Annotated in this window: 216 protein-coding genes, 5 tRNA genes, 1 other RNA gene, 2 pseudogenes and 1 riboswitch (2 of these 225 running past the window's edge); of the genes and pseudogenes, 136 read left to right on the top strand and 88 right to left on the bottom strand. The window is 36.6% G+C overall.

The features are described from left to right. From ACLHG9_RS08720 to ACLHG9_RS08745, 6 genes are all read left to right on the top strand, one after another. A protein-coding gene (locus tag ACLHG9_RS08720) for an SRPBCC family protein (RefSeq protein WP_410221113.1) crosses the window boundary here: on the top strand, window positions 1-324 show its 3' portion. 126 nt of this gene lie to the left of the window's left edge; the window shows 324 of its 450 coding nt (coding positions 127-450); its start codon lies off the left edge, out of view; it ends in the stop codon at window positions 322-324. Next, entirely contained in the window at window positions 317-733 is a 417-nt protein-coding gene (locus ACLHG9_RS08725; RefSeq protein ID WP_410221114.1) for a glyoxalase, read from the top strand. The genes ACLHG9_RS08720 and ACLHG9_RS08725 overlap by 8 nt, the downstream gene beginning before the upstream one ends. Window positions 734-1,017: 284 nt before the next feature. Beyond that, the gene (locus tag ACLHG9_RS08730; protein WP_410221115.1) at window positions 1,018-1,875 is read left to right on the top strand and encodes a DUF5694 domain-containing protein; all 858 of its coding nucleotides are present in this window, start codon (window positions 1,018-1,020) and stop codon (window positions 1,873-1,875) included. Window positions 1,876-1,982: 107 nt separating this feature from the next. Further along, window positions 1,983-2,561, top strand: a complete 579-nt coding sequence (locus tag ACLHG9_RS08735) for a TlpA family protein disulfide reductase (RefSeq protein ID WP_410221116.1) — start codon at window positions 1,983-1,985, stop codon at window positions 2,559-2,561. A 110-nt stretch (window positions 2,562-2,671) separates the two neighbouring features. Next, window positions 2,672-3,757, top strand: coding sequence for an acyltransferase family protein (locus ACLHG9_RS08740; protein WP_410221117.1), 1,086 nt, complete (start codon window positions 2,672-2,674; stop codon window positions 3,755-3,757). Window positions 3,758-4,104: 347 nt separating this feature from the next. After that, window positions 4,105-4,767 carry a hypothetical protein gene (locus ACLHG9_RS08745; protein ID WP_410221118.1) on the top strand — a complete coding sequence of 221 codons (663 nt, stop codon included), beginning with the start codon at window positions 4,105-4,107 and terminating at the stop codon, window positions 4,765-4,767. A gap of 72 nt (window positions 4,768-4,839) precedes the next feature. Here ACLHG9_RS08745 and ACLHG9_RS08750 read toward each other — a convergent pair whose 3' ends face one another. Genes ACLHG9_RS08750 through ACLHG9_RS08770 form a run of 5 tightly spaced genes read right to left on the bottom strand, consistent with a single transcriptional unit; the run spans window position 4,840 to window position 14,953 of the window. Beyond that, window positions 4,840-7,200, bottom strand: a complete 2,361-nt coding sequence (locus ACLHG9_RS08750) for a GAF domain-containing protein (RefSeq protein WP_410221119.1) — start codon at window positions 7,198-7,200, stop codon at window positions 4,840-4,842. Between the two features lie 4 nt (window positions 7,201-7,204). Beyond that, window positions 7,205-10,795 (bottom strand): BamA/TamA family outer membrane protein, encoded by a 3,591-nt coding sequence (locus ACLHG9_RS08755; RefSeq protein ID WP_410221120.1) that lies wholly within the window; start codon window positions 10,793-10,795, stop codon window positions 7,205-7,207. 6 nt (window positions 10,796-10,801) lie between these two features. Further along, window positions 10,802-11,695, bottom strand: a complete 894-nt coding sequence (locus ACLHG9_RS08760; protein WP_410221121.1) for an SdiA-regulated domain-containing protein — start codon at window positions 11,693-11,695, stop codon at window positions 10,802-10,804. Then, window positions 11,692-13,725, bottom strand: coding sequence for a polyphosphate kinase 1 (gene ppk1, locus ACLHG9_RS08765; RefSeq protein WP_410221122.1), 2,034 nt, complete (start codon window positions 13,723-13,725; stop codon window positions 11,692-11,694). Before ppk1 ends, ACLHG9_RS08760 begins: the two co-directional genes overlap by 4 nt. Before the next feature lie 4 nt (window positions 13,726-13,729). Continuing rightward, on the bottom strand, window positions 13,730-14,953 hold the full coding sequence (locus ACLHG9_RS08770; RefSeq protein ID WP_410221123.1) for a Pycsar system effector family protein: 1,224 nt from the start codon (window positions 14,951-14,953) through the stop codon (window positions 13,730-13,732). 243 nt (window positions 14,954-15,196) lie between these two features. On the opposite strand from ACLHG9_RS08770, the gene ACLHG9_RS08775 reads away from it, so the two are divergent. Further along, entirely contained in the window at window positions 15,197-15,568 is a 372-nt protein-coding gene (locus ACLHG9_RS08775; protein ID WP_410221124.1) for a hypothetical protein, read from the top strand. Between the two features lie 68 nt (window positions 15,569-15,636). On the opposite strand, the gene ACLHG9_RS08780 is transcribed toward ACLHG9_RS08775, so the two are convergent. From ACLHG9_RS08780 to ACLHG9_RS08795, 4 genes are read right to left on the bottom strand one after another with little or no spacing between them, the layout of a single operon-like run. Further along, entirely contained in the window at window positions 15,637-16,041 is a 405-nt protein-coding gene (locus ACLHG9_RS08780; protein ID WP_410221125.1) for a DUF2809 domain-containing protein, read from the bottom strand. A 28-nt stretch (window positions 16,042-16,069) separates the two neighbouring features. Next, on the bottom strand, window positions 16,070-17,455 hold the full coding sequence (gene creD / locus ACLHG9_RS08785) for a cell envelope integrity protein CreD (protein ID WP_410221126.1): 1,386 nt from the start codon (window positions 17,453-17,455) through the stop codon (window positions 16,070-16,072). 52 nt (window positions 17,456-17,507) lie between these two features. Continuing rightward, on the bottom strand, window positions 17,508-17,807 hold the full coding sequence (locus tag ACLHG9_RS08790) for a winged helix-turn-helix domain-containing protein (protein WP_410221700.1): 300 nt from the start codon (window positions 17,805-17,807) through the stop codon (window positions 17,508-17,510). Between the two features lie 2 nt (window positions 17,808-17,809). Then, complete coding sequence (locus tag ACLHG9_RS08795) at window positions 17,810-18,430, bottom strand: hypothetical protein (protein ID WP_410221701.1); 621 nt, start codon at window positions 18,428-18,430, stop codon at window positions 17,810-17,812. A gap of 210 nt (window positions 18,431-18,640) precedes the next feature. Here ACLHG9_RS08795 and ACLHG9_RS08800 point away from each other — a divergent pair, with 210 nt between their 5' ends. Beyond that, a complete protein-coding gene (locus ACLHG9_RS08800; RefSeq protein ID WP_410221127.1) occupies window positions 18,641-19,504 on the top strand; it encodes a helix-turn-helix domain-containing protein in 864 nt (287 codons plus the stop codon). A gap of 90 nt (window positions 19,505-19,594) precedes the next feature. Beyond that, on the top strand, window positions 19,595-20,521 hold the full coding sequence (locus tag ACLHG9_RS08805; protein WP_410221128.1) for an alpha/beta hydrolase: 927 nt from the start codon (window positions 19,595-19,597) through the stop codon (window positions 20,519-20,521). Between the two features lie 88 nt (window positions 20,522-20,609). Here the strand turns inward: ACLHG9_RS08805 and ACLHG9_RS08810 are convergent, their stop codons facing one another. Continuing rightward, complete coding sequence (locus ACLHG9_RS08810) at window positions 20,610-21,482, bottom strand: ChaN family lipoprotein (RefSeq protein ID WP_410221129.1); 873 nt, start codon at window positions 21,480-21,482, stop codon at window positions 20,610-20,612. 153 nt (window positions 21,483-21,635) lie between these two features. Between ACLHG9_RS08810 and ACLHG9_RS08815 the strand changes: the two genes are divergently transcribed. The 5 genes from ACLHG9_RS08815 to ACLHG9_RS08835 are packed head-to-tail and all read left to right on the top strand — an operon-like array spanning window position 21,636 to window position 26,239. After that, window positions 21,636-22,430: a LiaF transmembrane domain-containing protein gene (locus ACLHG9_RS08815; RefSeq protein ID WP_410221130.1), complete on the top strand. Its 795-nt coding sequence runs from the start codon at window positions 21,636-21,638 to the stop codon at window positions 22,428-22,430. A gap of 10 nt (window positions 22,431-22,440) precedes the next feature. Continuing rightward, complete coding sequence (locus ACLHG9_RS08820) at window positions 22,441-23,502, top strand: sensor histidine kinase (RefSeq protein WP_410221131.1); 1,062 nt, start codon at window positions 22,441-22,443, stop codon at window positions 23,500-23,502. After that, on the top strand, window positions 23,480-24,223 hold the full coding sequence (locus ACLHG9_RS08825; protein WP_410221132.1) for a LytR/AlgR family response regulator transcription factor: 744 nt from the start codon (window positions 23,480-23,482) through the stop codon (window positions 24,221-24,223). The genes ACLHG9_RS08820 and ACLHG9_RS08825 overlap by 23 nt, the downstream gene beginning before the upstream one ends. Window positions 24,224-24,278: 55 nt before the next feature. Continuing rightward, a complete protein-coding gene (locus ACLHG9_RS08830) occupies window positions 24,279-25,460 on the top strand; it encodes a P1 family peptidase (protein WP_410221133.1) in 1,182 nt (393 codons plus the stop codon). 35 nt (window positions 25,461-25,495) lie between these two features. Continuing rightward, window positions 25,496-26,239, top strand: coding sequence for an aspartate/glutamate racemase family protein (locus ACLHG9_RS08835; RefSeq protein ID WP_410221134.1), 744 nt, complete (start codon window positions 25,496-25,498; stop codon window positions 26,237-26,239). Between the two features lie 248 nt (window positions 26,240-26,487). Here the strand turns inward: ACLHG9_RS08835 and ACLHG9_RS08840 are convergent, their stop codons facing one another. Next, window positions 26,488-28,920, bottom strand: coding sequence for an AsmA-like C-terminal region-containing protein (locus tag ACLHG9_RS08840; RefSeq protein ID WP_410221135.1), 2,433 nt, complete (start codon window positions 28,918-28,920; stop codon window positions 26,488-26,490). 82 nt (window positions 28,921-29,002) lie between these two features. Further along, window positions 29,003-29,488: an ABC transporter ATPase gene (locus tag ACLHG9_RS08845; RefSeq protein ID WP_410221136.1), complete on the bottom strand. Its 486-nt coding sequence runs from the start codon at window positions 29,486-29,488 to the stop codon at window positions 29,003-29,005. 51 nt (window positions 29,489-29,539) lie between these two features. On the opposite strand from ACLHG9_RS08845, the gene ACLHG9_RS08850 reads away from it, so the two are divergent. After that, window positions 29,540-30,028 carry a hypothetical protein gene (locus ACLHG9_RS08850; protein WP_410221137.1) on the top strand — a complete coding sequence of 163 codons (489 nt, stop codon included), beginning with the start codon at window positions 29,540-29,542 and terminating at the stop codon, window positions 30,026-30,028. A gap of 59 nt (window positions 30,029-30,087) precedes the next feature. Here ACLHG9_RS08850 and ACLHG9_RS08855 read toward each other — a convergent pair whose 3' ends face one another. Both ACLHG9_RS08855 and ACLHG9_RS08860 read right to left on the bottom strand, forming a co-directional pair. Next, a complete protein-coding gene (locus tag ACLHG9_RS08855; RefSeq protein ID WP_410221138.1) occupies window positions 30,088-30,876 on the bottom strand; it encodes a (Fe-S)-binding protein in 789 nt (262 codons plus the stop codon). Between the two features lie 56 nt (window positions 30,877-30,932). Beyond that, window positions 30,933-32,228, bottom strand: coding sequence for a 4Fe-4S dicluster domain-containing protein (locus ACLHG9_RS08860; RefSeq protein WP_410221139.1), 1,296 nt, complete (start codon window positions 32,226-32,228; stop codon window positions 30,933-30,935). A 235-nt stretch (window positions 32,229-32,463) separates the two neighbouring features. Between ACLHG9_RS08860 and ACLHG9_RS08865 the strand changes: the two genes are divergently transcribed. The 8 genes from ACLHG9_RS08865 (at window position 32,464) to ACLHG9_RS08900 (ending at window position 36,968) form a co-directional block, all read left to right on the top strand. Further along, window positions 32,464-32,536: transfer RNA gene (locus tag ACLHG9_RS08865), tRNA-Phe, on the top strand. 88 nt (window positions 32,537-32,624) lie between these two features. After that, the gene (locus ACLHG9_RS08870) at window positions 32,625-33,251 is read left to right on the top strand and encodes a Crp/Fnr family transcriptional regulator (protein WP_410221140.1); all 627 of its coding nucleotides are present in this window, start codon (window positions 32,625-32,627) and stop codon (window positions 33,249-33,251) included. A 227-nt stretch (window positions 33,252-33,478) separates the two neighbouring features. Beyond that, the gene (locus tag ACLHG9_RS08875) at window positions 33,479-33,679 is read left to right on the top strand and encodes a hypothetical protein (RefSeq protein WP_410221141.1); all 201 of its coding nucleotides are present in this window, start codon (window positions 33,479-33,481) and stop codon (window positions 33,677-33,679) included. Between the two features lie 25 nt (window positions 33,680-33,704). Continuing rightward, a complete protein-coding gene (locus tag ACLHG9_RS08880; protein ID WP_410221142.1) occupies window positions 33,705-34,268 on the top strand; it encodes a YeeE/YedE family protein in 564 nt (187 codons plus the stop codon). A gap of 9 nt (window positions 34,269-34,277) precedes the next feature. After that, window positions 34,278-34,775, top strand: a complete 498-nt coding sequence (locus ACLHG9_RS08885) for a DUF6691 family protein (protein WP_410221143.1) — start codon at window positions 34,278-34,280, stop codon at window positions 34,773-34,775. A gap of 145 nt (window positions 34,776-34,920) precedes the next feature. Continuing rightward, window positions 34,921-35,274 (top strand): hypothetical protein, encoded by a 354-nt coding sequence (locus ACLHG9_RS08890; RefSeq protein ID WP_410221144.1) that lies wholly within the window; start codon window positions 34,921-34,923, stop codon window positions 35,272-35,274. Between the two features lie 292 nt (window positions 35,275-35,566). Then, entirely contained in the window at window positions 35,567-36,250 is a 684-nt protein-coding gene (locus ACLHG9_RS08895; protein ID WP_410221145.1) for a hypothetical protein, read from the top strand. 34 nt (window positions 36,251-36,284) lie between these two features. Next, complete coding sequence (locus ACLHG9_RS08900; RefSeq protein ID WP_410221146.1) at window positions 36,285-36,968, top strand: DUF4625 domain-containing protein; 684 nt, start codon at window positions 36,285-36,287, stop codon at window positions 36,966-36,968. Between the two features lie 107 nt (window positions 36,969-37,075). Further along, window positions 37,076-37,262, top strand: a riboswitch (cobalamin riboswitch). Window positions 37,263-37,546: 284 nt separating this feature from the next. Here the strand turns inward: ACLHG9_RS08900 and ACLHG9_RS08905 are convergent. From ACLHG9_RS08905 to ACLHG9_RS08915, 3 genes are all read right to left on the bottom strand, one after another. After that, complete coding sequence (locus tag ACLHG9_RS08905; RefSeq protein ID WP_410221147.1) at window positions 37,547-38,824, bottom strand: adenylosuccinate synthase; 1,278 nt, start codon at window positions 38,822-38,824, stop codon at window positions 37,547-37,549. Window positions 38,825-38,858: 34 nt separating this feature from the next. Further along, window positions 38,859-39,347, bottom strand: a complete 489-nt coding sequence (locus ACLHG9_RS08910) for a Fur family transcriptional regulator (RefSeq protein ID WP_243363049.1) — start codon at window positions 39,345-39,347, stop codon at window positions 38,859-38,861. 99 nt (window positions 39,348-39,446) lie between these two features. Beyond that, a complete protein-coding gene (locus ACLHG9_RS08915; RefSeq protein WP_410221148.1) occupies window positions 39,447-41,657 on the bottom strand; it encodes a RelA/SpoT family protein in 2,211 nt (736 codons plus the stop codon). Window positions 41,658-41,805: 148 nt separating this feature from the next. On the opposite strand from ACLHG9_RS08915, the gene ACLHG9_RS08920 reads away from it, so the two are divergent. Genes ACLHG9_RS08920 through bshB1 form a run of 3 tightly spaced genes read left to right on the top strand, consistent with a single transcriptional unit; the run spans window position 41,806 to window position 43,625 of the window. Further along, window positions 41,806-42,387, top strand: coding sequence for a DUF4294 domain-containing protein (locus tag ACLHG9_RS08920; RefSeq protein ID WP_410221149.1), 582 nt, complete (start codon window positions 41,806-41,808; stop codon window positions 42,385-42,387). A gap of 15 nt (window positions 42,388-42,402) precedes the next feature. After that, window positions 42,403-42,909, top strand: a complete 507-nt coding sequence (locus ACLHG9_RS08925) for a glutathione peroxidase (protein WP_410221150.1) — start codon at window positions 42,403-42,405, stop codon at window positions 42,907-42,909. Further along, window positions 42,909-43,625, top strand: a complete 717-nt coding sequence (gene bshB1, locus ACLHG9_RS08930; RefSeq protein ID WP_410221151.1) for a bacillithiol biosynthesis deacetylase BshB1 — start codon at window positions 42,909-42,911, stop codon at window positions 43,623-43,625. The genes ACLHG9_RS08925 and bshB1 overlap by 1 nt, the downstream gene beginning before the upstream one ends. Before the next feature lie 35 nt (window positions 43,626-43,660). Here bshB1 and ACLHG9_RS08935 read toward each other — a convergent pair whose 3' ends face one another. Both ACLHG9_RS08935 and ACLHG9_RS08940 read right to left on the bottom strand, forming a co-directional pair. Beyond that, window positions 43,661-44,374 (bottom strand): rhodanese-like domain-containing protein, encoded by a 714-nt coding sequence (locus ACLHG9_RS08935; RefSeq protein WP_410221152.1) that lies wholly within the window; start codon window positions 44,372-44,374, stop codon window positions 43,661-43,663. A gap of 9 nt (window positions 44,375-44,383) precedes the next feature. Continuing rightward, complete coding sequence (locus tag ACLHG9_RS08940) at window positions 44,384-44,863, bottom strand: GNAT family N-acetyltransferase (protein ID WP_410221153.1); 480 nt, start codon at window positions 44,861-44,863, stop codon at window positions 44,384-44,386. A 162-nt stretch (window positions 44,864-45,025) separates the two neighbouring features. Here ACLHG9_RS08940 and ACLHG9_RS08945 point away from each other — a divergent pair, with 162 nt between their 5' ends. The 11 genes from ACLHG9_RS08945 (at window position 45,026) to ACLHG9_RS08995 (ending at window position 55,663) form a co-directional block, all read left to right on the top strand. Continuing rightward, on the top strand, window positions 45,026-45,463 hold the full coding sequence (locus ACLHG9_RS08945; RefSeq protein WP_410221154.1) for a lactate dehydrogenase: 438 nt from the start codon (window positions 45,026-45,028) through the stop codon (window positions 45,461-45,463). After that, window positions 45,463-46,806: an oxygen-independent coproporphyrinogen III oxidase gene (gene hemN / locus ACLHG9_RS08950; protein ID WP_410221155.1), complete on the top strand. Its 1,344-nt coding sequence runs from the start codon at window positions 45,463-45,465 to the stop codon at window positions 46,804-46,806. Before ACLHG9_RS08945 ends, hemN begins: the two co-directional genes overlap by 1 nt. Before the next feature lie 9 nt (window positions 46,807-46,815). Further along, window positions 46,816-49,197: a heavy metal translocating P-type ATPase gene (locus ACLHG9_RS08955; protein ID WP_410221156.1), complete on the top strand. Its 2,382-nt coding sequence runs from the start codon at window positions 46,816-46,818 to the stop codon at window positions 49,195-49,197. Then, window positions 49,194-49,373, top strand: a complete 180-nt coding sequence (gene ccoS / locus ACLHG9_RS08960) for a cbb3-type cytochrome oxidase assembly protein CcoS (RefSeq protein ID WP_410221157.1) — start codon at window positions 49,194-49,196, stop codon at window positions 49,371-49,373. Before ACLHG9_RS08955 ends, ccoS begins: the two co-directional genes overlap by 4 nt. A 73-nt stretch (window positions 49,374-49,446) precedes the next feature. Continuing rightward, on the top strand, window positions 49,447-51,588 hold the full coding sequence (ccoN, locus tag ACLHG9_RS08965; RefSeq protein ID WP_410221158.1) for a cytochrome-c oxidase, cbb3-type subunit I: 2,142 nt from the start codon (window positions 49,447-49,449) through the stop codon (window positions 51,586-51,588). Between the two features lie 4 nt (window positions 51,589-51,592). Further along, window positions 51,593-51,775: a hypothetical protein gene (locus ACLHG9_RS08970; protein WP_410221159.1), complete on the top strand. Its 183-nt coding sequence runs from the start codon at window positions 51,593-51,595 to the stop codon at window positions 51,773-51,775. After that, a complete protein-coding gene (locus ACLHG9_RS08975) occupies window positions 51,762-52,685 on the top strand; it encodes a cbb3-type cytochrome c oxidase N-terminal domain-containing protein (RefSeq protein ID WP_410221160.1) in 924 nt (307 codons plus the stop codon). The genes ACLHG9_RS08970 and ACLHG9_RS08975 overlap by 14 nt, the downstream gene beginning before the upstream one ends. Before the next feature lie 5 nt (window positions 52,686-52,690). After that, a complete protein-coding gene (gene ccoG / locus ACLHG9_RS08980) occupies window positions 52,691-54,055 on the top strand; it encodes a cytochrome c oxidase accessory protein CcoG (RefSeq protein WP_410221161.1) in 1,365 nt (454 codons plus the stop codon). A gap of 20 nt (window positions 54,056-54,075) precedes the next feature. After that, on the top strand, window positions 54,076-54,507 hold the full coding sequence (locus ACLHG9_RS08985; RefSeq protein ID WP_410221162.1) for a FixH family protein: 432 nt from the start codon (window positions 54,076-54,078) through the stop codon (window positions 54,505-54,507). A 23-nt stretch (window positions 54,508-54,530) separates the two neighbouring features. Next, window positions 54,531-55,202, top strand: coding sequence for a sulfite exporter TauE/SafE family protein (locus tag ACLHG9_RS08990; RefSeq protein ID WP_410221702.1), 672 nt, complete (start codon window positions 54,531-54,533; stop codon window positions 55,200-55,202). Between the two features lie 77 nt (window positions 55,203-55,279). Then, window positions 55,280-55,663: a hypothetical protein gene (locus ACLHG9_RS08995; RefSeq protein ID WP_410221163.1), complete on the top strand. Its 384-nt coding sequence runs from the start codon at window positions 55,280-55,282 to the stop codon at window positions 55,661-55,663. Window positions 55,664-55,779: 116 nt separating this feature from the next. Here ACLHG9_RS08995 and ACLHG9_RS09000 read toward each other — a convergent pair whose 3' ends face one another. The 4 genes from ACLHG9_RS09000 to ACLHG9_RS09015 all read right to left on the bottom strand — a co-directional run bounded on the left by ACLHG9_RS09000 (window position 55,780) and on the right by ACLHG9_RS09015 (window position 59,987). After that, the gene (locus tag ACLHG9_RS09000; protein ID WP_410221164.1) at window positions 55,780-57,687 is read right to left on the bottom strand and encodes an AMP-dependent synthetase/ligase; all 1,908 of its coding nucleotides are present in this window, start codon (window positions 57,685-57,687) and stop codon (window positions 55,780-55,782) included. Window positions 57,688-57,839: 152 nt separating this feature from the next. Beyond that, a complete protein-coding gene (locus ACLHG9_RS09005; RefSeq protein WP_410221165.1) occupies window positions 57,840-58,166 on the bottom strand; it encodes a HesB/IscA family protein in 327 nt (108 codons plus the stop codon). Between the two features lie 74 nt (window positions 58,167-58,240). Beyond that, a complete protein-coding gene (iscU, locus tag ACLHG9_RS09010) occupies window positions 58,241-58,654 on the bottom strand; it encodes a Fe-S cluster assembly scaffold IscU (protein ID WP_243363021.1) in 414 nt (137 codons plus the stop codon). A gap of 121 nt (window positions 58,655-58,775) precedes the next feature. After that, window positions 58,776-59,987 carry an IscS subfamily cysteine desulfurase gene (locus tag ACLHG9_RS09015; protein WP_410221166.1) on the bottom strand — a complete coding sequence of 404 codons (1,212 nt, stop codon included), beginning with the start codon at window positions 59,985-59,987 and terminating at the stop codon, window positions 58,776-58,778. 120 nt (window positions 59,988-60,107) lie between these two features. On the opposite strand from ACLHG9_RS09015, the gene mce reads away from it, so the two are divergent. From mce to ACLHG9_RS09040, 5 genes are all read left to right on the top strand, one after another. After that, window positions 60,108-60,509, top strand: coding sequence for a methylmalonyl-CoA epimerase (gene mce / locus ACLHG9_RS09020; protein ID WP_410221167.1), 402 nt, complete (start codon window positions 60,108-60,110; stop codon window positions 60,507-60,509). Continuing rightward, window positions 60,506-60,793 (top strand): hypothetical protein, encoded by a 288-nt coding sequence (locus tag ACLHG9_RS09025; RefSeq protein WP_410221168.1) that lies wholly within the window; start codon window positions 60,506-60,508, stop codon window positions 60,791-60,793. The genes mce and ACLHG9_RS09025 overlap by 4 nt, the downstream gene beginning before the upstream one ends. A gap of 103 nt (window positions 60,794-60,896) precedes the next feature. Beyond that, window positions 60,897-62,975, top strand: coding sequence for an HD family phosphohydrolase (locus ACLHG9_RS09030; protein WP_410221169.1), 2,079 nt, complete (start codon window positions 60,897-60,899; stop codon window positions 62,973-62,975). Between the two features lie 67 nt (window positions 62,976-63,042). Further along, window positions 63,043-63,129: transfer RNA gene (locus ACLHG9_RS09035), tRNA-Ser, on the top strand. A 17-nt stretch (window positions 63,130-63,146) separates the two neighbouring features. After that, window positions 63,147-63,220, top strand: a tRNA-Pro gene (locus ACLHG9_RS09040). Window positions 63,221-63,294: 74 nt separating this feature from the next. Here the strand turns inward: ACLHG9_RS09040 and ACLHG9_RS09045 are convergent. The 4 genes from ACLHG9_RS09045 to ACLHG9_RS09060 are packed head-to-tail and all read right to left on the bottom strand — an operon-like array spanning window position 63,295 to window position 67,904. Beyond that, on the bottom strand, window positions 63,295-65,658 hold the full coding sequence (locus ACLHG9_RS09045; protein WP_410221170.1) for an outer membrane beta-barrel family protein: 2,364 nt from the start codon (window positions 65,656-65,658) through the stop codon (window positions 63,295-63,297). Window positions 65,659-65,706: 48 nt separating this feature from the next. After that, on the bottom strand, window positions 65,707-66,654 hold the full coding sequence (locus tag ACLHG9_RS09050) for a hypothetical protein (protein WP_410221171.1): 948 nt from the start codon (window positions 66,652-66,654) through the stop codon (window positions 65,707-65,709). A 49-nt stretch (window positions 66,655-66,703) separates the two neighbouring features. Further along, on the bottom strand, window positions 66,704-67,354 hold the full coding sequence (locus tag ACLHG9_RS09055; RefSeq protein WP_410221172.1) for a hypothetical protein: 651 nt from the start codon (window positions 67,352-67,354) through the stop codon (window positions 66,704-66,706). After that, a complete protein-coding gene (locus tag ACLHG9_RS09060) occupies window positions 67,347-67,904 on the bottom strand; it encodes an RNA polymerase sigma factor (protein ID WP_410221173.1) in 558 nt (185 codons plus the stop codon). The genes ACLHG9_RS09055 and ACLHG9_RS09060 overlap by 8 nt, the downstream gene beginning before the upstream one ends. 453 nt (window positions 67,905-68,357) lie before the next feature. Between ACLHG9_RS09060 and ACLHG9_RS09065 the strand changes: the two genes are divergently transcribed. From ACLHG9_RS09065 to ACLHG9_RS09080, 4 genes are all read left to right on the top strand, one after another. Beyond that, complete coding sequence (locus ACLHG9_RS09065) at window positions 68,358-68,741, top strand: hypothetical protein (RefSeq protein WP_410221174.1); 384 nt, start codon at window positions 68,358-68,360, stop codon at window positions 68,739-68,741. A 56-nt stretch (window positions 68,742-68,797) separates the two neighbouring features. After that, a complete protein-coding gene (locus tag ACLHG9_RS09070; protein WP_410221175.1) occupies window positions 68,798-69,202 on the top strand; it encodes a DUF6157 family protein in 405 nt (134 codons plus the stop codon). Window positions 69,203-69,426: 224 nt separating this feature from the next. Beyond that, window positions 69,427-69,786 (top strand): VOC family protein, encoded by a 360-nt coding sequence (locus tag ACLHG9_RS09075; RefSeq protein ID WP_410221176.1) that lies wholly within the window; start codon window positions 69,427-69,429, stop codon window positions 69,784-69,786. Between the two features lie 201 nt (window positions 69,787-69,987). Beyond that, a complete protein-coding gene (locus tag ACLHG9_RS09080) occupies window positions 69,988-70,719 on the top strand; it encodes a DUF72 domain-containing protein (protein ID WP_410221177.1) in 732 nt (243 codons plus the stop codon). A gap of 27 nt (window positions 70,720-70,746) precedes the next feature. Here the strand turns inward: ACLHG9_RS09080 and ACLHG9_RS09085 are convergent, their stop codons facing one another. Next, a complete protein-coding gene (locus ACLHG9_RS09085; protein WP_410221178.1) occupies window positions 70,747-70,947 on the bottom strand; it encodes a hypothetical protein in 201 nt (66 codons plus the stop codon). Window positions 70,948-71,418: 471 nt separating this feature from the next. Here ACLHG9_RS09085 and ligD point away from each other — a divergent pair, with 471 nt between their 5' ends. Next, window positions 71,419-74,082, top strand: coding sequence for a DNA ligase D (gene ligD / locus ACLHG9_RS09090; protein ID WP_410221179.1), 2,664 nt, complete (start codon window positions 71,419-71,421; stop codon window positions 74,080-74,082). A 3-nt stretch (window positions 74,083-74,085) separates the two neighbouring features. After that, entirely contained in the window at window positions 74,086-74,574 is a 489-nt protein-coding gene (locus ACLHG9_RS09095; protein ID WP_410221180.1) for a CinA family protein, read from the top strand. Between the two features lie 38 nt (window positions 74,575-74,612). On the opposite strand, the gene ACLHG9_RS09100 is transcribed toward ACLHG9_RS09095, so the two are convergent. Together ACLHG9_RS09100 and ACLHG9_RS09105 are read right to left on the bottom strand one after the other, a co-directional pair. Further along, window positions 74,613-75,191: a DUF4142 domain-containing protein gene (locus tag ACLHG9_RS09100; RefSeq protein ID WP_410221181.1), complete on the bottom strand. Its 579-nt coding sequence runs from the start codon at window positions 75,189-75,191 to the stop codon at window positions 74,613-74,615. 66 nt (window positions 75,192-75,257) lie between these two features. Further along, entirely contained in the window at window positions 75,258-75,806 is a 549-nt protein-coding gene (locus ACLHG9_RS09105) for a ferritin-like domain-containing protein (protein WP_410221182.1), read from the bottom strand. A gap of 147 nt (window positions 75,807-75,953) precedes the next feature. On the opposite strand from ACLHG9_RS09105, the gene ACLHG9_RS09110 reads away from it, so the two are divergent. Beyond that, window positions 75,954-76,130 (top strand): DUF6496 domain-containing protein, encoded by a 177-nt coding sequence (locus ACLHG9_RS09110; RefSeq protein ID WP_410221183.1) that lies wholly within the window; start codon window positions 75,954-75,956, stop codon window positions 76,128-76,130. Between the two features lie 33 nt (window positions 76,131-76,163). Here ACLHG9_RS09110 and ACLHG9_RS09115 read toward each other — a convergent pair whose 3' ends face one another. After that, on the bottom strand, window positions 76,164-76,331 hold the full coding sequence (locus ACLHG9_RS09115) for a hypothetical protein (protein ID WP_410221184.1): 168 nt from the start codon (window positions 76,329-76,331) through the stop codon (window positions 76,164-76,166). Window positions 76,332-76,456: 125 nt separating this feature from the next. Between ACLHG9_RS09115 and ACLHG9_RS09120 the strand changes: the two genes are divergently transcribed. The 5 genes from ACLHG9_RS09120 (at window position 76,457) to ACLHG9_RS09140 (ending at window position 78,171) form a co-directional block, all read left to right on the top strand. Further along, on the top strand, window positions 76,457-76,660 hold the full coding sequence (locus ACLHG9_RS09120) for a KTSC domain-containing protein (RefSeq protein ID WP_410221185.1): 204 nt from the start codon (window positions 76,457-76,459) through the stop codon (window positions 76,658-76,660). Window positions 76,661-76,777: 117 nt separating this feature from the next. After that, the gene (locus ACLHG9_RS09125; protein WP_410221186.1) at window positions 76,778-77,005 is read left to right on the top strand and encodes a hypothetical protein; all 228 of its coding nucleotides are present in this window, start codon (window positions 76,778-76,780) and stop codon (window positions 77,003-77,005) included. Window positions 77,006-77,015: 10 nt separating this feature from the next. Continuing rightward, window positions 77,016-77,360 carry a hypothetical protein gene (locus tag ACLHG9_RS09130; protein WP_410221187.1) on the top strand — a complete coding sequence of 115 codons (345 nt, stop codon included), beginning with the start codon at window positions 77,016-77,018 and terminating at the stop codon, window positions 77,358-77,360. Window positions 77,361-77,362: 2 nt separating this feature from the next. Then, window positions 77,363-77,818, top strand: coding sequence for a ferritin-like domain-containing protein (locus ACLHG9_RS09135; protein WP_410221188.1), 456 nt, complete (start codon window positions 77,363-77,365; stop codon window positions 77,816-77,818). Window positions 77,819-77,844: 26 nt separating this feature from the next. Continuing rightward, window positions 77,845-78,171: a hypothetical protein gene (locus ACLHG9_RS09140; protein WP_410221189.1), complete on the top strand. Its 327-nt coding sequence runs from the start codon at window positions 77,845-77,847 to the stop codon at window positions 78,169-78,171. A gap of 10 nt (window positions 78,172-78,181) precedes the next feature. Here the strand turns inward: ACLHG9_RS09140 and ACLHG9_RS09145 are convergent, their stop codons facing one another. After that, complete coding sequence (locus tag ACLHG9_RS09145) at window positions 78,182-81,679, bottom strand: PAS domain S-box protein (protein ID WP_410221190.1); 3,498 nt, start codon at window positions 81,677-81,679, stop codon at window positions 78,182-78,184. A 400-nt stretch (window positions 81,680-82,079) separates the two neighbouring features. Here ACLHG9_RS09145 and ACLHG9_RS09150 point away from each other — a divergent pair, with 400 nt between their 5' ends. The 5 genes from ACLHG9_RS09150 (at window position 82,080) to ACLHG9_RS09170 (ending at window position 85,917) form a co-directional block, all read left to right on the top strand. Continuing rightward, window positions 82,080-82,727 (top strand): response regulator, encoded by a 648-nt coding sequence (locus tag ACLHG9_RS09150; protein WP_410221191.1) that lies wholly within the window; start codon window positions 82,080-82,082, stop codon window positions 82,725-82,727. A gap of 117 nt (window positions 82,728-82,844) precedes the next feature. Then, entirely contained in the window at window positions 82,845-83,387 is a 543-nt protein-coding gene (locus ACLHG9_RS09155; RefSeq protein ID WP_410221192.1) for a dihydrofolate reductase family protein, read from the top strand. A gap of 138 nt (window positions 83,388-83,525) precedes the next feature. Beyond that, window positions 83,526-84,290, top strand: a complete 765-nt coding sequence (locus tag ACLHG9_RS09160; RefSeq protein ID WP_410221193.1) for a Ku protein — start codon at window positions 83,526-83,528, stop codon at window positions 84,288-84,290. A gap of 197 nt (window positions 84,291-84,487) precedes the next feature. Next, window positions 84,488-84,850 carry a hypothetical protein gene (locus ACLHG9_RS09165; RefSeq protein ID WP_410221194.1) on the top strand — a complete coding sequence of 121 codons (363 nt, stop codon included), beginning with the start codon at window positions 84,488-84,490 and terminating at the stop codon, window positions 84,848-84,850. A gap of 65 nt (window positions 84,851-84,915) precedes the next feature. Beyond that, on the top strand, window positions 84,916-85,917 hold the full coding sequence (locus ACLHG9_RS09170) for an SDR family oxidoreductase (RefSeq protein WP_410221195.1): 1,002 nt from the start codon (window positions 84,916-84,918) through the stop codon (window positions 85,915-85,917). On the opposite strand, the gene ACLHG9_RS09175 is transcribed toward ACLHG9_RS09170, so the two are convergent. Genes ACLHG9_RS09175 through ACLHG9_RS09190 form a run of 4 tightly spaced genes read right to left on the bottom strand, consistent with a single transcriptional unit; the run spans window position 85,918 to window position 90,175 of the window. After that, entirely contained in the window at window positions 85,918-86,574 is a 657-nt protein-coding gene (locus ACLHG9_RS09175) for a DUF6766 family protein (RefSeq protein ID WP_410221196.1), read from the bottom strand. A gap of 16 nt (window positions 86,575-86,590) precedes the next feature. Beyond that, window positions 86,591-88,789, bottom strand: coding sequence for a hypothetical protein (locus ACLHG9_RS09180; RefSeq protein WP_410221197.1), 2,199 nt, complete (start codon window positions 88,787-88,789; stop codon window positions 86,591-86,593). Then, a complete protein-coding gene (locus ACLHG9_RS09185; protein WP_410221198.1) occupies window positions 88,790-89,542 on the bottom strand; it encodes an SDR family oxidoreductase in 753 nt (250 codons plus the stop codon). Window positions 89,543-89,551: 9 nt separating this feature from the next. Next, window positions 89,552-90,175, bottom strand: a complete 624-nt coding sequence (locus tag ACLHG9_RS09190) for a DUF4142 domain-containing protein (protein ID WP_410221199.1) — start codon at window positions 90,173-90,175, stop codon at window positions 89,552-89,554. A gap of 191 nt (window positions 90,176-90,366) precedes the next feature. Here ACLHG9_RS09190 and ACLHG9_RS09195 point away from each other — a divergent pair, with 191 nt between their 5' ends. The 18 genes from ACLHG9_RS09195 to ACLHG9_RS09280 all read left to right on the top strand — a co-directional run bounded on the left by ACLHG9_RS09195 (window position 90,367) and on the right by ACLHG9_RS09280 (window position 104,646). Beyond that, a complete protein-coding gene (locus tag ACLHG9_RS09195; RefSeq protein WP_410221200.1) occupies window positions 90,367-91,002 on the top strand; it encodes a hypothetical protein in 636 nt (211 codons plus the stop codon). Between the two features lie 104 nt (window positions 91,003-91,106). After that, window positions 91,107-91,430, top strand: coding sequence for an ArsR/SmtB family transcription factor (locus ACLHG9_RS09200; protein ID WP_410221201.1), 324 nt, complete (start codon window positions 91,107-91,109; stop codon window positions 91,428-91,430). Window position 91,431: 1 nt separating this feature from the next. Continuing rightward, window positions 91,432-91,899 carry an SRPBCC domain-containing protein gene (locus ACLHG9_RS09205; RefSeq protein WP_410221202.1) on the top strand — a complete coding sequence of 156 codons (468 nt, stop codon included), beginning with the start codon at window positions 91,432-91,434 and terminating at the stop codon, window positions 91,897-91,899. Window positions 91,900-91,957: 58 nt separating this feature from the next. Further along, window positions 91,958-92,410, top strand: a complete 453-nt coding sequence (locus ACLHG9_RS09210) for an SRPBCC domain-containing protein (protein ID WP_410221203.1) — start codon at window positions 91,958-91,960, stop codon at window positions 92,408-92,410. Window positions 92,411-92,444: 34 nt separating this feature from the next. Further along, complete coding sequence (locus ACLHG9_RS09215; protein ID WP_410221204.1) at window positions 92,445-93,005, top strand: DUF4256 domain-containing protein; 561 nt, start codon at window positions 92,445-92,447, stop codon at window positions 93,003-93,005. Between the two features lie 138 nt (window positions 93,006-93,143). After that, on the top strand, window positions 93,144-94,094 hold the full coding sequence (locus ACLHG9_RS09220) for a hypothetical protein (protein WP_410221205.1): 951 nt from the start codon (window positions 93,144-93,146) through the stop codon (window positions 94,092-94,094). Between the two features lie 3 nt (window positions 94,095-94,097). Further along, window positions 94,098-94,598, top strand: a complete 501-nt coding sequence (locus ACLHG9_RS09225) for a hypothetical protein (protein WP_410221206.1) — start codon at window positions 94,098-94,100, stop codon at window positions 94,596-94,598. Window position 94,599: 1 nt separating this feature from the next. Next, window positions 94,600-95,199 (top strand): toxin-antitoxin system YwqK family antitoxin, encoded by a 600-nt coding sequence (locus ACLHG9_RS09230; RefSeq protein WP_410221207.1) that lies wholly within the window; start codon window positions 94,600-94,602, stop codon window positions 95,197-95,199. A 1-nt stretch (window position 95,200) separates the two neighbouring features. After that, window positions 95,201-96,433, top strand: a complete 1,233-nt coding sequence (locus ACLHG9_RS09235; RefSeq protein ID WP_410221208.1) for a hypothetical protein — start codon at window positions 95,201-95,203, stop codon at window positions 96,431-96,433. Continuing rightward, on the top strand, window positions 96,421-96,786 hold the full coding sequence (locus ACLHG9_RS09240; protein ID WP_410221209.1) for a PilW family protein: 366 nt from the start codon (window positions 96,421-96,423) through the stop codon (window positions 96,784-96,786). Before ACLHG9_RS09235 ends, ACLHG9_RS09240 begins: the two co-directional genes overlap by 13 nt. Further along, window positions 96,773-97,246 (top strand): hypothetical protein, encoded by a 474-nt coding sequence (locus tag ACLHG9_RS09245; protein ID WP_410221210.1) that lies wholly within the window; start codon window positions 96,773-96,775, stop codon window positions 97,244-97,246. Before ACLHG9_RS09240 ends, ACLHG9_RS09245 begins: the two co-directional genes overlap by 14 nt. A 1-nt stretch (window position 97,247) precedes the next feature. Next, window positions 97,248-98,396, top strand: coding sequence for a type II secretion system F family protein (locus ACLHG9_RS09250; protein ID WP_410221211.1), 1,149 nt, complete (start codon window positions 97,248-97,250; stop codon window positions 98,394-98,396). Between the two features lie 188 nt (window positions 98,397-98,584). Next, window positions 98,585-99,010, top strand: a complete 426-nt coding sequence (locus tag ACLHG9_RS09255; protein WP_410221212.1) for a type IV pilin protein — start codon at window positions 98,585-98,587, stop codon at window positions 99,008-99,010. Then, complete coding sequence (locus tag ACLHG9_RS09260) at window positions 99,011-99,520, top strand: prepilin peptidase (RefSeq protein WP_410221213.1); 510 nt, start codon at window positions 99,011-99,013, stop codon at window positions 99,518-99,520. A 10-nt stretch (window positions 99,521-99,530) separates the two neighbouring features. Next, window positions 99,531-100,949 carry a GspE/PulE family protein gene (locus tag ACLHG9_RS09265; protein ID WP_410221214.1) on the top strand — a complete coding sequence of 473 codons (1,419 nt, stop codon included), beginning with the start codon at window positions 99,531-99,533 and terminating at the stop codon, window positions 100,947-100,949. A 5-nt stretch (window positions 100,950-100,954) separates the two neighbouring features. Next, window positions 100,955-102,898 carry a secretin and TonB N-terminal domain-containing protein gene (locus tag ACLHG9_RS09270; protein WP_410221215.1) on the top strand — a complete coding sequence of 648 codons (1,944 nt, stop codon included), beginning with the start codon at window positions 100,955-100,957 and terminating at the stop codon, window positions 102,896-102,898. Between the two features lie 11 nt (window positions 102,899-102,909). Beyond that, window positions 102,910-104,100: a PilN domain-containing protein gene (locus tag ACLHG9_RS09275; protein WP_410221216.1), complete on the top strand. Its 1,191-nt coding sequence runs from the start codon at window positions 102,910-102,912 to the stop codon at window positions 104,098-104,100. Beyond that, on the top strand, window positions 104,101-104,646 hold the full coding sequence (locus tag ACLHG9_RS09280) for a hypothetical protein (RefSeq protein ID WP_410221217.1): 546 nt from the start codon (window positions 104,101-104,103) through the stop codon (window positions 104,644-104,646). It abuts the gene before it with no gap. A gap of 51 nt (window positions 104,647-104,697) precedes the next feature. On the opposite strand, the gene ACLHG9_RS09285 is transcribed toward ACLHG9_RS09280, so the two are convergent. Genes ACLHG9_RS09285 through ACLHG9_RS09305 form a run of 5 tightly spaced genes read right to left on the bottom strand, consistent with a single transcriptional unit; the run spans window position 104,698 to window position 111,327 of the window. Further along, window positions 104,698-105,114 carry a response regulator gene (locus ACLHG9_RS09285; RefSeq protein WP_410221218.1) on the bottom strand — a complete coding sequence of 139 codons (417 nt, stop codon included), beginning with the start codon at window positions 105,112-105,114 and terminating at the stop codon, window positions 104,698-104,700. Continuing rightward, a complete protein-coding gene (locus ACLHG9_RS09290) occupies window positions 105,104-106,183 on the bottom strand; it encodes a hybrid sensor histidine kinase/response regulator (RefSeq protein ID WP_410221219.1) in 1,080 nt (359 codons plus the stop codon). The genes ACLHG9_RS09285 and ACLHG9_RS09290 overlap by 11 nt, the downstream gene beginning before the upstream one ends. Before the next feature lie 12 nt (window positions 106,184-106,195). Further along, the gene (locus ACLHG9_RS09295) at window positions 106,196-108,298 is read right to left on the bottom strand and encodes a 7TM diverse intracellular signaling domain-containing protein (RefSeq protein WP_410221220.1); all 2,103 of its coding nucleotides are present in this window, start codon (window positions 108,296-108,298) and stop codon (window positions 106,196-106,198) included. A gap of 1 nt (window position 108,299) precedes the next feature. Further along, window positions 108,300-109,010, bottom strand: coding sequence for a hypothetical protein (locus ACLHG9_RS09300; RefSeq protein WP_410221221.1), 711 nt, complete (start codon window positions 109,008-109,010; stop codon window positions 108,300-108,302). Further along, window positions 109,000-111,327 carry an Rv1355c family protein gene (locus ACLHG9_RS09305; RefSeq protein WP_410221222.1) on the bottom strand — a complete coding sequence of 776 codons (2,328 nt, stop codon included), beginning with the start codon at window positions 111,325-111,327 and terminating at the stop codon, window positions 109,000-109,002. Before ACLHG9_RS09305 ends, ACLHG9_RS09300 begins: the two co-directional genes overlap by 11 nt. 112 nt (window positions 111,328-111,439) lie before the next feature. Here ACLHG9_RS09305 and ACLHG9_RS09310 point away from each other — a divergent pair, with 112 nt between their 5' ends. The 3 genes and pseudogenes from ACLHG9_RS09310 to ACLHG9_RS09320 form a co-directional block, all read left to right on the top strand. Beyond that, window positions 111,440-111,895, top strand: coding sequence for a response regulator (locus ACLHG9_RS09310; protein WP_410221223.1), 456 nt, complete (start codon window positions 111,440-111,442; stop codon window positions 111,893-111,895). A 115-nt stretch (window positions 111,896-112,010) separates the two neighbouring features. Continuing rightward, window positions 112,011-115,559, top strand: a complete 3,549-nt coding sequence (locus tag ACLHG9_RS09315; RefSeq protein WP_410221224.1) for a PKD domain-containing protein — start codon at window positions 112,011-112,013, stop codon at window positions 115,557-115,559. Then, window positions 115,559-116,464, top strand: a pseudogene (locus ACLHG9_RS09320) (type IX secretion system membrane protein PorP/SprF); the annotation flags it as partial. The gene ACLHG9_RS09315 and the pseudogene ACLHG9_RS09320, both read left to right, overlap by 1 nt. 60 nt (window positions 116,465-116,524) lie before the next feature. Here the strand turns inward: ACLHG9_RS09320 and rpoN are convergent. Further along, the gene (gene rpoN / locus ACLHG9_RS09325) at window positions 116,525-118,000 is read right to left on the bottom strand and encodes an RNA polymerase factor sigma-54 (RefSeq protein ID WP_410221225.1); all 1,476 of its coding nucleotides are present in this window, start codon (window positions 117,998-118,000) and stop codon (window positions 116,525-116,527) included. Between the two features lie 129 nt (window positions 118,001-118,129). Between rpoN and mscL the strand changes: the two genes are divergently transcribed. Beyond that, a complete protein-coding gene (gene mscL, locus ACLHG9_RS09330; RefSeq protein ID WP_410221226.1) occupies window positions 118,130-118,516 on the top strand; it encodes a large-conductance mechanosensitive channel protein MscL in 387 nt (128 codons plus the stop codon). Between the two features lie 111 nt (window positions 118,517-118,627). On the opposite strand, the gene ACLHG9_RS09335 is transcribed toward mscL, so the two are convergent. Both ACLHG9_RS09335 and ACLHG9_RS09340 read right to left on the bottom strand, forming a co-directional pair. Next, window positions 118,628-119,890 carry a DUF5103 domain-containing protein gene (locus tag ACLHG9_RS09335; protein ID WP_410221227.1) on the bottom strand — a complete coding sequence of 421 codons (1,263 nt, stop codon included), beginning with the start codon at window positions 119,888-119,890 and terminating at the stop codon, window positions 118,628-118,630. A 74-nt stretch (window positions 119,891-119,964) separates the two neighbouring features. Next, the gene (locus ACLHG9_RS09340) at window positions 119,965-121,875 is read right to left on the bottom strand and encodes an ABC-F family ATP-binding cassette domain-containing protein (RefSeq protein ID WP_410221228.1); all 1,911 of its coding nucleotides are present in this window, start codon (window positions 121,873-121,875) and stop codon (window positions 119,965-119,967) included. Between the two features lie 127 nt (window positions 121,876-122,002). Between ACLHG9_RS09340 and ACLHG9_RS09345 the strand changes: the two genes are divergently transcribed. The 7 genes from ACLHG9_RS09345 to ACLHG9_RS09375 all read left to right on the top strand — a co-directional run bounded on the left by ACLHG9_RS09345 (window position 122,003) and on the right by ACLHG9_RS09375 (window position 127,889). Continuing rightward, the gene (locus ACLHG9_RS09345) at window positions 122,003-122,497 is read left to right on the top strand and encodes a hypothetical protein (protein WP_410221229.1); all 495 of its coding nucleotides are present in this window, start codon (window positions 122,003-122,005) and stop codon (window positions 122,495-122,497) included. Window positions 122,498-122,539: 42 nt separating this feature from the next. Beyond that, window positions 122,540-122,860: a helix-turn-helix domain-containing protein gene (locus ACLHG9_RS09350; RefSeq protein ID WP_410221230.1), complete on the top strand. Its 321-nt coding sequence runs from the start codon at window positions 122,540-122,542 to the stop codon at window positions 122,858-122,860. A gap of 151 nt (window positions 122,861-123,011) precedes the next feature. Then, on the top strand, window positions 123,012-123,932 hold the full coding sequence (locus ACLHG9_RS09355; RefSeq protein WP_410221231.1) for an alpha/beta hydrolase: 921 nt from the start codon (window positions 123,012-123,014) through the stop codon (window positions 123,930-123,932). Between the two features lie 162 nt (window positions 123,933-124,094). Then, window positions 124,095-124,514, top strand: coding sequence for a cupin domain-containing protein (locus ACLHG9_RS09360; protein ID WP_410221232.1), 420 nt, complete (start codon window positions 124,095-124,097; stop codon window positions 124,512-124,514). Between the two features lie 75 nt (window positions 124,515-124,589). Beyond that, the gene (locus ACLHG9_RS09365) at window positions 124,590-126,167 is read left to right on the top strand and encodes a Na+/H+ antiporter (RefSeq protein ID WP_410221233.1); all 1,578 of its coding nucleotides are present in this window, start codon (window positions 124,590-124,592) and stop codon (window positions 126,165-126,167) included. Then, window positions 126,167-127,207: an MBL fold metallo-hydrolase gene (locus tag ACLHG9_RS09370; RefSeq protein WP_410221234.1), complete on the top strand. Its 1,041-nt coding sequence runs from the start codon at window positions 126,167-126,169 to the stop codon at window positions 127,205-127,207. Before ACLHG9_RS09365 ends, ACLHG9_RS09370 begins: the two co-directional genes overlap by 1 nt. 13 nt (window positions 127,208-127,220) lie before the next feature. Continuing rightward, window positions 127,221-127,889 carry an NAD-dependent epimerase/dehydratase family protein gene (locus tag ACLHG9_RS09375; protein WP_410221235.1) on the top strand — a complete coding sequence of 223 codons (669 nt, stop codon included), beginning with the start codon at window positions 127,221-127,223 and terminating at the stop codon, window positions 127,887-127,889. Window positions 127,890-127,894: 5 nt separating this feature from the next. Here ACLHG9_RS09375 and ACLHG9_RS09380 read toward each other — a convergent pair whose 3' ends face one another. Beyond that, the gene (locus tag ACLHG9_RS09380) at window positions 127,895-129,136 is read right to left on the bottom strand and encodes a Na+/H+ antiporter (protein ID WP_410221236.1); all 1,242 of its coding nucleotides are present in this window, start codon (window positions 129,134-129,136) and stop codon (window positions 127,895-127,897) included. 238 nt (window positions 129,137-129,374) lie between these two features. Here ACLHG9_RS09380 and ACLHG9_RS09385 point away from each other — a divergent pair, with 238 nt between their 5' ends. From ACLHG9_RS09385 to ACLHG9_RS09395, 3 genes are all read left to right on the top strand, one after another. Continuing rightward, window positions 129,375-130,502 carry an FISUMP domain-containing protein gene (locus ACLHG9_RS09385; protein WP_410221237.1) on the top strand — a complete coding sequence of 376 codons (1,128 nt, stop codon included), beginning with the start codon at window positions 129,375-129,377 and terminating at the stop codon, window positions 130,500-130,502. Between the two features lie 125 nt (window positions 130,503-130,627). Further along, window positions 130,628-131,266, top strand: a complete 639-nt coding sequence (locus ACLHG9_RS09390) for a response regulator (RefSeq protein ID WP_410221238.1) — start codon at window positions 130,628-130,630, stop codon at window positions 131,264-131,266. Beyond that, window positions 131,244-133,025: a 7TM diverse intracellular signaling domain-containing protein gene (locus ACLHG9_RS09395; RefSeq protein WP_410221239.1), complete on the top strand. Its 1,782-nt coding sequence runs from the start codon at window positions 131,244-131,246 to the stop codon at window positions 133,023-133,025. The genes ACLHG9_RS09390 and ACLHG9_RS09395 overlap by 23 nt, the downstream gene beginning before the upstream one ends. Window positions 133,026-133,362: 337 nt before the next feature. On the opposite strand, the gene ACLHG9_RS09400 is transcribed toward ACLHG9_RS09395, so the two are convergent. Next, window positions 133,363-133,935 (bottom strand): fasciclin domain-containing protein, encoded by a 573-nt coding sequence (locus tag ACLHG9_RS09400; RefSeq protein ID WP_410221240.1) that lies wholly within the window; start codon window positions 133,933-133,935, stop codon window positions 133,363-133,365. A gap of 74 nt (window positions 133,936-134,009) precedes the next feature. Next, a complete protein-coding gene (gene msrB, locus ACLHG9_RS09405; RefSeq protein ID WP_410221241.1) occupies window positions 134,010-134,534 on the bottom strand; it encodes a peptide-methionine (R)-S-oxide reductase MsrB in 525 nt (174 codons plus the stop codon). A 100-nt stretch (window positions 134,535-134,634) separates the two neighbouring features. Between msrB and ACLHG9_RS09410 the strand changes: the two genes are divergently transcribed. Continuing rightward, entirely contained in the window at window positions 134,635-135,186 is a 552-nt protein-coding gene (locus tag ACLHG9_RS09410) for an RNA polymerase sigma factor (RefSeq protein ID WP_410221242.1), read from the top strand. Window positions 135,187-135,188: 2 nt separating this feature from the next. Then, complete coding sequence (locus ACLHG9_RS09415; RefSeq protein WP_410221243.1) at window positions 135,189-136,007, top strand: anti-sigma factor domain-containing protein; 819 nt, start codon at window positions 135,189-135,191, stop codon at window positions 136,005-136,007. 164 nt (window positions 136,008-136,171) lie between these two features. On the opposite strand, the gene ssrA is transcribed toward ACLHG9_RS09415, so the two are convergent. The 9 genes from ssrA to ACLHG9_RS09460 form a co-directional block, all read right to left on the bottom strand. Then, window positions 136,172-136,540: a transfer-messenger RNA gene (gene ssrA, locus ACLHG9_RS09420) on the bottom strand. Between the two features lie 832 nt (window positions 136,541-137,372). Beyond that, entirely contained in the window at window positions 137,373-139,013 is a 1,641-nt protein-coding gene (locus ACLHG9_RS09425) for a TldD/PmbA family protein (protein ID WP_410221244.1), read from the bottom strand. 343 nt (window positions 139,014-139,356) lie between these two features. After that, window positions 139,357-140,673, bottom strand: coding sequence for a TldD/PmbA family protein (locus ACLHG9_RS09430; protein ID WP_410221245.1), 1,317 nt, complete (start codon window positions 140,671-140,673; stop codon window positions 139,357-139,359). A gap of 2 nt (window positions 140,674-140,675) precedes the next feature. After that, window positions 140,676-142,310 (bottom strand): TldD/PmbA family protein, encoded by a 1,635-nt coding sequence (locus ACLHG9_RS09435; RefSeq protein ID WP_410221246.1) that lies wholly within the window; start codon window positions 142,308-142,310, stop codon window positions 140,676-140,678. A gap of 1,128 nt (window positions 142,311-143,438) precedes the next feature. After that, complete coding sequence (locus ACLHG9_RS09440) at window positions 143,439-145,226, bottom strand: hypothetical protein (RefSeq protein WP_410221247.1); 1,788 nt, start codon at window positions 145,224-145,226, stop codon at window positions 143,439-143,441. 2 nt (window positions 145,227-145,228) lie between these two features. Continuing rightward, window positions 145,229-147,358: a DUF4175 family protein gene (locus tag ACLHG9_RS09445; protein WP_410221248.1), complete on the bottom strand. Its 2,130-nt coding sequence runs from the start codon at window positions 147,356-147,358 to the stop codon at window positions 145,229-145,231. Window position 147,359: 1 nt separating this feature from the next. Beyond that, complete coding sequence (locus tag ACLHG9_RS09450; RefSeq protein ID WP_410221249.1) at window positions 147,360-148,742, bottom strand: BatA domain-containing protein; 1,383 nt, start codon at window positions 148,740-148,742, stop codon at window positions 147,360-147,362. A gap of 1 nt (window position 148,743) precedes the next feature. After that, entirely contained in the window at window positions 148,744-149,631 is an 888-nt protein-coding gene (locus ACLHG9_RS09455; protein WP_410221250.1) for a DUF58 domain-containing protein, read from the bottom strand. Beyond that, the gene (locus tag ACLHG9_RS09460; protein ID WP_410221251.1) at window positions 149,631-150,629 is read right to left on the bottom strand and encodes an AAA family ATPase; all 999 of its coding nucleotides are present in this window, start codon (window positions 150,627-150,629) and stop codon (window positions 149,631-149,633) included. Before ACLHG9_RS09460 ends, ACLHG9_RS09455 begins: the two co-directional genes overlap by 1 nt. Before the next feature lie 151 nt (window positions 150,630-150,780). Between ACLHG9_RS09460 and ACLHG9_RS09465 the strand changes: the two genes are divergently transcribed. Next, window positions 150,781-151,410, top strand: a complete 630-nt coding sequence (locus ACLHG9_RS09465) for a DUF4159 domain-containing protein (protein ID WP_410221252.1) — start codon at window positions 150,781-150,783, stop codon at window positions 151,408-151,410. Window positions 151,411-151,542: 132 nt separating this feature from the next. After that, window positions 151,543-151,872, top strand: a complete 330-nt coding sequence (locus ACLHG9_RS09470) for a hypothetical protein (protein ID WP_410221253.1) — start codon at window positions 151,543-151,545, stop codon at window positions 151,870-151,872. A 667-nt stretch (window positions 151,873-152,539) separates the two neighbouring features. On the opposite strand, the gene ACLHG9_RS09475 is transcribed toward ACLHG9_RS09470, so the two are convergent. After that, window positions 152,540-152,773, bottom strand: coding sequence for a helix-turn-helix transcriptional regulator (locus ACLHG9_RS09475; RefSeq protein WP_410221254.1), 234 nt, complete (start codon window positions 152,771-152,773; stop codon window positions 152,540-152,542). Between the two features lie 434 nt (window positions 152,774-153,207). Between ACLHG9_RS09475 and ACLHG9_RS09480 the strand changes: the two genes are divergently transcribed. The 4 genes from ACLHG9_RS09480 (at window position 153,208) to ACLHG9_RS09495 (ending at window position 157,102) form a co-directional block, all read left to right on the top strand. Further along, entirely contained in the window at window positions 153,208-153,774 is a 567-nt protein-coding gene (locus ACLHG9_RS09480; protein ID WP_410221255.1) for a hypothetical protein, read from the top strand. A 133-nt stretch (window positions 153,775-153,907) separates the two neighbouring features. After that, entirely contained in the window at window positions 153,908-154,192 is a 285-nt protein-coding gene (locus ACLHG9_RS09485; RefSeq protein ID WP_410221256.1) for a DUF3892 domain-containing protein, read from the top strand. Between the two features lie 124 nt (window positions 154,193-154,316). After that, entirely contained in the window at window positions 154,317-155,900 is a 1,584-nt protein-coding gene (locus ACLHG9_RS09490) for a type I restriction-modification system subunit M (protein ID WP_410221257.1), read from the top strand. Between the two features lie 50 nt (window positions 155,901-155,950). After that, window positions 155,951-157,102 (top strand): restriction endonuclease subunit S, encoded by a 1,152-nt coding sequence (locus ACLHG9_RS09495; RefSeq protein WP_410221258.1) that lies wholly within the window; start codon window positions 155,951-155,953, stop codon window positions 157,100-157,102. On the opposite strand, the gene ACLHG9_RS09500 is transcribed toward ACLHG9_RS09495, so the two are convergent. Continuing rightward, window positions 157,095-158,189, bottom strand: coding sequence for a restriction endonuclease subunit S (locus tag ACLHG9_RS09500; protein ID WP_410221703.1), 1,095 nt, complete (start codon window positions 158,187-158,189; stop codon window positions 157,095-157,097). The genes ACLHG9_RS09495 and ACLHG9_RS09500 overlap by 8 nt on opposite strands. Before the next feature lie 62 nt (window positions 158,190-158,251). Here ACLHG9_RS09500 and ACLHG9_RS09505 point away from each other — a divergent pair, with 62 nt between their 5' ends. From ACLHG9_RS09505 to ACLHG9_RS09515, 3 genes and pseudogenes are all read left to right on the top strand, one after another. After that, on the top strand, window positions 158,252-159,178 hold the full coding sequence (locus ACLHG9_RS09505) for a tyrosine-type recombinase/integrase (protein WP_410221259.1): 927 nt from the start codon (window positions 158,252-158,254) through the stop codon (window positions 159,176-159,178). Window positions 159,179-159,357: 179 nt separating this feature from the next. Then, window positions 159,358-159,740, top strand: a pseudogene (locus ACLHG9_RS09510) (GxxExxY protein). Window positions 159,741-159,790: 50 nt separating this feature from the next. Beyond that, on the top strand, window positions 159,791-162,676 hold the full coding sequence (locus ACLHG9_RS09515; RefSeq protein WP_410221260.1) for a type I restriction endonuclease subunit R: 2,886 nt from the start codon (window positions 159,791-159,793) through the stop codon (window positions 162,674-162,676). A gap of 526 nt (window positions 162,677-163,202) precedes the next feature. On the opposite strand, the gene ACLHG9_RS09520 is transcribed toward ACLHG9_RS09515, so the two are convergent. Both ACLHG9_RS09520 and ACLHG9_RS09525 read right to left on the bottom strand, forming a co-directional pair. Beyond that, window positions 163,203-164,399 (bottom strand): pyridoxal phosphate-dependent aminotransferase, encoded by a 1,197-nt coding sequence (locus ACLHG9_RS09520; RefSeq protein WP_410221261.1) that lies wholly within the window; start codon window positions 164,397-164,399, stop codon window positions 163,203-163,205. Between the two features lie 64 nt (window positions 164,400-164,463). Continuing rightward, entirely contained in the window at window positions 164,464-164,856 is a 393-nt protein-coding gene (locus ACLHG9_RS09525; RefSeq protein WP_410221262.1) for a DUF1573 domain-containing protein, read from the bottom strand. A 137-nt stretch (window positions 164,857-164,993) separates the two neighbouring features. Here ACLHG9_RS09525 and ACLHG9_RS09530 point away from each other — a divergent pair, with 137 nt between their 5' ends. Continuing rightward, window positions 164,994-167,417, top strand: a complete 2,424-nt coding sequence (locus ACLHG9_RS09530) for a thiamine pyrophosphate-dependent enzyme (protein WP_410221263.1) — start codon at window positions 164,994-164,996, stop codon at window positions 167,415-167,417. Between the two features lie 665 nt (window positions 167,418-168,082). Here the strand turns inward: ACLHG9_RS09530 and ACLHG9_RS09535 are convergent. From ACLHG9_RS09535 to ACLHG9_RS09560, 6 genes are all read right to left on the bottom strand, one after another. Further along, window positions 168,083-168,700 carry a DUF1684 domain-containing protein gene (locus ACLHG9_RS09535; protein ID WP_410221264.1) on the bottom strand — a complete coding sequence of 206 codons (618 nt, stop codon included), beginning with the start codon at window positions 168,698-168,700 and terminating at the stop codon, window positions 168,083-168,085. A 9-nt stretch (window positions 168,701-168,709) separates the two neighbouring features. Then, entirely contained in the window at window positions 168,710-169,807 is a 1,098-nt protein-coding gene (gene aroC, locus ACLHG9_RS09540; RefSeq protein ID WP_410221265.1) for a chorismate synthase, read from the bottom strand. A gap of 80 nt (window positions 169,808-169,887) precedes the next feature. Continuing rightward, window positions 169,888-171,144, bottom strand: a complete 1,257-nt coding sequence (aroA, locus tag ACLHG9_RS09545) for a 3-phosphoshikimate 1-carboxyvinyltransferase (protein WP_410221266.1) — start codon at window positions 171,142-171,144, stop codon at window positions 169,888-169,890. A gap of 74 nt (window positions 171,145-171,218) precedes the next feature. Continuing rightward, on the bottom strand, window positions 171,219-172,361 hold the full coding sequence (locus ACLHG9_RS09550; protein ID WP_410221267.1) for a chorismate mutase: 1,143 nt from the start codon (window positions 172,359-172,361) through the stop codon (window positions 171,219-171,221). Window positions 172,362-172,463: 102 nt separating this feature from the next. Further along, on the bottom strand, window positions 172,464-173,297 hold the full coding sequence (locus tag ACLHG9_RS09555; protein ID WP_410221268.1) for a prephenate dehydratase: 834 nt from the start codon (window positions 173,295-173,297) through the stop codon (window positions 172,464-172,466). 359 nt (window positions 173,298-173,656) lie between these two features. After that, on the bottom strand, window positions 173,657-173,854 hold the full coding sequence (locus ACLHG9_RS09560) for a hypothetical protein (RefSeq protein WP_243362862.1): 198 nt from the start codon (window positions 173,852-173,854) through the stop codon (window positions 173,657-173,659). Window positions 173,855-174,219: 365 nt separating this feature from the next. Between ACLHG9_RS09560 and ACLHG9_RS09565 the strand changes: the two genes are divergently transcribed. From ACLHG9_RS09565 to ACLHG9_RS09575, 3 genes are all read left to right on the top strand, one after another. Then, window positions 174,220-174,786, top strand: coding sequence for an RNA polymerase sigma factor (locus ACLHG9_RS09565; RefSeq protein ID WP_410221269.1), 567 nt, complete (start codon window positions 174,220-174,222; stop codon window positions 174,784-174,786). Window positions 174,787-174,789: 3 nt separating this feature from the next. Next, window positions 174,790-175,875 (top strand): serine protease, encoded by a 1,086-nt coding sequence (locus tag ACLHG9_RS09570; RefSeq protein ID WP_410221270.1) that lies wholly within the window; start codon window positions 174,790-174,792, stop codon window positions 175,873-175,875. Window positions 175,876-175,949: 74 nt separating this feature from the next. Further along, window positions 175,950-176,870 (top strand): DUF72 domain-containing protein, encoded by a 921-nt coding sequence (locus tag ACLHG9_RS09575; RefSeq protein WP_410221271.1) that lies wholly within the window; start codon window positions 175,950-175,952, stop codon window positions 176,868-176,870. Here ACLHG9_RS09575 and ACLHG9_RS09580 read toward each other — a convergent pair. Genes ACLHG9_RS09580 through ACLHG9_RS09600 form a run of 5 tightly spaced genes read right to left on the bottom strand, consistent with a single transcriptional unit; the run spans window position 176,848 to window position 181,270 of the window. Further along, on the bottom strand, window positions 176,848-178,032 hold the full coding sequence (locus ACLHG9_RS09580) for a class I SAM-dependent methyltransferase (RefSeq protein ID WP_410221272.1): 1,185 nt from the start codon (window positions 178,030-178,032) through the stop codon (window positions 176,848-176,850). The two genes, ACLHG9_RS09575 and ACLHG9_RS09580, sit on opposite strands and share 23 nt — an antisense overlap. 11 nt (window positions 178,033-178,043) lie before the next feature. Next, window positions 178,044-179,309, bottom strand: coding sequence for an aspartate kinase (locus tag ACLHG9_RS09585; protein ID WP_410221273.1), 1,266 nt, complete (start codon window positions 179,307-179,309; stop codon window positions 178,044-178,046). Next, window positions 179,309-180,115, bottom strand: coding sequence for a DUF3298 domain-containing protein (locus ACLHG9_RS09590; protein WP_410221274.1), 807 nt, complete (start codon window positions 180,113-180,115; stop codon window positions 179,309-179,311). The genes ACLHG9_RS09585 and ACLHG9_RS09590 overlap by 1 nt, the downstream gene beginning before the upstream one ends. Beyond that, complete coding sequence (locus ACLHG9_RS09595; protein ID WP_410221275.1) at window positions 180,112-180,579, bottom strand: N-acetyltransferase family protein; 468 nt, start codon at window positions 180,577-180,579, stop codon at window positions 180,112-180,114. Before ACLHG9_RS09595 ends, ACLHG9_RS09590 begins: the two co-directional genes overlap by 4 nt. Next, window positions 180,569-181,270, bottom strand: coding sequence for a YggS family pyridoxal phosphate-dependent enzyme (locus ACLHG9_RS09600; protein WP_410221276.1), 702 nt, complete (start codon window positions 181,268-181,270; stop codon window positions 180,569-180,571). Before ACLHG9_RS09600 ends, ACLHG9_RS09595 begins: the two co-directional genes overlap by 11 nt. 55 nt (window positions 181,271-181,325) lie before the next feature. Here ACLHG9_RS09600 and ACLHG9_RS09605 point away from each other — a divergent pair, with 55 nt between their 5' ends. The 6 genes from ACLHG9_RS09605 to tsaB all read left to right on the top strand — a co-directional run bounded on the left by ACLHG9_RS09605 (window position 181,326) and on the right by tsaB (window position 185,755). Continuing rightward, window positions 181,326-181,709 carry a DUF4296 domain-containing protein gene (locus ACLHG9_RS09605; RefSeq protein ID WP_410221277.1) on the top strand — a complete coding sequence of 128 codons (384 nt, stop codon included), beginning with the start codon at window positions 181,326-181,328 and terminating at the stop codon, window positions 181,707-181,709. A gap of 1 nt (window position 181,710) precedes the next feature. After that, window positions 181,711-184,080 (top strand): endonuclease MutS2, encoded by a 2,370-nt coding sequence (locus ACLHG9_RS09610; RefSeq protein ID WP_410221278.1) that lies wholly within the window; start codon window positions 181,711-181,713, stop codon window positions 184,078-184,080. Window positions 184,081-184,181: 101 nt separating this feature from the next. Next, the gene (gene rpmH / locus ACLHG9_RS09615) at window positions 184,182-184,340 is read left to right on the top strand and encodes a 50S ribosomal protein L34 (protein WP_013632808.1); all 159 of its coding nucleotides are present in this window, start codon (window positions 184,182-184,184) and stop codon (window positions 184,338-184,340) included. Window positions 184,341-184,401: 61 nt separating this feature from the next. Then, a complete protein-coding gene (rnpA, locus tag ACLHG9_RS09620) occupies window positions 184,402-184,797 on the top strand; it encodes a ribonuclease P protein component (protein WP_410221279.1) in 396 nt (131 codons plus the stop codon). Continuing rightward, on the top strand, window positions 184,784-185,014 hold the full coding sequence (gene yidD, locus ACLHG9_RS09625) for a membrane protein insertion efficiency factor YidD (RefSeq protein WP_410221280.1): 231 nt from the start codon (window positions 184,784-184,786) through the stop codon (window positions 185,012-185,014). The genes rnpA and yidD overlap by 14 nt, the downstream gene beginning before the upstream one ends. 54 nt (window positions 185,015-185,068) lie before the next feature. Further along, on the top strand, window positions 185,069-185,755 hold the full coding sequence (gene tsaB, locus ACLHG9_RS09630; RefSeq protein WP_410221281.1) for a tRNA (adenosine(37)-N6)-threonylcarbamoyltransferase complex dimerization subunit type 1 TsaB: 687 nt from the start codon (window positions 185,069-185,071) through the stop codon (window positions 185,753-185,755). Here tsaB and ACLHG9_RS09635 read toward each other — a convergent pair. Further along, window positions 185,752-187,176: a DUF5723 family protein gene (locus ACLHG9_RS09635; RefSeq protein WP_410221282.1), complete on the bottom strand. Its 1,425-nt coding sequence runs from the start codon at window positions 187,174-187,176 to the stop codon at window positions 185,752-185,754. The genes tsaB and ACLHG9_RS09635 overlap by 4 nt on opposite strands. 45 nt (window positions 187,177-187,221) lie before the next feature. Beyond that, a complete protein-coding gene (locus ACLHG9_RS09640; RefSeq protein ID WP_410221283.1) occupies window positions 187,222-188,778 on the bottom strand; it encodes a hypothetical protein in 1,557 nt (518 codons plus the stop codon). Between the two features lie 87 nt (window positions 188,779-188,865). Between ACLHG9_RS09640 and ACLHG9_RS09645 the strand changes: the two genes are divergently transcribed. Together ACLHG9_RS09645 and priA are read left to right on the top strand one after the other, a co-directional pair. Then, the gene (locus ACLHG9_RS09645) at window positions 188,866-189,252 is read left to right on the top strand and encodes a DUF423 domain-containing protein (RefSeq protein ID WP_410221284.1); all 387 of its coding nucleotides are present in this window, start codon (window positions 188,866-188,868) and stop codon (window positions 189,250-189,252) included. Next, window positions 189,252-191,726, top strand: coding sequence for a primosomal protein N' (gene priA, locus ACLHG9_RS09650; protein WP_410221285.1), 2,475 nt, complete (start codon window positions 189,252-189,254; stop codon window positions 191,724-191,726). The genes ACLHG9_RS09645 and priA overlap by 1 nt, the downstream gene beginning before the upstream one ends. Here the strand turns inward: priA and ACLHG9_RS09655 are convergent. Continuing rightward, window positions 191,723-192,400: a hypothetical protein gene (locus tag ACLHG9_RS09655; protein WP_410221286.1), complete on the bottom strand. Its 678-nt coding sequence runs from the start codon at window positions 192,398-192,400 to the stop codon at window positions 191,723-191,725. The two genes, priA and ACLHG9_RS09655, sit on opposite strands and share 4 nt — an antisense overlap. A 218-nt stretch (window positions 192,401-192,618) precedes the next feature. Between ACLHG9_RS09655 and ACLHG9_RS09660 the strand changes: the two genes are divergently transcribed. Beyond that, entirely contained in the window at window positions 192,619-193,275 is a 657-nt protein-coding gene (locus tag ACLHG9_RS09660; RefSeq protein WP_410221287.1) for a protein-L-isoaspartate(D-aspartate) O-methyltransferase, read from the top strand. 7 nt (window positions 193,276-193,282) lie between these two features. Here ACLHG9_RS09660 and smpB read toward each other — a convergent pair whose 3' ends face one another. Beyond that, complete coding sequence (smpB, locus tag ACLHG9_RS09665; protein WP_410221288.1) at window positions 193,283-193,732, bottom strand: SsrA-binding protein; 450 nt, start codon at window positions 193,730-193,732, stop codon at window positions 193,283-193,285. A 138-nt stretch (window positions 193,733-193,870) separates the two neighbouring features. Here smpB and ACLHG9_RS09670 point away from each other — a divergent pair, with 138 nt between their 5' ends. The 7 genes from ACLHG9_RS09670 (at window position 193,871) to pdeM (ending at window position 202,797) form a co-directional block, all read left to right on the top strand. Then, window positions 193,871-196,156, top strand: coding sequence for a TonB-dependent receptor domain-containing protein (locus ACLHG9_RS09670; protein ID WP_410221289.1), 2,286 nt, complete (start codon window positions 193,871-193,873; stop codon window positions 196,154-196,156). 123 nt (window positions 196,157-196,279) lie between these two features. Further along, a tRNA-Arg gene (locus tag ACLHG9_RS09675) sits at window positions 196,280-196,353 on the top strand. Window positions 196,354-196,370: 17 nt separating this feature from the next. Next, window positions 196,371-196,444, top strand: a tRNA-Pro gene (locus ACLHG9_RS09680). Window positions 196,445-196,726: 282 nt separating this feature from the next. Then, window positions 196,727-197,752, top strand: a complete 1,026-nt coding sequence (locus ACLHG9_RS09685; RefSeq protein ID WP_410221290.1) for a ligase-associated DNA damage response exonuclease — start codon at window positions 196,727-196,729, stop codon at window positions 197,750-197,752. Between the two features lie 3 nt (window positions 197,753-197,755). After that, on the top strand, window positions 197,756-199,348 hold the full coding sequence (locus ACLHG9_RS09690) for an ATP-dependent DNA ligase (RefSeq protein WP_410221291.1): 1,593 nt from the start codon (window positions 197,756-197,758) through the stop codon (window positions 199,346-199,348). Between the two features lie 275 nt (window positions 199,349-199,623). Next, window positions 199,624-202,077 carry a ligase-associated DNA damage response DEXH box helicase gene (locus ACLHG9_RS09695; protein WP_410221292.1) on the top strand — a complete coding sequence of 818 codons (2,454 nt, stop codon included), beginning with the start codon at window positions 199,624-199,626 and terminating at the stop codon, window positions 202,075-202,077. An 84-nt stretch (window positions 202,078-202,161) separates the two neighbouring features. Then, window positions 202,162-202,797 carry a ligase-associated DNA damage response endonuclease PdeM gene (pdeM, locus tag ACLHG9_RS09700; protein WP_410221293.1) on the top strand — a complete coding sequence of 212 codons (636 nt, stop codon included), beginning with the start codon at window positions 202,162-202,164 and terminating at the stop codon, window positions 202,795-202,797. A gap of 151 nt (window positions 202,798-202,948) precedes the next feature. Here pdeM and ACLHG9_RS09705 read toward each other — a convergent pair whose 3' ends face one another. Beyond that, the gene (locus ACLHG9_RS09705) at window positions 202,949-203,671 is read right to left on the bottom strand and encodes a carboxypeptidase-like regulatory domain-containing protein (protein WP_410221294.1); all 723 of its coding nucleotides are present in this window, start codon (window positions 203,669-203,671) and stop codon (window positions 202,949-202,951) included. A 251-nt stretch (window positions 203,672-203,922) separates the two neighbouring features. Here ACLHG9_RS09705 and ACLHG9_RS09710 point away from each other — a divergent pair, with 251 nt between their 5' ends. The 7 genes from ACLHG9_RS09710 to ACLHG9_RS09740 all read left to right on the top strand — a co-directional run bounded on the left by ACLHG9_RS09710 (window position 203,923) and on the right by ACLHG9_RS09740 (window position 209,294). Continuing rightward, window positions 203,923-204,396, top strand: coding sequence for a GNAT family N-acetyltransferase (locus ACLHG9_RS09710; RefSeq protein ID WP_410221295.1), 474 nt, complete (start codon window positions 203,923-203,925; stop codon window positions 204,394-204,396). Window positions 204,397-204,433: 37 nt separating this feature from the next. Next, the gene (locus tag ACLHG9_RS09715; RefSeq protein ID WP_410221296.1) at window positions 204,434-205,894 is read left to right on the top strand and encodes an alpha/beta hydrolase; all 1,461 of its coding nucleotides are present in this window, start codon (window positions 204,434-204,436) and stop codon (window positions 205,892-205,894) included. Between the two features lie 83 nt (window positions 205,895-205,977). Further along, complete coding sequence (locus ACLHG9_RS09720) at window positions 205,978-206,439, top strand: DinB family protein (RefSeq protein ID WP_410221297.1); 462 nt, start codon at window positions 205,978-205,980, stop codon at window positions 206,437-206,439. A 33-nt stretch (window positions 206,440-206,472) separates the two neighbouring features. Further along, window positions 206,473-206,889: an ester cyclase gene (locus ACLHG9_RS09725; RefSeq protein ID WP_410221298.1), complete on the top strand. Its 417-nt coding sequence runs from the start codon at window positions 206,473-206,475 to the stop codon at window positions 206,887-206,889. Window positions 206,890-207,042: 153 nt separating this feature from the next. Beyond that, a complete protein-coding gene (locus ACLHG9_RS09730) occupies window positions 207,043-207,861 on the top strand; it encodes a hypothetical protein (RefSeq protein ID WP_410221299.1) in 819 nt (272 codons plus the stop codon). A 25-nt stretch (window positions 207,862-207,886) separates the two neighbouring features. Continuing rightward, complete coding sequence (locus ACLHG9_RS09735) at window positions 207,887-208,519, top strand: YceI family protein (protein WP_410221300.1); 633 nt, start codon at window positions 207,887-207,889, stop codon at window positions 208,517-208,519. Window positions 208,520-208,595: 76 nt separating this feature from the next. Continuing rightward, window positions 208,596-209,294 carry a hypothetical protein gene (locus ACLHG9_RS09740; RefSeq protein WP_410221301.1) on the top strand — a complete coding sequence of 233 codons (699 nt, stop codon included), beginning with the start codon at window positions 208,596-208,598 and terminating at the stop codon, window positions 209,292-209,294. A gap of 498 nt (window positions 209,295-209,792) precedes the next feature. Here ACLHG9_RS09740 and ACLHG9_RS09745 read toward each other — a convergent pair whose 3' ends face one another. The 4 genes from ACLHG9_RS09745 to ACLHG9_RS09760 all read right to left on the bottom strand — a co-directional run bounded on the left by ACLHG9_RS09745 (window position 209,793) and on the right by ACLHG9_RS09760 (window position 213,749). Further along, window positions 209,793-210,767 (bottom strand): c-type cytochrome, encoded by a 975-nt coding sequence (locus ACLHG9_RS09745; protein WP_410221302.1) that lies wholly within the window; start codon window positions 210,765-210,767, stop codon window positions 209,793-209,795. Between the two features lie 131 nt (window positions 210,768-210,898). After that, the gene (locus tag ACLHG9_RS09750; RefSeq protein ID WP_410221303.1) at window positions 210,899-211,621 is read right to left on the bottom strand and encodes a LytR/AlgR family response regulator transcription factor; all 723 of its coding nucleotides are present in this window, start codon (window positions 211,619-211,621) and stop codon (window positions 210,899-210,901) included. A 6-nt stretch (window positions 211,622-211,627) separates the two neighbouring features. Next, the gene (locus ACLHG9_RS09755) at window positions 211,628-212,452 is read right to left on the bottom strand and encodes a sensor histidine kinase (protein ID WP_410221304.1); all 825 of its coding nucleotides are present in this window, start codon (window positions 212,450-212,452) and stop codon (window positions 211,628-211,630) included. A gap of 457 nt (window positions 212,453-212,909) precedes the next feature. Continuing rightward, entirely contained in the window at window positions 212,910-213,749 is an 840-nt protein-coding gene (locus tag ACLHG9_RS09760; protein WP_410221305.1) for a hypothetical protein, read from the bottom strand. Window positions 213,750-214,190: 441 nt separating this feature from the next. Between ACLHG9_RS09760 and ACLHG9_RS09765 the strand changes: the two genes are divergently transcribed. The 5 genes from ACLHG9_RS09765 to ACLHG9_RS09785 all read left to right on the top strand — a co-directional run bounded on the left by ACLHG9_RS09765 (window position 214,191) and on the right by ACLHG9_RS09785 (window position 218,031). Next, window positions 214,191-214,841, top strand: coding sequence for an ABC transporter ATP-binding protein (locus ACLHG9_RS09765; RefSeq protein WP_410221306.1), 651 nt, complete (start codon window positions 214,191-214,193; stop codon window positions 214,839-214,841). Continuing rightward, complete coding sequence (locus ACLHG9_RS09770) at window positions 214,841-215,326, top strand: hypothetical protein (RefSeq protein WP_410221307.1); 486 nt, start codon at window positions 214,841-214,843, stop codon at window positions 215,324-215,326. The genes ACLHG9_RS09765 and ACLHG9_RS09770 overlap by 1 nt, the downstream gene beginning before the upstream one ends. Window positions 215,327-215,339: 13 nt before the next feature. Beyond that, the gene (locus tag ACLHG9_RS09775) at window positions 215,340-215,954 is read left to right on the top strand and encodes a haloacid dehalogenase (RefSeq protein WP_410221308.1); all 615 of its coding nucleotides are present in this window, start codon (window positions 215,340-215,342) and stop codon (window positions 215,952-215,954) included. Between the two features lie 21 nt (window positions 215,955-215,975). Then, window positions 215,976-217,631, top strand: coding sequence for a S41 family peptidase (locus tag ACLHG9_RS09780; protein WP_410221309.1), 1,656 nt, complete (start codon window positions 215,976-215,978; stop codon window positions 217,629-217,631). A gap of 133 nt (window positions 217,632-217,764) precedes the next feature. Continuing rightward, entirely contained in the window at window positions 217,765-218,031 is a 267-nt protein-coding gene (locus ACLHG9_RS09785; RefSeq protein WP_243362793.1) for a hypothetical protein, read from the top strand. A 32-nt stretch (window positions 218,032-218,063) separates the two neighbouring features. On the opposite strand, the gene ACLHG9_RS09790 is transcribed toward ACLHG9_RS09785, so the two are convergent. Beyond that, window positions 218,064-219,005 carry a M28 family peptidase gene (locus tag ACLHG9_RS09790; RefSeq protein ID WP_410221310.1) on the bottom strand — a complete coding sequence of 314 codons (942 nt, stop codon included), beginning with the start codon at window positions 219,003-219,005 and terminating at the stop codon, window positions 218,064-218,066. A 117-nt stretch (window positions 219,006-219,122) separates the two neighbouring features. On the opposite strand from ACLHG9_RS09790, the gene ACLHG9_RS09795 reads away from it, so the two are divergent. Then, a complete protein-coding gene (locus ACLHG9_RS09795) occupies window positions 219,123-220,106 on the top strand; it encodes a potassium channel beta subunit family protein (RefSeq protein WP_410221311.1) in 984 nt (327 codons plus the stop codon). A gap of 66 nt (window positions 220,107-220,172) precedes the next feature. On the opposite strand, the gene ACLHG9_RS09800 is transcribed toward ACLHG9_RS09795, so the two are convergent. From ACLHG9_RS09800 to ACLHG9_RS09825, 6 genes are all read right to left on the bottom strand, one after another. Further along, window positions 220,173-221,621 carry a glyceraldehyde-3-phosphate dehydrogenase gene (locus ACLHG9_RS09800; protein ID WP_410221312.1) on the bottom strand — a complete coding sequence of 483 codons (1,449 nt, stop codon included), beginning with the start codon at window positions 221,619-221,621 and terminating at the stop codon, window positions 220,173-220,175. Between the two features lie 94 nt (window positions 221,622-221,715). Continuing rightward, window positions 221,716-222,576 carry an RNA polymerase sigma factor RpoD/SigA gene (locus tag ACLHG9_RS09805; protein ID WP_243362789.1) on the bottom strand — a complete coding sequence of 287 codons (861 nt, stop codon included), beginning with the start codon at window positions 222,574-222,576 and terminating at the stop codon, window positions 221,716-221,718. A 379-nt stretch (window positions 222,577-222,955) separates the two neighbouring features. Continuing rightward, the gene (locus ACLHG9_RS09810; protein ID WP_410221313.1) at window positions 222,956-223,396 is read right to left on the bottom strand and encodes an SRPBCC family protein; all 441 of its coding nucleotides are present in this window, start codon (window positions 223,394-223,396) and stop codon (window positions 222,956-222,958) included. A gap of 81 nt (window positions 223,397-223,477) precedes the next feature. Then, complete coding sequence (locus ACLHG9_RS09815) at window positions 223,478-224,395, bottom strand: exopolyphosphatase (protein ID WP_410221314.1); 918 nt, start codon at window positions 224,393-224,395, stop codon at window positions 223,478-223,480. 109 nt (window positions 224,396-224,504) lie between these two features. Then, window positions 224,505-225,839, bottom strand: a complete 1,335-nt coding sequence (locus tag ACLHG9_RS09820; protein ID WP_410221315.1) for an ABC transporter permease — start codon at window positions 225,837-225,839, stop codon at window positions 224,505-224,507. Further along, the gene (locus ACLHG9_RS09825) at window positions 225,832-226,740 is read right to left on the bottom strand and encodes an ABC transporter ATP-binding protein (RefSeq protein ID WP_410221316.1); all 909 of its coding nucleotides are present in this window, start codon (window positions 226,738-226,740) and stop codon (window positions 225,832-225,834) included. The genes ACLHG9_RS09820 and ACLHG9_RS09825 overlap by 8 nt, the downstream gene beginning before the upstream one ends. Before the next feature lie 213 nt (window positions 226,741-226,953). Here ACLHG9_RS09825 and ACLHG9_RS09830 point away from each other — a divergent pair, with 213 nt between their 5' ends. Beyond that, entirely contained in the window at window positions 226,954-229,455 is a 2,502-nt protein-coding gene (locus ACLHG9_RS09830) for a DPP IV N-terminal domain-containing protein (protein WP_410221317.1), read from the top strand. A 295-nt stretch (window positions 229,456-229,750) separates the two neighbouring features. Here the strand turns inward: ACLHG9_RS09830 and mnmA are convergent, their stop codons facing one another. Then, window positions 229,751-230,686 carry the 3' portion of a tRNA 2-thiouridine(34) synthase MnmA gene (gene mnmA / locus ACLHG9_RS09835; protein ID WP_410221318.1) on the bottom strand. The gene runs 156 nt beyond the window's last position, so the window shows 936 of its 1,092 coding nt (coding positions 157-1,092); the start codon falls outside the window, past its right edge; the stop codon is at window positions 229,751-229,753.

Below are 230,686 nucleotides of genomic sequence, written 5' to 3' on the forward strand. Positions count from 1 at the left end.
CAACAAATGGATTTTAAAGAAACTGGCCAATTTAAAATGACTTTTATAAATTTCAGTACAGGCAACAGTCATTCTTTTGGCGGAACATATCTTGAAATTAAGCCAGATGAATTCATTAAATATACCGATACTTTTGACGACCCTAATTTACCTGGACAAATGACCACCACAATATGGCTTAATAAAGTAATGTGTGGTACCGAACTCAAAGTGCTACAGGAAGGCATTCCCGAAGTTATACCTACTGAAATGTGTTATTTAGGCTGGCAGGAATCACTGGAGAAATTGATAAAACTGGTAGAACCTGAAATTCCGGATGCTTAAAACTTTTACCATGACTGCACCTAACTGTAATTCATTTGTGAGTGCTGTTTTCCTTACTTTTTCTGGAAACTGTAAGGAAGCACTCACATTTTACCAAACTTGCTTTGGTGGTACTTTGCGTTTTGAAACCTTAGAAAAAGAATTACAAGGTTATGGAGCTATGCCTGTGCTAAGCGGATCGCTCGTTTCTGATCACATCATTATCCATGGTTCTGATTTAGTACATAATGAGGGGAGGATACTAGGAAACCATATGGCGATTTTTATTCGATGTACCAGTATTGAGGCTAGGGGATCACTCATCAAAAAACTGGAATTAAATAAAGAAACTTTTTTTACCGAAAAAGATGACGAAAAGTTAGTTGAAATTACCGATGTTTTTGATGTAAGGTGGATATTGTATGTATAACAATAGGCTAAAACTATAGATCAAGTCACGATTTTAAATGTTTGACCCCATATATAATTCAATTTTTAAAGCAGTCTAAAGAAGAACTGCTTTTTTTTGTTGGCTCTCTGGCTGGTCATTATTTAGAAATTTAATTAGTTCTGCGTCTTTAATAGCGAGGTCTGTTCGGCATTGTTAAGAGAATTTTATGCTGCATTGCTTATTCATCTTGTGCAACATTTCTTTAAATGTGGTGTCATATGGCAAATTTTCATTCAGAAAGATTACTCATATTTAAAATTATTATGAAAAAACTAAGCATCTTATTCTTCTCTTTCTTAACACTCCATTTTTCGGTCATTGCTCAGACTAAAAAAATCAATGTTTACCTGTTGGGTACTTTTCACTTCAATCAGGTTGATACTTTAACTTACGATGTGAATGATGAAAAACATCAAGAAAGTATCAAAAAGCTTGCTAAAATGGTAACAGGTTTAAAGCCAGATAAAGTTTTTATAGAAAGAATGCCAGAATGGGAGTATAAAAACAAAATGGATAGCTCATATCAGGAGTATAAAAATGGGAAGCTAAGAAAAATGAGGAATGAAATTTGGCAGGTTGGCGCTCGCGTTGCCGCCGAGCTTAACCATCCACATATTTATCAATGTGATCATCCAGGCATGTACGGTATTTATTATCAAAAATTGGTTAATTATGTAAAAGCTCATAACGAAGAGGACAAACTGACTAAAAAAAACGGTTTGGGAATGACCATACCTTTAACTACGCTCATGAAAAGTGATTCCATACGTAAAACCGTCGACTTATTGGAATACCTCCGTTGGCTTAACTCAGCAGCTGTACAACAAAGCTCTCATGCGCATTACATTAATGTATATCCTCAAATTGGCAATACAAATGTTTTCAATAGTGAATCTGACTATTTTCTTGGAGCCGATTTAACTGTAGATTGGTACCGTAGAAATATATTGATCTATTCAAAAATACTTGCTCAGTTGGATTATAAGGAAAATGCTATATTTCTCATTATTGGAAATGATCATATTCCTATTATTAAACAGCTTTTTAAAGACAATCCTTATTTCAATGTTGTAGAAACCGAGAAATGGCTTGGCCAAACTAAAATAAAGACAAAGTTTTAATGTATCGCAGTAAATAAACCTGATGCTATAGTTGATTTCTTAACAAGATACATCGGCTTTTAAAGCAGTTCTTTTTGAGCTGCTTTTCTTATATCAGTGTAGAAAAATTGGATATTTACAAAACAAGACTTAAGATAGACGTATTGAAATCGTTCTATGATCAGTTAGCCCCTTTAATAAAACAAAGCAACAATGGACAGGCTATAGCAAGGTTTATTGGGAAAAGTGAAGAAAATGGCTCAGGTCAAATAGCTAAAGATTTTAGTGGTGAGGATCCAAATGGTAAGGTTATCAAATTGTCAGATTACCGAGGCAAATATGTTTTACTTGATTTTTGGGGAAGTTGGTGCTTGCCTTGCCGGGAAAGTGTCCCACATCTTAAAGAACTCTTTAAAAAATATCATTCGAAAGGTTTTGAAGTGGTAGCAATTGCGGTAGATGATAAAATTGCAAACTGGAAAAAAGCGATAAAAATTGATGGAACAGAATTATGGAGTAACATTATGGATATGCCAAGTATGAATAAAGGGGAAGTAAATACGAAAGCAATCCATTACCAATATGATGTGCATCTTTTCCCAACCAAGTTATTAATAGATAAAAACGGTATTATATTAGCGAGATACAATGGTGCTGACCCTGCTAAAGATTTAGATAAGAAATTAGCTGAATTGTTTGGAAAGTGAGCAGGATTTATGACTTTTAGAATAATTATAATTAATAATAATTTTATACCTTGCTGAGCAACAAACCAAGGACTATGATTGCTTAAACTTGGGCAGATTAGGATACATTAATGAATACCAATCCAACTATTGCAATAAACTTAGAAACAAAAAAGCATTTTGAGATACTCGATGGGCTGAGAGGTCTTGCTGCCATTGCGGTGGTCATCTTTCATTTTATGGAATGGGTTTATGCTGATCTTAGCCAAAATTTTATTGCACATGGTTTTTTAGCGGTAGATTTTTTCTTCTGTCTTTCGGGCTTTGTAATTAGTTATGCTTATGATGACCGCATTGGAAAAATGGGTGTTCTGGAGTTTTTTAAATCAAGGCTCATCAGATTACACCCTTTGGTTATAGCGGGATCAGTATTGGGTTTGCTGACATTTTTGTTTGATCCTTTTGGCGGGCATCCTGAATTGTACAGTGCAGGTAAGATCATATTGGTGTTTTTATGTTCTATGCTATTAATTCCTCTACCTGTAATAGCCGATCGTGGATTTAACTTATTTAGTTTTAATGCTCCATCTTGGTCGTTGTTTTGGGAATATGTTGCCAATATTGTTTATGCTTTTGTGCTTTGCAAGCTCAAACGTAAATATTTATTACTGCTAACCATTATTTCGGCGGTGGTTATTTGTTTCGTTTGTTACCGTTCGGGTAATTTATTAGGCGGGTGGAGTGGTCCAACTTTCTGGGATGGGGCTGCCCGGATCTCTTATTCTTTTTTAGCAGGATTACTGATTTACCGTTCGCAATGGATTATTAAGAATAAACTGGGATTTATTGGCTTAGCTGTTTTATTATCTCTGGCATTTATCATGCCCTATTCAAAATGGAATATTGTATCTGAACCTTTGGTAGTTTTGTTTTACTTCCCTCTGCTGATTGCCTTGGGTGCAGGAACTACCTTAGCTCCCGGTTTAAAAAAGCTTTGTGTTTTTTCAGGAAAGATTTCTTATCCGTTGTACATGACACATTATGCCGTGTTATGGATGTTTGGAAATTATTATACCAATCATAAGCCGGATACGACACAACTAACTTTGATTGTTATAAGTGGATTGTGCTTATTGCTTGGGGCAGCCTATCTGGTTATGGTATTTTATGATATTCCGATAAGGAAATATTTAAATGCTCGACGAAATAAAAATTAGCCAAATAAGATTTCCTTTAATAACAACAAACAATATCGGCGATTTTCTTCTTCTCACATCTTTCTGGAGACATCTTAAAAGGTTACTGTAATTGATGTAACAAACTAAAAAGCAAACGGTCTTAATTCAAATCAAAATTACCAACTAAGTTATGGCAGGTAATTAATTTAGTATATTTTTCTATTATTTAAAATTTTATGCGCTATTCATTACCCATTTTTCTTTACCTTTTTTGTGCTGCTTTTTTTGCTAATGCACAAAAAAAAGACACTGTTTTTATATCAGAGAAAGATATAAATACCAAAATTTTACGAGAAGGTACGCACCGATATCTTGTATATTTTAAAATGAATAAGGATTCTGTACGAACACAAACTCAATTTTGGACTAGAATAATAAAGAAGAGCGATTACAATGGAATACCTGCAATTGAAATTAATCAGGAGTGGGAGGACAAAGACAGTATTATGCATATTGTAAAATCTTTCTCGGATGCCAGAACAATGAAACCTCTATACCATAAAACCTGGTGGAAAGTGCCAGCTTCTAGAACAGCTACTACTAAAGCTGTAAATGTTACGGTTGTTGATTTTTTAAATAAAACGGTTGAATACAATGGCCGTAAAGTAAGTGATGCAGATACAGTAAAACAAGCAAAAGCAATATGGGAAGCTTATAAATCATCGCTTGATAAGTATTTTCTGAATTGGCATTTAGATTTAGAGACTTTTCCGTTATTGCCCTATAAAAACGGAGTAACTTTTGTTATTCCATTTTATGATCCTGGTACAGCTTCTAAACTCCAAAAAGTTGCATATACAGTTACAGGTACCGCTCAACTTACTGGTTACGACGACCAAAAAATTGACTGTTGGTTACTCACACATGAAAGTAAAGGAAACAAGGAGGTTTTCTGGATAAGCAAAAAAACAAATGAGGTATTAAAGTTAGAGCAGGAAGTAAATGGAAAACTTTACAGGTATAAAATAAAGTTAGGTTTTAGTAGTTAATGATCGCTTCATTTATCTAGATAATATTAGGCCTCCAGCTTTAAATGGAGGCTTAAACTAAATTTTATAGAATCAGAGTTCATAACTTATTTCTTCATTTCCATAATTTACGCCAACTCTTAGAGCTTTAAGACCACTTATTCCCTGAAGTTCTTCGAGCTCAAGCATTTCTACATCTGCCGTTAACAATTTTTGTTCCTGTAAATAACTGATATAAGTTAAATACTCATTCGCTTCAAAAGTATTGTGATAGATCAGAGCTATTTTTCCGGGTTGTGTTAACCTTTCATCCTTATCTCTGATCTTAACCTTATCTATGCGTTTTTTGATTACTTCATAACGGATATTGTAACTTCCTTCTACATCAAAGCGTCGCTCGTCATTTCTAAAACTGATATCTATAGGATTGGAGTGTATAAAAATGAGTTGCGTGGTTAATAACGGCTTTGCCATTTTATCTACCAAACGGTTGGTAAGGCGTGCAATTTCAACCATAGACTGCAATTGCCAAAGTCGCATGTTTTTGAGAAAGAGCATATCAAATGGAATATCAGGAGCAATTTCCTGTCCGATATAAATATCATATTCTACACCATCGGTTCTAAATTTTGCAAAATAAAACGGAAATGTTTTCTGTAATTCTTCCTGTGCACGTTCTAGATATTCGCCTACAGATGAATTGATAAACTGCATGGATGTTTCTAAAGTTCTCCGGTTTTCATAGGCAACTCCCGTAGCAGGGTTAATGCTTGCAAAATAATCATCCACTATTTCTTTTGCCGCAGGATGATTTTTCTCTACATGTTTTAATACTGGATATACTTCAAATTCTAAAAATTCATTTAATGCATCTTCATCACTTGAGCTAATAAAATCGCTTGTTTGTGCTATCCAGTTTTTGCAGTTGTACAGAATTTTATCGATCAGGTCGAGTTTTATAGTTTTTTTCAGGGCTGTAAGTGAAGAGCTCAGCTTTTCCAGCTGCATTTTCAGATCTTCTTTTAAGGCTAGGTTTCGTTCTACAGTAGAGTTTCTAATATCAATAGCGCCAAATAAAGGATACAGGTCTTTAAATGTAACTGTTTCAATATCCTGAGCATTTTTATTGCCTTTGTTTTTCCTGATAAACTCCCATACCTGCTGGTTAAATTTCCATTGTACAGAAGGTTGCAAAGCAGTAAATTTATCTTTAAGCACTTCATCCATTTTGGCATTGAATTCTTCTATACGGTATTGAAAAAGCTGACCTAAAAGCGGCATGGCAGAATGCAAACGCGAGAGCAGCATATCATCTATTAAAACCTCATGTTTGGAGTATATTTCTAATATACCAACCAGTTGTGCGTTATAGAATGCAGGTAAAATAGAATAAGATTTAATGCCGCTTTTCCGGATGGCATCCATAAATGGTGTTTTCTTTACCTGCTCATCAGTTATCTTATTAAAAAACAGTGGTTGCGGATTATTTTTATATAATTCTAACTGCTGATAAAAAACACTGTCATCAATACCAAATTGTTTTCCCGCATTAATGAGAATACTCGAATCATCGTCGTCATCAAGAATAGGCTTATCATTTACCGTAATTAATGGCAATAAGCCAAATTCTAATTGGGCATTTCCACCTAAAGTTCTCAGTGTTTGTATAATATGCTTGTAAGCCTCGGTTTGGTAATTGTGGTTAACCAAAGCTTCTCTGATGCCATCTATTGCATGTTGTAAAGTAACATCGGTAACTGAAATTACTGTAAAGCCATCAAACTTAAAATCGCTTAGAGGTAGAGTGGTATGCAAAAGTTCTAAACCACGTTCATCATCTACAAATCCAGAAAACTGTTCGAAATTGAGTGATGGTAATTCATTTTTCTTGTAGGTAATATCTACAAACTGGGTATCAACATTAACATTATAATACTGGGTCAATCCTGTTTGCGGATTATCATAGGCGAAACACATTTCATTGTTGGTAAGTGCCGAATAATTGTAATACCGTTTCAGGATAACATTGTAAATGAACTTTAACTGATTTTTTTCTTTTTGTTTTACATATTCTTCGTCAACCTTGTCTTTTTCCTCTACATTTTTCTGGATAAAATTATAAAGTAAATCGGTGCTGAAGAAAATCTGATCTGGAACGGGTGTGCTTAATGCCCAGTACAATTCCTTTTCATTGGCCATTAATGGCGTTAAAATGGTAAAAATAAGCTCGAGTGTTTCTTTATGTTCAGACAGATTTTCTACTATCAGGTTTTTGGCTAATGCGCCTTCTTTTTCTATTCTTTCGAGCAGAAACCTGTAAAACTCTTTTTTAATAGTTTCTTCGGTTTTTAATCTTCTTTTCAGATAGGCCACCAAGGGTCTGAAAGACAGGCTCCATTCTATCTGACGGCCAATACATTCATTTTTATTGATTTTTATAACGTTGGTGTTCATTGCTTTAAAATCTGAAATTCATTGAAAACTGAGGATACCATCCTTCTTTTGAGTAAGCCGCAATTGCTCTTAACAAGGTTAGCTGAGCAGGGGAGAAGTACAAACCGCCACCAACGCCATGGTGCCATTGGTTAGAAGAATCATTTTTTGCCCATACACGTCCTACGTCATACAATCCTATAATTCCTACCTGTCCCGGCAATACATAGCTTACAAAATCGCCCAGTCTTATCCTGAGTTCTAAATTATTATAGAAACTATATTCGCCTGCAAATCTATATTGTCTGTAACCTAAAAGTGTACCTTCTCCACCTAAGTACGCATACTGATAAAAGGCTGGTTTACCTACGGTTATGGCTCCGCCAAATCTGTTGGCTAAAACCAAATTGGCACGTCCGTCTAAATTTTTATACAAGGCAATAGAGCCCGTAAACTGTCCAAATGATCTTGCAGCACTATTGATGCCTTTGTAACCTGTTAGCTTAAAATCTATATAGCTTCCTAAAGTTGGCAACAATTCGTTGTCGCGGGTATTGTTAATGAAATTAACTATTGCTCCTGCATACAGTTTGTTGCGCTCTATTACAAAACGATCTGAAGAATTTAGTTCATCTACATTATTGATAAATTTATCTTGGTTATCTTTCTGATCAAAAGAATAGTACTGAAAACTTGGCCCGACGCTAAAAGTAGATTTTGGCCTGCGCCAGCGCATGGTGGTTTCTAACTGAATGAGATTTGTTCTGGTACGGTAATACCTTATGCGATGATTAAAAGAAGTTTCGTTACCCACACCAAAAAAATTACGGGTATTATCTGGTGCCTGTACATGGGCGTGCACTACCACATCGGCTTCACCTAAAGCCTTTAACCAGTCGCCAGTGTATTTAAATCTAATGGCAGAAGTAGCAAAAGCATAGAGGAAACTAAAAGATTGTGAGTTGCCGTAAGGTTGTTTTCTAAACCCCGGATTGGTAATTTTCATGAAAGCGCCCAGAGATATGCCATCATCAAGATTATAACCCACATTGGGATATAAAGATGTTCTGCTGTACAGATCTTTGCTCAGATAAGTTGCGTTTCCGGTATCGACAGATAGTTTAGGGCGAAGTCTATTTACTGCATCTCCTTCAAATACATTCTCATCTTTAAGCCCAAACAAACGCACTGACTGACGTGAAGCAGTTACACTATATACCTTTTTACCATGTCCGGAAATTATTTTCAAAGCGATGGGCGATGTTTTATTGTTGATATATACGCTGTCATTTCCGTCTCTCATGTATAAGCGGATCTGCTTGGTAATTTCAGGATCGAAAACGCGGCTGAAAGTTACGTCTTTTATATTTCCTGATTTATTAATCTTATAGAGTTCTACTTTTAAATGACCATTTTCTAAGCCATTGATCTCGGCCTTTTCGTTTTTATGGCTTGCCTGTATATCAACAATGCGGTTAAAAAAACGATAATACTGGCTCATTACTTTTGGCAGACTGGCTTTGCGCTGTTTAAGTTCGGCCAGAAACTGATCGTGCCTTAATTCATAACTTTCTTTAGGTAATCTTTTCAGCGCTTCTTCAAAAATCTCATCGGTAAAAAGATCACAGAATACTTTTACCTCCTGGTTCCATTGTTCTTCGGTAAATTGTGATAACCAAGTACTATTGATGGCTCTTCCTTCCCACAAAAACCAATTTCCGTCTTTCAAATCTCGTTCTATTCCCTGCATCATAGGTAATAAATCTGATTTTTGGGCATATTGCTGTATTTTACCATCAGACCTGAAAAATACCTGGTCACGATCTCTTGGTACGGGCAGATATTTTAACCCTTTCTTAGTTGTATCGGCTTTCCATCTCCATTGATCTTCGTGTCTGTCCCAATCGCCAAGCAGTACATCTAAAGCTTTTGCTCTGAGGTACATTTTCGCATCATAAGTGTTGTCATTATCTTTAGCCAGTTTTTTAAACATTTTGGCGGTATTATCTGAAGGGCCTAAAGGATTTCTTTCTTCCAGTAAACAGATTGTATTTTCAAACAGCGGAGCGTAATCTCCTAAATTTTTATCGGGAGAAACCAGACCTATGATGGGATTGCTGTGGGGTACGCCTGCGGCTTTGGCTAAAACCGGTACGATTAAAGCAGAAAACGGATGCTGGGATGCCATGTTATCACGTATTACATCTTTTGCAAAAGTGTTTCGTAAACCTTGGGGCAACAATACTTCAGGGTATTTTTCTACGCTGCGCAATACATATTCTTTACCATTTTTATCTGCCAATCTAAGTGAACGGGATTGATTGCCACCACCCAGTTGAGTAGGTTTTAATCCACCCATAATTTCAGAAATACGAATTACGGGCAGCTTTGTAGCGGTAGCATAATCTTTCCGGTAATTATCACCAAACAAATACCTGTGAAATTTGCTTACCGTATCAAATGATGGTTTTACTTTTACCATCATACTATCTGCGGTGATTACTTTTGCTACTTTAAGCGGCGTGTTTTCCATTTGCTGGTAAGCTTGTGTATAGCTGAAAACTTTTGTAACGCCTGAAGTTCCATACGTATAATACTCATAACGCATATCGTTGTTTATCAGCTGATCGGCTACCACAAAACCATTTTCGAAACTATGGAACAGTGAATTTTTGCCTAGTTTGTTAGGACTGTGTTTTGCACCTGCACCACTTACAATCTGTAACTGTTTACTTTTGATCAATTGTAAACCGTGTTCATGACCGGCAGCATAAACTACATTGGGCAGATCACCAAAAACACTGTTTACTTTTTCAATCATTTCCTTATACAAAGGGTGTTTCATATCCTCAGGATTAAGAAAAGTTGTTCTTAAAAAAGGATAAAGAGAGCCAATGATGGGTAAAGGAATATATAAATTACTACTTAAAGCAGTAAGGGGGAAAATATGGTTTTTTAAAGTAAAGTAACCACCGTGTGAACCATAGCTTTGAAACGGATGATGAGAAGCCAGAATAATCATTTTATCCTTGTTTTGCGCAAGTAGCTCTCTCATGCGCATAATAACCTGCTCTTTGGTATCACATTCACAATCCGGATTGGATTTATCATAAGGGAAAAGCCACCATTCGCTGTCATAGGCAATAATGGTCAGTTTATCCGTAAGGTTAATGGCTACCGGGTTTGGACAGCCGTTATCGGGAATAAGTTTTAACAAAGGATCATTAAAAGAAGCCAGAAATTGGCCTTGAGCCTGTATTTTTGCCAGGCCATTTGGGCCTGATTTATCCCAATCATGATTACCCGGAACAAAGTAAACAGCAGCACCATTGACCCGCATAGGTTCAAACTGTGATTTTAAGATTTGCTCTGTTTCTTTAATATTATTGCTTCCGGGTAAGGTCATCCCGGTCGGGTAGATGTTATCTCCTAAAAAAAGTGTAGTTGTTTTTCCCTTAATTACATGGCTTGCCGCACTTTTTAAAGATTCCTCCTGCCCAGTGTTCATTTCTCCGGCATCGCCGATTAATATTACCCTGTATTTTACGTCCTGCTGTGCAAAACCATAAAAACCGGTTAAGATGATGAAAACAATCAGCGTAAAATTTTTAAGCATAAGCTATTATTTTTTAATTCCTTTATAATCAAATCTCAAAATATTGCCGTACTGAGTGTCGCTTCCTTCGTTAGAAATAAAAAGGTTACCCTGTTTATCAAAAGCGATACCTTCTGGTTGATTAAATGTATTTGAACTTAAATGATAAGCTGCTTTAATTTTCCAATCGGGATCTGTTACCACCAGTGCCTTATTAATGGCCGATACGATATACCACTCTTTGGTTAGGGGATGCTGGCTCATAGCAGAAGGATGAAAAGTGCCTTTTTTTCGCCCCGTTAATTTTTCAAGCGAACTGGCATCTACATTAAAAGTTTTAGCCAATACAAAACGACCATCGTTTTGCATGTTTAAAATAAAACCGCTGGTATTTTTGCTGCCCTTATCCTGTTTACAGTCTTTACATAAAATATAAATTTGTCCTGTGGTGGGGTTGGCATATAAACTTTCATATTCGCCTTTAGGTAAAACCGATTTGGTTTCTACCACATTTGCAGCTTCGGCTTTTGGAATTTCGGTAATAGGAAAGGCATACAGATCTCCATTACTTTTAAGTACAATAATCTTGTTTTTAGCAATGGCAATGTCTTCATAATCGCCTTTTTTTGCAAATCGGGTTATCGTATGTTTCTTAGAGCCCAGAGTGAGCACAAAAACTTTACCTTCTTCATCTTGTTCGGCATAAACCGTATTGCTGTTTCCGTTTAAAAAGGCGATGCCTGATATTTCCTCTAACACATCGGGCATATTATATTTTTGTGGTGTATTTAGATTATAGCCTGGGGGGCTAATATTTTTCTTTGCTTTTTCCTGTGCGCAAGAAAGTAGGGTTGAAGCGCAGCCAAAGAAAAGTAAAAACAAAAATTTCTGGTATTTTTTCATAGTGTAATACTCTGTCATTGTGGTTTGTTTTTTAAATACTGATAAATAGCATATTGCGACTGAACTAAATCGCCTTCTTCTTTAACAGGTATATTATTCATTTCATCATCTATATAAACAGCCTGCATGTTGTCCCGTAATTGTATTGATAGCAATTTTTTAAGCTCTGCCTTTATTGCTTCATTATAAATAGGAAAACAAACCTCAATGCGTCTGTAAATATTTCTGCTCATCCAATCGGCCGAGCCCAGGAACATTTCTTCATTTCCGTTATTGTGGAACAAGAATATTCTGCCATGCTCTAAATAACGATCAACAATTCTTCTTATACTAATGTTTTTGGTAGGCACCAGTCTGCAAATACCTCTTATAATCAATTGTATGTTTACACCTGCTTTGGCCGCTTCATAGAGCTTGTTGATCATGACTTCTTCTTCCAGATTGTTCAGCTTAATAGTTAGGGATGCTGGCTGACCTGAGCGGGCAAATTCAATTTCACGTTGTATAAGTCCCAAAAATCTGAACTGTAGATTAAACTGAGCAACCAGCAAGTGGTTAAACGTAATTAAATTGGGATCAGAGGGTTTTTCACGTCTGGCTAAAAACAGGAACAATAATTCGAGTTCACGCAGCATATCTTTATGTGTCGTCATTAAAATATGATCGGTATAGAAATTGGCTGTGGTCTCATTAAAGTTTCCGGTAGCAAACAAGCCTGTATTTTGTGTTCTTATGCCTTGCTTTCTTTTTACCAAAGCAACTTTTGCATGAACTTTTAAAGCCGTAACACTATAAATAATCTCTACACCTGCAGCCTTCATCTTTTTTGCCCATTTGATGTTGTTGGCTTCATCAAAACGGGCCTTTAATTCTACCAAAACCGTAACCTTTTTTCCATTTTTAGCTGCGGTAATCAAGGCATTTACAATTTTAGAGTTATTGGCAACGCGATATAAAGTTGTATAAATTTCTGTGGTAAGTTCGTCTGTAGCTGCTTCGTTAAAAAAACGTAATATGCTATCGTATGATTGGTACGGAGGGTTAATGAGCAGATCTTTTTCTGTAATCTGTTCATGTAAGGTGATTTCTTTTTTAAAGCCCGGATAAGCTATTTTAGGCCATTTTTCGTTGCTAAGATTCGCATCCTTAATCGGGAAATCTCCTAAATCTTTTAAATTATGGTATCTGCCACCTTGTACTACATTGGCGTGCTTTAAATTTAACTGCTGTATCAAAAAAAACAATGCCGATTGCGGAATACCGGGTTCATGTAAAAACCTCGTAGCAAGACCTAAATCACGTTTCTGGATTTGTTTTTCTATCAGGTCTGCTATATCAATGTTATATTCATCTTCCAGTTCCATTTCGGCGTTACGGGTAATTTTGAAACTATAACAACCCTTAACCTGCTTATTTTTAAATAATAGAGCGAGGTTTTTCCGGATGATATCATCTATGATAAACACATATCTTTCTCCATCATAACTGGTTTCATAAAAGCGTGATAGCTCATTTGAGGGAATATTAATAACATAACTGGTACTCTTTTCTTTGCTTTCTGCATTTACCAAAAAGTAGAGCTGGTTATTGTTCGGAAAAAAGTATGTATCAGTATTAGATATTTCAACCGGTTGGATAAACGCTAAAATATTGCTTAAAAAATAATTGCTCAGTTCATTATCCAGTGTTTTGGGTATAGGTTGGTTGTAGATAAAATGGATATGATGAGATTTTAACTGCGGCAATACAATATTTTTTAAGATTGTACCAAACATTTCCTGTTGTTGGTAAATGGTTTCAGTAGCCCGTTTAAGTAAATTATCTTGCTGCTGTATAGTGTTATTGTCCTTTTTGCTCAGTTTTTTCAGCGCCTGTAACACCGGCATTCGAACCCGATAAAATTCATCCAGATTAGAAGAATAGATAGACAGGAATTTGATTTTCTCTAAAAGGGGTGTAGCACTCCTTTCTGCTTCCTGTAAAACCCTTTCGTTAAATGAAAGCCAGCTCAGGTCCCTGTCAAACATGTTTGGTGCACTATGTGGCATATGATTAGAAAAGTTTATCATACATCGCAGAAAAAACGATATAAGCCAATACAGAGGTAATTAAACCAAACATGAATATATTGTAAGCGATCCTGATAAGCTTATACTTTCTGCCCAATACCACACCCTGCGAATACACGTCTTTGATTAAAGTTCCATACAGAAAATCTTTATCAGCCATTACTTTTTGCATGCCATTGTGATACTCTTCTAAAGGCATGTTATAAAAATTGCCAAAGAAAACCAGGTTTACCCGTTTTTGATTAATGTCTTCTTCAGTAAAAATACCTTTTGGTATGCTTGGTCTAGTAGCCAGAATAGAAAATATGATACAGGATAGGCTTACCAACAATAAGATAATAGTTGGTCCAACTAAGTAGGGATTATCTTCTAAACGGCGCAACAAAAGACTCACAATTAAGGATATGATAATTGAGTTAACTGTAATAAGAAGTTGTGCTTTATTATCGGCCATATCGCTTAGACGCTGGTTATTTGCCGAAGTAATGCGGAACATGGTTTCTATGCCTTTACTTGGCTGTTCATTTTTATCTTCTTTAACGTGCTTGTCTGATTTTGCTTTTTTCAATGTTGTAGGGGTTTGGTTTTCCGGCTCTGTTTCTTGCGAGGCGTTGTCATTTAATTTCTTCTTAAGTTTTTCAATGTTTTTTGCCTTTTTTTCATCAAGCAATAATCTGCAATAATCGGTATGATAAGTATGCTTTTCTAAAAATTCGATATCTCTGATCCGCCAGTTTTTCTTGCTGATATCTTTATGACATAATTGTTCTACCTCTTTGTGCAATAATTTTGATCTTTCGTTAAAATCATCACTTCCCAAATGGAATAAATCGGCATCACATAAGATCTGTTCGTTTAAATTAACCGGGTTTTGTGGTAATTTTGTAGATAAAATAGCATTTTTAACTGCCGTTATTGTTTTATCATCTATATGCAGGCCTTCTAAAAAGTTAGCAGCATGTTCAGCACCTTTTTCTTCGTGCGATAAAGTTTCTATAAAATATCCCGTATCATGAAACCAGGCACTGGTATAAACAATAAAAAAATCATTATCTTTTAACTGATAGTGATTGGCTATTTGTACAGCGGCCTGAACCACTCTTTTGGTATGTGCTAAATTATGGTAAACAAGGCTGGCGTTATGATGGTTGTTAAAATAATTGACCACATAATTTTCTACCTCTTGCTGTAATTGATGGTAGTTCATGATTTACAAATTTGTTTGAAAAATATTAAACCAGAGTGAAGTTTACAACAAATTACATCTGGTTAACGTTTTTTAAAATTGTTCTGCTTACAATAGGTTACTAAGTTACCACAAAATATTCTTCAAGCCATAAATAATAACGTATAAACCAAATCAGAATCTATGCCGATGATAGGTCTGTTTGTATTCTTAATTTTCTATATTCGTTCAAATAAAAAACCAAACCTTACTTAAATATAAAAGATGAAAATACTTTTAAATGTAATTCTGGCTTTTAGCTTTGTCTTATTTCAAGAGATTGATATTAAGGAATTGAAAAAAGATCCTGTCTTAATAGAATGTAGAAAAGCGCAAAAGGAATTGATAGATGGTATGATCACTAAAAAATACCAATTGCCTAAAAACATTTCACGTGAGCAAATTAGAAATAATCGTAGTAAGGCATCGTTGATTAAGTTGTACAAAGATGCGGGTATGAAAAACGCAGAAGAATACTTTAATCTCCAAGAGAAATCCACTACGTTAATGATTTCTTTTTTGAAAAAGCACCCGGAACTTAAAAAACTGGATCCGGCGAAGAGAAAAGAAACACTGAAAGCTTTATTTAAAGGTTGATATAAAGGGTAAGAAAAAGATTTTAACCTAAAATACGGCCTTTAGTTATCTGCTAAAGGCCTTATTTTTTAGATTTCAGGCACCTTACTAAAAACTTTCGGATAAGAGATTTTTCGGTTTTTCTCTATAAACAGCACGGTGATGATGCCAGCTGTATAAGATAGCATATCTATCCATGAAAAGTAATTGCCGATCATTACACGCAAGATTTTAAATTCAGATAAACCTAAAACTTTAACAATATTAAAGTATTGCAAGATTTCTATGCTATAAGCAAATAGAAGTACGCCAATTGCAGTTTCTTTTACAGGAATATCTAAAAAACTCTTTATCCAGTAATAAATCAATATAACTACCAGTACATCTCCAGCATAAGGCCTGATTATTGTATCTCTGACAAAAAGAGCGATACCTATTTCTATAAACAATAAAATGATAGCTGCTGCAAAATTTTTTCGGTTGAATGTAAACATATCAGGTATAACAAGAATTAATAAATAATTATGCCTGTATCTCAGCAGCAGACTTTCTTTCCCAGTTTAGCCTGGTAGAAAGATACATCATTGTTGCGATGATAATAAATAAGCCCACGCTACCAAAAAGCAGTGAAAAATCCTGTAACTGGATAATTACAAATATAAATGCATAAAAAACAGATAGAATAATACCAAATAACAATGCAGGTTTCTTACTTTTTAAAAGCCCCAGTAAGAAGAATATAATCAGTATAATGGTAGCCACAGAAGCAATAAGGTAAGCCATATTAAATCCAAACTGTTCACTAAATGAAAGCAAGAGTGCATAATAAATAATCATGGCCGCACCAATTAAAGCATAATGTAAAAGATGTATCTTTTTTTTGTTGAGCAGTTCGGTAAAAAACAGAGAAAGAAAAGTTAATAAAATGATAAGAATAGCATATTTGGCCGATCTCATGGTTTTTTGGTACTGATCTACCGGTAAAATAAATCTTACGCCAAAAGTGGTGTCATTATTGGCAGAAACGTAAGGCTTGTTGTTTTCTGAAGAGGTTAAAACCTCTTTTTCTACCCATTGCTGAGGAAACGATCTGTTAAAATGAGGTATTTTCCATACCGCTTTAAAACCATCTTTTGTAATATTACGCTCTTCGGGCAGGTAGCGGCCTGTAAAACTTGGATCTGCCCAGTTGCCTTCCATTTTAAGTGTAGTGGTTTTGCCTAAATGAAAGAAATTAAGTTCACTGCTGCCTCTAAGATCCATATTGAAACTAAATGGGATAGCGGTATTCTGATCGGTGCTTAAATCTATAAGAGTAACCAGGTTGTTCTGAAATAATTTTGCCTGTGTAAATTCAGGTTCAATTTCATAAGGTTTACCATCCAGAAGTATGCTTGGATTATTTTTCAGTCCTTTCAGATCACTTAAGCCAATTACTACTCTGGCTTTGTTCCAAAGAACCAGTTTAGGGTCTATACCCGATTTTTTAAGCTCTAAGGCGCTGAATTTACCATTTACATGGATGTTTGAATTATATACTACGGTCTCAAAAATTCCACGATGTAAGGTTTCTGGATTTACCTTGCTGTTGATATTCAGCTCTTCGGGCAGGATATAGATGTTTTGACTTTCTTCTTTATAGATAATTGCACCCTTTTCATTTTTCTCGGCAACGGTTTTAAGGTAGGGGAGAACCAGAACTGGCCCTTCCAGTAATTGTTCACCAGACCATTTATCAGAAATTTCGGTGGTTACTTCATTCTGTCTTTGCTGTCGTTCGCGAATTAAATCCTGCAATAATACCGAAGGAATTAAGAGTACGAGCGTGAGCACGCCAATGAAGCAAAGTTTGATCAACATTGATTCCCTGAACCAATTAACTGTTTTTGTAATGTTTTCTTGTAACATGTTATTTTAATTAAAAAGTACTTTGATTTTCAAAGTAAATGGGTAAAAAAAATTAATTATTGTTTTTTTGTTGTTGAATTAAGCTTGTTAGGGCTTCAAGATGTTTTCTAAAAGCCTCTTTACCTTTTGCCGATGCAGCATATTGTGTATTGGGTTTACGGCCTATAAAACTTTTGGTCACAACGATGTATTCTTCTTTTTCTAATGCCTTTAAATGTGATGCCAAGTTTCCATCGGTAGCATTTAAAAGGTCTTTTAAAGCATTAAAATCATAATACTCATTGGCAGCTAATACGCTCATGATCTGTAATCGTAAGCGATTTTCAAAAGCTTTATCAAACTGTTCTAAGATTTTCACTTGTTGTATTTAAAATGCATTACAGAGCCATATATAATGTGCAAAACACCAAAACCTATGGTCCAGAAAATTAAACCGTAACCGGGGAATAAAGCTGATAGGAGACCTAAAGCAATTTCACAGAAACCTAACCATTTTACATCAGAAAAAGTATAATTGCTGCCCGATATGAGTGCAAGTCCGTAAAACAAAAGACATGCAGGGGCGATAGTGCCATAATCACCACGATACAGTAAGATCAGGATAAAAAACCCGCCGGTAAACAATGGAATTGAAAGACTGGTTAATAAACGTTTGCTTACCGGGTTCCAGGCGCTTTCACCTTTTTTACGGGCCTGTCTAATGGTTAACCAAATGCCTGTTGTTAAAGAAAGAATTAATACAACAAGGGCAACCATAAATAATTGGAAAAATATCAGGGGATCATTTACATAATAGCTTCTGTATTCGAGGCCACTATGCGTTGCATAAACAATCTTATAACTGATAAAGGCTCCGATAAGTGCGTAAATACCAGCCATAATTCCGGATAATCCGCTTAATGAAATAAATTTAGAAGAACGTTCCATTAAGTTTCTGATGGAACTCAGTTCCGCATAAATATCTTTTTCCTGCATATTAAAAAGAACTTTGTATTGCAAAGTAAATTCTTTTATTTTAAATAATCAAGAAAATTTGATTGATTTTTAGATGTTTACTCTAAATGCTAAGTATTAGCTGTAATAAGGTAACGATTTGATAACTGTAAAAATCAAATACATTTCAGTAAAAACTTAAAGTCTGTAACGCGGTTAAGTTTTAAATTTGCAATTTAAATTGACAATATATTGAAGAAAAAATACAGCATAAAAGAGTTTCTTGAATATACCAATATTAGCGGTTATAAGAATAATCATATCCATTTGGTAGAATATGAAAAGCAAAAGGATATGAGAAGAAAATCGGCGCCTATTGAGCTTGACTTCTATCTTTTGGCAATTAAACTGAAATTTGATAAGGACAAAGATTTTGGTCAGACCATGTTTGACCATGCTGATGCTTTTGTGTACCTGGACCAGCCGGGAGATTTTCTGCAGTGGGACATAGAGCATCAGATTTCAGGATACCATATCCTCATAGATGCGGGCTTGTTTCAAAAAATAGCTAAAGAATATAGTTTTACCTATTATAGTAATCACGAGGCGCTATTTATAACTAAAGAAGAAGAAAAAACCATTACCGACCTTTTTCAAAAGGCATTGAAAGAGTTTAATGGTAACGAGAACTTTTCTAAGGATATTGTGATTTCGTATGCCTCTCTTATCCTGTCTTACATCCAAAAATTTTACAGCCGGCAATTCGACACCCGAGAGGAATTGTACAATGCCACTGTAGCGGATTTTTACAAGAACCTTGAAGCTTATTATGATAATGAAGAGAATACCAGAAAAATGCCTTCTGTTTCTTACTTTTCTGACATGGCTAATTTATCTTCTAATTACTTTGGCGACCTAATAAAACATTATACAGGTCGTTCGCCACAAGAGCATATCCATCAACTAGTCATACAGATCGCAAAGAACAGACTTCGGACGAGTTCCTTAACAATCAGTGAAATCGCTTTTAATCTGGGATTTGAATATCCATCCTATTTCGCTACCTTTTTTAAAAAGGAAACAGGTATTTCACCCACTGTTTTTAGAAATCAGTAAATAATTAAAGACTTCCCGTAATTACTTTAAGGATCAGACTTTAAGGTCAGAATATCTTTGTACCGTACAAATTATAAAAGTTATAAGACCATGAAAGCAATAAAATTCAAACACAAAAACTGGGAAGTAGCAGGTATCCTTCAATTCCCAAAAGATTTTGATGAAACTAAAAAATATCCGGCGATCGTTTGTGCTCATCCAATCAGCAGCTGCAAAAATCAGACTTCGGGAAATATTTATGGTAAAGCATTGGCAGAAGCAGGATTTGTAACTTTGGCTTTTGATGCTTCCCATCAGGGAGAAAGCGGAGGTGAACCAAGGTTTTTGGAAGATCCTGCTACCCGTGTTGAGGATTTCCGTTGTGCAGCTGATTACCTTACAACTTTGTCTTATATTGATAGAGAAAAGATTGGTGTTTTGGGTGTATGTGGTGGTGGTGGTTATGCCATCAATGCCGCTATGACCGAGAGAAGGTTTAAAGCGGTTGCTACTGTTGTAGGGGCTAATTATGGCAGGATATTTAGGGAAGGCGATTATACATCGGGTTCGGCCATCAAAACACTGGAAGCCATCGCTGCGCAACGTACGTTAGAGGCGAATGGAGACGAACCATTTTTAACCACCTATATACCTGTTGATGAGGATGCGTTGAAAAAAACCGGGATAACTGATATAGACGTTATAGAGGCTGTAGATTATTATACTACCCCACGTGGCCAGCATCCTTGTTCACCAAATAAATTATTGTTTTCGGGATTGGCGCCTGCTGTTGGCTTTGATGCATTCCATCTTGCTGAATACTTACTCACTCAGCCATTGCATATCGTTATTGGTGACAAGGTTGGTGCATTTGGTTCGCACAGAGATGGTTATGAGTTGTTCAATAAAGCAGCTTCTACCAAGAAATCACTGCAGATAGTAGCGGGTGCAAGCCACTACGATTTGTATGACAAACCTGAGGCTACAGGTAAAGCATTGGAGCAAATTATTCCGTTCTTTAAAGAACATCTTGCATAATTATTTAGAGGGTAAAAAAGGAAGCAAATTTGCTTCCTTTTTTAATTATAGATAACAGCATTAATATTAATATGCGCCATTAATCTTCTTAAAAGGTCTTTTTTACCTTAGGGTCGGTTACAATAATATAATCGCCTAAAGCTGTGTATTTTTCCCAATTTGGATTTTCGAAATCATCAGCAGCAAAAGAAGAGATATTTAAAGCCTTGATTTTAGGGTTAATCTTGATCAGTTGCGCATAAGTGCCTAACTTTTCATCACTGTGAAAACGCCCGTTTACCTGAAAGATCTTAAAGTTTTTATGCCCTTTATAGAAATTATTGATAGACCAGGCCATAGTAGCATCCCAAAAATTCTGTGTCTGGTAAACTTTCATGCTGCCCATACCGTGCCCGCCCAAAGTTTCCATAAATTTATCATAATATCTGCCGGTAGCGGTATCAACAGGTAGTTTAGGTAAAAATGATTTAGATGCAGCAGGTAATTTTTCCAACACGCTTAATCCCTCTCTGGTAACGGCATTACTGTATCTTGCAGCCGCATTGCCACCAATTACAATCAAATTTTGTTGTTTGGCTAATTCTACCATAATTCTGTAATCTTTGTAATTATTCCATGCTCTTGCTTCTTTGATGAAGTTTTTCTCTGAAATTATATTTTGAAGATATTCGTTAATAACGGGTTGCACATCTGTATGGAACATTTCCATGGTAAGCGCTGTTTTACCAGGATAAGCTTTTGCAAGACCCTTAAATATTTCTGCTTCTAAATAATGCCCTATAGAATCGTTGTGTTCCTCGCCAAAGAACAAGACATTGGCCTGTTGCATATCTCGTATAATATCATCTAACGTAACAAGGCTTTTCTTTTTTACATCAAAGATTTTATAGTGTTTTTTAATATCCTGGGCTTTCAGATATAGGGGAACGAGAAAGCTGAGTATAAGTAGTATTCTTTTCATGTTTATGGATAAAAATTTTAAAATTCCAAAATAACAAATTATTTTACCGATGTTTTAAGGCAACTTGCCGATACTAACTATCAGCTAAACGTAGTGTTGTTGTTAAGCGTAAATATAGCCAATACCTTTGGATCAACAATTAACACTACAAAAATGGAACAATTTAAAAATAAAGACATGATCAATCGTTCAGGAAAAGTCTGGGCAGGCTTATTCATCGTTACTATAGGAGCTCTTTTATTACTTAAAAATTTAGGATTGAATTTACCCGACTGGCTTTTTAGCTGGAGTACCTTTTTAATAGGCTTAGGTTTGTTTATTGGTTTCAAGCGTAACTTTGAAGGCTTGGGCTGGTTTATACTGATTGCTATAGGTAGTTATTTTACCTTAGAAGAGGCTCTACATAGTTTTAATATTAGCGAACTTGGTTTACCGATCTTATTATTAGTTATAGGGATATTTCTCATCGTTAAACCTAAACGCACGGGTGTAAACAGGTGGGAGAGAAGACGCGATAGAATGAGAAATCGCTTTGACCGTTCTTTTCCCTACAACGAAGGCGAGACCTTTACTGAAAGTGACGAAAGGGCTAAAAATACCGGAAATTCAAGTGACTATCTCGATTCGGTAAATATTTTTGGCGGTAGCCAACAAACGGTGTATAGCAAAAATTTTAAAGGTGGACAGGTTATAGCCATATTTGGAGGCTGTGATGTGAACATTACCCAAGCTGACTTTGAAGGTGAGATTGTTATTGATGTAACCGCAATTTTTGGTGGAGCTAAGCTCATTGTACCTCAGGGATGGGAAGTTAAATCGGAAGTTACGGCCATATTAGGTGGTATGGATGATAAGAGAGCAATCGTTCCTTTAAATCCTGAACAGAAAAAGATATTAATTTTAAGAGGTGTAGCAATGTTTGGTGGGATAGAAATTAAAAACTTCTAAAAAGCCGGTTGTGACAGTTACCCCACTATCCATAAAAAATGTAAGAGTAGTTGCCAATCTTTTTTTGGCAGGATGGACTGCGGCCTGTGCTTTTGTGATACATCTGGTTTATGGTTTTGACTGGACCATTGCCATTGCAGACAGCGCAGTTAGCAATCTGCTTTTTGCTTTAGCCTGCGTGGTAGTCAGCAATATATTAGCTTATTATCAGGCTAAAGACGAAAAATTATTGTTTGTGGTATTGCTTACAGGAGCTTTAGCTTCAATCATTGCTTTTTTATCTAAGTATGCACTGGTTTATATTTTTGCTAAACATCCATATTATATCAGCTTTATTAACCTCACGCTTATTTTTAGAGGTATGCTGGCTTTTGTAATGCTGTTATGGTGTGCATTGGCTAATATATTGTGGTACAGATTAGAAGAACAGAACGAAGCGCAACAGCGTTTACTGGCTACCCAAAATCTAGCAAAAGAAGCTGAATTAAATAAACTGAGACATCAGTTGCAGCCCCATTTTTTATTTAACAGCTTAAACTCGGTATATGCCTTAACCATTGTAAATCCTAAAGAAGCCGGTACTATGATTACCAAGCTGGCTGCCTTTTTAAGAGGTACTTTAAAACGTGACGATGAGGTTTGGGTTAGTGTAAGCGACGAAATGGATTATATAGGGCTTTACCTTGATATAGAGAAAGTACGGTTTAGTCATCGTTTAAACATAGATATACAGGTAGAAGAAGATACTGCAGATCTTAGACTGCCCGGAACATTATTACAACCCATTGTAGAAAATGCCATTAAGTTTGGTTTATATAACACTTCGGCGGCAGTAACCATTGCTATAAAAGTATTTGTAGAAAGCCATAATCTTAATATTATTGTGTCAAATCCTTTTGATCCCGAAATGCAACTGGCAGAAGGCACAGGTTTTGGATTATCAGCAATCAAAAGAAGATTATATTTGCTGTTTGCCGATAGTAATTTACTGCAAACACAAACTTTAAATGATAATTTGTTCATTACCCAGCTAAAAATACCACAGTCTTATGATCAGAACCCTATTAATTGATGATGAAGCGTTGGCAAGAGATATAATCAAACATTATTTGCAATCATATGCAGAAATAGAAGTTGTGGCCGAATGCTGTGATGGTTTTGAGGGGCTAAAAGCAATTGCCCAACATAAACCGGATTTGATTTTTTTAGATGTTCAGATGCCAAAGATTAATGGTTTTGAAATGCTGGAATTGGTTGATGAGCACCCTGCAATTATATTTACCACTGCATTTGATGAATATGCCATTAAAGCGTTTGAAGTTAATGCCATAGATTATCTATTGAAACCTATTGAGCAACAGAGGTTTGATCAGGCCCTACAAAAGTTAAGTTCAAAATTAGCCTCCAAATCATCTGACAAAGCTACCGAAGAACTGATCGGGAACGTAGCTTTATCGCCTGCGCAACAAAACAGGGTAGTAGTAAAGAGCGCCGGAGTAATTAAGATCATACCGGTAGAACAGATCAATTACTTTGAGGCAGATGATGATTATGTAAAAATTAATACCACAGAAGGAAATTTCCAAAAGAACAAGACCATGAGCTTTTTTGAAAAAACGCTCAGCACCAACCAGTTTATCCGCATACACAGGTCTTATATTGTTAATCTTGCCCAGGTAACAAAAATAGAGTTAAAAGAGAAAGACAGTTACATTGTGCTTTTAAAATCGGGTATATGGCTGCCGGTAAGCAAAACAGGATATGCAAAACTAAAAGAAGCATTAGGCTTATAATCTCAAATAGTTTCATAGATTTGGCTAAATAACCTAACATTTAAGCTGAATTAAAATGAAACTAAATTTCCTGAATATCGTATGTATAACTGCAGCCTTAGGATCTGCCATAACGGCTAATGCACAGGAAAAAAGAGGACGTGCAAGAGACTTTGGCATATATACAGGAATTCTTAAAACAGGAATTAACAATGCAATAACTGATGTTGCCGGTGTAACGGTAGGACAAAAAACAGTTATAAAAGGTGATTCTGTACGAACTGGGGTTACGGCTATAATTCCGCATCAGGGTAATGTTTTTCAGGATAAGGTACCTGCGGCTGTTTATGTAGGCAATGGTTTTGGTAAATCAATGGGTTTATCGCAGATCAAAGAATTAGGAAATATTGAAACGCCTATTGTACTTACAAATACCTTGAATGCACCTCTTGTGGCCAATGCGGTGCTGGATTATGTGCTTGCTTTGCCAGGAAATGAAAATGTGAAATCGGTAAATGCCATGGTGGGCGAAACCAATGATGGTGGGCTAAATGATATAAGAGGCAGGCATGTAAAAGCCGAAGATGTAATTGAAGCTTTGAAATCAGCTAAATCTGGTGCCGTAAAAGAAGGAAATGTAGGTGCCGGAACCGGAACAGAAGCTTTAGGATTTAAAGGTGGCATAGGTACGGCTTCAAGAGTACTCCCTGTTTCAAAAGGTGGGTATACTGTTGGTGTACTGGTTCAATCTAATTTTGGTGGTGTTTTGTCTATTAACGGAGCACCAGTAGGCAGGGAGTTGAACAACTTTTATATGATGGATAAAACCAAGATCTATAAAGCGGATGGTTCCTGTATGATCATTATCGCTACCGATGCACCGCTTTCAGATCGTAATTTAGAACGTTTAGCTAAACGCTCTTATATTGCTTTTGGCAATGTAGGTGCTTTTTCATCTAATGGAAGCGGAGATTATGCGATTGCATTTTCAACTTATCAAAAAAATCGTATTCCTTATAATGCTTCATCAATGGTAAGAACTATAGACGATCTGAACAATGACGATATGACACCTTTATTTATGGCTGTTTGGGAAGCCACAGAAGAAGCTTTGTTAAACTCTTTGTTTATGGCAGAAGATATGAAAGGAAAAGGTGGCCGTATGGTTAAAGCATTGCCAATTAAAGAAACATTAAACATCTTAAAGAAGTACAATTCCTTAAATCAGAATAAATTGCCATTGGCAATTGAAAAATAAATCTATCTTTAGGGTGCATTAATAACAGCAAGAATATGATAGGTATAGTGGGGGGAGTAGGGCCCTTAGCAGGTTTAGATGTATTTAAAAAAATAATAGAAGAAACAGAGGTAGAAACAGATCAGGATCATTTACCGGTTTTGCTGATGTCATACCCGCATAAAATAGTTGACCGAACTGAATATATAGTAGGTAAAGTAAACACAAATCCTGGTTTTGCATTGGCAGATATTATAAGAAGTTTAGCAGCTAATGGTGCTAAAGTTGCGGCTATACCTTGTAATACTGCACATGCTCAACCAATTTTCTCAGTAATAGAAAGTGAACTTGAAAAAAGTGATACAACCATCGAATTATTGCATCTGGTAAAAGAAACGGCAAAACATATCAAAGAAACCTCTCCTTTGGCTAAAGTAGCCGTACTATCAACAACAGGTACCCGGAATACGGGTTTGTATAAAAACAATCTTGAAGAACAGGGTTTGGAAGTTATAGAGCTTTCTGATGTTTGGCAGGAACGCGTACATGAAACCATTTATAGCAAATTATATGGTATAAAGACATTTTCATCTCCTGTGAAAAATAAAGCGGTAGAAGAACTTACTTTAGCTATGGACGAATTTATTAAACAGGGAGCAACGCATTTTGTTCTGGGATGTACAGAATTGCCTTTAGCGTTAACACAAAATCATTATAAAGCTTTGCCTTTAATTGATCCTAACCGTATCATTGCCCGCTCTTTGATCAATGCAATTGCTCCTGAAAAATTAAAGAAGTAATTACTCGTCATGCGGCTTTTGTCAGCGACTTATAAAATAGATCCTGAAACGAGTTCAGGATGACGCTAAAATTTATAATTGGAGCTCATATTCGTTATGCTGAATTTTTCATTAAACATTTATGTTTTTGATGGTATTCAAGAGGGCTATGCCGTTCAGTTGAGTGTCTCAATAGATCCTGAAACGAGTTCAGGATGACGCTAAATTATATGAATCTTATATTCGTTATGCTGAATTTAGTTCAGCATCTAATCATGGTCTTTGTTCCATTTGATTTTTAACTTGCCATCTTCATCTACAGCTTTAAGATGCAGCACTATACCTTTCATACGGGCCAATTGCCTTTCTTCTTCATCTGCAATGCCTGCGCTTTTTTTCGGATCACGTAAAGGAATATCCAAGGCGATATTGGTACCGTTGTTAAATCCATAAATACCTTTTACATTAAAATTGAGTGCGGTAGAATTAACCTGTATTGGGCTGATATTAACTTTGTCGCCATTTAAAGTGAGCAAGCCGTTTAGTTTTTCTAATTGTACATTAGCTAAGTTTCTGCTTCTGAAAATGAATTTTCCGATTTTTTCTAAAGGCTCAAAACCTACCAAAGCTGCTTTATTCAAGGTAAATTTTACCGTGCCAAACATAGACCGCGATACGATAGCTCCTTTATCGGTAATGTTACCGCTCGCGTTTACATTGGCAGATAAGAAACCTTTCAGATTTTTACTGGTAACCGAGCTCTGTCCAAAGTTATCAAAAGCATAAAAGAATTCCTTAACATTAACATTGTTGATATTACTATTGAACTGATAACGGTTTATAGCACCCGATTGCGTGAGCTTACCTTTGAGCGAAAGATTGCCTCCCGCATGACTTACATTGATTTTGTTAAAATAAACCCCATTACCTAATAAAGCAATATCTGCAGTAAGATTATTAGCCGTAAACTTGTTGTATATGGCACGGTTTACTTTTAACTGTATATTGATTTTAGCAGCTTCTAAAACGGCATCTAACTGATCTGATACCTGTTTTATAGTGTTTTCTTTAGCGCTTTTCTTTTTTACGGCTCCTTTTCTGGGGCCCAGAAAAGGAATAAATTCAGATATATATAGCTGCGGACTTGTCATCTTGAGCGTAGCCTGTATTTTATTGGGATCCGTATAATAGAAATTTAAAAAATTACTGATGTTGCAATCTATAGCAACCATGCTTTTGCCCAATTGTATTTTGCTGCTTTTAATGTTCAGATCTTTCTGGTTAAATTTTAAAACAAGATTACTGTTAACCAATCGCATTTGTCGTGGCAGGTACGTAATATCGGCATTGCTGATGTTTACATCTCCCCATATTACAGGTTTGGTAAATAAGAAATGATCAATATCGGCCTTACAAAATAGTTTGATATCTGCAGTACCATTCTTAAACAGAAATGTTTCTTCACCTAATGAGCTGTTTAAATTAGTTAAAGGAAAGGAAGATTTAACCAGACCTGTGGCAATGGGCCTCGAAAAATTGGTAACCGTAAAAGTATCTACCCTGATCGGGGCATTATAATAATCGGCTTTAAGATTGTAAAATCTGATAATGGAATTTTCATCACCTATTTCTTTATTTAAAGTGTCTTTATTGGTAAAAGTGCCTGTGAAATTACAAGCATTTAACTCACCTGATGGAATAGTGACCTTGTTATCTTTAACCTCCATCTTAACATGAACTAAAGGGTCGGGGTTGTTAGAACCATCATCTATAATACTTCCGGTTATATTTACGGGCTTTTCTATGCCAAATTTGAGCAGCTTAGATGAAATGTTTGGGGCCAGCAATAACGAAACATTTCTATATAAAATGTTATCTGTTTTGATATCTATTTTAAAACCTGATTTTCCTTTTGCGGTTTGTATCTGAGCACCAATATAGAAAATATCATTTCCTATTTTAAGTTTGTTTTGGTCTATTGTAATTTGCTTACTGTTATCATTAAAATGGGCAATGATAGTTCCCTCAATCTGTTTATCTTTTAAAAAACTTCCTTTATTTGTGTTAAAAGCAAAACTGTTTATATAGGTCTTTACTTTGATATTGCCATCCCAGCCGGTTAAACCATATTTGATTTTACCATTAAGGGCGTCAATTTTAAAATTAAAAAGCTTAAAGCGTTTACGGTTATCAATGGTGAGGTTAACATCTTTAAAATCTATCCGACCTATTTTTAGGTTGTCCTTGTTATTATTCGTTGCTGTGTTTTCAATTTTATTTTCTTTGCCTTTAAAAGCACTGGTATTACTATAACCCGTACTGTCGGTATAAATGTAGATATCAGCATTGTTTAAATCTGCTTTGCGAATATTAACAGTGCCGGCAATGAGAGAAAAAATATTTAATGAAACTTCAATTTTCTTTGCATTTACAAGATCATGATGATGGTCTTTCCATAGACTGTCGCGAATAAGAACCTGGTTTAAAGATACCGAAACATTGGGAAATCCTTTAAGCAGGTTTGGAGCCATGCCGCCAATTTTAACCTGTCCGCTAACTTTTTGGTTAACCTGGGTAAGAATTTGTGTGAGAATTTTCTGATTGTTTTTTTTAATGTAATAAGCGGCACCAAACCAGATTACTGCCAATACAATACATAAACCCAGTAATACCTTTAAAATAATGCGTAACCATTTAGACATAGGCCCTTTTAGTTAAACATAACAAAAAAAAGTAACAGTTGTTTGTGAGGGTTTGAAGCTTAGAGTTACCACAACTCAGAACTTAACTGTTTAAAAACTCTGCAAATATATTTTTATGCCAGCTTTGATGTAAGGGAACTTCCCATTTGGTATTGAATTCCTCCAGATCTTGTACTAAATTGTTGAAAACAATTGTATCCAAATTAATCTTTTTGATAGAGATAAGTGTTTCAAAATCTTCTTTAGGTACCACATGTACTTCTTCATTAATCTTGTAAGCCATATTAAAGCGATTAAACAGATCTACATGATATTGATCTTCAATTTCTTTGATCACACGCACTGAAGCATCAACGGAACAACCTGTTGCAGAAGCCTGATCTTGGTCTACTACTAAAATAATGAAGAAACCATATCTGATTTCGGCTTTAGCTTTAAGCTGATGACCATGTGCTTTCCATTGCCCTGTAAACTCATCCAGCTTTTGCTGAATCTCGGATTGTTCAGTTTCTGTGAACTTGCGATTGCTTTGGTATACCCAAATTTTAGATTGTGGAGAAAAAGTCATACTTCAAATTTATTAAAATATTTAATTTAGGTTGGGTAAAATGCCGCGCTCATGAAAAAGTTTACATTTAATTTAAAAATAACGGTTTTAAGCTGTATTACCATGTTTTTTGTGCTGTCTTCGGGTTTTATACATAGAGAAGACAGTCGTACCTATATACAAAATGTACTCAACAGGCATTATGATACTGAAGGACAGAATGTGCCTCTAAAACGTTATGAAATCAATATTACTAACAATGGCTTTTGCCGTTACAGAAAGGTTTATACCAATGGTAAAGAAGAATATTTTGCCATGAACTTAAGTCGTTTTAAGGATGTTGATTTTTATGGGAGCGGACAAAGAGGTATTTTATGTTTGCGTACAAATAATGATGATGTGATTGTGCAGACCCGTAATGACAAGGCGGGGGCAATAGATACAATGGGAACTTATATGGCCATTCCTTTAAAAGATATTGATGTGGAGGAGCTGAATACTTTAGCAGAACATTTCAGGAATTGGAACCGAGAACTTCTGGCTTCGGCCAAAAAAGAATAAATAAAAAGCCCCTTTTAATCTGATTGATGAGATTAAAGGGGGCATAAAATGGCTATACTTTACAGACCGTTTGCGCGGGCAGTAATTTCGGCAATATCCAATACCTTTACTTCCTGTTCTTTTTCTTTAAGTTTAACTCCATCGCTTAGCATGGTCATGCAAAACGGACAACCTGCCGCGATAACCTGTGGTTCCATAGCCAAAGCTTCTTCAATACGCTCTATATTAACGTCTTTATTGCCTTTTTCGGGCTCTTTAAACATTTGAGCGCCACCTGCACCACAACAAAGACCATTGGCTTTGCAACGTTTCATTTCTACCAATTGGGCATCTAACACTTCAAGCGCTTTACGTGGTGCTTCATATACTTCATTGGCACGACCTAAATAACAAGGGTCATGAAAAGTAATTTTTTTACCTTTAAAACTTTCGCCTCCTTCTGCACGTAATTTGCCCTGATTAATTAGTTCCTGTATGAGCTGGCTGTGGTGTATCACTTCATAATTACCGCCTAAGCCAGGGTATTCATTTTTGATGGTGTTAAAACAATGCGGACAACCAGTTACTATTTTTTTTATATTATAAGCATTTAAAACCTCAATATTGGTCATGGCCTGCATCTGAAACAAAAATTCGTTACCTGCACGTTTGGCCGGATCTCCAGTGCAGCTCTCTTCTGTGCCTAAAACAGCATATTTAATGCCTACATGGTGTAAGATTTTACAGATATCGCGTGTAATACGTTGCGCCCGTTCATCATAACTTCCGGCGCAGCCCACCCAAAATAAAATCTCAGGTTCTTCGCCGCTGGCCATCATTTCGGCCATTGTAGGTACTTTAAACTCCATATTCAGTATTTATTTTAGCATTAGGATTTTATTCCTGCTCTTATTTGTATTAATTTTTAATTATTTTCTGCCCAGTTGAACCTGTCGGCCGGAGAATATTTCCATGGTGCTCCATTATTCTCTACATTGCCAAACATGGCATTGATACTGGCAGGAGCTATAGATTCTTCCATAACGGCATAACGGCGTAATTCAACAATAATAGCCAAAGGGTCTATATTTACAGGGCAGGCTTCGGTACAGGCATTACAACTGGTGCATGCCCATATTTCTTCTCGGGTAATGTAATGATCCAATAAAGATTTTCCATCATTATAATCCTTACCATGTTTATCTATGTTTTTGCCTACTTCTTCTAATCTGTCTCGGGTATCCATCATAATCTTACGTGGAGATAATAACTTGCCTGTAATATTTGCCGGACAGCTTGATGTACATCTCCCACACTCAGTGCAGGTATAAGCATTCATGAGGTTTACCCAGTTCAGATCCTGCACATCTTTAGCACCAAATTTACCCGGAGTAACATCGGCAGGGATATAAGATGGGTCTAACATAGCTTTAACCTCATTGGTTACGCTTGCCATATTGGTAAATTCGCCTTTAGGTTCCAGATTTGAAAAATAGGTATTAGGAAAGGCGAAGATGATATGAAAATGCTTACTGTATGGCAGGTAGTTCAGGAAAGCAAAAATACCTATAATATGGAACCACCAGCAGAAACGTTCAATAGCGATTAAGGCTGAAATATTATCTGGTAATAAACTTTGCAGATGCATGCTTACTGGGAAAGCTCCTGCTTGTATATAATGTCCAACCTGTAAAGCCTGTAATTTGGCATCGGCAGCATTCATGGTTAAAAAGGCTGTCATCAATAAAATCTCGGTAATGAGAATGTAATTGGCATCAGATTTAGGCCAAGCTTTCATTTCTGCGCCCTTAAAGCGTTTTAATTTTAAGATGTTTCTTCTGATCAAGAAGATGGCACAGGCTAACCAAACACCTAAAGCCAGCAGTTCAAAAGCGGCAATCAAGAAATTATAGAAGCCGCCCAGACCCGCAAATACACGATGTGTGCCAAATATGCCATCTATAAAGATTTCTAACACTTCAATATTGATAATCACGAAACCCACATACACCAATAAGTGAAGAACGAAAGGTACCGGTCGAGCTGCCATTTTGGTTTGCCCAAAAGCAATCTTTAGCATAGTGGCCAAACGTTTTTGCGGTTGATCTGAACGATTAAGCGGTTTTCCTAACTTAATGTTTCTAATTACTTTCTTTGCATTAAGACTAAACAGGACAATACCTGCAATAGCAATAAGGGTAAAAATAATCTGTGCAGCCATAGGGTTAAATCGTGTAATAGGGTAGCTAAGTTAAACTTTTTACTGAAAAGTTATATTATTATGCAAGCATAATTTTTGAATTTAGAAGGTTTATAAACTGTTTTTAAAAATGATATAAAAATTAATTACCTGATTTATAGCTTTAAAGCTTATGTTGGTGGTTTTTTATGAAAAAATAAGTGCAAATAATTTTGTCTTTCAAAAAAAGTATCTACATTTGCATTCCCCAACGGGAGGTGCCTTAGCTCAGTTGGTAGAGCAAAGGACTGAAAATCCTTGTGTCCCTGGTTCGATCCCTGGAGGCACCACTTCCCAAAAGCCTTGCAAAAATGCAAGGCTTTTTTATTTACATACTTATTAGCTAGCTTTCTTTCGCATTTGGTAAAATCTTAAATAATGGAAAACCTTACTGAAATCACCGAATTTCAATCATCGCCCGAGCTGGTTGATAAATTATATCAAAACAGCATCCTGAAAAAATATAAGACTGGAGATGTTATTTTGAATGAATGTGCAGCAATTAGATCGATACCTATTGTAGCTGCAGGTATGCTAAAAGTAATTCGTACCGACGAAAACGGGCGAGAAATCTTACTTTATTACATCAAGGCGGGAGAAAGCTGTATCATGTCTTTTTTAGGGGGCTTGCATAACGAGAAAAGTAAAGTGAAGGCAGAAGTGGAAGAAGATGCAGAGATCTTGTTTCTGCCTTTGGATCAAGTATCTTTATTTATTAAAGAATATCCGCAATGGTTAGATTATATTTTCAGATTGTACCATAAACGATTCGAAGAGCTCTTAGAAATTGTTAATGCAATTGCTTTTAAAAAGGTTGACGAAAGAATGTTGGACCTATTGAAGAAAAAAGCTGAAATAACAGGTTCAAAAAGCATCCACATTACTCATGAGCAATTAGCTAATGAACTGGCAACTGTAAGGGTGGTGGTTTCGCGCTTGCTGAAACAATTAGAAGAAAACGGAACGGTTCTTTTGAGCAGGAATAAAATAACATTGATAGACTGATTTAAGAGTTCTAAACGAGTTCGGAATAACATGATAATTAGAACTTTATTTCCATATTGATTTTTTTACCCTGTGGTTTTAGATACCTTTTCTTTTAGTATCCAAAGCAAATATTTTGTTTAAGCGAAAAACCTAAACTAGTTAAAATTTTTCTCTTGTGTAACTAAAGTAACCGTGTTTGATTTAAAAGTATTGCAATTTTGTACACAGAAGTTAAATTAAAGTACATGAAAAATTACCTGGCTAATTGGAATATTATAAGATTTGTACGCCTTGTTATGGGTATCATCATTACCTTAAACGGAGCATTAACCCATGAATGGATGATTTTGGTGTTAGGTGGCGTGTTTACGCTTACGGCAATTTTAAATATCAATACCTGTGCAACAGGAAACTGTACTTTTCCTGGAGCTAAACGCAGAATTTAATTTGTTAAATCAAAAAATAGATCAGATGTCAGATTTTCTAAGACAACCTTGGCCTTGGTACGTATCGGGGCCCCTAATAGGACTTACGGTTCCGGCTTTATTGATTATCGGAAATAAATCGTTTGGTATAAGCTCATCATTAAGACATATATGTGCATCGTGTATCCCTTCAGATATTCCTTTTTTTAAATACGACTGGAAAAAAGAAGTATGGAACTTGTTTTTTGTGGCAGGTATACTTTTAGGCGGGCTTATAGCAGCCCATTACTTATTTAATCCCGAACCAGTTAAGGTTAGCCCTAAATTGGTAAATGAGCTGGCAACCTATGGCATTACCAATTATAACCATCTGGTGCCACAAGATTTGATGAACTGGCAAAGCCTTTTTACCCTTAAAGGCTTTATACTGATGGTAGTAGGAGGTTTTTTGGTAGGCTTTGGTACACGTTATGCCGGAGGTTGCACCAGCGGCCATGCCATCATGGGTTTATCTAATTTACAATGGCCTTCTCTTATTGCTACAATATGTTTTATGATAGGTGGCTTTATTATGGCTAATTTATTTTTACCTCTTATTCTTTCACTCTAGCTGTACGCCATGCAAAACATAGAAACAAATACCGATTTTGAAGTACGCTCTTTAGATGCCATTTGCATTAACGAAAGCAAATTGCAACATCGATGGTATCACAATATCAAATACTTAATAGTAGGCTTGTTGTTTGGAATTGTGTTCGTAAAGGCAGAAGTAATCAGCTGGTTTCGCATACAGGAAATGTTCAGATTACAGTCTTTTCATATGTACGGGATTATTGGGAGCGCAGTACTGGTGGGTATGGTATCTGTGTTTTTAATCAAGAAATTCAAGATAAAAACTATTTATGGAGAGCAGATTGTTTTGTCGCCCAAAAAGTTTAATAAAGGGCAAATCTACGGAGGATTGTTGTTTGGCTTTGGCTGGGCTTTAACTGGAGCTTGTCCTGGACCTTTATTTGCACAAATAGGAACAGGCGCTACGGTAATTATGGCATCCTTGTTAAGTGCTATTGCCGGTACATGGGTATATGGCTGGCTCAGAGATAAATTGCCACATTAATTTTATACTTCATATTTACAAGGCGCTTAAAGCTTATAAAATAATGTTTTAAGCGCTTTTTATTTAGATTTACAAATGCTGCTCAGAATTGGAATAAAAAAAAATATTTTATTTTGTAAATAAAAATTTCAATCTTGCGGCAAACATGCAAAGAAAGAAAACATATCATAATGAAGGAGCTAAAAAAATTGGTGCTTTTTTATTAATGCTGTTGTTTCTTGCAATTCCTCTGGTGCAAACCTTGCACTCACACCATAAGAGTAATCTTTATAATACAAAAATCAGTACAGAAAAATCTATTTCCAATGCAGCCGAAAAATGTTTGGTCTGTGATTATATAGCTGAAATAAAAGGCAAACAGATACTGATGGCGTACCCGCCTGTACTGGATGTTCCTACTGATGTATGTGCTGTTTTAAATACCTTTGTTTATACAAGGATTTATAAGTTTACCTTACAGAATTTTTCTAATAAAGGACCTCCTTATTTAATCGGTTAAATTTTTTATGACCTTTCAGTATAATCTGAAACAGGTCTTGTAACCAATTTTTATGAACCTGAAAAACATTCGGGTACCTCTGTAATTATTTTCCGTTTTTCTGATAATGTCTGAATTTCCAATGTTTTAAGCATTGAAAATCAGTTAACCGTTTATTTCTAATCATGCATGAAAGAAATAAAGGCTTCTACCAATATTGGTCTGGAAGAAATGGACTTTATTGGTAAGGCGAAATAGTAAGCCATTAAAAAACTAAGTATAAAAAATCACAATTATAAAAAATCTTAAAATCATGAAATCAATTAAAATATTATTTACTGTGTTAATCAGCATTCTTATGAGTACAGGATGTAAAAAAGACCATAACGATGAAAACAAAACTGAAAAGCCTTTTGTAATTACGGAGTTTTTTGTAGGAGGAACGTTGACACCAGCTTCTAAAAGTTATACGAGCGTTTTTTTTATCAATTTTCTTGAAAATAATAAAGCTGTATTTATCAGCTCCGGCAACAATTTAACTGGCGATTATATCTTAACGGATAATGAGCTTGTTTTTGAAGTAAAAGACCCTAATAACTATCGTCTGGTAAAATTTTCTTTAGATAAAGACAAGAAAATCACATCTGCGTATTATAAGGCACTTACTACGGAATATGCTGCTACCGGAGATTTAATTCCTGTTACTGAAAGCAATCAGTTATCAGGTAAAACATTTAAAGGAGAAGAATTTAAAATGGGACCTGTAACTAATCGTCAAGGTTTAATTTACAATTTTAATAAAACCAGTACAACTTATGGGTCGGGTACAGAGGCAGCCACAATTGATAATACGCTTAACAGTTATACACTCATTAATGGGTGCGCATTTAAATATGTAAATGGCAGTACAACTGAATTAGGCTTTGTAACCAATAAAAAACTAACGGTTTTTAGGTACAGTGGACTTTATTATTTCGGAAAATATGATCAGCAATAAAATAATGAAAATGCGTAGTATAAAATTTGTCTGTATGTTCATAACTTCCCTTCTTGTTTTTTCCTGTAAAAAAGAAGTGGTATCTACAGAAGCAGAACCTGTTATAAATATCAGGGAAATAAGAGTGAATAACAATAAAACTGCTTATACAGGTCAGGATTTACATATTGATGCGCAAATCAATGCACAAGAGAAAATAAAATCCATAAAGTTACAGATTACTCTTGCCGAATCAGGTTTTGGCTGGAGCTTTCTGAGTACCTATACCAAAAGTTACGAAGGCTTAAAAAAAGCTGATTTCCATGAGCATATTAATGTGCCAAATGATGCCAAAACAGGAGATTATAATTTATTGATCATTGTTACAGATGAACGGGGAAAACGTTCTGAGGCAAAGGTAAATTTTAAGGTTATAAAAGACCTTAACTTACCGGTCATAAATAATATAGTCTTAAAAACCAGTTCAACAAATCTTAATATATCAGGAGAAATCAATGCCCCTAATAAAATTGAACGGTTAGAAGTAGAGCTGCAATCAAGTGCATGGACAAGAGAACTTGTTTATAATGATGTGGATATTAAGGGTTTTGTATCGTTCATGCTAAATAAGAATATAGACATCAGTTCGGCACCTTCTGGTCATTACCATTTGAATATTACTATTATTGACCAGGCAGAAAAGCAAATGAGCTATCATTATCACTTTGATAAAAACTAATTAGTTTAGGTGTGTGGCAAATGCCCCGGAGCAATCTGGGGCTTTGTTGTTTAAAATAAATATGGTACAAGCCTATTTTAATGTTTCTTATTTCAATGTAGAATAACTACCTTTGAAAAGCTTTTGGTTTCCGTTAGTAATATACGGGATTAAAAGGGAATACGGTGCAAATCCGTAACTGTCCCGCAGCTGTAAGCTCCATTAACTGTTTTCATTCAGTCGCCACTGTATTTATACGGGAAGGCAGCAAACAGGGAGTAAGTCAGAAGACCTGCCTTTAGCATTATAGATTCATAGCTTTCGGGGATTGAAGCTAGGAGTGATGCGCACTTTTTTACTTGCTCCTTAATTTCAGTTTGCTGTGAGATAAAACTCACAATTGGGTACAAAAATGCAGTTCTGTACATAAAGTTAGGCAACTTAACGAAGTACGGATCAATGTAAAGAAAAACAATTTAATTCTAAGTTCTCCTGTTCCCGTTAAGTTGTTTGGAAAGAAGAATTTTTCTTAAATAAGAAAACGATTTTAACCACTACTTATGAAATAAAAAAGCCTCGAAATTTCGAGGCTTTTTTATTTATGATAACTGTAATGTTTGTGTTCTGTCTGGTCCAACAGATAAGAACTTAACAGGTACTTCTAATTCTTTTTCTAAAAATGCGATATAATCGTTAAGTGCTGCTGGAATCTGTTCAACCTTATTGATTTTGGTAAGATCGGTTTTCCAACCTTTAATCGCTTTAAATACAGGTTTAGGTTGTACCGAAATAATATCGTAAGGCATATAATCAATTGTTTCGCCTTCATACTCATAATGTGTACAAGCATAAATGGTATCAAAACCATCTAAAACGTCTGCTTTCATCATGATCAGTTCAGTAACACCATTTAGCATGATGGCATATTTTAAAGCAGGTAAATCTATCCATCCGCAACGACGTGCCCTACCTGTAGTGGCGCCAAATTCGTGACCTACCCTGCGTAAAGTTTCTCCTGTTTCGTCAAATAATTCGGTTGGAAAAGGACCGCCACCCACACGGGTACAATAAGCTTTAAAAATACCGTAAACCTGACCAACTTTATTCGGTGCGATACCTAAACCGGTACAAGCACCTGCAGTAGTGGTGTTAGATGAAGTTACAAAAGGATATGAACCAAAATCAACATCCAATAAAGTTCCCTGTGCACCTTCGGCAAGTACTTTTTTGCCTTCTTTTAAATAAGAATTTACAAAATGCTCACTATCTACATGAGGTATGTTCTTGATAAACTCTATGGCCTCAAAGAATTTCTCTTCTTTTTCAGTCAGATCATATTCAAACTCGTAATGCGATAGGATTTCTTTGTGTTTCTGAACCAATTTATCGTATCGGGCTTTAAAATCAGGTAAAGTAGTATCTCCAACACGTAAACCGTTACGTCCGGTTTTGTCCATGTAAGTAGGGCCAATTCCTTTTAAAGTAGAACCGATTTTACCGGCGCCCATTTTCTGTTCATTGGCTGCATCTAATAATTGGTGCGTAGGTAGAATTAAGTGCGCTTTACGGGCCAGCACCAATTTGCCTTCGCCAACAGGATCATGACCGGCCGCTTTTAAATTGTCTAACTCTCTTTTTAAGATAATAGGGTCTATTACTACACCATTTCCAATGAGATTCATTGTTTTTTCATTGAAAATGCCTGATGGAATGGTGTTAAGAACAAATTTTTTACCATCAAACTCTAGTGTATGACCAGCATTTGGTCCGCCCTGAAAGCGAGCTATCAAATCATACTGTGGACTTAAAACATCCACGATCTTACCTTTACCTTCATCGCCCCATTGCAGGCCCAGTAGTACATCTACTTGCGTCATTACTAAAAACTAAAAGAACTTTATGTGTTAAAAATTATTTTGATTCTTGTTTGTGCTGAGCATTTTTAACTGCTGCCGCTGCGCTACAGTCAAAACATACTCCATATAAATTGAGAGAGTGGTGTTTAATATCAAATTTTAACAAATCACCTACCATGCTTTGTATCTGATGGATACGTGGGTCGCAAAACTCTACAACTTTACCACAATCAATACAGATTACATGATCATGCTGATGGTAACCATATGATTTTTCAAACTGCGCCATGTTCTTACCAAACTGATGTTTGGTAACCAGATCACATGATACCAATAACTCTAAGGTGTTATAAACCGTAGCCCTGCTTACCCTGTATTTCTGGTTTTTCATGTGGATGTATAAAGTTTCTACATCAAAATGATCATCACGTGAGTAAATTTCTTCTAATATGGCAAAGCGCTCAGGGGTTTTTCTTAGATTTTTATTCTCGAGATAGGCTTCAAATATCTTTCTAACCAACTCGCTTGTATTCTGTTCAGACATAGTTTTAAACTCCTTTCAAAGTTATTAAAATAGTTTGATTGTTTAAACTTTTAAGGCTTAATGTTAATTATTTATGTAATGTTAACATCATTTGTTAGATCAGGTATCAAAGCGGGTTACGCTGGTTACGCCTTTAACTTCCAAAAGGTTTCTGATCAACTGGTCTAAATGTTCTTTATCATTCACAAAAACCTTGATCGAACCTTCAAAAATACCATCGTTGGTATCAACCGTAATAGAGCGGATATTTACCTTAAAATCATTTGAAATGACCTTGGTAAGGTTATTAATCAGACCTACATCATCTATACCTACAATGCGTAAACCGGTTAAGAAAGTGATTTCCTGCTGGGTGTTCCATTTCGCTTTAATGATACGGTAACCATAATTGGCCATCAGTTGGGCTGCATTAGGACAATTGGTACGATGGATTTTGATGCCCTCATTTACGGTTACAAAGCCAAAAACGTCGTCGCCTGGAATAGGGTTGCAGCAGTTGGCTAACGTATAGTCTATTTTTTGAAGATCTTCACCTATCAGCAATACATCAGACTCAGGGCTTTTAACTTTCTTTAAAAGTGTGTTAACCTTTTCTTCATCATTTGTCTTTTCGTTACCGCGGTTTTCAATTTCTTTTTCAGAAGCTACATACTCTTTAAGATCTTTAAGTTCGATCTTACCTTTGGCAACTTCTATAAACAGTTCTTGTGTAGAAGGCAGTTTAAAGAAATAACTGAGTTTATTCAGGTTATCGGTATTGTAGGTTATTTTCAGTGATTTGAGCTTGCGTTCCAGTATTTCCTTACCTTCTTCGGCAACCCTTCTTTTTTCTTCTTTTAAAGAAGATTTAATTTTGGATTTGGCTTTTGCAGTGACCACAATGTTAAGCCAGTCTTCTTTGGGAGATTGCTTATTAGAAGTAATGATTTCAACCTGATCTCCATTTTGCAATTTATGCGATAGAGGCACCAGTTTATGGTTTACCTTTGCGCCTATACATCTTGCACCTACATCGGTATGTATTTCAAAAGCAAAATCAAGAGCTGTTGCACCTAATGGCAACTGAAGTAGGGCTCCTTTAGGCGTAAAAATGAAGATCTCATCAGAGAAAAGGTTCATTTTAAAATCGTCAAGGAAATCTAAAGCATTAGATTCAGGATTACTCAATAACTCCCTTACTTTTTGTATCCACTGATCTAAACCGTTATCGTTGCTTGATTCTTTGTATTTCCAGTGAGCGGCAAAACCCTTTTCGGCAATTTCGTTCATTCTTTGCGTTCTGATCTGTACTTCAACCCATTGTCCTTTAGGGCCCATTACTGTGGTATGTAATGATTCGTAACCATTTCCTTTAGGAGATGATACCCAGTCGCGTAACCTGTCTGGATTTGGTCGGTATAAATCGGTAACGATAGAATAGGCTTTCCAGCAATCTGCCTTTTCTCTTTCAGGAGGGCTATCTAAAATAATCCTGATGGCAAAAAGGTCGTAAACCTCTTCAAAAGGAATGCTCTTCTTCTTCATCTTATTCCATATAGAATGGATAGATTTAGGCCTTCCATAAACATTGGCTACCAATCCCTGTTCTGCCAATATCTCATTAATAGGTTCTATAAAAGCCTTGATGAAAGCATTTCGCTCTGCCTTTTTCTCATTTAACTGAGTAGCAATAAATTTATAAGTATCAGGCTCGAGGTATTTCATGGAAAGATCTTCAAGTTCAGATTTGATGGCATACAAACCTAATCTGTGGGCTAAAGGCGCATACAGGTAAATCGTTTCAGATGCTATTTTCAACTGTTTTTGCCTTGGCATAAAATCCATGGTACGCATGTTATGCAGCCTGTCGGCAAGTTTAATGAGAATAACCCTTACATCATCGGCCAGGGTTAATAGCATTTTTCTGAAATTTTCGGCTTGTAAAGAACTGTTGGTGTCAAAAACACCTGATATTTTGGTCAGGCCATCAATAATTTTAGCACATTTCTTTCCAAATTCTCTTTCAATATCTTCAAGCGTAATATCCGTATCTTCAACAACATCATGTAGAAGAGCGCAAACAATAGAAGTAGTACCCAGACCAATCTCTTCGGCGGCAATCTGGGCAACGGCAATGGGGTGATAAATATAAGGTTCACCAGATTTGCGGCGCATGTCTTTATGACTTTCGAGCGCCATTTCAAAGGCTTTTCTGATTTCCTTTTTATCTCCTTTTTGCAAGGTAGGTTTACAGGCTCTTAACAAAGCTCTGTAACGCTTTAATATTTCTTTCTTCTCAGCTTCGAGATCTATAACCAACGTGTTTTTCATTTGTGTTCTGCAGGTAAAATTATATAGTTTTTTGTTTTTAAAAGACTATATTAGATTAGAAGTTAAAACGAATATATAAAATTAGCTTTAACTTTGTACAGCCATACAATATATGAAATATTATCGTTTTTTTACGCTGATAAGTGTCATGTTTATAGCACAACATGCTTTTGCTCAGGAAACAACGCCAAAAGCTATCTGGCCTGTATTGGGTAAAAACGATACCATAAGAGTGGCGGCAACCAATGATAATGGTTATATGATTCCTTGGATAGCTTTGCAGGAAGTAGTTATAACCGGTACACGGGTATGGAAGTCTCCGCAGGAACAGGCTGCTTATAATCGTTTAAGATATAATGTATTAAAGGTAATGCCTTATGCTTTATATGCCAAAAAAAGATATGAGCAACTGGAACGTGAGCTGGCTATAACCGTTGATAAAAAAGAACAGCGAAAGCTGGTAAAAGCCTGTGATGATGAGATTAAAAAAATGTTTAACACAGAGATTAAGGAATTAACTATTACACAGGGACAGATATTGACAAAATTAATTGACAGGGAAGTAGGTACTACAACATATGACATTGTTAAGCAAACAAAAGGCAAGTTCGCTGCGTTTTCATATCAATTAATTGCAAGGGTTGTAGGGCACAATTTAAAAGCTACATACAATCCACAAGAAGATAGAGACATAGAATCTATCATTAGAAGTTCAGGATATTATCAGTAAGCATACCATATTATAATGGATATTAAACCCAATATTTATCCGTTTAAAGTTAAACTTCTCAATGGTGAAGAAATTAACTTATCGGCTTATAAAGGCAAAGTGATCCTTATTGTAAACACCGCATCAGGTTGTGGTTTTACGCCGCAGTTAAAGGATTTGCAGGAACTCAGAGAGAGTTTTAATACCAATGAATTTGAAGTGCTGGGCTTCCCGTCAAATGATTTTGGAAGACAAGAACCTTTGGAAGGTAATGCCATAGGTGAGTTCTGCGAAATGAATTATGGTGTTAAATTTCCTATTTTTGAAAAGATCATGGTAAGAGGCAATGCTGCCCACCCACTTTATAAATTTTTGTCGGACAAAAAGTTGAATGGCAATATCAATTCTACTCCGAGATGGAATTTTCATAAATACCTGATCAATAAAAAAGGAGAGGTGGTAGATTATTTTTATCCTTTTACCAAACCCAATTCATCAAAAATCAAGAAGAAAATTCAGAAGCTTTTAAACGAAAACAGTTAATGAAATTAGATATTTTAGTATTGGCCGTACATCCCGATGATGCAGAATTGGGATGTTCAGGTACAATTTTGAAGCATATAGCATTAGGGAAAAAAGTAGGCATAATAGATTTTACAAGAGGAGAATTAGGAACACGCGGCACAGCGCAGACCCGTGATGAAGAAAGCAGGGCCGCTACAAAAATTTTAGGATTGCATGCAAGGGAAAATCTAGATTTCAGAGATGGTTTCTTTAAGAATGATGAACAGCATCAACTTGAAATTATAAAAATGGTAAGAAAATACCAGCCTGAAATTGTATTGACCAATGCGCTTTATGACAGGCACCCTGATCATGGAAGGGCTTGTGAGTTGGCTAATGACGCATTGTTCTTATCGGGATTGAGAAAAATTGAGACCCATGTTAATGGTATATTGCAGGAAGCGTGGCGCCCGCGTTTGGTTTTGCAATATATACAGGATATGTATATCAAACCCGACGTGATTGTTGATATCTCTAAAGAAATGAATGAGAAATTAAACGCTATCAGGGCTTTTAAAACGCAATTTAACAGTACCGATAATAGCGAGCCTCAAACCTATATCTCAACCCCGGCTTTTTTAGAAGCGGTAATTGCCAGAGCCCGTGAGTTTGGCAAAAGCATTGGCGCCGAATATGGCGAAGGCTTTACGTCTAAGAAATTATTGGGTGTAGATAACTTATTTAGCCTGTTGTAACAGGCTAAATAATTCATATAATACAGATGTGATTGTTATTTTGAGCGAATAACTTTCTTTAACTGTTTGTCAAGGCTATTCAATTTGATATTGCCATTAGCCTGCCAAAATTCTCTTTGCTCTTTATAGAGTCTAACAGTTGGAACAGATTGTATTTGTAATTCATTGGCCAATTGCCGGTTCATTTCTGTATCTATCCGCAGTAAAATCAAATCTTTTTGCATATGCTCAGCCTTAAGGACCAATTCCCTGTTTAATTGCTCGCAATTATTACACTGTGCATTAAAAAAACTGACTAAAACAGGTTTTTCAGATTTTAAGATGTTTTGGTATTGTGCAAGCGTTAATGATTTTATTTCAATATAATCGAGTGAAGTTTCATAATCGCTGTTCAGCCACTTTTTAAAGCCGCCCTTTAGGGTGTAAACCTCTTTAAATCCTTGTTCAAGCATTTGTTTCGCAGCTTTCTCACTTCTACGCCCACTTACACAATAAACATATACAGGTAATTCTTTATTGAATAGCTTAAGTTTCTGGTTAAAATCTACATCATCTATATTAAGGTTTTTTGCTCCTTTAAGATAGCCGCTCTGCATTTCGTAAGGTGCTCTTACATCCATTAATTGTACATTTTTAGTTTGCTCAGTCTGTTCTTTAAACAGTTTGGCGTCTAATTCATGTACCTCGTTCATTTTTTGCGCTTTTGCATTTAAAGCAATGAACACTATCAGAAAAAGTATTTTTCTCATGAACTTTCTTTACAAGGTTTTTAGCATCCAAATATTGCAGCCATCATGGCCAGATTGCCCCATGGGTTGATTTAATTTCTTAAACCCCTGTTTTTCGTAAATGCCAACAGCAGTCGCAAATTCAGGCAGACTTTCAAGGTATAGTTTCTTAAAACCAATTTCTTTTGCAGAAACCACACATTTTTCCATTAACGCTCTGCCTACACCTTTTCCTCTCGCGTCTTTATGCAGATAAAATTTTACCAGTTCTGCACAATCCTTATCTAATCCAGGGGTAGGAAAAATTCCGCAACAACCTAAAATTTTATGACCCTCATCTTCTGCAACCCATAAAATGGCTTTTTCTACCTGAAATAATTCATATAAAGCATCAGTGGTAGGATCTGTATAAACTGTACCCTGTGTAGGGGCCTGATGTTCTGTAAAAACGCCTCGTATAATTTCAGCCAATGCACGATTGTCTTTGGCTTGTACTTTTCTATATAACATGGCTAAAATTAGCTTTTTTTATGATAGTCAATTGTAAATATTATTTCATAATTCCGCATCAGTAAGATAGTTGATTTGTGACGAATATCATTTTTTGTCCTAAGCATACTCATTCAACACTTAAGCAAGTCAGGTTAGTTTTGTGTCTTATAAAATATAAATATGAAAGCTATTGCCTACAACATTAAGCCTGAAGAAAAAGAAAACCTGATTTTAGCGAATCACAAGAAACATGATATTACCATTATCGCTAATGATTTGAACCTCGAAACCTTGGCGTTCGCAGCCGGAAAAGAAGTATTGATTGTTTTTAATGAAGATCCTATATCAAGAGAGATTATTATAGGGCTTAAGCAATTAGGGCTTAAATATATCGCTACTTCTTCTTTTACAACTTCCCATATTGATTTGGAGGCAGCCGGTTATGCCGGGTTTAAAATTGCCAATGTACCCTTGCATGAAACCGAGATTGAGTCTTTTAAACGTATGGAGCAGGTCGTTAAAAACTTGGATAACTGGGCAGCAGGAAAATGTGTAGGTAAGGCCTGTTGTTGTCCAAATGATTGCGGAGCAGCTGCAAGGACACTAAATCAACATTAATGGAAGCCATAGAACTTTTAAAAAAATATAATGTAGCTGCCCCCAGATATACCAGTTATCCTACGGTACCTTATTGGGAGAATGACTTATTTGCAGAGCAAGATTGGCATGAACGTCTAAGAAATAGTTATGAAGTCCATCACAACGAAGGTATAAGCCTCTATATTCATTTGCCATTTTGCGAAAGTTTGTGCACTTATTGCGGTTGTAACACTCGCATAACCAAAAATCATAAAGTAGAAGAACCTTATATAGAAACGGTACTAAAAGAATGGCAAATGTATGTTGATCTATTGGGAGAACAACCAAAAATCAAAGAAATACATTTAGGTGGGGGTACTCCTACTTTTTTTAGTGCAGAAAACCTGAACAGGCTTTTAAAAGGAATAAGGGGAGAAGATGTGAGCAATACTATTGAGTGTTCTTTTGAAGGACATCCTGATAATACTACAGTTGAGCATTTGCAGACTTTAAGTCATCTCGGATTTAAAAGACTGAGCTTAGGCATCCAGGATTTTGACCCTCGTGTGCAATTTATGATCAATCGTTTTCAAACCCCTGAACAGGTTAAGCAAATCACAGTACAGGCAAGGGCTATAGGTTATGAATCTGTTAACTATGACCTTATATATGGATTGCCTGGCCAGCATATAGAAGGTTTGACAGAAACCATTAAAGAAGTGATTGAGCTTAAACCCGATCGCATTGCATTTTATAGCTATGCGCATGTGCCTTGGTTAAAACCCGGACAGAGACATTTTACAGAACAGGATATTCCACAGGGAGATGAGAAGTTTGCCTTGTATAAAAAGGGAAGAATGATGTTGTTAGAGGCTGGGTATGAAGAGATAGGAATGGACCACTTTGCCTTAACCAGCGATAGTTTGTACGCCTCGAGCATATCAGGAGAAATGCACCGTAATTTTATGGGATACACTTCACAGCGTACACCAATATTAATTGGATTAGGGGTGTCTTCTATAAGCGATTGTGGTACTGCCTTTGCACAAAATGCTAAAACGGTTGAGGCTTACCAATTGCAAATCAATAACAATAAGCTGGCTATAGAAAAAGGCCATTTGCTCACAAATAAAGACTTAGAGATTAGACAGCATATTTTAAATCTGATGTGCCGAAACCATACATCATTCAACGAAAAAATACCTTCAGATATTGAACACAGATTAAAGCCATTAATTAAAGATAAATTAGTATATTTAGGCGAACACGAAATTGAGATTACGCCTATCGGTAAAACGTTTTTGCGAAACGTTTGCATGGCTTTAGATGAACGTTTGTGGTTAAAACAACCTCAAACTCAGTTATTTAGTGCAGCTATTTAAACTTTTGTCATGGAAGCTCAAAGTGTATTGAAACAAGCGCTCTGCTATCATTGCGGCGATGAACTTAACCTCTCAAAAATCACCTACGATGAGAAGGAATTTTGCTGTATAGGCTGTCGTAATGTTTATCAGTTCCTGTATGAGAACAATATGTGTAATTATTACGCATACAATGATAATCCCGGTAGTAGGATTGCCGAATTAGGCCATTTTGAATATTTAGACGAACCCGCTATTGCTCGCCAGCTTATCGATTATACGGATAAAGAAAATACCATTGTTACTTTTTATATTCCTGCCATACATTGCAGTTCATGCATATGGCTTTTAGAACATCTTTATAAGATTGACCGGGCCATTTTTAATTCACGTATAGATTTTTTAAAAAAAGAGGTTACGATTAGTTTTAAGCACCAACAGATTTCTTTGCGTAAGCTGGTAGAAATTCTTGCTGGCATAGGTTATGAACCACTTATTAGCTTGCAAGATGTTGTAAAAGAAAAAAGTAATTCGGTAAATAAAAGCCTGATCCTTAAAATTGCCGTGGCAGGATTTTGCATGGGCAATGTAATGCTTTTTGCTTTTCCTGAATATTTCGGGTTAAGTGAATTAGAAAAGAATTTTCAGCATTTATTTGGCTGGTTAAATCTCGCTTTTTGTATTCCGGTTACCTTTTATTGCGCCAGAGATTATTTTAAATCGGCAATTACCAGTTTAAAACATGGTATGGTTAATCTGGATACGCCATTGGCTTTGATTATAGCGGTACTTTTTATCCGTACAGCTATAGCGGCAATATTTAATACGTCAAGTTTTGCAGATACTTTAACTGGTTTGGTTTTCTTGTTACTGATGGGCAAGTGGGTAAAACAACGTACTTATCATCATATCTCTTTTGATAGAGATTATCGTTCTTATTTTCCTATTGCCATTAATGTTTTAAAAGAAGGTAAAGAAAAACCTACTTCTATTAATGAAATACAGGTAGGTGATCGTTTGTTGATCCGTAATGGAGAGTTGATCCCAGCAGATTCTATTCTGCTAAAAGGAGAAGCTTGGCTGGATATGGGTTTTGTAACAGGAGAATCAGAGCCCCAGCAAAAAGTATTGGGAGAAATTGTATATGCCGGAGGCAGGCAGATGGGAGAAGCCATTGAATTAGAAGTGGTAAAACCAGCTTCTCAAAGCTACCTTACCGGATTGTGGAACAAAGAAAATTATAAAACCAATAGCAAAACCACCAATTTTAACGATAGTGTGGCTAAGGTTTTTACGATTGTAGTTTTTGTAATTGCATTTGCCTCTGCCGGATATTGGTATTATTTCAATGATACCCTAAAAGCATGGTCGGCATTTACATCGGTAATTATTGTTGCCTGTCCTTGTGTAATAGCCCTAAGTACACCTTTTACCTTATCTGCAATTTTATCTGTGTTTGATAAAAAGGATTTCTACGTAAAGAATACAGAAACTGTAGAACAACTGGCTACTTTTAATACCATTGTTTTCGATAAAACAGGTACACTTACCAGTACAGAGCAAGCCAATATATATTTTAGCGGTACATTAAACGAGCATGAAGAAACGCTTGTAGCTTCTTTATTGTATCAATCATCACATCCTTTAAGCAGGCAGGTGTTAAAAACACTCAAGGTTAATAAAATACTGGAAACCGAGCATTATGAAGAAGTTCCGGGAAAAGGTCTGAAAGCAATTGTTGATGGCATAGAGGTATTTGTGGGTAGCAAAAGAATGATGCCCTTTAGCATTGATTCAAGAGAAAACGGGGGGGTACATATTGTGATTAATAATGAATACAAAGGTTGCTATAGCGTAGAGCAGCAATGGCGTAAAAACCTTAGTCAACTGATCAGTAAACTACAATATAAGTTTAAACTGGCCTTACTTTCAGGAGATACCAATAAGGATGAGCAATACCTGAAACTTATTTTTGGCGAGCATATACAGATGCTGTTTAACCAAAGCCCTCATGAGAAATTGAACGCCATTAAACAGAAACAGTTTCATGGCGAAAAAGTAATGATGTTAGGTGATGGCTTAAATGATGCTGGCGCACTTAAACAAAGCGATTTTGGTATTGCCGTAACAGATAACATTAACAATTTTACACCGGGGTGCGATGCGATTTTAAAAGGAGATTCGCTCCATTATCTGCCCAACTTTATACAGCTGGGTAAAGATGGCCTTAAGACTATAAAAATATGTTTTGCTATTGCCCTGATATATAATTGCGTGGGATTATTCTTTGCCGTACAAGGTACTTTATATCCTTTAGTAGCGGCTGTATTAATGCCCATTAGTACCATAACCATTATTAGTTTTACCAGCGTGGCAACAAGATATTTTGCCCGCAAAAATAATCTGATATGAGTATATTATACTTTTTAATTGGCTGCAGCATCTTAATGGCTCTTATCTTTTTACTGGCTTTCTTCTGGTCATTAAAAAACGGTCAGCATGATGATGTACATACGCCGGGTATCCGCATTTTATTTGATGATGAAGTAACTGACGAAAAATCTGATAAAGATCATATTTCTCAGTAATCAGGGTCATCAGCCATGCTACAAACTAAAAATAACTTTGCTATATAAAATCCAATTAATTTTCTATTAAACTATGCAGCTAGAAAAATTTACTTACGACAACAAGATTGTACGCAATTTTGGACTTGCTACCTTGGTCTGGGGTATTATTGGAATGACGGTGGGACTCTTGGTGGCCATGCAGTTGTTCAAGCCCAGTATGAACTTAGGTAATCAATACACCACTTTTGGACGTATCAGGCCTTTGCACACCAATGCCGTGATATTTGCTTTTGTGGGTAATGCCATTTTTATGGGTGTTTATTACTCTTTGCAACGTCTGCTCAAAACAAGAATGTTTAGCGATGTATTGAGTAAAATCCATTTCTGGGGCTGGCAGCTGATCATTGTTTCGGCTGTGATTACTTTGCCTTTAGGGCTTACCTCATCACACGAGTATGCAGAGCTTGAGTGGCCTATTGATATTGCCATTGCCATTATTTGGGTAGTTTTTGGTATCAATATGTTTGGTACTATCATTAAAAGAAGAGAGCGCCATTTGTATGTAGCCATATGGTTCTATATTGCAACCTTTGTTACTGTAGCCGTATTGCATATTGTAAATTCTTTTCAGCTGCCGGTTTCATTATTTAAAAGTTATTACATTTTTGCGGGCGTTCAGGATGCTTTGGTACAATGGTGGTATGGACATAATGCAGTAGCATTTTTCTTAACTACACCCTATTTAGGTTTAATGTACTATTTTCTTCCCAAAATGGCTAACAGACCTGTGTACTCATACAAACTGAGTATTTTACACTTCTGGTCATTAATCTTTATCTATATCTGGGCAGGTCCCCACCACCTATTATATACTTCTTTGCCAGGATGGGCACAATCATTGGGTGTTGCTTTTTCAGTGATGCTGATAGCACCAAGCTGGGGTGGTATGATCAATGGTTTGTTAACGTTGAGAGGTGCATGGGATAAAGTACGTGAAGATGTAACCTTGAAATTTATGGTAGTTGCGCTTACCGCTTATGGTATGGCAACCTTTGAAGGACCTATGTTATCCTTAAAACAAGTTAACGCTATTGCTCACTTTACCGACTGGATAGTTGCCCACGTACACGTTGGAGCTTTAGGATGGAACGGATTTTTAACCTTCGGTATTTTATACTGGTTAATCCCTCGTATGTATAAAACAGAGTTATACTCTAAAAAATTGGCTTCATTCCATTTCTGGATAGGTACTTTAGGTATTTTGTTTTATGCTATACCTATGTACTGGGCAGGCTTTACGCAAGGTTTAATGTGGAAAGAATTTTTACCGGAAGGCTTACTTAAATATCCAAACTTCTTGTCAACCACATTACAGATCATTCCAATGCATGTTTTACGTTCAATTGGAGGCGGTTTATATCTTGTAGGCGCATTGGTAATGACTTATAACTTAGCTAAAACCATGTTAAAAGGCAAACTGGTAGCTAATGAAGAAGCAGAAGCTATGCCGCTGCCTAAAATTGTAACAGAAACAGATCCTGCCGATAAAAAATGGCACCGCGTGTTGGAGCGTAAACCAATGAAATTTATGGTAATCTCTCTCATTGTAATCTTGATAGGTGGAATGGTAGAAATGATGCCAACTTTTACCATACAATCAAATGTACCTACTATTAGCAGCGTTAAACCTTATACCCCGCTTGAGTTACAGGGGCGTGATCTTTATATAAAAGAAGGTTGTGTGAACTGTCACTCGCAAACGGTAAGACCTTTCCGTTCAGAAACAGAACGCTATGGGGAATACAGCAAGGCAGGAGAATTTGTTTATGACCATCCGTTCTTATGGGGAAGTAAACGTACTGGACCAGATTTGCATCGTATAGGTGGAAAATATTCAAATGCATGGCATTATAACCACATGCTGGATCCAACTTCTATGTCGCCGGGTAGTATCATGCCTTCTTATCCATGGTTAATTGAACAAAAGTTAGATACAGCAAGCACGGCAGCTAAAATAAGAGCTATGCAAACCTTAGGTGTACCTTACAAAGAAGGATTTGACAAGATTGCCAACCTGAAACTAATGGAACAGGCAGAAGAAATCGTGACAGACCTTAAACAGAATAACATCAATGTTAAAAGCGATCGCGAAATAGTTGCCCTGATTGCTTACCTGCAGCGCTTGGGCACAGATATTAAAATGAATAAAGGAACTATACCATCAAACCAGTAAGATTATGTTTAAGCAGATCAAAGATTTAGCAGGAGGCGAATTGTACTTAATTACCTCTTTATTAATATTCATGGTGTTTTTTGTACTGGTAGGTATCTATCTTTTTAAGATGAGCAAAAAACACATAGAACTCATGCGCAATTTACCTATAGATGAACCTCAAATTAACCCATATGAACAAGATTAAGTTTAGTATATTGTTTTCATTCATTGGATTTTCGGCATTTGCACAGACAGGTGCCGCAATCCCTGAAGCAGCAGCGGCTCCGGCAGGTGGTAGCCTGAGTATTACTGAAATACTTGTAATTGTTGCATTAATTTTTGCTGCACTGTCATTGTGGGTTACAGTAATACTTTACAGAACGTTTAAACTCATTTACGAAGAACAGAAAAATCCTAAGCCTTATCATGCACCTGAAAAGGTTCAGAAATTAGAATATGATGAGTGGAAGAAACAACACAAAAAAACACCTTCTATTTGGGATAAGCTGTTAAGCCTGAAGCCTATAGAGCAGGAAAAAGACCTTGAGATACCCCATGCTTACGATGGTATTAAGGAATTAAATAATCCTGTGCCAGCTTGGTTCAATGTGCTGTTTTATGGAACCCTGATTTTTGCAGCGGGTTATCTATACTATTACCATATAGGAGGGTATGGACAAAGGCAAGATGATGAATATGCCACAGAAATGGCTAAGGCAGATGAAGAAAAACGTAAATTCTTGGCAAAATCTGCCACCAGTGTTGATGAAAATACGGTTAAGGTAGATGAAAGCCAAATAACAGTAGGTAAGGGTATATTCGATGCCAATTGTGTGGCTTGCCATGGAGAACATGGTGAAGGATTGGTAGGGCCTAACTTAACAGATGAGTATTGGTTACATGGAGGAAGTATCAAAGATATTTTTAAATCAATCAAGTATGGTATTCCTGAAAAAGGAATGGTAAGTTGGGAGAAAAACATGAGCTCGGCTAACATCAGTGCTGTAGCCAATTATATTTTATCATTACAAGGTACTAAACCAGCCAATGCCAAAGCACCACAAGGTGTAAAATATGAACCTGAACAGGAAGAAGCAGCAGAAACCAAAAATTAGTTGTTTTGAAAGGCAAAGAGAAAAATACCAGAGGTAAAGGAAGAAACTTTATTTACCCTAAGAAACCATCGGGTAAATTATATACACAACGTAAATGGGTTAGTTATGTTCTGCTTTTATTTTTATTTGCTTCGCCTTTTGTAAAATATAAAGGCGAGCAACTGGTATTGCTCAACTTTCTGGAACGTAAATTTGTATTCTTCGGATTGATTTTTACGCCTCAGGATTTTTATCTTTTTGCTTTGGCCATGCTTATATTCATTCTTTTTATCGTTTGTTTTACGGTAATATTAGGCCGTTTATGGTGTGGCTGGGCTTGCCCGCAAACCATTTTCATGGAAATGGTGTTCAGGCGAATAGAATATTGGATAGAAGGCGATGCGAACCAGCAGAGAAAACTGGATGCTCAACCCTGGAATACCGAAAAGATTTTTAAAAAAGGAATAAAGCATCTGATTTTTCTGCTCATATCATTTCTCATCGCCAATACTTTCTTGGCATATATTATCAGTTCAGATTCTTTGTATAAAATCATTTCTGAGCCAGTGAGCGAGCATTGGGTAGGTTTTGCGTCTATATGGCTTTTTACCTTCGTGTTTTACATGGTTTTCTCTTATGTAAGAGAGGTGGTATGTACTGTAATTTGTCCTTACGGACGTTTGCAAGGCGTTTTACTGGATAATAAAAGTTTGGTTGTGGCTTACGATGTTACCCGAGGGGAGCCAAGAGGAAAAATACATAAAGGGGTAGAAGAACAAAAAGGAGACTGTGTAGATTGCGGCTTGTGCGTGCAGGTATGTCCAACAGGTATAGATATTAGAAATGGAACACAATTAGAGTGTGTAAACTGTACGGCCTGTATAGATGCCTGTAACGATGTGATGCTAAAGATTAACCGGCCGGAAAATCTGATCGGTTTTTATAATCAGGATTACATCAATACCAGAAAGCCCTTTAAACTGGGGTTAAGGGCATATGGTTATGCCGTAGTACTTGCCGTGGTAATCTTAGTGTTTTCATCATTGATTTATAAAAGACAAGATGTACAGACTACCGTTTTAAGAGCCAGTGGTACTTTATACCAGATGAGACCAGATGGTTCTGTAAGCAACCTATATAATGCCGAGCTGATCAATAAGACCAATAAGGATATTGTGTTTGAATTTAGGTCTGCTAATACAGATGATCAGATACAAATTATCAGAGGTACAAATATATTACCTAAAGAAAGTACAGTTAATCTTACCTTCTTTTTAATTAAGAACCCTAAAAACATAAGTAAATATAAAACAGAGGTTGATTTTGAGGTGAAATCTAATCACAAGGTAATAAGCACAACTACGACTACTTTTTTTTCACAACCACAATAATAATTAAACTATAATTCAAGATGAACTGGGGAACAAAAATAATTTTAGGCATGATTGCATTTATGCTTTTTATAGTAGGTATGGTTGTATATATGTTTAAAATTAATGATGATGATGCTTTGGTAGAAAAAGATTACTATGAAAAAGGAATCAATTATGATCAGGAATATGATGCGCAAAAGAACACTTTAGACGATAATTTTGTTCCTAAAATAGAGATAACAAGTACGCAGATTATTATACAGTTAAAAGAAGCTGCCAGTAGCTATAAATTAAAAATACTAAGGCCTTCGGCAGCCAAAGAAGACATTAACCAAGAAGGCATTCCTGTAGGAGACCATAATATTATTTTAGTAGATAAAACCAAGATGTCGCCGGGTTTGTGGGTGCTTTCATTAGAATGGAAATCTAATGAGAAACCTTATTTATACAAAAAAGATATAACACTGTGAATTATTTATCGCTTGCTTTTTTAATGGGTTTTTTGGGGAGCTTACACTGTGCTGTAATGTGTGGGCCCATTGTATTAGGGCTTCCTATGCAAAATAAAACCCATTGGCAGGCTATTTTGCAGCTGTTATCTTATCAGTTGGGCAGGATGTTAACTTATATGTTCCTGGGTTTGTTTGCAGGTATTTTGGGCAATACACTTAAACTGATCATTAATCAGGATACATTGAGTTTAATAATCGGTATTATGCTTATTGCTTTTGTGTTGCTGCAACTGAGTGGAAAATACAACCATAAACTCAGTAGCTGGCAGTTAAAGATTGTTTCTCCAATAAGTAGCTTCATGTCGCTTGTTTACCGTTTACCTTTATGGGGATTTTTTGCCGGGATGTTAAATGGATTAATCCCCTGTGGTATGGTATACCTGGCTTTAGCCACAGCAATTAATACATCAGATGTACAACATTCAGTAACATTTATGTTGTTATTCGGTTTAGGTACTACGCCTTTAATGTTAACCATTTCTTTAGGAGGGGTATATCTTAAAAGATATATTAAAGTTAATACCAATAAGCTTATCCCTTGGTTTACAGTATTTATTGGTGTTATTTTTATCTTGCGTTCAGCAAATTTGGGCATACCTTTTATCTCACCAGTTATTCATAATGAACCTGGTACAGTTGTAAACTGTAAGTGAAGAAATAAAATACTAACTATTAGGTATTTTTTTCTCCATTTTAAATCTCCATTTTTGTTGTACTACCAAATATTAACATGATCAAGAAAAATAACCGCTCTATAATTTTAGCACTAGCCATTTTTTTATTTTTTAGCTGCGAGAAAAACGAAATTAATGAAGGATTGGGCTCTTACGCTTTAGCTATCAATAATGTAAAACAATCTGCATTGCAATTAAATATCTTTATTGATGATGAATTTAAAGAGGTTTTTACTGTAAAACCTGGCAGGGCTACACATGTTTCAGATTGTGATGATCTGAATAAGCCGGATCAAATCGCAAACAATTATATCATTTCCAGTATTGCGTCTGGCAAACATAAGATAGAGATTAAAGATCAGGATGGGACTGTTCTAAAATCGCTAAGATTTACAATTGGTAATAAAACATGCGTTATTCAGAAAGTAGATTTTAACTAGGGTGTATTGAGTTAACGATTTTTTTATAATCAAGGTTAATAAAAAACAGGAAATATGCTTTCAAGTATTTCCTGTTTTTTTAAGCTAACTCTTTTTATAAAGACAGAAGTCTGGATTTAATCAGCTTCTACTTCTTCTTGGTACATTTCATTTATAGCCTGTGCATATTTTTTCTCTACCACACGGCGTTTAACTTTTAAGGTTGGTGTAATTTCACCTTCTTCTATACTAAAAGGATTGCGCTTAATCTTAAAGTTTTTAATGCGCTCAAACTTGGCCAGCTCATTTGATATTTTCTTGATATCGGTAGCCATCCAATCAATAATCTCTTTATCTTCTATAAAATCGTCAGGTTTCTGGAAGAAATCTTCTTTCAAGTTGAAAGTTTCTTGCAGAGTTTCTTTATTAGGAATAATGATTGCGGTAATATATTCCTTTTTATCGCCAATCAAAAACAGCTGGTCTATTTTCGGACTTTTTAAGTAAGTGTTTTCTACAGGAGTAGGATAAACGTTTTTACCATAAGCATTTACGATCATGTTCTTGAGCCTATCGGTAATTTGTAGGTTACCTTTGTAAAAACGTCCTATATCGCCAGTATGAAACCATTTATCCTTATCAATGGCTTCGGCAGTTTCGGCAGGTTTATTAAAATAGCCTTTCATTACACAATGTCCACGTACAATGATTTCACCCTCCTCACATTCAAAATTCTCGTTAAAAGTATCGTGTGTTTGTATGGTCACCATTTTCTTATCTTCAACGTTCTGTATACCTATTTCTATGCCCGGAATTACACGGCCTACCGTTCCATATACCTGTCTGTGGTATTCGGTTACCGACATTACCGGAGAAGTTTCTGTTAAACCAAAACCTTCTAATATTTTAATACCCAGATCACCAAAAAACTCACCCACATTTTTAGGCAATGCCGCACCGCCCGATATCATAAATTTTAAGCGGCCGCCAGTTTTTTCTTTAATCTTACTAAAAACAAGCTTCTCCGCAATAGCCTTTTCTGCACTCAAGATAATACCCGGTGTTTTTCCAGCTTCTTTAGTTGTACGATAGCTGTTGCCAATTTTTAAGGCCCAGTTAAATATCTTGGCTTTTACACCTCCTGCAGCCGTACCCGATTTTATGGCCTTATCATGTATACGTTCAAGTAAACGTGGCACACAGCTCATTACTGTAGGTCTTACTTCGCCCATATTCTTGGCCAGTAACTCTAAGCTTTGCGCAAAAGCAATTTTACAGCCCTGTGCACAACAAACATGATAAGTAGCCGTACGCTCAAATACGTGCGATAAAGGCAAGAATGAAAGAAATGTTTCGGTTTCATCTATTACAGGGATTTGCTGCAAGCAAACTTTAACGTTCTCTACAAAATTATAATGGGTAAGCATTACACCTTTAGGCGTTCCTGTTGTGCCAGAAGTATAAATCAAAGATGAAACATCATGAGGCAATACTTCGGCTCTGCGCTGGTCTATTTCAGCACTACGTTCAGGTGTAACTATAGTATTTAGTATATTTTGATACGAGATGATCTCGGCTTTCACATCATCAGGAACAATTATTTTTCCATAATCGGCAAAAGCAGGAATAATGTATTTAAGCTCGGCGCAATTATCGGCAATTTTTAATATTTTCCTGTATAGAAAAGGATTGCCCACGAGGATGGCTTTGATACCAGAATCGTTAACGATATAAGCAACTTCTTGCTCAGATAAGGTAGGATAGATGGAAACATTGATTACCCCAATCTGCTGGATGCCTTGATCATAATATACATATTCAGGAGAGTTTTCTATCATTAAGCCCAACCTGTCGCCTTTGGCAATACCTTTTTCTAAAAAGAAAGCAGAAACAGCATCTGCTCTGGCTAATGTTTGGGCAAAAGATATTTCTTCCCATTCGGCACCTTTCTTATGGATTAAGAAGGTTTCTTCGGGTTTATGGATATTTTTTACAACATTGCGTAATAAAGACGGAACAGTAGAAAACTCATTAAATGCTACCATATTAAATTACTGGGTTTGGTTTAATCGACAATGATAAACTATTGTGATTAATAATACAAAATGTAGAGCTTTTTGTTGGTAAAAATGTAGATGCTTTAAAAAGAAAAAGGCATCGTTTGTGTACGATGCCTATACTATAGTTTATTAATATATTAAACAGAGAAACTTTCTCCACAACCGCAAGTGCGGCTTGCATTAGGATTTATAAAGTTAAACCCTTTTCCGTTAAGGCCATCACTAAAATCTAGTTCAGTACCGGCCAGGTACAGAAAAGATTTCATATCTAGAGCAACCTTAACGCCATTATCTTCAAAAAACTGATCGCCTGTTTTCTCTTCGTTATCAAAATCCAGGTTATAAGATAATCCCGAACATCCCCCGCCTTTAACAGATACACGTAAAAAGTAGTCTGCTCCTAAATCGGCATCCTGCATCAGGTGTGCAATCTTATCTTTTGCTTTATCGGTTATAGTAATCATCTTTGTAAGATTTTAGACTTAAGATATGAGATTTAAGAAATGGAAAATATTTCAAATCTAATTCTTTTATCTGATTAATGGTGTGATTTTGGTAATTCCAATGCTTCCAAACCATTTTTTACACGGTAATCGTTAATAGCCGATTTAATTGCATCTTCTGCCAATACCGAGCAGTGGATTTTTACCGGAGGTAAAGCCAGTTCTTCAACAATATCCATGTTATCAATAGTTAAAGCCTCATCAATAGATTTGCCTTTTAACCATTCTGTTGCCAATGAAGAAGAAGCAATTGCAGAACCGCATCCAAAAGTTTTAAATTTTGCATCGGTAATTACATTATTGTCATCTACCTCTATCTGTAAACGCATTACGTCGCCACACTCTGGAGCACCAACTAAACCGGTCCCCACATTTTTTGAATCTTTATTTAAAGTACCAACGTTGCGAGGGTTGGTATAATGATCGATTACTTTTTCTGAATATGCCATGATATTTACAATTTGTGATTTTAGATTGATGACTTACCTATCCAAAATCAGATTTTTTATCTTTTTATTTTAGGTGATTTACAAAATCAATTGCGCTTCGTAAATCTAAAACTTAATTCGCTTAGTGTTCCTGCCACTCAATTTTACTCAGGTCAATACCGTCTTTGAACATCTCCCAAAGTGGAGAAAGGTCTCTAAGATGGTTTACTGCGTTCTTGGTGTTTTCTATGGCATAATCTACTTCTTCTTCAGTAGTAAATCTGCCTAAGCCAAAACGAATCGAAGAGTGTGCCAAATCATCAGATAGGCCTAATGATTTTAATACGTATGAAGGTTCTAAAGAAGCAGAAGTACAGGCCGAACCTGAAGATACTGCTAAATCTTTCATCGCCATCATTAAACCCTCGCCCTCAACATATTTAAAAGAAATATTAGCTACATGTGGTAAACGATGTTCTTTATTACCATTTACATAGCTTTCTTCAAGGCTTAATAAAGCGTTTTCAAGTTTATCGCGTAATGCAGATAAACGTTTAGCTTCTTCGTCCATTTCTAAACGGCATAATTCGCAAGCTTTACCAAAACCAACAATACCAGGTACATTTAAAGTTCCTGAACGCATACCGCGCTCATGACCTCCACCGTCCATTTGTGCGGTTACTTTAACTCTTGGTCCTTTTCTGCGTACATATAAAGCACCAATCCCTTTAGGGCCGTACATTTTATGTGCACTGAAAGCCATTAAGTCAATACCATCTGCATTTACATCAACAGGTATTTTTCCTACCGCCTGTGTAGCATCTGTCATGAACAACGCACCGTGTTTATGTGCAATGGCCGATATTTCTTTAATAGGTTGAACTACACCAATTTCATTATTACCGTACATAATCGAAACAAGGATCGTTTCAGGGGTCATAGCGGCTTCTAATTCCTGTAAATCAATTAACCCGTCTTCTTTAACATTTAAGTAGGTTATCTTAGCACCTAATTTTTCAAGGTGTTTACAGGTATCAAGTACAGCTTTATGCTCGGTAGTTGCAGTAATAATGTGATTACCTTTATCGGCGTACATTTCAAAAACGCCTTTAATGGCTAAATTATCAGCTTCGGTTGCGCCTGATGTAAAAATAATCTCTTTATCTGTACAACCAATCAATTTAGCTACCTGTTCGCGGGCATAATCTACAGCTTCTTCTGCTACCCATCCAAAAGCATGGTTTCTGCTGGCTGCATTACCAAATTTGTTGGTAAAATAGGGAAGCATAGCTTCTAATACCCTCGGATCTAATGGGGTAGTGGCATTGTTATCTAAGTAAATTGGAAGTTCCATTATCTCTAATTCTTTAAATCGTACACAAAGATACGAAAAAACTTTTCCAACTATTATAAATAATACCTATGAACATATAGATAAATGATGCATTTTTACATTGTAATAACCTTTAGTTTAATGAACAAGATAGAACATATAGGCATTGCGGTACGTAATCTGGATGAAAGTATAAGCCTTTACGAAAAGCTTTTGAATACAACTTGTTACAAGACAGAGACTGTAGTTAGCGAACATGTAGATACCGCCTTTTTTTTAAGCGGCCCTAATAAAATAGAACTATTGGCCAGTACAGAACCAGATGGGGTAATTGCCAAGTTTATAGAAAAGAAAGGAGAGGGCATACATCATATTGCTTTTGATGTGGAAGATATACATGCAGAAATGGAACGTTTAAGAAGCGAAGGCTTTACATTACTTAATGAGCGGCCTAAAAAAGGAGCAGACAACAAACTGATCTGTTTTGTTCATCCTAAAAATACAAATGGCGTACTAATTGAACTTTGCCAGGAAATCAGATGAGTGATATTAAAGCATTGATCAGTCTCGTTTCTAATGATTTTGAAGTAGAAGATAATTGTTCTGAAGCGCAATTGAGAGCGGCATTAATTAAGGTTTTTGAGTACCTTGTAGAAGATAATTTTAACAAATTGCTGCAAATTCTGTACAGAGCAGATGTAGATCAGTATAAACTCAAAGAACTACTTGAAAATACACCCGATAAAAGTTCGGCAGAAATCATAGCTGATGCTTATCTAAACCGACAAAAAGCTAAAGTAGAATTCCGTAAAAAATACAGCAGGTAGGCTTATGATTAAGGCTTTTAAGTGGAGGTTGAACAGCTTATGGTAGAAGTTATAAGCTAAAATTATTAATTTTGAGTTATATTAAGAGCTAAATCACTTAACCTTGGCAAAGATCAATAAGAATTCGCATAAAATCTTATACCGAAAATACTCTTCCAATGTGAAGTATATTTTGATGGTATTGAGCGTAGTGATCATTACACTTGTGCTGCCCAAACAACCTAAATTTAGGTATGAATTTGAGAAAGGAAAGGTATGGCTCAATAAAGACCTGATCTCTCCTTTTAGTTTTGCGATCTTAAAAACTTCTAAACAGGTAGATGCTGATAAAAAGACAGCATTAAATAATGTTTTGCCCATATATAAATATGAAGATGATGTATTTAAAGTGCAAGATGACGCTTTTTTAAATGAGTTTGATATCAAGTGGAAATCTGCCGGACTGAGTGAGCATGAAATGGAACGTGCAAAGTACAATGCCCAAGGTCTTTTAAAAACGGTTTATACCAAAGGCATCATCAGTATCAATGTAAAACACCAGAAAGATGGAAAGAATTATGACTTCTCGTTGATGCATAATAATGTGGCTAGAACATTAAACGTAGAAGATGTGTTTACGGCAGAAAAAGCGCTCGACTTTTTTAAAGCTAATTATAAAACGCAGGATATTAACGCCAAAAATCTGGTATTAGAACTTTTAGAAAGTCATTTAAAACCCAATATATTTTTTGATGAACGTTTAACGGCAGAGGTTCAAAAATCTACATTAAATAGTATTTCTACTACTAGAGGCATGGTAGAAAAAGGCGAAATGATTATTGCAAAGGATAGTCTGGTTAATGATGATGCTTATCAGAAACTGGTTTCTTTCAGAGAGAATTATGAAGCACAGACTAAAACCATAGGTAGCGGCAGCTTGGTATATTTAGGGCAGATTTTTTTGGTAGGCTTTATTATTGCTTTACTCATGATTTTCCTTTTCCTTTTCAGGAAAGATATCTTTGCAGATAATCGTCAGTTATCTCTTTTGTTATTGGTTGTAACCACTATGTTGGTGGTGTTAACCTGGGCGTTGAAATTTAACATTTCCAACCTATACCTTATTCCTTTCTCCATCGTTCCTATTATTATCAGGATACTTTTTGATACACGTTTGGCACTTAACCTGCATTTGCTGGTAATTTTAATTGCTGGTTTTTTTGTGCCCAATAGTTTTGAATTTGTTTTTTACCAAACTACCGCAGGTATGGTAGCCATTTACAGCATCAGGTATTTGGTACGCCGAGAGCAATTGCTCATTTCGGCATCTTACATACTGGTATCGTACTTTGTAGCTTTTGTAGGCATACATTTATTAAGAGAAGGCTCTTTTAGCCAGATAGAATGGTCTAATTTCTTGCCTTTTGTATTTAGTGTATTACTTTCTTTATTGGCTTACCCTTTAATTTATGCTTTTGAGCGCGTGTTTGGTATTACCTCAGATGTGGCCTTGGTAGAACTTACCAATACTAACAATAAACTGTTGCGTGAGCTGGCTTTTAAAGCTCCGGGTACTTTTCAGCACTCCTTACAGGTAGCGAATTTAGCTGAGGCCGCTATTTTTAAGATAGGGGGAAATGCCTTATTGGTTAGGGCCGGTGCTTTATACCATGATATTGGTAAAATGGAAAACCCACAGTATTTTATTGAAAATCAGAGTACAGGTGTAAGTCCGCATGATAAATTACCTTATGAGCAAAGTGCGCAGATTATTATCAGGCACGTACATAAAGGCATAGAGATTACACGTAAGCATAAGTTACCCGAGTCTGTGATTGATTTTATCAGAACACATCATGGTAATACCAGAGTAGATTATTTTTATCAGTCTTTTCTAAAAAATTCTCCAGAAAAGTTTATCGACGAGAATATTTTCAGGTACCCTGGACCTATTCCTTTTTCTAAAGAAACGGGCGTGCTGATGTTGGCAGATTCGGTAGAAGCTGCATCAAGAAGTCTTAAAAACCCAGATGCTGAGAGTATAAATTTACTGGTAGAACGTATTATCGACTATAAATTGGAGCAAAATCAATTAGATAATTGCGATTTAACATTAAAAGATTTAGAAACTATTAAGTTGATTTTCAAGACGATGTTAATGAGCATCTATCATGTGCGGGTGGATTATTTACAAAAGGTGTAATTTTTTTTTGCAAACATTAATGAATTGCTATATTTGCAACCTCGAAACGCAGTAACGCCGATCGAAAGGAGAGGTGCCTGAGAGGCCGAAAGGAACAGTTTGCTAAACTGTCGTACTGGTAACGGTACCGCGGGTTCGAATCCCGCCCTCTCCGCAGAGGTAAAACCTTTTCGGGATGTAGCGTAGCCCGGTATCGCGCCACATTTGGGATGTGGAGGCCGCAGGTTCGAATCCTGCCATCCCGACTTGACAGGACAAGACAGATTTACTTCTGTTTTGTCCTTTTTTATTGTCTTCTATTTTTATAATTATCAGTTGTTTAGTTCGAGGCACGCTGCGAGCCGGAGAAATTCACTTTTTTGTTGTTCCCTTTCACTTTGGATTGCCCGATCATCAGTACGGCCGTAAGGTTGAAGGTGCTGTAATTGTAATCCGTCACAGCTATTGACGTAAGATTGTTGTAAAAGCCCCTTGATTTATCCTTGCTACTGTTTAGGTAGGAAGCATTAACCGTCAGCTTGTTTTCAAGAAATGTTGCTCTTAATCCCGTACTTAGATTATACTGGGAAAAGGTATAGGTATTGCCGCGTGTGGAAGCGGGCGTACCTGAAAAATTCAAAGTGTACCTTAAACGCTTGGTGATTACCATCGTGTTGTTTGTCCCATAGTTAAAAGTCGAGCCATCCCTGATGACGATCTCCGGCACGGAAGATTTGGACTTGGAATAACTGAGCGTAATGAATGTGGTATTCTCCCACCATTTGGCAATCTTGCTGTTCAGTGTTGCATAAATACCAAAGCTGTTATTCTTCAAATAATTAGCAGGTGCAGAACTGATGATGTTGTCCTTCAACGTTACGATATTGCCCGCACCGTTTACAGTTTGCTGGCTGAACAGGGTAATTGACAGCGCACTTTTATAGAGATAGGACAATTCTGTATTGTGGCTGTAGGATGGCCGGATATCAGGGTTGCCCGAAATATAGGAATTCGTGGTAATGTAGAATTTAAAGGGGTTCACCTGGTTTAATGATGGACGGGTAATGCGTTTGGAATAGGATGCTGAAAATGTATGCAGGCTGTTCGCTTTGTACATTATATAAGCTGTGGGAAAAAATTGCCCATAAGCATATCTGTTTCTGACCTGATCAGCAGGCGAAAAGCCGTCAATGTAACTGTACTCATAGCGTAGGCCCAGTTTGGCAGACCATTGCTTATTCAGCTTCTTCTCCAGATCAAAGTATGCGGCCACATTCTGTTCCCTGTACTCAAACAGATTGCTTTTTGAAGGATCAATTTCATAGCCTCCGTTGGAAAAGTTATAGAAACCAACATCTGCAGAATTGCGATAGTTCATGAACATACTGCCCAGATTGAGCTTTGCCCATTTATAAGGCAGCGTCATATCAGACTGCAAAGACCAGATATTATAATGATTGGCCCGGTTATTTTTAACATGGCTATCTTCCGAAGGATCACTTGATGTAGTCAAAAGATCACTCTTTGTTTCAGGACGGTTTGAAAAGTAGTTTAAACTGGTACTGACTGTTTTCCCTAAACTGTCCAGCTTCAGGTCATGATAGATATTCAGGGTATTTGACAACGTGGCGTTTTTTGCCTGTGATGTTGTATAGACCGTGGAATTTATGAGCTGTCCGGTCTTATAAATTGAAATCGCATCCATATCTGTTCTGCTGCCCGTACTGTTCAGGTCATAGATAAAGCCCACACTGTTTCTTTTATCCACTTTATAATCCATGCTCAGGTTGCCGCCAATATTAAACAAGCGGGTACTTCGCGGATAGCTGTTCAGGATTTCAGTGCTGTTCCCGATCAGGTTCTCACTTTCTGTGATGATACCTCTTTTATTGGTTTCCCTGAGTTTAAGGGAACTGTTCAGCCGCTGGGTCTGATAGTTCAAGGTTAGCCCGTTCATCAGTGCGGTCCGCTTATTTTGGAGATAGCTGGTACTTACAGTACCGCTCCATCCGATTTGCGTATTTTTCTTGAGTACGATATTGACAAGGCCACTATTTCCCTCAGCAGCGTATTTTGATGGTGGAATGGTAATGATCTCGATCTTGGCAATGTCATCAGCTCTCAACGCACGTAAATAGGCGATCAGGTCTGTCCCTTTAAGGGGTACGATGCGATCGTTGATCATGACTTTCAATTCTCCTTTGCCGATCATGGAAATATTCCTTTCCGATACGTTCAGCATGGGCGTAATGGAAAGCGCATCTACAAAGGTCATACCTCCGGTGGCCAATGAGTTTTCAAGATTGAACACCAACCTGTCGATCTTTCTTTCCAGAACAGGCTTTGAGGCGGTTATGGTAACACCTTTTAGTTCCTGCACGGTCTTGTGAAGGATGATCTCAGGGATGGTCATATCCCTGCCTTCAAATTTAAAGACCGTAGAATAGGCTGGTAAATATCCCGTTGAGCTGATCTTGACGATGAAAGATCCCGGATTGAGCTGACCAAAAGTATAACGGCCCTCTTTATTGCTGATTTCAAGTTTGACCAGCGCACTGTCGGTTGTCAATAATCTGATGGTTACATTTTCCAATGGCAAGCCAGTTTCATCTTTTATAAGGCCTGAAATACTTTGGGCAAAACCATTCATACAAAATAGCATACTCAGGGCAATAACAAGTACCCTTACTGTGTAAGTGTTCATACAGTAATAAAATTTAGGTGGAACCTTAGTTGAATTTGTGGAGTGGGCTTAGTTTATCCGTATATCCCCAAGACTACTGAAAACATTGATCGTGGCACCCTTCCCGGAGCCGCTGACACCCTGGTATACCCGGGAAATCACAGGTTTTGCCTGCTCTTCACCCTTTAGTGTAAAGGGTATCTTACTGCCATTGACGATCTTGCCGTTCTTGGTGGTAATGCTCAGTGCCGCATCTAAGTTATCGGGGAAGTTGAGATGGATGTTCTTGGAAAAAGAAAGATCAAGGTCCAGGTTTTTAATATTGTGTGCGACCGTAATGTCGATCTGTTTGCAAAAATCAAATTCTCCCTTTGTATCACCTGAAAGCCCTTTGATGTTAACGTACGAATAACTGGCCTTTATTTTCCCGCTGCCCAGTATCCCGGTATTCATTTTGGCGAATTTCACTTCCATGTGGCTGATCTTTGGAAGGTTGCCCGTAGACAGTTCACCGAAAGACTGAACGATATAGATTGGTCCCTGACGATCTGGAATCGTCGTATTTCCCATGCTGTTGATTATTTTGAGGCCGTTCTTTGAAGGGAGATAAACTTTATAATGTACTTCAATCCTTTTCTTTCCCTGCGGCACAGGCGCATATTCTGATTGATCGGTGGTGGTTTCCTGACCACTCGACCTGATGATGGTCGAGAACGAAACCGTATCGCTCTTTTTATAGTCAACATTTATGCTGTCGATCAATTTTTGCATATAGGCTTTGCTTCTGCCGCCCCGGACAATGATCGTGACCTCGGTTTTGACTTCATCCCTGTCCCAGTTGGTCACCTGTACATCTCCAAACTTATTATTGATAGACACCCATTGGGAACTCCCTAATGGACTGGTTTTTGAAAATTCCTTTTTCATTTCCATATCCTGCGCCATCAGGGCAATAGGGAATAGGAAGAAAAGGGCCATTACAAAAATGGCTTTATTGAATTTGGTTGATAATTCCATAGCTGATTTCTTTGTCTTATAATTTCTGTACTAAACTTCATGATCCTGGTTAATCGGTATTGGCTTTTTGATAGGCTTCTATTTGTTTATCCAATAACAGGTTCTGCATTTCAAGGTTATCCACAATAGCATCTATAATAGTCGATGCCTGCGGTGTATTCTTTAACTGCGCTTTTAATTCAGCGTAAGAATTGTTCAGTACCTCCCTGTCTGCATTAAAGTCTGCATCTAATGCTGGATGTGAATGGATAAAACCTGCGATCTCTGCTTGCTTGCTTTCTATGAGCTGTACATAATGCTCTATTTCCTTTTGTCTGCCGTTTTCCATTATGCCCTTTTCAGGTTCCGAAACAGCTATAAAATGCTTTTCTTCCGGTGGCTCTTTTGCAGATGGGGTCTGGATATTGGGCTGATCTAAAGGTAAACGGTCATTAACGTGAGGCATTGCTTTATCAGATACCGCGATCACTGGCTTGGGTTTACGTATTTCGGTATAGATCAGGGTAAAGGCGGCTATGGCTATTACTACGGCTGCTGCGTATTTCAAATAGCCGCTTTTATTTACCCTAATTCCCTGCAGACGGTTCCGCTCTCTTTTCAGTTCCTTTCCAATTCGCCCTTTTAAAAGATCGGAAGGCTGATGAAGATCGAGTTCGTCTTTATGATCTGCAATAAACTTTTCTAACATATCCTTATCCATGTTCACTCCTTAATTTTGTTTTTATTTTGTCCTTTGCCCGATGGTAGATAATGCGGACATTGTTGTGGCTGATGTTCAGCATTTCCGCTATTTCTTTTTGCGGTATTCCATCAATGGCGTGCAGATTGAAAATGATCCGGTAATTTTCCGGGAGGCTTGAAATGGTTGAATGGATATGCTCAATCGTGAACTTTTCATCTTGGGAAGCCTCTGTTTGGACAGCCGTATCTTCATAGTCCTCCGCTACCGTCTCAATATCCACCCACTTCAATTTTCTCTTTCTGATCAGCTCAAGGGATTTATTGATGGCTATCCTGGCCAGCCAGCCGCCAAAACTTCCCGAATAGGTAAAGTAGTCCAGTTTTAAAAGTGCATCAACAAAGGTATCATGGACCACATCCTCAGCCTCAGCTCTTGATGATAAAATGCGCATGCAGGTGTTCAGGATGCTCTTTGCGTATTTATTGTAAACAATATCAAATGCACGGTCATCACCCTTTCGGTAACGCGCTACCAGTTCAAAGTCCTGAATGCCCTCTTTATTGCTCAATGTGTATTACCCATTTATCAGTTCAATCTATACTCTTAATGCAAAAAATGAAAAATGTTACAGCAATCTTTTTACTTTTCTCACTCTGTTGGAAATAAATGCCAGTTTACTCTTTATACAAGACATTTTAGGCGTGAATTGAAGGTAAAGACAAATAACCACATAATTGAATTTATCTTTTAGCTGGCTGTAAAATTATGTTTGTCAACTTTTATCTATCTACCTTCAAAATCAGGAAGAACGTATAAACATTTTCTTGCCGCTTATTCTGATTTAGCTCCAAGAATACTGCGGGGTTTAATTGCATCTTATGTAGGTGCTAAACCACAATCACTAAGCAGAATAAAAAGGTCTGTAAAAAACATTTCTTAATTTAGGTTAATCAATGATAATGTTTTGACGAACTAATTTAGTATTGTATAAACTTAAACGGAATCAAAATTGTATCAAAAAATGAAAGAAAAGTTACTAAATACATTATTAATCATATTTTCATTATTCGGGTACTTAGAGTGGGGAGCAGACAGTAGCACATTTTTGTTTGAGGGCGAATATGAAGTGTTGAGTAATCTTTTGATAAAACCAGATACGGTAATTCATCCTTTTACTATGATTCCGTTCTTGGGACAAATTTTGCTTTTTGCTACTTTGTTCCAAAAGAAGCCTAACAAAATTATGACTTACATCGCCATCGTTTGTTTAGGGCTATTGTTAGGCTTTATGTTCTTTATTGGTATTACCAGAATAAACTTTAAGATACTTATTTCTACATTACCGTTTTTAGTTACAGCAACATACACAGTTTTTCATTTAAGAAAACAAAAAGGGGACAAATGAATTTATAGTAAGATTGTAAGCAAAAACATTACAAAGAAATTAACTGAAAAATAAAGATGCATTCAACCAATTATTTTGACACTTTTATTGAAGTTGCCGAAGACACAAAAGCTACCATAGGAACAAAACCACCAACGAAAGATAAGAAAACAGTTGCCGAAATGCAATATGAACTTATCGCTAAAAATCCATATAAATATACTTCAGATGATATACTTTTTCAAGTATTTGCCGACAGAAACAATTTAACGCAAGCTGACTATAAACAAGCAAGAGAAGAGTTTTTTTCTAAAGGGCAACCTTGTTTTCGTGCTTCACCGCTGACAAAAAATTATGGATTTGGCATTCATAGCAACAGCACCGGTAAAGTGGCACTTTATGGTATGGAAACAGAGGAATATCAAAAATTTTTAGCCGATATAAAAATTAAAAAAGTGAAAGCAATGAAATCAGGTAAATAAAAAATTTAAATATGTTAATACCAAATTAAAGGCAAAAAGTGCTAAGATGAATTAAGCTGCCTTTTCATTACTTGCTATATAATTAACCTCTATCTCTTTCATTATTTCAGAAAAAGGATCATTACAATTTCTATAGCCTTATCTTTTTTGTATATTTAGTTCGGCTACAGTTAATTACAGATTAATTGAAAATCTACCGAACGGTTAAGACAAAAAATAGCGACATGACTACAATACTTCCTTTTATCCGTGTTCGCGATGTTGGTTATGCCAAATCATGGTATGAAAGCATTGGATTTAGCTGCGTGGGTACGCATGAAGAACCTGACTGCGGACTGGACTGGGCAATGATGTGCTGGGGCGATGCCATGTTTATGCTGTATCCCTTATTGGAAAATACAATTGAGAATGCCAATAACTGTGGGCTTTATTTCAAAATGGAGAGCATAGCGGGTTTACAGGAAAAATTAGAAGGCAAAGCCAACATCATTGAAATCGTTTCCGAAACAGAATATGGGAGAAAAGAGATTACATTTCATGACTGTTATGGTTTTCAGGTAACGTTTTCCAGTGAGCCGGATTGATGAATCAGCCCAGCACCTTATAGGGTTTTAGTTCCTATTGTAATATCTTCTTTTGATTATATCTATTAATCAATAACAGTTATCGCGTATTTCTTTGCTTTAAACCAGTATTTCTCTAAGAGAATCACGTATATTATTACAAAACATTAACCTTTTTTAGGTGTAGATTCTTAGAAGCGTAAAACTTGATCAATAAGTGATATGAAAGAAGGAAAGATTTATATTGGAACATCGGGATGGAAATACCGACATTGGAATGGTGTATTTTATCCTGAGGAACTTAAACAGAAAGACCAACTGGATTATTATTGCCGGCTATTTAATACCGTAGAACTGAATAATTCTTTTTACAGACAACCCTCTGCTGAAAATTTTAGCAAATGGCGGGTTTCTACACCGCCAAAATTCTGCTTTTCTGTAAAAGCCAACCGTTACTTTACCCATGTAAAAAAATTAAGAGTAGATGCAGATGACCTGAAAGACTTTTTTGATCGTATGGTTCATCTAAAAGAAAAATTGGGCCCTGTGCTTTTTCAGCTGCCTCCTGGTTGGAAAATAGACATAGAACGATTAGAGAACTTCCTTGGACTTTTATCACCTGCATACCGTTATACTTTCGAGTTTAGAAATCATAGTTGGTATGAAAAAGAGGTTATTGAATTGCTGAGCCATTATAATGTGGCCTTTTGTATTTATGAATTAGCAGGTCATCTGTCGCCCTTAAATGTAACTGCTAATTTTGTGTATATTAGGTTGCATGGTCCAGGTGAAAAATATCAGGGTAGCTATCAGGAAAAAGAATTGAAAACCTGGGCTGAATTTGCCAAAAAAGCCGCCGCAAAATCAAAAGATGTTTATATCTATTTTGATAATGATCAGGCGGCTTACGCAGCTTTCAATGCAAAACGATTAATAGAACTGGTAAAAAGTTGATTGTTGACAGTTCTTACAAACACAAGCTCATTTTTTCTCCTTACCCTTTGACTTTTTATGGTCTAATTGGTTAGACAATTGACTTCCTTTGCCATCAGCAAATTCCTTTTCATCTTTCGTATACCTGGGAGTATCGTCCTTCTCTTTAGAAGTCATAGCTTTCTTCTTGTTTTCTGAAACAAGAGGTGTGTCTGCTTTTAATTTGTTTTTGTTTTCAGGCTTTTTCATAACTGATGAATTAAATGGACAAATAAATGTTTAACAGGTCAATTTAGGACCTGTATTTCTTACCTAATTTTGGAAGACGGACAACCTGTTTTTTATCTGCGGCGTTCAAGGGTATACTTTTATCAGTAGATTGTTGATCTTCATTATAAGTAAATCCGGATCCTCGAACCGTTTTTTGTTTTTGTGAGCCAAATTTTTTCTTGTCAATTTTCACAACGATTTCCTCTTTTAAGCACCTCCATGAATTTTGAACATTTATTCATGTATTTTGGTTTAATCAGACTTAAAAACAAGTATATGCTGTTAGAGCTGTTGTGAAATACCTATTACATATTGCAATTAATACCTGTTTAAAGTAATAAGACTTCTTTATTCGCTTTTTAGAGCATAAACAAGACTACATATCGAAACTTTTAATTCGTTCATGATGTTTAAAACATCAGGTATCAATAACGTTTTAACATAGATGATATGAGTTTGGCAAAATACAAGCAGAAGCGGTCAAAAGGTAAAACACCCGAACCCTTTGGCGGAAAATCATTAGGGAAAGAATTGAGATTTGTGATACAGAAGCATGATGCGTCTCATCTACATTATGATTTCAGACTGGAGATGGATGGTGTTTTAAAGAGCTGGGCAGTGCCCAAAGGACCTTCCACAGATCCTGCCATAAAGCGTTTAGCTATGATGGTAGAAGATCATCCTTATGATTACCGCAATTTTGAAGGCATTATTCCTAAAGGCCAGTATGGGGGTGGTACTGTAATTGTTTGGGACGAAGGTACTTATGAACCGGTAGATTTTACCGATGAGGATGTTACTAAGCAGGAAAAACAATTACTGAATGAACTGCATGCAGGAAAGCTAAAGTTCTTGTTAAAAGGTAAAAAGCTAAAGGGCGGGTTTGCATTGGTAAAAGCTTATGGAAGAGGAGAAAACGGTTGGTTGCTAATGAAACTGGAAGACAAATATGCCTCTGCCAAAGATATTACCTTAAAAGATAAATCGGTAATCTCTAAAAAAACTATTAAACAGATGGAAAAAGCCCCTGTTGAAATATATGGACGTAAAACCGTAAAGAAAGATACCACAGTAAAAGATCGGTCTGCAACAAAATCTAAAACTCAACCAAAGCCTGATATATTGAAAGACGTGCCAAAACAACCTTTTTATGAGCGTATTAAACCCATGTTGGCTACTTTGGTAGATAAACCCTTTGATAATGATGACTGGTTATATGAAATAAAATGGGATGGTTATAGGGCTGTTGCTTTTCTTGATGGTAATAAAGCTGAGCTCAGATCGAGGAATGACAAAAATTTTAATGACAAATTTTATCCTATTTACGATGCGCTTAAATCTCTGAACCTTAGGGCTATATTAGACGGTGAAATTGTGGTAGTAAATGAAAATGGACAGGCCAATTTTGGTAAACTACAAAACTGGCGTAGCGAAGCAGATGGAGAACTGATTTATTACGTTTTTGATATTTTATGGTATCAAGGACATGATCTGAAAGAATTACCGCTCATTGAAAGAAGAAAAATATTAGAAACGATTTTGCCGGAGCAATCACAAATTCAGTTAAGTCACACGTTTGATACTTCGGGCATTGAATTTTTAGCTGCCGCAAAAAGAATGGGACTGGAGGGTATTATGGCCAAACGAAAGAATAGCCTCTATCATGTTAACGATCGTTCTTCTGACTGGTTAAAAATCAAAGCCAATAAAAAACAGGAAGTGGTAATAGGAGGTTTTACTAAAAATGAAGGCACCAATAAGCTGTTCAGCAGTTTGCTGGTAGGCGTTTTTGATCAGAAGAAAAACTTTATCTATACAGGTAAAGTGGGTACCGGATTTAATCAGAATATGCAACATGAAATGATGGAGCAATTTATGCCCCTTGTGGTTAAAAAACCCGCATTTAAAGAAAAACCCGATGTAAATAAACCATCCCGTTTCAGACACGACCCACCGCATGCTACAGTAACGTGGCTAAAGCCAGAACTTATTTGTGAAGTTAGTTATACAGAAATTACCAGCGATGGCGTAATGCGCCATCCTTCTTTTGATGGTATGAGAGAAGATAAAAAAGCTAAAGAGGTGGTTTTAGAAACAGAAAAGCCTACAGCAGAAATCGTAAAAGGACAGGATCAGGATATTATTAAAGCAAGAGAAAAACCTGGTCGCAGAACCCTGCTCAATCCAAGTGAAGCTACACAAGTAAGAAAAATAGGGGGGCATGAAGTACAATTTACCAACCTGAAAAAGATTTTCTGGCCTTTAGAAAAAATTACAAAAGGCGAGCTAATTAATTATTATTACCAGATTGCTCCGATTTTAATGCCTTACCTGAAAGAAAGGCCAGAATCAATGAACCGCTATCCCAATGGTATAACCGGAAAAAGCTTTTTCTTTAAAAATGTAAAAGGAAAAATTCCAGATTGGATGGATACCTACGATTATTACAGTGAAGCGGATCAGGAAAAAAAAGAGTATCTTATTGCCAATGATGAAGCTACTTTATTGTATATGATCAATATGGGGTGTATAGAGCTTAATCCCTGGAGTAGTACAGTTAAAAAGCCGGATTACCCTACTTTTTGTATCATAGATCTGGATCCTGATAAAAATACTTTTGATCAGGTGATAGAAACGGCACAGGTTACAAAATCGGTATTGGAGAACATGGGTGTAAAGAGCTATTGCAAAACAAGTGGTTCTACAGGCCTTCATATTTATATTCCTTTAGGCAATAAATATACTTATGAACAAAGCAAGGAGTTTGGTAGGATCATTGCTACCTTGGTTAACCATGAGTTACCTAAATTCACTACGCTCGAAAGACATATTTCAGATCGTAAAGGGAAGCTTTATATCGATTTTCTGCAAAACAGACCGCATGCAACTATTGCATGTGCCTATGCTGTAAGGCCTAAACCAGGAGCACCCGTATCTATGCCTTTACAATGGGATGAAGTAAAGAAGGGAATGAAAATGACAGATTTTAACATCCGCAATGCGATAGAAAGGGTACAAAGCTTAGGAGATATTTTTAAACCTGTACTGGGTAAGGGAATTGACCTTTTGAAAGTAATTAAGAAAGCTTCCGGTCATACTATTGAACAAGCCTAATTTATGAATCAGATTGTAGAAAATTGCTGTAAAATGTTAGCTGAAAAAAGCCTTTCTGTAGCATTTGCAGAAAGCGCTACAGCCGGTAGAGCATGTATGGAATTTAGCCTGTGCAAAGATGCAGGTACTTTTTTAAAAGGAGGCATAAACTGTTACGATGCCGTAATAAAAGAAACTTTGTTAGAGGTTCCAAAAGAACTGATTGATACTTTTACCCCTGAGTCGGCAGAGGCTTCTTTTGCCATAGCCAAAGGCTTAACAAAATTAATTGACGCAGACTTGTATGTGGGTGTAACAGGGCTTACCAGTCCCGGTGGCAGTGAAACTCCCGAAAAACCTGTAGGCACTATGTTTTTTTGCGGACTTTACCGTAACAAAAAGCTATTTGAAGACCGAAAAGTTTTTGAAGGTAATGCAGAAGAAATCATACTAAAGTCTGTAGAACACATAGCCGCTTTAGTAGTCAAAAGCATTGAAAAAGGCTTCTTATAAGCAACTTATAAACTCCCTAGTATGATTTCTGAATAATATTATTTTAAATTGTTTTTTATCTTTCTGATTGCATTGATGTGTGAATTGATTACGGGCATCATTTTACTGGCAAAAGCTTTCAGGTCAGGATCTGTACCTTTCATGGCTTCATGCTCCATAAAAGCTAAAACTTTTACATGGTCTTTCTCCATCATATCAACATATTTCTTATCGAAATCACTGCCTGTTTTTTCGGCCAGATCATTTCTGCGGTTTTGGTTCTCTTTACTCATGGTTGTGGGCAAGGTAATATTCTTGCTTCTGGCCAAGGCAATGAGTTCATCATTAGCAGCGCCATGGTCTTTTAGCATCATATTTGCAAAATCAGTGATTTCTTTGTTCCCGGTTTTGCTAATGGCAAGATTGGCCATACTGATTTCAGTTATACCTGCATCTGCCGCATTTGTAGCAAATTCTGCTTCTTTTTCATTCACTGTAATTATGTTGTTTGCAGTAGTTGCAGTATCTTTTGTATTATTAACACTGTCTGCTAATTCTTTGGCATCTTTTGGCCCTGAGTTACAAGCAATCATTACTGTAAAAATTGCACTGTAAAATAAAAAAAGTAATTTTTTCATATGCTTAATTTTAGGTTATTAAAGTCGATGCTACAATCTGTAAACATCAGCTGAACAGAAAAAGAATTAAGCCGTTATGTTTGCTTCAGACACAGCAATGTGTGTAAGTTTACGATCGGTTTCTTTTTCCTGTGCAAGCGTAATCTCTAGAAGGCCTTTAGCTTCCTCATGTTCCATCAGGCTGGCATAAGTTATAAGGCAACCATAGCTGGCAATTTCGTAATGTTCTATTTTTTGAGCCGTCACAATTAGTGCTGCATCTAAAGCTTCGTTATATTCGAAATCTTCTATAATTTCATCAGCTTCATTAAGCAGGCCTTCCATCGCCTCACATTTTTTTTCTGTTACACTAAGGTTCATAAGCATGAAAATCTGCTTTAGCCTTTCTATTTGTTCTGCTGTTTCTGTATGGTGTTCAGAAAAAGCTATTTTAAGGGTATTACTAACGGCTTTTTCAGCCATTTTTTTCAAGCCTTTTAAAAGCTGTTTTTCTGCACCTAATATATCTCTTAGTTCATCTACAAAAAGCTCGTGTAAATGACTGTTAGGCATACCGCTATGATCTCTTTCACTTTTCATTGGTAAATCTGCTTTAGTAGGTATTTGATTACTCATAAAAAGAAAACTTTGAACCTTTTGTTTCCTGGAGTTCTAAAACGGGTATTTTATGATTTTTTTAACAGGTACAAATACCTGATTTTAATCGTCTATAAACAATCAGTCTAGATTTACCTTATTAGTAGTAAATAAATTAATTAGACAATGGCAAAGTATTCGAAAAAAGCAGGCGAAAAAGTAGAAAAAGCCATGCATGAAATGAAAGAAGGAAAATTAAAAAGTGGAACAGGTAAAAAAGTAACCTCTAAAAAGCAGGCGGTTGCTATCGGTCTTTCCGAAGCCAGAGAAGCAGGCGCAAAGGTTCCAAAGAAAAAATCTTAACGATTATTTTAAAAGCAACATAAAGTAGCCGCTTTATGTTGCTTGTTTATCTTGTTTATCCTTATCTATATGCATAAATTCATCATACTGATTTTTGAGTTCATTGAGCTTGGCTTCCGTAATTTTAGATCTTTCTCTCAGTGCTTTAGATTTGCTTAACAAGTTAGCTATAACCTGTTTGCTTTTGTTGAACTTGCTCATATAAAAGGGGTTTACTCAAATATAGCTTTTAAGAGAGAATAATTTTTATCTTATTGAAAAACAGGTATTCTATAAGTTATATACTTACGCTTACAGTATAAACAACGTTAGTAAAACCCGTGATTATGCCTTCATCCGTAATTGCACATATCAGTTATCAGGCAGAAAAAGAAGCTTTAACCGTGGTTTTTAACTCTGGTGAAGTATATCTCTATGAAAAGGTCCCTGAAAAAATCTATAAAGAATTTAACGCAGCGGTTTCAAAAGGGAAATATCTTAACCATAAGCTTAAAAAACTTTTTACAGGTAAAAAGATAGCTCCCCTTTAAAGCCTGCGTTAAATACGGTCTGTCATTCTTAAAATACCTGATTTTAAGATATTAAGAACTTTTTAAAGCGTTCGTTCATTTAAAATAGAGAAGTTTTAAACCTATAAAAAATAAAATATGAAACGTATTCAAATGATATGTGCAGTTGCAATAAGCTTTTTGGCGATCAGCTGCGGTTCGGAACATAGAGAGAAAATGATGAGAGACAGTAGTTTATTGGGCGATACAAGTGTAATAGACAGTAGCGGAGTGGCAGACACGGCAGGTATAGATAGCATGTACCGTAATAGTCCGGCACGCTCAGATACGAATAAAAGCGTCCCTAAAAAAAGAAATCAACCTTAAAAGTATAGTTATGGAAATTCAATTTGAACAAAACAGAGACTTTAACCAGCTGCACAGAGATGAAAACCCGGTTTCTGATAAAAAAGAAAAAGGAGAAGCCGGCGGTAGTGAGGGAAATCCTGACCAAAAACTGGTAAATAGCGAAAAATTGGATAACGATGAAAAAGAATTGGATCGCAGATCAGCAGATATTGCTCATGGCAAAGGTAACCAGCTTGGTGGTGAAGGCTCTTCGGCAGTAGCAGGCGTGCAAAGCGATCAGCAGAATTCAACCCGTAGCAACAGGAAACCTTTGGGAGAAGACCCCAATTATAATGCAGAAACAGAAAATAAAGAAGATAAAGCGCAAGAATAATTATGGAAACAAATAGTAAAATTATAGAAGATCTTAAAGGACTGGTCAACATTTTAAATGATGGTAAAGAAGGTTATACATCTGCCAGCGAAGCTACTCGTACACCCGAGCTAAAAGAACTGTTTTTACATTATGCATCGCAGCGTATGACTTATGCTGATGAGCTTAAAAAACATATTACTTTACATGGTGGGCACAGTGAAAATGAGGAAGGTGGAATATTGGGTGCTTTACACCGTACCTGGATTGATATTAAGGAAGCTCTGAGCCCTAATGAAGACCAGGCAATCTTAGGGGCAATAGAAACCGGCGAAAAAGCCGCCATAGAAAAGTACGATAAAGTATTGGAGGATTATGCTGATCATATGGATCATGTAGGCATTTTGAGACGGCAAAGAGAAGGGATTTTAGAAGCTTTAAAAGAAATAGAATCCTGCCATATCCGCTTAGAAAAATAAATGTAAAACCTAAACCGGAAATAGAGATGGAAGAACAAAAGAAAGATCCGCACCATGAACCAGGTTCGGTGCAGCGTCAAACTCAAAGGAATGAGCAATATGAACCAGAGCAAAATAATGCAGATGAGGAAAAAGAATTCGGGATTATTCCCGAATCGCAGGTAAAAGGTAGTGATGCCGATAAAGACAAGGAAGAAGAAGATATTGAGAATAACGACGACAATGATATTGAACCTGATTTGGAAGAGATTGACGATGAAAAGATCATACCCGGTCTGCCTCGTGAACGCAGGTCATGGAACTTTATCAATTTTGGTCTGGATGATCTTTTTGGCGGTTTATTACCTGCATAATTAACAGGTGTTAAATAGGGAATTGGATATGGATAACTGTTTGATGAGGCACAGAATTAATTGTAATTTTTCCATTAAGTAACTTAACTTTTGACTCTATCGTTTTCAATCCAATTCCCTTATTTTTCTCTTCGCCCTGTTCAAAGCCCTTACCATTATCTTTTGCCATGATATGGACATGATTATTTACTACAGAAATATTGATATGAGCAATAGTGGCTTCTGCATGTTTCATGATATTTAAAGCCAGTTCCTGCACAATGCGATAAATGGCCAATTGCAGATACTTATCTAACTTAATATCCATCCCTGAAAAAGTGCAATTGAAATAGGTTTCACCTTTCAACTGTAAGCAAATATCATGTATGGCCGCTTTTAAACCGAAATCTTCCAGAATAGAAGGCATCAGCTCATGCGAGATTTTTCTGCTTTCCTGAATACACATACCCAATAATTCTTTTGACCGATTTAGAGCCTGGCTATTTTCGCTATCGGTTAGTTTAATGCGGTCTAAAGTGGTTTTTACTCCATACAATACCTGCCCCAAGCCATTATGCAGGCTTTCAGCAATTCTTTGCCGCTCTTCTTCCTGTGCATTTAAAGTGGCTTTTAAAATTTGTTTTTGTTGTTGTTTCTCTAACAAACGTCGTTCATAAGTTAATTGCTTGTTTTTTTCTTCCAAAGCCCTTTGTTGGGTAATATCTTGCGAAATTCCTACTATATGGGTAGAGTTACCACTCTCATCTCGCATATAAACAGTACTCTTAGTGGTTATCCAATGGATTTTACCTTTAGCATCTATTAGGCGGTAGGTGAGTGACTTGATTTCTTTATGATGTTTACCTTTAAATTCATCTAAGCAGGCGTAAAAATTTACCTTATCATCAGGATGAATAAACTTTTCAAAGAAACCTTTTCCCATTTTTTTGATTTCAATCTGCGATTTTTCTACTAAGTGCTCAATTCTGTAATTAGAATAAAACTGTTGCATGGTTTCTAAATTAATGGCATACAACATATCGGGAGCAGAATTAGCTATACCCTGTATCATAGCAGAATTTTCGTTAAAGAGCTGTTCAGCAATTTTGCGTTCACTAATGTCGAGATTGGTAGCTAACAAATTATCACCCATTTTTACGAACATGCAAGAGTACCATTTGTTAAAATCTTCAAAAGGATAAAAATATTCTGTACTGATAGGTACACCGGTTTCCATTACTTTTACCATTTTTTCAAACAAACCTACTTTTTTAATACCAGGATATTCTTCTGCATAGAGTTTCCCAATCAGGTCATTCCTACCGGTTTCCTTTTCTAATGCCTTGTTGGTAAGAGCTATCCTGAAATCAATAATATTACCCTTTTTGTCTCTTTCTGTTTTTAAAACAGACATGCCCATTAAAGTATTGTTATAAATGGCTGCCAGCTCATCTCTACTTTCTTTAAGTTCTTTTGTTCTGAGTTGAACATCTTTTTCAAGCTTAGCTAGGTATTTTTCTTCTGTTTCACGAATAAGTTCCTCTTGTTTTTTTTGAGCGGTAATATCCCAATGTATTCCCCTTACTTCAGAAATTCTGCTATGCGGATGGTAAACTCCTTTTCCACGTTCTTCTATCCAGGCAATTTTACCGTCAATTGGTCTGATGATACGGTAAACATGATGAAATTCTTTTTGTTCCTCGCAGGCTTTTTCTAATATCTGGTTATGTTTTTCCTTATCATCAGGGTGGATCATAGAGAAACCTTCATTCTCGTTGTAAGATAAACCTTTGTTTTTTAACCCGAATACCACTGGCGATAAAGGCGACATCATTACCCGTCCTTTTTTAGAAAGCCAGTGAAAAGTACTCATATTAGAAGCAGTGAGGGCTACGGCTAACTGTTCTTGCGAATGGTTAAGCTCTTTTGCCATATTTGCCTGCTCAACATAAGACCAAGTTCTTTCAGCTGTTTCTTCAATAAGTGTAACTTGATCATCAGACCAGATATGAGATAACGAATGATATACCATTAACAGCGCTGCAAGCTGCCCTCTTTTAATTAAAGGAACGGCAATCCATGCATGTGATTGCAGGGTTTCATATAATGAAAATTCTTTACTCTGATTTTTTACTTTGTTTTTTAATGGAGAAACAGCTCGTGTTTTCCCAGCTTTTAAGTATTCACGTTCTTCTCCCAAATCAGAAAGAGGGTAAAGACCAGGCTTAAAGACTATTTGTTTTCTTTTTTGATAAAGGCGTTCAATTTGAATATAATCAACATGATTGATATCAGTAACATGAGCGTAAAAAGCATAATCTGCATCTAACTGCTCTGCAATAACACGGGCAGCAAGTTCTTGTATAATAAGTGGATTTGAAATAAAACGAATGGCATCGGTTAATTTCAATAGATAGCTTTGCTTTTCGTCACTTTGACGTAAGATGTTCTCTGCTTTTTTTCTTTCTGTAATGTCATTAAACAATATTCCCACCAAATTATCTCCTAATTCGGTGATAGGAAAAGCTTCTATTTCAAACCACCCATTAATTAAGGTTGCAGGTAATTCAAAATGGGCAGACTTCTTACTGCGTACAATCTCTCCAAAAATCTTAAACCAGTGTTCTTCATGCTGAGGCCAGATTTCGCGTATGGTTTTTCCTTCATAATCCTGTATACCAGTTTGTTTCTGAAAGGCGGGATTTACTTCAGTAAAACGATAGTCTACAGAATGCCCCTTTTTATCCCAGATTATCTCTATAATGCAGAAACCCTGATTTATGGAGTTGAAAAGCGAAGTGTACTTTTGACGGAGTTTTGTGTTAAAGATTTCCTGACTTTTCTTTAAGCTCGTAATATCCCTGCCTATGGCAATTACACTTTTAGCTTGGTTGTGTATGGTAAACTCCGGTGCTAACTTAATATCATAGAATAGCTCACCAAGAGGTGTTTTAAAAGGCATAGAAACGCGCTGTATATGACCGTTTTCTAATACACTGTTAATTTTTTCGATGAGAGGGGCAACATCTGTATGCGGCCATATTTGCTGTGGGGTTTTGCCCCAAGCTTCATGAAGTGTTAATTTGGTTTTGTGGGTAAACGTGGTATTGCCATAGCTCAGGCGAAGGTCGCTGTTCCATTTGGTAACCACATCAGGCGTATTTTCAACCAGAGTCTGGTATAAATTTTCATTTCGTTTATCCTTTTCTATACATTCAAAACTTACTACCACGCCACCAGATACAGGATTAACGTTTAATTTGATCCAGCCCTTGCTAAAAATTGAAATGTATTCAAAAGTACCGCTTTTCTTTTGGGCAATGGCCTGGTTAAGCTCGTGAAAATAATTAGTTTCTTTTACTTCAGGAAACAACGACCAGATGTTTTTTCCCAGCATTGCTGTTTTCTCTTTGCCAAAAAATTGCCCTGCTTTATTATTTACATAGATGAAGTTAGATTCATTATCTAACATATAACATGCCATAGGTATGGTATCTAATATAAGTAAGGCATCTTGAAAGTGGGGCATAAACAGAAGAGGAATTGATGTAAGTTAAACACAATTCTATTTAATTGGTTTGACTTACCTCGGTTTTTTAAAAAAAATAAAACAAAACACTACAGCTTGCATTATAAAATTAGATAAGAAAAATCATATTATAATAAAAATGGTACCGGATTGACTTTGCAATAACGTTTTACAGGAAAGCATTTCAAAGAAAAATAAAAGACTTAAGAAATACAGCGAATGAGAAGCAATCTATGCAGGTTTAATCAGCAGGTATTTTTACGCTTCTTATGCAGTTTTATACCTGCAAAATTCAAATAATACCTGATTTTTATGTCTAAAAAACATATGGTTGATCTTATTTTGTTTTAACGCTACAAAAAGATTTATTTAGACAAGTGTTACAATACAATTAAGCATAATGATAAATATTTTATTAGCAGAAGATCATAATATTGTTAGAAATGGCATAAAAATGCTTTTAGAAGCAGATGAGGAGATACAGGTTGTAGGCGAAGCCGTAAATGGTAAGGAGATTATAAAGCAGATTGATTTGCAGCCGGTTGATATGATTTTGGCTGATATTAATATGCCCGAAATGGACGGCATGCAATTGCTTAAAGAAGTTAAAGCGAGATACCCACATATAAAAGTAATCATGCTATCTATGCACGAGAATGAAAAATATGTGATGGAAGTTTTTAAAAATGGCGGAGATGGTTACCTCCTAAAAAATATCAGTTCTGATGAACTCATATTTGCCATTAAATTTGTACGCCAGCAGCGTAAGTATCTTTGCGCAGAATTGACTATGATACTTATGGATAATCTGCTGAAAAACAAAACTTTTTTTACAAGTATGCCCAATAACGAAATCGATTTTTCGTTACGAGAGCTTGAAATCATACAGCTTATCGCAGAAGGTATGACCAATCTCGAAATGTCTGAAAAATTATTCCTAAGTAAACGTACTATAGAAGGACATCGGCAAAGTCTTTTAGATAAAACCGGATCCAAAAATTCTGCTGCATTAATACGCTATGGTGTGTTACATGGACTTATCCAATAAATGTTTTTATCAGAATAAAAACTACAAATCGTTGATTTTTGCTGAGAAAAACCTGAAAGATACAAGCAAAGTTATAATTTAGTTGATGTAAACCTTTTAAATTATAATACTGCAATTATGAGAGCATTAAAGATTTTTATAGCAACAAGTTTAGACGGATATATTGCCAAACCTAATGATGATCTGAGCTTTTTGAAACTTGTAGAAAAAGAGGATGAAGATTATGGCTATAAAAATTTTACGGATACCATAGATACACTAATTATTGGCCGAAAGACTTATGACTGGGTACTGAATGAAATTGGTGCTGCGCACTATGATAATGGTAACAGAACAGTATATGTAATTACAAGAACTGAAAGACCCGGTTCGGGCAAAGTAATTTTTTATAATGGTCATATTAATGATCTGGTACAAAAGCTAAAAGCACAACCCGGAAAAGATATCTACTGTGACGGAGGAGCAGAAATAATCACAGAATTGCTAAGATATAACCTCATTGATGAATTCATTATTTCGGTTGTTCCAATATTACTTGGTGGTGGTGTAAGATTATTTAAAGATGGAAGACCTGAGCAAGAGCTTGAATTAATAGGTGAACAATCATTCGATACCGGATTGGTTCAGTTGCATTATAAACTGAAACCGAAAAACCGATAAGGATTATCAAATTCGAAAGCCGATTACAATAAATTTCCTTAAACCATTTCTAAAGCCCTGTTGTTTTTTATAAAGCAACATTGCTTTGTTTATAACGTTTCTCAAGCTTATGAATTAAGATGTAAGAGGAGAAAAATAATGAAATCAATTTGGAAAGGAGCCATTGGGTTTGGTTTGGTAAACATACCGGTAAAATTGTATTCGGCAGTACAAAACAGTAATCTTGACTTAGATATGCTCGATAGCAGAGATTTATCTAAAATCAAATACCAGCGCATTAATGAACATAGTGGAAAAGAAGTGCCTTATGATCGTATTGTAAAAGGTTTTCTGTTAAAAGACAATTATGTGGTATTGGAAGAAGAAGATTTTGCAAGTGCGATGCCCGAGAAAAGTAAGTTGATAGAACTGGAGAATTTTGTAGATATCAATGATATCAATCCTGTTTATTATGAAACATCTTACTATGCTCAACCAGAAACGCAAGGTAAAAAAGCGTATGCTTTATTGTTAAAAGCACTTCAGAAATCAAAAAAAGCAGGTGTGGCCCGTTTTGTACTGCGCAGTAATGAGCACCTTTGTGTTATACATCCCTTAAATAACGTTTTAGTAATAACCAGGATCCGTTTTCAGGAAGAAATCAGAAGTGCTAAAGAACTTGAAATTGAAAGCGAAAATATTAAACCTAAAGAACTCGAAGTAGGTATGGCATTAATTAAGCAATATAGCAGCGATTTTGATATTTCTGCCTTTAAGGACGAGTACAGTTTAGAATTGATGAAGATTATCAGAGCTAAAGCTAAAGGTAAAAAAGTGGTGGTTAAGAAAATGCAACCTGTAAAACATGTGAGCGACGACCTGTACGAACAGCTGATGCAAAGCCTTAATAAAAAAAGAGCTTAAGGCTGGTCAACCCTTAATTATAAGTCAGATTCAATAATGCTGATACGTAGTAAGAATTAGGCCTAAGGTATATTTACGGAAGAATGATGTATGAAATACTGTTTTTAAACTCTATAAGAAACATTTGTCTATAGTATTGTTTTATAAATGCTTAGATACAAGCAGGAAATTCATTCACATTTAAAAACTTAATACCTATGGACTATCAAGATCAAAATCAGCAGAACAGAGAGGAACAAGGTTCAACTCAGCAAAACCCTGAACAAAACAGACCAGTATCTGGTGGCAATATGCCAACCTCGGCAGGAGGTAATCAGGATTATGGAAATTTCAACAACGAGCAGAGAGAAAGAGAAGAAAGAGAAAACACCGAAAACCCTGAAGAAACCAACTGGAAAGATACAGATCAGGATGAAACAGAAATGGGAATGGATGACGAAGAAGAGTTTAACAACCAACCCAACCGGGAGCGTGAAGGAGGTTTGAGCGAAGACGAACGTAGAGAAGGGAGAGAAGAAGACCTTGAAAGACGACATCCGGAAGATGGATCAGTTCTTTGATCCCTATACACAAATCCCACATCTAAGTGGGATTTGATGTTTATGTTCAGTTTAATTTATAACGTATGAAAAACAAAGACACAATTACCAGAAGAGAAATGGTAGGCGGATTGGGAGCAGGGATGCTGGCTATGGCTGTATCTCCAAATCTGGCTATGGCAGGTCGACCAAATAATAATACTATAAATACTCTTGACGATCCGAGAGAAAAATATCCTAAACCACCTTTTAGACCGCAAAGCCAACCTTGGCCCGGATTAGCTGGTCAGATGGATCCTAAACCCGATCATGGAGAAAACAGTTATAAAGGTTCAGGTAGATTAAGAGGTCGTAAAGCCCTTATTACAGGTGGAGATTCTGGTATGGGACGAGCAGCCGCAATTGCCTATGCCAGAGAAGGAGCTGATATAGCTATTAATTACTTACCTTATGAAGAACCTGATGCAAAAGAAGTAATTGCTTTGATCCGTAAAGAAGGCCGTAAAGCCGTAGCTATTCCAGGAGATCTGCGCAGTGAAGATTTTTGTAAGAAATTGGTAGCAGATACAGTAAATATCTTGGGAGGAATCGACATCTTGGTAAACAATGCCGGTCGTCAGCAAACCCGAGCTTCTATACTTGAGCTCAGTACTGAAGATTTTGATGCAACACTTAAAACCAATATGTATGCACCTTTTTGGATCATTAAAGCGGCAGTGCCACATTTAAAACCGGGTTCTGTTATTATTGCCACTACTTCAGTACAGGCAACCGATCCTTCACCCGATCTTTATGATTATGCACAGACCAAAGCCGCTACTACTAATTATGTACGTAGTTTAGCTAAGCAACTGGCAAATAAAGGTATCAGAGTAAATGGTGTTGCACCAGGTCCTATTTGGACAGCCTTACAGGTAAGCGGAGGAGCAACTCAAGAAAAACTGGTAAAGTTTGGAGGTGATACGCCTTTGGGACGTCCCGGGCAACCCGCCGAACTGGCTTCTATTTATGTACAGTTGGCGGCTAATGATGCTAGTTATGCCTCTGGACAGATTTATGGTGCTGCAGGTGGTGGCGGACAACCTTAACTATTTCCCCGTTTCTGAGTGAGGAGCATCCACAGGTTTAGATTCAGGCGACCCTTTCTGACGTAGATAAATAGTTAAAAATACAATAGTAAATACAGATAAGAATTCGCTTTGCCAGTTCTGAAAAGTTTCGAACCAAAAACGGGGATTGCTTAAGAATGAAAATAGATCTTCAACGGGCTGATGGTTTAACAACTGTTCGGTATTGTAATCTTTTCTGCTTCCATATAGATGTAAAGCCCAGCTTATTAAAAAGAGGAGACCAAAAGCAATAGACAAAGAATAGCTGTAGAGTTTTAACCACCAGCCGCCTTTCTTTACTGGCCAGGGTGCATTTTTATGCGGTACAGGATCGCGGTCTACTTCTTCTCTTTTGTCCAGACTTTTAGATTCGGCAGAGCCTTTTTGTCTTAAACCTACAGTAAGTACCACATACAATACCATTTGTAAGAACTCACTTTCAAAATTTTCAAAAGTGGCCGAAATGAAATGACCACTTTGTAAATAGCTAAAAAAATTAATCATTTGCTGATGTTCTTCTATCAATTCCTGATTGTAAGCTTTCCAGCCGGCAAAGGCCTGAGCAAAAAGAGTGAGTAAAAAAAGACTTAGAAAAAAAATGCTCAATCCATTTTTGTATAAAAAACTGTGTTTCATAGCGTTTATATAATAGTTACCATTGAAGTTTTAACTTTTGCTTAGCATGTATGTTAAATGAAAGATGTCCATTTGTTGTACTATTAGGGGTTAAAAGTTTAGCTGTTTTGTCTTTGATACAGCTTAATTTAAATTGATAGCTTTTTTTACCTGTTAATAAGATTTGTAATTTACAGGGCATTTCATCTTCACCGCCAACACTCAAATAAAGCATTTGTTTTTTTCGGCTAAACCGATCTAAGGGATAATCTGTGAAGATGAGGAACTCCTCATTTGATATTTTAAAATATTGTCTTGGAATAATGCTGAAAGAAATTCCCGCTCCATAAACTTCCTGCCCAACCTGTCCTGCTTGTTCCCACCCATCACGCGAGTCTTCAATTGCTACCCATAACGAAGGATCTACTTCACCTGTTTTTGCGGTTGTAGCCAGCATATCCTGTGGTAATAAAGTAGGAAAATAATAGGGGATTCTTGAAATGGCATATCGAATAAACTCGGCAATGAGCAATTTTAAGCCGGATATCATATTTATTCCCTTTGCTTCTTCATAATAGCAATAAAGTCCGGCATAAACTTCTTGTTCTTCATATGCAGCGGTGTAAGGTGCATTTTTTAGGGGATAAACCGCAAAGAAAGAAGGAAAATGCCTGCCATTACCATAACCACATTTCCAGAGTTGTACATTTTTAAAAATCCCAGCTAAGCATACATAGCTGAGTTCAAGGTAATGCTGTTGCTTAGTTAATTTGTAAAGCTTAAGCAGAGCCACTGCAGAGAAGGTTGTATTGTTGGCCTGATAAAAAAGGTCAAAACCCATACCATCTAACTTTTTTACACTTCTTTTCGCTTCAGCTAAAAAATGGCTTTTGTGCGTAAGTTCCCATGTTTTAAACATTAGATCTGCATAAGTGCCGGGTACGTCTTTTTCTCCGCCCTCGCCTTCGGCTGTTTCGGCTTTGATAATTTTTAACGTACTCATTTCGTAAAAAACAGGCCATTTGTACTTAAATTTTTTGGCTACATTCATGCAGTAGTTAATAGAACGTAACAACAATTCTCTGGCTTCTTTATCTCCCTTAGCAGCTAATCGGGCTAAATTCATTAAAGGATGATGCAAGTACCATGAATCCATTACTCTTGGTTTTTTCTGTTCTTCAGAATAATCAAGGTTAGATTCTAATGCAGGTAACCAGCGTACAATTGTTTTAAGATCTTCATCGTAAAATGCCCAAAGACCTTCCTTTAATTTTTCAATAATAGGATGTCTTTTTTCACCTTTCCATTTTATATATTCAACCAGAGGCAAGAGCACGGCAAGCTGTACCATAATTTCTGGAGGCGTTTTGTAATCGCTTACATAGGCGTTAAGATAATGATGCCCTCCTCCATAACTCCAGTAGCCGCTGTGAAATTGCATATCCTTTAATCCTTTTTCTGCAATTTTAAGCCATGCATGAGCGCTTGTGTCTGGTTTAGGTAGGTATTTATATATTTTAGCCAGATATTCTATATATCTGCTGCTAACTTCAATAGGATTTTTAGGGATTTCCTGTGATAAGAGCACAAAGCTGTCACATAAGGTGTAATTTGCTCCGGCACATAAAGATTTATTATCCGGAAGAGGAAGAGAAAAGCCAATTTCAGGCCAGTTTCCACCCACCAATTCAGAGCCAGAAGTTTCGGTTTGTTCAAAATAAGGGTTAAGTGCGGTAAGATTTGAAAAATAAAAAATACTGCCGGTTTTTGGTTTGTTTAAAGAAACATACAGTGCACCAGAGCGGTTGCCTATTTGGCTGGCATGCATTTTTGCAGAAGCTGAAATTTTCCAATTTTTAGTAAAACAGAGAATATCTTTAGGCCAATAGGTTAATAATAGATTGATATCAGGTACAAAATCTGTTTTATATCTGAACATAGGATATGTTTGATCAGGAAATGTAATATAAGTCCAATATTTTCCGGTGCTGCTTTTCAATTGAATAGATAAGCCATTTTCTATTTGGTTGATGCGCTTGACAGATAACTTACCTGTTTGTCCAAAAACAACTCTAAAAGCTATTTTGGAACGGTTAGGCCAGTAATAAACTATCCAAAGTGAATCAGATGTAAGGTAAAATTCTAAAGAAAGTACTTTACTTTCTAATCGTTCTATCGATTTAAGCTGCGGTAACTCTGTAGCAGTTTGTAAGGCCCATGCCGAAAGAGGCTTCATTTAGATCAGTTGTTTTAAAGGTTTAATCTTAAGGTCAACAATGGCACAACGTTCTGATTGAGAGAGTACATAAAGTATGCTACGGGCAATATCATTGCTATGTAGCATAGTCAATTCTTCTAACTGATGTTTTTTTTCGGTCTCGCTTATTTTATGCATAGGTGTAGCAACAGAACCAGGTTCAATTAGAGTAACATTAATGTTTTGGCCATTTACCTCTTTTCTGAAAGATTCTGCAAAACCTTGTAAAGCAGATTTAGTGGCTACATATAATGAACTCTCTTCTTCTCTTGTATCTGCGCTCATAGAACCAATGCAGATAATATGACCCGAACCCTGTTTTGTCATGTGCAAAACAGCTTCATGACAGCAGGCGATATAGCCTAAAAGGTTGGTTTTTACAATATATTCCCAGTCTTGGTAATGTCCGTTTAAAATACTTCCATAGCCTAACCCCGCATTGTTCACTAAAATATCCAAACCACCCCAGTTTTTGTCTATGCTTTCAAATAAACGATGTAAATCTTCGGGGTTGGCAACATCTGCGCACATGCCATAAACTTCAGCTTCTTCATGTTCGGCTTTGAGTTTTTCTAAGGCCTTATCTAATTTTTCTTCATCACGGCCAATAATGTATAAACGGACACCATATTTAGCTAATAACAAGGCGGTAGCAAGACCTATACCACTAGTGCCACCTGTTATTAATGCACGTTTCTGAATTATTCTGTCTGTAGAAAAGAAGTTTTCCATAATTATAAATTAAGGTTTAGCTTTAGACTGCGATTGTTCAATTTTTATAGAATAATCACCTTTATCACCTATTATTTTCTGCATGATTTTATACACTTGGTTTGCCTCTGCCAAATGATGTTTAAGAACAGGTAATTTGTCCGCTGCAAATTGAATTAGTTTTTTATTATGGGCTGTACTGCTTGCCTGGCTAAAAAGTTTAATTGCTTTTTCATGTTCGCTTACCATCAATCTGGCATAATAAAAATTTCGTTCATCTTCTTTTAACGAATCTAATTTTGCAAGTATGTTTTTTTGAGCCTGAGGCAAATCTTGTGGTAAAGAGATTTTTTCTGCTTTGGCAATCTCTTTTAGTTCATGCTGGGCCGTACTATGATCCCTTACCATAATAGTTGCCAGATTCTGTATATCGGGGTTTTCTGTAAGTTTGATCATATGCGCACTGCTTTCTGTTTCCATCATACTGCCTATAGCAGCTTGTGTCGCAAAATCATTAGCGCTGCCTCTCTCTAAAGCTTTATCTTTAGATAGAGGTGTAATCTGTTTTAGATTATTCTGGCTGCTCGGGTCCGGGGTTTCTCGGCATGATAATAGGAATAAAACTGCCAGTACCATATAAAAATATTGTTTCATAAAACTCTCTTTTAATTTAATTGAAACACAAGTAAACGTTAATGAGTTTAGTCAGTAACATAAATCAGGTATTCATATCGATTACTTGCTTTAACTACTTATGGTCTTGCACTAACTACGTATTTTATGGATTAACTGAACTTTTTGGCTAATTGATTTATTAGTAATAAATAACCTAAATCCATTGACTGATGAAAACGAAAAATGATTATTCCGATAAAAGAATTCCGGAACAGGAAGTAGGCTCAAAAGTAGATGCAATTGAGAAACTGTCGTTGGCAGACGAAGCCACAGCCATCGATTTTTTCCGGGTTGTAAAAGAAAGATTGCTATCTGTAAACAAATGGGCAGAATTTGCTGGAACAAATATGTCGACCTTTCAACTCACAGATGCTTCAGGTAACTTAGTAAGCAGAGAAGCTAAAGAAGGCGATTACCTTAAAATAGATATCCCGGGGCCGGGAACCGCCTTAGGTAAAGGCTATGATTGGGTAAAGATTGAAGAAATTAAAGAGGAGAGTGATAATAATGTGGATATTCTTACGATGAGAGTACGTCCTGCAGAAAATCCTTTATCCAAAAATTCCGAAACAGCACATTTTCTTACCGAACAAGCCAGTTCCACTTTTCAGGTAAAACGTATAGGTAAACATATTTATGCCGAAGAACATGGGCGTAACGAACAGGCCAATACTTACACGAGTGATACTTTAGACAATCTCCGTAATATGGTTGTGGGATGGGCGGCTATGTTGGGCTTCTCTTATCCACAATGGAAAGCATTGGTTAAAGGTCTGGTTAAATTTCCCGGAAAAGACAAAAAGTAAGAGCTAAAAATCAGTTTTCTTCTCTTCAGGCGTATTTATTAAAATGCAATAAAATTTGCGTAGTTAAGTAGCTACATATATATTTGTAGTCAAATGACTACGTAATGAACTTAAGAAGAGATGTATTTCAGGCCATAGCCGATCCCACAAGAAGGGCTATATTGTTATTGGTTGCTTCCCAATCTATGACTGCAGGTACAATTGCCTCAAACTTTAATACTGCGAGGCCTACTATATCTAAACATTTGCAGATACTAACTCAATGCCAGCTACTTGAACAGGAGCAAAAGGGCAGAGAAGTTCACTATTATATCAATGCAGAAAAAATGAAAGAAGTGGCAGACTTTATTGAACCATTCCGCAAAATGTGGGATGAACGCTTTAATAAGTTAGAAACTATTATGAAAGAATTTAAACCAAAACTATAATATGGAAAGAAAAACAAAAGTACAGGCAGAAGAAGGCAAACAAGAAATAGTGATTACAAGAGCTTTCGACCTGCCTTTAGAATTACTTTTTAAAGCCTATACAGAGCCAGAAATTATTGAGCAATGGATGGGAACCAAAGTATTGAACTTAGAAAATAAAAAGCATGGCAGCTGGCAATTTGAAACAACAGATGCTAAAGGAAATGTAGTATTTAGGGCTAACGGAACCATACATGAGTTTAAGCCGAACCAAAGGATTGTACGCACCTTTGAAATGGAAAACACTGCTTTTGATGTACAGCTTGAATACTTGGAATTTGTACAATTAACTGCACAAACCAGCAAGCTTAACATGCATGTTATATACAAATCTGTTGCTATAAGAGATCAGCTGCTTAAATTACCTTTTGCACAAGGCATAGATATGGCGCATAATCGTTTGCAGGCCGTATTAAGCAATTTAAAATAAACCAGTTGTGATGAGCACAAATTATCGGTAAATTAAATCAAAATAACACCAACTCTAAATGGAAAGAAGGATTAATGATATCTGTAACAGAAAATTAGCTGTTACAAAATTACTGGATGCTCCTGTTGATTTGGTTTGGGAAGCATGGACAAAACCTGAACATATTGCAAACTGGTGGGGACCTCATGGATTTACCAATACCATTCAACAAATGGATGTAAGAGCAGAAGGCGAGTGGCGGCTAACTATGCACGGGCCCGATGGAAAAAATTATCTGAATAAAAGCCTATTTAAAGAAATTATTCTGTTCAGCAAGATTGCGTTCCAGCACTTTAATCCTAATTATGAAGCCAAAATTACCTTTGAACCAAAAGGAGATAAGACCTTAATGGAGTGGATTGTATTGTTTGAAACGGTTGAATTGTTTGAAACAGTGGTTAAAGTGTTTAAAGCAGACGAAGGACTGCTGCAGAATATCGAAAAATTAGAAAGCTATTTACAAAGGTTATAATTTTAATTTTTAGTTATATCACATTGAACAATATATGAACAACAAGAAATTATCAACACAACAACAACATGATATCCTGAATATTTTGAAAAACCGTTTTGCAGAAAATATGGATCGCCATCCCGATCTGAAATGGGAAAATATACAAGCCAGGTTAGAAAAAGATACAGCTAAATTATGGTCGCTTAACGAAATGGAAGCAACAGGAGGGGAGCCAGATGTGATTGCTTATCATGAAGAAACAGATACATATATCTTTTGCGATTGTTCTGCAGAAAGCCCTAAAGGTAGACGAAGTCTTTGTTATGACCGCGAAGCATTAGATGCGCGTAAAGAACATAAACCTGCTAACAGTGCAATAGATCTGGCAAATGCCATGGGTATCGAGCTCTTAACTGAAGAACAATATAGAGCATTGCAAAAGCTTGGAAAATTTGATATGAAGACATCGAGCTGGCTAACAACACCTGCTGATATTAGAAAACTTGGCGGAGCCATATTTGCTGATTACCGTTATGGAAATATTTTTATTTACCATAATGGTGCTGAATCTTACTATGCAGCAAGAGGCTTTCGGGGAATGTTAAAAGTATAAATCACCCTGTAACTTATTAAGGAGGTACATCTGATCTGGTATTAAATTATTAGATTGGGTATTAAATATTGCTAACTTTTTTAACTTTGCTAAAGTTCGCTTTAAACCATCTATTAAAAACTATTCTGCTTTAACGTTATGGAACTACTCAAAAAGTCTTTTTATTGTTTTCTTTTATCTGCATGTTTTATAATTTCATGCAAGGAGTTTATAGAAAGACCTTTAGATAATAAGCAGATAAGAATAATAGCTCCCGCAAATCATGTAGAGACCAATAGTTACCAGCTAACGTTCTGGTGGGAAACCCATCCAGATGCTTTTCAGTATAGGTTACAAGTGGTATCGCCAGATTTTTCTGAAGCGGTAAAATTCATTTTAGATACTGTGGTACGTAGTGATAAATTTACCTATACATTAGAACCTGGTAATTACCAGTGGCGTGTAAGAGGCGAGAATGGAAGCAGTGCAACCCTCTATACTACAGGTAATTTTGTTGTACATCCGTCTTCGTTAAAAGAGCAGGTAGTACAACTTGTTGCACCTGCTCAAAATCAATATACTTCTAATCCTTTGGTACAATATGAATGGTTAAAACTTTTTGGAGCAACACAATACCGTTTGCAAATAGACGATCATAATTTTTCAGATGAACAAAATCTGGTAGTAAATGCACTTACAGATAACCTGACTTATATGAATACTTTAGTTAGAGAAGGAACTTATCAATTTAGAGTAAGAGCGGAGAAGGATACAGAAATTTCTAAATGGTCTGCAGTAAGAAGTATTACTTATGATGCTACGGCTCCTGCAAAAGTTATCCTGATCTCACCTGCAAATAAGCAAGCAATAAGTAAACCTGTTACGCTTACATGGAATCCGTTAACAGATGCAGAAAAATATGAGGTGTATGTTTATAAAAGCGACTCCGTTACTTTATACAATTCTGGTTATCCTCAAATTGTAAACAACAATAGCTTGGTTTTTAACCAGGGCAATGTTAATGAAACACTGGTTTGGAGAGTCAGAGCCATAGATAAAGCAGGAAATAAAGGCGAAATGAGCGATTATTTTACGTTTACTCTTCGTTAATCCATGAAAAATAAAGCGCTAACTTATTTATTGATAGTCTGTGTTGCTGCAATTTGGGGTGTTATTTTTTACCGTATTTACGCCGGGCTGAATGATGAAGAATTACCATTGCCAAAGACTTCGGCTGTAAAAACAGCCTATTTTAATGAGATAAATCACCTTAATGATACGGTAACCTTAAATTTAAGTTACCCCGATCCATTTTTTGCTAACCCATCTGATGCTTATCAGGGAAAAAGAATACCAGAAAATATGCCTAAAACGCCTTCGCTTATAAAAGCAATTCCTATTCAGAAACCTGCTATAAACTGGGCAGCTATTCAATATACCGGTTATATTAATAATCCTGCCAATAAGCAAAAACTGGCTATGCTTAACATTCAGGGTAAAGAAGCTTTATTGGCCGAGGGTCAAAGTTCTAACGGATTAAAATTAGTTAAGCATTTGGGAGATTCGGTAAGAGTACAGTTTCAGGGAGAGACCAAATACATTAGAATTAAATAAAATGAGAGTATTTTCTGTTATTTTTCTTTTTTCAATCCTATCTGCTTTAACTGTAAATGCGCAGTCATACAGGCAACCATTAGATATTGCAGCATATCGGCATTACATTGCATATGAGGATCATAAAGTTGCTTTTTATACCCAGCCATCAGACAAGAATCTGAGGAAACTCTATCCTTTATCTAATTATTACTGGTTTAGTAATGGTCAAATCAGATCTACACAAGGAGGGTATAGCGGAAAGCTTATCCATGGTTTATACAGCGACTATTACCTGAACAACCAGCTTAAAGAACAAGGTTATTTTAATATGGGATTAAAGGAAGGGGAATGGAAATCATGGAATGAGGCAGGTAGTTTAAAAACACGTGTAAACTATAGAAAAGGCGAAGCTAATGGGACTTTTTACAGATACAATACCGCTGGGCTGCTGATTGAAGAGGGGACTTATGCTAATGGAAAAATAAATGGCAAATTAAAAAAATACATTAGGCCCGATAGTGTAAAAGTAGAAAGATATAAAAATGGTATTATTGCACCACAAGAGGAAAACAATAAACAAGGTTGGTTAAAACGTCTGTTCAGAAAGAATAAAGCATAATATGCTAAAGGCGGGGGCACTTTATTTTTCTATTGTAATTGCATTTTTCATTGCAATTATTTCGGCATCGTTGATTATGCTTGCTGCCCATTATAGAAACAGTTACCTGAAAAATATACGATACCAGCGATTAACAACCAATATTGAATCGGGTGTTGTTTATGCATTGGCTAAAGAAGGTATTAGCGCAGAGCCAGAAACTATAGATTTGTATGGAGATAGTATAGATAGTTTATCTGTAGAAATGAAACCCTGGGGCATATATCCCTTGGCAGTAATCAAAAGTTTTATTTTACAAGACACATTAAAACGAGCAATGCTTATTGGTCAGCAGCCCGATAAAACGGTGCTGTATCTTAGTGATGAGAACAGACCTTTGTCTGTTAACGGACAAACTAAAATAACAGGTAATGCTTTGCTGCCTAAATCAGGCATTAGGCAATCTTATGCAGAAGGTAAGCCTTATGAAGGTAGCGAATTGGTTTATGGTGGTACAATTGCCAATAGTTCGCCCAGCTTACTGCCGCTTACAGAAAATGTACTGAAATCCATTACAAATTTTTTAGATAGCACTACATGGAAAAAAAGAGGCTTTACTCAACCAATTTCTTTCACTGTTTCTTTTCTGGATTCTACTAAATATATCAGGTTACCTCTTATAGCTAATCTATCAGATATTCAATTAAAGGGTAATGTAATCTTGTATGCTGATTCTATTGTTCAGATCAGCGCCACAGCACAATTAGATGGAGTACAGATTTATGCTCCTGTTATTAAGGTAGCAAGTGGTTTTAAAGGCAGATGTCAATTGTTTGCCCGGGATTCTGTAATTGTTGGTAAGCAAACCGTATTTAATTATCCTTCGGTAATTGGAGTGATAAGAACAGAGAGCTCAATAGATCAGCCTAAAATTCAGCTTGGGCAACAAAGTATATTTAACGGGGTGATTTTCAGTTTTGAAAAAACACGTACACCTATGCAAACTATGATCAGCTTGGACAAAGGCTGCATACTTAAAGGCGAAGTATACAGCACCGGCTTTATAAAAGTAAGTAAAGAAGTAAAAATTATAGGAAAGACCTCATGCAATACTTTTGTAATGCAAACCCCTGCTACTTTGTATGAAAATTTTCTTATAGATGTTACGCTTAACAGGAATGAGCTGAGCAATTATTACCTGAGTTCTCCACTGTTCAATAGAAGTAAAAAACAGGTACTGCAATGGCTGGAATGATACATAAGAAATTGAAAGGTTCTACCTTGATTGAAGTGCTGATCGCGATGGTTATTATTGTGGTTATTTTTACCGTGGCCATGCAGGTTTTTTCAAATGTGCTGAATAGCGGGATATCTTTTAAAAAATTACAGGTGCAAAACCAAATGGAGCAACTGGCATATGAAATTAAACAACAAGGTTACCTAAAACAAAATGAGCTTCTTTTGGATAGTATAAACTATCAATTTAAGTTTACAGATACAGAAACACCAGGTATTTCTTACTTAGAAATAAAGGCGGCTATAAGAAATAAAAATGTAGGTGTTTACAAATGCCTGTTAAAGAGAAAAGAACCTGATGAGAAAAATTAAAGCCTATACTATTCTTGAAGTAACGGTTGCGATGCTTTTATCAGCTATCTGTATTACCATATGTTATACTGCTTATGGCATTATTGGCAATTATTACGAAAAATTTCAGCAAAAAAACCAAAAAGCAGATGCACTTACTTCGCTAAAACATGTCATGAGCCGAGATGTTTTTAAGAGCAGACTGATGCTGCGTACACAAAATGGCATAACACTTGAAAAAGAAGATCATAACACCATATCATACCAGTTTGGTGTTGATGCCGTACTAAGAAAACTAAATGACCAACATACAGATACATTCAAACTGGTTTGTAAAAATTGGTCGGTATATTTTGAGGGGAGAGATGTTACAGATGAAAGACTTGTAGATCGTTTGTATTTTGAAGTGAGACCTGATCCTTATATTTTAGTTCCCGTACAAATAAATAAAGAGTACAGTTCAGAAAATTTATTTAAATAACATGCCCGGTATAGATATTTCCAATTACCAATCGCCCCAGCAGAAGAAAAAGCCCGAGCAGCACTTAGAAGCGAATAGGCTGTTTGAATTTTTAAATAAAGATATTTCTTTGGGTAATGGTCAATTGCCAGATAAAAAGAAAGAGGCTTTTTATCATGAAATGGGTACATTGATACAATCGGGTATAGCTATTAAAACAGCTTTAGAGCTTACGGTGAGTTCTTATACACAAGCCAAAGACAAAGAGCTTTTTGAGAGCATAAAACAAGAAGTAATTACAGGTAGCTCTTTATCAGATGCTTTAAAAAACAATAAAAAATTTAGTAGTTACGAATATTACAGCATACGTATAGGAGAAGAAACCGGTCGCTTGGCCGAGGTACTGAACGAGCTGGGCAGATATTACAAAAGTAAAATAAGCCAGAGACGTAAAATTATAGGAGCTATTACTTATCCCTTATTGGTATTGAGTACTTCTTTTGCAGCTATCTTTTTCATGATAAAATTTGTAGTACCTATGTTTGCCGATGTATTCAAGCGTTTTGGGGGTAAACTGCCTGCAATTACGGCCATGATTGTAAGTTTTGCAGATTGGTTTGATCGTAATATATACCTGATGCTGGTTTTTATGGTAGCTATAGTAATGTTTTATGTCTTAAACAGACGTAAAATCTGGTTTAAAAAATGGCTAACACTTGCCTTGCTTAAAATACCGGTTGTAGGCGTAATTCTTAAAAAAATATATCTGGCCCGTTTTGCCAATACCATGCGTTTGCTTACCGGTACCAATACACCTCTTTTGCAAGCCATGGAAATGGTACGTCAAATGATCTCTTTTTATCCCATAGAACAATCTTTATTGATAGCAGAAAAAGATATTTTAAAGGGTAGCAGCTTATCCGCCACTTTGGGCAAGCATGAATTTTATCCCGTAAAATTTATACAGATGATCAAGATTGCAGAAGAGGTAAATAAGTTAGAATATTTTTTTGAGCAACTGGCCAATCAATATACTGAGGAAGTAGAATACCAAACCAATGCCATCAGTGGTTTGCTGGAGCCGTTGATTATCATTTTTTTAGGTTTGGCGGTGGGGATTATCCTTATAGCTATGTATTTACCTATGTTCCAGATGAGCAATAGTTTTTAATTCCTTTATATTGTAAATTAATAGTACTTAGATTTTGATGCTTAATATTTTTTGATTAGTATATTATATAGCGTCCTTATAAATTTTTTAATCCTTTATTTTTTCTTAATTTAGGTTCCGAAAAAGAATAGTCGCTCTCAGATTAAAATGTCTGTAAAGCTTCTATACCAAACAAACACCCACAATAAATGCCGAGCAGAAATAAATTCTTACGCAGAAGGGTAAAAGCATATACCCTTACGGAAATATTGGTAGTACTGGTTATTATTGGTATTCTGGTGCTCCTTGCGCTCCCTAATTTAATGCCATTAATTACCAAAGCTAAAAGTACAGAAGCTAAACTTCAGTTAGAACATGTAGCCAAGCTCCAGCAGAGCTATTTCTATGAACATTCTCGTTATGCTACCGATTTGACCGAGATAGGCTTTATACAGGAAAAACTCACTACCGACGGTAAAGATGGAAAAGCCAATTATAAAATAGAGATAGTTTCGGCCAATAATAATGCCTTTGTAGCCAAAGCTACAGCTGTAACCGATTTTAATGGAAATGGCACTTATAACGTATGGCAGATTGACCAAGAACATAACCTGAAAGAAGTTATTCCAGATTAAATGTTGTCCCTGAAATTATTAACGGGAGCAGTATTGATTTATATGGCCTGGCAGGATTTCAAGTACAGAGCCATATATGTTTGGTTGTTTATAGTTAGTGCTGTTTTGCTTGCTGTGTTAAAATATAAAGCCACAAGTTTACTTAACCTGTGGGGCGACTTGAAAAGCAATATATTCTTTCTTTTGGCGCAAGCATTGTTGATTTCGCTTTATTTTGCCTGGAAAGAAAAAAGATGGGTCAATTTACTTAAAGGCTATTTTGGGGAGGGGGACCTGCTTTTTCTGGTATGTATGGCTCTTTATTTTTCATTTATGAATTATGTGTTGTTTTATCTCATCAGTATTCTGCTTGTATTGATAGGAAGCGTTTTTTATACAAAAAGAAGCATTAAAATACCTTTAGCAGGCGGGCAAGCTTTGTGCATGGTATTGGTTATGGTTATAGATCACTGTTTTGCTGGTATGGATCTTACCCATGATTTTTGGCTTTATACTTACCTCAATTTTTAAACTTTTGTACATGGAAATTTCGGCAGATATATTACACTTGGTTCATCAGGATATGGCGATGCAATACCGTATTGTGCCCTATCAAAAAGATAAGAACCAATTGTATCTATATGCAGAAGAAGGTATAGGAGAAAGTGAACTGAGAGAAGAGCTGGAGATTATTCTAAACCAAGAGATCGTTCTTCAATTTTTGCCAAAAACAGAAATTAGCCGTTTGCTGGCCATTTGTTATCTAAAAGATCAGGCAGATTCTTCAGCACAGCCTTTGGGAGCGCTTACTACTGGAGATGAGTTCTTAGATACATTGATTAAAGAGGCCCGCAAGCTTAAGAGCAGTGATATCCATATCGAAGCATTTGAACAAAAATCGCGAGTGAGAATTCGTATAGACGGAATGATGATCGAGCGCTATCAGATTGCTAAAGGAGATTATCCAGCATTGATCAATAAGATCAAGATCATGGCCAATCTGGATATTGCTGAAAAACGTTTGCCGCAGGATGGCCGCATTCATTATAAATCTGGAGCTGAAACAGCATTTGATATCAGGGTTTCCGTATTACCTACCCTGCATGGCGAAAAGGTGGTTTTGCGTTTATTGAGCAATGCCAGTACCAATATAGATTTAAATACGCTAGGACTTTCAGAAGAAGATCTTCATCACTATATACAGGGCATACAGCGCCCTAACGGAATTATTCTCATCAGTGGTCCTACTGGGTCAGGAAAGACCACTACTTTATATGCAACATTAAAGTTGTTGAACAAAACCACCCGAAATATTCTTACTATCGAAGATCCTATTGAATATACGCTGGAAGGTATTAATCAGGTGCAGTTGCGAGAAAACATAGGCTTGGGATTTGCATCAGCTTTGCGTACTTTTTTACGTCAGGACCCTGATGTGATCATGGTGGGAGAGATCCGCGACCCTGAAACGGCCAATATGGCTATTCGTGCAGCGCTTACAGGACATCTGGTGCTTTCTACTATACATACCAACTCGGCATGGGGAACCGTATCGCGTTTAATTGATATGGGAATACCTGGATTTTTAGTAGCCAACACCTTAAATACAACAGTAGCCCAACGTTTGGTACGTTTGTTATGCCCTGCCTGTAAACAGGAAGAAACATTCAATGCAGAAGCTTATCCAAAACAGTTCAAACCTCCTTTTGCATTAAATAAGCATTATATAGCTAAAGGCTGCGGAGAATGCTATTATACTGGTTATAAAGGCAGAAAAGCGGTATATGAAGTAATCCCTATTGATGCCGAACTGGCGTTTGAAATCAAACAGGAGAATATGTATATTGACGAGCTTTTAAAAAACCGGAAAATTAAAACGCTATCGGAAAATGCTTTTGATTTATTTGCTTCAGGACAAACCACTTTAGAAGAAATTTTTCCTTTATTACTCAACATCTAAACAAGATGACCAACAAACTTTATTTTAAATTTATACTCTTATTATTTTTTAGCATTGTAAGCATTTCTTCATATGCTCAAGATCAGGCTAAAACAGAACGCTTACAGCAGATTGAAAATCGTTTAAAAACTTTATCCGTAACTGTACCGGGGCTTACCCAGAAAGTACAGCTATCTATGTCTGGTGCATCAGCTCCAGAGTTTTTAAAAGCACTGGCACAGTCTAACAACCTTAATATCAACATTGATCCGCAACTTAATTTTAAGGTGTTTTATAATTTTACTAACGAAACGCCTTTAAATATTCTTTTGTTTCTATCTAAAGAATATGATCTTGATATCCAGCTAATAGGCTCTATTATGTCAATTACCAGGGCAACACCTGCTAAAGTGGTTCAGCCACCTAAAAACATCAAGGTAAACTATAACGCAACTACTGATATGCTGGGCTTTGAGCTTAATAACGATACCCTGTCTTTGGTAGCTAAAAAGATAAGTCAGGCTTCGCAAAAAAATGTAGTGGTATCTACAACTTTACTAAACAAAACTGTGTCTGCATATATTGCTGCAGCTCCATTTGAAACAGCCTTAGACAAAATGGCTTATGCCAACGGATTAAAGCTTAATAAAACCAGCGATAATGTATTTATTTTTCAGGCTTTAGGAGATGGCGAAGAGCTTTATATTAATAACGACAACACCACGGCAGTTAAACGTAACAACAGACCACAATCGCCGGGAGCAGGTCAGGTAGCTAATTTTAATCTAAATAGCAGAAAAGATGCCAATGGAGAGAGACTATTAAGCATTGATGCGTTAAACACCCCAATTTTGGATTTAATTAAAAGTGCGTCTACTGAAGCTGCCGTAAATTATTTTATCTATTCAGATATTAAAGGAAGTGTAACTACTCGTCTAAATAACATTACTTATGACAACTTTTTAACTTCTTTGCTACAAGGAACAGAATATACCTATAAGCGAGAGGGAGGTGTTTATTTAATCGGAGAGCGACGTTTGGAAGGCTTACGTTCGCATCGCATTGTGCAGCTCCAGCACCGTTCATTAGATACGATTCAAATGATGATACCTACCGAATGGAAAAAAGGTGTGGAAATCAAAGAGTTTAGAGAGCAGAATACCATTTTATTAGCTGGGTCGGCTCCGCAGATCAATGAAATAGAAAATTATATCAGGCAAATAGACAGAGTGGTACCTATGGTGCTGATAGAGGTAACTCTGGTAGATGTAAGGAAAGGAAAAAGTGTAAAAACGGGCATCAGTGCAGGAGTTTCTGATAGTGTAAAAACCGGAGGAACCATTTTACCGGGCATAGATTATACTTTTGGAGCAAATTCTATTAATGATTTTCTCTCCCGGTTGGGAAGTAACAATTCTGTAAATTTAGGCAGGGTTACACCTAATTTTTATGTTAAACTGAGTGCCTTGGAAAATAATTCTAATGTAGAAATCAGATCAGTGCCAAAACTTTCTACACTGAATGGCCATACAGCTAATCTTAGCATAGGCAGTTCCAGATTTTATAGTCAGCGTACACAGAACGTAATTCCTTCTTTAAATGCACAAACTGTAGTCACAGAGCAGTTTACAGAAGTAAACGCTAATCTTGAGATAGATATTAAACCTATTGTATCAGGCGATGACCAGGTAACTTTAAATATTAAAGTGAATATTTCTGATTTTATTGGTAATCCGCCTGAAAATGCACCACCGCCAAAATCAACCAGTAAGTTTACCTCTTTGATTAGGGCTAAAAATGAAGATATGATTGTGTTGGGTGGGCTTGAACGTACCGAGACAGCTGAAAGAGGTTCGGGCGTACCTTTATTATCACGTATCCCGATTATTAAGTGGTTGTTTAGCAGCAGAGAAAAAAGTAACAATAAAGTAGTTACCCTGGTATTTATCAAACCCACAATTCTTTATTAAAATAAAAAATAATGGTTGACGGATTTCAGACTGTATTAGGAGTAGAACTATATATTCAGAGCGATCATACCTATAGTTGTCGTTATTGCCTGCTTAACAGAAAAGGCAACGAAATACGCATACAGGCATGTAAAAAAGCAGAAGGTTCACTGGTAAACGTTATTGCCGCTTTGCCTAAAGAATACCCTGTAGTATTGGTTTTAACAGGCAAGGGCCTTTTGCATAAAAATATACAGCTTACGGATGATGCACCTTTAACCCGGTTATTCCAACAAGCTTTTCCCGCTATAGCTCCTCAGCAATTCTATATACAGTTTTTTAAACAGGAAGCATTTGGTTTACTGAGTGTGGTTAGGAAAGAAGGAGTTGATGAATTATTAGATAAACTGAAGCTTGCGGGGCTTAAGGTCTATAGCATAAGTCTGGGCGCTGTTCATACCATACATATATGGCCTCAGCTCAATTTATATGGAAATAATCTACACTATGATGGACATGTTTTTGAATTAGATGAAAAACGTAATCTGATCAGTTACAAGATAGATCCCGAAATTAAAAACAGTTTTCCATTAAAATTAGGACAAGAACCTATTGCAGAAGAAAATATAGGAGCTTATGCGGCCGCTTTTCAGTTTTTGTTACATCAAAAATTACAAATGGTAATTGCCGATGTAGCTTCTGTGAATACCTCTTTTATAAAAGAACAGTTTAACATTAAATTAAAGCAACGTGCCTTATGGTTTTTAATGACACTTTTTGGCTTATTACTTATCAGTTTTGCGAGCCTTACGCATTTTAATCAACAAAATGAGAAACTGTTACAGCAGGTAGGTGCTCAAACAGCCAGCGCAGATCAGCTCGCTTTACTGAAAACCAATGTAGGTAAGAACGAACAACTGCTTAAAGAACTGAACTGGAACGGCGGCTATAACTATGGCTGGTTGCTCAATGAGATAGGGCAAAGTAAACCCGGACAGCTCACTTTGAACGAAATACATATCAACGATTTTAAAACCGAAACAGAAAAACAAGATAAAACCCCGCAAATTAAAATTACAGGTGTAACCAATAACCTTACAGCGGTAAATAACTGGATTTTCTTACTTAAAGAAAAAAAATGGGTAAAAACTGCCAAGCTAACCAGTTACCAGGAAGATCCGGAAAAAGAACAATATCTGTTTAACTTTCTTATTACCTATTAAATGATGTGGAACAAGCTTAACGAACAACAAAAAAACTGGGGTTTTGGGACAGCAATAGTTGTTACATTTATAATTGCTTATCATTTTTCTTTTAAGCATGCCATTGCAGCGTATCGTTTAAATCACAAACTTAGAAAAGAACAGCTTGATATGCAGGGTGAAGACAGCGCATTTTTGCAGGTAAATAAGAAATACCATTTTTATACTGAAGTTGTAAAATCTTATCAGGTAAAGAAAGAAGATCGCGATAATCGTTTGTGGCAAGCCATTTCGGGTATGGCCGTAAGTAAAAATGTTAAGATCAGCTATACACCACAAACTTCTGAACTTACAGACACCGCCAGACTGGCTAAAGAAATAATTACACAGCAATTTACTTTTAAAGGCAATTATTTTAATCTCGTAAAATTGCTGGATACCTTAAGCAAAAGCACCCAGACAGGCCATATAGGCAAACTATACATCTACCAGCCAAAAACAGGACTTATAATAACCAAAAATGAGGATTTAACCTTACAGTTAGACCTGAGAATGATAGATAAGTAATTACTTTAACTTAATAAGAATAGTTTACTTAAATAAGTATAATATTGAAAATTAATGCGCAGAATTAAAGGTGGCTTTCAATACCTCTTCCAGCTCATTAGGATACAAAGGCTTTTTAAGCAGACGCACTACATAAGGGTTTGCCTCGGCCTTTTTGATATCACCAAAATCTAAAGTTGAAGACAGAATGGCCAGCTTGCAGCTGTTCAGAAAAGAAAGAGGCAGGTTTTTATAGAGTTCTAAAAACTCAAACCCATCCATTTCGGGCATTTGTATATCCAATAAGATAAACTGAGGAAGCAGGTGGGGGTGGTTGATATGCTTTTTGATATAAGAAAGGCCCTCAGCGCCTGATCTGCATATAATAATATCATCAAAAAGTTTAGATAATGCAATAACCTTTGAATTGATCTTAAGATCAATATCATTGTCGTCAATCAGCATCACTTTTTCGGTTCTAGTTTGCATTAGGAATATTAATTTTAAAAGTTGTCCCTTCTTCTATTGTTGAATTAACGGTTATTTTACCATTTATCTTATTTAAAGCTTCTTTTACGATAAATAATCCTAAACCGCTGCCATTTAAAGCATTGCCTTTAAAGAACTGACTGAATATTTTTTCGAGATGTTCTTTTAAAATACCAATACCGTTATCATGTATGGTAATTACGGCTTCAAAGGCATTAACATCTACATTTATATTAACTTTTTTATGTGCTTCTGTTTGCTTCTGGTACTTTACAGCATTTGAAATAAGGTTGCCCAATATAACTTCAACTCTGAAAATATCGCCTCTAAATTTTACCGCCTGATTTACATTTAAGGTAAATACGGTTTCTACATCAATATAAGTATACAGATCTATCAGTTCTTTTAATAAGCTTTCAAAATCTATATCGCTCTTTTCCTCTACGTTTTTTGCGTTTTTGTAATATTGCAGTGTTTTTTGGATATAGTAATCTAATTTATTAGAGCAAGCCTCTATTAACCCCCAGTATTCACCACTTGAATTATATAAACCTTCCATTTTTACTAAATTCAAGATACCCAGAACCGATACCAAAGGAGCCCTTAACTCATGCGATATACTATAAATAAAGCGGTTCAGCTCATCATTGGTTTTTTCCAGTTCTAACATCTTGTTGCGCAGGTCTATTTTAGACTTGTACGCATCATAAGCATTTTTGATGGAATTATGCAGTTCTAAATCGTTCCAGGGCTTTTGGATATAGCGGTAAATATCTCCGTGGTTAATTGCGTCGGCTAAAGCCTCTATATCAGTATACCCTGTTAGTAAAATGCGAATAGGGTCTGGATGTGTATGTACAATACTTTTAAAGAATTCTACCCCTGTAGTATTGGGCATTTTCTGATCTGCAATGATAACATGCATTTCAATGTTCTGCAAGATTTCTAATCCTTCTTGCGCCGAGATAGCGGTATAAATTTCGTACTGCCTTCTAAAACTGGCTCTAAATGCCTGAAGATTGTTCTCTTCATCATCAATGTACAAAACCCTTACGGTAGTAGAACTCATATAAGTATTAATTTAGTTTGGTAGATTGGTATGCAAGGTAATAATAAATTCTGTTCCTTCACCCAGCTGTGAAATAACTTCTATGTTTCCTTTATGTTTTTCAATAATCCCAAACACAATAGACAATCCTAAACCGGTACCTTCTCCAATATCTTTTGTGGTAAAAAAGGGTTCAAAAATTTTATTTTTCACTTCTTCTGTCATTCCTGTTCCACTATCCTTTATACTGATAAATACCTTGTCATCAATGCTCCAGGTTTTTACAGTTAAGAATTCTTCTACATCGGGTTCATTTTTAGATTTAATAGCCTGTATAGCATTAGAAACCAAATTCATGAAAACCTGATTGATTTTTCCAGGTAGGCATTCTACTTTAGGTATCACACCAAATTCCTTAATAACGGTAAGGTTATCGGGAATATTGTTCCGCACCAGTACTAAGGTAGAAGCCAGACCTTCATTCAGATCTACAGGCTTCATATCTGTTTCGTCAACACGGCTGAAATTTCTTAAACTTCTAATGATCTCAGCTGTTCGTTTTGCACCTTCACTAATGCCCGACAAGAGGGAAGTGATTTCTTTATTGACAAAATCAAGGTCTATTTGTTTCTTAAAGTCGTTGATTTGCTTTAATTGCTGTGTTATATCTCCTTCAGGATCCAGGCGCTCATATTTGTTGATGATTTCTCTAAGATCATCAATATCTAATTGTAAAGGTTTGATATTAGAGGTAACAAAATTTATAGGGTTGTTAATCTCATGCGCAATACCGGCAGTTAACTGGCCTAAGGCTGCCATTTTTTCGGCATCTACCAGTTGCGACTGCGTAGATTTAAGGTTAGTTAAAGTATGGTTTAAGGTATGGTTGATTTCTTCTAATTCTTCTGTTCGTTCTTTAACTTTTTGCTCTAATATGATATTCTGCTCCTGGATAAGCTTTTGATTTTCAAGAGAAGTAGCAAGAGCCTGTTTCTGTATGCTTTCGTTTTCTTTCTTTACAAAGTTAATACTGTCTGCAAGTGCAAAAGAAAGCAGTGATATTTCTACCACAGTGGCAATCTGAAGCATGTAGATGGTAAAGTTGTTATAAGGTATAATCTCATAGTCTTTAATCAGAAACAGAATTACACCTATAATAAGGATAGACCAGGCAATAAGGTAATAACGCGCAGGTGAATATTTCTTTTTAAAATAAATGATAATAGCAGAGATATAGGCCAAAATGCAGCTTAAAAGCGTTAATAACTGCATAATAGGGAAAAATACACTTGAACCCGTAGATACAGACAGCAAAAGTACAACAATAGAAACAATCAGTAATATTTTAAAATATACCGCCAGTTTGGGTATGTATTGCTGTACTTTCAGGAAATTTAAGGTGAAGTAAATACCAAAGATTAAACCTAAAATAGAAAAAATGACTACTGAATGCTGGTGCATCCAATTGCTGTTATGCCAGAAAAACTTGGTAGCATAACCCATAATAGAAATCTGGGTTAGCCAGGTAAACAACATATAACAAATATACAGGAAGTAGTTTTTGTCTCTTACACTTAAAAAAAGAAATAAATTGTAAACAAACATGATGAGTACGGCACCAGTATAAAGGCCAAAATAAACATCCCTGTTCATGAGCAGGGCAGTATTTTCAGCCTTTGTATTGGTCATAACAGGAGCCAGAAAAATTTCTTTAGAAATCAGATTTAAATAGAGATCGGTATTTCCCTGAAATTCATTGATCTTAAAAATCTTAACATTTCCTATTTCTTTAGAACAGGGAACCAGCTGTGTACCGCTTAAAGCTATGGTTTTAACTACTTTTTGGTCTTTTACAAAATAGAGATTTAAGTGACTGAGCCTCGACTGATCAATAAGTAAAGATTCCATGTCGGCTGCTTTAGGATTGGTTATTTTTAGCCATACGTTTTTATTACCTAATCCTAAATTCAACAAATTTGAACTTACATCATGAAAATCATCACTGTGAGCAATAACATCATGTATGTTATAAGTTTTGCTATCAGAAAGAGGATAAAGTTGCAACTTGCCCTGTCCAAAGCTCTTTCCAAAGAAAAATAGCGAAAATATGAGAATGATAAATTTAACTACTTTCATTTTAGAGAAGGTCGAAGTGCAAAGTTACTTCATTGCCTTTTGAGGTGGTTATGGTTGTTTTTGTTAACTCTTTTGTTCTTAATTTCTGTATGGCCAGTCGTTCTTCTTCTACGGCAAGAGGTAGGTTCTCAAGATCTTCAATAATTAATCCTGTAGCGGTCAGGTCTTCAGCTGGATAATAAAATTTACCATCAACGCCCAGCTCTTTAAGTACTCTGAAGCCCACTCTTAAAGAATTACGGTAAGTAGCCGGAGCACATAAACCCAGTAAAGTTTTCAGCTTTAAAGTGTGCGCCAAAGCAATAAAAGTACGTCCTAAATGAATACTTCCAACTCCAAGTCCCGCAATTTCCCATGAGTTCCACAAACCGCAAAATTCTCCGATACCGGTTTCAACCTGCTGATCTACCAAACCATAAATTCTGCTGTCCATCTCACCCACAGCATCTTCAATAGGTAAAGGTTGTTTTCTGTTGGCCATATGAATGCGGCCGCCGCCTAATGCTTTTCCACCTTCTTCTGCAGAAACCTGCACAACATATACATCAGGATTTAATACCCAGTCTATTTTTGCAGAGGTTATTTGCGTTATACCAAATATTTCCAATACATGGGTATGCCCTTCAATGAATTTCATGCAGGACGCCCTGTCTTCAACGGCTCTAAACGCTTTAAAGTATAAGTCTGTAATCTCTGGTTTATTATCTTCCACTTGAAAATATTTTATAAGTTGATTTTCTTATGGTTCTTTCAGGTGAAGAACTGGCTATAAATAATCTAAACATAAACATAGGATGCTGCTGCTCATCAAGCTCAAAAATACCTCTTAAATCGTTTTCCAAATTAAATAATTTCTCTTTTTCAAAAGAATCGATACTTAAATTATTTTCAATGGAATTTTTGTAAAAGAAGATCAGCGGTACATTTAAAGGATGTAACTGTATCTTTATATCTGTAGCGCCTAACCACAATCTTTCGGTAGCAAGACCTGCTCTAAGATAAGAAAGGGCGCTTATATCAGCTCCAGAAATTAAACCTAAACATGAAGAGGCCATTAGCTGATCTCTGGTAAGGCGTTTAAATCCACTTCCTCCATTTATTGTTTTTAAAAATTGTATCGCTTTTTCATCTTTGGCCAGTCTGATACCTACCTGATCTGTATTGCCAAGATCTAAAGTATGTATACCTATACCATCTTCTGTAGAATTTACTTCATCTAAATTCCACCGCATTTCCCGGTTTACAAAATCATGGTATGCCTCAGGTATAAACATACGTAACAGATCACAATGAGAAGCAATATTAGAAACGAGCGCAATCTTTTCGGTATCACTAACAAACTTACAGCTGATGCCATCAATATCTTCTGCTAATCCACTCAAATACTCCAGCTTATCTAATGGTATCAACTGCTTAGGCGTAATTTTTCTGTTGGTGTGCCTGTTGGTGATCTGTGCTGCAAGGCTCAATTGCAGATCATCGGCTTCAAAGCCTCTTTCAAAGCTAAATACAGCAATGTGTTTAGGTAGCATAAGAGGTGTAAACTGCCAATTTACTTTAAGCTTAAGAGTGGCTGCGGTTAACAAAAGATTTTCTATTGCAGTACCTAAAGAAATATATGATGAAATAAAAGCCGGATCTAAATACGCTTGTGCAGAACTTTCTTCAAGAAATAAGTGTAATGCTTTGTTTTGATAATGCCATCTCCATGGCTGGTTATTACCCCCAGAGGGTGCCTTACGGGCTGCTTCTACAAGTAAAGTAAGTTCTTTTTCTTCTAAATCGATACCATTATGAACATACTGATCAAAACTGTTATTTTTAATGTAGTTTTCGATATCCGCTACAGACCATGGTTTGATCTTCTGATCATCTTGTTTCTGTACATTCTTATTAGGATCACTGATCAGTTCATCCAGATCAAGGAAAAATCTTCCCGAAATATTTAATTGATTAAGTAATATCTTTCTTGAGAGATCAGCAGAAACACCGCCGCCAAAAGTTACAGCGCTGGCCAGTTGTGGCCAGGTAGAAATGGTGGCCATAAGTTCTACGGCAGAAGCTTTCATACGCGGAGAAAGTGTTTCAATTCCGGTAACAGCGCTGATATAAGGCAACCTTTCTTCCATGGTTTTCAGATTTGCGTAATTATCCATGTCTAAATGGTCAACCATGCCATGTAACACAGGTCTTTGTGGTTCCAGATCAAAGCGCTCTATGTCTATTGTCCCTCTGTCGCTACCTTCCATCAATACAGGTATGCCTAATGCTTTAGCTTTTTTTCTGGCATTTATTTTAATGTCAAAGCTGTCGCATTCATCTATAAGCAAGTCTAGTTTACTGTTTCCGTTTAAGAAAATATCTAAATTATCGGCGGTTATACCTTCATGAAAGCAGGTAACTTTCAGGTAAGGATCAAGCTCGGCAATTTCTCGGGCTACAATTACGGTTTTGGGTAAGCCAATATGGTGAGTACCTGTTCTGATTCGGTTTAGATTACTTAAATCCAGCGCATCAAAATCAGCTATACGTAACTCACCGAAACCGCGTTCCATAGCTAGGGTTAAAGCAACAGACTGTCCAACTGAAAGGCCCATTATACCAATCTTTTTTTGAGATAAGGTATGCTGTTCTTCTGAAGTAATTTTGTATTTGTTTCGGTTAGTTCTGACCTCACGAAATTCTTCTTCATTTAAAAGATGAACAAGGCGGTTATTCCAGGGATAAAACACCCAGATTCCATAATAATCGGTTGATTTGTCAGCAAATCTTTGTTCAACCAGTTTTTCAAACTCTATTTTTGGCAAGAGAGCCAAGCTAGGTTTAACACATTTTAGGTATTCTGAAACTTGCGCAACTATAGAGTCAAATACTTCAATGCGGTTATTGTTTTCTATAATTTCAAGCAAATTTTGTTTTTGCTCTTCTATATTTAAATCGAAAAAAACGGGTGTGTAAGTAAAACCGGCATTATGGTGATGAGCTAATAGCGAGCCGGGGATTATTTCCGATTTAGTTTTAGAAAACATTTAGTAAAAAAAATAAACTTTTAAATAATTTAGTCGTTACAATATTAAAACAACTAAATTAGTTTTTTAGAGTAACATTAAAAAGGTAATTTTAACTTTTTATTACCAATATATGAGCGCAAATATACTATACGTTGACGATGAACCACATAATTTAAGTGCGTTTATGGCTACCTTCAGAAGAATGTACAAAGTTTTTACAGCCGAATCAGCCGAGGAGGGTAAAAAAATTCTTGAAACTGAAGACATTCAGGTTATTATTTCTGATCAAAGAATGCCAAAAACCACCGGAGTAGAATTCTTGGCTTCGATATTAGAGGTACATCCGGACCCTATAAGAATGATTTTAACAGGATATACGGATATTGATGCCGTAATAGATGCCATTAACAAGGGCGAAGTTTATAGATATATTCAGAAACCGTGGATATTAGAAGATTTGAAGATTAATATTGACAAAGCCATAGAAATATATAACTTGCGTAAAGAAAACAAGGAGTTAACAGAAAAACTGCTTATAGCCAACAAACAATTAGAATTTATAGCGAGGCAAAGTTTGCTTTCTTAAATCAAGAATAAAGAACGGTAACAAGTCTTTGCAGATATGATTTCTGTTTTTAGCATAAGGCAAAAAATAGTGCTCATTGTTTTGCCAACAAACTATTAACTGATTTTTTTATTGTATGCTTCATAGCATTTTTAGCAAGCGCAAAGGCTTTTGGGTTCTTAGTCTTTTTGTTGTTTTAAATATACATAGTGCGTTTGCACAATATACATCTAATAAAGGTACCGATTTTTGGCTGGCCTATACAGGACATATAGATGGTTTGGCTTCGAGGATGACACTTTTCCTCTCATCAGATGTAAATGCCGATTACACCGTAACTATTGGAACAAAAGTAATTGCCAGCGGTACAGTAACTGCTAATGTGGTTACACCTGTTTTTATCAATCCTAATGCAGTTGATGTTTACATAGGCACTTCAGATCAGATTGAAAAAAATAAAGCTGTTCATGTTACTACGAACCAGCCAGTTTCTCTGTATGAAGTTATATCTAATAATGCCCGTACCGGGTCTACACTGGTTTTACCCACATCTGCTTTAGAAAACCAATATTATGCATTTTCTTACGAGAATGCCGGTATAGCTAATGTAACTCCTTATTCGCAATTTACCATTGTAAGTATTGAGGATAATACTAGATTAGAGATATTACCTACACAAACCAGCTCAAATACAAACCGCAAAGCGGGGCAGGCGTTTCAGTTAACTTTAAATAAGGGCGAAATTTATCAGTTTCAGTCTTTAGGCGACGTTTCAGGAACTTATATAAAATCTACTAATTGTAAAGCCTTTGCAGTATTCTCTGGTAGTACCTGGACTGCATTTTGTGAAAATGGAAGTAACCGTAGTCCAAGTGGGGGAGATAACCTTTTACAACAGATGTTTCCGGTTTCTTCATGGGGCAAAAACTTTGTTTCGGCACCCTTTTATAATACTGAACATGGAAACAGCGATGTGATCAGGATAATAGTAGCAGAAGATAACACAACGGTTAATATTAACGGTAGCACAAGTGCTGTAAATGGAGTTACGTTAAAAAATCCTTATGCAAAAGGAAGCATAATTACATTTTCTTCGAAAACAGCTAATGTTATTAAATCTGATCATCCTATAGCTGTAGCACAATACCAGACTTCACAAACCTGTAATATCAATAATCATCCTACTCAAACTCCCAACCAGCCTTATCCCGGTGATCCGGAAATGACCATATTAAATCCTATAGAGCAAACATTAAAAGATATAACGGTTTATTCAAAATTAAACAGCGTTACAGGAGTAAATACCAATATCATCAATTATTATCTGAACATCATTATTAAAACAGCAGATATTAAGGGTTTTACTTTAGATGGAAATAGTTTTAATGGAAGTTTTAAAACCATACCTAATAGCGATTACAGTTATGCAATTATTGATGTTACCGGTATGGCTGCACAACACAGATTAAAAGCCGATGGTGGTTTCGTAGCCATTGCCTATGGTTATGGTACGGTAGAATCTTATGCGTATTTAGCAGGTACAGATTTAAAAAACCTCAGCTCAAATATTAAAATGTTTGAACAGGGAAGTAATGTTGCTTCAACTAATTTTTGTGTAGGAACAGATTTTGAAAGTGTATTGCAGTTGCCTTTCCTAACAGATAAGATCGTATGGAATTTAAACAATGGCAAGAAAATAGAAACCATTAATACACCAGCCTATACTACTTATGTTGCAGATGGTGTAACGTACTATTTGTATAAATACAATGTTCCTGCAAGTTATTTTGCACAGGGAGGAACATTTGAACTTACAGCTACGGTTGTTCCGCCTGCGGGTAAAGACTGTTCAAATGAACAGGTTATTACGGCTAAATTTGATGTATTTAAACCAGATTTTTCTCTGCCTACTGCTGCCTGTATCAATAATCCGATAGATTTTAAAAACCTCTCGGTGGGTATTCCCAATACAGCCAAGAACTGGAAATGGGATTTTGGCGATGGCACGACTTCAACTGATAAAGATACTCAGCATGTTTACACAACAGCAGGCGAAAAGGAAATCAAATTGCAGGGAACCACAGAAACAGGCTGTGAGCTTTCTATCATCAAAAAAATTATGATCATAGATATGCCTGTTGCTGATTTTGAAATACCGGCTACATATTGTTCTGGTAACAAATTAACTTTTATCAATAAAACCAGGGTTCCACAGAATACTGCTGTAGCTTACCAATGGGATTTTGGAGATGGTACCGCTGTTGTTACCAGTGAAAATCCCGGACACACTTACGCCAAAGAAGGTACTTATAAAGTAAAAATGACTGCAACAACAGGTGGACTGTGTTCTCAAACAATAGAAAAAGATATTATAATTAATTTATCACCAGCAGTAGATTTTGACTTGCCCGAATCTTGTGTGGCGGATATGGTAAGTTTTGAGGGCCGTGTACTTTCTGGAAATATTATTGCTTGGGCATGGGATTTTGGCGATGGTTCAAATGATCTTGTACAAGGTACTTTGCAAAACCCTAAACATAAGTATAACAGTGTAGGCAAATATACGGTAAAGGTAATGGCTACAGATGTAAATGGCTGTTCGGTAACACTAACTAAGCAAGTGGTAATTAATGGAGCAACCCCGCTTATTACAGAAATCAAAGCCAAATCAGATCAAACCTTTTGTGCCAATAATGAGATCTTATTTGAACAAAACAGCTCGGTTAGCTTCGGATCGATTACACGTATAGAATGGATTTTTGATTATAAAGCAGGTAAAAACAATGCAGCTTCAACAGTTGTATATAACAAACCGCAACCAGGACAAATTTACTCTCATAAGTATCCAAATACAGGTAAAATTGAAATTTATAATGTGGTAATGGTGGCTTACTCAGGTCAGAATTGTTATATCACTTCCAGTCCTATACAGGTAACGATATATCCTGCACCTGTGGTAAAAATTGAAAATGTACCTCCTCTTTGTGAAGACGATAACCCGATACAGCTTGTATTTGGCAATGAGAATAATGTGCCTGTAAATGCCTTGTTTACAGGTAAAGGTGTATCTGCATCAGGATTGTTTAACCCAAAAATAGCAGGCCCTGGCAAATTTGATATTAAAGTGGTGTTTACCACAGATCATGCCTGTACGGATGAAAAGACTTTCAGTATTGAAGTCAATGAAAATCCACAGATTATAAAAGGTGATGATATGCATATTATACTGGGCGGAGAGAAAAAGTTTAATGTGGGGGTAACAGGTAATAAACTCACTTATAAATGGTCGCCTGCAGATGGATTAAGCAGTGATACCGAGCTAAATCCTGTAGCAAGCCCCGATAAAACAACTACCTATACCTTAGAAGTAAAATCTGATAAATGTACCACCTATAAAACCTTTAATGTATTTGTACATGAAAACCCGGATATACCCAATGTATTTAGTCCTAATGGAGATGGAAAAAATGATACTTGGAACATAAAATATTTAGAAACAATTAAAGAAGGAGCAGTAACCATATTTAATCGTTATGGACAAAAAGTGTTCTTTGCCAAACCCTATACCACACCATGGGACGGACGTTTTAACGGGATAGATGTTCCTGTTGGGGTTTATTATTATATTATTGAGCCTAATAATGGCCGAAAAAGATATACAGGTTCTGTAACGGTTTTAAGATGATGAGAGTTAAACACAAATTAGCGGGTGTTTTATGGTTTACTGTGCTTGGCGCATATGCACAGCAAAAACCTCATTATTCGCAATACCAGCAAAACATGTCGGTAATCAATCCAGCCGTTACAGGTATGTACAATGGTATAGATATCAGAACGGGTATGCGTAACCAGTGGCAGAAGGTAGAGAGTGCACCTAAAACAGCTTATTTAACCATGAGCATGCCCATTTCTTTTGGTGGAGATATGGCTACCTATACAGTGAGCGATTTAGGAATTAACGATCCTGAAACCAAAGATGAAATGTTCGATTATCAGTCATCTTTATCGCATCATGCTGTAGGTGTGGTTTTTTTGAGTGATAAAACAGGACCCTTAACCAGAATAACTGCCAACTTTACTTATGCTTATCACTTATCCATTGCAAACGTGGCTAACCTTGCGGTAGGTTTTGGTGCAGGTGTTAACAGACTCGGTTTAGATAATTCTGCATTAAAATTTGAGGAACCTGATGATCCGGTAGTTGGAACATCAGAACAGATCAATAAATATACGCCTGATTTGAATGCCGGTATCTATCTGTACGGATCAAGCTATTATTTGGGTGCCTCAATGCAACAGATCATTAAAAATAAACTTGCTTTTGATGGCGATTATACAGAAGGTAAAGACGCGGCACATTATTTTATAACTGCCGGATATAGATTTTGGATAAACACCAATTTTTCTCTACTGCCATCTGTAATGTTAAAATACGTAAACCCTTTACCTAAAGCATTTGATGTGAACTTAAAAGTAGGGTATAAGAATCTGGTATGGTTAGCGGCCGGTTACCGTAAAAACGATGCCTTTACAGGTTCATTTGGTTTTGACGTGCTCAACCGGGTAAGTGTAGGTTATACTTATGATTATACCACATCAGAAATCAAAAGCATTACTTCCGGTTCGCATGAAATTACGGCAAGGATAAGATTATAGTTCTTTGCGCAGTCTTGCTACCGGAATATTCATTTGCTCACGGTATTTGGCAACCGTTCTTCTGGCTATATTATAACCGTGCTCTTTCAGTATTTCAGTTAACTTCTCATCGGCAAGAGGCTTGCGTTTATCCTCTTTGTTAATGCAGTCTTCAAGGATTTTTTTAACCTCTTTGTTCGAAACTTCTTCTCCGCTTTCTGTTTGTATGGCTTCAGAAAAGAAAGATTTTAACAAGAAAGTACCAAATTCTGTTTGTACATATTTAGAATTGGCTACACGCGAAACAGTTGAAATGTCCATGTCAATTTTATCAGCAATATCTTTTAAGATCATGGGCTTAAGCTTACGCTCATCGCCGGTTAAAAAATATTCATACTGATAATGCATAATGGCATTCATCGTTTTCAATAAAGTTTGTTGTCTTTGCTTAATGGCATCAATAAACCATTTGGCAGAGTCTAATTTCTGTTTAACAAACTGTACGGCCTCTTTCAGTTTTTTATCTTTTTGTGAAGCTTTCTCGTAATGATCAAACATTTCCATATAAGAGCGGCTAACTCTCAGTTCGGGGGCATTACGGGCGTTTAATGTTAAAATTAAAGTGCCATCGTTATTGCTGATATGAAAATCAGGTATGATCTGTAGCTGTTTAGTTGTAATCTGATTTGAGTCTCCGGGCTTAGGGTTAAGCTTTAAGATCTCATTAACCACTTCTTTTAATTCTTCACTGCTAATGCCTACAGATTTTTCAAGCTTATCGTAATGTTTTTTGGTAAACTCTTCTAAATGATGCTCAACAACTTCAATCGCTTTTTTAATGATGGGATTTGAAGTGTCCTTTCGCTTTAATTGTAAGCTTAAACATTCTTGCAAATCTCTGGCGGCAATGCCGGCTGGATCAAAATTTTGGATTACCTTAAGCATTTCTACCACATCATCTTCTTCAACAATTACATTTTGCGAAAAGGCCAGGTCATCTATCATAGATGTGATAGGTCTGCGTAAATAACCATCATCATCAAGACTGCCTATAATTTGTTTTCCTATAACAAAATCCTGATTAGACAAAGGTACTAAGTCTAATTGTTGCTGAAGACTTTCAAAAAAAGTACTTTCAACCGCTATAGGTGTTTCCTTTTTATCATCTTCATCATCACCGTTATTGAAAGAGGTGCTGTAATCACTTGAATCATCATCCTGCAGATAATCATCTACGTTAAACTCATCTAAAGAACTTTCTTCTCCATTGTTTTCGTCATAATCCTGTTTATCATCATTCAGGTCATCATATTCGCCTTTAGGTTCATCCAAAGAAATTAAGCTCGAATCTTCTAATGCGGGATTTTCTTCTAATTCTTCTTTGATACGCGTATCTAAAGCAACAGTTGGCACCTGCAACAATTTGATAAATTGAATTTGCTGAGGAGAAAGCTTTTGTAACAGTTTTTGCTGAAGATTTTGTTTTAGCATACCTGACGAGTGGTTAAAGTTTTCAAAAATACATAAATGCTTTAGATTTTTTTTATTAATTTAATTTTATAAACTACTTTTAGGTAGTTTATTTTAAAAATAGAGTGTAAAAAATTAAATAGATTACTTATGGGTTTTGTAAAAGAATTTAGAGATTTTGCCGTAAAGGGCAATGTAATTGATTTAGCAGTCGGTGTAATTATTGGCGGCGCGTTTGGTAAGATTGTAAACTCGCTGGTAGAAGATGTAATTACACCTGCGGTATTGGCACCAGCCTTAAAGGCAGCTAAGTTAGATAACCTGGCCCAGCTTACAATTCCGGGAACGGCAATTAAATACGGCAATTTTTTATCAACCGTAATTTCGTTTATCATCATTGCCTTTGTACTATTTCTAATCATCAGACTGGTAAACAGAATGAAGAAAAAAGAGGAGGAAGCACCGGCAACACCAGCCGCACCTACTCAAGAACAGGTACTGCTCACTGAGATCCGCGATTTGCTAAAAAATAAATAAGAACGGCAAAAATCTTTTTTACAGGTTGTTTAAAACTACATTAATTAGGCTTGCACTGAGCAAAGATGATGTTTTAAACAACCTTTTTATTTTTAGAAGCAGTATATCAAATTATTTAACGTTTTTCACGTTGTTGATATGGGCGAAACCTATCAGGTCATCAAATCTGCTGCCCGGCCTGCGATGATAAACCAATACCTGATAATTGTTTTCTGTTTCGAAGAATGAACCCTCAAAAGCCGTTTCATTGATTTTGTTATTTTCGTCTAACCAGATATACTTAAAATCATATAAACCTTGTTTAAGCTTAATATTGCCATGAAATCTGCCTTTTGCTATATCGTAGGTAAGCTTATTCTCATTGGTTAAAGCATAATTGTTAAATGCACCTACAATGTATGCGCTACCGCCCGCAGTAGGAGGTGTTGCGCTCAATGTAAAATAAACAATTGCATAATCGCTGTCCGTGGTATTATCCCTTCCGTCGGTATTTCTAATAAAGAAATTGCCATTTTCATCAAACTGGTTACTATATCTTGAAGATTTATTAGCCAAATCGGTAGATAAAACCACGTTTTGGACACTATCGCGATAGATATCTGCAACATGTTCTGCGTTATACCTGAAACTGCGGGTATCAAACTTCCTGAATTCGTTACCGCCCCAAAATTCATTGGTGTTTAACTCATCATAAACCAGCGAACCTTGTCTGATGTATAAAGGTTTGGTATTTACAATTTTACTGTAAGGAATATTATTTTGCATAACCACCGCTTTAATATCAGAGTTGGGGTTTGCAATAGGTATCTGATGAAAAATGGTAAAATTGACCTTTTGTTTGGTGTTGCGATTGGCAACATCGGTACTTGGAACAACCTCTGCGCCAACATTAACCATATTATTGCTAATGTAAAAACGTTGGGTAATTACTACATTTTCGGGTTTATTATTTTCATATACCTTTAAAATATAATTACCTGCAATTTTAGGTTTAATCTGCTCATTAGGCAGTGTTAAACGGTAATTGGTAAATTTTACCAATGTATTAAAGGAGTATTTATAATTGAAAATAATATCTTCTTTAAAAGTTTCGAGATAATCCATTGTATTTAACCTTGACGATTTCCAGTCGTAAGTACAATGTTCTATAGTATAGCTGTAATTTTTTTGCCCGCCATCTAAATCATCAAAAGCAAAAGTGATGGTTTCATTGCTTTTTAAATTAATAATGGGAAAAGATTGTTCTTTCTGGCTGTTGTAGCACTGCACGGTTTTCAGGTTAGATTTAAAAACTTTATTCTCATAAATCTGGTTTTGGGCCTTGAGTTCCTGTACCGTAAAAAACAACAAAACAAAAAATAAAAATCTGATCATTAATTATAAAAGCTTAAAGAATTAAATATACAATCTTTATTCATAATTAAGGACCAGATGTAGAAACAGAAGAATTACCCTTCTAAATCCATAATTTCAGAAGCTAGGGCTTCCCAGTTTTTCTGGGCAGCGTTTAAAAACTCTTTTTCAGTAAGGTATTGTAGGTTTACCTCTTCTAATTTTTTCGGGTTACTAAAAACTTCTTCACGGGCAAGCTCTGTTTCAAATTGCTTTACATTGGCTTCAAATACCGAAATCTCTTCTTCAGCTTTTTTAAGCTTATCATTTAACTTTTTAAGTTGTTGCTGTACATTAAGAGAAGCAGGTTCGGTTGTAGCTTTAGGTTTAAGATTCTCCTGTTTTACAGGAATAGGCTTTGGAGCAGGTTTTACTCTTTTCGCATCCCATTCTTCAAATTCGGCATATGTACCAGGGTATTCTTTGATTTTTTCTCCTTCAATAAACCAGATCTTATTTGCAATATTATCTAAGAAATACCTGTCGTGAGATACGGTAATGAAAGTGCCTTCGTATTGTTGTAAAGCCTGTATCAGAATATTAACAGACTGAATATCCAAGTGATTGGTGGGCTCATCCAGGATTAGGAAGTTAGAGTCTGTAGTAAGTGATTTAGCCAGAGCCACCCTGGATTTTTCACCTCCTGAAAGTACTTTTATCTTTTTAAATACATCATCTCCGGTAAACAGAAAACAGCCTAAAATGCCACGTAATTCCGTATCAGTATGCTTAGGGGCAAAAGCCTGTAATTCTTCTAAAATTGAATTGTCTAAGTGGAGAGATTCCAATTGGTGCTGCGCAAAAAAAGTTTCGGTTACGTTATGACCTTTTTCACTTTTCCCACTAAAAGGTTCTGTACCCGCAATAATACGCAATAAGGTAGATTTACCTTTACCATTGGCACCAATCAGGGCAATTTTATCTCCCTTTTCTATGATAGCTTCTGCATTTTCTAAAATATTAATATTAGGGTAACTTTTGCTAACGTTTTCTAAACGTACTACATGACGGCCAGAAGGCTTGGAAAATTTAAAGCTAAAGTTAACTGTAGGATTATCATCATCCACATCTTCAACCCGGTCTAATTTTTCAAGTGCTTTCATACGCGACTGCGCCATTTTTGCCTTGCTCGCTTTAGCCTTAAAACGTTCAATTAAACGCTCTTCCTGTTTAATTTTAGCCTGTTGGTTTTTGTATTCGCCACGCTGTATTTCTGCGCGTAAAGCTTTTTCCTCTAAATAATAGGTATAGTTACCGGCATAAGTGGTAAGCTTACCCTTTCTTGATTCTACGGTTTTATTAATAATCCGGTCTAAGAAATACCTGTCGTGCGAAACAATCACAATAGCGCCTTCAAAAGAACCCAGATAGGTTTCTAACCATTTAATGGAAGGTAAGTCCATATGGTTGGTAGGCTCATCTAACAACAAAATATCAGGATCTTGTAATAGGATTTTGGCTAACATTACCCGCATGCGCCACCCACCGGAAAAAGTGTTTAACGGACGTAACTGGTCTTCATCACTAAACCCCAGACCAGCTAAAACCTCATGTGCCCTATATTCTATATTGTAGCCATCTAAAGCCTCAAATTCCTGTTGCTTTTCTGCCAACTGGTTCAGCACATCTTCACTGTAATCGGTTTCTATAACTTTTAAAAGTTCTTCAATCTCATCATGCAGCTTATTCTGACGCTCAAACGCTTCCATAGCCACATGTAAAATGCTATGATGTGAATCTATAGAAAGCAAATCCTGGTTTAGGTAGCCGATCTTGAGGTCTTTTGCCATAGAAATGCTGCCCGAAGTAGGAGTGTAATCGCCTACAATCAGCTTTAAAAGCGTAGATTTACCTGTGCCATTCGCACCGATTAAACCAACTTTATCTCCAGGTTTAATATGCCAGTCTGCTTCGTCATATAAGGCTCTTGAGCCAATTAAAAAACTTAAATTGTTTATTGAAATCATTATGGCTGCAAAAGTAAGGAATTAGATTGAGGAATTTTTAACCGTAAAAAGTTTCATTTTAACCTGTTAAATGTTTCAGTATAAACTTTCGTAAAGTGGTAACTTTGTAAATTCAATTTGCATATACATGATGAAACAGGAAGAAAAAATGTACAATATACCTGCATTTTTAAAATACTTGAATGTAGAAAATGCTAAAAGTGATGTGCTGCATGTGGTTAATTATGAGCACCATAACCAAATCCCTTTACGTTCAGAACCTGTTAGTATCGATTTTTACGTTTTAGCTATTAAAACAAATTCGGATATTACACCTGCAGAAAATAGGTCTGCTTCTTATGCATATTTAGATTGCCCAACTAATAGCTTGGAATGGAATTATTCTTCAAAATTTAGCGGATATGCGATGTTTATAACACCAAAGCTGTTCGATAAATATGCCAAAGAATATAATTTTAAGCATTACAATAACCATGAGGCTTTGTTTCTTACACTTGAAGAAGAAGAAACCTTACAGGATCTGTTTAAAAAATCTTTCAAGGAATATCAGAAAGAGAACTTTTCAAAAGAAGTTATCGTATCCTACGCTTCGTTAATTCTTTCCTATATACAGTTATTCTAGAAAAGACAGTTTGATACCAGAAGTAAATTATACAATAAAGTAGTGGCCGATTTTTATGAACATTTAGATGAGTATTTTAACGAAAATAAAGAAGCTATGGAATTGCCTTCGGTTACTTATTTCGCAGATAAGGCCAACCTATCACCAAATTATTTCGGTGATCTGATCAAACATTTTACCGGCAATGCTCCGCAAAATCATATCCATCAATATGTAATTAAGATCGCAAAGCAAAAACTCAGACAATTAGATCTTTCTATAAGTGAAATAGGCTACAGTCTTGGTTTTGAATACCCTACCTATTTTACCCGGTTTTTTAGAAAAGAAACCGGAATTACCCCAACAATCTTTCGTAATCAATAGTCTTTAATATTTTGCTTGGTAAAGGTTATGAAAATGTGAAAAAAAAGTAATTTGTTTCAGCATTACCGTAATTCGTTTTCATAAGCAGGTAAGGTAACATGGTAATTTTGTGTTATTAAAAATGATAAATAACATTTAAAGCAAAAATACCATGGCACAACAAAAAGTAAATTTCAAGAACAGTAATAACCAAAGCATTATGATGTCTGCCGTAATCAACTTTCCAAAAGGATTTGATCCAAATAAAAAATATGCAGCTATAGTAGTAAGCCATCCTGGTGGAGGTGTAAAAGAACAGACTGCAGGTTTATATGCAAGAAAAATAGCAGAACAAGGTTTTTTGACCATAGTTTATGATGCTTCGTATCAAGGTGAAAGTACAGGTGAACCTCGTCAGCTCGAAAACCCGTATATCAGAACAGAAGATATCAGCGCGGTAATTGATTATTTAACTACGCTTCCTTATGTTGATAGCGAAAAAATAGGTGCTATGGGTATTTGTGCAGGTGGTGGATACACTGCAAATGCGGCAATTAATGATCATCGCATCAAAGCTGTAGCCATGGTCAGTGCGGTAAATATAGGCTCTATGTTTCGTAATGGATGGGAAAACAATGTGAAAGATGCTGATGCACTTCCTTACCTGTTAGCAGGAGCTAATGCAAGAACAAACGATGCAAGTGGAGCAGCAATTGCAACTATGCCATTGGCACCGGTGAAAAAAGAAGACGCTCCAAATGCAGAGCTAGAAGAAGCATGGGAATATTATCATACAGACCGTTGCCAGTATCCAACCGCGCCAGGTTTTGCTACCGCCAGAAGTTTGGCACAGATCATCACTTATGATGCTTACCATAAAGCAGAGGCATTTTTTACGCAGCCTTTATTAACGGTGGTAGGTAGCAATGCAGGAAGTAAATGGATGAGTGATGAATTGATGGATCGAGCGGCTACAGCTGATAAAAAAATGTATGTAGTTGAAGGCGCAAATCATATGTCTTTATACGATAGAGAAAATTATGTAAATGAAGCAACAGCAGTTTTAAGTTCATTTTTTGGAGATAAACTTTAATCCGGTTTTCAAGATATGGGAACACAAGCAGATTTCTAAGCATAAGTTTGCTAAAAGCTGTTCCATTCTTCATAGAAAATCTTTAATTTTCTTTTTATAAAGCTCAGAGCGGTATGATCAGCCTGTTTAATTCACAGGCTGATTTACTTATTACAATATAAAATGTCACAATATACAAAACAGGAAATTGAGCAGATGGGATATAAGGAAGCCCCTGACAGTTATTTTACAGGCAAAGCCTGGTTAAAAACCTATGTTACCCCAGATCAGGATACGAATGCTGTTATTAGTGATGTGTTGTTTGAACCGGGAGCCAGAAACCATTGGCACACACATGGAAGCAATCAAATATTATTGGTAAGAGAAGGAACCTGTTATTACCAAGAAGAGGGCAAACCTGTTCAGAAATTTAAAGCAGGAAGTGTAATCAATATCTTACCAGGTATTAAACATTGGCACGGAGCCTCTCCCGACGCGGTAATGGTACACACGGCAATTGGTATCAATACAGAAAAAGGTATCGTAAACTGGCTTGAACCAGTAAGTGATGAAAATTATAAAAATGCGGGAGAAATCATTTGAAAAGCAGAATAAAAATACAAGGTACTTTATAAGCCGATCATTAACTTTAAAAAATTAAGTAGGCATAGTTATTTTATGATAGAACACTTTCCCTTTTACCTTATAGTGGTTGTGCTCATTGTGCTGTTGATCATGCTGGGCAACAAGATCAAAGTAGCCTATCCGGTATTGTTGGTGTTAGCCGGTTTGTTTATCAGTTTTGTGCCAGGTATTCCTGTGTTGAAAATAGACCCGGAATTGATTTTTATTATATTTCTGCCACCTTTATTGTATGAAGCATCTTGGGCCAATTCTTGGAAAGAACTGTGGCACTGGCGAAGAATTATAGGCAGTTTTGCTTTTGTGGTTGTATTTCTTACTGCCATTTCAGTTGCATTTGTGGCAAATTCCTTTATTCCTGGATTTTCACTTGCATTGGGATTTTTGTTGGGTGGGATTGTTTCGCCTCCTGATGCGGTAAGTGCAAGTGCCATTCTTAAATTCGTAAAAGTGCCCAAGCGGATGTCATCTATACTGGAAGGAGAAAGTTTATTAAATGACGCCTCCTCGCTTATTATTTTTCGTTTCGCTGCTATTGCGGTTACCACAGGACAGTTTGTGTGGTACAATGCGGCATTCAGTTTTACATGGATGGTAATAGGAGGCATAGGTATTGGCTTATTGGTAGGATTAGTGTTTTTAAAGGCCCATAAAAAGCTTCCCACAGATGTAAATATGGATATTATCCTCACCCTTGTTACACCCTATGCTATGTATATCGTAGCAGAAGAAGTACACGCCTCAGGCGTGCTGTCTGTAGTTAGTGGCGGATTATTTTTATCTTACCACAGACATGCTTTTTTAAGCAGCTCATCACGTTTAAGAGGAGAGAATGTTTGGCAAAGCTTTGTATTCTTATTGAATGGACTGGTTTTCATGCTCATTGGCCTAGACCTTCCTGAAATTATCGCTGGTTTAAAGAAAGAAGGCATCAGCTTTTACCAGGCAACAGGATATGGATTATTGATTACTTTGGTTTTAATTATAGGACGAATGGTAGCAGCCTATGGGGCATTGATCACAACTAAAATTGCAAGCCATTTCATAACCGTTGCAGATAAGAATCCCGGCACAAAAACACCTCTTATTTTAGGGTGGACAGGTATGCGTGGAGTGGTATCATTAGCTGCGGCTTTATCCATACCCATAACGCTTGATAACGGTGCTGCTTTTCCGCAACGTAACCTAATATTGTATATTACTTTTGTAGTTATTTTGGTAACCTTGGTGGCTCAGGGATTAACTTTGCCAGCCATGATAAAGAAAATAGGATTGCCCGATTTTGACGACCATTTGCCCGGAGAAGAAACAGAAAAGCAAATTAGAGAAGAACTGGCCAGAGAATCACTACAATATTTAAACCTGCATCATAAAATTGAAACAGAACAAAGTTTTCATTTGCAAAAAATGATCCGATATTGGGAAAACCAGTTGCAAGCAGATGAAACGCACGTGGTTTCTGATGAAATTAAATCTATTTATAAGAATATATTGGATAGGCAGCGAGAATTGTTGCTGTTCAAGAATAAAAATGAACAACGTATAGACGAAGAAATTATCAGGAAATTTCTTCATCAGATAGATTTAGAAGAAGAAAAATTAAGGTTGGAATAATGAGTATAAAAAAAGAGATTGGTCAATTTCCCGGTGCAGAACGGAAACGCTATTTTAAAACGCTTTCTAATTATAAAGATGGGCAGTTCCAAAACCAGGAACTTACACCAGCCTTAGCAGAAGGCCAAAGTATGTTAAAAGTACTTTGGAATTTTCTGGGCAAACACCCCCATACCAGCCCCGGGCATCCAATTCCTTTTGTACAAACAGACCTTAAAAATTTATCAACTAATGAAAATGTGCTGATCTGGTTTGGGCACAGTTCTTATTTTATACAGGTAGATGGGCTTAAGCTCTTGATCGATCCTGTTTTTAGTGGTAATGCATCGCCCTTACCAGGTTCTGTAAAAGCATTTGCGGGTAGCAATTATTACCAGGCCAATGATATGCCTTATATAGACATATTGTTGATCTCACATGATCATTGGGATCACCTGGATTATAAAACCATACAACAGCTGGAAAGTAAAGTGGAACAAGTGGTTTGTGGCTTAGGTGTTGCACAACATTTTGAATATTGGGGATGGGATAAAGCTAAACTGATTGAAAAGAACTGGTATGACCGTATTAATCTTGCAGAAGGCTGTAGCATTACTTTAACACCGGCCAGGCATTTCTCAGGCAGGCTCTTTGCAAGGAATATCTCGCTATGGACTTCTTTTGTTTTACAAACACCCCGTAAAAAGATTTTCTTGGGAGGTGATAGTGGCTATGGACCTCACTTTAAAAGTATAGGCGAACAATTCGGACCCTTTGACCTAGCCTTACTCGAGTGTGGACAGTATAATGAAAACTGGCCATATATTCACTCATTACCTAATGAAATCATTAAAGAAGTACATGAGTTAAGAGCGGCAAATTTTATGCCTGTACACCACTCTAAATTTAAACTTGCCCAGCATCCCTGGTATGAACCCTTACAACAAGTATCTTTATTAGCCGAAGCAAACCATGTACCTATAACCTTGCCTAAAATAGGAGAGAAAGTAGATTTGGATAACTTGGGAAAAATCTGGAACAAATGGTGGGAAAAGTCTTAAAAAGATAAAACATATGAAACTGAAAGTAATCATAACAGGCGCTACAGGCATGGTAGGAGAAGGAGTAATGTTAGAATGCATACAAAATGATGTAATAGAGAAAATATTGCTCATTAACCGTAAACCTACTGGAATATCAAACCCAAAAGTAGAGGAGATTATTCATGCCGATTTTAATGATATTTCAGCTCTTGAAGACCGGCTTAAAGACTTTAATGCCTGTTATTTTTGTTCGGGGGTTTCTTCTTTAGGGATGAAAGAAGAACAATATTTAGCTGTAACTTACACGCTCACCCTAAACTTTGCAAGGATACTGGCAAAAGTAAATCCTAACCTTACTTTCTGCTATGTTTCAGGAGCAGGCACAGACAGTTCTGAAAAAGGAAAGCTAATGTGGGCAAGAATAAAAGGAAAAACCGAAAATGATCTGATGAAACTCCCTTTTAAAGCAGTATATAATTTCAGGCCTGCATTTATGAAACCTGCCAAAGGGGCAAAGAATATTAAAGGCTATTATAAAGTAATCGGTTTCCTGTATCCTTTACTCAGAAAAATAGCGCCTAAATATTTTCTTACCCTTCAAGAAGTGGCAAAAGCTATGATTTACGTATCATTTAAGGCTAACGAAAAGAAAGTGCTAGAGGTGGAAGATATTCTTAAGCTTTCACAAATGCAATCTTAGGCAATTTAATCATTTCCCATCTTCTTAACTATCCAGGGTAAAGTAAGGCCCTGTCCTAATAAAGAAAACAGTACTACTGCAATTGAAAGGAAAATAATTTCATTGCGCATAGGAAATACTTCTCCGTTTTTTAATGTGGTAGGTAAACCTAATGCAATGGCTAACGAAACGATACCACGCATACCAGACCAAGAAAGGATAAAGCTGGTTTTAGAATTGAGTAAGGCCTCTTCTCTTACTTTACGCTTACCCTGAAAAGCTTTTAATAGTGTAAACTGTTGCCAGTAAACCCTAAATAATCTGATAGCTAAAGCAATAATACCAATGATGACTGCATAACCTATATTACAAAGCAGCTGACCATCTGGCAATTGTTTCATTACGATGGGAAATTGCAAGCCTATCAATACAAAGATCAGCCCGTTCAAAAGAAAAATAATCACATCCCAGAAATTTCTGGATTGCTGTTTAAGCTTTTCGGGAAATTTGCTGCGGCTTAACTTTGCCATACCCAAGCCCAAAACAACTACGGCAATTACGCCCGAAACCTCAAAATGCTCTGCAATTAAATAAGCTACAAAAGGCATCAGCAACATTAAACTGATAATTACCATTTCATGGGTTCTGAACCAACGTAATAAATGTAATAAGAACCATGACAGTGCAATACCTACAGCTGCACCACCTGCCAATACCAGTACAAAATCCAGAGAAGCTTTCCACCAGATAAAGGCAACACCTGTAACCGCTGCCACCGCAAAGCGATAGGCAATCAAGGCCGACGCGTCGTTAATCAAGCTTTCACCTTCTAATATAGTAGTGGTTTTATGCGATAAGCCTAAATTCTTGGTAATCCCAATAGCAGCAACAGCATCGGTGGCAGAAAGGATAGAGCCCAGTACAAATGCCAAGGGCCATGTTATACCCGGTATCATGTAATAAGCTACCACAGCAATACCTGCTGTGGTTAAAAACACTAAGCCGATGGCCAATTTACTTATAGTGTTAAGATTAGTTTTAAAATCAGTAAAAGAAATGTTAAAAGCCGCGTCGTAAAGTAATGGCGGTAAAAAGATCAGCATAACAATTTCGGGTTCTAAGGCAATTTCAGGTAAAGAAGGGATAAAACCAATGGCAATACCTGTAAGGATAAGTAAAACAGGCCCCGGTATCTTTATACGGTCTGCTAAAGCCGAAGTTATGATCATGAGCGCCATGATCATGATCACAATGCTGTAATTTTCCATTTAAATAAACTGCGCTTGCTTCATGATTAATGATAAATCAGCGATAACTGCTAAGTTAAACCATTATAAGATAAATTAAACAGCAAATTTTGTTTAAATGAACAATATTGTCGTTTGGCTTCTTCTATATGAATTATGAAAATGGCTAATGAGCTTGTCTATGGTAAAAATCCTCATAAATGAGTATTGAAGTTCACTTAAAGATTTTTCAATTTTGAGATATGTTAAACTCATAAGCATGAATATACAGCGCATCATTTTAGGGTCGGTACTAATTTTAGCCACTTCAGCTGGTTTTGCGCAAAAGCAACAACCAGCTAAAAATGTAAGTACAACAAAAGCACCTGCTAAAGCTAAATACGGAGCATTAGCCGTTGATAGGGACAATGGTTTTTATTACGGTTGGTCATTTGATCAGGCAACCTTAAGCGAGGCTGAAAATAGAGCCGTAGAAGAATGCAGGCGCAAGGGTGGAAACTGTACTGTAGTATTGTCATACGAAGGAACAGGCTGTGCGGCCTACAGAACAATTGACGGAAAAGTAGGTACAGCCTTTGGTTGGGGGCTTGCCGCCACTAAAGAAGAGGCAGATGCCATTGCGATGAAAGAATGTTTGAAAAGGAGCAGTGGAGCTCCTGCCCAAAATTTCGTTTGGAGCTGTAATTCAGCCAATGGCACACCCTTAAAAGAAATTTATAATGCAATTGATGAAATAGAAGCACCGGTAAAGGTTGGTAACCAAATCTGGAGCAACAAAAACCTGGATGTGGCTACTTTTAGCAATGGAGATCCAATTCCCGAGGCTAAGACCCCTGCCGAATGGCAGCAGTTTTGCAAGAACCATAAGCCCGCTTTTATCTACCTGAACTTTGATGCAAAAAATGGAAAGAAATATGGCAAGCTGTACAATTTCCATGCAGTGATGGATCCACGGGGCTTAGCACCAAAAGGATGGCATATACCAAGTGCACAAGAATATGAAACTCTGATAGCAGTACTTGGCGGTAAATATGAAGCAGGCAAAAAAATCAGAGGAAAAACCGGATGGGACCTTCCCGATAAGAAATATGGAGAATATGCAGGCAATGGAACCAATGAGTCGGGTTTGAATTTTCTGCCAGGAGGAAGAGCACGGAGCAACGAGTATGAAAAAGAACCCAGCGCCGCCTCGGTATTCAATTATTATGGCGATGGACAATGGTGGACTTCTACAATAGACGGGGTTGGTCTTTATAACCCAAACAATGGTTACGGATATTATAATAATGGCTTTGCTTTTGGATTCAGCTCATACAAAAAAAACGTGACGGGGTTGGGATCGGAAGCTCCTGAACGAGGCTTTTCTGTTCGTGTAATTAAAAATTAGCATATATTCTTGAGAGTCTGCTTAGGCGCAGCTGCAATCACCTGAATGATCCTAAGTTTAAAAGGATCAAAATTTTCTGCTCTTAAAACTTATTGTTAGTTTTAGGATAAAGTACCTGATACTACATGAAACCAAAGCACATTGTTATCTGTGACGACCACCTGCTTTTTTTGAACGGGATTGCCGAGCTGCTGAAGAATGCTGATCAAAGCTATCAGATTACTAAGTTCAGTCGTGCAGATACATGCAGAGAACACCTCATGCACCATCAGGTAGATGTATTTATCTGCGACCTGAATATTGGGGAAACAGATGGATTTGTGCTATTAGAAGAACTTAAAGAACAGCTTAAAAATACCAAGAAAATTATACTTACAGCTTATTATGAGGATTTCCTGATTCAAAAGGCCAAAAGAATGGGAATGGATGCCTTCCTTAAAAAAGAAACAACAGCAGAAGAACTGGTTAGGGTTATCGAGATGAAACCTGCAAGCGGTTTCCAAACCAATGGTAAAGATAGCAGGAGTGTAGATATTTACCGCACTATTGATGAACCCATTGTTAACAAGTTCAGAATATCCAGACAGGAAAAAGAAGTAATCAGATTGATCATCAAGGGATTAACCAGTAAGGAAATTGGAGAGGTGCTCTTTGTCAGCAAAACCACGGTCGATACCCATCGCCGAAATATATACAGGAAGCTGGAAATCAGTAACAGTAGCACGCTCATTAAATTTGCCCATGAGAATAACCTGCTTAGTTAGTATCCTCTTTCTGCTGGGTTTATCAAAGACTTTGGCTTCTGCTAATCTACATATTTCTGTACTGGCGGCCTATGCCATTGATCATGACTCAAAATGGCAACTAGCCCAAGCTAAACAGAAAACCTTTAAAACCTTTGTCGAAGATCAAAAGATTAACCTAGGTTATAACCGCAACGATGCGGTTTGGTGTTATTTTAAAATCAAAAATAAAGATAACCACAGAGAAGGTGCTACATGGCTATGTTTTGACAATTATCATATAGACAGCCTGATCATTTTTGATAGAAACCAGGTGGCACTAATGGGAGACCGAACCAAAGGACGAGAAGCTTTCATGAGTGCGCTTACTTATGAACTTAAATTAAAACCTGGTGAAGAACGTATCCTTTGGGCCAGAATTAAAAAACAGACTTCATTTCTCGAGTTTTCTTTTCGTTTAACCAGTTTTACAGAACTGGAAACACAGTCTTCTAGTAAAATAGCATGGGTAGCTTTTTTCATTGGTATCGCTTTTCTATTGCTCATGATCAACGGAGTTTTGCTATTAATGACCCGAAAGAGCTTGTACGCTTATTATATCTGCTATTCATTGCTAACGGTCTGTTACGTAGTAATTACCATGAATTTTGCCAAACATCTGCTTTTCCCAAATCTTTTATGGCTAAGCGAGGCCAGAATTTTCAGCGGCGCGTTATGGTATGTTGCATTAAGCTATTTCCTCTGCTGTTTTTTACGCTTAAAAGAGCACCAGTTTTTCAAGTATAAACTGATTAATTTTTTGTGCATACTAAATCTTCTTATAGTTCTGCTGTCGGCAACTTTGCTATGGATTTATCCCAATGCTGATTTCAGGTATCTCTTTATCTCGGGTTATGTTGTATTTATGCTGGTTATCATTGTGCTTTTTTGGGCATCTGTAACACACTTGCGCATAGAAAGAGATCAGGCGATCTATGCGCTTTTGGCTTTTGCACCACAGTTGGTATGGGGAGGAACCCTCATTTTAGAAAGCTTTAATATCATTCCATATGCACTCGGGGGCGATTGGATGGTTTTTGCCAGCCTATATGAAGTGTTCCTGTTTGGAGCCGTACTGTCAAGAAATTACGTGGAAGTATTTCTAAAAAATACGGAGCTTATGCAGGAGGTAATTTTGGAAAAAGAAAACTCGCTTAGAACAATCAATCATGTACAATTACGAGAGCGACGTAATATTGCCAATATCATCCACGACAATGTAGGAAGTAAAATTGCCCATATCATCCACCTGTTTGATATGAAGAACACCAAATTGGCCAAACAGAACATCAGCGAGCTGGCCAGCGATATTCGCGATATTTCCCATAAGATACTCCCAAAAGCATTAGATGAGGGAGCCCTGATCTCTAGCTTGCGCAGCCAGATCGCAATTCTGAACGCAGGTTTGGATGATGCTGAGATTGAGCTTTTCTGTTATGATGTTCCCGAACGGATTGAACAGAAATGGGTTTACGATATATATCTGATCGCTTTGGAAGCAATCAATAATGCCATTAAGCATGGTAAGGCACGTTTAGTTACCATAGAATTCTATAAATATACAGATAGCTACCACTTCCAGTTTACCGATGATGGCTGCGGCTTTAATGTATGGCAAACCGGATTGGGTTTTGGTTTAGATAATATGGAAAAAAGAGTGGGTTATTACCACGGTAGTTTTGAGATCAGCAGTGTAGAGGGGCAAGGTACGGTTATTCAGATTGTTATTCCGGCCAATTAATTAAAATTAAAGAACCTATATTATAATATGAAAATACTATAACCTTACAAATTGATTAGATGTTGGGCATAGTTTTTTAGAAATTGAAGCAGTTTATTAGAATAATCTTTAACTTTAATTACACAAGTCATAATGTTAACTCTCTTTCGTTTTTAGACCACTGTTAAAAACCATAGTGTATTACCAATAAAGAAGAATACACTATGGAAAAGTTTAGATATTTTCTGCCTCATTTTTAGCGATTATTTTGGATAACAGCAAAAAACTATTGGATACAGCAGCACAATAAAAAAAGCCCCAATAAATGGGGCTTCTAATGTATGGCTAAAATAAAAAACTAGGGCATGAGTACAGTGTCAATCACGTGGATAACACCATTAGACTGGTTCACATCGGCAATGGTTACCTTGGCGTCGTTGCCCTTAGCATCCCTTACATAAAGGTCTTTACCCTTGGTCCAAAAAGTTAGGTTTTCACCCTCAACAGTTTTCATAACAGCTTTTCCACTGCCTTTTTTTACTGCTGCCCAAATAGCTTTTGCACTATAGTTGCCTGCCAATACATGATAGGTAAGTATTTTGGTCAGCATGGTTTTGTTCTCTGGTTTTACCAGTGTCTCTACAGTTCCTTTAGGGAGCTTATCAAATGCGGCATTGGTTGGCGCAAGTACGGTAAATGGTCCTTTGGATGATAGCGTTTCTACCAGGCCAGCTGCTTTTACAGCAGCTACCAAAGTGGTATGGTCCTTAGAGTTGACTGCATTTTCCACAATATTCTTGCTGGGGTACATTGGCGCTCCGCCTACCGTTACGGTTTTTTCTTTGCTTGCCATTTGTGCCATGGCGGCACCTGTGAACATTATACTAATTGAAAATGCGCCTATGGCAACCATGCTTGTTAACTTTTTCATGATGTTTAATTTTTATGGTTAATGTTGTTTTAATTTGATGCATACACTTACGAAGAGTAGGTACACCTTGGATTTTATTTTTGAATATTTTTTGAAAGACTGCTCTTATCCGCTTCAAAATCAAGGCTTATCGAATTCATGCAATAGCGTTTGCCCGTGGGGGCGGGGCCATCGTCAAATACATGTCCAAGATGTGAACCGCACCTGCCGCATCGTACTTCGGTACGTACCATATTGTATGATCTGTCTTCTGCGTAGCTTACGCTACCCTTGTCTCCTGCTTCGAAAAAGGAGGGCCAGCCGCAGGTACTGGCAAATTTTGCCGTAGAACGGAAGAGTTTGTTGCCGCAAACGGCACAATAGTAGGTACCCTTACCATCAAACTCGTTGTATTTTCCGCTAAAAGCCCTTTCGGTGGCATTTTCTCTGGCTACCGCATACAGATTGGGCTCTAAGATTTTTTTCCATTCCTTGTTGCTCACATGAAGTTTGGTCTTGTCTGTTCTGGAATAGTAGGGGTTTTTGATTTTTTGCTGGGCCGATGCTGTCCATGCAGCGCCTATGGAAAGCAATAATATCAGGGTGATAAACTTTTTCATGTTTCTGCTGTTTATCATCTATTTACGGAAACAGATTTAAATTGGATTTAAATTGTACCACTCATATAATTTTATATTTTTGTTTTAAGTGCTATTATTCTTGAAGAATCAACTAAAGCTAACTGAACAGGAAATCGTATCGTTGTTGTGCCAACAAGACCAGAACGGATTTAATTATCTCTATGATAATTATGCCCCGGCTATTTATGGCGTGGTTATCAGGGTGGTTAGTGAAAAAGAACATGCTGATGAGATTTTGCAAGATGTTTTTGTGAAGATATGGAAGAACATAAGGCAGTTTGATCCTGAACGCGGACGTTTGTACACTTGGATGATCAACCTTGCCAGAAATACGGCAATAGATTATATCCGGTCAAAGGGCTTTCAGAACGAACAGAAAAACCAAGGTATTCCAGAATTCGTAAATAATAGCAAAGATTATGCGGCAACTCCAAATGTAGACCACATTGGCATGAAGGAAGTACTGTTGCGGTTGAAGCAAGAATGGAGAGAGCTGATCGAACTAGCCTATTTTAAAGGATACACTCAACAGGAAATTGCCGAAAGACTGGATATACCCATCGGTACAGTAAAGACACGCACTCGCAATGCATTGATTGAACTGAAAAGTTTATTAAAAGATAATAATTAAGATTGGACATTAAAGAATACATATCGTCTGGCATTATTGAAGCTTATGTGATGGGGCTTGCTTCCGAAGAGGAAGTGCGTATATTGGACTGCATACAAAAGCATAGTCCAGAGGTTAGACAGGCTATCCTAGAGGCACAGGATACTTTAGAAGATTTTGCGTCAAGTCAGGCCGTTGCTCCACCAGCAGAACTAAAGGAAGCGGTATGGGCAAAAATTTCTCACCAAGAAGGGCAAATGGACATGATCAGCAAAGACCATGTGCAGGCAACTGATGTGGTATCGTTGCATCCAACCGTGTCTTTAGGGGGTAATAAAGCACCTTTGAGATGGTTTGCCATTGCAGCGAGCATATTATTGGTAGCCAGTATGTGCCTGAACTTCTATTTTAATAGCCGCCAAAACAGCATCAAGGAGCAATTAGCAGCGCTTTCTACAGAACGTGAGGCGAGCGATCTGGCCTTTAGAAATCTAAAAAGTAAATGGGACATGGTAACTAGTCCTGAAGTGAGTACCATTCCCTTGCTAGGTGTAGAAAAACACCCAGATATGAAGGCAGTGGTGTATTTCCAACGCGATTCCAAGGAGGTTTATTTAGCTTTGGAAAACCTGCCAGTGGCTCCAAAAGACCAACAATATCAGCTATGGGCCATTGTAGACGGCAAACCGATAAGCTTAGGTGTTTTCAATCAAGATTCGGGTGCGGCCATGCAAAAAATGACCCCTGTAAACTCTGCCCAGGCTTTTGCCATCACACTTGAAAAAAGGGGAGGCAGTACAGTACCAACAATGGAAAACATGTACGTAATGGGCAAGGTATAACATTCACGTCATGCTATTTTCATATCAGAGGTATCAGGCTTATAATTTTAGCTTACTATAAAAAATACCATTTAGAAAGTCTTGTAAGGATTTTTGAAATAGAGTTTTGGATTTAGTGAATAAAAAAAGTGCATAACTTATTATCTAATAATTTGTTATGCACTTTGTGGAGCTGAAGGGGTTCGAACCCTTGTCCAGTTGTGTGATAAAGTATGCTTTCTACGTGCTTATTTTCCAATTGATTTTAGAGATGAGCCGGGCTGGAAACCGACCTTGACAACATCCTTAGGTACTTTGTTTCGCTTTTGTATCGTACCCTACAAAAACTAGCATGGTTATATCGATGCCTCTGATGCTAACCTAACTATGCGGCAGTTAGCGAGACAAAAGCTTGCGTAATTCTAAATTAGGCAGCTAAGGCGTAGTTATTTTCGCCAATTATTGTTTTGAACGTTCTCTTTAAAGTGCTCACCGTACAACGCACTGCATGCTTACATATTTAGCGCCACCCTGTCAAATCCAAGAACAGCCCCAATGATTTAAAAGTCAAAAGCTTAAAGTCAAAAACTTAGGTTAAACCCTTAATCTTTGCGCTTTTATCTTTAATACTGACAACAAAGGTACAAATAAAATGCCAAATCTCGCTATCCGGCTTAATGTTGATTGGGGTTATTATACTATATTTTTGAAAGGCAATAGCCCTAAAACCCCTCCGTCACCCTCCCTAAAACCGGCCCGTCACTCTCAACTTATAACTATTTACGTCACCCCCTTAACACTACCGTCACCCTGAACTGGTTTTACAAGCCTTTATTTATTTTCCTTTAAGGTCTTGTAGCTACTACGTGGTCAGGGTCTATGTTTCCTCGGCTAAGATGCTGAAACGAGTTCAGCATGACGTTTTGATTTGAAATTCTTTGCGATAGCCGTAAAACATCTTCGTTTAGCGTAAAACCGACCTTGGCTGATGCGGTTTGCAGGAACTGGCCTAAGCAGATACTTTGTAGCAGCAGGCTCAGTCGGCATTTTTTCGTTCTTTTTTATGAAAAAAAGAACTAGGCCCCGCCGGCTAATGAGGCGAAAAATATAAGAACTTATTCTTATAAGATGCTGACTTGGAGCAAAGCGTAAAGCTGCGCAGTAAAACAAGTTCAGCATGACGGATTATATATTCATCGTCACCCTGAACTGGTTTCAGGGTCTTTCTTCACTGGCTCGTTCCATTTCTTTAAAGTTTAGGCTTTTTTACTACCTGACTGAAAATAAAGCAAGGGTAATCGGTAACCCTCCGTTTATAATAAAATAGACCTTGACTGGTGCAGCTTGCAGTAATTAGCCAAAGCAATAAATTTACAGCTTAAGCTATTACCCCAATTTCCGACCCGTGTTGATCACGCTTACCCCATTAAAACGAGTAGTAGGACTACCATGAGAAACAGCACTGGCCTGGCTGGGTTGCCCTTTACCATCAGAGAAAGTACCCCCTAAACGGTAATCATTTTTATCGCAACGTTGCGCGCACGAATTCCAGAACTCTTGAGTATTAGCCTGATAAGCCGCATCTTTGAACATGCCCACAATCTTACCCTCTTTAATTTCGTAGGCCAGTTGTGCGCTGAACTGGAAATTGTAGCGTTGCTGATCAATAGAATAAGAATTCCTGCCGAACATATAAATGCCTTTTTCTACATTCTTTACCATATCTGCGGCCGAAAGAGGAGCATTGCCCGGAAGTAAAGAAACATTAGGCATACGTTGAAACTGTATACTGTCCCAGCTATCGGCATAACAGCAACCTTGCGATTCTTTTAAACCCAAGATATGCGCCTGATCCCTGATGGTTTGGTAATTGACCAAAATGCCATCTTTAATGATATCCCATTTGCCACATTTTACCCCCTCATCGTCATAACCAACTGCACCCAAAGAACCCGGCTCCAGCTTATCGGCTACAATGTTAACCTCTTTACTGCCAAAGTTAAATTTCTTGCTTTCCCATTTATCCAAGGTCAGGAAACTCGTTCCGGCATAATTGGCCTCATAGCCCAATACACGGTCTAATTCGGTAGGATGACCTACAGATTCATGTATGGTCAAGAACAAATGCGAAGGATCCAAGACCAGATCGTATTTACCCGGAGGAACAGGTTTGGCTTTAAGTTTTTCATCAACGTGTACAGCGGCTTCGCGAACATCTTCCAGCATATCATAACGCTTTTTGTACATCGTTACCGGACCACCTTTTATCTTTTCGCTGTCTAAAGGCTTCATATACTCAAAACCCATGCCCATCGGTGCGCTTAAAGCATTTCTGGTTTCAAATTTACCAGCAGCGGCATCAATCTTGGTCAGCGTAAAAGTAGGCCATATACGATGTATGTCCTGATCAATATAAGAACCATCAGTAGAAGCAAAATATTTTTGCTCATTTACCATGAACAGGTTAGAGCTGATGTATTTTGCGCCACCTTTTAAAGCCTCATTATTTACATTCAATAAAAGATCCACTTTCTCTGCAATAGGTACTTCAAAAGCGTTGATGACTACCGGTGTTTTCCAGCTTACCTCGCCAAAACCTTTCTGCGGAGCTAACTGTACAGGCTCATCCATTAATTTGGCGTTACCTTTGGCAATGGCAACCGCCATTTTGGTAGCCTTTGCAATGCTGTCGTTATCCAGTTTATTGGTAGCGGCAAAACCCCAGCTGCCGTTGGCCAGCACACGGATACCCATACCATAAGATTCAGAGTTAGAGATATTATCCACTCTTTTCTCGCGTGTAGCGATCACCTGGTTAAGATAACGCCCAATTCTCACGTCAGCATAATTTGCACCCAAAGATCTGGCAGTATTTAAAACCACATCGGCCATTTTCTTTTTCAGGGCAACATCAATAGGAGTAAGGGCTTCCTCAACAGAAATCATGTTGCCAAATACAGGTACACTTTGAAATAGGGTAGCACCCGTACCAATACCCGCCATATATAAAAAGTCTCTTCTTTTCAAGGTCTTGAGTTTAATTGTAAAAGAAGAGGGAGTTAATGTTTAGGATATGATCCATTTGCTTATCATTTGTTTACCTTATCCCGAATAAGTAGTTACAAGCTCTGCTTATTGGTCTTTTCACGTCATCTTGAACGGATAACCCTTTAGTTGTTCTAAACTAATGACCCTTTACGTCATCCTGAACCTCCTCAAATAAATCAGAGCAAGTTCTGAACTTGACTTATCATCTTTTCACGTCATCCTGAACTCGTTTCAGGATCTTTCACATCGAACATCGAACATCGAATAACGAATAACGAATAACGAACAAACGAACCTACATTAACACCCTCTTTATAGTATTTTAAATTGCGTCTGAAAGCGATGAGAAAGTAAAGTCACGGATCTTCATCGGAGGAATTAAGCCACTTCCTGTACGTACAGGTTTGCCTAAGGCCTCAACATTGTTCAGCATGATCACCGGACTTTCATTGAACCTAAAATTCTTGATCGGGAATTTGATTTCGCCGTTCTCGATATAGAAAGTACCATCACGCGTAAGCCCTGTTAACAATAAAGTTTGAGGATCAACCATACGGATATACCAGAAACGGGTAACCAGTATCCCTTTTTCGGTACTCTTGATCAGATCTTGCAACGATTGGTTTCCGCCTTCCAGTACAATACTTCTGCTAAACGGTAAAGGCTGTACATTTTTCTGTGCCGCCCAATATCTCGAATAAGACAGGTTTTTAACCACCCCGTTTTGCACCCATTGCGTTCTGGTAACAGGTAAACCATCACCGGTCCAGGTAGAGCCTGGTACCTCAGGGTTTAGAGGATCAGAATAAATGTTCACATTTTCAGAGAACAACTGCTCACCTAAACGGGTACCACCACCTTTTTTGCTCATAAAGCTACGGCCTTCGTCGGCACTTCGCGCATCAAAACCCCTGAACATATTGCCCAGCATATCACTTGCAGCCAAAGGCTCTAAGATTACGGTATATTTACCCGGCTCTAAAGCTTTTGCCCCGGCCGAGGTATTGGCTTTGGTAGCTGCTATTTTGCTCAGCGCCAGCGTATCCATTTTATCCAGGTTGTTAAAATCTTGCTCAACGTAACCCGAACCCGTTCCCTGTTTGTTACGTATGGTTACTGAAAAAGAAACGTTAGTACTTTTATTGTAGGCAAACAAACCCTTAGAATTCATGATCGAGCTGAAGCGGGTAGAATTTTCTAAGAAACCGGCCGCATCTAAACCAGCCGCTTTAGATACACCTAAACTCTTTGCCACCATATCAGCTCTGGTATCAGGGTTCATGGCTGCGGTATTGGCATTATAAGTTAACGATTCTGCAAAATTCTGAGGACCCAAAGGAGGCATATACTCAGGATTTTCAGGAGCCAGCAAAGCCAGCTCTTCAGCCCTCTTAACTACTTTTTGCAAAGAGGCGTCATCAAACTCATTAATGGTAGCAGTACCCGTTTTCTTTCCAAACGTTGCACTAACGCCCAAACTCATTACATCTATTTGTCCGGCAGTAGAAACAGCATTACGGGCATAACGGATGTTACCACCATCTGAGCCATTTAAACTTACTTCGCAGGCATCGGCCTTAGAATAGCTAAGTACCTTTTTTAAAATTGCCTGTGCTTCTTCTTTACTTAATATGGCCATAATTATATTTTTCTTGCTGTATTAATAACATTAACTCCATTAAAACGGGCAGTAGAACTACCGTGCGAAACGGCACTACTTTGCGATGGCTGCCCTTTTCCATCGTTAAATGAACCCCCTAAACGGTAATCGCTCTGATCGCAGATATCACTGCATGAATTCCAGAACTCGCGGGTATTGGCTTGGTAAGCAACATCATTGAGCATACCTACGATCTTGCCATTTTTGATTTCGTAGAAAATCTGTCCGCCAAACTGAAAATTGTAACGTTGCTGATCAATAGAGAATGAGCCATCACCAATGATGTAAATTCCTTTTTCTACATTTTTGATCATATCATCTACGCTCAGTTTTTGTTTACCCGGTTGTAACGATACATTAGGCATACGTTGAAACTGAACATCATCCCAACCTTGGGCGTAGCAGCAACCTTGCGATTCATTTAAACCTATAATATGCGCCTGGTCCCTAATAGCCTGATAATTTACCAGTACCCCATCTTTGATCAGATCCCATTTTTTACATTTTACTCCCTCATCATCATAACCAACTGCACCCAAAGAACCTACCTGGGTTTTATCAGCCACGATGTTAACCTTATCGCTGCCAAATTTGAAGTTTTTAGATTCCCATTTATCCAAGGTCAGGAAACTTGTTCCGGCATAATTGGCCTCGTAACCCAAAACACGGTCTAACTCGGTAGGGTGACCAACAGATTCGTGAATGGTTAACCATAAATGCGATGGATCAAGAACAAGATCATATTTACCCGGCTCTACCGATTTGGCAGTTACTTTTTCTGCGGCTACTTTAGCGGCAGCTTTCACATCTTCCAGCATATCATAACGACCCTTATAGCGTGTTACAATACCGGCTACCTTATCTTCAGGACGAGCATGCATATATTCATAACCCATGCCCATAGGAGAGCTCAATGAATTGCGGGTCTTGAACTGTCCAGAAGTACGGTCAATGCGGGTTACGTTAAAAGTGGGATAGATACGGTGAACATCCTGATCTATGTACGAACCATCAGTAGAAGCAAAATATTTCTGCTCGTTAACTGCAAATATGGCCGAGTTAACAAAGTTGGCGCCATTTTGCATGGCCACATCATTAACATTTAGCAGCAAATCTACCTTCTCTTTTACAGGAACTTCAAAAGCATTGATCTCGATAGGCGTTTTCCAGCTAACCTCGCCGTAACCTTTCTGTGGAGCAAGCTGTACAGGATCACCTTGTATCTTTGCGTTGGCCTTGGCAACGGCAACCGCTTGTTCTGCGGCTTTGGCAATGCCATCTTTGGTAACTTTATTGGTAGCGGCAAAGCCCCAGCACCCATTTACGATTACGCGGATACCCACACCATAAGACTCGGTATTGGCTACCCCTTGAACACGTTTTTCACGGGTAGATACGAACTGGTTTAGATAACGGCCTATGCGCACATCAGCATAAGAGGCACCTTTTGACTTGGCGGCATTTAATGCCACATCTGCAAGTTCTTTTTTAATTTTGGTATCTACGCGGGTCAGCGCCTGCTCGGGATCTATTGGTGTGGCATAGGCCGATAGATCGGGTAAAAGCAAAGCACCCATTCCTACTCCGGATAGATAGAGGAAATCTTTTCTTTTCAAGTGGTTTTTAGTTTAGGTTAGCAATACCACAAATTAGTTAAAGCTTTAAATAAAAATGGCATAAGAAGTATAACATTTTAGTTTCAATCGCTAATTTTATTCAAAAGCCTGTCTCAGAGCAGCAAAGTCCGGTTAAATCTTCATAAAATAATTACGGCACTTCCAACAATCAGTTCGTCACCCTGAATTCATTTCAGGGTCTACTTTACGTCATAGGAATTATTACTATTTAAAAAAGATGCTGAAACGAGTTCAGCATGACGTATTGATTTGAAATTCTTTGCGATAGCCGTAAAACATCTTCGTTTAGTGTAAGACCGACCTTGGCTGATGCGGTTTGCAACAACCGGCCTAAGCAGATACTTTGTAGCAGCAGGCGCAGTCGGTGGTTTTTGGTCCTTTTTGACATTAAAAAGAACTAGGCTCCGCCGGCCAAGAGGCGGAAAAATATAATAACTTATTCTTATAAGATGCAGAAACCAGTTCAGTACGACGCTAACATATCGCCGTCACTCCCTTAACACTACCGTCACCCTGAACTGGTTTCAGGGTCTACTTTACGTCATAGAAATTATTACTATTTAAAAAAGATACTGGAACGAGTTCAGCATGACGACTACTTATTTGTCCAGTGCCACCCCCTTAACACTACCGTCACCCTGAACTAGTTTCAGGGTCTACTTTACGTCATAGAAATTATTACTATTTAAAAAAGATGCTGAAACGAGTTCAGCATGACGTGTTGTGTGCAGCATAACACATTTATTTAAGGTCTTGTCACATTGAGCCTGTCGAAATGTAATTCTGGTCTTGTGGCTAATCGTAGTTAGGGTTCATCCGGCTAGGCTCTTACTTTTTGACCGCAAAAAGTAACAAAAACTCTCGGCTGCTTATTTTTCTTTTTAAGTAAGTGAACAGGCCAATTGGTGCTAACCGAAAAATAAAAGGCCGAAAAAAAGTTGAACGAAGAGACATTAAGCAAGGTATCACAAATTTCTATTACCCTAACTTTTACGTCACCCTGAATTCATTTCAGGATCTATGTTTCATCGGGTAAGATGCAGAAACAAGTTCAGCATGACGACTATTATAATAAATTAGCAGTTTAACAATTAACCAATTATCCAATTACACTCTATTAAAAACCCTATCCTCAACCCATAAAAAACCAATTGCAAAAACAAAACCCACCAAGAACCACCATTTAGAAACCTCATGCCTGTAAACGGTCATTGTTGCCTGAGCATTGGCTGCTCCAACTTGATGTTGATGCACAAAATTGAGGTTTTGCGCCAACAATTCATATTGGCGCAGCGCCTTCCAATCAGCCTTGCCATACACAAAGAAGCTGAAATGACGTTGGTTAACACGAATATCTTGCCAGCCCTGGTTCAAGGGCCAGGATTGCGCTTCCCAACTATTGGGAAATAAAAGGTTCTGTTTAACCCCTAAACGCTTTCTGTTATACTGTAAGTTAGGAGCATTAGAGTCAGAAGTTTCTATTTGAAACAGCAGTTTATGCTGAACTACAGGAACAGCATGATCAAGTTGTAAGGTAACATCCGGTTTGCGTTTGCGCGCTGCGGCATTGATCAGTTCAGACCAATAACGGCCATAATCTTTCTGTTGCCCCGAAAGCTGCCATTGGTAACTGTTTTGCAGCGTAGTGCTGATGAGCTTGCCACTGCCATATAATTCTTGGGCAGCTACAATATGTTCTGCATGATCCAAGATCAGAGCTTGTTGACGATCCGAAGCATTGATATAAACTTGCTGGGCAGAAGGGAGAGGAGCTAAAGCCATTTCACGATTAGGCACAGATAAGTTGCTAAGCTTTGCTTGAGTTTGCAACTTCGTTAAATTAAAACGGTTTATTAAAGGAGAATTGCTTCCCGGTTGATCAGCCAGAATGATCAGCCCTAAACCTTTGCTAACGGCCTGTTCAATCGCTCTTTTCTCTGCAAGAGCAGTATTTTCTAATTCCTGTTGATCCATGATCAGCACATCTTGTTTTTCCAGCAAACCAGTTTGGATCTCATTTATTTTTATGCGGTCCCGGTTCAGGAAATCAACGCTGTATTTGTTTTTGCTGATCTGGCTTCTTACCACCAAGGGATACTGATTTTCATACAGCCATTTCTTGAGGAAATTGTACTCAAAACTTGGAAAAGAAGTGAGCATTAAAAAATTGAGCGGCACCTTGGCAAGCGTTTGTACCGGTATGGTCTCTTTCGCAAGCGTATCTTTTCCATTTAAGGCAATGAGTTCCAATAAAACCTTGCCTCTTTGCCTGATCTGGTGCTTTAAGCTAAAATTGCTTTGCTTTTGGGCCGGAAGACTTACAGAATCGAGTACGGTTCCAAAACCCTTTAATTTAAGCTGAACAGTTTTGGGCAAAGTGTTGTGGTAAATACCCTGTACGGTAAAGGTTTCCTCTTCGTTCAGTTTTTCGGTCCAGTTGCAGGCAATGATACCCTGGGGCTTTGCTGCCGGGTGGAATACGATTTGATGATGGGTTAGTTTTTTACGTTCATCGGCCGAGAGCCCATAGCCATACACTTCAAGGCTTTGTATTTCCGGGTGTTCGGCGAGGTAATAAGCAAGATCAGGTATAAAATGCGCCTGCTGTTTGAGCTGATCCGTTAGTAGGGGGTCGGTATAATATTTTAAGCCTTTTATTTGAGCCAAGCGATCGGCGTTAAATCCTGCGGTAACGAGCGTAAGCTTATTTTTTGGGGATTGGATACGCGTTTCAAATGAAAGCGGAAGAACAAGAAAAGCAAAACAAGCTACCATTACCATACTGGCAGCGATGCGGAAACTTAACCAATGGCGTTCATTTCGTTTAATTTCCCGGTAAACGAGAAAAGAAATAAGTACGGTGCAAATAATGATAACGAATAAACCAAAACCCATGATCAATAGCCTTTAAGATGATTAAAATACTGTTCAGCCAATTTTTGGTCTGATCCCTTTGTTGAGGCCTGTGGCAATGTATTACCCGTGCCTAGAATTTGATAGATGGCTTTTGATACACTATTGAGGTCACTGCCTGCAGGTATTTTCTGTACACTTAACCTTCTTAAACTTTTTAGCGCAGGCAAATAAGTAGCAGGGTGACTGGCTGTAGCGATCATGATCTGTTTTTCTCCGCTTTGCAAGAGTGCTTTTTCATCAGCAGAAAATGCCTGGCCATTTTTGTGCAGGTCTAATAGAGCCAACAATAACTTCAGCTCCTCTTGGGTATGGTCTTTCAGCTCATAATGAAGATTTTGCTGTGCTTCTGTTATTTGGTTCAGTTCGCCTGTTAAACGCTTTTCAGGTTTAAGCGGCGCGGTTTTGATTGTGGTTTTGGCTACGTAAACCCTCGATTTTTGTTGCAGGTCTTTAAGCAGCCGCAGTGCTTTATATTCAAAAGGAAGCGCATCTTGTGGCACATAAGTGCGCAGTTTAAGTTCGGCGGTCCACATTTCATTCAGCACGGCTTTAAGTTGTGCTTTGATCTCGGGTTCAAAAAAGGTAGCATCTTCTGCAATATCGTGCTTATGGGCGTATTTGTCCATCAGGGCTTGTACATCTCCAAATTTTTCAGGTTGTTCCTTCTGATCACCATGGTCGTGACCATCATGGTCATCATGATCACTGCCACCAATTTCGGTTTCATTTTCTTCGCCTAAAAACTGACCATATTTTAAGCGCAATAACTTTTGGTCAATGCCCAGGGTATTGCTGCGTTTTTTAAATTCATCTACAGAAATAGAAGCCTTTTCTGCCAGTAATTTTTCGGTATCTAAAATAATCTGGCGCTGGCTCCTGAAATATTCGGGAACCAGGTTCACACCAGAAGTCATTCCCGCCATGCTCATCAATTCGGCGGTATCTACAATTGAAACCGTATAAACATCAGAACGGCTTTGCTGGCCTTTGTTATCTTTGGCCTGGATAAAGAAATACAGCTCATCCCCAGGTTTCATCCCTAAGCTTTTCAAATCAATATGCTTTTGCAGTTGGGCAGATTTTTTGCCTTTAAATGCTTCATTAAAACTTAGCTTCTTTTCTGTAAAACTTACGCTTTCGCCTTTACCACTGGCCATCGTAGCCGAAATAAAAGCATTGGTAATACCGTAATCATCCGTTAATAAGGCTTTCAGTTCAATTTGTTGGGGCACGCCAATATCAATGGTTGTTTGTGGTTTAGGTTGTTGTATCCTAATATTTACCGGAAAATCAGGAATAACATCAATTTGATAAAGATCAGATTTAACCCCGTCTAATTCTAACTGGTAAAAACCCTGTTTTTCTAATTTCCTTGAAAAAGACCATACCGTAGCATTGCCCTCACTCGCGTTTAGCTTAAATTTTTCTTGCCCGTTAAAGATAATGTAAAACATGCCTATAGCTTTATTGGTACGGATGTTCCAGGTTATTTTAGCTCCTGTTTCGGCCTTTAGTGCAAATTGTTCCTGCTCTCGCGTAGCATTACCCGTATAAGCTGGCGGCACAATGCTGATGCGATAGGTGCTAACCTGCGGCGGGACCTTTTCTGTAGCCCTACCCTTAGCAGGTCCTTGCTGATCGCTTAAAGCCGAAGAGCTTAAGCTAGGGAGATAATCTATCCCAAAAAATGTGGCTATTCCTATAGCCAGACCTGCAAATGCAATCCCTATTTTGGTAGTTGTATCCTTAAAAACAGTTTTTAGGGGAAGGTATTGCGTTATTTTTTGCACTTGCAAACCTTCAAGCAAACCCAGTTCCTGCGCATCCTTCAACAGCAGAGAACTGCTATCTTCCAACTGCGGAAACTGGCTATCCAGATAACGGCTAATATATTTTTCGTCTATTTTCCAGATGCGTTGAAAAGCCAGGAAAATAACAACAGCACAAACAAAAACCAGGTAATAGGCCCGGTAATGTCCCTGATCATAAAAATGATGGTATAAACTGCCAAACAGTAAGGCAAGGCCCAGGCTCAATGCCAGCACCCGAAAAAGTTCAATACCTCTTTTTCGGTTTTTCAGCTGCCTTATATATGCTTTACCTTCCATCATTTTATGCCGGTTTCAAACCAGATTTACGTTTAAATGTTAAAAACCTTTCCACCACTAAAATAATCAGGGCCAATCCCCATAAAACCCGGTCCATAGCTTGCGGTGGCGATAAAATGGCCTTATTTTCTTTGGTATCGTTAAAAGAGCTCATCGGTTCATTTGCTGCCAAATAACCATAAGCTGTAGGTTCAAAACCAAACTGTTGGGCTTGTTTACCATAAACGATGGGGAAAATAGCTTTCACAAAAGCAGCCTGCCACACCAGATCTGTCCATTTAGGATTTAATCTGCTGTATAAAGTATAAACATAAAGCCCCTCATGTTTTAGGCTGAGTAGGGTTTTACCAAAGCCATCTTTCCATAAAACCTCACTTTGAGCTGTGGTATCTTGTTCTATGGATTTAAAAGTCTTGATCAGTGGCATTTCACCATAACTCTGTTGGTTAAATACCATAAAGCTAAGATCATTAAGAGTTTTACCTTTGGCATATTTAAACAGAATACCATTTTTTTTCAGCAACTTGGGTAATGCGTTATTTAGGCTTTGGTCTGATAACCAGAACAGCGCATCAAGTTGGTTAACATTTTGCGAAGGAGAATGAAAAACAAATTGCTGGCCTGTGTAATCGCCAATAGCAGCTAAAGCTGCTTTTACATATTTGGTATCTTCGCCCGTTGTAGGATAGATCATTACGTGCAATGCTGCGGGTCTGGGGCTGTTTACCTGAGTGTAACTTACCGCATAAGGATTGAGCTTAGCTTCATAATTACGGTCTAAAAAAGAAACACGGTAACTGGAAATAGAATCGTTTAACGGGCTTGTTTTCCAGTGCAACTGAAGATGAAGCTCCGGAAGTTCATCATCGGGCACCAGCGTATTTTTTGTCGTAAATATCCATACCGGATAGCGGTTGGGCAGCAAATGATTAGCCTGTTTAAGCAAAGAAACCGCACTTAGGCTAAGTGTATCACTGTATTTATTTGCTGTATCTTTTAAATGCAGCGGCTTAAAGCCATAACTAAAATTGCGGATCTGGTAACCCTTGCTCAATAATGAATCAATGGTTTTCTGTTGTTTTAAATAAATACTGCCAAATTCTTGTTGGTTAACTAAGATCCATCCACTCTGTGTAGAGAGCGGCTTAGCCTTGAGGTAAGGTTTAGCCAAAATAAATGCGAGCAAGATCAGTAGCAGGCATCGTAAAAAAAACAGCAACCAGTTATGAATCCGTAAACTTCGTGAATTTGAAGCCGCACTTTCGCCCAATAGAGCAATACTCCCAATCTTTAAAGTTTTTCCCTGCTTTACCTGCCAAAGGTGGATCAGTAAAGGAATAACCAAGCTTGCAAGTGCTAAAAAACCTATGGGATATAAAAACTGCACCTTAATTCTTTAATTTATTACGTTGGTTTAAAAAATCTCTCAATGCCTGATCAAGCGGTTCATCGGTAGTTACCGTACGGTAATAGATCCTTCGGTCTAACATCTCCGTTCTGATCTGCTTTAAATGAGCCGCCATACGCTGCTGGTATTCAGTTCTGGCCTTAGCCTGATCAATCTGTACCGTTTCGCCCGTTTCCAGATCTTCAAAAGTAGAATAACCCTTAAAATCAAGCTCCAGTTCATTTTTAGCCAGTACATGAAAAACAATGATCTCATGCCTAAGCGACGAAAAAGTATCGAGCAACTTGATGATTTCATGGTCTTTCTGGTAAAAATCGGTAATAAAGATCAGCAGCTCTCTTTGATGCCCCCCTGCAAAAATCTCATTGTAATGTATAGGCTCTGTAAACCCACCTTGGGGTTCAATGCGCTCAAGTTGGTAAAATAAGCGCGATAAATGCTGAAAATCTTGCCTTGCCGCCATAGAGAAAATATGTCGATGCTTAAAAACATATAGGCCAATGGCATCGCCCTGTAAATTGGCCAGATAAGCCAACGAAGCCGCTAAATACCGGGCGTATTCCATCTTGGTAAAATCACCGTCGTGATGGTTCATAGAAGCGCTGGCATCGATCAGCAAACGTACCGAGATACTGGTTTCAATTTCCGATTCCCTGATGTAATAACGATCAGAACGCGCAAACATTTTCCAGTCCAAAGACCTTAGGTCATCGCCGGGCTGATAGCTCCTGTATTGACTAAACTCCATGCCCGCACCCTTGATCGTACTTTTGTTGATACCGTTCATAAAGCCATCTATCGTGGTCTTGGCCGATAGCGATAGCTGTTTAATGGCCATCAGTGTTTTAGGGTCAAGGAGCCTGCTCATTAAATACTGTTTTGAGGTCTGGTTATAGCTTTAAGTAAGGCACTGGTGGTGTCATCTGCCGTAACATTTTCGGCATCGGCCTTAAAATTCATCAAAATACGGTGGCGCAATACCGGGTAGGCCATGGCCTGCAGATCTTCTAAGGTTACCGCGTAACGGCCTTTAAAAAGTGCTCTGGCTTTGGCGGTCAGGATCAGTGCCTGTCCGGCACGGGGGCCAGCGCCCCAGCGCACCCATTCCTTTACAAAAGCAACGGTAGAAGTATCAGGTCTTGTAGCACGGATAAGCTCACTGGTATAACCGATCAGATCATCGCTTATGCTCACCTCTCGGGTAAGTTTTTGCAGTTGTTTGATCTCATCTGCACCGATTACCGCATTTACTTTTGCCTGCTTTGCACCTGTGGTACTGCTCAAGATTTTGGCTTCTTCAGCAGCCGTAGGATAACCTATTTTAATGTACAGCAAAAAACGGTCTAACTGTGCCTCAGGCAAAGGATAGGTGCCGGCCTGCTCAATAGGGTTTTGCGTAGCTAAGATAAAAAACGGCCGGTCTAAAGGATAAGTTTGTCCGGCGTAAGTAACCTCAAACTCCTGCATGGCCTCTAACAAAGCCGATTGCGTTTTAGGAGGTGTACGGTTTACCTCATCAGCCAGGATAATATTGGCGAACAAAGGACCCTTGTTAAATTTAAAAAAACGTTTGCCAGAACTGTGGTCCTCCTCTAAGATCTCTGTGCCTATAATATCAGTAGGCATAAGGTCTGGCGTAAACTGTATCCGCCTAAACGAAAGGTCAAGCGCTTGCGACATGGTCCTTACCATTAAGGTTTTGGCAAGACCCGGTACACCCTCAAGCAAACAATGCCCGCCGGCCATTAAGGCAATGAGCATTTCTTCTATAATAGAATCTTGCCCAACAATAACTTTTTGTATTTCGCTCTTTAATGAAGAGACCTTTTCAATCAGGTGGTTTAAATTGCTTGCTGAAGTTTCCAAGTGCTGAAATCTTTTTAGTGAACAGGAAATGATATTTCAATATAGCGCATCTGAAAATGAAAAATCAAGAACTTTTAAAGAATATCAAAAAAATTACAACATAAACCCATTAAAAAATGGTTTTTATACAAAATGGAATTAATTTAGGTCGATGCAAAGCGCCAAGTTCACATTTGCCAGGATAAAATACATTTCAGGAGACTGGGATACCGATCAGCGTATGCCCGCCAATGTGCTCAATTCGCTTTTAGAATACACCACCATTCCGTTTGAGCCAGAAGAAAAAATCATAGAACTGAGTAGTGCCGATATCTTTAAATACCCCTTCTGTTATTTGAGCGGACATAAGCTCGTGCAGTTTAACCAACAAGAAGCGGCTAACTTTAAAAGCTACGTAAACAACGGCGGTTTTGTTTTTGTTGACGATTGCAACCACGATATAGACGGCTTGTTTGCCCGTTCATTTGAAACGCAGATGAACAATCTATTTGGAGCCAGCGCACTCAAAAAAATACCGAACAATCACCCCATTTACAATGCCTTTTTTAAATTCGAAAAAGGACCGCCATCCACCTCTTTTGAACTCAACGGCTGGGGCGATGATCTGGTGCACGATTACCTCAAAGCCATTACCATAAACAATAGAATAGGAGTACTATACAGCAACAAAGACTATGGCTGCGAGTGGGATTACGATTTCCGTAACAAACGCTTCCTGGCAGAAGACAATACCAAATTTGCCATCAATATTATCATGTACGCCATGGGGGTAAATGGCTAATCTCATTCATAAATTAGAGCTTATGTTTTCTTGTCATACTCATTGCTAAAAATGAAATTGTAAAAGAATATTTAAATCAATATATTTATAAGTAATTGTTAATTAATTACTTAAATCTAAATTTTAAATGTTATGAAAACTAAGTTCTTATTTTTTGTCGGATTGATCCTTTCATTTTCGACTTTTACTGCCCAATCAGTTTCAAAACCGCAATCTATAAAAGTAGCCACCTCAGACGTTCTTATTGGTGGTTTTAGAGTAGGCGGACAAACTCTTGAAGCTTGGGGCGACAGCAGTGGAAACATCACCGCATTATATTTAACAGATAGTTCAGGCAATCATACCGGTGGGCAAGCTTATAGCTGGTCTGGATCGCATAATTTTAACCATTATATTGATGCTTCTATACAGCTTACTCCCGGTGGAAGTGTATATACTTATCATGGCTATTGCTGGTATTAAAAAAAAGTATAAAAATGATTTAGGTTTAACACCTTATGTCATCCTCTTAATCATAGCCCTCGAATAAATCGGGGGCTTGTTTTTGATCGCATACAAAGCCCTTCATTATTTTATTCCCGAATAAAAAGAGAACAGACATTGAACTTGTTTTACAAGACTTAGTTAATTTTCTTAATGATCTTGTAGCTAATCGTAGTCAGATTTCCTCGACCTAGATGCTGAATTTAATTCAGCATGACGTCCCCTTAACATCACCCTCCCTTTACCGTCACCCTGAACTCGTTTCAGGGTCTATCTCTTTAACTCATTTTAACCCAATCACTTTATTGTATTCCGAAGCAGTATAGGTAAAACTAATGCACATATTTTGAAAATTTACCGTCACATTGAGCCTGTCGAAATGTAAATTTAATTTATGCCAGAAAGGCAAGGGCTCCAGAGAAGGGAGCATGTTTTTATAAAATGCAGAATTACTACGCAATAAAACAAGTTAAGTATGATGCATTTATTTAAAGCTGCTAAGCTATATCTTTGCAATAGCCGTAAAACATCTTCGTTTAGCGTAATACCGACCTTCACTGATACGGTTGGCAACAATTAAACAATATGCCCTATCTGGTCAACCCATTAACCCATTCAACAATTAATCAATTAACCAGCTCAACAACTAACCAACGCCCCTGTACTTTAAAAAGAAAGCCCTGGCCTCATCAGCATCAAAATAATAACTGCGGTGCTTTACAACAGGTAACAAAATACCAGCCTTTAAATTGCGGTAGATCGTTTGCCTGCTGATGCAATACTTTTCAGAAACCTGTTGCGTGCTTAAGAGCTCCTTTTGCAATAATTTCTTTCTGATGTACCCAGAAATTTCCGTATATTGATTTACAATACGCTGCAAGAGCAAAAATTCTCATACGAGAGAAGATAATTCCCTTTTCTTTTTTTCATGGCTTATTAAGTAATAATGAATAAATAGTAGGAATAGGGGGTATCCTGTTAATTTACTTGAAGATAGCCCTAATATTCTGAAATACCAAAGCCTAAAAAAGAGCAACGAACCGCGAAAAACAAAACCACACAACCCCAGTACAACCTCAGTACAACCCCAGCACAACAAATACACAAGAAACACACAACAACCACACAATAAAAGTACCCAATTGTCCGATTTTTAAGAATTAATTAATTGATAATAAGTGTATTAAATTTTATTCGCCTTCCCAACTGTTACACTCAGTAACCAATATGCCCCGGCGGCTTGTTTGCCATTTTTAAGTTGCAGAGATTAGGTCTCGATAAATAACCGATTATTTAATTTAATGTTTTCAAATCATGGCAGTAAACAAGAACAACCCCGTAGTAGAAGGGGCCAGCGGCAGATTTGGCCGCACCATGGTATTCCGCCAAAAGGGCGCACTAACCGTAATGGCCGTTAGGCCCAAGCCAACAAACAAGCTACCCACCCAGGAACAGATGAGACAGAGATTTCTGTTCGCCGAGGCCAGCGCCTATGCAATGGATGCCATCAATGATCCGGTAACCAAAGAAGCCTACCTGGCAAAAGCAAAAGGCAACCAAACAGCCTACAATGTGGCCTTTAAAGACTTTCTTACCCCGCCTGTACTGCATCTGGTCGACTGGAGCAAATACACCGGTGCCATTGGTGATACCATCACCTGTCGCATTACCGACATCATGGCCGTAGTAAGCGTAAAAGTGAGCCTGTACGGCACCAACGATGAACTCATAGAAGAGGGTATGGCCGTGCAGAGCTCGCTCAAGCTCGACTGGGTGTACACCGCTACAACAGCCCACGCACCCGTAGCAGGCACCCGCATGGTGGTACAGATGACAGACACCCCACAAAACGTGTACACCCAAGAACAGCTAATGGAGTAAAAGTTTATGATATGGTGTGTTTTTAAAAAAGCAGTAGCCTCAGGGTTGCTGCTTTTTGGTTTACGGTAAACCGTATAGAATTATAATTGATGTTAGAGAAGTTTGGGGATGTTTAACTAAAAAAAATAAAACTATGGCAATTAAAATTACATGTATTAACAAAGACAATGGTAACCATGAAAATCCGAACTTGGCTATTACACATTTAGGTTGGACAAATGATGTTAATGGTAATACGGGGAAAAGTACACGGTTAGAAATTTACGATTTTATAAAAAAGGGTAATTATGTGTATGTGGAACGTTTCGGTAATAAAGTGAAAGTGATTACCGCAGAAACAACTAAGGGGACTAAATATGTCAAAACTGAAGCAGATAACACAACTGTTAACAATTTACTTTCTTTGAGAGAATGCTAGTGAGTGGGTATTTTTTGGATGAAAATTCAAAAAATACCTTTTAAAGGTAAATCTCAAATTCATTACATTGAGGAATAAAAACTTTTAATAGTTTTACACTCCACTAACTCTCAAACCAAAAAACATGTCAGAAGATCAAAAACGACAGCTAGAACAACAGCTTTGGAATATTGCCAACACACTACGTGGTAAGATGAATGCAGATGAGTTTCGTGATTATATCTTAGGCTTTATTTTCTATAAGTACCTGAGTGAGAAAATGGAAATGTTTGCTAATGATATTCTAGCTCAAGATAAAATTACATTTAGCAGTATAAAAAGCGGTAAAGCAAAGAATGAGGAAATTCTTGAAGCTGTTAAAGAAGCGTCCCTGGAAAAGTTAGGTTACTTTTTAAAACCAGAAGAATTATTTTCGGCAGTAGCACTGAGAGGTAATAGCGGAGATGATAAAGAAGTGAGTGACCAAAACAGTACCAACTTCATTCTGGGCGATTTACAAAAAATATTGACCAATATCCAACTAAGTACCATGGGTACAGAGAGTGAAGAAGATTTTGATAATCTTTTTGAAGATATGGATTTAAATAGCACTAAGCTAGGTAAAACGCCAGAAGCTAGGAATGAGATTATTGCTAAAGTTTTAGGACATTTAGATAAGATAGATTTTAAGCTTAAAAATACAGAGTTAGATGTTTTAGGCGATGCTTACGAATACCTAATTGGCCAATTTGCAAGTGGAGCAGGAAAAAAAGCGGGCGAATTTTACACACCGCAAGAAGTTTCTAAAATATTGGCAAAACTGGTTACTACTGGTAAACATAAGCTAAAATCAGTGTATGATCCAACTTGTGGCTCTGGTTCTTTATTGTTGCGTGTAGCCAGGGAAGTTAAGGATGTAGGCGACTTTTACGGACAGGAAATGAACCGTACTACCTACAACTTGGCTCGTATGAACATGATTTTGCACGGTATCCATTACCGTAAATTTGATATTAAACAAGAAGATACTTTAGAGCGCCCTCAACACATGGGACAAACGTTCGAAGCTATTGTAGCTAACCCACCATTTTCTGCACAATGGGGTGCTAACCCTTTGCATTTAAGCGATGACCGCTTTAGTCAGTATGGTAAGCTGGCACCGGCCAGCAAAGCAGATTTTGCTTTTGTGCAACACATGGTGTACCATTTAGCTGAAAATGGCACCATGGCTATTGTATTGCCGCATGGCATATTGTTTAGAGGGGCAGCAGAATTACATATTCGTAAATACCTAATAGAACAGAAAAATTATTTAGATGCTGTAATTGGTTTACCTGCCAATATATTCTACGGTACCAGCATACCAACCTGTATTTTGGTATTTAAAAAATGTAAGGAAAACCCCGAAGATATTTTATTTATTGATGCCAGCAGAGGATTTGAAAAAGTAAAAACCCAAAATATCTTACGTGAAGAACACATAGATCAAATTGTAGAAACCTATCGTAACAGAACGGTAATTGAAAAATACAGTTACCGGGCCACCTTACAAGAAGTTGCCGACAATGATTATAACTTAAATATCCCTCGTTATGTAGATACTTTCGAGGAAGAAGAAGAAATTGATATACAAGAGGTAATGCGCGAGATAAAGGAGCTAGAAGCCAAAAGAGCCAAACTCGATGAGGAGATTGAAGGTTATTTCAAAGAACTAGGGCTAGTTTTTTAGCCTAATAAATCCTTAATGTTTATAGTAGTTACAATTAAATAATCGAGAAAATGGCTGAAAACAAAGAAATGGGTAATGTTCCTAATTTGAGATTTCCTGAGTTTACTGATGAATGGGAAATGAAAAAGTTGGGGGAAGTCGCACCCTTACAAAGAGGTTTTGATTTACCTGTTGATAGAATTGAAATTGGGAAATTTCCAGTTGTTTTTTCTAATGGCATTCTAAAATTTCACAGTGAATATAAAGTTAAAGGACCAGGAGTTGTAACTGGTCGTTCAGGTACTATTGGAAAAGTGACTTATGTTGAAGAAGATTATTGGCCCCATAATACTTCTCTATGGGTAAGTGATTTTAATGGCAACTATCCCAAATTTATTTTTCATTATTATTCGCAATTTCAGCTAGAAAAATTAGGAACAGGCTCTGGTGTTCCAACTTTAAACAGAAATGATGTTCATATAAAGAAAGGTTATTTTCCAGAAGTTAATGAGCAGAAAAAGATTTCAGATTTTTTATCTATAATCGAAGAAAGAATAAGCACCCAAAGCAAAATAATTGAGGAGTTAAAATTATTAAAGAGTGCCCTTAGTAAAAAGATATTTTCTCGTCAAGCAAAGTTTTCAGACGAAAACGGGAATAATTTCCCTGAATGGGTAACAACAGAATTAAGCGAAGTAATGTCCATACCTGAAAAAACGAAAGCTAAAGATATTGACAATAAAAAATTGCTAACCGTAAAACTTCATTTGAAAGGTGCTTTGAAAAATGAAGTTACAGATACTTTATCATTAGGTTCAACACATTATTTCGTTAGAAAAAAAGGGCAATTTATCTATGGAAAGCAAAACCTATTTAATGGAGCCTTTGCTATTATTTCTGATGAATTTGATGGTTTTTTATCTTCTAGTGATGTTCCTTCATTGGATATTAATCATTCAAAAATAAATGCTTCATATCTGCTGTACTACTTAGGTAGAGAGTCTTTTTACAAAAGCCTAGAGAATTTAGCAACAGGCTCGGGAAGCAAGCGCATACACGAGGTTACATTACTTAAAATCAAAATAGACTTGCCCATTGTAGTAGAGCAAGACAAAATCGCTAATTTCTTATCAAGAATTGATGAAAAAATCAATACAGAACTAAAATATCTTGCGAGCCTTAATAAACAAAAGCAATTCTTATTATCAAATCTTTTTATATAAATAGATTTTGTAAAAGGTATTTTTTCTGTTTTTCATAATTTAAAAGTTGCTGTTTTTCTATCTCGATTTTATTACTAATTGATAAAAGAAAACTAGCAATACGATTTTGCTCTTCTAAAGAGGGTATGCTACATTTCTCGTTTTTGTAATCTTTAAAATATATATGTGGAATAGTGCTTCCAGATACATATTTTGAAAAATCAATGCATGAAAGTAAATAAAAAAGAAAGTATGCGTTTATTCCAGTTGTAGGTTCAATAATATCCATGGTTCCTAAAACTGAACTTTTACCATTACAATAGAATAATCTGCCAACCCCAGCACCATCTTTTACAATACCGATGTAATCATTTTCTTCTTCATAAAAATCTATTTTCTTTAATATACCAGAGGCACCATATATAACATAATCACCAAAATTCTCTTCAATTTTATTTGCAGAAATATTAGAAGATTTTTTGATTGCTATATCTTTTAATTTTCTTTCTTCCCATTTTGAGTAAAGGTTTCTATTATTATTTTTAAACCTAACTTGTTGAACAAACAACCTTTCTCTTAAATTTTGCATTAAGGTTTCTAATTGTTGAATTATTTTGCTTTGGGTCTGGATGCGAGTATCAATAAGGGATAAAGTTTTGCAAATTTTTACTTGCTCAGTAATCGTTGGAATATTAATTCCAATTTTTTCAATTGTACTTTTAGATAAACTAGGTACACCAGATGCTTCGTTATAATTTAACCAATTTATATTTTCAAATAAATAAAGTACAAATTTAGGCAAGACATTTTGGAATGAATGCGTATAAAATAGCGTGTCAACTGTCCAAAATTTTCCTTTAAAATATCCGGGTTTGTTTATTGTGCCCTTTCTGCCAATAAAAACACTTTCGCCATCATATAAAAATTTATTAACCCTTGACATTTGTCCTCCAGTTCCAAAAACAGGTATGTCGCCAGACAATAAATGTTTATAGTCTTTGCCACTTCCTATAGTTAATATTCTTCCTATTTCATTTTTTTTCCAGCCTCCTTCAAACTCAGGAAATCGTAGTTTGGGGATTAATAGTGTATTAGGAACCTTAGTAATTAAGCATCCCTAATCCTAGATTACTTTTCTTTGCGATTTATAAAATCTTAAATCAACATTAAATGAACAAACAAAAAACATTAGCAGAAGTAGTAACCTTATGGAAAGCCGACAAGAAACAATACGTTAAAAAATCAAGCCTATCAGCTTACATGCTACTCATCGAAAACCATTTATTACCCACCTTCGGAGAACAAAAAATGATTGAAGAAGCCCAGGTACAAACCTTTGTTTTTCAAAAACTAGAACAAGGTCTGAGTCAAAAAACCATTAAAGATATTTTAATAGTCTTAAAAATGTTGCTCAAGTTTGGAGCTAAAAACAAGTGGCTAAACCATTTACCATTTGATATTCAATTTCCAACAGAAAGAGAAAAACAAAACTTGGAAGTATTGAGCAGAAGCAACCAGAAAAAGATGATGGATTACATACAAGAGCATTTTACCTTCAGAAATTTGGGTGTATATATCTGCTTAAGCTCAGGCATGCGCATAGGCGAAATTTGTGCATTAACTTGGGAAGATATAGATACAGATAATGCAATTATTAAGGTAAGTAAAACCATACAACGTATTTACGTAGTAGAAGAACACCTGCGTAAAACAGAACTGATATTAGATACACCAAAAACCAAAAACTCAATTAGAGAAATACCCATGAACAGAGAATTATTAAAAATGCTTAAACCAGTTAAAAAAATTGTAAACCCTTCCTTCTTCGTACTCACTAATGATGCAAAACCTACCGAACCACGTACATACAGAAGCTATTATAAAAACTTAATGAAGAACTTAAACATGCCCGATCTTAAATTTCACGGCCTACGCCACAGCTTTGCTACCAGATGTATAGAAAGTAAATGCGATTATAAAACCGTTAGTGTACTGTTAGGGCATTCTAACATCACCACTACTTTAAACCTGTATGTACACCCCAATTTAGAGCAAAAGAGAAAAACGATAGACCAAATGTTTAAAGGGTTGAGGTAAACCATTTGTCTGGATTAGGATAGGTAAGCTTATAAGTTAATGCCCTGCAATTCTTTATGCTCATTTGTGGTTTTGTGTAATTCTTATCGGTTAAATGTTATATTCGCTTAAATTAACAATACTCTCATTTGCCAAATATGGAATATGAAGAACTAACACACCGCATTATTGGATGTGCAATGAAAGTACATAGAATATTGGGCAATGGTTTCCAAGAAGTAATCTATCAACGAGCATTAGCAGTTGAGTTTGAAAAGCAAGGATTAGGCTTTCAACGAGAAATGGAAATGACTATACTTTATGAGGATATTGATATAGGAACTAGACGAGTTGATTTCTTTGTAGGAACTTAATTATGGTCGAATTAAAAGCACTAATTAAACTAGATGAAGCGCATTTAGCGCAAGTAATGAATTATTGTCAGGCTTATCAACTATCAATTGGGCTACTCATTAATTTTGGTTCAAGAAGTCTGGAGTTTAAAAGAGTTTATAACCTCAACCATCCGATGAACAAAATTATAACAAAAAATCCTAACATCATTTCATCCTATAAATCCTAATCCAGACAATTAACACACTCTAATTATACAAATCCTAATTCCGACAATAAATGTCTAAGCAATCAGAACAAATATTAGAAGAACAATTAATCACTAGCCTGCAAAAGCTAGGATATGATTATGTTACTATAGCTGATGAAGAAGCACTCATTCGCAATTTAAAGTTGCAATTAGAAAAGCATAATAAGGTTAGCTTCTCATCTTCAGAATTTGAAAAGGTACTTAACATTCTAAATAAAGGTACTGTATTTGAAAAAGGTAAAACCTTACGCCAAAAACAGCATATTGTTAAAGATAATGGCGATAACCTGTATTTCGAGTTTTTAAATACCGACCATTGGTGTCAAAACGAATATCAGGTAACCAACCAAGTTACACAAGAAGGCAAATATGTTAACCGCTATGATGTTACCTTGCTTATTAATGGTATGCCCTTGGTTCAAATAGAGCTTAAACGACGCGGTTTGGAAATGAAAGAAGCATTTAACCAGCTTAACCGCTACCAAAAACATTCATTTAATGCCAATTACGCCTTATATCAGTATGTACAGGTATTTGTAATAAGTAACGGCGTAAACACAAAATACTTTGCCAATAATCGCTATCAAGATTTCAAACAAACTTTCTATTGGACAGATATACACAATAAACGCATAACCAATTTATTGGAAGGTTTTACAGATGCCTTTTTAGAACCCTGTCATATCAGTAAAATGATATGTAAGTACATTGTGCTTAATGAAGCCAACAAAATACCAATGATACTGCGCCCTTACCAGTATTATGCGGTTGAAGCATTAATTGAAAGAGTTAAGAATACCACTAAAAACGGGTATATCTGGCATACCACAGGTTCAGGAAAAACCTTAACCTCATTTAAGGCCAGTCAGATTTTAATGAAACTGCCACAAATTCACAAAGTTGTATTTGTAGTAGATCGCAAAGATTTAGATTATCAAACTACAAAAGAGTTCAATAGCTTTCAGGAGAGAAGTATAGATGGAGCAGACAATACAAATAATTTGGTAAAGCAGTTTACAGATAATTATGTAGATAAAAAAGGAGAGCATAAAAACTCAAAGCTAATTGTAACCACTATACAAAAGCTAAATACAGCCATAAGTAAATTGAGACATGAGGGTAAAATGGCAGATTTAAAGGATAAGCGCATTGTGTTTATTTTTGATGAATGCCACCGTAGCCAATTTGGCGATACCCATCAGCGTATTAAATCTTTCTTTAATAATAGCCAGTTATTTGGTTTTACAGGTACGCCCATATTTGCCGATAATGCCAATAAAAATGAGCTTGGCAAACGTACTACAAAAGATTTGTTTGAAGACTGCTTGCATAAATATGTAATTACAGATGCCATTCGTGATGAAAATGTATTGAAATTTTCAGTAGAATATGTAGGTAGATACAAACATAAAGATGGTAAAGAAACCGCTATTGATATTGAAGTAGAAGATATTGATACCGCAGAGTTGATGGAAGATCCAAGCCGTTTAACCAAAATCGCAGATTATATCATTGCTCATCATGATCGTAAAACACAAAGTAAACGCTTTACAGCCATGTTCTGTGTAGATAGTGTGAAAACCTTGATTAAGTATTACGAAATTTTTAAACATAGAAAACAAGAGGGAACGCATGATTTAAAGATAGCCACAATTTTTAGTTATGCCAATAATGAAGATGATGCTGGTGCTAATGGCTTTATACCAGAAGAAGTTTCTGTGGTGCAAGAACCCAGAGCGTTATATGGTCTACAAGCCCACAGTAGAGAAAAACTAGATGAGTTTATTGCAGATTACAATGAAATGTTTGGTAGCGCTTACAGCACTAAAGACAGCGAGAGTTTTTACAATTACTACAATGACATTTCTAAAAATGTAAAAGATGGTAAAATAGATGTTTTACTAGTGGTAAATATGTTTTTAACAGGCTTTGATAGTAAGACCTTAAACACCCTGTATGTCGATAAGAACCTCAAATATCATGGTTTAATCCAAGCCTATTCACGCACCAACAGAATTTTAAACGAACAAAAATCACAAGGAAACATCGTTGCTTTCCGTAATTTGAAAAACAGGACTGATGAGGCTATCACTCTATTTAGTAATAAAGATGCCATTGAGGTAATCATCATGCAACCTTATGAAGACTATACTCAAGAGTTTGAAAAAGCCTATGAAAAATTAATTGCTATCACTAGATTTCCAAATGATGTAAGTGATTTGATTACAGAAGAAGATGAGCTAGAATTTGTAAGGGCATTTAGAAATGTAATGCGCATTAAAAACATCATGACCTCTTTTGCAGATTTTAATTGGGATGATATAAAAATGAGCGAGCAGGAGTTTGAAGATTTTAAAAGTAAGTATCTTGATTTATATGATAAAGTAAAACAAGAGCATGCCAAAGAAAAGGTATCCATATTAGATGATGTAGATTTTGAACTGGAATTAATTCATCGTGATGAAATCAATGTTACTTACATCATTCAACTATTGATTAAGCTTAAAGCCGATAAGAAAGGCGATGTAGAGAAAACTAGGCAAGAAATCGCCAATTTATTAGCTACAGAAACTACCTTACGTAGCAAGCGAGAGCTAATAGAGCGCTTTATAGAAGAAAACCTGCCATTAATTGCTGATACTGATGAAGTAACAAATGAATTTGATAAGTTTTGGAACAGGGAACAAAGGCAAGCATTTGAAAAATTAGTTGAAGAAGAACAACTTTCTAAGGAAAAAACGGAGAAGTTAATAGAAGATTACCTCTTTGCAGAAAAAGAACCATTGACAGACGATTTGTTAGATTTGATAGAGGGGGAGAAACCAAGTATTCTTCAACGTAAAAAAAGAAGAGATGGGATTTTGCTACGTATTAAAGATTTCGTTGAGACTTTTATTAATGGTATGGTGGGGTAAAATTAGGATTGAAAATATGCTTATAAAAACTAATCTAGATACCCGAGTTCAATTATTAAAAGTGCTAAAATAAGTCTTTAAAACTGATGCTGACCTGTAGCAAAGCGTAAAGTTACGCAGTAAAACAAGTTCAGTATGACGACTACTATTTATTTGCCGTCACCCTGAATTCATTTCAGGGTCTGTGTCCCCTCGAGTAAGATACTGACTTGGAGCAAAGCGGAAAGCTATGGAGTAAATTCATTTTACAAGCCTTTATTTATTTTTCTTTAAGGTCTTGTAGCTATTATGTGGTCAGGGTCTATCTTATTTAGAAGAATGATAAAAAAGCTGTACAACTCAACAATTAACCCATTCAACAATTAACCCCTGTATTTCTATATGCCTATGTGGTTCAATAATTAACTCATTCAACAATTAATCAATTAACCAATTAACCATCTCAACAATTAACCCCTTGCCCCTAAACCAAAAAAGCCCCAGAACTAAACCCGGGGCTATCATTAACCTTTATAAAAAATCAAAACTATACACGGCCCGGATACTGCTGTAAAGCAATTTCAAGGCAGTCCATAGCCGCATTCAGATCATCAACGTTAAGCACATAAGCCATACGCACTTCATTCTTTCCAGAACCCGGCGTAGAATAAAAACCCGTAGCAGGCGCCATCATAACCGTTTGGTTATGGTGCGAGAAATGCTCTAACATCCACTGACAGAAAACATCCGCATCATCAATAGGCAATTTGGCCACCACATAAAAAGCACCCCCAGGGTTAGGGCAGTACACCCCATCAATTTTGTTCAAGCGACCAACAAGCGTATCCCTGCGCAAGGTATATTCCTGGCTAACCGCCTCAAAATAACTATCAGGCGTATCAACAGCAGCGGCACCGGCAATCTGCTCAACCATACCCGGACTTAAACGCGCTTGCGCAAACTTCAATCCCGATTGGATCACCTCCTTGTTTTTGGTAATTAAACAGCCCAAACGCGCACCACAGGCACTGTAACGTTTAGAAACCGTATCCATTACCACCACGTTCTCATCTAAACCATCCAGGTGCATAGGCGAGATAAACTCCCTGCCATCATAGCAGAACTCGCGGTAAGCCTCATCAGAGAATAAGAAAAGGTCATATTTCAGGCAAAGTGCCTTTAAAGCCTCTAGCTCTTCCCTTGAATACAAATAACCAGTAGGATTATTCGGGTTGCAAATAATAATCGCTTTGGTTTTTTCAGTGATCAGTTTCTCAAACTCGGCAATAGGAGGCAAAGCAAAACCATTATCAATATAAGATAAGATCGGTTTAACCACCACATTGCTCATACAGGCAAAACCATTGTAATTGGCATAAAAAGGCTCAGGAATAATGATTTCATCACCCTCATTTACGCAAGTTTGCATGGCAATGGTAATAGCTTCAGAACCACCTACGGTTACCAGGATCTGATCAGGCGTAATGTTATAACCCAGCTTATTGTAATATTCGGTTAATTTAGTGCGGTAAGCTAAAGTACCTTCAGAAGGCGTATAAGCCCATACATTAAAATCGATATTCTTTACCGCATTGAGCATCACCTCTGGGGTGGCAATATCAGGCTGACCAATATTTAAATGAAAAACTTTCTTACCCTCGGCTTTTGCCTTATCAGCAAAAGGAGTTAATTTTCTAATAGGAGAAGCGGGCATCAGGTGCCCTTTTTCTGAGATTTTTGGCATAACAGCAAAAATAAAAAACCCCGCTAAATAACGGGGTTTAAAAGCTTAAATATTTTGTAAAATTTTACTTGCTCGATTCAGCTACCGTTTCACCTTTCAGGTACAATACCTTGGTGGTGGTACGTGCATTAGAAGTTAAAGTTACCGTGCTGTTAAAAGGAAGCGGAGCACCACCCTTGGTAATGGTTACTTTAACATAACCTTTCTCACCTTTTTTAACCGGGGTTTTGGTGTACTCGCCAACGGTACAGCCACAAGTGGTTTCTACATTAGAAATGATCAGAGGCTGGTCACCCTCATTGGTAAAGTTAAAAGTATAAGATACAGGTTTGTTAAGAGGTATCTTGCCGAAGTCATGAGTTTCAGTTTCAAACTTAAACTCGGCAGGTTTATTTTGCGCCTTTGCCATTACACCGATCCCGAGTATCAAAGCAAAAATTAAAACTATCTTTTTCATAATGTTCAGGTTTTAAACAAAGCTAATATTTTATTTTAAAAAGACAGAACAAATTGCGAGCCAAATATTATTTGCCCTCTAAATTGAGCCATAAACTTTAAGAATCGTATCTTTGAGCCGAAATAAAATTTTTGTGTATGATAGTAACCGGAAATCTTATAACCAACCAGATAGATACCTCAGAACTTAGTTTCGACGATTTTAAAAAGATCGTTCTAAATGATTATCGCATAGCTTTTGAAAGCAGGCAGGCCAGTTTGTTAGGCAGAAAAGAAGTACTAACAGGAAAGGCCAAGTTCGGTATTTTTGGCGATGGTAAAGAAGTACCTCAAATTGCAATGGCTAAAGCTTTTAAGGCAGGCGACTGGAGGTCAGGTTATTACAGAGACCAGACATTTGCATTTGCCGCAGGTATATCTACCATAAAAGAGTTTTTTGCACAACTATACGCAAACCCCGATGTAGAGGCCGATCCGGCATCGGCAGGCCGTCAGATGAATTGCCATTTTGCTACCCGTTCCTTAAATGAAGACGGTTCGTGGAAAGATTTAACAGCAATCAAAAACTGCTCGTCAGATATTTCGCCAACTGGCGGACAAATGGCAAGATTAGTAGGCTTGGCCTATGCCTCAAAACTGTTCAGGCAAAATAAAGAACTCGGTTACCTAAAGAATTTCTCTGTTAACGGAAACGAAGTAGCCTTTGGTACTATTGGTAATGCCTCAACATCCGAAGGTATATTCTTTGAATCGATCAATGCCGCAGGCGTATTACAAGTTCCTATGGCGGTTTCCATATGGGATGATGGATACGGAATCTCCGTTCCCTCTAAATATCAGACCACCAAAGAAAACATTTCAGAGATCTTAAAAGGATTTCAGCGCGAAGAAGGAACTAATGGCTATGAAATCTTCAGGGTAAAAGGTTGGGATTATCCGGCTTTATGCGAAACCTACCAAAAAGCTATTGATATTTGCAGAACGGAGCATGTACCAGTGTTGATCCATGTAACAGAACTTACACAGCCACAGGGACATTCTACATCTGGTTCGCACGAACGTTATAAAGATAAAGACAGGTTAGAGTGGGAGCGTGAGCACGACTGTATCGTAAAAATGCGTGCTTGGATGATAGAATCTGCCATTGCAACCGACGAAGAAATAACCGAATTAGAAGAAACAGCTAAAAAATTCGTTAAAGATACCCAGAAAGAAGCATGGAACGAGTTCTTGGATATCATCAGACAAGAACAGGCCGAGGTTATTAAACTGATCAATAACCTGGCTAATGGCAACCATGTTTTAGCAAAGATAGCTTCGCAATTGGCCGCTACACCAGATGCTTTGCGCAGAGATGTAGTAGCTGCGGCCAGAAAAGCCATAAGGTTGAGTTTGAATATAGACAATGCAGATAGGAGAGCTTTGGTAAAATGGTACACCGATCATGTAGATGTATTTGAAGAAGCTTATAGCTCGAAACTACATACCGAAACTTTAGAAAAACCTGAAGATGTTACTATAGTGCCTGCTGTTTATGGCGAAAATGCGAAGATGATCGATGGTAGGGAAGTGCTTAACGCTTGTTTCGATTCGAACTTTGCCCGCGATCCGCGTTTATTGGCATTTGGAGAAGACCTGGGTTATATTGGAGATGTGAACCAGGGATTTGCCGGTTTACAGGCCAAATATGGAGAGCTTCGCATTTCAGATACAGGTATCAGAGAAATGACTATTGCAGGACAGGGTATAGGTTTGGCTTTAAGAGGATTAAAACCTATTGCCGAAATCCAATACTTAGATTATTTGCTATATGCGCTCAATGTACTGAGCGATGATTTGGCAACCATATCATACCGTACAAAAGCAGGACAGAAAGCCCCGGTTATTGTGCGTACCAGAGGACATCGTTTAGAAGGGATATGGCATTCAGGTTCGCCAATGGGCATGATTTTAAGCTCGCTAAGAGGAATGCATGTATGTGTACCGAGAAACATGACACAGGCCGCGGGTATGTACAATACTTTATTCAGATCAGATGAACCTGCCTTGGTAATTGAATGTTTAAATGGTTACCGTTTAAAAGAAAAATTACCCGATAATGTCGGCGAGTTTACAGTACCTTTAGGCAAGGCCGAAATTGTGAAAAGTGGTACGGATATTACCGTAATCTCATACGGTTCTACCTTAAGATTAGTACAAGAAGCAGCAGAAGAATTGGAGCAATTGGGCATCTCAGTTGAAATTATCGACCCACAGACCCTGTTGCCATTTGATACCGAACATTTGTCTGCTAAATCTTTACAGAAAACCAATAAACTGTTGATCGTAGATGAGGATGTTCCGGGAGGAGCTTCGGCTTTTATCCTGCAACAAGTATTGGAAGTACAGAAAGGTTATTTTTACCTTGATGCGCAACCTAAAACTTTGGCAGCTAAAGCGCACAGGCCACCATATGGATCAGACGGGGATTATTTTACCAAACCATCGGTTGATGATATTATAGAAGCAGTTTACGCGATGATTTCAGATTCGAACCCATCAAAATACCCGAATTTGTTTTAATACAAACAAGGATACAAACAGCAAAAAGCTGATGTCAGGTTGAGCTTGTCGAAATGTGTACTTTAGTGCCTTTAAATAAACGAATCATGCTGAACTGGTTTCAGCATCCAAATAAAACCAAAAGCCTCGTATCAAATATTGATGCGAGGCTTTTTTTGTTAACCTAAACCTGTTTATAGTACAGCTTGTCCATTATAACCATTTTCCGTCATACTATTCCCTCACGTCATATTATCCCTCCACGTCATGCTGAACTCGTTTCAGCATCTAACTCGAGGAAATATTAGACGCTAAAATGAATTTACTTCGTAGCTTTCCACTTCGCTCCGAGTTAGCATCTTAGTGCCCCTACGTTAAGCTCCTTTCCGGTCTCTTATTTTTCGGCATGCACCAATTGGCCTGTTTACTCACATCAAAAGAAAAATAAGCAGCCTTGATTTTTTCCTTCTTTTTTATCAAGAAAAAAGAAGATGCCCTTCCGGCATAGAGGAAATTTATAAGACAAGAATTACATTTCGACAGGCTCAATGTGACAATCTTAGTGTCTTTAACCAATGCGTCATGCTAAACATCACACCCCATGCTGCACACCCTATAAGTCATGCTGAGCACAAACACCCAATGTGCGTCATGCTGAATTCATTTCAGAATCTATAAGCGTAAAACTACTTCAAATCCCTTTTCTTCTTTTCTCCACTATACTTTTTCTCTCCAGCTTTAATGGCTAAGCTAAGATCGTTCTCCTCAGGAGGAATAGGACAACGGTAACCATCGCTATAAGCACAATAAGGATTGTAAGCCTTATTGAAATCAATCTCTATTTTATCCTTTACAATGTCAGAAGTTTTCAAGTCCATGTAACGTCCGCCACCATAAGTTTCTTTGTTGTTGGTTTGATCCGTAAAAGGCAAGAATAAATAATCCCTGTAAACCGGGTTCTGAGACAAAGCAACATTTTTATAAAGCGTAAGCTGTACCGGTTGATTATGCACCTGCATACTTAAAACCGCATATTTTACATATTCGGCAGTAGTGCCAGCATAAGTTGGCATTTTAAAAGGCTTTTCATTGCTGAGCAGTTTAACTTTGGCTCTTACTTTATAGCTGCTGTCGGCATCAAAAAAGTTAAGATATTTCAAATCCGCCTCCTTTAAGGGCGAATGTTCATTGGTAATAAAATCTTCTTTGTATTTAATCCTGTGCTGCTCGGTTTCAGCTTTGAAATTTTGAGCCTGGGCCAATGAGGCAACAAATAAGAAAAAGACAATCAGTAAATTACGCATAGTACAGATTTACAATTTTACGGTTTTGTTCCTTAATAAATGATCGGCAATAACCAAAGCGGCCATTGCTTCTACAATTACAACCGCTCTTGGCACAACGCAAGGGTCATGTCGGCCTTTGCCTTTTATTTCTGCTGCTTCTCCGGCGGCATTGATGGTAGGCTGATTGTGCATAATGGTGGCTACGGGTTTAAAGCCAACTTTAAAAGTAATATCCATACCGTTTGAGATACCTCCCAAGATACCTCCTGCATAATTGGTAATAGTTTTAAACTGGTTGGAATCTGCTGATTTAGGAAGAGGAATATCATTGTGCTCAGAACCCCGTAATTCGGTGCCTTCAAAACCAGAGCCATACTCAAAACCATGCACCGCGTTGATGCTCAGCATAGCCTTGCCTAAATCCGCATGTAATTTATCAAAAACAGGTTCCCCTAAACCCACCGGACAGCCTTTGATGATACAACTGATCTTGCCACCGACCGTATCCCCGTCTTTGCGCACACTATCAATAAACTCGATCATATCATTGGCTGTGGCGGGATCGGCGCAACGAACAATATTTCCCTCTCTTATCTTAAGCAGCTCATCAAGCTGATTAAGCTCAATATGAGGAGCGTTGATTTTTCCTACAGCGGTAACATGGGCAAAAATGCTAATGCCGTGTGCTTTCAGCAACAATTTAGCTATAGCTCCGGCTGCCACCCTTGCTGCGGTTTCCCTTGCCGATGAACGTCCGCCCCCGCGATGATCCCTGATGCCGTATTTGGCATCATATACATAATCGGCATGGCTTGGCCTGTACACATCCACATTATGGCCATAATCTTTGCTGCGCTGATCCTCGTTAGGAATAAGCATGGCTATGGGCGTGCCTGTGGTTTTTCCTTCAAAAACGCCCGAAAGAATTTGTACCGTATCACTTTCTTTACGCTGTGTGGTAATTTTTGATTGCCCTGGCTTTCTTTTGTCAAGCTCGGCCTGTATAAAATCTAAATCAATATTCAATCCGGCCGGACAACCATCTAAGATTACACCGATTGCTGTTCCATGCGATTCGCCAAAAGTAGTGATGCGAAAAAGTTGTCCAAATGAGTTGCCAGCCATGTTTTGAGTATTTAGTAATTAGATGAATTAACCTTGTTTATATAGTTTAGGAGATTTGGAATAGTCTAAAATACATTGTACTAAATACTAACTTCAAATCCCGCTTTCTTCAAATCATCCCAAAAATAAGGATAAGATTTTTCAACTACCATATAATCTTCAATCTCTACCTCATCAATTAATAAAGCCAAAGGGGCAAAGGCCATGGCCATACGATGATCTTCATAAGTAGCCACGGTTATTTTCTTTGGAAAAGAAAGCGCAGAACAGTCTAAGGTATAGATAAGCCCATTTTCATGGAGCTTTACGCCTATTTTAGCTAGTTCATTTTGTAAAGCCGCTACTCTGTTGGTTTCTTTTATTTTTAAGGTTTCCAGCCCTGTAAACGATAGGTTAAGCCCTAAGGCAGCAGCTACAACAATAATAGTTTGTGCCAGATCTGGACAAGTTTTTAAGTCTAATGTAGCTGTTGTTGTATTCTTCACCTCCCCATCTCTTGTAAAAGCAATACCATTAGTAATGGTACGTGTATTTATACCAAAAATCTTCATAATGGTACTGATCTGGCTATCGCCCTGCAAGCTTTGTTCGCGCAGATGAGGTAAACTGATCTGAGCGCTTTCAGCTAAAGCCGCAATGCTGTACCAATAAGAGGCTGCGCTCCAATCTGGCTCTACAATAAGCGTGGTAGGTTTAAAATCCTGATGCTTGATAGCGATAAGATTTTCATTCCATTCATAAGAGATACCACATTCAGCCAGCATGGCTAAGGTCATATCTACATAAGGTTTAGAAGTGAGCTCACCTTCGATCTCTAAAATTAAACCTAATGGTAAAGTAGGAGCAAGCATCAGCAATGCGGAGATATACTGGCTGCTGATATCCCCTTTAATTTTGATATGGTTCTTTTTTTGAGCTAATGGTCCTTTGATTTTTAAAGGAGGGAAGCCCTCTTTTTCATCATATGCAATATGGGCGCCAATATCATTCAGAGCTTCAGTTAAGATGCCAATAGGACGTTGTTTCATTCGCTCGGTTCCTGTTAACAGAAAATTACCGTTCTTGGCCGAAAGATATGCCGCCAAAAAACGCATTGCAGTACCCGCCGGACCAACATCAATGGTTTGCTCCTGCGCGGTTGAGTATGTTAATTGATTGAGGATCTGGTGCAAGGTTACAGTATCTGCCGCGTTAGATAGGTTTTCTACCTTAACAAGCTTATGGCTTAACGCATGAATGATCAGTGCTCTGTTGCATTCGCTCTTTGAGCCTGTTAAAAAGATCTCTGCATCGATATGTTTAGGGCCTTTGAATGATATAACGGCGTTCTTGTGCATTGTACGAAATAAATTAGCTAAGGTTAGGGAGGCCCAGACCTCCCCGTAAATTAAATATCCTGATGGTGATAAGTTTAAGCCTTTAATTCAGCATGATTTTCAGCAGCGATACCTTTTGCCGCCTCCTTCATATTGTTCATAATCTCAGTTTGCTTTCTAATAGATTCACTATGTACCAGCTCTAAAAACTTCTCAGTAAATGCTGTATCTAATTTCAGGGCTTTTGCAAAAGCAGCACCCTTTTTACTGATTTCATCCCAACGGTTTACTTGTAAAATAGTTACTTGGTTATCTCTTTTGTATTCGCCAATTTTTTCAACAATGGCCATACGCTCGCCTAATTTTTGCAATAACAGATCATCTATCTTGTCAATTTGCTTACGCAATTCGGTCAGTTTATCGGCAAAAGCCTCATTTTTAGAATCAGGTTCACGAACAGTTAAACGCTCCATTAATTCATTAACGGCAGCAGGAGTAAGCTGTTGTTTGGCATCTGTCCATGCTACTGAAGGATCTAAGTGCGATTCGATCATCAAGCCCTGCATATTCAGATCCAGTGCTTTTTGCGAAATGTATGGGATCAGCTCGCGGTTACCGCAAATATGGCTTGGGTCGTTAATAATAGGCAATTCAGGACAAAGTGTTTTTAACTGAATGGCAAGTTCCCACATCGGCTCATTGCGGAAAGAGCTTTTTTCAAAAGAAGAAAAACCTCTGTGTATAGCACCCAATTTGGTAATGCCGGCTTTGTTGATGCGTTCTAAAGCACCAATCCATAATTGCAGATCGGGATTAACAGGGTTTTTTACCAGAACGGGAACATCGTGACCTTTTAAGGCATCGGCAATTTCTTGTACGGTAAAAGGGTTAACAGTAGAACGCGCACCGATCCAAAGGATATCTACACCAGCAGCTAAAGCCTCTTCTACGTGTTTAGCATTGGCTACTTCAACAGCAGTAGGTAAACCTGTTTCAGCTTTTGCACGTTTTAACCATTCAAGGCCAATACTACCAATACCTTCAAACTCTCCCGGACGGGTACGTGGTTTCCAGATACCAGCCCTCAATACACTTACTTTACCGGTTGCAGCCAGTAAATGCGCAGTGGTTAACAATTGATCTTCAGTTTCGGCACTGCATGGCCCCGATATGAGCAAAGGTTCATTTGTTACGCTGATCCAATTGCTTAAAGGTTCGATGTTTAAATTTAGTTTCATTTATTTAGGATATTTATTATTGTTCGTTATTCATTTATTTATTTCTGTTGTTCATTTCTGAACTTCAGCTATCAGACTTCCGTCTCTCAACTTTCAGACTCCTTAAACCTTATCGTTCTTTAGGTATTCGCCCATAATATTAAAGTTAACGGTGTATTTCAGCACTCTGCGTATGGCCGTATCATAATTTTCCATTTCTTTCCATTCCATATCTACGTAGAAATAATATTCATTTCTTTTACCCAGAACAGGCATAGATTGTATTTTGGTAAGATTTACATTTAATTCAGCAAAAATTTGCAGCACTTTGCTCAGTGCACCTACATGGTTTCCAACCTGGAAACAGATAGAGGCTTTATTAATCGGCTTTTCCTGCTCATTCTTGTTTTGTTCCAGGATAAGAAAGCGGGTAAAGTTCTTTTTGTTTGATTCGATACGTCTTTCCAAAATATTTAACCCATACAATTCGGCGGCAAGACTATTTGCTATGGCTACGGTATCTTTCAGTTGTTCGTCTTTTATTTTCTTGGCACAAGCGGCGGTATCATTGCCTTCAATTACGGTTATTTGAGGAAAATCGTCAAAGAAATCAACACATTGTCTAATGGCAATAGGATGAGAAGTAGCAACCTTTACATCCTCAAATTTTACACCGGGTAAAGCTAAAAGATGTAGCTGGATAGGTAAGTAAACCTCGCCTGTTACCGCAAAATTGTATTCTCTGATAAGTGTATAATTAGGCAAAAGACTGCCTGCGATAGAGTTCTCAATAGCCATGATCACAAAATCAGCTTCGTTATTTTCAAGCTTTTCGCAAGTTTGTTTAAACGAATTGCACTCTATGGTTTCTATTTCTTTACCAAAGAATTTGTAGGCCGCTTCTTCATGAAACGATGCTTTTATACCTTGTATGGCTACTCTGGGTTTATTTTTCATAAATGCTTTAAACAAAAAAAGTCCCGGCGTTTTGCCGGGACTTTCTTATACAAAATATTTTATTTGCTTATATTTTTTGCATATCAGTCCCGGCTCTTACTAAAGTAGTAAAAGTAACCGAACCAATATGTAGTATTAATATTCATTTTTGCTTTTCGGTGTCAAATGTACACAACAAATTTAATTTGTCAAGACTTATTTTAAAATAATTTTTGCGGAATATTATTTTGTATGAAAGCAAGGAGGGAGCAACTGTTAATTTAAAATAGAAGGAATGGCACCAGAAGAAAGAAAATAGACATAAAAAAAGCAGCGATTAACTCGCTGCTTTTTTTATAATTGTTTGTTGACTATTACTATTAGTGTTTTACAGTAGTAGTATCAGCTTTAACAGTAGTATCAGTTTTAACAACTGTATCAGTTACTGTAGTATCAGCTTTGATAGTAGTATCAGTACCGATAGTGTCAGTACCTTCTGCTTTTTTCTCTGATGAACAAGCAGCTACAGTTAAAGTTAAAGCGAAAGCTACGAAGCCAAGTTTAAATAAATTTTTCATTTTGAATTTTCTGTTTAAAATAATTAATTAATTAAATTTTACTCTTAATGCCGCAAAGGTAAAAAGGTAACCCACTACTTTGAAAAAAAAATCATTTTTTTTTGATTTTTATCTTAAGGTGTTGATTTTTAGTTTTTTAAAATAGATCTATTTAAAGATTACCTGCCTGAAAATATGAAGATACACCTATATGTTTAACTTTTCACTTACAGAAAATCATAACTTACCTAAATATTTAATCTGCGATTTAAGTAGAGGATTTATGTGCAATATTAATAGTTTTGCGTTTTAGAATAATAAAAGCAGCGCAATTAATATTAATTTTAAATTTTTGGGTTACCATTTGAGTTTTAACGTATTAATAGGTGAATATAAAGTTTAATAATCAGTTTCCAACAGACAGAGAGGTAATTTTAGGCATACTCAATAACTCCGAAGATGCGTTAAACAAATTGTATGCGGCTTACTTTCCGATGGTGCTGCAATTTATTTTGAACAACAGCGGTGATGAAGATGAAGCTAAAGATGTTTACCAGGAAACAATTATTGTACTCTATAATAAAGTAAAGGAAGGGAGTTTTGAGTTAAGTAGCAAGCTAAAAACCTATATTTATTCTGTAAGCAGGAGAATATGGTTAAAAAAGCTAACCCAGCGCAATAAAAAAACGAGCAACATTGCAGATTTTGAAGAGGTTTTAGTGGTAGATGATGATGTAGAGCAGCATGAACAAAAAGACATTCAATTTGATAAAATGCAGCAAGCGCTCGAAAATTTAGGCGAACCTTGTAAAACCATTATACAAGACTTTTATATTCATAATTTATCCATGCAGGATATCTGCGAAAAATTTGGCTATACCAATGCTGATAATGCAAAAACGCAGAAATATAAATGTTTACAAAGGTTAAAGAAACTGTTTTTTAATAACTGAATAATGAGAGAAGCGGATTTAGAAGCAATTATTGAAGATTATCTTAACGATAAGCTGAATACTGCCGAGCGTGAGGCTTTTGAGCAACTGAGAAAGAATGATCCTATAGTAGATCATAAAGTAGTTGCACATAAGGTATTTTTAGATGCTATGGCACAATATTCTACAGTTGTTAAGCTTAAAGAGCAGTTAAACCATGCACATAGTCAAATAGATGTTGATACTTTAGTAGAGGCATACAAACCACACCCTTCTAAGCTTATACAGTTATGGAGAAATAATAAAGCGGCTATTGCTGTAGCGGCCTCTTTTTTGATCTTAGCTATGGTTTCTATCTATTCTATACAGAATAACAGTAAACAGGCAGGTAGTTTTGAGGCCATGAGCCGGGATTTGGCACAATTGAAACGCTCTCAGAACAATCTTATCCGTAACATTAATTCTAAAAACAGCTCAACAAATAAAACACCTGTAGCAAGATTTGGAGGTACGGGTTTTGCGGTTTCTGCCAATGGTTATATTGCCACCAATTATCATGTGATTAGCGGTGCAGATTCTGTATATGTTCAAAACAATAAAGGTATATCTTATAAGGTTAACGCTATTTATACAGATTCGCAGAACGATATTGCTATTTTAAAGATCACAGATAAATCTTTTAACCTTCCAGGGCTTCCATATGCCATTCGCAGAGGCTTATCAGGTATAGGCGAACCCGTATTTACTTTAGGTTTCCCTAAAGATGACATCGTATTGGGTGATGGTTATGTAAGTTCTAAAACTGGTATAAACGGCGATACTTTGGCCTATCAAGTGGCTATTCCGGTAAATCCGGGTAACAGCGGAGGCCCTTTGCTAGATAATAACGGCAATATAGTGGGTATCATTAACGGTAAAGAAAATAAAACAGATGGAGCTACCTTTGCGGTAAAATCTAAATACATCATGGAAGCTTTGAATGCCATTCCGCAAGATTCATTGAACAGAAAAGTGGCTTATGGCAAGAAAAGCCAGCTACAGGGTTTAAAACGTAATAAGCAGGTAGAAAAAATGCAGGATTATGTTTTTATGATTAAAGTTTATAATTAAGCAGATACTTAATAAATTTAAATCCCCGGAATTGAAAAGTTTCGGGGATTTATTGTTTTAAAGAGAGACATTATATGGAGTTTGGAAAAGTTTTGGAAAATGAGATCAATACCATTGATTTTACGCTGCCAGCTGATGGTAGGCAAACTTTGCTTACCTTAAAAGGTAAAAAAAGAGCTGATGCCGGTTTTTATATAGGCTGTGCCAAATGGGGCAGAAAAGAATGGATAAATCTGATCTATCCTCCAAAAACCAAAGAAAAGGATTTCTTGATGCATTATGTAAAGCATTTTAATACCATAGAACTCAATGCCATTTTTTACGGAATTCCTAAAGCAGAGCAGATTGTAAAATGGAAAGAAATAGCAGAACATAACGCAAAGCAGGATTTTTTGTTCTGTCCTAAATTTACCCAAAACATTACCCATATTAAACGTCTGGTAAATGCGCAACCAGAAACTGATTTATACCTTCAGGCTATTCATAACTTTGGTAAATATCTGGGGCCATGTTTTTTGCAGCTCAGCGATAATTTTGGCCCTAAGAACTTTGATGCCCTTAAAAATTACTTAACGCTTTTACCTGTTGATCTGAATATGTTTGTTGAAGTACGGCATACAGACTGGTTTAAAGATAGCAAAGCCAGAAAAGACCTGTTTACCTTATTAGCAAGCTTAAATAAAGGAGCAGTCATAACAGATGCCAGTGGCAGGCGTGATTGCGTGCATATGGAATTGAGCACACCTAAAGCCTTTATAAGATTTGTAGGTAATGGCGGCAAATATTTAGATTCCGATAAAAAGCGAGTGGATGAATGGGCAATGCGTTTGAAAAGCTGGTTAGATAGAGGATTGGAAGATGTTTATTTTTTCCTGCATCAGCATGATGAGAAAGATACACCTATCATAGCCGATTATACCATAGAAGTTTTTGATAAAGAGCTGGGAGCAGGTTTAAAACGGATAAATTTTATCAATAATGCTGAATTATTTTAGCATCTATAACCTTATAACCCTCTGCATCTTGTGTAAAGACTAAGAACTGGGTTTGGTGTGGTTTTATTTTGTATTTTTTGGCTAAGCTTTCGGCTTTGTCAGGAAAATTTCTTACAATAACATTGCCTTGCAAATCTTTCTCTTTTTTGAGCTCATTAACTTTTAGGATTTTTTCAATCTTAAAGATGCGTCCGGCAAAATCAGGTTTGGCCTCTTCAGAAAAATACAGATGGCTTTGCGCATGAAGTTTATTTAAACCATATTTTATTCCGATTAAATTAAATGCTCCACTTTTTAGCAATGCAACATCTGGCTCGTATAAATAACCATTAACGTGTATATCTGCATAATCAACACTTACCTGTTGTTCGCCCGTATGAAAAGAAAAGTATTTGGTGCCCTGATCGTTTAGGGTTGCACAGATAACCTTAATTGCGCTACTATCGGCATTTTTATCTAATACCCATAGTAACTCCTTGCATTCGTTCTTAACACTTAAAATATGGATTTCGCTTACATTTTCTAATTCGTTTAAGCCTGCAATGATATCTAAGAGAGGTGCGGTTTTAATGATTACTCTACTTCCTTTGGCCAAAAGTAGAGCATGGTATTGTACCACATCAGGGTTACAATCTTTAAGCATGAAAACCTTGTTGTTTTGGTTACGCCTGGCAGGATCTATATAAATGGTATCAAAAATATCTTCGCCACTCTCTAAATAGGCTATACCATTTGTATTTAATACTTTGATGTTGTCTGCCCCAAGTAATTCGGCATTGTATGCATTAATTTCGGCCAGGTTTGCATCAATTTCACAACTGATGACTTTTTTCGCTTCTTTTGAGAAGAAAAAACTATCTACACCAAAACCAGCGGTAAGATCGATCAAACTGCTGCCTTTTGCTAGTTTGGATTTATAAATAGCTGTATGCTCTGATGAACATTGCTCTATGGATAATAAAGGAGGATAATAAATGTAATCGGTATGAAACCAGGTAGGTAATTTATGTGCAGATTTCTTTTTGGCAGCGATCTGATTGGCCAGCTCACTGTTATTTACATGTTCAAAAACCGGTTTAGACAAGGCGATCTTATTTACATCTCTATTTAAATGCTCATTAATAAAGTGCTGAACTGCCTCGTCTAAAATATGTGTATTCAAAATATGCCGTATTAATTTTTGTCTTTCATTACCATCTGGCAGGTATGTCTGCTTTTTACCTCTAACAATACTTCTTTATTTATGGTAACCCTGTCAATGGTTTGCTGGTTATAATATCTAATCGTTACCAGCTCCATGTTTTCGTTGTATTTTACCCTAAAAGTTTCAGAAAGATCTTTTAGCAGAGCCTCTATTTTATGTGCTTGGTTATCTACGCAGATAGAAAAACTGATTGCTGAATTCAACATGGTATTTACTTTTACCTTGTTGCGATGAAGAATAGCAAATATATGACTTAAGTTCTCTTCTATAATAAAAGAAAAATCTTTCGGAAAAATAGAGATTAATACCTGATTTACTTTAAAAATAAAAGAAGGCACCGGTAGAGGAGCCTCGGTATTATTGATCATTGTCCCTTTGCCTTCGGGATGGATAAATGACCTTACATACAAAGGAATTCCTTTATTTTGGATCGGCTTAATTGTTTTAGGATGGATAACCGTAGCTCCATAATAAGTTAACTCTATGGCATCATGATAAGAAAGATGCGGAATAAGCTCTGTTTCATCAAACCACTTAGGATCGGCGTTGAGTACGCCCGGTACATCTTTCCAGATAGTTACTGATTTTGCATTTAAAGCTGAAGCAAAAATGGCCGCAGAATAATCAGAACCTTCCCGGCCTAAAGTACTGGTAAAGTTCTCACTTGTGCTGCCTATAAACCCCTGAGTAATTACAATGCCATTTTCTGTATAAGAAGGCAGATGTTTCTGGATTTCGTGGATGGTCTTATCCCAAAATACATTTGCTTCAGTATAATTATTATCTGTTTTAATATAGTTACGGGCGTCCTGCCAAATCCCTACGCATCCTGTTAAACTTAAATAAGCTGCCAGTATTCTGGAAGATACCAGTTCTCCTACAGCTACAATCTGGTCATATAGGTAATCGGCACTGTCTTGTGCCTCTTCTTCGAGCAACCACTCTATTTCAACAAAAGTATTGGCAACATCATTATAGATCGGATTTTTATGGTCTGTAAATAATTCTTCCATAATCCGGTAGTGAAATGCTTTTATTTCTTCAAAAAGGAAATGTTTATGCTCATCGTTATTAACATGCGCATTGGTCAGGGCCACTAATTGATCAGTGATTTTACCCATAGCAGATACCACTACCAATAATTGCTTTTCGCCATAATTTTTAATGATATGAGCTACGTTTTTGATACCGGCAGCATCTTTTACCGATGCGCCGCCAAATTTATATATGTACATTAATTTTTTGCAGTTATATATTGAGGTTTTAATATCCCTTTTAATTGATCAAATGGGATTACAAGTTCTGTAGTTCCGGCAGCATAAGGCTTAATTTCATAAGCATTGTACAAAAATACCAGACCATTTTTGCCCACATAGAAGTTTAAAGGCAATATAAATTTTCCGTTTTCAAAGAAATACTTTTCGATAAGCGGTTCAGTTGCACTTAATTTTTCGTCTTTTCTGAAGATCTGTTCACCTAAAGCAGTTAGTTTAACTGAAGAGCCATTTTCTATAAGACTATCTAAAGTTAAAGGTTTGTTCTGAATGGGATCAAAATTAAGATAGATGATGTTGTGCGAACCATGAGCGCCACCTGTGTAATCGCTATGCGTATATGCCAATGCAATATAATTTTTAAATTGACTCATCGGTTTGATGTTGATATCTAAGTACCAGCTATGTGTATAATCTTTGTTCTCATTCGCAAATTCATCATAACCTTTAACAAAGCTGTTAGCAACATCTTGGTAAGAGGTAGGAGGTTCTTCCTGAGAGAAAAAATTAAATACCTGTTTTAAAAGATAATCATTCAAAGCCTTGTTCTGAAACAATGGGTATGAAATGGTAGCCTTTGTGGTATCTTTTACCTCATCCTGTTGTTTTGGGATATAGTTGCTTAATACCTGTATACGTTCAATTTTATAAGTTAAAGTATCTGTTGTTGTTTGATCACCGCTCTTTTTTTGTTCATTGCGGCATGCAAAAAAAGACAGCACAATGAATAGGGAAAATAGCGTTGTTTTTAAGGATACGTTTTTCATAATGTAAGGAGTTTTTCTTTAGAAAATGAACCATTCAGCCATTCGGCATCATAACTTGCACCATATTTATTATAAAAATTAATAGCCGGAGCATTCCATTCCAATACCTGCCAGTTCATGCCATTGTAATTTTTGTCTTTGGCTTCTTCTATCACACGATCAAATAAGATTTTACCTATTCCTTTGCCTCTGTAATCATTCGTAACGAGGAAATCTTCAAGATACAATCTGCAGCCTTTCCAGGTAGAATAACGGATGTAATATAAGGCCATTCCTACAATGATGCCATTATCTACAGCAACAAAAGCATCCCATACTTTATTTGAACCAAAACCGGCATCTATAAATTCATCAAGTGTAACGGTTACTTCTTCAGGTGCTTTTTCATATACAGCCAGTTCATGGATCAGCTCTAACAAGCGGGCACAATCTTCTTTAACGGCTTTTCTGATCTCAATTTTCATTCTGCTGTAATTTCCAGTGTTTAATAATACGTTTACCAAAAATACTGCTGCCTATTCTTACCATTGTGCTCCCTTCTTCTACGGCTATCTTATAATCTGAAGACATGCCCATTGAAATCTCTTTGAAATAGTCTTTATCTCTAAAGAAACTTAGCTTTAATCCGTCAAATAACACCTTTAACTCATTAAATTCAGCCTTGGTCTGCTTTTCTGAAGCATTGTTGGTCGCAATTCCCATTAAACCAATGATCCTGATATTTTTTAAAGTAGAAAATTCTTCTGATCGCAATAATTCTATGGCCTCGTCAAAATCTAAACCAAATTTGGTTTCTTCATCGGCAATATTGATCTGTAACAGGCAATCAATTATACGTTGATGCTTCTCGGCCTGTTTGTTAATTTCTTTAAGTAGCTTTAAGCTATCTACAGATTCAATAAGTTTAACAAAAGGGGCAATGTATTTTACCTTGTTGCTTTGTAAATGGCCTATCAGATGCCATTCAATATCGGCAGGTAAATTAACTTGTTTATCAACCATTTCCTGAACAAGATTTTCGCCAAACACCCTTTGCCCGGCATTATAAGCTTCCATAACCGCATCGGCAGAATGGTTTTTTGAAACCGCTACCAGTTTAATGTTCAGCGCTTCAATTTCATTTTTATATTTTAATAAGTTATTGGCAATGCTCATTTATCAGTATTTTTACCCAAAATTAGTAACCTTAGCGTAATTTAACCTAAGAAAGATGAATATTTTGACCTTTAGACCAGTATTTGCACTTCTTTTTGTAGCTACCCTGCTTTTTAGCTGTAAACCGGGCATACCAAAAGATATTATTCAGCCTGATAAGATGGAAAAGATCTTATATGATATTCATGTGGTTGATGGTTACGCTACTACACTGGCTAATCAGGATAGCGCAAAAAAAGTTTCAGCTCCTTTATATAAGGGCATTTATAAAAAATATGCCGTAGATTCTGCTCTGTACAACAAAAGCCTTTCTTATTACTATAAGAATCCCGACTTGTTTAACAAAATGTACGAAAGAATAACAGAAACACTAAAAAAGGAGCGGGAAAAAGAAAGCGAAAGGGCTGCTAAGAAACTCACTTTAAAACCTGTTGAATAAAATGTTATACCCGGATAATTGCGAAGAGAGATTAGGCTTTAACGAAATAAGACAGCTGGTTCATAAACATTGCTTAAGCACAATGGGGCAAAATCTGGTTTCGAAAATGCAGGTAATGACCCGTTTTGATCAGATTGAGAAATTTCTGAAACAGACCAGTGAATTTAAAAGCATTTTAGAAAACCAGGAACCTTTACAGATCAACACTTTTTTTGATATCAAAACTTTGGCCGATAAAATTAAGGTTGAGGGAGCTTATCTGATAGAAGAAGAACTGTTTAAAATCTACACCTCGTTACAAACTGTATTTGTTGTGATCAGGTTCTTTGATGAACGTGAAGATGTGTATCCAAATTTAGAGGCTCTTTTTGAGCATCTTCCGGTTGAACGTGGTATTTTAACTCATATAGAAACTGTTCTGGATGCTAAGGGAAAGATAAAACCCAATGCATCTAAAGAGCTTTTTGATATTACAACTGCTATCTTAAAGGGAGAGCAGGAAGTAAGAAAAAAAATGGATGCCATTTATAAGATGGCAATTGGCAATAACTGGGTTGCAGATGGTAGCCTTACCGTTAGGGACGGACGAATTTGTATTCCGATACTGGCAGAAAATAAACGTAAGTTAAAAGGATATGTACATGATGAGTCTGCCAGCGGGCAAACGGTTTATATAGAGCCCGAAGAGGTCTTTACATTAAATAATAAATTAAGAGACCTTGAATTTGAACGCAAACGCGAAATCATCAGAATACTGATTGCATTAACCGATAACCTGCGACCATATATTCCTATTTTGTTGTCTTACCACTCTTTTTTAACCAAACTAGATTTTGTAAGGGCAAAGGCCTTGTTTGCTATAGATATTGAGGCCAATATGCCCGTTCTGTTAAAAGAGCCTAAAACAAAGCTCATTAATGCCAGACACCCCTTATTGATGCTTTCTTTTGCAGCAGAAAAAAAAGCAGTGGTGCCTTTAAATATAGGGCTTGATGAAAAAACAAGAATTGTTGTTGTATCGGGTCCCAATGCAGGCGGTAAATCTGTATGTATGAAAACTGTAGGCCTATTACAGCTGATGCTGCAATGCGGTTTGCTTATACCTGCCGATGAGCATAGTGAGGTAGGTGTTTTTCAACAAATATTTGCAGATATAGGTGATGATCAGTCTATAGAATCTGATTTAAGTACCTATAGTGCCCATCTTAAAAAGATGCGGTATTTTGTAGAGCACGCTTCCGCTAAAACTTTGGTTTTGATAGATGAATTTGGAACAGGAACTGACCCGCAATTTGGCGGACCTATGGCAGAGGCGGTTTTAGAGGTGCTCAATCGCAAGAAGATAAGAGGAGTAATTACCACACACTATTCTAATCTTAAACTTTTTGCCGGAGATACCGAAGGTCTTGAAAATGCTTCGATGCTATTTGACAACCATAAAATGAAGCCTTTGTATATTTTGGATATTGGCAAACCCGGAAGTTCTTATGCACTGGAAATAGCCCAGAATATAGGATTACAAAAAGAAGTTTTGAATTTAGCCAAAGAAAAGATAGGATCCAGTCAGAATAACCTCGATAGCTTACTGGTAAGTTTGGAAAGAGAAAAAAGAAACCTACATGAGGCTAAAGTTAAGTTGTCAAATCAGCAAAATAAATACAATAACCTGATAGCTGAGAACGAAAAGCAAAAGCTGTTTTTTGAAGAAAACAAAAAGCAATTGGTTAAAGATGCTAAGATCGAAGCACAAAATATTATTAAAGAAGCCAATAAATTAGTAGAACATACCATAGCCCAGATCAGGCAAAAACAAGCAGATAAGGAAGTTACCAAGCAATTAAGGCAAAATTTGCAAAAAGGTTTGCAAAAAAATGAGATTAAGCCAGAGCCTAAGCCTGTTGTAGAAATAGACCACTCTGAACTGGCAGTTGGCGATTGGGTGCAATTGATCGGAACAGAAAGCATAGGACAGGTATTGGAGCTAAACAAAGACAATTGTGTGATTGCGTTTGGAGAACTGAGGTCTGTTGTGAAACGCAAAAAATTACAGAAAGTCAGTAAAAAGCAGATTAAAAAGATTACACAGGGCAGTTCATATTCAGGAAGCTTAAATGAAGCTTTATCTAATTTTAAGGCTGAGATGGATGTAAGAGGAATGCGGGGTGAGAATGCTATCCAGGAGATTGAAAACTATTTGGATAAAGCCATTATGTTAGGCTTTTCATCCATCAAAATCATACATGGCAAAGGCGATGGCATTTTACGTAAACTGATCCGCAATCATTTGAAAAGTTACAAAGAAATCTCTCATTTTGAAGATGAGCATTTAGACAGGGGAGGAGACGGTATAACCTATGTTTACTTAAAATGATTTTTGTTAAAATAAAAAACTAATCTTTGTTGCTTTTTTGGAAAAATGCCTTTATATTTGCACCTCTTATTAAAAAACTTTAGTTAAGATATTATACAGTTATGAAAAGAACTTTCCAACCTTCGCAAAGAAAGAGAAGAAACAAACATGGCTTCCGCGAAAGAATGGCTACAGCTAACGGTAGAAGAGTATTAGCATCTCGCCGTGCAAAAGGAAGAAAAAGATTGACAGTTTCAGACGAACGTCGTCATAAAGCATAATTTTTTGATTGCCAATTTAAGTAGGCACGGCAATCAGTCTGCAGCTTAAGCAATCAAAAAAATGAACACATTTAAAAAAGAAGAGCGTTTATGTAGTAAAAAGTCGTTAGACTTACTATTTAAAAAAGGCTCTTCTTTTTTATTTTACCCTTTCAGGGTGACCTACCTTTCAGTTCCCCAATCTCATGATTTTCCGGTTCAGGTTGTAATTAATGTTGCAAAAAAACGTTATAAACGTGCTGTAGATAGGAATTTGATCAAACGGCTTACCAAAGAAGCTTACCGTAAACAGAAACAGGAACTTCTATACGATCATTTAAGTATACCACAAACCGTATTGTTATTATCCGTACAGTATGTAGGTAAAGAAATTTACAGTTACGCTCTTTTTGAGAAAAAAATGAATGGTATGCTTAAAAAGCTTATCCAGAACATGGCCGAAAATGGGAATAATTAAACAAATATTTTCTCTGTTATTTTTAGGGATCATTAAATTATACCAATGGCTTATTTCACCTTTACTTGGTGCTAATTGCCGTTACACACCTACATGTTCGCAATATGGTATAGAAGCCATAAAAAAGTATGGCCCATTTAAAGGTGGCTGGTTAACTTTAAAGCGTATTGGCAGGTGCCATCCCTGGGGCAGGCACGGACATGATCCCGTACCCTGAGTATTTAGATTAATCTCTTTCCTTATCCATAATTAGCCTATATTTGCATCTGATATGCCTACTATACTTCAAATAGAAACAGCTACACAGGTTTGTTCTGTTGCCATTGCTGTAAATGGAAAAACTATTGCATTAAAAGAACAAAAAACGCCTAATATCCATGCTTCCAGTTTAACTTGTTTTATTGGAGATGTTATGCAAGAGGCTGGTTTAAAATATCATGATCTGGATGCAATAGCAGTAAGTAAGGGGCCGGGTTCTTATACGGGTTTGCGCATAGGCGTGGCAACCGCCAAAGGCTTATGTTTTGCATTAGATAAACCTCTTATTGCAATTAATACGCTTACTTTAATGGCTAATGGTTACATTAATGCTCATCCTAATTTTGGAGGATTGATCTGCCCGATGATTGATGCCCGTAGGATGGAAGTTTATACGGCCGTTTATACCAACAAGCTTAATTTCTATGAAGAAGTTTCCGCCAAAATTATTGATGAAAAAAGTTTTTCTTTATATCTCCAAAATCATTTTATAGCTTTTATTGGAGATGGCGCAGCTAAATGCAAACCTGTGATAGATAATGTTAACGCACATTTTTACGACACTAATTTTAACAGTGCTGCTCATATGAGCAAGTTGGCAGCTCAGGCTTTTAAAGAACAGAAATTTGAAGATGTCGCTTATTTTGAACCGTTTTATCTGAAAGATTTTGTAGCTACAACGCCTAAGAAAAAAGTTTAATTTTTAGGCTTTTTCTTGAAAATACCAAACATTTTTCCGAAAAAGCTTTTTTGGTCCTTATTATCGCCAACTCCGGGCATCCAGCTCATATTCATTGGATGTTCAACTACGTATCCCATTTTAAAGGCAATACCTAAATATACAGAACCTCTATGGTAGCCGGTTAGTTGGGTTTCCTGATTTTTTATGATCTCTTTACTGGCATAATAACTTTCTATGAGATCGTTAGAACCCAGAAAGAATTCAAAATTTGGCGTTTGATACATGGCTTGAGCACCTATTTTAAATTGTTTCTGTAACGTATATGCAGGTACTGCGCTAATGGAAAAATTGCCGGAAGTTAGCGTATTTACTAAAGCAGCTTCTCCAAAATCATCAAATACATTTTTAGCCAGAATTAATGTTGGTTTGTAAGCTCCAAAAGTTTTAGAAATCGAAACATCGGCTTTAGTTGTAGTTTTCGAAACGAATTTTTTGTTTTCCGCAAAATTTGTTTCAATCTTCTGCATATTCTTGCGCATAATTAAAGCAGCATTATCACCCGTTACATCATTAAGCGTTTCATTTATATTAAAATGACCCTCATAGCTTTTCTTACCCCACCATATGAAACCCAGATCTTTTAAATTGGCCATTAAATGAAAACCGTTTTTGGTTGTATAAATAGTTCCAAGACTAATAGACATACCTGGATTTTTGAAAGGCATGAGGTCGGCTATTTTTACTTTATTTTCATTGGAATAATTGGCTCTGTAAGTACCGTCCATGACGAGGTGCATGGTATTTGTATTAGGGTTAATGTTAACAGATGAATTATTGGCATAAAACTCTGTATAGCCTATACCGCTTAACAGACTAATTTTTGCACCTAAAGCCCAGTTTTTATTGTAATTTTCTCTATAAGAGAAACTAAACTGATGGTAGCTTTGCAATTTGCCATTATTATTGAATACGTTTACTCTTGGTATGGTAAGCCATTTCCCAAAGTTTTCGAAGATGCCTAAACTCTTATTTTCAGCATAATTAATCTGAGTTTCTGATCTTACCTGCCATGAAAATCCCATTTCTTTGTGAAATTTATGATTTTTAAAAATTCGAAAACTAAGCAAGTAAATGTTATTGTTCTCGTACATGGTTTTCTCAAAATCTTTATCAAAAGGCCCAAGTCTGTGATTGCTGTAACCTTTATTGATCAGATTTCTTAGGGCTTCGTCTGAACTGCCTTTATTTAATCCGCTCAGATCTATATACGGTAAAAGTAAATTTGATGCAAACTTTCGTGAGGAATCTAAAGTGAATACTTTTTGAGCAGGGTTTTCAAAAGCATCAAAAAGTGTTCTGGTATTAAATAATGCGTATTGCTGTGCATTTAGGTTAAGCGTACCAATCATTAATACAGCTACAAGCAGGCATTTTTTCATGAATAGCAGTTTTTATAAAGCTAATCAATAATAGTTATTTTTTATTTAAGGTAAATGGATTAAACTATCAACACTAAGCTCTTTTTGTTTAGTCATCAATACAACATTACTAAGGAACTTGCCGTTATCTGCCATAAGCTGAACTCCGTAAGCATTGTAGTTTTTGAAACCGCTTTCAGACCTGAAATGTTTATAATACGAAGTTTTTAAGTTTTTGCTAAAAATGTCTGTTGAATTGTCGTTGTTGATGTAATAAAGTATGGTTGATGCATTAGGCAACTGGCTGATAAACTGCTGATAGCCCGAAGTTGCCGCCAATAATTTACCATTATTGTAACTGTTAAGAAAAACCTGCAAGCTGCCGGCATTATTAGATACAACCAGAAAATTATCTTTAATAACGTAAAAAGGGCGGTCAAACTTTTTAAAAGGTTCACCAAAAAAGCCGTATAATATGCCCGATTCTTTAAATATTCTTATTTCAGGAGAATATTCGGCACTAAGATCTAATAAAGCTTGCGAAAGTTTATCACCGTTATTCAAAGCTACCAAACCAAATTTCTCGCCGGTATTTAACTCAAAGCACCCAAACTGGTTCTTGATGTATTTTGGTAGGATCTGGTTCAGATCTATCCGGTATTTTTCTTTAATCAGGTTTAATTGCTGTTCTGCTTTTTGAGCGCTTTTATTATTGTTATGCCATTTAATTAAAGCTTTTTGCCAGTTAGCATAGTCATTTATAGAATAAATTGCATAATTAGCTGTTTTATCGGGCAGAATTTCATCGATATATATTTTCTGTTCAGGTATATTTTCAAATAATTTAAAGTAGTTTTGATTGTTTTGTATATCTAAATAACCGTTTAACAACAGTTTTTCGGTACTGAAATTATAGCTGTAATTGGCATAGATATCTTTTTGCTTAAAAACATTCAGTTCGCCATTTAATTCTGAATTTAAAACCGGAGCTAAGAGCTGAGGCAGGTGGTTAAAATCTACATAAATATTGGCCAGTACATTTTTTGAGAATTTGTTTTGAGTACGTATATAACTGGCAAAATTATTGGTGGTGTTTTTAGAGTCAAAAATGTGAAGGAGACAATCTTCATTATCGGCAATAGCCAGTTTGTTGTCGTTGAAAGAAATGTAATATTGTGTAGAATCTCCCGATTTGATTTTTAATATATGATTGTTGTTTTCTGGGTTTAAATGCTTAAAAATAGCCGGATTAATCTTGTTTTTAAGCTGTAAAGCAATCATAAAGCCAATTTCTTTGTTTTTTAAAGGTACAAAACCCAGAAAAACCTTATTACTTTCGGCAATTGTTTTAAACGATGAGTTGGTACTAAAATCCTCATAAATGGATTTAAGTAAATTGGTTTTTTGATCACCAATTACCTGCCTGATAATTCCTTGCCCGTTAATGATTTCATAGAAAGTTTTGTCATTATCAAAACTTACCAGCAAGGCCGCGTTTGAAGCACTTTGATTAAGCGCCCATTCGTTATCAGAATTACCCTTATTTAAAACCTTAAAATATTGGTAGGCCATTATAAAAATGGCTGCAATAAGTATGATGATGACAAAATAAAATCGTTTCATGATTAGCCATACAAATTTAATTTTATTTTATGATTACTGTGATTATATACTCAATTTCTTATTTTAGCAATATCTAAAATCATTCTAATGAATAAGAAAATAATACTGACTGCTTCCTTTTTTGGTGCCTTAGCGGTGATTTTGGGTGCGTTTGGGGCCCACGGGCTAAAGAACATACTTGCGCCTGATCAGCTTTCTATTTGGCAAAAGGGTGTTGAATACCAGTTCTATCATACTTTCGCTATCCTCTATTTATCTACTTTCGCAAGATATAAGAATAAACTGATCAGTTTATCGTTCCTGTTTTTTTCTCTTGGCATTATATTATTTTCGGGTTCACTTTATCTTTTAGCCGTAAAAGATGTTTATCAGATATCTTTTGCCAAATATGTAGGTCCAGTCACACCAATAGGAGGCGTTTTTTTTGTTATGGGATGGATAGGCTTATTTTTGGCTGCATTGAGAGATAAATAATGGATTTAGTGTCGTCAGATTTTACAGAAAGAGAAACACTTTTCGTAGAAGTAATATTACCCCTTTCTTTAGCAATAAATTATACTTACAGGGTTCCTTATGAGCTAAATGATCATATAGCGGTAGGTAAACGTGTGGTGGTACAATTTGGTAAGCACAAATTATATACAGCTTTAATCAAAAACATTACAAGCATTCCGCCGGTTCATTACGAAGCCAAATATATTATTGATGTAGTAGATGAACTGCCGGTTGTGAATACAGAACAATTTAAATTTTGGGATTGGATAGCACAGTATTATTTGTGTAATGAAGGCGATGTGATGAATGCTGCTTTGCCTAATGGCATGAAGCTGGCCAGCGAAACAACCCTTATTTTAAGAGAGGATTTTTCAGGAGAAGCAAATCTTACAAATAAGGAATTGTTGATTGTAGATGTGCTAAGCCGTCAGCAAAAAATAACGGTTGATCAGATAGCTAAGTTACTTGGTCAGAAAACCGTGTATCCGCTGATTAATGCATTGATCAATAAAGAAGTTGTGATTGCTGCCGAAGAAGTTGTGGAGCGTTATAAGCCTCTATTGAAATCTTTTATTGCATTAAATCCTTTTTATAAAGACGCCCAACATTTAGAAGAGCTCTTTTCTTTATTGGAAAAAGCGCCCAGGCAATTAGATGCGCTCATGGCCTATATCAGTCTTTCGAGAACCCATGAGTACGTTGCCAAAAGTGATATTCTGGAGCATAGTGGATGTGGGCAAGGAGCTGTAAAAGCATTGGCTGATAAAAATATCTTTGAACTTAAACAAAAACCTGTAAGTCGTTTAAATGGTTTTGATGATGAATTTGAGGTAAATTTTAAATTGAGCCCTGTTCAAAGTACAGCGTTAGAAACCATAGAAAGACAATTCAAAACAAAAGATGTAGTGCTTTTGCATGGTGTTACCGCTTCAGGCAAAACACAGGTTTACATTAAATTGATAGAGCAGGCTATAGCTCAGGGTGGACAAGCACTTTTCTTGCTGCCCGAAATAGCTTTAACTACTCAGATTGTAGAGCGGATAAGGGTATATTTTGGAAATAATATTGGCGTTTATCACTCTAAATTTAATAATAATGAGAGGGTAGAGATTTGGAACAAAGTGCTGAATGGTACTTACCAGGTTATTTTGGGCGCACGTTCGGCTGTTTTCTTACCTTTTAACAATTTAAAGCTGATTGTTGTAGATGAGGAGCACGAAACTTCTTACAAACAATATGACCCTGCACCAAGGTACCAGGCCAGAGATGCAGCTGTTTATTTAGGTTATTTACATCAGGCTAAAGTTATTTTAGGTTCAGCTACACCTTCTATAGAAAGCTATTATAATGCGCAGCATGGTAAATACGGCTTAGTAGAGCTCACAGAAAGATTTGGAGGAGTTTTGCTGCCTGAGCAGAAAGTGGTAAGCATAGCAGAAGAAACCAAACGAAAGAAAATGCATTCGTATTTTACTTCTGTACTGATTGACGATATAGCCGAAGCCTTGCAAAATAAAGAACAGGTTATTCTGTTTCAGAACAGACGTGGTTACGCCACCATTTTAATGTGTAATACCTGTGGCTATGCACCTAAATGCGTAAATTGTGATGTAAGTCTTACCTACCATAAGTCGAGTGGACAGCTGCATTGTCATTATTGCGGGTACCACCAGCATTCTGTAAATGTCTGTCCTGCTTGTGGCAGTGTACATATTGAACAAAAAGGTTTTGGTACCGAACGGGTAGAAGAAGAACTGAGCCTGCTTTTTCCGGATATTAAAATTCAAAGACTGGATTTAGACAGTACGAGAACAAAACACGGTATGCAAAAAATCATTGCTGATTTTCAGGATAAAAAAAGTCAGGTTTTAATTGGTACTCAGATGATCGCAAAAGGGTTAGACTTTGATAATGTAAGCCTGATAGGGGTTATAAATGCAGATACTTTATTAAATTATCCTGATTTCAGGGCTTTTGAACGTAGCTATCAATTGTTGGCACAGGTTGCCGGACGTGCAGGTAGGAGAGATAAACAGGGTAAAGTTTGCATACAGGCCTACAATGATAACCATAGAATCATCAGGCAGGTAATGGCCAACGATTACCATGAAATGTATGAAGAGGAACTTGCAGAGCGTAAAAATTACCATTATCCACCTTTTTCGAGACTCATCTTTTTAAATGTGAAACATAAAGATGCCAATGTGTTAAATGTTGCGGCACATAATTTGGCAAATCAGTTAAGAGCACAACTCGGAAAGAGAATTTTAGGCCCAGAACAGCCTTTAGTTTCACGGATCAGGAATTATTATATAAAGCAGATTATTGTAAAAGCAGAACGAGGTGCATCTATACAGCAGATTAAACTGTTAATAAAAGATACGGTTACACAATTTAATACCCGCAAAGAGTTTAAAAGCGTATTGGTACAAATAGATGTAGATCCTTATTAGTATTTATCTACCAAATGTATTTGAATGCCAATAGAAACTGGATTGATCAAAGTTTCAGTTTTATTGAACTTAGCAAAAGTTCTGGTATTTGCAGCATCATTTTGGGTTCTTTCCTGACGCTCATATGAAAAATAAAAATCCATGTTGCATTCTGCAAACACACTGATTTGCTTAACAGGATTGATTTTAAGACCCAACGCAGGAGTAGCTATAAAACCTCTTTTACTGGTAATCGTATTAAAAGAAGTTGAGGCATTATTAACATCATTTATTTTTCCTTTAAAATTCATTCCTCTAAAGCCTAAATCAACTGCAAAATAAGGTTGAATGGCAGAGTAATTAAAGTTTTTTTCGAATCCGATTTTTGCCCAGAAATCATCTACATCGCCGGTTGCTATTTCACAATTATCACATTCGTTTCTAAAAGAAAAGTCTTTTTTAAAATAATAATTACCCGAAATACGTATGCCAATCTGGTTATCGTTAAACTTAACCATTAATCCATTTAAATACGAAGTGGTATAATCTGAAGAATTGGTCTGATCTAAAATTTTTGGAAGTTGAAAAAGATTATAAGCTCTTACGCCTATACTGTAGTTGTAGTTGCCGTCTCTTTGTGCAAAAACGGTACCCGATAAAGAAATCAACAAAGCAAAAATTAAAATCTTACGCATATAATAGATATGTATTTAGACAAAAATAGCTTTAAATTTCTAATTAGCGAATAGAAATGTAGTGTTATTTGTTCAAAAATCTAAGGTTCAATAAACCAGCTCGACACCTATTTATCTAAATTTTTTAGTGATTGATATAGTGCAGGTTAAAAAGATGTTAATTTTTTAATGGTTTAAATGTTGTGTTCTTACGCAAATTAAGGCTAATTTTGTACTAAATGGCTTATAAGTTTGTAGATAATTATAGAGAAAAAGGAGCAAGAAAAAAATTAGTTGAACAGCTCAGAGAACGAGGAATATCTGATGAAAAGGTATTAAAAGCGATAGGGAAAGTTCCGCGTCATTTTTTCTTTGATGAAACTTTTTGGAGCCAGGCTTACAAAGATATTGCTTTTCCTATAGGAGAAGGCCAAACCATTTCACAACCTTATACAGTTGCTTACCAAACAGAATTACTGCATATTCAGAAAGGGGATAAAGTTCTTGAAATAGGAACAGGTTCAGGTTACCAAACCTGCATTTTAATGGAATTAGGAGCTGAGGTATATACCATAGAACGTCAGGAAAACTTATACAATCATACTATTAAAGTATTGCCGGGTATGGGCTATCATGCCAATTTCTTTTTAGGAGATGGCTCTAAAGGCATTGCCGCACATGCACCTTATAACAAAATTATAGTTACGGCTGGAGCACCGTTTGTGCCTGAATTGCTTTTGAAACAACTCAAAATAGGTGGTATCTTGGTAATTCCGGTAGGCGATGAAAAGACACAGAAAATGCTTACCGTAATACGTGTATCTGAAAATGATTTTGAGAAGATAGAGTTAGATACATTCAGATTTGTGCCCCTGGTTGGCGATCAGGCGTGGTAAATACACCTTAAAATTTCATTACCCGATTTAATTCACGTTTGGTATCTCTTTCCTTTATCGTTTCGCGTTTGTCAAACTCTTTTTTGCCTTGTGCCAGTGCGATTTCAAGCTTGGCATAACCTCGCTCATTAATAAAAATACGTAAAGGAACAATGGTAAAACCTTTTTCCTCCCCTTTTAACTTTAGTTTTTTTAACTCTTTTTTAGTTAAAAGCAAAGCTCGGTCTCTTTTAATGTCATGTTTATAAAAAGAACTGAAACCATATTCAGAAATGTGGAGATTACGTACATACAGATTATTTCCAATGAACATACAGAATGAATCGGTCATATTAGCTTTACCTTCCCTTATCGATTTTATTTCTGTACCCAATAAGGCAATACCAGCAACGTATTTATCTAAAATATGGTAATCAAAAAAGGCTCTTTTGTTCTTGATCTGTATTTCTTTTGACATGTTACAAATATCATGATTTTTTAGATTTCTTGCATTATCCTTTGAAAAAGTAAATTAAATATTTGTCTAAATATTATTTTAGATTAGTCTAAATTTTTAATTTTGTTGACTTATGTTAAATTTTAATAGTAATTAAAAATGATTTTCAATTCCAAATTTTTCAGTTTAGCCGTTTTTTTTATTGCCCTGAATGCGGGTTATGTTAAAGCCCAAATCTATAAACTACAGGGAACTGTAAGTTTTGATTACGCTAAAACAGCATCAGCGACCCTTTCATTATCACCTCTAAATGTAAAAGTACATACAGATACGGCTGGTAATTTTTCATTTTTAGGACTAAAAGCTGGTAATTATCAAATTAAATTAACAGCTATAGGCTATAAACCTACGTTGTTTTCCATAGCGCTAAAAAGAGATACGGTATTAAAGGAAATTGTATTGGAAGAAGATCAGGAACAATTACAGGAGGTTGTGATAACCGGAACACAAAAAGAAGTATCAAGACTGGAAAGCCCTGTGCCAGTAGAAATATATTCCGCTAATTTTTTTAGGCGTAATCCCACGGCCAGTGTTTTTGAAGCGATTCAAAATATAAATGGAGTAAGACCTCAATTAAACTGTAATATCTGTAACACCGGAGATATTCATATCAATGGGCTTGAAGGTCCTTATACTATGGTTTTAATAGATGGAATGCCCATTGTGAGTGGTTTATCAACTGTTTATGGCCTTTCGGGAATACCCACTTCAATAATTGACAGGGTAGAGGTGGTAAAAGGTCCTGCATCTTCATTATACGGAAGTGAAGCAGTAGGTGGGCTGATCAATATTATTACAAAAAAAGTAAATAGTGCTCCAAAATTTTCAATTGATCTAATGTCTAACACACATTTGGAACATAATGCGGATATAGGATTTAAACTGCAATTAAACCGTAATATAGCTGTGTTAACAGGGATTAATTACTTTAATTTTAATCATATTCTAGATGAGAACCATGATGGTTTTACGGATGTAACCTTGCAAAATCGGGTATCCGTTTTCCAAAAATGGAATATAGAACGTAAATACAACAGAATTTTTTCTTTAGCGGGAAGATACCTTCATGAAGACAGGTGGGGAGGGGAAACCCGATGGAATAAAAGTTATAGAGGTGGGGATGTGGTTTATGGAGAAAGCATCTATACACGCAGATGGGAAATGATAGGCAATTATCAATTGCCCCTAAAAGAAAAAGTATTTTTAGCATTTTCACTGACCAACCATGATCAAGACAGCAGATACGGAAAAACATCTTATATTGCCAACCAGCAGATTGTTTTTTCTCAATTAACCTGGGATAAAAAAATAGATAAGCATGATTTGTTGTTTGGGGCAGCAATGAGATATACTTTTTATAAAGATAATACTGTGGCTACCAGCAAAGATTATGGAAATGATCATGAAAGAGTAGGGTTGCCCGGGTTATTTGTGCAGGATGAAATTAAGCTCAACCAGAAAAACACTTTACTACTGGGATTAAGGTACGATTATCATAGCTTGCATGGAAGCATCTTTACGCCTCGTGTTGCTTATAAGTATAATCTAAATCAGTTTAATTCACTAAGGTTTAATGCAGGTACTGGGTTTAGGGTGGTCAATATTTTTACGGAAGACCATGCCGCATTAACAGGAGCAAGAAAGGTTGAATTAAATACAGATATTAAACCTGAGCGTAATTATAATTTTAATATGAATTATGCTGGAAAAATATTTACTCCAGATGCCACTATTATAGGGCTCGATGTGAGTATGTTCTATGCTTATTTTACCAATAGGATCGTGCCCGATTATGAAAAAGATGTAACTAAGATACACTATGATAACCTAAATGGTTATGCCGTTAACAAAGGAGTTACCGCCAATTTAGATTTAACTTTTACATGGGGATTAAAATTAAATGCTGGTTTTACCTATCAGGATGTGTTATTGGTAAATGATGGAATTAAGGAACAACAAATGCTGACTGAAAAATTTTCGGGAACTTGGTCGGTGTCATACCACGTTAAACAATTACATTTAAAAGCTGATTACACCGGAAACGTATATGGGCCTATGCGATTACCTTTATTGGGAGAGTTGGATCCCCGCAATCCCATGTCGCCTATATGGAGCATACAAAACATTCAATTGACTTTTACAAAATTTAAACAAACAGAAATTTACGGAGGAGTGAAAAACTTCTTAAATTTTACTCCAGCTAAGCATACTCCGTTTTTAATTTCAAGAAGCCAGGATCCGTTTAACAAGAAAGTGCTATTTGATACCAAGGGGCAGGCAATACCAGCTATTGATAATCCTTATGGTTTGGTATTTGATCCCAGTTACGTTTATGCGCCTAATCAGGGCGTACGCTTATTTATGGGATTTAGGTATAATTTTTAGTGTTTTGTTAATCAGTTTGTTAGATTAAATCGCTAATAATTTTTAAAAATATTAAAAATTGTAATGAAGAAATTTTATCTTTGCACCGTTCAAATGTAAGTCAGCAATGATTTCTTTTGAGAGGCCTCCATAGCTCAGCTGGATAGAGCACCGGTTTTCTAAACCGTAGGTCATAGGTTCGAATCCTATTGGGGGTACAAAAGTAAAACCTTTTCGGGATGTAGCGTAGCCCGGTATCGCGCCACATTTGGGATGTGGAGGCCGCAGGTTCGAATCCTGCCATCCCGACACATAGATGTCAAAATTTATAAAAACTCCTTAAATTATTGAAATTTAAGGAGTTTTTATTTGTAATCTGCTTATCTGATTAACCTCCTACCTTTCGTTTACAAGACTTAAAATCTTCTTTGCTATCATAATTCCATAAAAACCACATAATCAGGTATTTGTATCCTATATGCTTTAGCAATAATGATTTCACTTTGTGAAAGCTATCATCTGAAAAGAATGCAGATTGACCTGGCAAACTGATTTTTAAAACTATAACTTGCTATAATCGTTATACAGAGCATGGCCTTGATACAATTTACAAACAAAGGAATTTATTGCAAACAGGGTAATTTTTATATCGATCCCTGGCAGCCAGTTGATAAAGCTGTAATTACGCATGGACATGCCGACCATGCGAAATGGGGTAATAAAAACTATCTATGCCATACTTTAACTAAACCAATTTTAGAAGAGAGATATGGGTTGTATAATAATGTAGAAACGCTTGGCTATAAAGAGAGCATTAATATCAATGGCGTTAAATTAAGTATGTTTCCTGCTGGGCATGTTATAGGTTCAGCACAAATCAAGTTAGAGTATAAAGGAGAAATTGTAGTGGTATCTGGCGATTATAAGACCGAATACGATGGCATCAGTACTGCTTTTGAACCTGTAAAATGTCATACTTTCGTGTCGGAAAGTACATTTGGACTACCTATTTACAAATGGCAGCCACAACAGTTCATCTTCGATAATATTGATAGTTGGATAGCAGACAATCATACTAAAAACAAAACCAGTGTTTTGATTGCTTATAGCTTAGGTAAAGCTCAGAGGCTAATTAAAAATTTAAAAGCAGGGGATGAGATTTTTGTGCATCGCAGCATCGCTAATTTAAATGAAGCTTTCAAAAAAGCTGGCGTTCAGTTACCCAATACAGTACAAATTACCGCAGAAATCAAAAAAGACGAACTACAAAAAGGCATTGTAATTGTTCCACTTGCTTTGGCAGATAGTAAATGGATTAAAAGTTTAATTAATCCGGCAGTTGGTATCTGTAGCGGATGGATGGCAGTAAGAGCAGGCAGAAGATGGCGTAGTGCCGATGCAGGTTTTGCCCTGAGCGACCATGCAGATTGGCTCGGCCTCTTAGATGCCATTAAAGCAACCGGAGCAGAAAAAGTGATGATAACCCATGGTAACACGGCGGTTTTTAGCAGGTATTTAAATGAAATTGGTATTAAGGCCGAAGAAGTTAAAACACAATATGGTAATGAAGAAGCAGAAGAAAAAGCAGAAGTTGATGTTGAAGAAAAACAGATATAAAGAATGAAACGCTTTGCACAGTTGATACAAGAATTAGAATTAAGCAATAAAACCAATGATAAAATTGAAGCCTTAGTTACTTATTTTAATGAAGCCAACCAACTTGATAAACCTTATGTAATTGCCATGTTTACGGGTAAGCGACCCAAGCGGCCGATCACTACTACACTAATTAAACAATGGGCAATAGAGCTTAGCGGTATTCCAGAGTGGTTGTTTACAGAATGCTACCATAGTGTAGGCGATTTAAGTGAAACGATTGCACTGGTACTACCTGTTGCAGAAAACAATATTGATAAGCCACTGCGCCAATGGATTACCGAGCTTGTAACACTCCAAAATAAAACCGATGAAGAGAAAAAACACTACGTACTTGCCTCATGGAACAGCCTAACAACCCAAGAACGTTTTATTTTCAATAAGTTGATTTCCGGGAATTTTAGAATTGGCGTTTCAAATAAAATGCTGGTTAATGCCATTGCCAAGCAAAGTAAACAAGATGCCAATAAAATTATGCACAGTATAATTGGAAAATGGCAGCCCGATCAGATTACTTATGAAGAATTAACCACAGGTACACATGTAAATACTAATAATTCATGGCCATATCCATTTTGTCTGGCTTATGCAATAGATACTGAACCCGAAAATTTAGGTGAAACATTAGCTTGGCAGGCCGAATGGAAATGGGATGGTATTAGAGGGCAAATCGTAAAGCGCAATGGAGAACTCTTCATTTGGAGCCGGGGTGAGGAACTGGTTACCGGCCAATTTCCTGAATTACATTTTCTTAAAGATGAATTACCTGACGGAACTGTATTAGATGGAGAAATACTTGCAGTAAAAGATGGTAATGTACTTCCGTTTAATATTTTGCAACAACGTTTAAACAGGAAAAATATTAGCAAAAACCAATTAGAAAATGCTCCGGTAGGGTTTTATACTTATGATATTCTTGAGTATGAAACCAATGATATCAGAACCGAACCTTTAGCCAAACGAAGAAAGCTACTGGAAAAGGTGATCAATAGATTAATTACCAAAGGAATCGTAGCATTATCTCCGGTTATCAAATTTAACAGTTGGACAGAATTGGCTGAAATTAGAGAAAAGGCCAGAGCAATCAATAGTGAAGGAATTATGTTAAAGCACATTAATTCTATTTTTCATACCGGTAGAAAGCGAGGTGATTGGTGGAAATGGAAAATTAACCCTTACACTATAGATACGGTAATGATTTATGCGCAAAAAGGCAGCGGACGAAGAGCCAATTTCTATACGGATTATACTTTTGCTGTTCGCGATGGCGAAAAATTGATTACAGTAGCGAAAGCTTATTCAGGTTTAACGGATAAGGAAATTAAGGAAGTGAACAGTTTTGTCAATAAGAACGCTATCGAAAAATTTGGCCCCGTGCGTACTGTAAAACCTGAACTGGTTTTTGAAATTGCCTTTGAGGGTATTGCAGAAAGCAAACGTCATAAAGCGGGCTTGGCGTTACGCTTTCCGCGTATTGCACGTTGGCGCAAGGATAAAAAAGTAGAGGAGATTAATACATTAGATGACTTGAAGCAACTGTTAACATCGGTACAATAATTAGAGTTTAAAGATATTCAAAACCCTAAGTAACCATATCCATGTTTTGGGAGGCAGTTATTTCATTAACTATGCCAGTCCTATTTTGTGCAGCAAACTCTGGTTTAGTATATTCTGTAATCTGAAATAAGTCTTAAGCCTATATCTGAAGCAATATCATGATTACATTCTAAACCTAAATAGAAGAAACCCACTCTTCACAGATTGTCAAATTTTGTTTTAAATGATTAAATCATGTTAACCTTTTGCATAATTTATTGTTTATATAATAACTTATGCAAAAAACCAAAGGTTATAAGCAGATCATTTCTTGGCTTAAGGCAGATAAACGAAGGCCTTTTGATTTTCAAAAAGAAACCTGGCAATATTACTTAGATGGTTATAGTGGTTTGGTAAATGCGCCTACAGGTTTTGGAAAAACATTTTCTGTTTTTTTAGGTGTGGTCATTGAAGGATTAAATCAACCAAAACCTGTTAAGGGTTTACAATTAATCTGGATCACTCCGCTCCGTTCTTTAGCTAAAGATATTGCTCGTGCAATGCGTGAAGCTGTAAGCGTTTTAGGTTTAGATTGGCATATAGGTGTACGTAACGGTGATACTTCTCAGGCAGAAAAGCTTCAGCAAAAAAAAGCAATGCCCGAAATACTACTCATTACGCCCGAAAGCTTACATCTTTTACTAGCCCAAAAAGGTTCTTCAAACCTCTTCAAAAATCTACAATGCATCGTAGCAGATGAATGGCATGAACTTTTAGGAAGTAAAAGAGGTGTGATGGTTGAATTAGCCATCTCAAGAATAAAAGGTTTACAAAAAGCGGATAGAAAACAACAACTGAGAGTTTGGGCTATTTCGGCAACCATAGGTAATATACAAGAAGCCTTAAATGTAATTGTTCCTGAAACTGATGCTAAGAAAACTATAGTTAGAGCACAATTAGAAAAGAAAATAGAAATAAAAACCATTTTGCCCGATACAATTGAAACCCTGCCTTGGGCTGGCCATTTGGGTTTAAAATTAGCACATAAGCTCATCCCAATTATTAACCAAAGTAGAACTACATTAATCTTCATCAATACCAGAGGCCAATCAGAAATTTGGTATCAGCACTTGTTAGATGTTGAACCTGATTTAGCAGGAAGATTAGCTATCCATCATGGCTCCATAGATTTCGAATTGCGCAACTGGATTGAAGATAGTCTGCATAATGGTTTACTAAAAGCAGTTATTGCCACTTCATCTTTAGATTTAGGTGTAGATTTTAAACCTGTAGATACGGTAGTGCAGATCGGTTCTCCAAAAGGTGTAGCTCGTTTTCTGCAGCGTGCAGGCCGTTCGGGGCACTCGCCTTATGAAGTTTCAAAGATATATTTCTTGCCCACTCATGCTTTGGAAATAGTTGAAGCTACTGCAATTAAAGAAGCTGCCAGAGAAAATAATATTGAAAGCAGAGAACCTTTTGTGATGGTTTTCGATACTTTAATTCAATACTTGGTTACATTGGCCGTAGGCGATGGATTTGATGACAGGGTTATTTACCGGGAAGTGGTACAAACCCATGCCTTCAAAGAGCTATTACCTGAAGAATGGGCTTGGATAATGCAATTTATTACCTCTGGGGGAGATAGTTTAACCGCATACAACGAATTTAAAAAGGTGATAAAAGATGAAGATGGTTTGTGGAAAGTGAAAAGCAGACAAATTGCTCAGCGCCACAGGCTTCATATTGGTACCATTGTAAGCGATGCCATGTTAAGAGTAAAGTTTTTAAGTGGCGGCTACATCGGTATGATAGAAGAATATTTCGTTTCTAAACTTAAAGCTGGCGATAGTTTTGTATTGGCAGGAAGAATTTTAGAATTCGTGCAAATAAAAGATATGACGGTATTTGTTCGGCGGAGTAAACAGAAAAAAGCAATGTCGCCTAGTTGGTTGGGCGGCAGATTACCATTGTCATCTAACCTCGGCTCGGTATTACGCAAAAAATACAATGAAGTACTTTACAAAAAACATGCGGATAAAGAACTTGATGTTGTTTATCCACTATTTCTTACCCAGCAAGAACGGTCACATGTTCCTAAAAGTGATGAACTACTTATTGAGATGATCAATAATAGAGAGGGATTTCATCTGTTTGCTTATCCATTTGAAGGCAGGCTGGTACACGAAATTCTAGGTGCTTTGGTAGCTTACCGATTAAGCAAATTGGTACCAATTACATTTTCAATAGCCATGAATGATTATGGTTTTGAATTACTAAGTGATATTGAAATACCGATGGATGATGGCATTGCTTATGAAGTTTTTTCACCAAAAAATTTAGCTGAGGATATTACTTTAAGTATCAATTCTACCGAAATGGCAAGAAGAAAATTTAGAGATATTGCCTGTATTTCTGGATTAGTTTTTCAGGGTTATCCCGGAAAATATGTAAAAAACAAATATCTGCAATCTAGTGCAGGCTTATTTTTTAATGTGTTTAGTGATTTTGATAAACATAATCTATTGCTCAGGCAAGCATATGAAGAAGTATTTTATCAGCAACTGGAAGAACCCCGCTTAGCCTCAGCATTGCATAGAATACAGCAGAGCAATATCATTATTACTTATCCAAAACGTTTTACACCTTTATCATTTCCCATTAAAGTAGATAGCCTGAGAGCCAATATGAGTTCTGAAGAATTAGAAAAGCGGATAGAGCGGATGAAAAAAGAGGTTTTTAAAGAATGATTTTATGAAGTTGTAATGTTTTGAAAATCAAATTTTTATGGGTTTTTGTTTTACAGATAAAGAAGGATAAATTAACTTTATAGCGTGGAAATTAGAATTAGAGGAGAAGAACTTGTTTTAGATAGAGAAAGAGCTATTTATTTACCAAAAGAAAGATTATTAGCCATTAGCGATCTACATTTAGGTAAAGCGGCCCACTTTCGTAAAGTTGGATTAGCAATTCCAAATACGGTTTCAAGAAATGACCTTCTAAGATTAGAGAAGCTACTTCAAAAATATCAGCCCAAGCAATTACTGATTAATGGAGATATGTTTCATAGTGATTACAACACAGAAATTGATGAATTTGCTAAGTGGAGAGAGAGTTTTAATGGAATAAGCTTCATCTTGGTAAAAGGAAATCATGATAAACAAAAAGAAGAAATTTATACAGATTTAGCTATAGAAGTTCATGAACCAAGTTATGACTGTGCAGGTTTCTGTTTTATACATGATGCTATCCAATGTAGATCAGATTTATATCCTATAGGCGGGCATCTCCACCCGGGGATAGGCATTTATAACAAAGCGAAGCAAGGTTTAAAATTTCCATGTTTTTATTTTGGAGAAGATTATGCCATTTTACCGGCTTTCAGTGCGTTTACAGGTTTACAGCTGCTCAAACCCAAAAAAAATGATCAGATCTTCGCTATTGTAGCCTCAAAGGTGATAAAGGTTTAATGAGCTGCGTTCAAACCTGGACTCTATTTTCTTTACAAAAACTTGGAGCTTTAGAACCATTAAGATTATTTTGCTTGTTAGTTTGCAATAACAGGCTGTTTATCAATCTTATTATGCCCTTAAGGTAAGTTAGAGATACCTATTACCTTAATTAATCTCTCCGGTATGTTAGACCTATAACAGCGCCGGTACTTATATCTTTAGGAAAGTTAATAGTTACATTGTTTTGATATGGGGCGTTTGAGTCCCTGATTTTTAATTTCAATACAGTTCCTTTATATTTTGCTACAACAGAATATCTCGCAATGGGAATATCAACAAGTCCATAGTAAAGAGAAATTCTTGTTAAGTTTAATTTAATTGCTGTCGCGTCAGTGCCATCAACTAATTTACTGAGGGGAGTTAGGGTAAGTTCAATGTTTTCTTCATCTTCAATAAGGTTTAAATCATTAATGTCTGCACCAACTTGAATTTCACCTCCATAATAGCCACCTTCTGGTTTTTGTCCAGTAAGCTTTAACTCAAAATTTACCACTCCGCCCTCTTGGCTAAAATAATTTTTATCGTTAGTGTGCAAGGGTAAATGGTATACTATATTATTTAGCTCTTTATCTATATAGGCTGACGCGCTATAAGCTCCATTTTTGCTCAATTTTATCTTGTAATTGCCGTTTTTGTCTGTTTTTGAAGTGTATCCCTCGTGAAAAGTAGTGTTTTCTAATGTTATTTCTACTCCTGCCAATGGATTCCCTTTGCTATCAACTGCTTTTCCAGTTGCATAACCTGTTTCTGCTCCCGGATTTGATGTTTTTTTACAAGCGTTAGCTGAAAAGACTATACAAACTAATGCGAGATATACATATTTTATCGTCATACTATAAATTATTTATGCTAAGATTTTACAATGAGTAACAAAATTAGATCTCAATATTTTTTTATGTAAATACCTTAGACGGATGTTTATGTACAGTAGATATAAACCGAGGTAATTCATGTTTATACCGTTTATCTATAAGGATAGGTATTCTGTCGATAGAATTGCTTCTTTTTTTTAATCGATGATATATTTGAAAAAGAAAAACTGTTTTTCAGCTTAGTTGAAACAAACCATTTAAAGACTTTATAATGCCTGAACATTTTACAATTAGAAAAGGACAACAACATGATTTAGCCGAATTGCAAAAACTGTATGTAGAAACAATAACAACTGTTTGCTATGCAGATTATGATAAACAACAAATCGAGGCATGGATCTCAGGAATTGAAAATCTACAGCGATGGAACACAATACTCACGAAACAAATCGTTTTGGTTGCTCAATATACAGACAAGATTGTTGGTTTTGCTACACTTGACAGTGGGCATTACATCGATCTGTTCTATGTTCATAAAGATTACCAAAGGCAAGGCATTGCGAATAAGCTTTATATGAATATAGAAAATATAGCAAAACAACAAAAGCAAACAGAACTGATATCAGATGTTAGTAAAACCGCAAGACCGTTTTTTGAAAGTAAGGGTTTTAGTGTGAAAAAAGAACAACATGTGTATGTAAAAGGTGTAGAACTAACGAACTATAAAATGATAAAGGCAATATGAACATGATGAAAACTATTCAATATTAATTTTATTCAATATGAAATCTATATTAAAGTTAAGTTTTTTGTTTTCTTTCCTTGCGCTTTATGCACAGGCACAAAACAAAATTCAGGTTAAACTAGCAGATGATTTAAAAGGCCCTTATAGCGGGCGGTTGATGGTTTATATTCAGGCTGATACCAGTAAACCCTTTGGACAGGTACAGGAAGATGCACCGGCTTTTGCCCTTACTGTTAAAAACTGGAAAGCAGGCGAAATCCAAACTTTAGATCAAAAAGCTTTTTCTTATTTAAAACCTTTGGATTCGCTGAAAAAGGCTTACTACAAAATGGTAGCGATACTGGATACCAATACCAAAGAACGGGGCAATAACGCTCCAGGTAATTTATATACTCGTAAAGAGGTAGTAGCCCTGTTAGATGGTGGAACAACTGCTGCTCCCGTATTAACCTTATCTAATGTTTTTCCTGAGCGAAAATTTAATCAGAGTGATTTAATCAAAGAAATTGTTTTTAAATCAACGCTTTTAACAAAATTTAGAGGAGAACCTATCTTTATGAAAGCTGGAGTGGTTTTACCACCATCTTATCAAAACAATCCTCATAAAAAATATCCTGTGGTTTATATTATACCCGGTTGGGGAGGCACACATCACAATGCCTATAATAAAGGTCAGCAACAAATATACGGTATAGGTAAGGGAGAAGAGAAGATCTATGTATTCTTAAACCCTGAAACACAAACACCTTATGGCTTACATGCTTTTGTTGATTCGAGAGTGAATGGTTCTTGGGGAACGGCTTTGGTTACCGAGTTTATTCCTTACCTCGAAAGCCAATTCAATATGAGTAAACTACCTGAACATCGGTTAATTACCGGGCAGAGCTCGGGCGGTTATGGCGTAATCTGGTTGGCGTTGCACTTTCCTGATAAATTTGGCGGTTGTTGGGCAACTTCTCCAGATCCTCTTGATTTCAGCAATTTTACGGGTGTGAACATTTATAAGGATGACAATTATTTTTATGACGCCCAGAAAAAAGAAAGAGAGATTTTCATCATTAACGGTAAAGCTACTTCTACTTTAAAGAAGATGGCCGAAAAAGAGCAGTTAGAAGGAGATGGAGGGCAGGGGCAGTCTTTTGAAGCAGAATTTGGCGTACCAGGCAAAGATGGGCGACCACAAGAGCTTTTTAATCCCTTAACAGGTAAGATCAATAAAGCAATTGCTAATTCCTGGAAACCTTATGATCTTGCACTTTATGTACAGCAGAACTGGTCAAAGATTAAAAAAGAAGCCAGTAATAAGATCAGAATCTACGCTGGCGAAAACGATAATTTCTTGCTACAGAATTCTGTTACGGCATTTCGTGATAAAATAAAATCTGTTAATGCTTCGATCCAAATCGAAATTGTAAAAAATGCCGATCATTTTAGTACAAGATCAGCTGTGGCAGATGTCATACAAAAAGAAATGGATGAATTGATCCAGCAAAGATAAATCTGTCTGTCTTGCTTAAAAGAAAGGATTACTGAATTTAAATATGCTTAAAAATACTATCTGTTTAACTACATAAACTAAAAATGAATGTAAGAGAATTCATCGAAACCTGGGAAATTCATAACAGGATAAACTTATACCTTTTAAATGCAATACCTGATGAATATCTGAGCGACATTTCGGCCTCGAAAGGCCGAAATGTAGGAGAGCATTTTGCTCACATACATAATGTTAGACTGATGTGGTTAAAATCTGCAGAACCCTTATTATTAAGTGATCAGATTAAAATAGAAAAGACAATTATTAACAAAAGGCTATTAATAGATGAGTTGGCTAATAGTGCAAAAGCAATTGCTGCACTTTTGCAAAATGGGTTTGAGCAGGGAAAGATAAAAGGTTTCAAACCTCACCCTATTGCTTTTTTAGGTTACCTTATTGCTCATGAAAGCCATCATAGGGGGCAGATTATACTATGTTTAAAACAATCAGGACATCCGGTTGATAAAAAGATACAATTTGGGCTTTGGGAGTGTGGATCTCGTTGATACATATAATAATTTCAAGTTTTAGTGAAAAATATGAATAAAAAAGAAATGGTTTTGGCATTTATTGAAAATGTTTGGAACCACAGGAAAACAGAGCAGCTAACTAATTTTATGAGCAATGATTTTGTAGATCATTCCTTACCTTTTGGGTTATCTACAGGCATAGAAGGTACTCAAAAATGGATAAAAGCTACAAGTAGCTCGTTTCAGCATACAACTCTTATTGAAGATATAGTAGCAGAAAATAATAAAGTATTTATAAGGATAAGCATGCAATTGAAACATATTGGCGAATGGAGAGGATATGCCGCTACAGGGGTGGATATCGTAACAACGGGATACAGGCTATTTGAATTCTCTAACGAAAAAATCTCTGCCCAGTGGGCTGCTATAGATGGAAATATAATTGAGCAAGCTATTGCGGGTAATTCACACGCTTGTAAAATCTGACAAGTTTAAAATAATCCCAACTTTCTTTAAAGGCATTTTTCGGCGAAAGATGCCTTTTTGCATTCATTAGTCGACGCTTGTGAACCCTTTATCTACACTGATTGAAAGTGTATAAGTACCTGTAATACTTTTGCCGGAAATTAAATGATAAAGATGAAAAGAGAAATTTTAAGCAGTAAATGGATATTGATGCTGCTGATTTTAGGTTTAACCGCTAATGCCTGCAAAAAGGATAAATCAGAAACAACAAAACTAAAAGAGGCCGATAAAAATAGCTTTGTGCCCCGTTTGAATACCAGATATATCTATAGCATTATAGAAGATGATGTGAATATTGGTACCGCAACCAAATGGATTGATGGAGGAAAAGATTCAATGGGTATACAGATTTATAACCTGCATACCAATATTGCCGCACATGGCATGGACATGGCATTGGATAACAGTTTATACGTGGCCAATGGCAAAACCTATACCAGTTTTAATATGCCCGATGCTTGGTATGCCCTAGTGGCCGAATTAAAGAAAACACCAAATGTGGTAGTGGAAGAAGCTAAAACCACAGGATTTCCGGGTTATATGGTCATGGAAAATGCCATTCGCGAAAACGCTACCTTAACCTGGGAAATACCTGGAATAACCGGACAATACCTTAGGTATGTGCAAAAGCAATCAGGAAGCAATACTACCTTTGAAGTTACACAAGAAATCGTTCAAAAGCCTGGTAATGTGGTGGCTGTAGAAACCATTACAGTTCCTGGGGGTACATTTGTTTGTAGCAAATTTGTTTATACCAGTTCTCAGCAGCAAATCATTAAAGTAGATGGAAAACAAATGATGTCTCGTGATGGCACAGAAACCATTACACTTTGGATGGCGCATGGCGTGGGTGTGGTTAAGCAAGAAAACGCGACTGTTTTTGGTGGTACTACTTCCAGCTCGACCATTGTGTTGAATAACATTAAATCATAGAATTTTACCTTTAATTTATTTTGAAATGAACAGATTAAGAATGAATGGCTTTAAGTTAATAGCCGCAGTTATGGGGATAGTACTTTTAATAGCATGTAAAAAGGATAAAGAAAATACAAAAGAAGAGCTTATAATAGATTTGAACGCTAAAGCCTCATGGAAAGGTTACCTTGAAACCGGGTATTTCAACTCAGGAACCATCGAATTAGAAGGAAAGGACATTTTTTTAGAGGGCAATAAAATTACGGGAGGAAAAATCAGTATTCCCGTAACCTCAATATTGATTACCAATGAACTTCCTTTAGAAAAGAAAATAGAACTGACGGAACATTTGCAGACAGCTGACTTTTTTAATCTGGCGTTACATCCTTACGTTACCTACATTATCAGCTCGGCAGAAAAGAAAGCTGTTGACGCACAGGGTAACAATTACTTGATCAAAGGTAGTATGAAACTTTTGGGAAAAGAACTTTCGCTTGATATTCCGGCTAAAATAAACATTTCTAATACTACAGTTTCGGTAGTTTCCAATTTTAAATTCGATAGAACCAAATGGGGGATGAATTTTGCGACATCAGATGACTTGCCTGCAGATAAAAAGATAAAAAATGAAATAGAGGTGGAGATAGACTTTATTGCTACCAGAATAACAAAATAACGTATACAAAGTAGCATTACCTCTTTTGCCGCATTGTATAATGCTCAATAATAAATATTTACCATTATAAAATTACATGAAACATTTAACAACTATTTTATTTTTGACAGCAACTTTTGCTATAGGAAATGCAAATGCGCAGGTTAAAAAAACAGTCGTAAAAAAACAACCTGTTAAAGAGCAGGAAACAAAACCTGTTGCTAAAGCTCCGGCTCCAACAGCACCTGCAACTATTGCAGCGGAACCCCAGACACAACAAACAAAACAGACTGAAAGGGAAAACGAGCAAGTAAGTAAGCCTAAATCAAATACAACTAAGACAGAGGTTGTAACAGGCCAATCAGATCGTCCGTATAAAGCCGCTTTAGGGATTAAGTTTATGTGGGGTATTTCGGCAACAGGAAAATACTTCTTTAAAAAAGATCAGGCTATAGAAGCAATTGTGCGTTACAGATCTTATAGCGGATTGGGTAATGATATTGCTATTACTGCATTGTATCAATATGAGAAAGCCATTCCTGATGCAGCTGGTTTGCACTGGTTGGTAGGAGCAGGGCCTTATTATGGGAATTTTTCTTACAAAAAGTCAATTTACTCAGACTGGTACGCAAGTGGAGGATATTCATATTATGGTTTAGCGGCTATGGCTGGTTTAGAATATAAATTTAACAATACACCTATTGCCATTAGTGCAGACTGGATGCCGGCTTTTGATTTTAACGGAGGTGGATTTGGTGCTGAAAGTGGAGGATTTGGCATAAAATATACTTTTTAAAGAGAATCAACATCATAATTAGTTTAGTTTGAGGCCGGGTTTACAAATGTAAATTCGGCTTTTTTATGTCTTAATAACCGAGTCTTTTATTTGGGCGGTAGAAGACTTATTAGTTGTATAGTGAAGTACAAGTCGTGCTTAACTCCTTTTCTTGGATAAAGCCTTGCGCTAAAAAGGTTTTCTAACAGTCTATAGAACTTCTATCCAAAATTATTTTACTGTGGTTAAAAACTAAAATATAAATGTCTTCTTGGGTTTATTAAAAGATCATGTTTTAGCTTCCTCCTTAGTTTAATGACATGGAATTTGTGTTATATTAAATTGTTAGCATATGAAATGAACAGTTTTCAGCCAGCTCAAACTGACAATATAATTTTGATTAATATATACAAAAAATAAAGCCCTGTTAGGAAGTATACCTGCAGGGCTTTTGTTTATGATGATTGTTTGAGCGCTTCTTACTACCCTAAAAAGCACTCAGTTAATCTGATTATTATCCTATTTTGCATAAGTTCTTACCTCTATTTTATTTGCAATTGGTTTTATGCTTTTTAAATAACTATAAATAGCTTTTAAATCCTGTTCAGTCATACCGCTATACATCTTCCAAGGCATAGGCGAGTTTAATTCATGAGGATTTAACTTCTGAGGTTTATAACTGCTATCTGCATAAACTTTGAACTTAGCTACAAACAGATCACTGTTCCAGTTACCAATTCCAGAAGCTTTATCCATTGTAATGTTTGGTGCCCGTATAATACCTGCAGGTTGTTTAAATTCCAGACCGCCGCCAAATTCTGTACCTGCTACGATTTTACCTTTATCTTGCTGACTGTGACAATCTACACATCCGGCTGCATTAGCCAGATAGCCACCATAAAGAACGGTATCTGTAGGCAAGGGACGTACTTGATGATTTGGAGCCTGTGGAGAAAGTTTGTTAAGTAAACTAACTGGAAAATCCAGTTCAGATTTAGGGATTTCCCTCTTAACAGGTTGCAATGTTCTAATGTAGGCAATAATACTTTCAACATCATCCTTGCTCATTTTACCAAAACGTTGGTAGCCCATTACAGGGAATAAAGCATGGCCATCTTTCCCTACGCCTGAAGTAACAGCCCTGTAAATTTCTCCATCTGTCCACGAACCGAGAGTGCTAGGAGTTAAATTGGTTGCATAAATATTACCGGGGAACCCCATTTTTTTATCAAAGGTTTCTCCGCCACTACCTTCTGTTCCAGGTATTACCGGACCGCTGAAAATGCTCCAATCACGTTGACTATGACAATCTATACATACAGTAACATGGTTGGCGAGATACTTTCCTCTTTCAATACTAACGCTGTCTTTACTTATGTTTAGAGCGGGAGCATCGCCCACGTTTGGTTTGGCAAAATTGATGTACAGCCCCGAACCAAGAGCTACTAGGACAACAATGCCAATAATAATACCTAAAAATTTTAATAATTTCATGCTTTTATTCTTCATTAATTGTAACGAAAATCCATAAAAAATAATGGATATACTTATCTAATAGACAAACACAAGATTATTGTAGACAGATAGTGTAATTTTGACGATAAGTGGTAACAATATAGAGATAGCTAAATGCCCTGTGCTAACCTCTTTTTGCATTCGGCCTTATAATTACGGCCGATGGGTAGCTCTTTCCCTAATATGCCAATGGCATAGGCATGATAACTTTCTATTTTATCTATAGCTACCATAAAAGATCGGTGTATCCTGATGAATTTGTCGCCTGGTAGAAGCTCTTCCAATACACCTATTTTCTGTTTACTGATCAGTACCTTATCTTTAAGCGTAATCCTAATGTAGTCTTTAAGACTTTCCATCCAATAGATATCGCTCACGTTAATTTTTACCGTTTTCCTTTCTACTCTTAAGTAAAGGAAATCATCGCCTTTGGTTTCGGGAAGATGGGTAGATATGCCTATTTTTTGGTGTTGAAGTTTATACAGATCAAAAACTTTATCCATTGCTTTTAAAAAGCGATCGAAAGGAATGGGTTTAAGTAAATAATCTACTGCATTGAGGTCAAAACCTTCTAACGCATAATTCTGATAAGCTGTGGTAAATATGATTTTAGGAGGGTTATTTAAGGTCCTGATTAAATCTGTGCCCAGCAGCCCGGGCATTTTGATGTCCAAAAAGATGAGATCTATTTTGTTTTGCTGTAGAATTTGGAAGGCTTGTACAGCATTATTACACTTTGCCACAAGCTCTACCTGAGAGAAATCTTTTATATATTTTTGAATGATTTCAACAGCATGGGGTTCATCGTCAACAATAAGCGCTTTTATTTTCATAAACTATTATTTGCCTGCAGTTAATGGCATATCATATAAATTGGGATTAATATTGGCTTCTTCTAAAGAAGTGGCTTGGTTGAGCGTTATTTCTAAAATAGCCACATACATATCTTCTTCATCATATATGGTAAACTGATGTGTTTCAGGATAAATTAACTCAAGTCGTTTTTTCACGTTTTCAAGACCTATTTTCCCGAAATGTATACGATGGGTTTCATTTTGTTCTATAGGTTTTCCGTTAGATACTTTAAATTTAATGGAGTTTGAATTTACCTCTAAAACCATATTGATCCAGGCACCTTCCATCATTTCGCTTGCGCCATGTTTAAAAGCGTTTTCAATAAGTGGGATCATTAAAAGCGGCGCTATTTGCTGATGGTTAATTTCTCCGTCTATTTTGAAATTGAGGTCCAATCTATCGCCATGCCTTAATTTTTCCAAAGTAATGTAGTTTTTTATAATTTCTACATCTCTTTTTAGAGGGACATAATCTGATTTACATTCATAAAGCATGTAACGCAGTATTTGAGACAGTCCTAAAACCACTTCTGGAGAAGAAGGAGAGTTATCTAAGGTAAGTGCATACAGGTTATTTAAGGTGTTAAAAAGAAAATGCGGGTGAATCTGTGCTTTTAAAAAATTAAGCTCAGAATGAAGAGCCATTTGCTTACGTTCATACCACATTCTAACAAATTTGATCAATAATGCGCCCCAGATAATGGAATTACATTGTTCCAGCGCGTGAATCATGTATTGGCCATTGAAAAACTGCTGCTGGAAACTGCCTTCTATTTTTTTCCATTTAAAGGCAGGATTTAGGGGTTTCATTTGATTATAGAGATAGGGATCTGCAAAAAAGATCTCAATTAATCGATATAAACAGGTATAAAAAGCACAAACAAAAATAAACGAGAGGGCAAGGGCCAAAAAATTTCTTTTGTACAGGTATTTCGGAATAAGAAGTATATCAACCGTATAAAAGTACAGAATATGTACAGGCAATAACATTAATACCAGCTTAAGCGCTAAGAAATACCCTGGCAGGCCTACAGCAAATAAAAAGGTTAAAATAGTAGTGCATACTCCCCAAAAAAGAAGATGACGGAGAATTTTCTTTCTTAACGGCCAGACTTTTGTAAACCTGATATTGCTTAAAGATATGCGCATTTAAGCATAAAAATAGCAATCTGTATTTAAAACCTTTGGATAAGAAAAAAATTAGAAGCTGTTTGTAGATATACGGCGCTAATTTGTAGATAAACAGCAACTTCAGCTTTACATAAAGTTATTTAATTAACTGTATCACATCGGCTACAATTTCCCATTTTTTTTCAAAACACCATACCTGTATATAATAACCCTGAAATTTATTTTGCGAAGCTTCCTGCGCGTTGTTAGAAAGGTTGCCTATACAATAAAATATTGTTCCGCTCTTATCATATCCACTGGCTTTTTGCACATAGGTCATTTGAACAGGTGGTTGCTGATATTGCTTTTTGCCCAATAAGACAGGCTGATCTGCTCTTAGTGTTATTACCTTACTGCTCAGATAAGGAACAGCCTCACTGGTTGTTTGTAGCGCTGGAGGAGTGGAAATACTTGTTTTTGCATCTGTTTTTAAAGAAGTAAATCTGGTAGAAGCTTCATTGATGGCAATATTATAGTCATTTCTTATTTTGGTATGATTGATGCCGCCGTCAAAAATGAGCTTGAAAATGTTGTTCGTATCTTTCTTCCAGATAGAAAAGTAATTGCCGGTAGCATCTGGTTTTTCTCCTGGGTTAGCATAAAATAGATAGGGTCCGGTTGTAAAACCAAAATTGCGGTCAACATTCATACTGGCATAAGTAGGATACCAAACTAATCGAGCTGTGCTATCTGGCATAACGGTTGCATAGGTTTTAAGGCCATTAACAATCTTAATACCTTTTACAATTACTCCTGTCGAATCAAGGTTTTGTTCAAATGCCTGTTTAATACTGCTTTTACCGGCAAGTTCTGCAAAATTCAATTCACTTAAAATGATCTCGTTCTTTGTGTTAGTACCTTTTTGCGCTAAAGAAATACCATGAACAGAAATTAAGCACATAGAGATAAGAAATCTGACCGAAGCTTTGTTTGTCATTTTGTCATTTATTTGGTTAACAATACAAATATCTTTTTTTGGTTTTTCTTTTCAGAAGGTTGAAATCCCTATAAAGACAGATAACAATAAACTGTTGACAAACGTAGGTTTAAAGTAGATAAATGACTGATTTAGATAGAAATATTATAGATGTTATAAAATTAGGGGTGTTTTTATAAGTAAATTTGGGGCAGAGCGAATTCAGTAAGAGCTATTTTTGTAGAATTATTTTCTATCAGATTCTCTTCCCTTACTTTACATCCTTAATACCCTGAATGAGAAGCGTTGTGCATATTAAAATAGCGGTTTGTTATGTTTTTGAAATATAATAACAATTTATGATTTGCAGAATTTAATTGGCACTACCCATTATTGCAATAATGTTTTCATCTCATTTAATTTCAGGACTAGCAAATTACAACAAATTTGTAACTTCGCATTATGCTAAAAGCACATGCCATCAAAAAATCATACGGAAATCTTTCAATTTTAAAAGGTGTTGATCTCGAAGTGAATAAAGGAGAGATTGTGAGCATTATAGGTGCTTCTGGTGCCGGTAAAAGTACCTTATTACATATTTTAGGAACATTAGATCAACCCGATGAAGGTAACGTTGAACTTGATGGCGTAAATCTGAAACAATTAAAAGGAGAAGCTTTAAGTCGCTTCAGAAATCAGCATATCGGATTTGTGTTTCAGTTTCATCACTTATTACCTGAGTTTACAGCTTTGGAAAACATCTGCATTCCGGCCTACATCTCAGGAACAGGCAGAAAAGAAGCCGAAAAGAAAGCTTTTGAACTGCTTGATTTTTTTAGCCTGACAGGTCGTGCTGAGCATAAACCTTCCCAGTTGTCGGGAGGTGAACAACAGCGCATATCAGTAGCCAGAGCTTTAATTAATAATCCTAAAATAATTCTGGCAGATGAACCTTCGGGTAATCTGGATTCTGAGAATGCCGATGCATTACATCAGCTATTCACAGATTTAAGAGATAACTTTAAACAAACCTTTGTCATTGTAACGCATAACAGTGATTTAGCAAATATCAGTAACAGGGTAGTTACGATGAAAGATGGGTACATAATTTAATGGCTAAAATTTTAATTACCGCGGCTACTACAGCAACCGCAATAAAAATAAAGAAGGCTTTCGCTGGTTTTAAACTTATTTTGGCAGATTACGGTGAGGTGCCTCAATTACAAACAGAAAACTATAGCTTTTTGAGCTTAGGTAATCAAAATAAAGAAAGTACCGCGCATATACTACTAACCAGTTGTTTAGATCAGGATGTAAACATGATTCTGCCTTTGTATCGTTTTGAGATAGAAGCTGTATCAAAAGCGGTTACTTTATTTACAGAGTATGGAATAAAGGTACTTTTACCTCATATAGATCTGCTTTCACAATATGATGTGCAAATAGATCCTAAAAACTGGCTCATATTAGAAAACGGAAATATTCTTTACCAATCATTTCCGGATCATGTTAAAAATGAAGAAGCAGCTAATCTTAAACTTAACGGTGCTTTTTATATAGAAACTCAAACAGAAAAACTAGGTTTAATTTCAATTTAAAAGATTTCAGTAAATGACCTTGCCAATCTCCAACCTGATTGAACAAAAAGAGTGTTTCTTTTTTTGTCTTGATGATGTATTGTATCCTGAAAAAGATTATTTATTACAAGTTTACTATCTCTTTGCCGAATTTATGGCCTATACAGAACAATTAGACAGTAAGCAGATTATAGCTTGTTTCAAAGAAGAATATGAAGCAAAAGGAGCTGAAGGTATTTTTGAAAAAGTGGCCGGCATTTTTAATATAGATCATAAATACCGGTTAAATTTTGAGCGCTTGCATGAAAATGCCCGCTTACCTTTAAAATTGTTGCTGTACAATAATGTTTTAGTGGTTTTACAGGAAATAGCAGCAAAGCATAAAAGTATCTTTATTGTAGCAAAAGGTAATATGGATATTGCTATTAATAAAATAAAGCAAATAGAGTGGAATGGCTTAGAGCGTTTTATCAATTTGTATTTTCTGGATGAATACGGCAATGACTGGAACAAGCTGATTGAAGAAACTTTAACAAATACAAAAGGGAAGCTGGCTGATACACTGGTAGTTTACGATGCAGCTCATCCGGTTAACTTTTTTGGAGACAAAATTTGTGTAACAGAAATTTTGTCAATAAAAAATCGTTAATTAGTACTGAAATAAAACTATATGAAAAAAAACTTTACAATAAAGCTATTTGTTCTAATAGCTATAGCCGCATTCACGGCCTGTAAAAAATCAAGTGTACAACCAACACCTGAACCACCAAAACCAGATCCTGTAACCCCTGTAACCGCAACCAGAAAAGAACTGTCTTTAGATTCTATTTTCTTGTACGCAAAAGATGTTTACTACTGGAATACCAATTTACCTACTTATGGTGATTTTAATCCAAGAAGATTTACTGGCCTAACTACAGATTTAGCTAATTATAACTCAGAATTGTTAGAGATTGCCAAATATTCCAACTCAATGGAATATAAATCAACTTCTACCGCACCAAAATATTCTTACATTTTTGATAGAACTAATAAAAACCCTACAGCTTTCAATAGTAAAGATCAGCTTGCTGTAGATTTATTAGGTAATGGAAATGATATCGGATTAAGAATAGTATCTTATTTAACAGGTAATTCAAACAGCAGTCCTTACTACCCATTTATAACGGCTGTATATCAGGGCTCACCCGCAGATTTAGCCGGACTTAAAAGAGGATGGTACATTTCAAAAATTAACGGACAATCTTATGGAGCAAATTACAGCACAGAAAGTTCTTCATTAAACACGGCTTTAAGTGGAGCAAACGTACAATTAGATCTGATCAATTACCTTACAAAAGCAACCAAGTCTGTAACCTTAACCAAAGCAGTTTATAAAAGCAGTCCTATTTATACAAAGAAAATTTATGATGCCGGAGGTAAAAAAATTGGTTATCTAAATTTTGCACGTTTTTCTATGCTGTCTACACCGGGAAGAAACCCTTCAGACGTAAACTTAGACCCTGTTTTTGCAGAATTTGCAACAGCAAATGTTACCGATCTGATTGTTGATTTGCGTTACAACGGAGGTGGATATGTGAGCACCGCAGAATATATGATTAACCTGATTGCTCCATCAGCTCTAAACGGTAAAGTGATGTACACAGAGTACTATAACAGTACTATGCAAAACAAGCAGGCTACTATTTTACGTAATCAGCCTTTATTAGATGTTAATGATAAAATACAATATGTAAACGGCAGAATTGCGAACTATTTTGATGATGTAGATTATTCAACCACAGCTAATACCGCTAAGTTTGATAAAAAAGGTAGCCTGAATACTATTCAAAATGTGGTTTTTATTGTGAGCGGTAACACGGCATCGGCAAGTGAATTGGTAATTAATTCCTTGAAACCTTATGTTAATGTAAAAACAGTAGGCGCAACTACTTATGGGAAACCAATTGGATTTTTTCCTGTTACGATCGAGAACAGGTATGATGTTTATTTTTCGATGTTTGAAACTAAGAACTCTCTTGGTCAAGGTGGTTACTTTAACGGCATTACGCCCGATTATGATGAAGCAAACACTTCGGCATACCCAAACTTATGGGATGATCCGACTCATGACTTTGGTGATGTAAAAGAAGCTTATTTAGATCAGGCACTGAAAGTGCTGGCACCTTCAGCAACGGTTCAACCTGTAGGCGCTAAACTGGCCGGAACAGAAATGATGACGAATACCATGAATAAATTAAGTCGTACAAAAATAACAGGAAAACGTAATATAGGTAAAGGTGAATTTGTGGGGATGGTATCGAGCCCTAGGCGAAAAGGACAATAATTTTATTTTAAACCGCAGAAATGCGGTTTTTTTGTTATTGAAATTTTACATTTCTATCTTTTTTTTGACTATTCAATAGTTGTTTAATAGTTAAAAATTAGCTAAGCTTGTTTAATAGTTAAAAATTAAAGTTATGTTGAGCGAATTGATAGAAAAAGAAGAAATACATGTAGACAGAATTATCCCTGCAGATATTACTCTTTCTGACGACATTATACAAAAACTTAAAGTAGTTGAGCGTTTAGGGAATGAGTTTAAAGGTAAGGCAAAAATTACGTTTAACACGATAGACGGACCCAAAAAAGTAATTACTACCGTATGGTCTGTTACAGAGAAATACCTGCAGCTAAAAAACAATGTTCATATACCAATTAAATCTATAATTGATATTGATTTTTAATAAAAAAGCCAGCTTTAAGCTGGCTTTTTTATTTATTGCTTATGCATCTGAACCTTATCTTTAAAGATCGACTGCAAGTCTTTTTCCTTATCAATATTATTGATAACATCCAATATTACATTTGATGCATTGATATAAAAGGATTTATTAATATTCTGGAACTCGTCAGTAGCTTTATGATAATCTTTATGATCCTCAACACCAAAATACAGAAAAGGAATATTTTTAGCATTAAAAGCCCCCTGGTCACTTTGGTTAGTCCAATCGTCATGACCCAATTTTGGATCATCATGTCCGGTTAATAGTTTAATGTCTTTAACAGTAGTGAATAGGTATTTTTTCAATTCAGGGTATTTGTAAGTGCCCGCAACATACAATTCACCCTTATCGTTATGGCTGATCATATCCATATTGATATTTAATTTAATTTTATCCAGACTTAGCGGTGGGTTAGAAACAAATGCCTTCGCTCCCTGTAATCCCATTTCTTCTGCATCAAACAAAGCAAATATTAAAGTATTGTTAGGTTTGTTTTTTACAAAATGAGCAGCAAATTTTAATAAAGCACCTACACCAGAAGCATTGTCATCGGCGCCGTTGTAAACTTCATTGTTGATTACGCCTATATGGTCATAATGAGCAGAAATTACAATCACATTCTCACTTTTGCCAGGTATATAAGCAATCAGGTTTTTGCCTGAAGTAAGGTTGTTCTTACTTCTTATCTCAAAGTTCTGTTCGTAGCCTTTTAACGAAGGGTAGGGCTGGATACCTATTTCTTTAAGTCGTCCTATTAGATAGTTTCTGGCCATTTCTCCGCCTTTTGTACCCGATTTTCTACCTTCATAAGCATCAGAAGATAAAGTTTCCACATCTTTTAAAAGTTGTGTGTCGGCATTAACATTATTGGTTTGTTTAACAGATCCGCAGCTAAGTTGTAATGCAATTGGAATAATTAAAAATAATTTCTTCATTTGAAATAAATTGATTTTTAAAGGTAGGAGTTATTATCAGTAAAAAGCAAAAAATAAAAAGATAAAACCTTCGCTTTTTCAAAATGCTTAACTTTAAAACATTAATATTAATAATTTATGGAATACAGAAGATTAGGAAAATCAGGATTACAGGTAAGTGCATTATCATTTGGGAGCTGGCTTACTTTTGGCAATCAAATTACCGATAAAATAGCAGATGAACTGATGGGGATAGCTTATGATGCCGGCGTTAATTTCTTTGATAATGCTGAAGGCTATGCAGAAGGTAGATCTGAAGAGGTAATGGGAAAAATACTTAAAGCGAAGAAATGGGACAGAGATACCTTTATCGTATCAAGTAAAGTATTTTTTGGAGCGCACAACAAAGGCCCTAATCAAACCGGATTATCTCGTAAGCATGTAATAGAAGCCTGTAATGCGGCTTTAAAACGCTTGCAGGTAGAGTATTTAGATCTATACTTTTGCCATAGACCCGATAAGAATACACCTGTTGAAGAAACGGTTTGGGCGATGAATACACTTTTACAACAGGGGAAAATATTGTATTGGGGAACTTCAGAGTGGAGTGCAGCCGAAATTATGGAAGCGATTACAGTGGCCAAGCAGTATAATCTAATTGGCCCTACAATGGAACAGCCTCAATATAATCTCTTGGAGCGTAATAAACTGGAAAATGAGTTTTTACATATCTTTAAAAACCATGGTCTGGGTACCACTATCTGGTCGCCATTGGCTTCGGGTTTATTATCGGGTAAATATACCAGTGAAGACGTAAAAGATACACGTTTGGATCTAAAAGGTATGAATTGGTTAAAAGAAAAAACCCTTACAGTTGAAAAACTCAAGAAAGCTGCCGCCTTGCAGAAACTGGCCAATAAATTAGATGTAAGTTTAGCTAAACTTGCTATTGCCTGGTGTTTAAAAAATAACCATGTAAGTACGGTTATTTTAGGTGCATCAAAACCTTACCAGTTAGAAGAGAACTTAGATGCTTTATCTGTATTGCCGTTATTAAATGATAAAGTAATGAATGAGATAGAGCGGATTGTAAAAACTAAACCGGATTTACCAACTTTCTAAACAGAAGATTAACCATAAAAAAGCCATCTTTTTAGATGGCTTTTTTATGTAAATCATTTATTGCGATTAATAGTATGTTAGGCGAACTACGCCCGCAATGCGTTTAGCTAAACGGATTACCTGGCGGGTATAACCATATTCATTGTCATACCATGTATACAGTACAACAGACTTACCATCTTTAGACATAATTGTTGCAGGACCATCTACAATTGAGGCATGACTGTTGCCAATCAAGTCGCTGCTTACCAGTTCGTTAGATAATGAATATTCTAACTGTTCTGTTAAATTACCGAATAATGAAGCTTGTTTTAAAACATCCTGAATTTCTTCTTTAGTAGTAGTTTTATTCAACGAAAGATTTAAAATAGCCAATGAAACATTTGGTGTAGGTACACGAACTGCATTACCGGTTAATTTGCCGCTTAAATGAGGTAAAACCTTAGCTACAGCTTTATCTGCACCTGTTTCGGTAATTACAAGGTTTAATGCAGCAGAACGTCCTCTGCGGTACTTCTTATGATAGTTGTCTAATAGATTCTGATCGTTGGTATAAGAGTGAACAGTTTCAATGTGGCCTTTATCAATGCCAAAATTATCTTCCATTACCTTAAGTACAGGAATAATCGCATTGGTAGTACATGAAGCATTAGAGAAAATATTTTCTTCTTCAAAGTTAAATTCTCCATCATTTATACCGGTAACAATATTTGGAACATCACCTTTAGCAGGAGCGGTCAACAGAACTTTACTCACACCTTTTGATTTAAGGTGTCTTCCTAAGCCTTCACGATCTCTGTAAACCCCTGTGTTGTCAATTAATAAGGCATCATTTATACCATATTGGGTATAATCGGCTTGTTCAGGCTCCTTTACAGCGATAAGATATACAGTTTGTCCGTTTACAATAATTGCTTTGTTTTCAAAATCTTCAACAATAGTACCGTTAAAAGGACCATGAATAGAGTCTGTTCTCAATAATTCAGCTCTTTTAATCAGTTCTTCGTCGCTATAGCTACGGGTAACAATTGCACGTAAGCGTAATTGCTCTCCTTTACCTGCCTGCATAATCAGTTCGCGGGCTGCAATACGACCAATACGACCAAAACCATATAAGATTACATCTTTTGGTTTAAGCGTAATTTTATCTTTACCAATGTGCGCACTTAACTTACTGATGATAAAATCATGCATATTGCCATGATTGTTACTCTCATCAAGCCATTCAGAAGCCAAGCGTCCGATATCAATACGGGAAGGCGCAAGACTTGATTTGGCTATGGTATTAGCTAGCTCTAATGTCTCATAAATGGAAATATCTTTACCACTAACTTCCTTTGCGTATTGATGGTACGCTAAGATTTCGCTGCTGCCTACATCAAATAAAGGCTTACGGAACAGTACCAGTTCGATAGACCTGTCGAACCATAACTGACCTACTACATGAATAAGCTCAAGAGCTTTTTTTTCTTTTTCAATCCAGTTTTGAAACTCTGATTGGTATTTGTTTAACATTACAAAGAATTATTTGGTTAGAATTTGGCACAAAAGTAAAAAAGATTGACCGAGTAGCCAATCTTTTCTGCTTATTTACTTGTAATAAAATATTTTATCCTAAGTATGACTTTAAAATCTTGCTGCGCGATGTATGGCGTAAGCGTTGTAATGCCTTGTCTTTGATCTGACGTACACGTTCGCGGGTAAGATTAAACTTTTCACCAATCTCTTCTAAAGATAGCGGATGGTTAGTGCTCAATCCAAAGAACAATACAATAATTTCACGTTCACGCTCTGTTAAAGTAGATAACGAACGTTTAATTTCTTCAGATAATGACTCGTTGATCAGATTACTGTCTGTATTGGGCTCCTGGTTTTCCAGTACATCTAATAAAGTATTTTCTTCACCCTGAACAAAAGGTGCATCCATAGATACATGACGGCCTGAATTACTCAAAGTATCAGATATTTTGTCAACTGTGGTTTCTAAAATATCAGCCAATTCTTCTGGAGATGGCTCACGCTCGTATTCTTGCTCTAATTTAGAGAAAGCTTTGCTGATTTTGCTTAATGAACCTACCTGGTTTAATGGCAAACGTACAATACGGCTTTGTTCTGCAATAGCCTGTAAGATCGATTGACGAATCCACCATACAGCGTACGAAATAAATTTAAAACCTTTGGTTTCATCAAAACGTTTAGCTGCTTTTATTAAGCCTAAGTTACCTTCGTTAATTAAATCGCCAAGAGTTAAACCCTGGTTCTGATATTGCTTTGCAACAGATACTACGAAACGTAAATTGGTTTTGGTTAAGCGTTCAAGAGCGGCCTGATCACCTTCACGGATTTTGCGTGCTAAAATTACTTCTTCTTCTGCTGTAATTAAATCTACTTTTCCAATCTCATGTAGGTACTTATCTAACGACTGACTTTCCCTGTTGGTAATGGATTGGGTTATTTTGAGTTGTCTCATTTAATAAATTAATCCCTGTGTATTTTTTGAACTGCAAAAATATATAAATTAATACAGATTTGTGTGATAAATTGTTGAAAATTATATGGTTTTAACCACTTTTTTTAATTATAACTTCACAGCAAAAATCATTCCAAATGACCGAGATTTTTGCCGTTCATCCTAAATAACAATAGATTGTGGGTTTTGTTGATCAAAAGGCTTAGAATAGTAGGGATTAAAGCTTTAATTTTATTTACAGATGACATATTAAGCTGACAGCAATTTTTTAGAAAAGAAAAAGGGTTAGAAAAAATGTCATGTGTTACCAAGATTTAATAGTAAATAAAAGGGTTATACTTAGTCCGGCTAAATAGATTTTAAAGTTTTGGTAAAAAAATTACCTGAATTTATCGCCAACAAGATTTAGGTTAATCCCGTACTCCAGATACGCTTTGGCAGAATCTACAACGGTTGTAAAACCACCGGTCTGATCAATAATATGCTGAATTAATTCGTCGCCAGTTTGCGTAAAACCATAGTTTTTAATTACCAGATAAGTTTCGTTAGCACCAAGGGCATTAAAATTAAATTCTACGGTAGTTTGCGGCTCACCCCATTTAATAATGATCTGCTGGTTCTCGGTAAGCTTTTCTATATAGACATCAGCCGAAGCCTCGTACATTTCCCATTGCCAGTTTATGGTTTTACCTTCTTCTAATTTTCCTGAAGATTTGGTAAACCAGAAATTTGTAGTAACCTCAGGATTTATAAAAGACTGGTAAACTATATTTGCAGGTTTCCTGATCAGCATTTGTACTGTTATAACGGTATTGTTCATAGTTTTAAATTTTAGAATATAAATTAATCAAAAAGAACTCAATAGACAAATTAAGTTTTGATAAAAGAGCTATGTTTCAATCTAAATCTCTTTGCTTAACTGAGATAGTATACCCATTTTTAGATCGTAGTTACATAATTTTAACTGCTCTACTCCCGTTAATTCCAATACATAACTGGTTTGTATAACTGCCATTACAATCATATCAGTTCGTAAAGGTATCAGACCAGGAATTTGTAATCGTTCGGTATGGGTAGAATGTATAAGCTTTTCGGCTAATTGCGTATAAGCGTTTATAGGAATATCGGTACTAATTATTTGATTTAAATCGGTATGAGGATTAAGCATTTGATAAAAACTTTCAAAAGCACCCGCAGAACCGATCATTACTTGAGGCTGATATTGTGATATAGCCTGAATGAGGCTTTGCAGCTGATTTTTTAGATGTAATTTGATTTTAAGACTATCATCTGTGCTTAAAGGGTCGCTATGAAAGAATTGCTGTAAAAGTCTTGCCGCTCCAATATTGTAACTGTGTTTCCAGAAAATTTCTTTCTGATCACAGAGGATAAATTCAGTACTGCCACCACCAATATCCATGATTAAAGCAGGCAAATGGATAGAACCGCTTGCCTTAACGCCTTCGTAAATCAAGCCGGCTTCTTCAATACCATCAATAATTTCTATGGTAATATCCGTTTTATTTTTTACGGCCCGTACAAAGTCATTGCCATTTTTTGCACTACGTACGGCAGAAGTAGCTACAGCTCTGATCTGATCAACTTTGTGCTGTTTAATTATAGCATAAAATTCTTCTAAACAACTTAAGCCTCTTTCAAAAGCTATCGGTATAATTTCATTGTTAAGGGTAATATTTTCGCCAAGTTTTACTGGTTTGTTAGTTTTATAAACCACTTCAAAGCTACCCGGTAGTTTAACTTCTGCTATAACAAGATGAAAGGTGTTGGTGCCAAGATCAATGGCGGCAATTTTTTTCATAAATACAGGCTTTAGAAAACGATTTCACCTGTTTTTAAATTACAAAGGAGAAACCTTTTTGTTTTTAAACTTAAAGATTTCTCCCGATTTTATTGAAATAAGATAATTTTTAATTTCTATAGGTAAACCATTTAAACATCTCTTTAAAGGTGGTCTTTTTGCCGTACATTAAAATACCTACACGGTAAATACGACTTGCAATCCATACTGTAGCAATAAAGCCTACAATAAGTGTTACCATAGAAAGGATTAACTGCCAGTTTTCTACGCCATAAGGCATACGTACCACCATAGCAATAGGAGAGGTAAACGGAATAATAGATAACCAGAATGCGGTGCTGCCATAAGGGTCGTTATTAACTACGCTTAACGATAAAGCATAGCCCAGTAAGAGGGGCAGCATTACGGGCATCATAAACTGCTGTGTTTCCGTTTCGCTATCAACAGCCGAACCTATGGCTGCATATAAAGCGCTGTAAAATAAATATCCACCTAAAAAGAAAAAGATAAATACACCTATTATTTTAGGGATATTTAAGCCGGAAAGGCTTTTTTGTATATCAGTTATAGGGTTGCTTGGTGTATTGGTGCTGATTTCTGCTCCTTTTTTCATTTGTGTAGATATATGGCTGCTTTGTTCCATCTTTTTTAAATCGCTTTTATTGATGAAAATGCTAACGGCGGCCGTACTTATGGCAAAGGTTAAAACAATCCAAAGCATAAATTGGGTTAAGCCAACCAAGGCTATACCAATGATTTTACCCATCATTAACTGGAAAGGTTTAACTGATGAAATCATAACTTCAACGATACGGCTTGTTTTTTCTTCAATAATGCCACGCATTACCTGAACGCCATATAGCATTATGAACATGAACATGAGAACACCCGCGGTAAAGGCAATAAACATGCTGGCCCCCGCGCTTGATTCTTCTTCCTTTCCCTCTTTTGCAATCTTTTTTACAGAGATACTGACATCGGTTTTTAGTTTATCCAGATCGGTTTGCGATATACCAGAGTTTTTTAGTTTTTGCGTACGGATTAAATTCTCTATATCACCAGAAATTCTTTCGCTTAAAGATAAACCCGCTTGTTTAGAACCGAAAACCTCTATACCCTGAGGAGAGTCTATATTAAATTCTGGCAAATATAAGATATAATCAAATTTACCACTGCTGATCTCCCGCTTAGCCTGTTCAAGGTCTTCGTCTAAATAAGTGTATGCAATGTTTTTGTTACTGCTCAACTTGCTATCTAGCGCAGTGTTCTTGTTTACCACAGCAATACGGTCAAATGAATCGGCTATGCCCTTGTAACTGAAATAACCTATTAAGCCATATATACCGGCAATTAGAAGAGGTGTTAAGAAAGTCATTACAATAAATGATTTCTTTTTTACCCTCGAAAGGTATTCGCGTTGTATAATGAGTAGTATCTTATTCATGAGATTGTCCTTTTACTTTTTCGATAAAAATTTCATTCATACTTGGAACCACTTCCTGTAAACGATGAATGTTTACAATAGGAAGCAGACTTGAAAGTACTTCATTGATATTTTTTTGAGGGTTTAGTTTTAGTTTGATGATTTTTCTTTCCTTAAGTTCTTCACTGCTTAAGATTTCAAAAGTATTGTTGCTTTGCATATGATGATTACCTTCATATTCTAGCCAATATGTATTGTTCTTGTAGGCAGATTTAATCTCATCAACAGAACCATCCAATATTTTTTTAGACTTGTTGATCAAAGCAATATCATCACATAATTCTTCTACACTTTCCATGCGGTGGGTAGAAAAAATAAAAGTAGAGCCCTGTTTGTTCAGTTCTAAGATTTCATTTTTAATGATATCGGCATTTACAGGGTCAAAACCCGAAAAAGGTTCATCTAAGATGATCAGTTCTGGCTGATGAAGAACTGTAGCTACAAACTGTACCTTTTGCTGCATTCCTTTGCTGAGATCCTCCACTTTTTTGTGCCACCATTCCTGCATATCGAGCTTCTCGAACCAGTATTTGATGCGTTTGGTAGCTTCGGATGTATGTAGCCCTTTTAACTTAGCCAGATACAATACCTGTTCGCCAATTTCCATTTTTTTGTAAAGGCCGCGTTCTTCGGGCAAATAGCCGATCTGTGAAATATGGTTGGAATTTAACCGCTCACCATTGAAAATTACCTCGCCACTGTCTGGTGCGGTAATTTGGGTTATAATTCTGATGAGGGATGTTTTACCTGCACCATTAGGACCCAACAGACCAAAAATTTTGCCTTGCTTTACCTCAAGGCTAACATGATCCAATGCCCGGTGCGAAGCATATTGTTTTACAATATCTTTAACATTTAGCATGAATTAGAAATTTAGTTTAGTGCTATTAAGATAATACAATACTGAAGTTGTTACATGAGATGTTGAAAAGTACACGATTATTTATTAAAATGAGTGTGCTAAAAATTGCTGTTTAATAAGCAGCGTATTTAACTTAAATATTACTATAAATATTTGAGTACCTTTTGTCTTTCACTTATTTTAGCCACATCAAAATTTAATAATCATCCTTTAATGAAGAAATTTTACTTTTCATTTTTGCTTTGTGCTTTTGTAACACAACTGTTTGCACAAACAAAAACCATTACCACCACAGAGGTTATTGCTGCACCAGAAAAAGCTAATTACCAGATGGCGGCACGTTTTTCGCCCAGCAAGCTGCGAAAAATGATTTACTCTACAGCCGTAGATGCACATTGGTTAAGAAACTCTAACCGTTTCTGGTATCAGTATGAAACACCTAATGGCAAGAACTGGTACATTGTAGATCCGGCTGGCAGAAATAAGAAACAATTGTTTGATCCTGCAACCCTGGCAGCAGAAATTACTCTCATTATTCGTGATCCGTTTGATAAACAGAACCTGCCTATAGAGAACCTTAAATTTTCTGATGATGAGAAAAGCATAACTTTTGAAATTAAAAGTACCATAGATGAAGTTAAGCCAGACAGAAAAGACAAAAAGGCAGCGGATTCGCTTCAGAAGAAAATCTTTAAATTTCAATATGACCTGTCTAATAACAAACTCACAGAGCTTAAAGATTATAAGCGTCCTAAAGCTAAACCATCATGGGGAGCGGTAGCGCCAGATTCGTCTGCAATTATTTTTACCCGTAATTATAACCTGTACTGGATGGATAAGGCTAACTATATAAAAGCTATAAAGAATGAGGAAGATAGTACAATTGTTGAGCATCAGCTTACCAAAGAAGGGGTAAAATATTACGCATTTGGAAGTGATGGTAGTGGCGAAAATAATGAAGAAGTTATTAAGAATGATAAAAAACGCCGCAGAGCTTTTGTATTATGGTCGCCTGATTCAAAGTATTTTGTAATACAGCGTACCGATAGCAGAAAGGTTAAAGATTTATGGGTTATCAACAGCGTTAGCTCTGGAAGACCCACTTTAGAAACTTACAAATACCAGATGCCTGGTGAGGCCGAAGCGCCAATAGATGAAATCTGGTTGTTTGATTTTGCAGCTAAAACCGGTAAAAAGTTAAACGTATCAGCTTTTAAAGATCAGAGTTTAAATGTTTACAGCCGACCGGCACTCAATAAAGAAAGAGATGTAGAATTTAGACCTGCAATCTGGTTAGGTGATAACAGTAAATTTTACATGGGACGCACCAGCCGAGATTTAAAACGTATTGATATTTGTGTGGTTGATGTTAAAAGCGGAGCGATTAAACCTGTTATAGAAGAACGTTTTAATACTTATGTAGAAGTACAGCGCCCGGGATTGGTAAACGGAGGTAAAGAACTTATTCACTGGAGCGAAAGAGACGGATGGGGTCATTATTATCTTTTTGATGAGAACGGTAAGCTCAAAAATCAAATTACCAAAGGTGCTTTCCATTGTGAGGAAATCATTAACATTGATGAGAAAAACCGTGTGTTGTATTTTACAGCCAATGGTAAAGAACCTAAAGAAGATCCTTATTATTTGCATTTATACCGTGTAAATTTTGATGGTTCGGGCTTAAAATTATTAAATGCCGGAGATTTTGATCATCAAGTATCAATGAGTGATGACGGCAAATTTTTTGTAGATAATTACTCACGTGTAAATACGGTGCCTAAAACTACATTGTATGATAACAGTGGTAATAAAATATTAGAATTAGAAACCTCTGATTTATCATTATTAATGGCAGCAGGTTATAAATTCCCTGAGCCGTTTAAAGTAAAGGCAGATGATGGCGTTACAGATCTTTATGGTGTGATGTATAAGCCATTTAATTTTGATCAAAATAAGAAATATCCTGTAATTGAATATGTGTATCCAGGTCCACAAACAGAGGCGGTAAATAAAGCATTTGGCCGTAGCATGGATAGGGTAGACCGTTTGGCTCAGTTAGGTTATATTGTAATTACAGTAGGTAATAGAGGAGGACATCCAGCACGTTCTAAATGGTACCATACTTACGGTTACGGAAACCTGCGCGACTATGGTTTGGCAGATAAAAAAGCAGCCATAGAACAATTGGCAGATCGTTATTCGTACATTGATGCGAATAAAGTGGGTATAACCGGACATTCGGGAGGTGGTTTCATGTCAACCGCTGCAATGCTGGTTTATCCCGATTTCTTCAAGGTTGCAGTTTCTGCGGCTGGTAATCATGATAATAGTATCTATAACCGTTGGTGGAGCGAAAAACACCATGGCGTTAAAGAAATTGTTTCTTTAAAAGGAGATACTACCTTTAAATATTCAATAGATAAAAATCCTGATCTGGCTAAGAATCTAAAAGGACATTTATTGTTGATGCATGGTGATGTTGATAATAACGTACATCCTGCAAACAGCATAAGAGTGGCTAATGCTTTGATCAAAGCCAATAAACGTTTCGATTTTATGATTGTTCCGGGCCAACGTCATTCTTTTGGAGATATGACCGAATACATGTTCTGGAGACTGGCTGATTATTTTAATAATTATTTATTAGGTGATTTTTCAAGATCTGAAGAAGTGAACATGACCGAAATGGACAAAGAAGTAGAGCGAAAAAACTAAAGGTCTTATGATTTGCCGTTGAGGCTGTCTAAAAAGTCAGCCGTCACCCTGAATTTATTTCAGGGTCTGCTTGTAGAGATGCTACAACAATGTTTCAGATTCTGAAACAAGTTCAGAATGACGAATTTCAAGACTTTTTAGATAGCCTCCTTATCATAAAAAAATACCGAATTTAGTTCGGCGTGACGAATATCCTTATTAAAACAAAAACCCGATGTGAGGAACATCGGGTTTTTTTATGCCCTAAATAATCGCTTTTTATTGAGATAAATAGCAGGGAAAAGAATTTTTAAGTTTACATTAGAAAACCACCGCCTAAAAGGTCGCTGCCTTCATAGAATACAGCCGATTGCCCAGGAGCAATGGCAGAAACATTATGTTCAAAAGCAACTTTCATGTTATTGCCTTCCTGTATAATTGTACTTAAAGTACCTGCATCTTTATAACGTATTTTGGTTACAACATCGCCTAAAGGCTCATTGATGTTTCCATATTTAATCAGATTAACATTTTTAACCAGCGCTTCTTTACGTTCTAGCTCATCTGCACGACCTAAAACCACAGTATTGCTTTCGGGTAAAATCTGTGTAACAAACATAGGTTCGCCAAAAGCAACCCCTAAACCTTTACGCTGACCAATGGTATAAAAAGGATAACCTTTATGTTGCCCAATTACCATTCCTTTGGTATCTACAAAATTACCGCCAGCTACACGTTCTTCTAAATCAGGAACTTTGTGTTTTAAGAAAGCACGGTAATCGTTATCAGGTACAAAGCATATTTCATAGCTTTCACTCTTTTTGGCCAGTTCCTCCTGTCCCATATCTAGCGCCATTTGCCTAATCTCGGCTTTGGTAAAACTACCTAAAGGGAATTTGGTTCTTGCTAGATTCTCCTGAGATACGCCCCACAGTACATAAGACTGATCTTTATTTTCGTCTTTTCCTTTAGAGATTACATAACGGCCATTATCTTGCAAACGAATGTTGGCATAGTGACCAGTAGCAATAAACTCGCAATCTAATTTGTTGGCACGTTTAAGTAAAGCTTCCCATTTAATATGGGTATTACATAAAACACAAGGATTTGGGGTTCTTCCTGCTAAATATTCATCTACAAAATTATCAATTACAAAGTCACCGAATTCATCTCTAATATCCAGAATGTAATGGGGGAAGCCATAGTTTACCGCCAGTGTACGAGCATCGTTTATGCTGTCTAAGCTGCAGCA

The sequence above is a fragment of the Pedobacter sp. genome (assembly GCF_046462515.1).
Classification (GTDB): Bacteria; Bacteroidota; Bacteroidia; order Sphingobacteriales; family Sphingobacteriaceae; genus Pedobacter.

Coding starts and splice junctions, on each gene's coding strand:
- ACLHG9_RS08725 (WP_410221114.1), top strand. CDS start 317: ATGCTTAAAACTTTTACCATGACTGCACCTAACTGTAATTCATTTGTG.
- ACLHG9_RS08730 (WP_410221115.1), top strand. CDS start 1,018: ATGAAAAAACTAAGCATCTTATTCTTCTCTTTCTTAACACTCCATTTT.
- ACLHG9_RS08740 (WP_410221117.1), top strand. CDS start 2,672: ATGAATACCAATCCAACTATTGCAATAAACTTAGAAACAAAAAAGCAT.
- ACLHG9_RS08745 (WP_410221118.1), top strand. CDS start 4,105: ATGAATAAGGATTCTGTACGAACACAAACTCAATTTTGGACTAGAATA.
- ACLHG9_RS08750 (WP_410221119.1), bottom strand. CDS start 7,200: ATGAACACCAACGTTATAAAAATCAATAAAAATGAATGTATTGGCCGT.
- ACLHG9_RS08755 (WP_410221120.1), bottom strand. CDS start 10,795: ATGCTTAAAAATTTTACGCTGATTGTTTTCATCATCTTAACCGGTTTT.
- ACLHG9_RS08760 (WP_410221121.1), bottom strand. CDS start 11,695: ATGACAGAGTATTACACTATGAAAAAATACCAGAAATTTTTGTTTTTA.
- ppk1 (WP_410221122.1), bottom strand. CDS start 13,725: ATGCCACATAGTGCACCAAACATGTTTGACAGGGACCTGAGCTGGCTT.
- ACLHG9_RS08770 (WP_410221123.1), bottom strand. CDS start 14,953: ATGAACTACCATCAATTACAGCAAGAGGTAGAAAATTATGTGGTCAAT.
- ACLHG9_RS08775 (WP_410221124.1), top strand. CDS start 15,197: ATGAAAATACTTTTAAATGTAATTCTGGCTTTTAGCTTTGTCTTATTT.
- ACLHG9_RS08780 (WP_410221125.1), bottom strand. CDS start 16,041: ATGTTTACATTCAACCGAAAAAATTTTGCAGCAGCTATCATTTTATTG.
- creD (WP_410221126.1), bottom strand. CDS start 17,455: ATGTTACAAGAAAACATTACAAAAACAGTTAATTGGTTCAGGGAATCA.
- ACLHG9_RS08795 (WP_410221701.1), bottom strand. CDS start 18,430: ATGCAGGAAAAAGATATTTATGCGGAACTGAGTTCCATCAGAAACTTA.
- ACLHG9_RS08805 (WP_410221128.1), top strand. CDS start 19,595: ATGAAAGCAATAAAATTCAAACACAAAAACTGGGAAGTAGCAGGTATC.
- ACLHG9_RS08810 (WP_410221129.1), bottom strand. CDS start 21,482: ATGAAAAGAATACTACTTATACTCAGCTTTCTCGTTCCCCTATATCTG.
- ACLHG9_RS08815 (WP_410221130.1), top strand. CDS start 21,636: ATGGAACAATTTAAAAATAAAGACATGATCAATCGTTCAGGAAAAGTC.
- ACLHG9_RS08825 (WP_410221132.1), top strand. CDS start 23,480: ATGATCAGAACCCTATTAATTGATGATGAAGCGTTGGCAAGAGATATA.
- ACLHG9_RS08830 (WP_410221133.1), top strand. CDS start 24,279: ATGAAACTAAATTTCCTGAATATCGTATGTATAACTGCAGCCTTAGGA.
- ACLHG9_RS08835 (WP_410221134.1), top strand. CDS start 25,496: ATGATAGGTATAGTGGGGGGAGTAGGGCCCTTAGCAGGTTTAGATGTA.
- ACLHG9_RS08840 (WP_410221135.1), bottom strand. CDS start 28,920: ATGTCTAAATGGTTACGCATTATTTTAAAGGTATTACTGGGTTTATGT.
- ACLHG9_RS08845 (WP_410221136.1), bottom strand. CDS start 29,488: ATGACTTTTTCTCCACAATCTAAAATTTGGGTATACCAAAGCAATCGC.
- ACLHG9_RS08850 (WP_410221137.1), top strand. CDS start 29,540: ATGAAAAAGTTTACATTTAATTTAAAAATAACGGTTTTAAGCTGTATT.
- ACLHG9_RS08855 (WP_410221138.1), bottom strand. CDS start 30,876: ATGGAGTTTAAAGTACCTACAATGGCCGAAATGATGGCCAGCGGCGAA.
- ACLHG9_RS08860 (WP_410221139.1), bottom strand. CDS start 32,228: ATGGCTGCACAGATTATTTTTACCCTTATTGCTATTGCAGGTATTGTC.
- ACLHG9_RS08870 (WP_410221140.1), top strand. CDS start 32,625: ATGGAAAACCTTACTGAAATCACCGAATTTCAATCATCGCCCGAGCTG.
- ACLHG9_RS08875 (WP_410221141.1), top strand. CDS start 33,479: ATGAAAAATTACCTGGCTAATTGGAATATTATAAGATTTGTACGCCTT.
- ACLHG9_RS08880 (WP_410221142.1), top strand. CDS start 33,705: ATGTCAGATTTTCTAAGACAACCTTGGCCTTGGTACGTATCGGGGCCC.
- ACLHG9_RS08885 (WP_410221143.1), top strand. CDS start 34,278: ATGCAAAACATAGAAACAAATACCGATTTTGAAGTACGCTCTTTAGAT.
- ACLHG9_RS08890 (WP_410221144.1), top strand. CDS start 34,921: ATGCAAAGAAAGAAAACATATCATAATGAAGGAGCTAAAAAAATTGGT.
- ACLHG9_RS08895 (WP_410221145.1), top strand. CDS start 35,567: ATGAAATCAATTAAAATATTATTTACTGTGTTAATCAGCATTCTTATG.
- ACLHG9_RS08900 (WP_410221146.1), top strand. CDS start 36,285: ATGTTCATAACTTCCCTTCTTGTTTTTTCCTGTAAAAAAGAAGTGGTA.
- ACLHG9_RS08905 (WP_410221147.1), bottom strand. CDS start 38,824: ATGACGCAAGTAGATGTACTACTGGGCCTGCAATGGGGCGATGAAGGT.
- ACLHG9_RS08910 (WP_243363049.1), bottom strand. CDS start 39,347: ATGTCTGAACAGAATACAAGCGAGTTGGTTAGAAAGATATTTGAAGCC.
- ACLHG9_RS08915 (WP_410221148.1), bottom strand. CDS start 41,657: ATGAAAAACACGTTGGTTATAGATCTCGAAGCTGAGAAGAAAGAAATA.
- ACLHG9_RS08920 (WP_410221149.1), top strand. CDS start 41,806: ATGTTTATAGCACAACATGCTTTTGCTCAGGAAACAACGCCAAAAGCT.
- ACLHG9_RS08925 (WP_410221150.1), top strand. CDS start 42,403: ATGGATATTAAACCCAATATTTATCCGTTTAAAGTTAAACTTCTCAAT.
- bshB1 (WP_410221151.1), top strand. CDS start 42,909: ATGAAATTAGATATTTTAGTATTGGCCGTACATCCCGATGATGCAGAA.
- ACLHG9_RS08935 (WP_410221152.1), bottom strand. CDS start 44,374: ATGAGAAAAATACTTTTTCTGATAGTGTTCATTGCTTTAAATGCAAAA.
- ACLHG9_RS08940 (WP_410221153.1), bottom strand. CDS start 44,863: ATGTTATATAGAAAAGTACAAGCCAAAGACAATCGTGCATTGGCTGAA.
- ACLHG9_RS08945 (WP_410221154.1), top strand. CDS start 45,026: ATGAAAGCTATTGCCTACAACATTAAGCCTGAAGAAAAAGAAAACCTG.
- hemN (WP_410221155.1), top strand. CDS start 45,463: ATGGAAGCCATAGAACTTTTAAAAAAATATAATGTAGCTGCCCCCAGA.
- ACLHG9_RS08955 (WP_410221156.1), top strand. CDS start 46,816: ATGGAAGCTCAAAGTGTATTGAAACAAGCGCTCTGCTATCATTGCGGC.
- ccoS (WP_410221157.1), top strand. CDS start 49,194: ATGAGTATATTATACTTTTTAATTGGCTGCAGCATCTTAATGGCTCTT.
- ccoN (WP_410221158.1), top strand. CDS start 49,447: ATGCAGCTAGAAAAATTTACTTACGACAACAAGATTGTACGCAATTTT.
- ACLHG9_RS08970 (WP_410221159.1), top strand. CDS start 51,593: ATGTTTAAGCAGATCAAAGATTTAGCAGGAGGCGAATTGTACTTAATT.
- ACLHG9_RS08975 (WP_410221160.1), top strand. CDS start 51,762: ATGAACAAGATTAAGTTTAGTATATTGTTTTCATTCATTGGATTTTCG.
- ACLHG9_RS08985 (WP_410221162.1), top strand. CDS start 54,076: ATGAACTGGGGAACAAAAATAATTTTAGGCATGATTGCATTTATGCTT.
- ACLHG9_RS08990 (WP_410221702.1), top strand. CDS start 54,531: ATGGGTTTTTTGGGGAGCTTACACTGTGCTGTAATGTGTGGGCCCATT.
- ACLHG9_RS08995 (WP_410221163.1), top strand. CDS start 55,280: ATGATCAAGAAAAATAACCGCTCTATAATTTTAGCACTAGCCATTTTT.
- ACLHG9_RS09000 (WP_410221164.1), bottom strand. CDS start 57,687: ATGGTAGCATTTAATGAGTTTTCTACTGTTCCGTCTTTATTACGCAAT.
- ACLHG9_RS09005 (WP_410221165.1), bottom strand. CDS start 58,166: ATGATTACTATAACCGATAAAGCAAAAGATAAGATTGCACACCTGATG.
- iscU (WP_243363021.1), bottom strand. CDS start 58,654: ATGGCATATTCAGAAAAAGTAATCGATCATTATACCAACCCTCGCAAC.
- ACLHG9_RS09015 (WP_410221166.1), bottom strand. CDS start 59,987: ATGGAACTTCCAATTTACTTAGATAACAATGCCACTACCCCATTAGAT.
- mce (WP_410221167.1), top strand. CDS start 60,108: ATGAACAAGATAGAACATATAGGCATTGCGGTACGTAATCTGGATGAA.
- ACLHG9_RS09025 (WP_410221168.1), top strand. CDS start 60,506: ATGAGTGATATTAAAGCATTGATCAGTCTCGTTTCTAATGATTTTGAA.
- ACLHG9_RS09045 (WP_410221170.1), bottom strand. CDS start 65,658: ATGAACACTTACACAGTAAGGGTACTTGTTATTGCCCTGAGTATGCTA.
- ACLHG9_RS09050 (WP_410221171.1), bottom strand. CDS start 66,654: ATGGAATTATCAACCAAATTCAATAAAGCCATTTTTGTAATGGCCCTT.
- ACLHG9_RS09055 (WP_410221172.1), bottom strand. CDS start 67,354: ATGGATAAGGATATGTTAGAAAAGTTTATTGCAGATCATAAAGACGAA.
- ACLHG9_RS09065 (WP_410221174.1), top strand. CDS start 68,358: ATGAAAGAAAAGTTACTAAATACATTATTAATCATATTTTCATTATTC.
- ACLHG9_RS09070 (WP_410221175.1), top strand. CDS start 68,798: ATGCATTCAACCAATTATTTTGACACTTTTATTGAAGTTGCCGAAGAC.
- ACLHG9_RS09075 (WP_410221176.1), top strand. CDS start 69,427: ATGACTACAATACTTCCTTTTATCCGTGTTCGCGATGTTGGTTATGCC.
- ACLHG9_RS09080 (WP_410221177.1), top strand. CDS start 69,988: ATGAAAGAAGGAAAGATTTATATTGGAACATCGGGATGGAAATACCGA.
- ACLHG9_RS09085 (WP_410221178.1), bottom strand. CDS start 70,947: ATGAAAAAGCCTGAAAACAAAAACAAATTAAAAGCAGACACACCTCTT.
- ligD (WP_410221179.1), top strand. CDS start 71,419: ATGAGTTTGGCAAAATACAAGCAGAAGCGGTCAAAAGGTAAAACACCC.
- ACLHG9_RS09095 (WP_410221180.1), top strand. CDS start 74,086: ATGAATCAGATTGTAGAAAATTGCTGTAAAATGTTAGCTGAAAAAAGC.
- ACLHG9_RS09100 (WP_410221181.1), bottom strand. CDS start 75,191: ATGAAAAAATTACTTTTTTTATTTTACAGTGCAATTTTTACAGTAATG.
- ACLHG9_RS09105 (WP_410221182.1), bottom strand. CDS start 75,806: ATGAGTAATCAAATACCTACTAAAGCAGATTTACCAATGAAAAGTGAA.
- ACLHG9_RS09110 (WP_410221183.1), top strand. CDS start 75,954: ATGGCAAAGTATTCGAAAAAAGCAGGCGAAAAAGTAGAAAAAGCCATG.
- ACLHG9_RS09115 (WP_410221184.1), bottom strand. CDS start 76,331: ATGAGCAAGTTCAACAAAAGCAAACAGGTTATAGCTAACTTGTTAAGC.
- ACLHG9_RS09120 (WP_410221185.1), top strand. CDS start 76,457: ATGCCTTCATCCGTAATTGCACATATCAGTTATCAGGCAGAAAAAGAA.
- ACLHG9_RS09125 (WP_410221186.1), top strand. CDS start 76,778: ATGAAACGTATTCAAATGATATGTGCAGTTGCAATAAGCTTTTTGGCG.
- ACLHG9_RS09130 (WP_410221187.1), top strand. CDS start 77,016: ATGGAAATTCAATTTGAACAAAACAGAGACTTTAACCAGCTGCACAGA.
- ACLHG9_RS09135 (WP_410221188.1), top strand. CDS start 77,363: ATGGAAACAAATAGTAAAATTATAGAAGATCTTAAAGGACTGGTCAAC.
- ACLHG9_RS09140 (WP_410221189.1), top strand. CDS start 77,845: ATGGAAGAACAAAAGAAAGATCCGCACCATGAACCAGGTTCGGTGCAG.
- ACLHG9_RS09145 (WP_410221190.1), bottom strand. CDS start 81,679: ATGCCCCACTTTCAAGATGCCTTACTTATATTAGATACCATACCTATG.
- ACLHG9_RS09150 (WP_410221191.1), top strand. CDS start 82,080: ATGATAAATATTTTATTAGCAGAAGATCATAATATTGTTAGAAATGGC.
- ACLHG9_RS09155 (WP_410221192.1), top strand. CDS start 82,845: ATGAGAGCATTAAAGATTTTTATAGCAACAAGTTTAGACGGATATATT.
- ACLHG9_RS09160 (WP_410221193.1), top strand. CDS start 83,526: ATGAAATCAATTTGGAAAGGAGCCATTGGGTTTGGTTTGGTAAACATA.
- ACLHG9_RS09165 (WP_410221194.1), top strand. CDS start 84,488: ATGGACTATCAAGATCAAAATCAGCAGAACAGAGAGGAACAAGGTTCA.
- ACLHG9_RS09170 (WP_410221195.1), top strand. CDS start 84,916: ATGAAAAACAAAGACACAATTACCAGAAGAGAAATGGTAGGCGGATTG.
- ACLHG9_RS09175 (WP_410221196.1), bottom strand. CDS start 86,574: ATGAAACACAGTTTTTTATACAAAAATGGATTGAGCATTTTTTTTCTA.
- ACLHG9_RS09180 (WP_410221197.1), bottom strand. CDS start 88,789: ATGAAGCCTCTTTCGGCATGGGCCTTACAAACTGCTACAGAGTTACCG.
- ACLHG9_RS09185 (WP_410221198.1), bottom strand. CDS start 89,542: ATGGAAAACTTCTTTTCTACAGACAGAATAATTCAGAAACGTGCATTA.
- ACLHG9_RS09190 (WP_410221199.1), bottom strand. CDS start 90,175: ATGAAACAATATTTTTATATGGTACTGGCAGTTTTATTCCTATTATCA.
- ACLHG9_RS09195 (WP_410221200.1), top strand. CDS start 90,367: ATGAAAACGAAAAATGATTATTCCGATAAAAGAATTCCGGAACAGGAA.
- ACLHG9_RS09200 (WP_410221201.1), top strand. CDS start 91,107: ATGAACTTAAGAAGAGATGTATTTCAGGCCATAGCCGATCCCACAAGA.
- ACLHG9_RS09205 (WP_410221202.1), top strand. CDS start 91,432: ATGGAAAGAAAAACAAAAGTACAGGCAGAAGAAGGCAAACAAGAAATA.
- ACLHG9_RS09210 (WP_410221203.1), top strand. CDS start 91,958: ATGGAAAGAAGGATTAATGATATCTGTAACAGAAAATTAGCTGTTACA.
- ACLHG9_RS09215 (WP_410221204.1), top strand. CDS start 92,445: ATGAACAACAAGAAATTATCAACACAACAACAACATGATATCCTGAAT.
- ACLHG9_RS09220 (WP_410221205.1), top strand. CDS start 93,144: ATGGAACTACTCAAAAAGTCTTTTTATTGTTTTCTTTTATCTGCATGT.
- ACLHG9_RS09225 (WP_410221206.1), top strand. CDS start 94,098: ATGAAAAATAAAGCGCTAACTTATTTATTGATAGTCTGTGTTGCTGCA.
- ACLHG9_RS09230 (WP_410221207.1), top strand. CDS start 94,600: ATGAGAGTATTTTCTGTTATTTTTCTTTTTTCAATCCTATCTGCTTTA.
- ACLHG9_RS09235 (WP_410221208.1), top strand. CDS start 95,201: ATGCTAAAGGCGGGGGCACTTTATTTTTCTATTGTAATTGCATTTTTC.
- ACLHG9_RS09240 (WP_410221209.1), top strand. CDS start 96,421: ATGGCTGGAATGATACATAAGAAATTGAAAGGTTCTACCTTGATTGAA.
- ACLHG9_RS09245 (WP_410221210.1), top strand. CDS start 96,773: ATGAGAAAAATTAAAGCCTATACTATTCTTGAAGTAACGGTTGCGATG.
- ACLHG9_RS09250 (WP_410221211.1), top strand. CDS start 97,248: ATGCCCGGTATAGATATTTCCAATTACCAATCGCCCCAGCAGAAGAAA.
- ACLHG9_RS09255 (WP_410221212.1), top strand. CDS start 98,585: ATGCCGAGCAGAAATAAATTCTTACGCAGAAGGGTAAAAGCATATACC.
- ACLHG9_RS09260 (WP_410221213.1), top strand. CDS start 99,011: ATGTTGTCCCTGAAATTATTAACGGGAGCAGTATTGATTTATATGGCC.
- ACLHG9_RS09265 (WP_410221214.1), top strand. CDS start 99,531: ATGGAAATTTCGGCAGATATATTACACTTGGTTCATCAGGATATGGCG.
- ACLHG9_RS09270 (WP_410221215.1), top strand. CDS start 100,955: ATGACCAACAAACTTTATTTTAAATTTATACTCTTATTATTTTTTAGC.
- ACLHG9_RS09275 (WP_410221216.1), top strand. CDS start 102,910: ATGGTTGACGGATTTCAGACTGTATTAGGAGTAGAACTATATATTCAG.
- ACLHG9_RS09280 (WP_410221217.1), top strand. CDS start 104,101: ATGATGTGGAACAAGCTTAACGAACAACAAAAAAACTGGGGTTTTGGG.
- ACLHG9_RS09285 (WP_410221218.1), bottom strand. CDS start 105,114: ATGCAAACTAGAACCGAAAAAGTGATGCTGATTGACGACAATGATATT.
- ACLHG9_RS09290 (WP_410221219.1), bottom strand. CDS start 106,183: ATGAGTTCTACTACCGTAAGGGTTTTGTACATTGATGATGAAGAGAAC.
- ACLHG9_RS09295 (WP_410221220.1), bottom strand. CDS start 108,298: ATGAAAGTAGTTAAATTTATCATTCTCATATTTTCGCTATTTTTCTTT.
- ACLHG9_RS09305 (WP_410221222.1), bottom strand. CDS start 111,327: ATGTTTTCTAAAACTAAATCGGAAATAATCCCCGGCTCGCTATTAGCT.
- ACLHG9_RS09310 (WP_410221223.1), top strand. CDS start 111,440: ATGAGCGCAAATATACTATACGTTGACGATGAACCACATAATTTAAGT.
- ACLHG9_RS09315 (WP_410221224.1), top strand. CDS start 112,011: ATGCTTCATAGCATTTTTAGCAAGCGCAAAGGCTTTTGGGTTCTTAGT.
- rpoN (WP_410221225.1), bottom strand. CDS start 118,000: ATGCTAAAACAAAATCTTCAGCAAAAACTGTTACAAAAGCTTTCTCCT.
- mscL (WP_410221226.1), top strand. CDS start 118,130: ATGGGTTTTGTAAAAGAATTTAGAGATTTTGCCGTAAAGGGCAATGTA.
- ACLHG9_RS09335 (WP_410221227.1), bottom strand. CDS start 119,890: ATGATCAGATTTTTATTTTTTGTTTTGTTGTTTTTTACGGTACAGGAA.
- ACLHG9_RS09340 (WP_410221228.1), bottom strand. CDS start 121,875: ATGATTTCAATAAACAATTTAAGTTTTTTAATTGGCTCAAGAGCCTTA.
- ACLHG9_RS09345 (WP_410221229.1), top strand. CDS start 122,003: ATGATGAAACAGGAAGAAAAAATGTACAATATACCTGCATTTTTAAAA.
- ACLHG9_RS09355 (WP_410221231.1), top strand. CDS start 123,012: ATGGCACAACAAAAAGTAAATTTCAAGAACAGTAATAACCAAAGCATT.
- ACLHG9_RS09360 (WP_410221232.1), top strand. CDS start 124,095: ATGTCACAATATACAAAACAGGAAATTGAGCAGATGGGATATAAGGAA.
- ACLHG9_RS09365 (WP_410221233.1), top strand. CDS start 124,590: ATGATAGAACACTTTCCCTTTTACCTTATAGTGGTTGTGCTCATTGTG.
- ACLHG9_RS09370 (WP_410221234.1), top strand. CDS start 126,167: ATGAGTATAAAAAAAGAGATTGGTCAATTTCCCGGTGCAGAACGGAAA.
- ACLHG9_RS09375 (WP_410221235.1), top strand. CDS start 127,221: ATGAAACTGAAAGTAATCATAACAGGCGCTACAGGCATGGTAGGAGAA.
- ACLHG9_RS09380 (WP_410221236.1), bottom strand. CDS start 129,136: ATGGAAAATTACAGCATTGTGATCATGATCATGGCGCTCATGATCATA.
- ACLHG9_RS09385 (WP_410221237.1), top strand. CDS start 129,375: ATGAATATACAGCGCATCATTTTAGGGTCGGTACTAATTTTAGCCACT.
- ACLHG9_RS09390 (WP_410221238.1), top strand. CDS start 130,628: ATGAAACCAAAGCACATTGTTATCTGTGACGACCACCTGCTTTTTTTG.
- ACLHG9_RS09395 (WP_410221239.1), top strand. CDS start 131,244: ATGAGAATAACCTGCTTAGTTAGTATCCTCTTTCTGCTGGGTTTATCA.
- ACLHG9_RS09400 (WP_410221240.1), bottom strand. CDS start 133,935: ATGAAAAAGTTAACAAGCATGGTTGCCATAGGCGCATTTTCAATTAGT.
- msrB (WP_410221241.1), bottom strand. CDS start 134,534: ATGAAAAAGTTTATCACCCTGATATTATTGCTTTCCATAGGCGCTGCA.
- ACLHG9_RS09430 (WP_410221245.1), bottom strand. CDS start 140,673: ATGGCCATATTAAGTAAAGAAGAAGCACAGGCAATTTTAAAAAAGGTA.
- ACLHG9_RS09440 (WP_410221247.1), bottom strand. CDS start 145,226: ATGGGTTTTGGTTTATTCGTTATCATTATTTGCACCGTACTTATTTCT.
- ACLHG9_RS09445 (WP_410221248.1), bottom strand. CDS start 147,358: ATGATGGAAGGTAAAGCATATATAAGGCAGCTGAAAAACCGAAAAAGA.
- ACLHG9_RS09455 (WP_410221250.1), bottom strand. CDS start 149,631: ATGAGCAGGCTCCTTGACCCTAAAACACTGATGGCCATTAAACAGCTA.
- ACLHG9_RS09465 (WP_410221252.1), top strand. CDS start 150,781: ATGCAAAGCGCCAAGTTCACATTTGCCAGGATAAAATACATTTCAGGA.
- ACLHG9_RS09470 (WP_410221253.1), top strand. CDS start 151,543: ATGAAAACTAAGTTCTTATTTTTTGTCGGATTGATCCTTTCATTTTCG.
- ACLHG9_RS09480 (WP_410221255.1), top strand. CDS start 153,208: ATGGCAGTAAACAAGAACAACCCCGTAGTAGAAGGGGCCAGCGGCAGA.
- ACLHG9_RS09485 (WP_410221256.1), top strand. CDS start 153,908: ATGGCAATTAAAATTACATGTATTAACAAAGACAATGGTAACCATGAA.
- ACLHG9_RS09490 (WP_410221257.1), top strand. CDS start 154,317: ATGTCAGAAGATCAAAAACGACAGCTAGAACAACAGCTTTGGAATATT.
- ACLHG9_RS09495 (WP_410221258.1), top strand. CDS start 155,951: ATGGCTGAAAACAAAGAAATGGGTAATGTTCCTAATTTGAGATTTCCT.
- ACLHG9_RS09505 (WP_410221259.1), top strand. CDS start 158,252: ATGAACAAACAAAAAACATTAGCAGAAGTAGTAACCTTATGGAAAGCC.
- ACLHG9_RS09515 (WP_410221260.1), top strand. CDS start 159,791: ATGTCTAAGCAATCAGAACAAATATTAGAAGAACAATTAATCACTAGC.
- ACLHG9_RS09520 (WP_410221261.1), bottom strand. CDS start 164,399: ATGCCAAAAATCTCAGAAAAAGGGCACCTGATGCCCGCTTCTCCTATT.
- ACLHG9_RS09525 (WP_410221262.1), bottom strand. CDS start 164,856: ATGAAAAAGATAGTTTTAATTTTTGCTTTGATACTCGGGATCGGTGTA.
- ACLHG9_RS09530 (WP_410221263.1), top strand. CDS start 164,994: ATGATAGTAACCGGAAATCTTATAACCAACCAGATAGATACCTCAGAA.
- ACLHG9_RS09535 (WP_410221264.1), bottom strand. CDS start 168,700: ATGCGTAATTTACTGATTGTCTTTTTCTTATTTGTTGCCTCATTGGCC.
- aroC (WP_410221265.1), bottom strand. CDS start 169,807: ATGGCTGGCAACTCATTTGGACAACTTTTTCGCATCACTACTTTTGGC.
- aroA (WP_410221266.1), bottom strand. CDS start 171,144: ATGCACAAGAACGCCGTTATATCATTCAAAGGCCCTAAACATATCGAT.
- ACLHG9_RS09550 (WP_410221267.1), bottom strand. CDS start 172,361: ATGAAACTAAATTTAAACATCGAACCTTTAAGCAATTGGATCAGCGTA.
- ACLHG9_RS09555 (WP_410221268.1), bottom strand. CDS start 173,297: ATGAAAAATAAACCCAGAGTAGCCATACAAGGTATAAAAGCATCGTTT.
- ACLHG9_RS09560 (WP_243362862.1), bottom strand. CDS start 173,854: ATGAAAAATTTATTTAAACTTGGCTTCGTAGCTTTCGCTTTAACTTTA.
- ACLHG9_RS09570 (WP_410221270.1), top strand. CDS start 174,790: ATGAGAGAAGCGGATTTAGAAGCAATTATTGAAGATTATCTTAACGAT.
- ACLHG9_RS09575 (WP_410221271.1), top strand. CDS start 175,950: ATGGAGTTTGGAAAAGTTTTGGAAAATGAGATCAATACCATTGATTTT.
- ACLHG9_RS09585 (WP_410221273.1), bottom strand. CDS start 179,309: ATGTACATATATAAATTTGGCGGCGCATCGGTAAAAGATGCTGCCGGT.
- ACLHG9_RS09590 (WP_410221274.1), bottom strand. CDS start 180,115: ATGAAAAACGTATCCTTAAAAACAACGCTATTTTCCCTATTCATTGTG.
- ACLHG9_RS09595 (WP_410221275.1), bottom strand. CDS start 180,579: ATGAAAATTGAGATCAGAAAAGCCGTTAAAGAAGATTGTGCCCGCTTG.
- ACLHG9_RS09600 (WP_410221276.1), bottom strand. CDS start 181,270: ATGAGCATTGCCAATAACTTATTAAAATATAAAAATGAAATTGAAGCG.
- ACLHG9_RS09605 (WP_410221277.1), top strand. CDS start 181,326: ATGAATATTTTGACCTTTAGACCAGTATTTGCACTTCTTTTTGTAGCT.
- ACLHG9_RS09610 (WP_410221278.1), top strand. CDS start 181,711: ATGTTATACCCGGATAATTGCGAAGAGAGATTAGGCTTTAACGAAATA.
- rpmH (WP_013632808.1), top strand. CDS start 184,182: ATGAAAAGAACTTTCCAACCTTCGCAAAGAAAGAGAAGAAACAAACAT.
- rnpA (WP_410221279.1), top strand. CDS start 184,402: ATGAACACATTTAAAAAAGAAGAGCGTTTATGTAGTAAAAAGTCGTTA.
- yidD (WP_410221280.1), top strand. CDS start 184,784: ATGGGAATAATTAAACAAATATTTTCTCTGTTATTTTTAGGGATCATT.
- tsaB (WP_410221281.1), top strand. CDS start 185,069: ATGCCTACTATACTTCAAATAGAAACAGCTACACAGGTTTGTTCTGTT.
- ACLHG9_RS09635 (WP_410221282.1), bottom strand. CDS start 187,176: ATGAAAAAATGCCTGCTTGTAGCTGTATTAATGATTGGTACGCTTAAC.
- ACLHG9_RS09640 (WP_410221283.1), bottom strand. CDS start 188,778: ATGAAACGATTTTATTTTGTCATCATCATACTTATTGCAGCCATTTTT.
- ACLHG9_RS09645 (WP_410221284.1), top strand. CDS start 188,866: ATGAATAAGAAAATAATACTGACTGCTTCCTTTTTTGGTGCCTTAGCG.
- priA (WP_410221285.1), top strand. CDS start 189,252: ATGGATTTAGTGTCGTCAGATTTTACAGAAAGAGAAACACTTTTCGTA.
- ACLHG9_RS09655 (WP_410221286.1), bottom strand. CDS start 192,400: ATGCGTAAGATTTTAATTTTTGCTTTGTTGATTTCTTTATCGGGTACC.
- ACLHG9_RS09660 (WP_410221287.1), top strand. CDS start 192,619: ATGGCTTATAAGTTTGTAGATAATTATAGAGAAAAAGGAGCAAGAAAA.
- smpB (WP_410221288.1), bottom strand. CDS start 193,732: ATGTCAAAAGAAATACAGATCAAGAACAAAAGAGCCTTTTTTGATTAC.
- ACLHG9_RS09670 (WP_410221289.1), top strand. CDS start 193,871: ATGATTTTCAATTCCAAATTTTTCAGTTTAGCCGTTTTTTTTATTGCC.
- ACLHG9_RS09685 (WP_410221290.1), top strand. CDS start 196,727: ATGGCCTTGATACAATTTACAAACAAAGGAATTTATTGCAAACAGGGT.
- ACLHG9_RS09690 (WP_410221291.1), top strand. CDS start 197,756: ATGAAACGCTTTGCACAGTTGATACAAGAATTAGAATTAAGCAATAAA.
- ACLHG9_RS09695 (WP_410221292.1), top strand. CDS start 199,624: ATGCAAAAAACCAAAGGTTATAAGCAGATCATTTCTTGGCTTAAGGCA.
- ACLHG9_RS09705 (WP_410221294.1), bottom strand. CDS start 203,671: ATGACGATAAAATATGTATATCTCGCATTAGTTTGTATAGTCTTTTCA.
- ACLHG9_RS09710 (WP_410221295.1), top strand. CDS start 203,923: ATGCCTGAACATTTTACAATTAGAAAAGGACAACAACATGATTTAGCC.
- ACLHG9_RS09715 (WP_410221296.1), top strand. CDS start 204,434: ATGAAATCTATATTAAAGTTAAGTTTTTTGTTTTCTTTCCTTGCGCTT.
- ACLHG9_RS09720 (WP_410221297.1), top strand. CDS start 205,978: ATGAATGTAAGAGAATTCATCGAAACCTGGGAAATTCATAACAGGATA.
- ACLHG9_RS09725 (WP_410221298.1), top strand. CDS start 206,473: ATGAATAAAAAAGAAATGGTTTTGGCATTTATTGAAAATGTTTGGAAC.
- ACLHG9_RS09730 (WP_410221299.1), top strand. CDS start 207,043: ATGAAAAGAGAAATTTTAAGCAGTAAATGGATATTGATGCTGCTGATT.
- ACLHG9_RS09735 (WP_410221300.1), top strand. CDS start 207,887: ATGAACAGATTAAGAATGAATGGCTTTAAGTTAATAGCCGCAGTTATG.
- ACLHG9_RS09740 (WP_410221301.1), top strand. CDS start 208,596: ATGAAACATTTAACAACTATTTTATTTTTGACAGCAACTTTTGCTATA.
- ACLHG9_RS09745 (WP_410221302.1), bottom strand. CDS start 210,767: ATGAAATTATTAAAATTTTTAGGTATTATTATTGGCATTGTTGTCCTA.
- ACLHG9_RS09750 (WP_410221303.1), bottom strand. CDS start 211,621: ATGAAAATAAAAGCGCTTATTGTTGACGATGAACCCCATGCTGTTGAA.
- ACLHG9_RS09755 (WP_410221304.1), bottom strand. CDS start 212,452: ATGAAACCCCTAAATCCTGCCTTTAAATGGAAAAAAATAGAAGGCAGT.
- ACLHG9_RS09760 (WP_410221305.1), bottom strand. CDS start 213,749: ATGACAAACAAAGCTTCGGTCAGATTTCTTATCTCTATGTGCTTAATT.
- ACLHG9_RS09765 (WP_410221306.1), top strand. CDS start 214,191: ATGCTAAAAGCACATGCCATCAAAAAATCATACGGAAATCTTTCAATT.
- ACLHG9_RS09770 (WP_410221307.1), top strand. CDS start 214,841: ATGGCTAAAATTTTAATTACCGCGGCTACTACAGCAACCGCAATAAAA.
- ACLHG9_RS09775 (WP_410221308.1), top strand. CDS start 215,340: ATGACCTTGCCAATCTCCAACCTGATTGAACAAAAAGAGTGTTTCTTT.
- ACLHG9_RS09780 (WP_410221309.1), top strand. CDS start 215,976: ATGAAAAAAAACTTTACAATAAAGCTATTTGTTCTAATAGCTATAGCC.
- ACLHG9_RS09785 (WP_243362793.1), top strand. CDS start 217,765: ATGTTGAGCGAATTGATAGAAAAAGAAGAAATACATGTAGACAGAATT.
- ACLHG9_RS09790 (WP_410221310.1), bottom strand. CDS start 219,005: ATGAAGAAATTATTTTTAATTATTCCAATTGCATTACAACTTAGCTGC.
- ACLHG9_RS09795 (WP_410221311.1), top strand. CDS start 219,123: ATGGAATACAGAAGATTAGGAAAATCAGGATTACAGGTAAGTGCATTA.
- ACLHG9_RS09800 (WP_410221312.1), bottom strand. CDS start 221,621: ATGTTAAACAAATACCAATCAGAGTTTCAAAACTGGATTGAAAAAGAA.
- ACLHG9_RS09805 (WP_243362789.1), bottom strand. CDS start 222,576: ATGAGACAACTCAAAATAACCCAATCCATTACCAACAGGGAAAGTCAG.
- ACLHG9_RS09810 (WP_410221313.1), bottom strand. CDS start 223,396: ATGAACAATACCGTTATAACAGTACAAATGCTGATCAGGAAACCTGCA.
- ACLHG9_RS09815 (WP_410221314.1), bottom strand. CDS start 224,395: ATGAAAAAAATTGCCGCCATTGATCTTGGCACCAACACCTTTCATCTT.
- ACLHG9_RS09820 (WP_410221315.1), bottom strand. CDS start 225,839: ATGAATAAGATACTACTCATTATACAACGCGAATACCTTTCGAGGGTA.
- ACLHG9_RS09825 (WP_410221316.1), bottom strand. CDS start 226,740: ATGCTAAATGTTAAAGATATTGTAAAACAATATGCTTCGCACCGGGCA.
- ACLHG9_RS09830 (WP_410221317.1), top strand. CDS start 226,954: ATGAAGAAATTTTACTTTTCATTTTTGCTTTGTGCTTTTGTAACACAA.